Origin of the sequence: Streptomyces sp. NPDC059788, from assembly GCF_042732265.1 — a bacterium.
In the GTDB taxonomy this organism is placed as follows: domain Bacteria; phylum Actinomycetota; class Actinomycetes; order Streptomycetales; family Streptomycetaceae; genus Streptomyces.
On record NZ_JBHWHY010000009.1, the window covers coordinates 1 to 194,617 of the forward strand.

Below are 194,617 nucleotides of genomic sequence, written 5' to 3' on the forward strand. Positions count from 1 at the left end.
ACAGGGGCCGCGGTGCGCCCGCGTCCCCGGCCCCGCCGCCGTACCCAGGCCTCAGGCCGCCGCGGCCAGCCGCTCCGGTTCGCCGTCCCGCTGACGCGGCACGAACCGTACGTGCTGGTGGCCGCGCCGCAGGTCTATCCGGACCCGCAGACCGCCCGCGCGGGTCAGCATCAGGCCGACACCGGCCGCGGCCACCAGGGAGACCAGACCGCCCGCGAGGAAGCCGAGCCGCGCGCCGTACGCGTCGGTGACCCAGCCGACGATGGGCGCGCCGAGCGGCGTGCCGCCCATGAAGACCATCATGAACAGGCTCATCACCCGCCCGCGCATCAGCGGGTCGGTCGCCATCTGCACGCTGGAGTTGGCCGTGACGTTGATCGTCAGGCCGACGACGCCGATGACGATCAGCAGCGCGCCGAAGATCCAGACGGCCGGGGAGAGGGCCGCGGCCATCTCCAGGACGCCGAACAGCAGCGCCGCGCCCACCAGCAGCCGCAGCCGCGACGTGCTGCGCCGGGCCGCGAGCAGGGCGCCCGCCAGCGAACCGGCCGCCATCAGGCCGTTGAACCAGGCGTACATGCCCGCGCCGCCGTGGAAGACCTTGTCGGCGAAGGCGGTCAGCCAGATCGGGAAGTTGAAGCCGAAGGTGCCGATGAAGCCGACCAGGACGATCGGCCAGATCAGCTCGGGGTGGCCCGCGACGTAGCGCACGCCTTCGCGCAGCTGGCCCTTGCCGCGCGGCGCGCGGTCGACCTTGTGCAGGTCGCGGGTGCGCATCAGCAGCAGTCCGGCGAGCGGCGCGATGAAGGACAGGCCGTTCAGGAGGAAGGCCCAGCCGCTGCCGAGGGAGGTGATCAGCGCGCCGGCCACGGCGGGGCCGATGAGCCGGGCGGACTGGAAGTTGGCGGAGTTCAGGCTGACGGCGTTGCGCAGGTCGTCCGGGCCGACCATCTCGACGACGAACGCCTGCCGTGCCGGGTTGTCGACGACGGTGATCAGGCCGAGCACGAAGGCCATCAGGTAGACGTGCCAGACCGCGACCTGCCCGCTGAGGGTCAGTACGGCCAGGATCAGGCCGGTCAGGCCCATCGAGGCCTGGGTCACCAGCAGCAGCTTGCGCTTGGAGACCCGGTCGGCGATCACGCCTCCGTACAGCCCGAAGAGCAGCATGGGCAGGAACTGCAGGGCGGTGGTGATGCCGACGGCGGCGGAGGAGCCGGTGATGCTGACGACCAGCCAGTCCTGGGCGATGCGCTGCATCCAGGTGCCGGTGTTGGAGACGACCTGTCCGGTGGCGAACAGACGGTAGTTGCGGACTCTCAGCGAACGGAACATGCCCCCGCGCGGTTCGGCGGCGGTGCCCTTTGAGGCTGCGGGGGGCGCGGTCGCGGCGTCGGTGACGGTGTTGTCGGTGGAGTTCGGTGCGGGGGCGGAGTCTGCTCCGGGTCCCGTACTCAAAGTGGGTTCGCCTCCTCGGCGCTCGGTGGTTACAGCTGGGCGAGCTTCTCCAGTACGGGTGCGGCGGTCCGCAGTGCGGCCCACTCGTCCTCGTCCAGCCCGGAGGCCAGCTCGGCCAGCCACGCGTTGCGTTTGCGGCGGCTCTCTTCGAGCATCGCCTCGGCCTGTTCGGTCTGGGTGACGACCTTCTGGCGGCGGTCGTCCGGGTGCGGTTCGAGCCGGACCAGGCCCTTGGCCTCCAGCATCGCCACGATGCGGGTCATCGACGGCGGCTGGACGTGCTCCTTGCGCGCCAGCTCGCCGGGGGTGGCGTGACCGCACCGGGCGAGGGTGCCGAGCACCGACATCTCGGTCGGGCTGAGCGACTCGTCGACCCGCTGGTGCTTGAGTCGGCGGGAGAGACGCATCACGGCGGACCGCAGTGCGTTCACGGCGTCGGCGTCGGCGGCAGCGTCGTCGCCAAGGGACAGTTCCGGCATGTTCGTTAGCATAACTCATTACCCTCTCTAATGAAAGCCCGTACATGCGGGACCATCCGCATCACCCTTACGAGTGAGGACGCAGCGGAAAGCGACCCGCCTGACCAGGGCGCGAGAGGACCGTGGCGGTATGGGATCGGGAGTGCTCAGCCTGCGTATGGACGGGGAACTGCTGGAGCGCCTTCGGCAGCACGCCGCGAAACGCGGAATGAGCGTCCAGGACTATGTGACCCGGACGCTCATCCGTGAAGACTTCGACGAACGCTTCAAGATGTCGGTGGACCGCACGGAGCGGTTCTACGCCGCTCCGCCGCTGTGAACCGCTCCTGCGCCGCGCGCCGGGCCGCCGCTGCGAACCGGGCCCGGCGCCCGGCCGCTACTTGACGCCCAGCGCCTGCTCGATCGGATTGAGCAGGAAGTAGACGAGGAAGGCCGCGCCCACGGCGTTCAGCAGCCACGGGATCTCCTTGAAGCGGCCGGTCGCCGTCCGCAGCAGGATGAAGGCCAGCACGCCCATGCCGATGCCGTTGGTGATGCTGTAGGTGAACGGCATCGAGATGATCGTCAGGAACGCCGGGATCGCGATGGTGAAGTCGCCCCAGTCGATGTCCCGGACGTTCGCGGACATGATCAGGAAGCCGACGACCAGCAGCGCGGGCGTCGCGGCCTGCGACGGGACGACCGTCGCCAGCGGTGTGAAGACCAGCGCGAGCAGGAAGAGCCCGCCGGTCACGATGTTCGCCAGACCCGTACGGGCACCCTCGCCGACGCCCGCGGTGGACTCCACGAAGCAGGTGTTGGCCGACGCCGAGCCGACCCCGCCGGCCGCCACCGCGATGCCGTCCACCATCAGGATGCGGCCCATGCCGGGCAGGCTGCCGTTCTCGTCGGTCAGCCCGGCCTCCTCGCCGACGCCGATGATCGTGCCCATCGCGTCGAAGAAGCCGGACAGCAGCACGGTGAAGACGAAGAGGCAGCCGGTCAGCAGGCCGACCTCCTTGAAGCCGCCGAACAGGCTGATCTGGCCGACCAGGCCGAAGTCCGGCGCGCCGACGATGCTGTCCGGCACGTTCGGCACGGCCAGGCCCCAGCTCTCGTCGGGGATCTGCGCGACCGCGTTGATGATGATCGCGACGACCGCCATCACGACCATGCCGATCAGGATCGCGCCCTTGGTCTTGCGTACGGTCAGCAGGAACATCAGCGCGAGGCCGATGACGAAGACCAGCACCGGCCAGCCCTGGAGCTGACCGCCCTGTCCCAGCGCCAGCGGCACGGTGGTGTGCGCGGCGTCCGGGTTGCGGCTGACGAAGCCCGCGTCGACCAGGCCGACCAGCGCGATGAACAGGCCGATGCCGATCGCGATGGCGCGCCGCAGCCCGCCCGGGATCGCGTCCATGACGCGCTGCCGCAGACCGGAGGCGACCAGGATCATCAGCACCAGGCCGGCCAGCACGACCATGCCCATCGCGTCCGGCCAGCTCATCTTGGGGGCGAGCTGGAGGGAGACGACGGCGTTGATGCCGAGGCCGGCGGCGACGGCGATCGGCACGTTGCCGATGACGCCCATCAGGAGGGTGGACAGGCCCGCCATCAGGGCGGTGGCGGTGACCAGCTGGCCGTTGTCCAGGTGGTGCCCGAACTTGTCCTGGCCGGCGCCGAGGATGATCGGGTTCAGCACGACGATGTACGCCATGGCGAAGAACGTGGCGAGGCCGCCGCGCAGCTCGCGGGAGACCGTCGACCCCCGCTCGGAGATCTTGAAGAACCGGTCGAGACCGTTCTTGGGCGCCTGCGGGCCTGGGCCCTGGACGGCGTCGACCGGCGTGGTGGCCGAGGGTGACATGCGCTGACCTCAGTCGTACGGGCCTGGGAGAGGCGTGGGGGCCCCGGATCGGGCCCAGAACACAAACAAACCGGATCGGATTGGAGGATTCAACGAACCAAACCAGTCAGAACCGGATAGGTTCAGTATGAATAAACAAGACGATGATCGCTATCTCCGCGCGTAGACCCCTGGCGGAAACGGGCCGGCGGACGTCCGCGGCCCGGCCGGGAGCTCCGACGCGCGCCGCCCTGCCCGGATCGGCGCTGTCGGTGGCTGCCCGTAAGCTGACCCCATGTGGAAGAAGTCCGAACTGCGCGAGGCCCCGGAGCCTCTTGAGGGCCCCGTCGTCGGCACGATCACCGGCGGCACCATCATCTGGTTCGTGCTCTTCCTGGCCCAGCTCCCCTTCTACGGCTGGTTCGCCGACCACGACCGCACCTGGTGGGTGTGGACCTGCCTGGCCGGCGGCGGCCTCGGCATCCTCGGCATCTGGTACGTGCGCAAGCGCGACGCCGCGATCAAGCGCGCGGCGTCGGCCCGGGAGGCCGGAGGGACGCCGGCGGACGCGGTCTGAGCCGAAGGCCCCTAGAAAGCGCCCGGCGCGCGACCCCGTCCGCATACGCGGCTCCTCCCCCGAGGAGAATCCACCCCATAGTGGACGCATCCCGGCCCCCGGCGGTTGACGTGTGTCCCTCCAACAACTCCCACCACCTTCCTGTGCGCATCCAGCGGGTGAATCGCCCGTTCCGCCCGTAACGTCGAAGGCATGACTCAGCGGGCGAAGACCGAAGCCGCCGGCCCCGAGCCGGCCACCGGGCCGGACCACCGCGGCCTGACCGCCGCCGAGGTCGCCGAGCGGGTAGCCAGAGGCGAGGTCAACGACGTCCCCGTACGGTCCTCGCGCTCCACCGCCGACATCGTCCGCTCGAACGTCTTCACCCGCTTCAACGCCATCATCGGCGTGCTGTTCGTGATCATCCTGATCGTCGGCCCGATCCAGGACGGCCTGTTCGGCTTCGTCATCGTCGCCAACACCGGCATCGGCATCATCCAGGAGCTGCGCGCCAAGAAGACCCTGGACAGCCTCGCCGTCATAGGCGAGTCCAAGCCGACCGTACGGCGCGACGGCACGGCCGCCGAGATCCCGACCTCCGAGGTCGTGCTCGGCGACGTCATCGAACTCGGCCCCGGCGACAAGGTCATCGTCGACGGCGAGGTCCTGGAGAGCGACGGCCTGGAGATCGACGAGTCGCTGCTCACCGGCGAGGCCGACCCGGTGGTCAAACGACCCGGCGAGAAGGTGATGTCCGGCAGCTTCGTGGTCGCCGGCGGCGGCGCGTTCACCGCCACGAAGGTCGGGCGCGAGGCGTACGCGGCGCAGCTCGCCGAGGAGGCGTCCCGCTTCACCCTCGTCCACTCCGAACTGCGCACCGGCATCAGCCAGATCCTCAAATACGTGACGTGGATGATGGTGCCGACCGCCATCGGCCTGATCCTCAGCCACCTGTTCACCCTGAACATGGCGGGCGACGAGGCCGTACGCCGGATGGTCGCCGGCATCGTCCCGATGATCCCCGAAGGCCTGGTGCTGCTCACCTCCGTCGCCTTCGCGATCGGCGTCATCCGGCTCGGCCGCAAACAGTGCCTGGTCCAGGAACTGCCCGCCATCGAGGGCCTGGCCCGCGTCGACGTGGTCTGCCTGGACAAGACCGGCACGCTGACCGAGGGCGGCATGGACGTCAGCGAGCTGCGGCCGCTCGGCGGCACGGACGAGGGCCGCGTCAAGGAGGTCCTCGGCGCCCTCGGGGCGTCCGACCCCCGCCCCAACGCCTCCCTCCAGGCGATCATCGACGCGTACCCGGCAGGCGACGGCTGGCGCAGCGCCGACGCGCTGCCCTTCTCCTCCGCCCGCAAATACAGCGGCGCCGCCCTCGAAGACCCCGACGGCGAGCGCACGACCTGGCTGCTGGGCGCGCCCGACGTCCTGCTGCCCACCGGCGACGACGCGCTCTCCGAGGTCGACGACCTCAACGCCCAGGGCCTGCGCGTCCTCCTGCTGGCCCGCGCCGAACGCGACCTGCACGACGCCGAGGTGGCCGCCCACGTACAGCCCGCCGCCCTGATCGTCCTCGAACAGCGGCTGCGGCCCGACGCGATGGACACCCTGCGGTACTTCGAGGACCAAGGCGTCCAGGCGAAGGTCATCTCCGGCGACAACGCGGTGTCGGTCGGCGCGGTGGCCGGAAAACTGGGCATGCCGGGCGCCGAATCGCCCGTCGACGCGCGCAAGCTCCCCGCCGACCCGGACGAGATGGGCAAGGTCCTGGAGGACGGCGCGGTCTTCGGCCGCGTCACGCCGCAGCAGAAGCGGGACATGGTCGGCGCGCTCCAGAAGCGCGGCCGCATCGTCGCCATGACCGGCGACGGCGTCAACGACGTCCTCGCCCTCAAGGACGCGGACATCGGCGTCTCCATGGGCGCGGGCAGCGAGGCCACCAAGGCCGTCGCGCAGATCGTGCTGCTCAACAACAGCTTCGCGACACTGCCGTCGGTGGTCGCCGAGGGCCGCCGGGTGATCGGCAACATCACCCGCGTCGCCACCCTCTTCCTGACCAAGACCGTCTACTCGGTCCTGCTCGCGATCCTCGTCGCCTGCTGCCAGATCCCGTACCCCTACCTGCCCCGGCACCTCACGCTGCTGTCCACCCTCACCATCGGCGTCCCCGCCTTCTTCCTGGCCCTCGCCCCCAACAAGGAACGCGCGAAACCCCACTTCGTACGCCGGGTGATGCGCTACGCGGTCCCCTCCGGCCTGATCGTCGGCCTCGCCGCCTTCGCCACCTACCTGCTGGCCCGCAGCCACTACACCGGCCCCGACGCCCTCCCCGCCGAAACCAGCGCGGCCACCCTCACCCTCTTCCTCAGCGCGATGTGGGTCCTGGCGATCATCGCCCGCCCGTACACCTGGTGGCGCGTCGGCCTGGTCCTGGCCATGGGCCTGGGCTTCCTGATCGTCCTCGTCGTCCCCTGGCTCCAGAACTTCTTCGACCTGAAACTGGTGGGCACGACCCTGCCGTGGGCCGCGGTGGGCATCGCCGTCGCGGCGGCGGCGCTCCTGGAGATCGCGTGGCGGGTGGTGGGCCGCCGCTTCCCGGCGTAGCCGGCTTCGCCGACGGTCCTTCCGGTACGTACGCGAAGGCGACGGGCCGGTGGCGAACGAACCCGCCACCGGCCCGCACCCGGACCTGCTTCCCCCTAGTCGAACCAGCGGGCCTCCGCCAGTTCCTCCGCCCGGTCCAGATCTTCCAGCAGGGCCGCGGTCTCGAAGCGGCGGGGCCACTGGCCGGCGGCCCAGGCCAGGCCCGCGGCGACGCCCTCCAGGGTCGCCGCGTGCAGCGTGCCGTCCGGGGTCCAGCGCCAGTCGAGTTCGGTGCCGTCCTCGACGGTCAGCTCCTCGTGTTCGACGTACGACCGCGGCGTGTCCGGGCCCAGCAGCGTACGTACCGGCTCCGGAACCTCGTGGCGGCTGCCCTCCGAGCCGACCGGCGCCGCGAAGACCTCGCTCAGCCGCCGCACCTGGAACAGTTCCGCCAGATCAGCGGCGCGCGCGGGGGTCACCGGCAGCAGCGGCAGCCCCGCGGCCAGCGGCATCAGGTCCGGCGCGTCCGCGACCACCGCGTCGGCCGCGTCCACCACCCGGGCCTCGCCGTCGACGACGGCCCGCAGTTCGTCGGGAAGCGTGACCTGCTCGGGGTCCAGGTCCGCCAGCACCCCGTACAGCGCGTGCAGCTGCGCGGAGTCCACCTCCCGCGCCGGGTCCGCGAGGCGGCCCAGCAGTTCCGCCGCGCCGCCCGGCTCCTCCAGCAGCGCCGCGACGGAGGTCCGTACGCCGAGGGCCCGCAGCACCTGGGCGTCCACCTCGCCCGCGTCCGCCGACTCGTACAGCCCGGCCAGCAGCGGATCGCCGCCCGCGGCCCGCAGGCCGGCCGGACGGCGCCCGTCCAGCACCGGGTGCCCGCGCAGCCACCACGCCGTGTACGGGCGGACCAGCTCCGTCCTGCCGTCCGGCAGCAGCACCCGTACGGGCGCGGTCAGCGCGTCCCGCAGCGGCGGCTGCGACAGCATCGCCAGCGCCTGCGGCCACGCGTCGTCGTCCACCAGGTCCAGGTCCCGTACGGCCACGATCTCCGTCGCGACCGGCGGCACCGGCGTCTCCGGCAGCCCGTCGAGAACGTCCTCGCACCACACGTCCACCGCGTCCAGGACACCCACGTCGTCCGGCTCGGTGAAGTCGCCGTCGCGCGGCTCCAGCTCGTCCGGGTCCAGCACCACGTCAGGGGCCCGTACGAGGGCGAAGCCCGCCAGCACCCCGACGGCGGTCAGCGGCTGCTCACCCCAGCGCTCCGCGAACCCCGCGTCGACCGCCGCGAGTTCACCCTCCCGGATCACCCGCTCGAAGTCGCTGCCCGGCAACACCAGTTCGCCCGCCGGTGCCGGCTCGCCGTCCTCGTCCGGCAGGGCGAGCGCGGCCAGCCACGGCTCGTCGCCGGGCGCCAGATGCGCGTCGCGGACGAGACCGAGCACGGCCTCCGCCAGCTCCTCGCCGCCGAGCCCGGCCGGCTCCCCGTCGAACCCGAAGGCGTAGTCGTCCTCCTCCGCATCCAGGGAATTGGCGACGGCAGCCCGTACCTGGGCAGACGTCAGCACAGCGCGCGGATTCGCCGGAGTGGCGCCCAGCTTCTCCAGCAACGGGTGCACCGCATCCGGATGCGCGACCTTCAGCCCCAGCCGGGCCAGCGTCCCGTGCCGCTCCGCCGCGTCGTCCCCGCCGCCCGGCAGCGGCAACAGCACCTGCCGCGGCCCGATCGTCGTCCGCGCCGCCCGGCCCTCCTCGCCCCCGGCCCCGGCCAGCGGCACCGGCAGACCGCTCAGCCGCTCCGGGTCCGTACCGGCCAGCGAGTCGTACAGCCGCCACCACCACGCGGGCGACCGGTCCACCCCCGCCAGCCGGTCGACGACCTCGCCCAGCGGCACCCGCGCGACGCTCAGCGCACGCAGCTCCGTACGCCGCTCCAGCCCGGCGGGCAGCAGGCTCGGGAACAGCTCCGCCAGCACCCGGACCGTATCCGCCCCGGCCCCCTCCACCAGCTCGGCGTCCACCGGCCGCAGGACATACGCGTCCTCCTCGCCCCGCGCACCGCCCCAGCCACCGCCGTCACCGGGAGCCAGCTCGTCCGGGCCGCTCGTCCCCCGCACCGCCTCCAGGGACAGCTCCCCGCCCGTGGCGGGCGCCGCCGCACTCGGCAGGAACCGCACCCGCGGCAACAGCTCCAGCACCTGCCGCCGCAGCTCATTGTCCAGCTCACCCTGACCCAGCGGCCCCGGTACGAGATCGATGATCCCCGCCGAAACCGGCTGCCAGCCCGCCAGCAACGACGCGTACGCCTCGGCGGCGCGCCGGATCAGATGCTCGGCGAGCGGCCCCGGCGCGACGCGGCGCCGCGTCGGCTCCAGCGGGAACGAGGCGATCAGCAGCGCCGGCAGGCCCTGCCGCTCGTCGGTGGGCGTCGGCGCGTGCACGACCGGCGCGGTCGCCGGACGCACCGGCGCGCCCTCCTCGTCCACCGGGACCGCCCACGTCACCGCCCAGTGCGGCCGCAGCCGCTCCTCCACCGGGCGGTCCGCCAGCAGCGCCGCGTCCAGCCCGCCGCTCTCGCTCACGACACGCCAGCGGGAGGTACCGCGCTCACTGTCCTCGATGACGACGTACGCGCCCTCCTGGCGCCGCCTCATCTCCCGGACGCCGTCGGGCGTCTCGATGACGACCTCGGCCAGGCCCGGCAGCGTCAGCAGCAACGCGGCGTCGATACCGGCCAGCAGGCGCACCGTCAGCTCGTGCGCGGCGCCGTCGCGCAGCGGCAGCACCACGGAGGTGTCATAGCCCTGCGGCGCGGAGCCCTCCGCGGGCAGCGGCAGCCGCAGCAGCGGTACGTGACCGTCGCGTCGGCGCAGTTCGCCGCCGAGCCCGGGGCTGTGCGCCGCGACCTGCCCCGCCAGCTCCCTGGCCTCGGCCAGCGACCAGCGGACGCCGCCGGTGCGGCCGATCAGCGCGGGCTCGTCGCTGACCGCGAGCACCGCCGAGAAGCCGACACCGAAACGGCCGACGGAGACCGCGGTCTCGGTCTCCGTCTCGCGCTTGGCGGAGGCGCGCAGGGTGGCCAGCGATTCGACGCCGGTGGCGTCGATGGGGGCGCCGGTGTTGGAGGCGACCAGCACCGCGGGGTCGGGCCCTTCGGCCGGGTGCAGGGTCAGGCGCAGCCTCCCGGGCACGCCGGCGCGGGCCGCGGCGTCCGAGGCGTTCTGCGCCAGCTCCACGGCGAGCCGGTCCCGGTATCCGCCGAGCGCGAGATCCTCCTCGGCGTTCGCGTCCTCCCGGAACCGGGCCGGCGAGGCCGCCCACGCGTCGAGCACCCCCCGCCGCAGCCGAGCCGTCCCGAACGGATCTGCCTCTGCCGCTTCGCTCACGTTCTCTCCCGTAGTCCGATGCCGAACTGTTCTTTTTACCGGGTGGGGTGGGGGGTGGGGGAATCGGGTCGCGCCTTCGGCGCGGTTGTCCGGGTTGCCTGGGTGGGGGTGCGCGTTGTGCGCTGTCGGTCCGGTGGGTGGGGGGCTCGGGCCCACGCAGGGGTCACTCTCCCCCAGCCTTCGGCCGGGGGTACCCCCACGACACCGTGCACGTCATCGGTGCCTTAGTAGTGAACCCAGATACCCGGCTGCTCTGCGGGGAGACCCCTGCGTGGACCCGAGCCCCGCGCCGTGGGCGACTATCCGTACATCGTGGCTGGAAACACACAGCCCGGTCCGGCGCGGAGCGCTGGACCGGGCCGGTTCCGCTGCGCGGAGCGCAGGGGCGGAGCGCAGGGGCGGAGCGCAGGGGCGGTTCCGCTGCGCGGAGCGCAGGGGCCGGGCTCGCCGCGCGGAGCGGGGCGAGCGGGGTGGCGCCATCTGCGCTGCCCGTACTGCTCGGCGGCGATGGGCAGACCTCCCGCCCTCCGGCACCGCGAGCCTCACCACACGGTGGGGCGCCGACCAGGGTGATCGAAATCTTCCCCACCAGCTGTCCCGCACGCGCCAAACCGGCCGGAGGGGGTGCGTAGGGGGCCATCCCCGCAGAGCAGCCGGGTATCTGGGTTCACGACTACGTCACCGATGACGTGCACGGTGTCGAGGAGTTGGCCCCCTGCGCACCCCCGCCCCCAGAACGAATCCAATGCGACCCGCGCGACAGCGCAACCCCCGCGCGAAGCGCAAACCGCACACCCCCACAACGTGAACCCAAAAGCAGGCCCAGCCCCCTGAGGAACGTCGTCGGCCGGCCCCACCGGGAGCCCTCAGCTGTGGCCGAACTCCTCGGACGGCCCCGTCTCCTCCACAGACCCCCCAGTCCGGTCGGGCCGCAACGCAAACGGATCGACGACGTTCTCGTCAATGACCGGCGGCGCCGGCCGCGGAGGCCTCGGCATGACGGCCGCCTCGGAGTGCCCCCCACAGCCGTAGCCGAGGGAGACCACATGCCCGTCGGCGGGCCCGAACTCGTTGGCGCAGATGCCGAAGGCCTGCCGCAGGGACCCGGCCAGCGGGACCAGGAAGCCGCAGGAGACGCAGTTGGCGGGGGCGGCCTGGGCCATGGCGGTCTTGGGGCCGTAGGCCTCTTCCCAGCGGTCCGCCGCGGCGTGCAGCCCGTAACGGGAGAGGACCCGGTGGCGCCCCATGCCGAGCTCGTCGGCAACCGCGGCGATACTGCCGCGTGCGGTCGGCTCCGCGACCTGGGCGGCAGCCCGGGCGGCGGCAGCCTGAGCGGCAGGCGAGCCGGGCTCGACATCCGCGTCCTCGACGTCCGCGAGTTCCGCGACGCCCGGCGCAACCGCGGCCTGGCCCCCGCTCGCCCCGGCGTCCTCCTGCGCCGCCTGCGCACCCGTGTAGCCCGGCTCCAGCCGAAGATCTTCGGCCTCGGTGGGCAGCAGATCGCCGGGCCCCATGTCGCCGGGCCGCAGCCGCTCGCTCCAGGGCACCCATTCGGGGGCCAGCAGCGCGTCCGGCCCGGGCAGCAGGACGCTCTCGTCGAGGGTGACGTGTTTGGCCCGGGACGCGCGGGCGACGGTCACGGCCCAGCGCCAGCCCCGGTAGCCGGGCTCCTTGCATTCGAACAGGTGCGTGACGACACGGTCCCCGTCGGCGACGGCGTCGACGTGCTCGCCGACCGTGCCTGGCGCCGCGGCCTCCTCGGCCGCCACGCGGGCAAGGTCGACCGCCTCGGCGCACAGGCGGTCAGGGGTACGGCTTCGCATCGCAGCACTCACAAGAATCGATTCTCTCTTCCACGCCGTCTCACGAGTGCGCCAGCCGGAGCTGTCCTGTCCTGTCCGGACGACCGGCGTGCCGGGGCGGGCGGAGCGGACCTGGGGACCGCGTCGACGTCCGCGCCCGGTCATCTCGGTCGAGCGCACCTCTTACGAACCATTCTGCGGGATCGCGGCAAGGCGCGCGGCCAAGAACGACCGCCGGTGGCGCGCTACACACGCTACCCCTTCAACGGTGCGCGACCCCTCGGCGGGAGCGGCAAATGTCACCGGCAGCGTCCGGCGGCCGTGTGGCCCGGGGCGACAGGCCGCGGAAAGAGCCATGTCCCGGGCGAGTTGGGGCAGTATTGCCCCGTGGCTGCCGGACGGGCGTCGAGAAAGCCGAGGCTGCCGCGGATGTCGCGGGCGTCGCGGGTCTCCGGTGCGGGGACCGCGAGAGCCGCCCGGACCCCGCGGGTCGCCAAGGCTTCGCGGATCTCCACCGGCCCGCGTGTCTCCAAGGGAGCGCGGGTCTCCACGGCGTCCACCAGACCGGGCACGGAGGGCGGCCGGGCACATCGTGCGGGCCGCGCGGTGGGCCGGGCGCTGCGCAGCCCGTTCACGGCGGCCGGGCGCGGCATACGGCGTGCCACGCACGCTCAGGGCGCGGGCGAGTCGGGCCTCGGCAAGCTGATCGAGCTGCACGCGGTGAACTCGGCCGGTGACATGTTGATCACGGTTGCGCTGGCCTCGACGGTGTTCTTCTCGGTGCCGACGGACCAGGCGCGCGGCCGGGTGGCGCTCTACCTGGCCGTCACGATGGCGCCGTTCGCGCTGCTGGCGCCGGTGGTCGGGCCGCTGCTGGACCGGTTGCCGCACGGGCGCCGGGCCGCGATGGCAGGGGCGATGCTGGCCCGCGCGCTGCTCGCGCTGACGATGGCGGGCGCCGTCGCGGGCGGCGGGCTGGAGCTGTATCCGGCGGCACTGGGTGTATTGGTGTCTTCGAAGGCGTACGGGGTGGTGCGGAGCGCCGTCGTACCGCGCCTGCTGCCGCCCCGCATCTCTTTGGTGAAGGCCAATTCGCGGGTGACGCTGGCGGGGCTGCTGGCGACGGGGGCGGCGGTGCCGGTGGGCGGCGCGCTGCATCTGATCGGGCCCAGCTGGCCGCTGTACGGCGCGTTCGCGGTGTTCGTGACGGGTACGTTCCTGTCGTTCTCGCTGCCGCACAAGGTCGACTCGGCGAAGGGCGAGGGGCGGGCGCGGCTGGCGTCCGGGGAGGACGGGCCGGGCGGGCCGGCGGCCGGCGAGCGGCCGGGCAAGGCGCTGGCAGGCGGTCGGCGGCCGGGACTGCGGACGGTCGGCCCTTCGGTGCTGCACGGCCTCCAGGCGAATTGCGCGCTGCGGTCGCTGTCCGGCCTGCTGACGTTCTTCCTGGCGTTCCTGCTGCGCGAGCAGCCGCTGGGCGGACTGGGGCCGCAGGTCTCGCTGGGGCTGGTGGCGGTGGCGGCGGGCGCGGGCAACGCGCTGGGGACGGCGGTCGGCGCGTGGCTGCGGTCCAGGGCCCCGGAGCTGATCATCGCGGTGGTGCTGGGGCTGGCCCTGGCCGTCTCGGTGACCGCCGCGGTCTTCTACGCGGTGCTGGCGATCGTGGTGGTGACGGCCGCGGCGGCGACGGCGGGCCTGTGCCAGGCGCTGGGGAAGCTGTCGCTGGACGCGGTGATCCAGCGCGATGTGCCGGAGCTGGTCCGTACCTCCGCGTTCGCCCGTTCCGAGACGGTGCTGCAGATGTCCTCGGTGGTCGGCGGCGCCGTCGGGATCGCGCTGCCGCTGAACGGGACGGTGGGTCTGGCGGTGGCCGCGGCGCTCGTGGCGACGGGCGCGGCGCTGGCCGTACGCGGTCTGCTGGGCGCGGCGCGGCACGGCGCGCCCCACCCTCGTGTGGCGTGACCGGGGCCGACCGATAGCCTGCCCGCATGACCGCGTTCTCTTCTTGGGGCACAGGCCGCCGCGCCGCTGCCGCCCTCGGTGCCGTGTCCCTGGGGCTCGTCACCCTCTCCGCCTGTGAGAAGCCGACTCCGCTCGCCACGGTGACCGCCGGAAAGGACACCGTGACGGCCGAGGCCGCCTGCTACGACGACGGCAAGGTGATCGGCGATCTGGCCGCCAGCGACAAGAAGGCGCAGGCCGAGTTCACCAAGTGCCTGACCACCGAGCCCAAGAAGACGCTCACGGTGCACCCCGGTGAGAAGCTGCGGCTCGGTGTCGAGCCGGACGTGGCCGAGGACGGCTGGATCGCGCTGTCCAACAGCAGCCCGATCACCAACATGAGCAAGCAGACGTACCAGGTGATCGACGGCGCGGACCAGCTGTTCGTCAACCAGCAGACCCGCAGCCTGGCCGATTCCACCGTGGTGTCCGTCGTCGCCTCCAAGGGCGGCAAGTACACGGGCGTGTGGAACGTCAAGCTCAAGCGCGCGGAATCCTGAGTCCACTGACGTACGTGCGAGGCCGGTGGTGGTGAGGTGACCGTGACGCGTGTCCTGGTCGTCACCGCTGTTCCGGCCGAGCGGGACGCGGTGGCCGCTGGCGTGGCCGGTGACGGCGGCGCCGAGGCCGTCGCGCTGCCCGGGGGCGGCCACACGCTGCACCGGGTACGGGCTGCCGGGCCACCGGCCGGCGAAGGGGCCGGGCTGGTCGTCGACGTGCTCGCCGCGGGTGTCGGCCCCGCCGCCGCTGCCGCCGGGACGGCGACCGCGCTGACCGCCGCGATCTGCGGCGGACTCGGCTACGACCTCGTGATCTCCGCCGGGATCGGCGGCGGTTTCGTACCGGCGCAGACCGCCGGAGGAGCCGCCGGACGGCCCGGCGCCCCGGCCGGTGCCGCGACCGGCACCACATCCGGCGCCCCGGTCGGTTCCACGGTCGTCGCGGACGAGATCGTCGCCGCCGACCTGGGCGCCGAGACCCCGGACGGCTTCGTGCCGGTGACCGAACTCGGCTTCGGGACCGTCGTCCACACCCCGCCGCCGGGCCTCGTACAGGCCCTCGCCGCGGCCACCGGCGCAGCGCGCGGGGCGGTGCTCACCGCCTCGACCGTGACCGGCAGCGCGGAGCACGCCGCGCGCCTCGCCGCGCGCCATCCGCGCGCCCTCGTCGAGGCGATGGAGGGCTTCGGTGTTGCCGAGGCCGCCGCCGCGCGGGGCCTGCCGGTGCTCGAAATCCGTACGGTCTCCAACCCCGTCGGCCCGCGCGACCGCGCCGCGTGGCGCATCGGGGAGGCGCTCGGCGCGCTCTCCGCCGCCTGCGCCGCGCTGCCCCGCGTCCTGGCGGCGGCCGGGGCCCCGACCTCCTGGAGGACGCCATGAGCGACCCGCTCAAGATCGCCTATTCGCCGTGCCCGAACGACACCTTCGTCTTCCACGCGTGGGCGCACGGCAAGGTCCCGGGCGCGCCCGAGCTGGACGTCACCTTCGCCGACATCGACATCACGAACGGCATGGCCGAGCGCGGCGAGGGCGACATCCTGAAGGTGTCGTACGCGGTGCTGCCCTGGGTGCTGGAGGAGTACGCGCTGCTGCCGTGCGGCGGCGCGCTGGGGCGCGGCTGCGGCCCCCTGGTGCTCACCAAGGAGCCGGGCGAGGCGAAGGACCTGGCCGGCCGGACGGTGGCGGTGCCCAGCGAGCGCTCGACCGCGTATCTGCTGTTCCGGCTGTGGGCGGCCGACGAGGTGCCGGGCGGCGTCGGCGAGGTGAAGGTGCTGCCGTTCGACGAGATCATGCCGGCGGTACGGGACGGCCGGGTGGACGCCGGTCTGGTCATCCACGAGGCCCGCTTCACGTACCGGAACTACGGGCTCAGCTGCCTCGCCGACATGGGCGAGCACTGGGAGCACACCACCGGTCTGCCGATCCCGCTGGGCGCGATCATCGCCAAGCGCTCGCTGGGCGCCGAGCGGCTGCGCGAGCTGGCCGCGGCGGCCCGCGAGTCGGTACGGATGGCCTGGGACGACACCGAGGCGTCGCGGGCGTACGTGCTGGAGCACGCGCAGGAGATGGACCCGGCCGTCGCCGACCAGCACATCGGCCTGTACGTGAACGAGTTCACCGCCGACCTCGGCGAGAACGGCTACGCGGCGGTGCGCGGCCTGCTCACGCGCGCCGCGGCCGAGGGGCTCGTACCGCCCCTCGGCCGCGATGCACTGAGCTTCGGCTAGCCGGGCCGCGCCCGGCCCGGGCCGCCGGCCGTCACACGTCCAGCTGGTCGGCGACCGCCCGGAGCATGTTCGCGATCTTCGCGCCGTGCGCCTTGTCGGGGTAGCGGCCGCGCTCCAGCTGCTGGGTGACGCTCTCCAGGAGCGTGGTGAGGTCCTGCACGATCGACGCCAGCTCGTCCGGCTTGCGGCGCTGGGCCGCCGCCACCGACGGCGCGGGGTCGAGGATCGTCACCGAAAGCGCCTGGTCACCGCGCTGGCCGGCCACCACGCCGAACTCGACGCGCTGGCCCGGCTTGAGTGCGTCCACGCCGTCGGGCAGCACCGACGAGTGCACGAAGACGTCACCGCCGTCGTCGCGGGAGAGAAAGCCGAAGCCCTTCTCGCTGTTGAACCACTTGACCTTGCCGGTAGGCACGTCTGTCCTCGTCCTCGTACTCGTCGGAAAAACACTGGGGTCTGGTTACTGCGTCTTCTGCGGGAAAAACAGCTCTGGATAGCAGTGCAGCGGGCCACCGGACCCGCCACCCCCCAAGGCTAATGGTCCGATGCCCGGTGACAAGACGTCGCCGGGTGGTTCCCCCGCGCTTCTGGCCCGGACTTACCCTGGTCATGTGTCTGACGAAACTCCCCAGGCCGGGGATCTGCTGGTCCGGATCGGCGCGATTGTTTTCCTGATTGGCGCGGTGGCCACACTCGCCACCGTCGCCCCGTTGTTCGTCGGGGGCGATCCGCTGCCGTCGGTCTTCTACTGGGTGTGCATGCTGATGGGCGCCGGGTTCCTCATCGCCGGGGCCGGAGTGCTGCGTTCCGTCGCGGCGCAGCGCCGGCAGGCGAGGTCGTCCACGGCGTAGCGGCCGACGTCTTACGGAGTCACGCGTTCCGCGGGGAACGCCGCGCCACGTACTCCGCCAGCCAGGCCGGGAAGCCGGTCAGGTCGTCGAGGAGGACGTTGGCGCCGGCCGCGCGCAACTCGTCCGCGTCGCACGGCCCGGTCGCCACGGCGACGGACACGGCGTCGGCGGTCTGCGCACCGCGTACGTCACCGGTGTGGTCCCCGACGTAGACGGACGCGCCGTGCGCGCGCAGCGCCTCCGCCTTGGCCTCGGCCCACAGTGAGCCGATGACGGCGTCCGCGCCGATGCCGAGGTGGTCCAGGTGCAGCTTCGCGTTGGGCTCGTACTTCGCGGTCACCACGATCGCCCGCCCGCCGTGGCGCTGTACGGCGGCCACCGCCTCGCGGGCACCCGGCATCGCGAGCGTGCCGCCGATCGCGTGGGCGGGGTACATCTCCCGGTACAGGTCGCTCATCTCTGCCACCCGCTCCTCGGGGAACCACCGGCGGATCTCCTGCTCCAGCGGCGGTCCGAGCCGGGTGATCGCCTGGTCCGCGTCGATGTAGGTGCCCGTCGCGGCGGACAGCGCCTGGTAGGCCGCCTTGATGCCGGGGCGGGAGTCGATCAGCGTCATGTCCAGGTCGAAGCCGACGGTGAGCGTCTGCGCGGCCGTGGCGACCGAGGGACCGGGGGCCGGGGTGTGCGAAACCATGGTGGCCATTGTGGCCGATGGCCGGGGAGGGCGGTCGTACACTGGGCCCCTCCTGACCGCCCCCTGTCGCCTGCCCGCGCCGGCGCCGTCGCGAAGGGGAACCGATGCCAGTCGTCCGGGCCGGCAGCCCCAGAGCGTCCCTGGTGAGACGCCGCGCCGGCTGGACGGCGGCGGCGGTGCTCGCCCTGCTGCTGGCGGTGCTCCTCTCGCTGGCGGTCGGCAGCCGGCAGTTCGCGCCGTCCGAGGTGTTCGACGCGCTGCTGTACGGCGGGGACGACGACGCCACGCAGGTCGTGCGCTTCCTGCGGCTGCCGCGCACGCTGATCGGTCTGATGGTCGGTGCCGCGCTCGCCCTGGCGGGCACGGCCATGCAGGGCATCACCCGCAATCCCATCGCCGACCCGGGCGTCCTGGGACTCAGTCAGGGCGCCTCGGTGGCCGTGGTCCTCGCGCTGTCCTTCCTCGGGGTGCACACGCCCGGCGGTTACGTGTGGTTCGCCTTCGTGGGGGCCGGTGCCGCCGCGGTCGTCGTGTACGCGATCGCCGCCGCCGGGCGGGGCGGCGCGACGCCGGTGAAGCTGGCCCTGTCCGGCGCGGCGATCAACGCGCTGCTCGTCGCGGTGACGATGGCGGTGCTGACGACGAAGGCCGCCGCGCTGGACGAGTTCCGGTTCTGGCAGGTCGGCTCGCTGACCGGCCGGGACAGCGAGGTCGCCGCTCGGATCTGGCCGTTCCTGCTGGCGGGCGCGGTGCTCGTGCTGTCCGTCGCGCGCGGCCTGGACGCGCTGGCGCTCGGCGAGGACGTCGCCAAAGGACTCGGGCAGAACGTCGCCGCCGTACGCGTGGTGGCCGGCCTCGGGGCGGCCGTGCTGACCGGCGCGGGCGTCGCGGCGGCCGGGCCGATCGCCTTCGTCGGCCTCGCCGTACCGCATATCGCCCGCGCGGCCGTGGGCGGCGACCACCGCTGGCTGCTGCCGACGGCGGCGCTCCTCGGCCCGGTCGTCGTGCTGGTCCCGGACACCGTGGGCCGCGTGCTGTTCCCGCCGTCCGAGGTCCCGGCGGGGGTGATGACGGCCCTGATCGGCGTCCCGTTCCTGGTCGCCCTCGTGCGGCGGAAGGCGGTGCCCGCGTGACGGTGCCGGTGACCGGGGTACGGCGGGGGCGTACGCGGCCCACCGGGTACGCCGTCGTGCGCGCCGGGCGCGGCTCCTTCCTCGTGCACCGGCGGGCGGCGGGCGTCGCCGTCGTGCTGGCCGTGCTGCTCGCCGCCGTCTGCCTGGCGTACCTGTGCGTCGGCGAGTCCTTCGTGGCGCCCGGCGAGGCGCTGAAGGCCGTCTTCGGGCGGCCCTCGTCGGCCGAACTGGTCGTCGGGACGCTGCGGCTGCCCCGGATGGTGGCCGGGCTGCTGGTCGGCGCGGCCTTCGGGGTCGCGGGCGCGCTGCTCCAGACCGTGGCCCGCAACGCGCTGGCCAGCCCCGACGTCATCGGCATCACCCAGGGCGCGAGCGCGCTGACGGTGGGCGCGATGACGTTCGGCGTCACCTCGTACGCCGTTCTGCCGTACCTGTCCGTCGCCGGCGGCGTCCTCGCCGCCGCCCTCGGCTACGTCTTCGCCTGGCGCGGCGGCCTGCACGCCACCCGCTTCGTCCTGATCGGCATCGGCTTCGCCGTCGCGCTGCGCTCGGTCACCCACCTGTTCCTCACCAAGGGCGACTACCTCGTGGCGCAGCAGGCGCAGGTGTGGATGACCGGTTCGCTCAACGGGCGCGGCTGGGCCGAGGCGGCGCCGCTCGGCTGGGCGCTGCTGGTGCTGCTGCCCGCCGTCCTGTGGGCGGCCCGCGCCCAGCGCACCGTCCCGATGGACGACGACACCGCGACCGCCCTCGGCGTACGGCTGGGCCGCACCCGGCTGGGCCTGGTCGCGCTCGGTGTGGTGCTGGCGTCGATGGCGACCGGCGCGGCAGGGCCGGTCGACTTCGTGGCGCTGCTGGCCCCGCAGATCGGCCGCCGTCTGACGCGTACCGCGCAGATCCCGCTGCTCTGCTCGGCACTGCTGGGCGCGGTCGTCGTCGTCCTCGGCGACCTGCTGGCCCGCAAGCTGCTCGCGCCGACCGAGCTGCCGGTGGGCGTGCTGACCGCGGCCGTCGGCGCCCCGTACCTGATCCACCTGATCATCCGCAGCCGTGCCGTGGGAGGACGAGCGTGAGCGAGGGCAGTGGGAGCAACGGGGGCGTCGGGGGCCACGGGGGCGAGGGCAGTCGGGGCCAGGGAGCCGGGGGCGCCGGGGGCGCCGGGGGCACGGCATCCGCCGGCAGCCGTCTCTCGGCCCGCGGCCTGACCCTCGCCTACGAGGACCGCACGGTCGTCGACGGGCTGGACCTCGACGTCCCGCACGGCGCGGTCACGGTCGTCGTCGGCCCCAACGCCTGCGGCAAGTCCACGCTGCTGCGGGCCCTGGGCCGGCTGCTCAAACCGCGCCGCGGCGCCGTGCTCCTGGACGGTACGGACCTGGCCCGCATCCCCACCAGGAAGATCGCCCGAACCGTCGGGCTGCTCCCGCAGACCCCGGTGGCACCCGAGGCGATCACCGTCGCCGACCTCGTCTCGCGCGGCCGCCAGCCGCACCAGCGCTGGTGGCAGCAGTGGTCCGAGGCGGACGAGCGGGCCGTCGCCGAGGCCATGGCCCGTACGGACGTGACGCGGCTGGCGGACCGGCCGGTGGACGAGCTGTCCGGCGGGCAGCGGCAGCGGGTGTGGATCGCGATGGCGCTCGCGCAGGAGACGGACCTGCTGCTCCTGGACGAGCCGACGACATACCTCGACATCTCGCACCAGGTCGAGGTGCTGAACCTGGTACGTCAGCTCAACCACGACCGGGGACGCACCGTCGTCGCCGTCCTGCACGACCTCAACCAGGCCGCGCGCTACGCCGATCACCTGGTGGCGATGAAGCAGGGGCGCGTCGTCGCGCAGGGGCGCCCCTCGGAGATCGTCACGGCGGAACTGGTGCGGGAGGTGTTCGGACTGGAGTCGGTGGTGGTACCGGACCCGGTGACGGGCTCGCCGCTGGTGGTGCCGGGGCGGCCTTGGCAGGCCCCCGGCGGGGCGGTCGGCGCGCCCGGGTCCGGGTGACCGCGCCGCTCCCCAGCCGAAAGGGCTTGTCATGCAGCTCTCCGCAGTTCCCCGTCCGGTTCCGCGGGCCGGGCGCCGCCGTGCCCGTGCCCTGCTCGCCGTGAGCACCGCGCTGGCGACGTCCCTGACACTGGCCGCCTGCGGTTCGGGCGGATCGTCCGGTCCGGGCGGCTCCGGCTCCTCGGCCGAGGCCGCCGACTGCCCGGCCCAGCCCGCCACCACATGGGCGCGGCCCGCGTCCGGCGGGGGCGGGCACAAGGTGCGTACCGCCATGGGCGAGGTCGAAGTTCCCGACGCGCCCCGGCGGGTGGTGGTGCTGGACACCGCCGAGCTGGACTCGGCGATCACGCTCGGGGTGCGGCCGGTCGGCGCCACCCGCTCCGACGTGGCGAGCGGCTTCCTGGACTACCTGCCCGAGGACGAGCTGACCGGCATCAAGGACGTCGGGAAGATCGGCGCCCCGAACCTGGAAGCGGTCGCCGCCCTCAAGCCCGACCTGATCCTGACCAGCAAGGTGCGCGACGGCGGACGGTACGAGCAGCTGAAGGCCATCGCGCCGACGGTCATGACGGAGACCACCGGCTACCCGTGGAAGCAGAACTTCGCCACCCATGCCGACGCGCTGGGAAAGATTCCGGAGGCGCGAAAGGCGGTCGGCGCGTACGAGGCACACGCGAAGCGGGTCACCGCGGCGCTCGGCGGGGCCGCGGCGGCCGGGCGGACCACGACGAACGTCGTCCGCTTCGTCGAGGGCGCCGACACCCGCGTCTACGGCTGCCGCAGCTACATCGGCACCATCCTCGACGACATCGGCACCGGTCCGACCGGCGTGGTGCGGGACGCCCGCGACGGGATGATGATCGAGGTCGGCGCCGAGCAGATGAACAAGGCGGACGCGGACGCGGTCTTCTACTCGGCGTACGGCAGCCCGGAGAAGTCCAAGGAGTCGCAGATCACCGGCGGGGCCCTGTGGAAGAACATGAAGGCGGTCAGGAACGGCCGGACCTTCCGCGTCGACGACCAGCTGTGGATTCAGGGCATCGGCTACACGGCTGCGGACAAGATCCTGGACCAGTTGCAGGAGAAGCTGGGGAAGAAGTAGGCGGCGGGCGGGCCGGGCCCCGGCGGGTCCGGCCGGGGCCCGCCCCCGCTCAACGCGGCTGCCGTCGCATCCGCCACACCAGGAACAGCGCGGAGGCCACGGCCGCGACCCGCACCACCACCGGCAGCACCCCCGTCAGCTCGGGCCCCAGCTGTCCCTCCGCGATGGGCTCGCCCCACCGCCCGTCCACCCGGCCCCACAGCCACACCACCAGCCCGCCGACGATCAGCCCCGGCACCCCGAGCGCCGCGAACTTCGCCTCACGGCGGGGCAGCCGCCGGGAGGTGTAGGCGATCACCCAGCCGCCGGCGAGCGCCAGCCAGGACCCCAGCACCGCGCCCGCCACCAGCAGGAGCACGGCCAGCAGCAGGACGGGGCTGAGCGGGGGCCGCGCGGCCTGTACGTACTCCACCGGCTCGGGCTCCTCGGCGTACGGCTCGGGCGCGGCCGACCGCCGACGCCACGCGAGCACGCCCGGCAGTACGCGTGGCAGCATGCCGCGCGGCGCCCCGGCCGCCTCCTCCCCGTGCTCGCCGTCCTCTTCCCCGTCCTCGGCCTCCTCGTCCTCCGCCTCCTCGTCCGCGTCCCGCGCGCCCTTCTCCAGGGACAGCGGGCCGTCCTTGCGCTCGCCCGGAGGGCGCTCGCGGATCTCGGGGATCTCGATGCCACCGATGAAGCCGGGCACCGTCTCGCCGGGTTCGTACGAGGTGAACGGGCCGTGCGGACCGTCCTCCACGCGCCACCAGTCGGGTTCGTGGAGGTCGTCACCGAGGTCTACGGTGCCGTCCCCCAGCTCGTCGAAGCCCGCGAGGTGCGGCGGGGAAGCGGTCGGCGGCGGCTCCGGTTCCTGTCTGCGGGCCGGGCGGCGCCTGCCGTCGCGTGGTGCGGGGACCTTTCCGGCGAGGCCGCGCAGGCCTTCGCCGAGGCCGGACAGGCCCGGGAGGCCGCCGCTCCTGGCCGGGCCGCCGTCCTGGCCGCCGGGACCGCCCGTGGTGCTCGACTCGCCGGGGGCGCCCGTGGTGCTGCCCGTAAAGCTGCTGCTGCCCGTACCGCTACCGGCCGTACCGCTGCCGCCCGTACCGCCCGTGCCCAGGCGGCGGGCGGCGCCGCCCAGCTTGTCGCGCAGGCCCGGCCGTGGCTCCGGCCCGCCCTGGGACCCGGGCGGGGGCGGCGGACCGCTGCCCCCGGCCGCCTTCACCACCGCCTCCGGCGTACCGAGCCGGGACAGCACGCGTCTCACCCCGGGCACCGTGTCCGGCTTCACCGCGTCCACCTGCGCCCGCAGCTCGGCCACCAGGCGCATCCGCGCCCCGGAGGACAGCCCGCGCTGCTGGGCCAGATCACCGACCCGGCTCAGATAGTCAAAGACCAGCTGGTCGCTCTCGATCCCCACGAAATCCCCTGTGGCACAGCCCGGTTCCTCCGGAGACGGTACCCCCGATCGCTCTTCTTACGGAGGCGGCACCGCCGACCGGCCCGGACACCCGCGCGCACCGGCTCCCGAACCGGCCGCACGCCGCCGCCGCGACAGCGGGACGACGGCGGGCGCGGCGCCGCACCCGACAACGTCACACGCCCCCGCTACCGTGTAGCGGATGAGTGAAACACCCCGCACGCTCGCCGAAGAGCTCCGCACCCGCCCCGACAGCGGGCTCGCCGACCTGCTGCGGGCCCGCCCCGATCTCCTCAACCCGGTCCCCGGCGACCTGACCCAGCTCGCCACCCGGGCCGGCACCCGCGCCTCGGTCGTGCGGGCCGTGGAGCGCCTGGACCGCTTCGCGCTGCAGACCGCCGAGGCGCTGGCCGTGGCGCCCGACCCCTGCCCGTACGAGACGCTGCTCGGGCTGATGGCGGGGGACGCGGGCACGGACGGGACTAATGGCGCGGACTGGCCGAACGGAGCCAACGCGCCCAGCGGAACCAACGGGACCCGCACCACAAACGCCACGACCACAAACGCCACGGACGAGAACACCCCCGCCCCCGGCACCACCACCGCCATCACCACCGAACTGCCCCGCGCCCTGCGCACCCTGCGGGACCAGGCGCTGGTCTGGGGCGGCGACGACCGGCTGCGCCTCGTCCGTACGGCCCGCGAACTGCTCGCGCCCGGCCCCGCGCACCCCTCCCCCACCGGCCTCGGGCCGACCGTCGCCGAGGCCTCGTCCGGTATGTCGCCCGGCCGCCTCCAGGAGATCCTGGCCACCGCCGGACTGGCCGCGACCCACGATCCGGTGACCGCCGTCGCCGCCCTGTCCGGGCTGTTCCAGGACCGTACGCGCATGGCGGAGCTGCTCGCCGATGCGCCCGCGGAGGCCCATACCGTCCTGGACCGGCTGGTCTGGGGCCCGCCGTACGGGGCCGTCACCGACCGGCCCGCCGCGCACCTGCAATGGCTGCTCGACCGCGGGCTGCTGCTGCCCGCCGGGCCGCGCAACGTCGTCCTCCCCCGCGAGGCCGCGCTGCACCTGCGCGCCGGGCGCGCGCACCGCGTGCCCGAGCCGCTGCCGCCCGCCCTCGCGCCCACCACCGAGCGTGATCCACAGCTTGTGGACAGCGCCGCGGCCGGCCAGGCGTTCACCGCGCTGGCCACCGTCGAGGAACTGCTCAAGGAGTGGGACCTCGGCGGACCGGGCGTGCTGCGCGCCGGCGGCCTGTCGGTCCGCGACCTCAAGCGGACCGCCGCCGCCCTGGACTGCACCGAGCAGCTCGCCGCGTTCTGGCTCGAACTCGCCTACGCGGCCGGTCTGCTGGCATCCGACGGCGAAGCGGACGAGCGGTACGCCCCCACCCCCGCCGCCGAGGACTGGCGCCGGCTCCCCACCGAGGAGCGCTGGACGCGGCTGGCCACGGCCTGGCTGGCGGCCACCCGTACGGCCGGACTGGTCGGCTCCCCCGACCCGAAGGGCCGCACGCTGTCCGCGCTCGGCCCGAACCTCGACCGGTCCGCCGCACCCGAGGTACGCCACCGGACGCTCGCCCTCCTCGCGTCCCTGGCCCCCGGCACGTCCGTACCGGCACAGGCCGTACTGGACCGGCTGCGCTGGGAACACCCGCTGCGCGGCGCGTCCCGCACAGCGCCCGACGCCGCCGCCAACAGCGGCGCCAAGGCCCCCGCCCGCCGCCCGGACCCTGCCACCACGGCCGACGCCAACGCCGCCCGCAACGCGGCCACAGCCGCCTCCGCCACCGACGACCTCCGCTCCCGCATCGCCCGCTGGACGCTCGCCGAAGCCGAACTCCTCGGCATCACCGGCCGCGGCGCCCTCGCCACCCACACCCGCGCGCTCCTGGAAGCCGCCCCCGGGGCCGATCCCGCCCAGCGCGCCGCCGCCCTCCTGAGCCCCCTCCTCCCCGAGCCCCTCGACCACGTCCTCCTCCAGGCCGACCTGACCGCCGTCGCCCCCGGCCCCCTGGAGCGCCCCCTCGCCGACGCGCTCGGCGTCCTCGCCGACATCGAGTCCAAGGGCGGCGCCACGGTCTACCGCTTCACCCCCGCTTCCGTACGCCGCGCCCTGGACGCCGGCCGGTCCGCCGCCGAACTGCAGTCCTTCCTCGCCACCCACTCCCGCACCCCGGTGCCGCAGCCGCTCGCCTACCTCATCGACGACGTGGCCCGGCGCCACGGCCGGCTCCGCGTCGGCGCGGCCTCCGCGTACGTACGCTGCGACGACGACGCACTCCTCACCGAGATCCTCGCCGACCGCCGGGCCGTCGGCCTGCGCCTGCGCCGCCTCGCCCCGACCGTGCTGGCCTCGGCCGCCCCGCCCGACCAGCTCCTGGAGGGCCTGCGCGCGATGGGCTACGCCCCGGCCGCCGAATCCGCCGAGGGCGACGTCCTCATCGCCCGCCCCGACGCCTACCGCACCCCGCCGCGCAGCGCGCCCACCCCGGTCCCGGAGGGCCCGCCCGAGCCCGACACCACCCTCCTCGAAGCGGCGGTCCGCGCCATCCGCGCCGGCGACCTGGCCGCCACCGCCGAACGCAAGCCGGCCAACGCCCCCACCGCCCCGGCCCCCGGCGGCCTCCCCCGCACCACCTCCGCCGAGACCCTCGCCACCATGCAGGCCGCCGTCCTGACCAACGCCACCCTGTGGATCGGCTACGTCAACGCCGACGGCGCCGCCAGCCAGCGCGTCATCGCCCCCGTCCGCGTCGAGGGCGGCTTCGTCACCGCCTACGACCACACCGCCGACGAGGTCCGCACCTTCCCCCTCCACCGCATCACGGGCGTGGCGGAACTGGCGGACGAGACGGCTTCTTGAGGGGAGCTGCGACGCCGTGCGGGCCGCCGCCCGCCCCGAGGACGGGTGAGCCGACGGCGCGCACCGAGTACTACGACGATTCCACGGCCCCCGAGCCCAACAGCCTGGTGCTCGCGATCGCGGCCACGAGCCGTCGGGCAGGCCGTAAATGCGCTGTCGCTGCCCTAATTACCGACATACGATGATCATCTCTCAAGGGGCCGCACAGCCATTCGGTGCCTGTCCCCGTACGTCGACACCAGGTGGTCACCTCACGTGAAGTCTCATCGAATCGCGGTTGCCGTCGCCGCTGCCGCGATAGCCCCGGCTCTGCTCCTTTCGGCTCCGGCCGTGGCGGCCGGGAAGCCGGCGGCCGGTTCGCAGTCGGCCGTCACCACGGAGTCCGGGCGCGCCGCCGTGTCCGCCAAGGTGCCCGGGAACGTCACCGCGGGTGTCTGGACGGAGCTGCAGCTCACCGTCGACAACCGCGCGGGCAGGACCATGGAGGACTTTTACGCGGTTGTCGAAACCTTCGTGTCGGCAAGCGACTTCAAGGCCGGCGACTCCGAGCTCGAATACCGGGCCCAGAACGGTTCCTGGCAGCAGCCCTTCACGTTCGGCGGCAACTCGCACTCGATCGAATGGGGCCGGGTGGAGAAGGGCGCCGTCTTCACCATCGACGTGCGCATACGGTACGCGTCGCATGTCGCCGGCCACGGCATCATCAACGCGATGGTGGGTTCGCACTCCCACACCGGGTGGGGCGGCAGCACCTCCCTGAGCTTCGACGTCCGGCCCGCCGACGGGGTCCAGGTTCCCCCGGACAAGGCGACGGACCACAGCGCCCGAGTGGCGTTCACGGGTCTGCCCCCCGAGTCCGAAATCCGGGCGGGCAGCGGCTGGCGGCAGTTCCAGCTCGTCCTGGACAACCGCCGGGGCGAGGCGGACATCGCGAACTTCAAGCTCCTCATGAGCGTGGGTCTCGCAGGCAGGGCGCAGCCCGGCCAGGCCCAGATCGAGTACCGCACCTCCCCCGATGCCCCGTGGCAGCCGTGGAAGGTCACCCGCAACCGGCCGATCGACACCCTCGGCTCCCTGAACCCGACGAAGCTCGCCAAGGGTGAGCTGCGGACCATGGACGTCCGGCTGCGGATCGCCTCCGGCGCGCCCACGGGCAGGGCCGTGGTGATCGTATGGGGCGGCCCCGAGAAGAATCCCCAGGCCCGGACGACGTCGCGCACGCTCGACGTCACCGCCGGCTGAGCGAAATCCCCGGGCACAAGCGCCTCTCCCTTCGGGGAGGGGCGCTTTCGCCGTGCGGGCGGCCGCGTGCCTCCATACGTATCCGGCACCGCCCCGGTCCTCGCCGCCGATGCGGCACACTGGACGTTTGGCCGTACGGGCGGCCGGGTGCCGCGGTCGGGCTGGAAGACGGCCGGGTGCAGGTGACGCGAAAGGCGAGGCGCGTGAACGGACCTCTCATCGTCCAGAGCGACAAGACGCTGCTGCTGGAAGTCGACCACGAGCAGGCGGAGGCGTGCCGGCGGGCCATCGCGCCGTTCGCGGAGCTGGAGCGGGCGCCGGAGCACATCCACACGTACCGGGTGACGCCGCTCGGGCTGTGGAACGCGCGGGCCGCCGGGCACGAGGCCGAGCAGGTCGTGGACGCGCTCGTCGCGTTCTCGCGCTATCCCGTGCCGCACGCGCTGCTGGTGGACATCGCCGAGACCATGTCGCGGTACGGGCGGCTGACGCTGACCAAGCACCCGGCGCACGGGCTGGTGCTGACCACCACCGACCGGCCGGTGCTGGAGGAGATCCTGCGGTCGAAGAAGGTACAGCCGCTGGTGGGGGCCCGGCTGGACCCGGACACCGTCGTGGTGCACCCTTCCGAGCGCGGGCAGATCAAGCAGACGCTGCTCAAGCTGGGCTGGCCGGCCGAGGACCTGGCCGGGTACGTGGACGGCGAGGCCCACGCGATCGACCTGGACGAGAGCGGCTGGTCGCTGCGGCCGTACCAGCAGCAGGCCGTGGAGGGGTTCTGGCACGGCGGGTCGGGTGTCGTCGTACTGCCCTGTGGCGCGGGAAAGACGCTGGTGGGGGCCGGTGCGATGGCGCAGGCCAAGGCGACCACGCTGATCCTGGTCACCAACACCGTCTCGGCGCGGCAGTGGAAGCACGAGCTGGTGAAGCGGACCTCGCTGACCGAGGACGAGATCGGCGAGTACAGCGGTACGAAGAAGGAGATCCGGCCGGTCACCATCGCGACGTACCAGGTGCTGACGACCAAGCGGAAGGGCGTCTACCCGCACCTGGAGCTGTTCGACTCGCGGGACTGGGGGCTGATCGTCTACGACGAGGTGCATCTGCTGCCCGCCCCCGTCTTCAAGTTCACCGCCGACCTGCAGGCCCGGCGGCGGCTGGGGCTGACCGCGACGCTCGTGCGCGAGGACGGGCGCGAGTCGGACGTCTTCTCGCTGATCGGGCCGAAGCGCTTCGACGCGCCGTGGAAGGAGATCGAGGCGCAGGGGTACATCGCGCCGGCGGACTGCGTCGAGGTACGGGTCAATCTGACCGAGTCGGAGCGGCTGGCGTACGCGACGGCGGAGACCGAGGAGAAGTACCGGTACTGCGCGACGACGGCCAGCAAGCAGAGCGTGACCGAGGCGCTGGTACGGCGGCACAAGGGTGAGCAGACCCTGGTCATCGGGCAGTACATCGACCAGCTCGACGAGCTGGGCGAGCACCTGGACGCCCCGGTGATCAAGGGCGAGACGAGCAACGCGCAGCGCGAGAAGCTCTTCGACGCGTTCCGGGAGGGCGAGATCTCCGTGCTGGTCGTCTCCAAGGTCGCGAACTTCTCGATCGACCTGCCGGAGGCGACGGTGGCGATCCAGGTGTCGGGCACGTTCGGGTCCCGGCAGGAGGAGGCGCAGCGGCTGGGGCGGGTGCTGCGGCCCAAGGCGGACGGGCACGAGGCGCGCTTCTACTCGGTCGTCGCGCGCGACACCGTCGACCAGGACTTCGCGGCGCACCGGCAGCGCTTCCTGGCGGAGCAGGGGTACGCGTACCGGATCGTGGACGCCACGGAGCTGCTGGCAGAGGGGTGAGAGGGCCGGACCGGGCGCGGTGGGCGCCCGGTCGGGCCGGCGTCAGCGTTCGGGGATGCGGGTGCTCAGTTCGCGGGCCGGGCGGGCAGCGCGGGGCAGCGGGAAGGGGCGGCGGGCCAGGGCCGACAGCGGGGCGGCCGGGGGCCGGCGGCTCCACCAGGCCACCGCCGCCAGCAACGCCAGTCCCAGGACCGGGTAGGGGGCGGCCAGCGGCTGCTGCCACCAGGAGAACTTCAGGTCGAGGTCGCCCTGGTGCGGGAGTATCCACATCGTGCGGGCCGTGAAGGCGAGCGCCACGGCCGCGAGCAGGACGCGGCGCCACCGTACGCCGCGGACGTGCGCCCCGAGGGTGACCAGCAGTGGCACGCACCACACCCAGTGGTGGGACCAGCTGATCGGCGAGACGAGCAGGGCCGTGACGGCGGTGCACAGCACGCCCCAGGAGTCCAGGCCGCGCCGCAGGTACACCCGGCGGGCGATGAGGAGCCCGGCCATGCCGGTCAGCAGTGCCGCGCCCACCCACAGCAGGCCCGGTTCCGCGGTGTGCACGGTGCGGGCCAGGAAGCCCTGCAGGGACTGGTTGTCGACGATCCACGCCTTGCCGACCCGGCCCGTCTCGAACATCCGCTTCGTCCAGAACTCCACGCTCGCGTCCGGCAGCACCAGCAGCCCGAGCAGGACGGAGACCGCGAACCCGGCCAGGGCGGTGCAGGCGGCGCGCACCCGGCCGGTGATCAGCAGGTAGACGGCGAAGACCGCGGGGGTGAGCTTGATTCCGGTGGCGATGCCGACCGCGAAGCCCTTGAGGCGGGCGCCGTCCGGGCGGGCCAGGTCCCACAGGACGAGGCAGGTCAGGGCGATGTTGATCTGCCCGAAGACCAGGGTCTGGAAGACCGGTTCGCACCAGATGGCGAGCGCGGTGGCGGCGAGCACGACGGGCAGCGTCCGCGCGCTCCGCAGCCGGGACGCGCCCGCGGGGTGGCCGGTGCCGGTGGTGTAGGCGGCCTTGTACGAGAGGTGCAGCAGGACCGGGATCAGGGCCACGTTGACGACGACGGAGGCGACCTTGAGAGCGCCGAGCGGGAGCCAGGTCGTCGGGATGAACAGCAGGGCGGCGAAGGGCGGGTACGTCGCGGGGAGGTTCCACTCGGTGACGGTGAAGCCGTACAGGTCACCGCCGGTCGCCGCGGCCTCGCCCTCGGCACGGTAGACGGCTATGTCGGACATGGACAGTTCCACCAGCCGGAATACGGCGGCCAGTGCGGCCAGGGACACCACGAGCAGTACTGCCGCGGCGATCGTCTTCCTGCCCGGGCGGGTGAGATGCCGCGTCCACGGCCGTCTGTGCGGTAGCGACCGCGTCCCTTCGGCGGCAGACACTTGTTGGCCCCTCCTCGTCGTCGCCGAACGCTGCACGCTGTCTGCGGCGACGCTAGTCGATCGAGACCGACTGCTTGTAATGGTTTCCGGTCATCCGGAGCTGATCTGTGCCGGTCTGGGCCGGAAATCAGGGTCGGAGAGGGGTGGGGGAGAGGCGCGGAGAGGGGTGGAGGCTGGGGCGGGTGGTGGTCCGGGATGGAGGACTGAGGTGGAGGGCTGGGTGGAGGTTCGGGACGGGTGTCGGACTCGGGGCGGAGGGCTCAGTCCTCCGCGTACTCCCCGAGGAGGACGACGCTGACCGCGGCGGCGGCGAAGACCTTGACCGCGCGGAAGACGTTGCCCACGATGTGGCGCTGCTCGTGGGTGCGCGGTGCGCGGGCGGCGTCCTGGCCGAGGGCGGTGGCGCCGTGGGTCGGGTGCAGAGGGCCTGGGGTGATGGTTGCGCTGCTCATGACTCCATGATGGTTTTCGCGGGGTCGCCGCACATCGGCCCACGGGCCCATCCCTGATCGGCCTTTGGTCAGCCCCTGGTCCGATGCCGTCCCCTACGGGAGATGGACGGGCCGGGCCGAAGGTGTAGGGGTCGCCGCGACGATCGTCGCGGCGCGCACGGCGGCAACCCCACGTCGTCGCAGGTCCGTCCGCCGTGGAAATCCGTTGGCGCCCCCGATACCTGCTGGCTACAATCGCCGGTCTGCCCGCCTCCCTCTGCGGAGTGCCACCGGCCGCACGGAAACCGGCCGGCTTCTCGCTGCACGCATCTGAACGCATCTGAAGACGCCTACGAGTACGCCGTCACGTACGTACGTAGCCGGATCCGCCGGAGGCAACACCGTGCCCTCGCACGCCCACGACCAGGCCCAAGGCCCGGCCCATGACCGCGCCCACGACCAGCCCGACCCCCTGGAGCGCGAACGCGCCCACCTCGCCGGCTCCCGGGCGGCGCTGCGCGCCATGCGCCGGGACGCCGAGGCGCTCAACATCGCGGACGTCACCGCGAACTGGGTCAACGCCGAAGTCCTCCAGGGCGAGGTGGACGCCCGCATCAAGGCGCTCGCCGACCTGGCCCACACCCCGCTCTTCTTCGGGCGGCTGGACTACCTGCACGCGCCGGGCGTGGACGCCGCGGAGGGCGCGGAGGGGGAGAACTTCTACATCGGCCGCCGGCACGTCCACGACGCCGACGGCGACCCCATGGTCATCGACTGGCGCGCGCCGGTCTCGCAGCCGTTCTACCGGGCCTCCAAGAAGGACCCGATGGACCTCGGGCTGCGCCGCCGCTTCGGCTACACGGCCGGGCAGCTGACCGCGTACGAGGACGAGCACCTGACCGACCCGGCGGAGGCCGAGCAGCACAGCAAGCTGCTCCAGTCCGAGATCGAACGGCCGCGGGTGGGCCCGATGCGCGACATCGTGGCGACGATCCAGCCGGAACAGGACGAGATCGTGCGTGCCGGGATCGGCGGCACGGTGTGCGTCCAGGGGGCGCCGGGCACCGGCAAGACCGCGGTGGGCCTGCACCGGGTCGCGTATCTGCTGTACGCGCACCGCGAGCGCCTCGCCCGTTCCGGCACGCTCGTCATCGGCCCGAACCGCTCTTTCCTGCACTACATCGAGCAGGTGCTGCCCGCGCTGGGCGAGTTGGAGGTCAAGCAGGCCACGGTCGACGACCTGGTGGCGCACGTCGAGGTGCGGGGCGCGGACGACGCCGCGGCGGCGACGGTCAAGGGCGACGCGCGGCTGGCGGAGGTGCTGCGGCGGGCGGTGCGTTCGCATGTGCGGATGCCGTCCGAGGCGTGCGTGGTGGTGCGCGGTTCGCGGCGCTGGCGGGTCCCGGCGTACGAGATCGAGGAGATCGTCGAGGAGTTGCTGCGCCGCGACATCCGTTACGGGGCGGCCCGGGAGGCCCTGCCGCAGCGGATCGCGCACGCCGTGCTCGTACGGATGGAGCAGGCGGGCGAGGCGCCGGACGACCGGGTGCAGGACGCGGTGGCGCGCAACGCGGCCGTCAAGGCGGTGGTCAAGGAGGTGTGGCCGCCGGTCGACCCGGCCAAGCTGGTGCTGCGGCTGCTGGGCGACGCGGAGTTCCTGGCCGAGCAGGCGGCGGGTGTCCTGACGCCGGAGGAGCAGAAGACGATCCTGTGGGCGAAGCCGGCCCGCAGCGTGAAGAGCGCGAAGTGGTCGGCGGCGGACGCGGTGCTGATCGACGAGGCGGCGGACCTGGTCTCCCGTACGCACTCGCTGGGCCATGTGGTGCTCGACGAGGCGCAGGACCTGTCGCCGATGCAGTACCGGGCGGTGGGCCGGCGCTGTACGACCGGTTCGGCGACGATCCTGGGCGACATCGCGCAGGGCACCACGCCGTGGTCCACCGACACGTGGGAGGAGGCGCTGGTGCACCTGGGCAAGCCGGGCGCGCAGATCGAGGAGCTGACGCTGGGCTTCCGGGTGCCGCGCGAGGTGATCGCGTACGCCTCGCGGCTGCTGCCCGCGATCGCCCCGGATCTGACCGAGGCCACCTCCATCCGTGAGTCCGCGGGCGACTTCGCGATCCGGCCGGTCGCGGCGGCGGAGCTGGACGACGCGGTGATCGCCGCCTGTCACGAGGCGCTGGCCAAGGAAGGATCGATCGGCCTGATCGCCGCCGAGGCCCGGCTGCCCGCGCTGCGCGCGGCCCTGGAGGCGGCGGGCCTGGCCGTCCTGGCGCCCGGCGAGGAGACCTCGGCGGATGCCCGGCTGACGCTGGTCCCGGCCACGCTCGCCAAGGGCCTCGAATACGACTACGTGGTGCTCGACGAGCCCGCCGCGATCGTCGGCGGCGAACCGGACGAGCGCACCGGCCTGCGCCGGCTGTACGTCTGCCTGACCCGCCCGGTCTCCGGACTCACGGTGGTGCACGCGGCGGGCCTGCCGGAGCGGCTGCTCGGGGCGGCGGTGGGGTGAGCCCTGGGGGCCGGGGGCGCCCAGGGGGTGACGCTGGGCAGGTGCCGGACGGGAGCCGGACGGGAGCCGGACGGGCGGCCGGACGGGCGGCCGGACGGGCGGCCGGCAGCGTGCCCGTCCGGCGGTCGATCTGAGTGCGGCGCGCCCGTCCGGCCGTCACCGGCCCGGCCCGGTGACGGCCGGCGGACCCGCGCGCCACAGGCCCTCACCGGACCGGCCCGACCCGGCCTCTGCTCCGCTCTAGACCGGTACGCCTTCCAGCGCCCCCCGCCACGCCGCCACGGCCTCCGCGTCCACCGGCGCCGCCCAGCCGGACGGGCGCGCCGCGCCGCCGATGTGGAAGGCGTCCACTCCGGCCGCCAGCAGCTCCGGCAGGTGTGCGAGCACCAGCCCGCCGCCGACCAGGAGCCGCGGCTCGTAGCCGGGCTCGCCGTCCGCCGTACGGGCGCGCTCGGCCAGCAGCGTCGGCAGGCCGTCCTCGACGCCCGCGGGCGAGCCCGCCGTCAGGTACGTGTCCAGGCCGGGCAGCCCGGCCAGTTCCCTGCGCAGCGCGGCGCGGTCGGCGGCGCGGTCGATGGCCCGGTGGAACGTCCACCGGCAGCCGTCGACCGCCGCGGCCAGTGCCCGTACGGCGGCCAGGTCCGGCCTGCCGGCCGCGTCGAGGAAGCCGAAGACGAACTCCTCCGCCCCCTCGGCCCGCAGCGCCGTGGCCGACGCGCACAGCGCGTCCACCTCGCCCGCGGCGAAGCCGTCCGCGGCCCGCAGCATCACCCGCACCGGGATGTCGACGGCCGCCCGGACCGCCGCGACGGTCCGCGGCGACGGGGTGAGCCCGTCGGCGGCCATGTCGCTGACGAGTTCGAGGCGGTCCGCCCCGCCGGCCTGGGCGGCCACCGCGTCGGCGGCGTCGAGCGCGATCACCTCCAGGAGTGCGCGCTTGGTCATGGGTCCCCATTCCTTCGACGAGACGACTGAGCAGGACGAGACGGGATGCCGACGCGGACAGCGAGAGGACGACAGGTCTAGTCCAATGTCCCAGGGTACGGGCCGACCCGCCCCCGGGGGCCACAACGCCCCGGTACTCGACCGGAAACCCCCTCTTGACCTCCACACGGGCACAATGGCCCGTATGGCTCGCACGACACCACCGTCCGGTACGGCACACGCCCACTTCGGTGGCGGCGCCGACCCGTTCCCGGACCTGCACCACCGCTGGGCCACCGCCGTCGCAGGCGCCCGGGGCGGCAGCGGGCCCGCCGACCCCGACCCGGCCCCGTACGCGGACAACCTGCTCGCCCGCTGGGCCGAGCCGCAGCGGCGCTACCACACCACCGGCCACCTCATCGCCGTACTGGACCGCGTCGACGAGCTGGCCGTGCACGCGACCGACCTGGACGCCGGCGTCCCCGTGGACTGGGACGCCGTCCGCCTGGCCGCCTGGTTCCACGACGCCGTCTACCGCCCCGAGCGCTCCGAGAACGAGGAGCGCAGCGCCTCCCTCGCCGAGCGCGCGCTGCCCGAGCTGGGCATCGACGGCGCCTGTACGGCCGAGGTCGCCCGCCTCGTACGGCTCACCGCGAGCCACGACCCGGGCCCCGACGACCACAACGGCGCGGCCCTGTGCGACGCGGACCTGGCGGTTCTGGCGGGGGCGCCCGAGCAGTACGCGGCCTACGCCGCCGCCGTCCGCGAGGAGTACGGGTTCGTGCCGGACCGGGATTTCCGCGACGGGCGCGCCGGTGTGCTGCGCCGGCTCCTGGGCATGGAGAGCGTGTTCCGGACCCTGTACGGGAAGCAGCAGTGGGAGCGGGTGGCCCGCCGCAATCTGAGCACCGAACTGGAGCTGCTCACCACCGAGTAGGGACGGGCGCGCGGCCGGGCCGCTGTCGCGACTGTGCGCGCCGCGCGCGCCGCGGGCGGGGCTGTTCGCACCGCAGGCGGGGTTGTACGCGCCGCGCGCGCCGCAGGGCACGGCCCTCGGCCCGGTACCACTGGTACGCCACGACGGCCGCCAGTGCCAGTTCGACGGCATCGCCGCCGTAGTACATGACCTGCGAGGCCAGGTGCAGGTCGGCCGTACCGAAGGACGTGCCGGGCGGGCCCGTCGCGTACAGGGACTTGGCGAGGACGGCGTGCGCGGCTCCCGCGGCCAGCAGCACGCCGGCCCGCAGGCCGGGGCCGGGGCGGTGCCGTACGGGGTCCAGAGCGAGCAGGCCGAAGGAGAACAGGGCGCCCGCGAGCAGGATGTGGACGTGCACGGCCGTGTTCAGCCAGGGGCTGTGGTGGGCGACGGACAGCAGCGGGGTGCGGTACAGCAGCCACAGCCCGCCGAAGTCGAGCAGGGCCGCCACCGGCGGCAGAGCCCAGACCGCCGCCCAGCGCGCGCGGGCCAGGGACACGAGGCGGCGCCTTACGGGTACGGGCGCGGTGCGCAGGACCAGCGTCAGCGGACGGCCGAGCACCAGGAGCAGCGGGGCCGCCATGCCCACACACAGGTGCGTGAGCATGTGGGCGGTGAACGGCGGCGCGGCGCCCCACGGCTCGGCGACGCCCGCCACCAGCACCGCGCCGCCCGCGCAGAACAGCGCGTCGCGCCCGTACGGCCAGGCGTCCCCGCGGGCGCGCAGCCGGGCCGCGGCGGCCAGGTAGGCGAGGCAGCCGAGGACGGTGGCGGTGGTGACGGCCGCGGTGAAGGGCGGGGGCAGGGCGGTCGCCGTCATCGGCTGCGGGAGACGGTGGGCGGCGCGGTGCGCGACGTGGCGCGTGATGGTGCGCGCCCGGCGCGGACCAGCAGGAGCGCGCCGGCCAGCAGGAGCAGCACGGCGATCCCGCCCCACGTCCAGTCGTACGGCGCCAGGTCCACGCCGTAACGGATCTGGTGGATGCCCAGGACCTTGTGCTGGAACGTGCCGTCATAGAGCTGGAACCCGCCCAGTCCCAGGCACAGCCCGCCCCACCACGCCCGGGGCACCAGGGTCCCGCGGCGGCGCACGTCCGCGTACAGGACCAGGCCCGCCACCATCGCGAGCCAGCTGCCCGCGTGGAACAGTCCGTCGGAGACCAGGCCGACGTCCGTGGTGGACTTGTCGTAGAAGTGGTGCCAGTGCAGCAGCTGGTGGAAGACCGTCTCGTCGACGAAGGCGGCCGTGCCGATCCCCGTCAGTACGCCGCTGACCACCGTCCTCGCACGCGTCATACGGACCTCCTCATACGGGCCTCCGCCCTCCTCATACGGGCTTCCGCGCCTTCGCGGGCCGGGCGCAGCCGCCGAGGTACCCCGGGCCCACGGGGCAAAACGCCGCGGGGGCGCGACCCGGCCAGCCGTACGGAAGCGATCGAAACCGCTCTTGAATCGATCCGGCACCGGTCCGGGACCGCCCGGAACGGGTCCGGAACCGCCCGGTACCGTTCCGGGATCGACACCGCGGCCGGGAATGTCAGGCGCGTCGGCACTGTTCGTGCGTGACATGCCTGACCATCCCGCTCCCGCCGCCACCCCCGCTCCCGCCCGCACCCGCATGCCCCTGGCCGTCTACGTCCTCGGGCTCTCCGTCTTCGCCCTCGGCACCAGCGAATTCATGCTGTCGGGCATCCTCCAGCCCCTGGCCCGGGACATGGGGGTGTCCATCCCCCAGGCCGGTCTCCTGGTCTCCGCCTTCGCGATCGGCATGGTGGTCGGCGCCCCGGTGCTCGCCGGGGCCACCCTGCAACTGCCGCGCCGCACCACGCTGATCGCGCTGCTCGCCGTCTTCGGCCTCGGGCAGGTGGCGGGCGCGTTGGCGCCGTCGTACGGCGTGCTGTTCGTCTCGCGCGTGGTCAGCGCGCTCGCCTGCGCCGGCTTCTGGGCGGTCGGCGCGGCCGTCGCGGTGTCGCTGGTGCCGGTCACGGCCCGCGCCCGCGCGATGGCCGTGATGGTCGGCGGGCTGAGCATCGCCAACATCGCGGGCGTCCCGGCCGGCGCGCTGCTCGGGCAGCACGCGGGCTGGCGGTCGGCCTTCTGGGCCGTGGCGGTCCTCTCGGCGGTCGGCCTGATCGGCGTGATCGCGCTGGTGCCGCGCACCGCCGTGCCGACCGGTGACGAGCGGCCGGTGCTCCGCCGCGAACTGAGCATCTACCGGGACAAGCAGGTCTGGCTGGCACTGATCGGCACCGCGCTGAACGGCGCGGCGGTCTTCGCGCTGTTCTCCTACCTGGGGCCGCTGCTGACCGACACCGCGGGCCTGTCCGAGGGCAGCGTGCCGACCGTACTGGCGCTGTTCGGCGTCGGCGCGCTGATCGGTACGTTCGTCGGCGGACGGATAGCGGACGCGCACCCGTTCGGGACGATCATCGGGGGCATCAGCGCCTCGGCCACCGTGCTCGCGCTGCTGGCCCTGACCGCGCACCAGCCCATCGCCGCCGTCACACTCTCGCTGCTGCTCGGCGTCACCGCGTTCGCCACCGCGCCGGCGCTGAACGCCCGGATGTTCAACGTGGCGACCGCCGCGCCGACGCTGGCCGGCGCGACCACCACGTCCGCCTTCAACCTGGGCAACACGATCGGGCCGTGGCTGGGCGGGCTCGTCATCGGCGCGGGCTGGGGCTACCCGGCCGTCGCGTGGACGGCCGCGCTGCTCGCGGTGCTGGGCGTCGGCACCACGGTCGTCGCCCTGCGGCTGCACCGTACGCGGAGCGCCTCCCGCCTCGTCGCCTCCTCGGCCGACGCGGCGCGCACGCCGACGGATGCGGCGCGAACGGCCGAGTCGGCCGAATCGGCCGAATCGGCCGAGGCCGCGCAGCGGGGCTGAAGCCGAGGGCGGGCAGGCCGGAGGCCCTGGCAGGGGCGGTAAGACCGGGCCCGCCCCCTGGCGGGGCCGGTAGGCCGGGGCCCCGCCCCCCTGGCGGGCCCCCGGGCCTACCGGCCCACCGCCCCGCCCTGTCCGCTCTTCGGCCGCCGCAGGCCCGCTTCGCGCAGCAGGCGCACCAGCTCCTTGCTGCCGATCTCCACCGCGCCCGCGCGCACCGCGTCGGCGTGGCGCTCGGCCGGTATGTCGTAGTGATCGCCGTCGAACGCCCGCTGCGGGCAGCCGATGCGCTCGGCGAAGGCGTGCAGCTCCGCGAACGAGGTGTCGCTGACGAGGTGGGACCACATCCGGCCGTGTCCGGGCCAGGTGGGCGGGTCGATGAAGAGCGCCACGTCAGCTCCCCTTCATGACGCCCAGCGAGCCGACCCGCGCCACCGAGACCGCCGTCTTGGGGCAGACCCAGTGCGGGTCGGGCCCCAACTCGGGCTCGACGTCGAGTGCGTGCGGATCGCCGCCGTGCATGCACACGGGGCACAGCGGCCAGCGGCCGTAGCGCTCCAGCAGCGCGTCCTGGACGTCCTGCGCTATCAGCCCGGACACGAACTCGACGCCCTCGGGCCACTGCTCGACCCACCATCGCCGATGCGCCACGGAGTCCTCGACGAGCGAGACGATCTCCGCGTCGGCGACTTCGCCCGCCACCAGATCCGCGAGGACCAGGGCGCGGGCCGCGTGCAGTGCCTGTTCGAGCTCCATGTCCCCCATTCTCTCCCGCACCACTGACAACCGCCCCGGCTGACCGCGACGGCGGCCCCGGCCAGGCACTCCCGGCCCGTCCGGCCACCCGGCCCCGGGCGCCCGCCCCCCCGGCTCCGGCCCGGCGTACGGTCCTCCGCCGACCACCCGTTCTGCCACCCCCGCGACCGTCTGTCCACAGCCGCTCAGGGGGTATTGACGCGGACCGGCGGTGAAATTATTTTTCAGCTGTGAGCCCTGAGCTGAAGGAAACTTTCAAGGACTCCGGCGCCGCCGTCCGGGCCGCCCCGAGCCCGCCCGCCCCCGCGGCCCTGGCCGCCAAGGTGCGGACGCTGGCGCCCTCCATGACCCGGTCCATGCAGCGGGTCGCGGAGGCGGTCGCGGGCGACCCGGCCGGCTGCGCCGCGCTCACCGTCACCGGCCTCGCCGCGCGTACGGGCACGAGCGAGGCCACCGTCGTGCGCACCTCGCGCCTGCTCGGCTACCCGGGCTACCGCGACCTGCGCCTCGCGCTGGCCGCCCTCGCCGCCCAGCAGGCCACCGGCAGCGCCCCCGCCGTCACCGCCGACATAGCCGTCGACGACACGCTCCCCGACGTGGTCGCCAAGCTCGCCCAGGAGGAGCAGCAGTGCCTGGCCGACACCGCGGCCGGGCTGGACGTGACGCAGCTGGAGGCCGCGGTCGGCGCGCTGGCCGCCGCCCGGCGCATCGACGTGTACGGGATAGGCGCCTCCAACCTCGTGGGCCAGGACCTGGTCCAGAAGCTGCTGCGGATCGGCCTGATCGCGCACGCCCACTCCGACCCGCACCTCGCGGTGACCAACGCGGTCCAGATGCGCGCCGGCGACGTGGCCCTCGCGATCACCCATTCGGGGCGCACGACCGACGTCATAGAGCCCCTGCGGGTGGCCTTCGACCACGGCGCGACGACCATCGCGATCACCGGCCGCCCGGACGGCGACATCGCCTCGTACGCCGACCACATCCTGACCACGTCCACCGCCCGCGAGAGCGAGCTGCGCCCCGCCGCGATGTCCTCCCGCACGAGCCAGCTGCTCGTCGTGGACTGCCTGTTCGTCGGCGTCGCACAGCGTACGTACGAGACCGCGGCGCCCGCCCTGTCCGCCTCCTACGAAGCCCTCGCCCACCGCCACTCGCCCCGCGCCCCCACCCGCTGATCCCACTGCCGCCCACGTCCGCCGTCTCCGCTCCCCCGTACAGAGCCGTACGAGCCCGGAAAGAGCCGCCACCACCATGACCTCCCCCGCCGAGTACGCGCAGCTGCGCGCCCAACTGGACTCGCTCACCACCGAAGCCTTCCGGCCCGAACTCGCCGAGATCGACCGGCTGTCCACCCTGGAAATCGCCCGCACGATGAACGGCGAGGACACCACCGTCCCCGCCGCCGTCGCCGACCGGCTGCCCGAGATCGCCGCCGCCATCGACGCCACCGCCGAGCGGATGGCCCGCGGCGGCCGCCTGGTCTACGCGGGCGCGGGGACCGCCGGCCGCCTCGGCGTGCTGGACGCGAGCGAGTGCCCGCCCACCTTCAACACCGACCCGTCCGAGGTCGTGGGCCTGATCGCGGGCGGCCCCGCCGCCATGGTCACCGCCGTCGAGGGCGCCGAGGACAGCAAGGAGCTGGCCGCCGCCGACCTGGACGCGCTGGGCCTGACCGCCGACGACACAGTGGTCGGCGTCTCCGCCTCCGGCCGCACCCCGTACGCGATCGGCGCCGTCGAACACGCCCGCGCGGCCCATGGCGCGCTGACCGTCGGCCTGTCGTGCAACGCGGGCTCCGCGCTGGCCGCGGCCGCCGAGCACGGCATCGAGGTCGTCGTCGGCCCCGAACTCCTCACGGGCTCCACGCGCCTGAAGGCCGGTACGGCACAGAAGCTGGTCCTCAACATGCTCTCGACCATCACCATGATCCGGCTGGGCAAGACCTACGGGAACCTGATGGTGGACGTCCGCGCCTCCAACGAGAAGCTGCGGGCCCGCTCGCGCCGCATCGTGGCGCTGGCCACCGGCGCCGGGGACACGGAGATCGAGGCCGCCCTCGCCGCCACGGACGGCGAGGTCAAGAACGCGATCCTCGTCGTGCTCGCCGGGGTCGACGGCCCGGCGGCGGCCCGCCTGCTGGCCGACGCCCGCGGCCACCTCAGGGCCGCGCTGCACACCGCCCTGCACACCGCGCCACCGCCCAACAGCTGACACACCCGGGCCGCAGGCCGCACCGCCGCCACCCCGGCGCGCCTTTCCCCGCACTCCAGCCGTCCCGGCACGCACAGCAAGGCACCACACATGTCCGATGAGAAGAACCGCGCCACCGCCGCCGCGCTCCTCCCCCTGGTCGGCGGCGCCGCCAACGTCACGTCCGTCACGCACTGCATGACCCGGCTGCGCCTCGGCGTCCGGGACCGCTCACTGGTCCAGGACGACGCGCTGAAGGCGCTGCCCGCCGTGCTGGGCGTGGTGGAGGACGACACGTACCAGATCGTGCTCGGTCCCGGCACGGTCGCCCGGGTCACGCCGGAGTTCGCGTCCCTGGTCGAGGCCGCAAACGCCGAGGCCGGGAGCACCGAGGCCGCCACGGCTGAGCCCGACGTCTCCCCGGCCCCGGCCGCCTCCCCCGCTCCCGCTCCCGCATCCCCCACCGCCGACGAACTGGCCACCCAGGGCGCCGCCCTCAAGGCCCGTCAGAAAGCCAGGAACGCCACCCCGGTCAAGCTCTTCCTCCGCCGGATCGCGAACATCTTCGTCCCGCTGATCCCCGCTCTCATCGGCTGCGGCATCATCGCCGGCCTGAACGGCCTGCTGACCAACTTCGGCGTGCTGCCCGCCCTCGTCCCGGCGCTGGCCGCCATCGCCTCCGGCTTCATGTCCCTGATCGCGGTCTTCGTCGGCGTCAACACCGCGAAGGAGTTCGGCGGCACGCCCGTCCTCGGCGGCGCGGTCGCGGCGATCATCGTGTACGCGGGCGTCGCCAAGGTGACCGCCTTCGGCCAGCAGCTCTCGCCGGGCCAGGGCGGCGTCCTGGGGGCGCTGGGCGCGGCGCTGCTCGCCGTGCGGATCGAGAAGTGGTGCCGCCGGCGCGTCCCCGAGGCGATCGACGTGCTGGTCACCCCCACCGTGACCGTGCTGCTCTCCGGCCTGGTCACGCTCTTCGGGCTGATGTTCGTGGCCGGTGAGGTCTCCACCGCCATCGGCACCTGCGCGAACTGGCTGCTCGCGCACGGCGGCGCGGCGGCCGGGTTCCTGCTCGGCGGCCTCTTCCTGCCGCTCGTCATGCTGGGCCTGCACCAGGCCCTGATCCCCATCCACACCACGCTCATCGAACAGCAGGGCTACACGGTCCTGCTGCCCATCCTCGCGATGGCCGGCGCCGGCCAGGTGGGCGCCGCCCTGGCGGTCTACGTCCGGCTGCCGGGCAACCGCTCGATCCGTACGACCATCAAGTCCGCGCTGCCCGCAGGCTTCCTCGGGGTCGGCGAACCGCTCATCTACGGCGTCTCGCTGCCGCTGGGCCGCCCGTTCGTCACCGCCTGCGTCGGCGGCGCGTTCGGCGGCGGCTTCGTGGGCCTGTTCAACCAGCTCGGTACGGCGGCCGGCTCCACCGCCATCGGCCCGTCCGGCTGGGCCCTGTTCCCCCTGCTCAAGGGCAACCAGCCCCTCGGCGCCACCCTCGTCGTCTACGCGCTGGGCCTGCTCATCGGCTACGCGGCCGGCTTCTTGGCCACGTACTTCTTCGGCTTCGGCAAGCAGGCCCTGGCGGATCTGAACGCCGCCACGGCCCCGGACACCGCCCCCGCCGCCGACGCCCCGGCGGCCGGGACCACCGGCGGCGCCGGAACCGCCAGCGGGCAGGCGTCCGGCCGGGCCCTGATCAGCTGAGGCAGAACGGCAGGAAGTGGCCGAGAAGCGCGCCCTGCCCCGGGCCCCGCTGCTAGGCCGGCGTCGCCACGGACGCGGCCCGCGGGCCCGTCTCCTCACTGCTGTCTCTGCCCTCGCCCTCGTCCGGCCAGCACTCCACCCCCGTCAGATCCGGCATCCGCGACCTGGTGAACACCGGGTCGAGGCCCGACCGGCGCTGGGCGGTGTAGTCGTCGAGGAGGCGGAAGGCGATGGCCGACAGGGGGATGATGGCCAGCAGGTTGACCAGGGCCATGAAGCCCATGAAGACGTCGGCGAGGTTCCAGACGACGCCGACCGAGCCCAGCGCGCCCAGGAAGACGACCGCGAGGACGACGGCGCGGTAGACGGGCAGGACCCAGGTGCGCCGGGTCATGAAGCCGATGTTGGACTCGCCGTAGTAGTAGTTCCCGATCATGGAGCTGAAGGCGAGCATGAAGACGACGACCGTCAGCACATGACCGGCCCAGCCGCCGAGCGTGTCGGTCAGCGCGGTCTGGGTGAGGTCGGCGCCCTGGCGTCCGCCCAGGTCCGGGGTGGTCGTCAGGATGATGAAGGCGGTCATCGTGCAGATCAGCAGGGTGTCGAAGAAGACGCCGAGGGACTGTACGAGGCCCTGCTTGACCGGGTGGGTGACCTCCGCCGCGGCACCCGCGTTGGGCGCGGAGCCCAGACCCGCCTCGTTGGAGAACATGCCGCGCCGTACGCCCTGCTGGATCGCCGCGCCGATCCCGCCGGCCGCCAGCTCCTTGAAGCCGAACGCGCCGCCGACGATGTCGCCGAGGACCCGCGGCAGGTCGCCGAGGTTGAGGAGGACGACGGCGGCGCCCAGCAGCAGGTAGACGACGGCCATGACCGGTACGAGGACGGTCGTGACCGAGGTGATCCGGCGCACCCCGCCGCAGATCGCGACGCCGAGCAGTACGGCCAGCAGCAGGCCGACCGCCGGGGCGAACCACGAGGACCCGCTGCCGGAGACGGACCCGGAGGCGACCGCCGTGATCGTGTTGGACTGCACGGCGTTGAAGACGAAACCGAAGGTCACGGTGATGGCGACCGCGAACAGGACGCCGGGCCAGCGCTTACCGAGCCCGCGCTGCATGTAGTAGGCGGGGCCACCCCGGTACGTACCCGAGCCGTCGTCGTTGCGGACCTTGTAGAGCTGGGCCAGCGCCGACTCCACGAACGCCGAGGCTCCGCCGACGAGCGCCATCACCCACATCCAGAACACCGCGCCCGCGCCGCCCAGGGTGATGGCGGTGGCGACACCGGCGATGTTGCCCGTACCGACCCGCGCCGCCGCGGAGAGGGTGAAGGCGCCGAAGGACGAGACCGGCTTGGAGCCGTCCGCCCTGGGCTGCGACCGGTCCCCGAGCACACGCAGCATCTCGGGGAAGAGCCGCAGCTGTACGGCCCTGGAGCGGACCGTGAAATACAGCCCCGCGCAGACCACCAGCGGTATCAGCAGGTAGGTCCAGAGACCGTCGTTGAGGCCGACGATCAGGGAGTCGAGCGTGCTCATGGGCGTCCTTAAGGGGCGTCCGGGGTGCGGGGCAGGCCGTATCGGAAGATCACATTCCACTACGGCTCCGGAAAGTATGACCGCCACCGCCATACCCGGACTACCACCCTCTTACATGCTGAATCTCACAGAAAGCGACATAACGACAGGCCGGCGCGACGGCACACAGGACACGCCGGTACACCGGTACGCCGCCGCACCGCTCCTCACATCTCGCAGCCCTGCATCCCGCCGTCGACCACCAGGTCCTGCCCGTTGACGTACGACGCCTCACCGGAGGCGAGGAAGGCCACCGCGTCGGCGATCTCCTCGGGGCGCGCGAACCGGCCCAGGGCCGTCCGGGCGCGCAGCTGCTCCGCCTGCGCCGGGTCGATGTCCGAGCCGGCGAACATCGGCGTCTCGACGTAGCCGGGGCTGACGGAATTGACGCGGACGCGGCGCCCGGCGAGCGCCGCCGCGAGCGTACGGGCGAGGTTGTGCGCGGCGGCCTTGGTCGCGGAGTGCAAGGTGGCGTCCGCCTGGCCGCGCTGCATGAGCGACGAGGCGTTGATGACGACGGCGCCGCCGTCCCGCAGCAGCGGCAGCGCGCGCTGGACGGTGAAGAAGACGCCCTTGAAGTTGACGCCGACCGCGCGGTCGAAGTCGGCCTCGGTGATCTCCTCGAAGGGAGCCGCGGCATACAGGCCCGCGTTGGCGAAGACGATGTCGAGGTGCCCGAAGCGGTCGCGTACGGCCCGGAGGGCGGCGTCCAGGTCGGCGACGGAGGCGGTGTCGGCCCGCACACCCAGCACCCGGTCCGCGGCGGCGCCCGCCGGGCCCGTACCGCCCCCGCCGGACGCCCCGCCACCCGGCACCACCGCTCCGCCCGTCCCCGTCTCGCCGCCCGCCACCGCCTCGTGCGCCTGCTCCCTCAGGTGCGCCACGGCGGCGTCGAGACGGTGCTCGTCGCGTCCGCACACCACCACCCGGGCGCCGTCCGCGAGCAGCCGCCGCGCGGCTGCCAGGCCCACGCCGCTGGTGCCGCCGGTGATCAGGGCGACGGTGTCCGCGGCGAACCGGTCCGGTCGGGGGGTCTGCCCGTTTCGAGTCGTCATGGGGCGATCGTGCCCCGCCGGGCCGGGAGCCGCACAGGGACCGCCGTACGGAACCGGCACGCCTCGGCCACACGGCAGGACGCGCCGAGGCGCCGTACGCAAGGGCCGTACGGGAATCCGTACGGCCCTTACGGATACGAAAACGCCGCCGGGGCGGCACCCCCCTGGGAGGAGGGGTGCCGCCCCGGCGATCTGGGGACAGCTGATCCGGGAGGATCAGAAGTCCATGTCACCGCCCGGCATGCCGCCCGGAGCGGCCGCGGCGGCCTTCTCCGGCTTGTCGGCGATGACGGCCTCGGTGGTCAGGAACAGCGCGGCGATCGACGCGGCGTTCTGCAGCGCGGAGCGCGTGACCTTGGCGGGGTCGATGATGCCCTCGGCGATCATGTCGACGTACTCGCCGGTCGCGGCGTTCAGACCGTGGCCGACGGCCAGGTTGCGCACCTTCTCCACGACGACGCCGCCCTCAAGGCCGCCGTTGACGGAGATCTGCTTCAGCGGGGCCTCCAGGGCCAGCTTCACAGCGGCGGCACCGGTGGCCTCGTCGCCCTCCAGCTCCAGCTTCTCGAAGACCGAGGAGGCCTGCAGCAGGGCGACGCCACCGCCGGCGACGATGCCCTCCTCGACGGCCGCCTTCGCGTTGCGCACGGCGTCCTCGATGCGGTGCTTGCGCTCCTTGAGCTCGACCTCGGTGGCGGCACCGGCCTTGATGACGGCCACGCCGCCGGCCAGCTTCGCCAGACGCTCCTGGAGCTTCTCGCGGTCGTAGTCCGAGTCGCTGTTCTCGATCTCGGCGCGGATCTGGTTGACGCGGCCCTGGACCTGCTCGCTGTCACCGGCACCGTCGACGATGGTGGTCTCGTCCTTGGTGATGACGACCTTGCGGGCGCGGCCCAGGAGGTCGAGACCGGCGTTCTCCAGCTTGAGGCCGACCTCCTCGGAGATGACGGTGCCACCGGTGAGGATGGCGATGTCGCCGAGCATGGCCTTGCGGCGGTCGCCGAAGCCCGGGGCCTTGACGGCGACGGACTTGAAGGTGCCGCGGATCTTGTTGACGACCAGGGTCGACAGGGCCTCGCCCTCGACGTCCTCGGCGATGATCAGCAGCGGCTTGCCCGACTGCATGACCTTCTCCAGCAGCGGAAGGAGGTCCTTCACGTTGGAGATCTTCGAGTTGACGATCAGGATGTACGGGTCGTCGAGCGACGCCTCCATACGCTCCATGTCGGTGGCGAAGTACGCCGAGATGTAGCCCTTGTCGAAGCGCATACCCTCGGTGAGCTCCAGCTCCAGACCGAAGGTCTGGGACTCCTCGACGGTGATGACGCCTTCCTTGCCGACCTTGTCCATGGCCTCGGCGATCAGCTCGCCGATCTGGGTGTCGGCGGCGGAGATGGAGGCGGTCGAAGCGATCTGCTCCTTGGTCTCCACGTCCTTGGCCTGCTCCAGCAGGGCGGCGGAGACGGCCTCGACGGCGCGCTCGATGCCGCGCTTGAGGGCCATCGGGTTGGCGCCGGCGGCCACGTTGCGCAGGCCCTCGCGGACCAGGGCCTGGGCCAGGACGGTCGCGGTCGTCGTGCCGTCACCGGCGACGTCGTCCGTCTTCTTCGCGACCTCCTTGACCAGCTCGGCGCCGATCTTCTCGTACGGGTCCTCCAGCTCGATCTCCTTGGCGATGGAAACACCATCGTTGGTGATCGTGGGGGCGCCCCACTTCTTCTCAAGGACGACGTTGCGGCCCTTGGGGCCGAGGGTGACCTTTACGGCGTCGGCGAGCTGGTTCATCCCGCGCTCGAGACCGCGCCGTGCCTCCTCGTCGAACGCGATGATCTTGGCCATGTGAAGTGGTCCTCCCGGACTGGGGGTCCCCCCGGACTACGTCTGGGGGAGGGTGGATACTCCGGACCGCGCTGGCGCCCGCGACGGACGGTCTGCGAGCCTGTGGTTCCTTGCCCCACCTGCCCACGGACCTCACCGAGTCGGTCCTTAGCTGTCACTCTCACTCGTAGAGTGCTAACGCAATGATTAGCACTCGACCCACCAGAGTGCAAGCGGCTTCGAAGAAGCCTCCTATAGGGGTGGTGGTCGGGCGACGGGTGGGCGCAAGCGGCTTCGAAGAAGCCTCCTATAGGGGTGGTGGTCGGGCGACGGGCGGGAGCAAGCGGCTTCGAAGAAGCCTCCTGTAGGGGTGGCGGCCGGGCGCGAGCGGCTCGGGGGAGCTTCCCCTTCGGGGGCCGGGCGGCAAACCGCGCCCGCCCGGACGGATGGACCGGCACTCCCCTGTACCGCCACCCAAACACAGAAGACCCGCGCCCCCACAAGGGGACGCGGGCCTTCGTACGCAGCAGTCGGTCGGCGCTTCAGCCGGCCACGCGGACCATGTCCGCCTGCGGCCCTTTCTGGCCCTGCGAGATCTCGAACTCGACCCGCTGACCCTCCTCAAGGGTGCGGTAACCGTCCATCTGGATCGCGCTGTAGTGGACGAAAACATCCGCACCACCGTCGACCGCGATGAAGCCGTACCCCTTCTCCGCGTTGAACCACTTGACGGTGCCCTGAGCCATGCCTAACTCCCCTATTACTGGCCCTTGCACAGGACCGCACTCCGCGGACCCGGGTCAGACCTCACCCCCCGACAGGAGGGGGTGTGCGCCGGAACGCGTCGACCGCCGCTGAATGTATCTGTCCAACTGCCCAGCGCAACAGGTCAGTCGGACGAGAATTCCGCTTGCGAACAATCGCAATTAAGCGGATAAAAGCCCTTACTCCAGGGCAAGTCGGGCCGGGCAAAGCTCACCAACGCGACAAATCATGTCCACACTTCGCGCACAACTTGCCGGGGTCTCATATGCGTTCGGCACGCGCTGGACGAGGGATCGCCTCAACTGTATCGCCTTTAACAACACGGAATCGCCCCGTCCGCATCGTGGCGGACGGGGCGATTCCAGCCGTTCGACCCCACAAGGGCCGAAAAAGATCCTCTACGGCGTCCCGGCGCTCAGCAGCCGCCGGCCACCGCCGGAATGATCGAGACGCCCGCGCCGTCCGGCGTCGGCGTCGCCAGGCCCTGCTCGAAGCGCACGTCGTCGTCGTTGACGTAGACGTTCACGAAGCGGCGCAGCTTGCCGGTGTCGTCCAGGACGCGGGCCGCGATGCCCGCGTGGTTCTTCTCCAGGTCCTGGATGACCTCGGAGAGGGTCGCGCCCTCGGCGGCGACCTCGGCCCGGCCTCCGGTGTAGGTGCGCAGGATGGTCGGGATGCGGACGTTGACGCTCATGGTGTTCTGCCTTCCAGCTTGCGGGAGGTGTACGTAGGGGCAGGCGCGGACCGGGGGCGTACCGGCGCGCGGGGTTGCGCGCGGCCGCGTGCGGGCGGGTGCCGCGTACGGGCGGGTACGGCCGCGCGCGGCGGTCAGCCGGCCAGACCGGCGGCGCGGAACGCGTCCAGGCTCGGCCGGATCGTGGCCGTGGGCCCGGTGGTCGGCGCGACCGCGTCCAGCGTCTTGAGCCCGTCGCCGGTGTTCAGCACGACGGTGGTCAGCGCCGGGTCGAGCAGACCGTCCTCGATCAGCTTCTTCGTCACGCCCACGGTCACGCCGCCGGCGGTCTCGGCGAAGATGCCTTCGGTACGGGCCAGCAGCTTGATCGCGTCGACCACCTGCGCGTCGTTGACGTCCTCGACCGCGCCGCCGGTGCGCCGGGCGATGTCGAGCACGTACGGACCGTCGGCCGGGTTGCCGATGGCCAGCGACTTCGCGATGGTGTCGGGCTTCTGCGGCCGTACGACGTCGTGACCGGCCTTGAAGGCGGTGGAGACCGGCGAGCAGCCCTCGGCCTGGGCGCCGAAGATCTTGTACGGCTTGTCCTCGACCAGCCCGAGCGCGATCAGCTCCTTCAGCCCCTTGTCGATCTTCGTGAGCTGGGAGCCGGAGGCGATCGGGATGACGATCTGGTCCGGCAGCTTCCAGCCGAGCTGCTCGCAGATCTCGTAGGCGAGGGTCTTGGAGCCCTCGCCGTAGTACGGGCGCAGGTTGACGTTGACGAAGCCCCAGCCCTCGCCGAGCGGATCGCCGATCAGCTCCGAGCAGAAGCGGTTGACGTCGTCGTAGTTGCCCTCGATGCCGACCAGCTCGCCGCCGTACACCGCGGCCATGACGACCTTGCCCGCCTCCAGGTCGTGCGGGATGAACACACAGGAGCGGAAGCCCGCGCGCGCCGCCGCGGCGCCGACCGCGCCCGCGAGGTTGCCGGTGGAGGAGCAGGACAGGGTGGTGAAGCCGAAGGCGCGGGCGGCCTCGACGGCGATGGCGACGACGCGGTCCTTGAAGGAGTGCGTCGGGTTGCCGGAGTCGTCCTTGACGTAGAGGCCGCCGGTGACGCCCAGCTCGCGGGCCAGGTTGTCGGCCTTGACCAGCTTGGTCAGGCCGGGGTTCAGGTTGGGCTTGTCCGCGACGTCGGCCGGTACGGGCAGCAGCGGCGCGTAACGCCAGATGCTGTTGGGGCCCGCCTCGATCCGCTTGCGCAGGCCCTCGGGGTCGCCGGCCGGCAGGTCGTACGCCACCTCCAGCGGTCCGAAACAGGACGCGCAGGCGAAGATCGGGCCGAGCTCGAAGCGCTCGCCGCACTCGCGGCAGGACAGCGCGGCGGCCGGGCCCAGGGAAACGGTGGCGGAAGTGGTGCTTTCAACGGATTGCACAGCCATGGAGGCGAGGCCCTTTCTCCTCATCTTCCTCGCGGCGCATCTCGCCACGAGACGGAATTGGCACCTTCCCTAGCCGGGAGCCTCGCGGGCCGCACGTGACGCGCGGCGACGGAGACCGGCTGGAGGGTTGCCGGGGCTTCAACGGGCCGTATCCCTCTGCCCCTCTGGATGAGCGGTATGGCGCTGGGCCGGGGCCCAGGCGTTTGTCGCGCCGACCCCGGCATGTCCGGGGCGATCGCGTTGTTCAAGACTGTAGCCGAAGGGCCGGGCGGTTGAGACAGTCGTCCGCACCGCGAGATGGATCACATCGCTGGTCCGGGAACGAAGGAGACGCGCACGTGCTGGAAGAGGTGGAGCGCTGGCTGGCCAGTCGGTCCTGGTCGGCCGCCGACCGCCCGCTCGACCGGCTGCTGGCCGCCAAGCGCGAGACAGGGCAGACGGTCTCCGTCGTGCTGCCGGCGCTCGACGAGGAGGCGACGGTCGGCGCGATCGTCGAGGCGATCCGTACGGAGCTGATGACGCCGGCGGTGCCGCTCGTCGACGAGCTGGTGGTGCTGGACTCCGGGTCCACGGACGGTACGGCGAAGGTCGCGGCCGAGGCGGGCGCGCGGGTGGTCCACCGGGACGAGGTGCTGCCGCGGCTGCCCGCGCTGCCCGGCAAGGGCGAGGTGCTGTGGCGCTCACTGCTGGTCACCGGCGGTGACATCGTCTGCTTCGTCGACGCGGACCTGCGCGAGTTCTCCGCCGGATTCGTCTCCGGCATCGTCGGCCCGCTGCTTACCGACCCCGGCGTGCAGTTCGTCAAGGGCATGTACGACCGTCCGCTGGGCGAGGCGGCGGGCCAGGGCGGCCGGGTCACCGAGCTGGTCGCCCGGCCGCTGCTGAACCTGCACTGGCCGCAGCTCGCCGGGTTCGTGCAGCCGCTGGGCGGGGAGTACGCGGCCCGCCGGTCGCTGCTGGAGCGGCTGCCGTTCCCGGTGGGGTACGGCGTGGAGCTGGGCCTGCTGGTCGACGCGCTGCACACGGCCGGTCTGGACGCACTGGCGCAGGTCGACGTCGGGGTGCGCAAGCACCGCCACCAGAGCGGCCAGGCGCTCGGCAGGATGGCCGCGGCGATCTACCGCACCGCGCAGCTGCGGCTGGCCCGCGGCCACCTGGTGCGCCCGCGGCTGACCCAGTTCGAGCGCGGCGAGGCCGGTTTCGTGGCCCGCACCACGGACGTGGACACCGAGGAGCGGCCGCCGATGGCGGAGATACCGGAGTACGCGGAGCGCCGCGCCGCCTGACGGCGGGCCCAGGCGTCTCCGAAACCGTGACGTTCCGCCTCTCCCGCGCACGTTTGAGCGCAGGGGCGGCGGGCTAGTCTCGCAACATGGTCTCCGAGCGTTCTGGTGCCCAGGTTCTCGTCGCGTCCAACCGCGGCCCGGTCTCGTACGCGAAGGGGGAGGACGGCGCGCTGACCGCCAAGCGCGGCGGTGGTGGGCTGGTCTCCGGGCTCTCCGCCATCGGCCCGGACGCCGGAGCGGTGTGGGTGTGCGCCGCTCTCGGGGACGGCGACCGCGAGGCCGCCCGGCGCGGCGGCGGCCATCTGGACCCCGCCGACACGGGCGGCCAGCACGTACGCATGCTGGACATCCCCGCCGACGTCTTCACCGACGCCTACAACGGCGTCGCGAACTCGGTGCTCTGGTTCGTCCACCACATGCTCTACCAGACGCCGCTGGAGCCCTCCTTCGACGACGGGTTCCGCGCGCAGTGGGCGTCGTACGAGGCGTACAACGCGGCCTTCGCGGACGCGCTCGCCGACGAGGCCGCGCCCGGCGCCGTGGTGCTCGTGCAGGACTACCACCTGACGCTGGTGCCGGGCTTGCTCCGCGCCCGCCGCCCCGACCTGCGCATCGGGCACTTCTCGCACACGCCGTGGGCGCCCGCCGACTACTTCCGGATGCTGCCGGACGACGTGGCCGGGGCGGTGCTGCGCGGGATGCTGGGCGGTGACCGGGCCGCGTTCCTCACGCGGCGCTGGGCCGACGCGTTCGCGGACTGCTGCGCCGCCGTGCTGGGCGCCGAGGTGACGCGCGGCGAGGACGGCGGGCCGAGCGTCACGCACGAGGGCCGTACGACCCGGCTGGGTGTGCACGGTCTGGGCGCCGACGCGGAGTTCCTGCGGGAGCGGGCGCACCGCCCGGACGTGGACGAGCGGCTGGCGGCGCTGCGCGAGCAGATCGGCGGCGAGGACCGCAGGACGATCGTCCGGGTGGACCGTACGGAGCTGTCGAAGAACATCGTGCGCGGGCTGCGCGCCTACCGGGCGCTGCTCACCGGACACCCCGAGTGGCGCGAGCGCGTCGTGCACGTCGCGTTCGCCTATCCGTCCCGGCAGGACCTGGAGGTCTACCGCGCGTACACCGCCGAGGTCGGGCGGCTGGCCGAGGAGATCAACGCCGAGTTCGGCACGCCGGGCTGGCAGCCGGTCGTGCTGCACGTGAAGGACGACTTCGCGCGGTCGCTGGCCGCCTACCGGATCGCCGACGTGGCGCTGGTCAACCCGATCAGGGACGGCATGAACCTGGTCGCCAAGGAGGTCCCGGTGATCTCGGAGGCGGGCTGCGCGCTGGTGCTGTCCCGGGAGGCCGGGGCGTACGCGGAGCTGGCCGACGACGCGGTCTGCGTCAATCCGTACGACGTCTCGGGCACCGCCCGCGCCCTGCACGAGGCGCTGTCCATGGAGGACGGCGAGCGGGCCGAGCGCACGAAGCGGCTGGCCGCGGCGGCCACCGCGCTGCCGCCGGACCGGTGGTTCCTCCAGCAGCTGCGGGCGCTGGAGCAGTAGCGGGACGGGCCGGCCCGCCGGGGGCGCGCCCCTCAGGCGGGCGGCACGCCGAGCCGGTCCGCGAGGCCGTGCAGCAGCGAGACGACGCCCGCCGGGCCGTCGACGACGAGGTCCGCCCGGCCGGCCAGCTCGGCGACCTCCGCGCTGCCGCTGCACACCAGCGTCCCGGCCAGACCGTCCGAGCGCAGTTTGTCCACGGCGGAGTAGGCGGCGAGGTCGCCGAGGTCGTCGCCCCCGTACAGGACGGTGGTGGCGCCGGTCTCGCGTACGTACTCGGCGAGCGCGACGCCCTTGTCCATGCCGGGCGGGCGCAGTTCGAGGACGTAGCGGCCCGGTTCGACGATGAGGCCGTGCCGTTCGGCGAGCGCGTACAGGGGCTCGCGCAGCAGCTCGAAGGCGGCCTGCGGGTCCTCGGCGCGGCGGGTGTGCACGGCGATGGCGCGGCCCTTGTCCTCCACCCACGAGTCGCGCCAGGCGCCCAGTTTGTCCAGGACGCCGGGGAGTTCGGCCTGTACGGCGGCGACGCCGGGGGGCGGCGCGGGGGCCCGTACCGTGCCGGTGACCGCGTCCCAGCGCTCGGCGCCGTAACCACCGAGGACCACGAGCCGTTGCAGGCCCGCCGCGTCCGCGAAGCCGCCGAGGCGGACCGCGACGCCGGCCGGGCGGCCGGTGATGACCACCAGCGAGCGCAGCAGCGGCGCGAGGCGGGACAGCGCGGCCACGGCGCCGGGGTGGGCGCGGGCCTTCTCGGGGTCGGGCACGATGTCGGCGAGCGTGCCGTCGAAGTCAAGAGCGATCACGGCGCTGCCGGGGCTGTCCAGCAGCGCGGCGAGGCCGTCCCGGCCCGCTTCGGTGACCGGCGTCGGCAAGGAGTTCGGGGGGCTGCCCATGGCGACGACATTACCGGGCGCGCGCGGGAGCGTGCCGGGCGTACGGACGCATCGGCGCACCACTGCGCCGCGGGCGGTCCGCGCGGGCCTGCCGGGCGCTCAGCGGCGGCTGCGCCGGGCCTCGCGGACGCGGCGCAGCCGGTTGACCGTGACGGGGTCGTGAGCGAGCGCGCGCGGGTCGTCCAGCAGCGCGTTCAGCAGCTGGTAGTAGCGGGTCGGTGAGATGCCGAGCCGCTCGCGGATGACCCGCTCCTTGGTGCCCGGGCGCGGCCAGGAGCGGCGCTCGACGCCGAGCACCGCCTCGTCCTGGGGGGACAGCGCTCCGGTGCCACCGCCTCCGGTGCCACCGTCGGTGCCGTCGCTCGTCATCATCCGTCCACGATAAGGCCGCGGTACGACAATCCCGCGCCCGTCCCCCGGCCGTCCCCGCCGCTCCCCCGCCGTTGCCCGGCGGCGGTCACTTGCCGGTGTTGTCCGCCTCGCTCGCCGCGTTCTGGATGTCGCTGAGCACGCCGGCCGGGTTGCCGTTGGCGCCCACCGCGGTGCCCATCTTCGCCTTGACGGTCTTGCTGACCATCGGCCAGGAGGTCTTGTCAGCGGGGTAGAACTCGGCGCTGCCCAGCTGGCGCAGGAAGCTGTGCAGCTTGGCGTACTTGTTGTCGGCGAGCATCGCGTGGGACCCGGAGGTGGTGACGGGCAGCAGCCCGTACTCGCCGGAGAAGTCCATGACGTTCTTCTCGTTGTAGACGAAGTCCAGGAACTTGCCGACCTGGTTGCGGTGACCGTTCTTCTTGAACGCCGTCATCCAGTCGGCGACGCCCATGGTCGCCTTGGCCTTGCCGGAGGGGCCGGGCAGTTCGACGGTGCCGTAGTCGATGCCCTTGGCCTCGGCCTGCTTCATCAGGGTGGGGTGGCCGTTGAGCATGCCGACGTCGCCGGCCGCGAAGGCGTTGAAGGCGTCCTGGCGGTTGAGCTTGGCCGGGTCGGAGCCGGTCAGCCCCGCGCCGACCAGGTCCTTCTTCAGCCACTCGAACGTCTTGACGTTCTCGCGCGAGTCGATCGTGTACTTGCCGATGCTGTCGGTGTAGCTGCCGCCGCCGCTGAGCATCCACATCAGCGTCTCGGCCTGCGTCTCCTCCGGGCCGAGCGGCAGCGCGTACGGCATCTTCACGCCCTTGGCCTTGAGCTTGGCCGCGTCCGACACGACCTGTGCCCAGGTCTCCGGCGGGTCGGTGATGCCCGCCTCGGCGAAGAGCTTCTTGTTGTAGAACAGGCGGCGGGTGCTGGCGCCGAAGGGCATTCCGTACTGGCGGCGCTGGTACTCCCCCGCCTGGGCGAGGGCGGGCACGAAGTCGGCCTGTACGTAGATGGAGAGCAGCTCGTCGGCGCTGTAGAGCTTGCCCTCGGCGGCGTAGTCCGCGTACGCGCCGATCTGCGCCATGTCCGGTGCCTGACCGGACTCGACCAGGTCCTCGACCTTCTTGTCGACGTCCTTCCAGCTGTAGACCGAGACGTCGACCTTGATGCCCGGGTTCTTCTTCTCGAAGTCCTTGACGAGCTTGTCCCAGTAGTGCTGGGAGGAGTTCGCCTCGTTGTCGCCGTAGTCCGCCGCGATGAGCTTGAGCGTGACGTCGCCGCCGTCGCCCGAGCCGCTTCCGCAGGCGGACAAGGAGAGCGTCATGGCCGTGGTGAGTCCCGCTGCCGCCAGGCTCAAGTACCGCCGCTGCACTGCCATTACCGCCTTTTGTCCCGAATGTTCCGTGCTTGCCGGGGAATGCCCCGTGGCTTCAGGGGCCCGCCCTCAACCGGCATGAACGACGAGTCTCCCCCGTTTACCCACACAAGGTCTACACCACCCCTCATATCGCTTGCGTATCGCCTGTCACACATGCAGGTCACACCGCTCCGAAGGGGCCCGGCCGGAGCGGAACCACGCCATCCCCGCGAGTGGACTAGACCTTTCATGGCTGATCGCGCGAAACTGTTCCCGTGAGACACGTCATCGCCCTTGATGTGGGCGGCACCGGAATGAAGGCCGCCCTGGCAGGCGCGGACGGCACGCTGCTCCACGAGGCGCGACGGCCCACCGGCCGCGAACGCGGTCCCGAGGCGGTCATCGCCTCGATCCTGGACTTCGCCGAGGAACTGCGCGAGACCGGACGGCAGCGGTTCGGCGAAACGGCCCTGGCGGCCGGCGTCGCCGTCCCCGGCATCGTCGACGACGCGCGCGGCATCGCCGTCTACGCGACCAACCTGGGCTGGAGCGACGTCCCCCTGCGCGCCCTGCTCTCCGAACGCCTGGGCGGCGTCCCGGTCGCGCTCGGCCACGACGTACGCACCGGAGGCCTGGCCGAGGGCCGCATCGGCGCGGGCCGCGGCGCCGACCGCTTCCTGTTCGTACCGCTCGGCACCGGCATCGCGGGCGCGATCGGCATCGAAGGCCGCATCGAGGCGGGCTCGCACGGCAGCGCGGGCGAGATCGGCCACATCGTCGTACGGCCCGGCGGGCCCGAGTGCGACTGCGGGCAGCGCGGCTGCCTGGAGAGGCTGGCCTCGGCCGCCGCCGTCGGCCGCGCGTGGGCCGAGGCCTGCGGCGACCCGCAGGCCACCGCCGCGGACGCCGCCAAGGCCGTCGAGTCCGGCGACCCGCAGGCACAGGCCGTGTGGCAGGACGCGGTGGACGCGCTCGCCGCCGGCCTGGTCACCTCCCTGACCCTGCTCGACCCGGACACCCTGATCATCGGCGGCGGGCTCGCCGAGGCGGGCGACACGCTGTTCGAGCCGCTGCGGGAGGCGGTCCGCGCACGGGTCACCTTCCAGCGGCTCCCCCTGATCGTGCCGGCGGCGCTCGGGGACGCCGCCGGCTGCCTGGGCGCAGGTCTGCTCGCCTGGGATCTTCTCTCCACGGAGGTAACTGCCTGATGCCGCTGCAACAGTCCGGGGACAGCGCCCCGAGCCCCCGGCGCACCGTCCTGACCGGAGCCAGGCTCGCCCTGCCGTCCGGCGTGACCGACGAGGGCCTGCTCGCCTTCGAGGGCACCCGGATCACCGACGCCACGAGCACCGCGGGGACGGCCGCCACCGCTCCCGGGGACCAGGTGATCGACCTGACCGGCCACCTCGTCGTCCCCGGCTTCGTCGACATCCACGTACACGGCGGGGGCGGCGGCTCCTTCTCGTCCGCCGACGCCGACGAGTGCCTGACGGCCATCGACACCCACCGGCGGCGCGGCACCACCTCCATGCTCGCCTCGACCGTCACCGGCGACCTCGACGACCTGGCCCGGCAGGCCGCCGTCCTGTCCGAGCTGACCGAGCAGGGCGACCTGGCCGGCATCCACTTCGAGGGCCCGTTCATCTCCCCGCACCGCTGCGGCGCCCACCAGCCCGGTCTGCTGCGCGACCCCGACCCGGCGGACGTGCGCAAGCTCGTCGACGCCGCGCGCGGCGCGGCCAAGATGATCACCCTGGCGCCCGAGCTGCCCGGCGGCCTGGACTCCGTACGGCTGCTGGCCGACGCGGGCGTGATCGCCGCCGTCGGCCACACCGACTCCTCGTACGACGCGACCCGCGAGGCCATCGACGCGGGCGCGACCGTCGCCACCCACCTGTTCAACGCGATGCCGCCGCTCGGGCACCGCGCGCCGGGACCGATCGCCGCCCTCCTGGAGGACGAGCGGATCACCGTCGAACTGATCAACGACGGGACGCATCTGCACCCCGCCGTCCTGCAGCTGGCCTTCCGCGAGGCGGGCGCCGACCGGGTCGCCTTCATCACCGACGCGATGGGCGCGGCCGGCATGGAGGACGGCATGTATCCGCTCGGCCCGATGACGGTCGAGGTCAAGGAGGGCGTGGCCCGCATCAGCGACGGGCCCACCGCCGGTTCCATCGCGGGCTCCACCCTCACCCTCGACCTCGCCTTCCAGCGCGCCGTCACCGTCGACGGGCTCACCGTCGACCAGGCCGTACGGGCCCTGTCGGCCACCCCGGCCCGGCTCCTCGGCATCGACGGGCGCACCGGCTCGATCGAGGCGGGCAAGGACGCCGACCTGGTCGTCCTGGACGCGTCGTACGAGCTGGTGGGCGTGGTGCGGCAGGGCGCTTGGGTGGTGCGGCCGAAGGGGGTGTGAGGCGGGGCCCGGACGGCGTACGGGCGGGGCTCGCGCGGCGTACGGGCGGGGCCCGGTCGGAGTACGGGGCGGGGCGGGGCGAGGACGGTCGTGGACAGCCCGCGGGGGCCCGCCGGAGGCGTGCGCGAGGCACCGCCCGGAGGCGGTGCGCGAGGCGCGTCCGTGCACCGGCGGGGCGGGTGCGGCACACCGCCCCACCTGTGGCACATGGCCGGTTCGGCCCGCCCGGACCGGTGCCGACGGTGCGGCGGTCGGCTCAAAGGCTGGGCCAACCGCCGCTCACGATGGCATGATCGCTGCGCACTCGCGCACCCGCGCGGCTGTCCGTCCCGCACGGGCCCACCGGCCGCTTGCCCGGTGTGCCGCCGTCCGTCCACGTATGTTCCGGGGAGGGGGAACCATGATCCTCACGGTCACGCTGAACGCAGCCCTCGACATCACCTACCGCGTGCCCCGGCTCCAGCCGCACTCCACCCACCGCGTCACCGAGGTCTCCGAGCGCCCGGGCGGCAAGGGCCTGAACGTCGCCCGGGTGCTGACCGCCCTCGGCCACGAGGCGGTCGCCACCGGGTTCGCGGGCGGCGGCACCGGCGACGCGCTGCGCGCGCTGCTCGCCCAGGAGACCGCGGTGACCGACGCGCTGGTACCGCTCGGCGGCGCGACCCGGCGCACCGTCGCCGTCGTGGACGAGTCCACCGGCGACACCACGCAGCTCAACGAGCCGGGCCCGATCGTGACGCCCGCCGAGTGGGACGCGTTCATGTCGACCTACCGCGAACTGCTCGCCGACGCGCGGGCGGTGGCGCTGTGCGGCAGCCTCCCGCCGGGCGTCCCCGTCGACGTCTACGCGCGGCTGACCCGGGCCGCCCGTACGGCGGACGTACCCGTCCTGCTGGACACCAGCGGCGAGCCGCTGCGCCGCGGCCTGGCCGCCCGCCCCGACCTCGCCAAGCCCAACGCCGACGAACTGGCCGCCCTCACCGGCTCCACCGAACCGCTGCGCGCCGCCCGCGACGCGCGCCGCCGCGGCGCCCACACGGTGGCCGCCTCCCTGGGCGCCGACGGCATGCTGGTGGTCACCTCGGACGGCGCCTGGCAGGCCGCCCCGCCCCGGCGCATCGCCGGCAACCCGACCGGCGCCGGCGACTCGGCGGTGGCCGGCCTGCTCTCCGGCCTGGTCGAGAACCTGCCCTGGCCGGCCCGGCTGGCACGCGCGGTGGCCCTGTCGGCGGCGACCGTACGGGCCCCGGCGGCGGGGGAGTTCGACCGGGGGACGTACGAAGAACTGCTGGGGGAGATCAGGGTTACGGAGCATCCGACGGGGGCTTGAGGGACGGGGCGCCGGCCCGGCGCCCGCGTGCGTCCCGAAGGCCGAAGGCGCCGACGTCGCCTGAGGGGGCGTCGGCGCACAGGTGCGGGGCCGGTCGTCGGCACAGGCGGCCGGCCCGGACGTCGGCGCACACGTACGGGGCCGGTCGTCAGCCCTTCACATGCCCCGCCTTGAGCCGGACGCGGTCGAGGTTGACCTCGCACTGGTCGCCCTGCTCGCAGGAGATCTTGAGCGTGTTGGTGCCCTTGTTGAGCTTGATCCACCGGTAGGTGTACGTCCAGCCCTTGTCCCAGGCACCTTCGGAGGCGTGGGCGAAGTTGGACATGTTGATCTTGTCGGGTGTCCCGCCGTTCACCCCGAGCGTCGTCTTCGCGTCCTTGCCCGGCACGCCGTAGTCGATGAGCAGCGTGTAGTCACCGCCCTCGGGGGCGTCGACCGACCAGGTGGCGGCGGCGCCGACCTTGTTCAGCGACACGTACGCGCCGTTCGGCGACTTCGCGCCCGGTACCGACTTGTCCGTGCTCGCCTCCGGACTCAGCGAGAGCGACGCCGCGGCCTCCTTCGGCAGCGGGCCCTGGGACGGCTTGCTCGACGGCTTGTCGCTGGGCTCGACGGACTCACCGGCCGTCGGCGTCGGGTCGCCGCCGCCCGCCTCGTCCTTCTTGTCGCTGTTGCTATTGGTGATCATCGCCACGCCGATGCCGACGCAGACCACCGCGACGACCGCGACCGCGCCGATCAGCAGGCCCTTGTGGTTGCGCCGGGGCGCGCCGTCGCCGTGACCCTGGGGTGGGCCCTGGCGGGCGTTGTCGCCGCCGGGGAGCGTCTCGGGGGCCGCGTAGTGGGCGTTCTGCTGCCCGTAGGGCTGCTGGTTCTGCTGCCCGTACGGCTGCTGCGCGGGGACCTGCTGCTGGCCGTACTGGCGCTGTCCGTACTGCCGCTCGCCGACCGCGCGCACCTGGTTGTACGAGGCACGCGGTACGCCCGGCCGACGCTCCGCCGGGCCGCCCGCCGTGCCCTGTGCGCCGCCCTCGCCGCCTTCGGAACGGTAGAGGTGGGCGAACGGGTCGTCGTCCTCGGGCGTGCCCGCGCCGTTGTTGCCGGCCGTCATTCCGTGTCACTCCCCAGCGGTCTGTACGAGATGGCTGTACTGATTCTCAGGCCCCCGGCGGCGCCCCGCCGCATCGGCGCAGCCTACCCCGTTCGAGGGATGCCACGCCGAGCCGGAACGGCCACAGGATCGCTACAGATGCGCGGGGCGGGGGCCCGGCGGAAGCGGTATGGAGGCCCGGCGGAAGGGGGGTGCAGGCCCGGCGGAAGCGGGGTGGGGGCTCGGCGGAGGTGGTGTGCGGGTGCACGGTGGTGTGCGGGTGCACGGCTGAGGGGGCGCGCGGGCGCGGCCCGGGGCGCTCCGGCCCCCCAGGGCGCGCGCCGGTCAGCCCGCGCGCCGGCCCGCCTTCGAGCGGGACCGCTTCTCGACGTACATCCGCTGGTCGGCGGATTGCAGGACCTCCTCGGCGGACATCCCGCAGGCCGCCCAGCCGATGCCGAAGCTCGCGCCGACCCGGACCGCCCGGCCGTCCACCCGAATGGGCGGGATGATGCCGTTGCGGAGCCGGACCGCGAGGTCCTGCGCGTCGGCCTTGCCGAGGCCGTCCGCGAGGACCACGAACTCGTCACCGCCGAGCCGGGCGACCGTGTCGCCGTCCCGTACGCCGTTGGTCAGCCGCCGGGCCACCTCGATGAGCACCGCGTCCCCCGTGTGGTGCCCGAAGCGGTCGTTGATCGACTTGAAGCCGTCCAGGTCGCAGAAGAGGACCGCGAGCCCCTTGGCCCCGTCGTCCTCCGGCCCGTCCGACGGCGCGATGACGTGGACGTGGTGGTCGTACGGGCCGGTCGGCCCCCGCTCCGGGCCGTCGGCGGCGTCGTACCCGTCGAAGACCTCGGGGCCGTCGGAGCCGAAACCGTGCGCCTCCTGGAAGGCGGCGACCGACGCGGCGGAGGCGGCCGAGGCGTACGCGTCCGCGTCCGAGCCGGGCGGGCGCGAACACAGCCGGGCGCCGAGCCGGGCCCGCAGCTCGGCACTGTTGGGCAGGCCGGTCAGCGCGTCGTGACTGGCGCGGTGCGCGAGCTGCAGCTCGTGGCGCTTGCGCTCCTCGATGTCCTCGACGTGCGTGAGCAGGAAGCGCGGCCCGTCGGCGGTGTCGGCGACGACGGAGTTGCGCAGCGAGACCCATACGTACGTGCCGTCGCGGCGGGCGAGGCGCAGCTCGGCGCGCCCGCCCTCGGCGGAGGTGCGCAGCAGCGTGCCGATGTCCTCGGGGTGGACGAGATCGGAGAAGGAGTAGCGGCGCATGGCGGACGCCGGGCGGCCCAGCAGACGGCACAGCGCGTCGTTCGTACGGTGGAGACGGCCGTGCTGGTCACCACCCATTTCGGCGATGGCCATGCCGCTCGGCGCGTACTCGAAGGCCTGCCGGAAACTCTCCTCGCTGGCGCGCAGGGCCTGCTGCTCGCGCTCCAGGCGGACCAGCGCGCGCTGCATGTTGGCGCGCAGCCGGGCGTTGCTGATCGCGATGGCCGACTGGAACGCGTACATCTGCAGGGCTTCCTGCCCCCACGCGCCGGGGCGGCGGCCGTTGCGCGGCTTGTCGACGGAGAGCACGCCGAGCAGTTCGCCGCCGCCGTTCGCGGCCGCGTACATGGGCGCGAAGAGGCGGTCCATCGGATGCCACTCGCCGGGGAAGCGCGGCTCGGGCCCGGCGGCGTGCCACTGCGGCACATCGTCGTCGTCCAGCACCCAGCCCTCGGTGTGCGGGATGAAGCACAGGCCGCCCCAGCGCTCGGCCATGTTCAGCCGGCGGTCCCACGAGGGGCGGGAGCCGACCCGGCCCGCCATGAGGGCCTCGGCACCGGCGCTGCCGGCGACCGCGGCCACCACGAGATCACCGTCCGGCCGTACGAGGTTGACCGCGGCCAGCTCGTATCCGAGCCCCGTGATCACTCCGTCGGCGACGGTCTGCAGGGTGTCCGCAAGGCTGCGTGCGGTGTTCAGCTCGGCGACCACTTGGTGCAGCTGCCGCAGGGTCGCAAGACGGACGTATGGCTCCGACTCGGTCTCCATCGCTCGCTCTCCCCGAGACCTCGACAGCAACTCCAGGATTCTGTGTCGTCCGATTGCCACGGCCACTGAATCACAGTGAGCTGTTCACTCGGTACACAGGGTCAACAATTACTGGCTGCTGTGACTCAAGTCACAGAGCGTGGCGGTCACTTGATGATCTTCGAAATCGGGTCGCCGGGGCCGCTTCTACAATTCCTGAACGCAAATCCGGACGCAAGGGAGGGCTCCGCCGCCGGACCTAGGGCGCGCCTGGTCCCCGGGCCCGATGCGGGCCGCCCACGGCCCCCGTTAGCGTTCATGGCGTGTTCACGAAAACCTCCGCCGCCACGCCCGGCGATCGCCCCACGGCGCCCGCCGCGCCACTCTCCGCACCCGGTGAAGGCCCGATCCCCCATCCTGGAGGGGTGAGTGACGACGAGTTCCGCGCCGCCCTGTCCCGACTCGCCGCCGGGGTCGTACTGATCACCGCACACGACGCGGAGGACGGGCCGCGCGGCGAGGACGTGGGCATGACCGCCACGGCCTTCATGTCCGTATCGCTCGAACCGCCCTTGGTGATGGTGAGCGTTCGCAACGACTCCCGCATGGACGACCTTCTGGAACGCCAGCCCCTATGGGCGGTTTCGGTGCTGTCGGAGGGGCAGCGGCACATTGCGGGCCGGTTCGCCATGAAGAACCGCATCAGCGACCGACTGCTCTTCCAGGACATTCCTACGGAACGGGGCGAAGCGACCGGGTCACCACTGATCGACGGGGCGCTGGCGCGGCTGGAGTGCCGTACGGAACAACGAGTCGTCGCCGGCGACCACACCCTGGTGATCGGGCGGGTGCTGACGGCGGGGGCCCCGGGGGCGGACAAGGGGCCGCTGACGTATTTCCGGGGGAAGTATCGGCATTTGGGGTGAGGAGCGGGCGGGGCCGGAGAGGGCGGGAGCAGACTCCGTCTATCGAAGCCGGGGAGGGCTCACGTCACAGCCTCATGCTCGCTCACGCGACTCAAGCCTCGGGGCTCACGTCCAGTCGCGTCCGGAGCGTCCGCGTTTGACGTCGCCGCGCTGCTTCTTCTCCCGCAGCCGGCGCTCGTTGATCCCGCGCGGTATCCGGCTCTTGCGCCGCGGCTTGGGCGGCGGCGCCGTGACCTCGGCGAGCAGCGAGGCGAGTCGTACGGCGGCGGTCTCCCGGTTGCGCCACTGGGAACGGTGCTCGGCGGCCCGTACGGACACCACCCCACCGTTCAGCAGCCGGCCGCGCTCGGCCAGCCGCTGGAGCGCCCGCTCCTTCCAGACCTCCGGCAGCGCATCGGTGCCGGCGACGTCGAAACGCAACTCCACCTGGCTGTCCGAGGTGTTGACGTGCTGCCCGCCGGGGCCCGAGGAACGCGAAAAACGCCACACCAGCTCGGCCTCCGGGAGAGTGACCGAACCGCGGATGACGTAGGGCCCTGACATGCCCCCATGATCCCGCGTCCGCCCGCTCCCGTCACCTTCTTTTGCCGCACCGCCACTGCCGTCCCCCTGCATCCGGCACGCCTCCCCGCCACCCGGCATCAGGATTTGGCAAAGAAAGTAAAGGGAGCTGGAACCCGACGGTCCCTTAGTGGCGTTGTGCAGGGTGACGGTAGCTTCGTCAGCAGTACGGAGCCCGACGATTCGACGAGGAAAGGGACATCCCCATGGCTGTAAGCCTGTCCAAGGGCGGCAACGTCTCGCTCACCAAGGAGGCACCGGGCCTGACCGCCGTCACGGTCGGCCTCGGCTGGGACGTCCGCACCACCACCGGCACGGACTTCGACCTCGACGCGAGCGCCATCGCGGTCAACACGAGCGGCAAGGTCTTCTCGGACCAGCACTTCGTCTTCTTCAACAACAAGGTCACGCCGGACCAGTCCATCGAGCACACGGGCGACAACGTCACCGGTGAGGGCGAGGGCGACGACGAGCAGATCAAGGTCAACCTGGCCGCCCTCCCGGCCGACATCGACAAGATCGTCTTCCCGGTCTCGATCTACGACGCCGAGAACCGCAGCCAGAACTTCGGCCAGGTGCGCAACGCCTTCATCCGCATCGTCAACCAGGCCGGCGGCGCCGAGATCGCCCGCTACGACCTGAGCGAGGACGCGGCGACCGAGACCGCCATGGTCTTCGGCGAGCTGTACCGCAACGGCGCCGAGTGGAAGTTCCGCGCCGTCGGCCAGGGCTACGCCTCCGGCCTGGTCGGCATCGCGAAGGACTTCGGCGTCAACGTCTGATCCCGAGCGATCCCCGGGCGCGGCCCTCCCTGAACGGCCCGCGCCCGACCACCACGCACACGTCGCGCCCCGCCGAGAGCTCCGCCCCGGCGGGGCGCGCCGCGTGCCAGGGGGCTGCTCCAGCCCCCTCGGTCACAGCCCAACAGGGGGTCTCCGGGGCTCCGGGGGCTGCGGGGCTCCGGGGGCTCCGGGGGCTGCGGGGCTCCGGGGGCTCCGGCTGCTCCACGGCGTCGGGGCGGGGTCGGGGACGGCGTTGGGGGCGGGGACGGCGTCGGGGGCGGGGGCGGCGTCTCTGGATAAGCGGACCGCCGCCGACCCTGCGGCGCTGCCGGTACTCCCAACTGCCGGTACTCCCAGTACTGCGGCGCGATCGTCGCCGGGTGGGCAGGCAACGCGGCCGTCAGCTTCACGATCGGCGCCCTGAGCCAAGCCCAGCCGAACGGAAGCCACTGGACACCACGCGGCAGGCCCTGGCGGCCGGCATCGCCGCAGCGGTCGCGGGAGCCACGGCGGTCGCGGGAGCCACGGCAGTCGCGGGAGCCACGGCGGTCGTCGGCGCCAGGGCGGTCGTCGGCGCCCGTATCGGGGACATCGCCCACGCCGTCAGCAGCATCAGGCACGCCGCCGGCTACGGCATTCCGGCCGACTGCGGCGGCTACGGCGGCTACGGCGGCTACGGCGGCTACGGCGGCTACGGCATCGTCCGCCGGATGCACGAGGGCGACGAGGCCCCGGGACCCCGTGCCCCAGGGGGAACGGGACCCCAACGAGAGCCGCACCGGCCGTGGCTTCAAGCTCCGCCAAGGTCCGGTCATCGCCGTCGAGCCGATGTTCCCGACGGGCGGCGGTGACCACTACTACCCTGCCTCCGACAGCTGCACACTGTGCCCCACCGACGGCAGCCGCGCCGCCCACTTCGAACACACCGTGGCCATCAAGGACGCAGGCCCCGGGTGCTGACCTTGCCGTAGTCGCGCCTCCTTGCTCACCTACGAGTACGTCGACCGACGTGCCCGTCCGCTCTCCGGCTGCCACCGACACCCGCCGACGGCCACCGGCGGCCGCTGACAGCCCCGGCCGCCACGACAGGCCTCGGCAGCGTCGGCGAACCGCGGCACCGACTGCCCGCGACGGCGCGGACGAACGTACGAGCGTGACACCATCAAGAACGTGATCGACCTCGGCTACTCCCTCTCCCGCCGTTTTCCGGACCCGCCGCAGACGGACTACCGCACCGCCGACGTGCGGGCCCTGCGCCACGACCTGTTCTGCGGCGACGTCTATCTGGCCGACACCAAGGCGGACCGCGAGATCCAGACCGCCTGGGGCTGGGTGCCGGTGCTGGACTTCGCCTGGGCGCTGTGCGACATCGTCGAGCGGATCGACCGCGATCCGCTCGGCAACCGCGCCGCGCAGCCACAGTTCGCGGAGCTGGATTTCACCGAATCGGCGGACCGGATGTACTTCGAACGCCGCTTCGGCTGGGTGGACGTCGACGCCGACTGGATGCCGGCCGAAGAAGCGCCGCTCACCCTCCAGCACTCCGCGCTGCGCCGCGAGGCCCGCGACTTCCTGCACGATCTGATCGCCGACCTCACCGACCTGCACGACGGACTCGGCGACAACCCGGCCGTATGGGACCTCCAGGCCCGCTTCCCCCGCGTCTGAACGTCCCCCCGGCTGCGGCGCCGCACCCGCGTACTGCCGCGCCGCCTGCCACGGCGCGGATGCCTGTCACGCCTGCCAGGTATCCGCACACCGTCGCGCCAGCCACACCCCCTTGCGCTACTGCACCCGCCGCCTTCCCCAGCGCCGCACTGGTCACGTTGCCGTGCACCGCCGTGCCCGTCGCGTCCCCGTGCGCCACCGCACTCGTCGCACCCCGGGCACCGCTGTGCCCGCCGCGTCCCCATGCACCACCGCGCCCGTCGCGTCCCCGCGCGTCGTCGTGTCCGCTTCGGCTATCGCTTCCATCCTGGCTCCCGAATTCCTCCCGGCCGCCACCCCCACATCCCTACCGATTGCCGCCTTCGCCCCGGCTCCAGCACCCCGCCCGGCTCCTGCCTTCGACCCGGCTTCCGTTCCCGTCCTGCCCTCTGACTCCGTCCAGGGTTCCGTTCCTGTCCCGGTTCCTGCTTCCCTGCCGACTTCGGCTCCGCGCCGGCTTCGCTCCCCCGCCTCCGTCCGGGCTTCAGCCTCCGCGCACCGGAGGGCCTGACGGCCGGGCGCCCCGACGACTCAGCTCCCCGACGCGCCGCCCGCTTCCAGGACGGGCTCCGCCTTCCGCTCCCGGCCTCCGTTCCCCCTCCCTCGCCCCGTCACGTCCCTCCCGTAGCTCCCCCTCCCGTACGTCCCTCCGAAACTCCAATCCGGCCCCCCGCTCCCCCTCCCACCGTCACTCCACCCGCACCCCTATCTCCGCCGCGAACGCCGGTGCCAGGTCCATCAGCTGGGCCGAGCTGATCACCGCGCCCGCCAACCGGTCGATCCCTCGCGCGATGTCCAGCCGGGCCACCCCGCGCAGGTCCACGTCGCGCATCCGTACGCCGCTGAAGTCCACCTGGGACAGCGTGCAGTCGTCGAAGCTCACCCGTTCCAGCTCCGCGCCGGCGAAGTCCGCCTCCACCAGCACGCACCCTTCGAAGGTGACGTCCTTCAGCTTCGCCTTGCGCAGATTGAGAAAGTCGATCTTCCCGCCGCGCACCAGCACCCGTTCCAGCGCCGCCGCGTGCATCTGAACGCCGCCGAGCCGCGCGTCCAGGACCTCGACATCCCGTAGCGACACCTGCGACAGGTCCGTCCCGACACCGCGCACCCCGTCCAGCACGCTGTCGATGAACCGCGCCCGGCTCAGGACCGTCTCGTCCAGCGCGCTCCGCCGTATCGCGCAGTCCATGAAGCGGGCCCCGCGCCCCGACTGCCCCGCCAGGTCGATATCGGCGAACTCCAGCCCGTCGTAATCCCCCTCGGTCTCCAACTCCCCACCCGGATACGGGCTCAGATCCGGCAGCCGCACCGCCGGCCGCCGCACCTCCCGCACCGGACGCTGCACCCCGTCCGTCCCTCCCGCCCGGTCCTCCCCTCCCGTAGGTCCCGATCGCCTCGGCCGCCCTGACTGTCCCGTCCGACCCGGCCGCCCCGACCCGCCGCCCCGCTCCGTCACGCCCGTCCACCGCCTTCCTGTCTGCCCGTACCGCTTCTGTCCGGATTCCGTCCGGATTCCAACCCGCACATCCCGCCCCACAACCGCGATCCGTTCCGCCCCACAACCGCGATCTGAACCCATCGTGAACCACCCCACTGACAATCCCCCGGACCCGGCACCTGACCAGGCGAAACGCCCCACGCCATCGCGCATGTCACAACCGCCCCCGCCCCATCCGTCCAAGTCACAAAGCCGCCCGCGCACCCGCGCGCCCGGCCTCCCACACCCCCTCACACCCACACCCACACCCGGCCCGGCCCGGCCCGGCCCGAAGGAGCGTTCACCATGCGACGACCCCACATCACCGTCATCGGCGGCGGCTTCGCAGGCCTGACCGCGGCCATCTCGTCCGCCGAGGGCAACGCAGCGGTCACCCTGTACGAGGCGCACTCTTCGCTCGGCGGCCGGGCCCGTACCGCCGAACGCCCGTACCGCACCAACGAAGGCCCACACGCCCTCTACAACGGCGGCCCGCACTGGACTTGGCTCAAGCAGCGCGGCCTCCTCAAGCCGCTCGCCCCGCTACCGCCCCTGGCTGCCACCCGCATCCGCTTCCACCGGCACGGCACGCTGCGCCGCATCCCCCCGGCAGGCCTGATCAAGCTGCGCGGTCTCCGCAACGCCCCGGTCGACCAGGACTTCTTCGGCTGGGCCACCGCCCAGGTGGGCGAGGAGGCGGCACGCGACGCAGCCCACTACATCGGCGTCGCCACCTTCCACCACGCCCCCGGCCTGCTCTCCGCGGCCTTCGTCCAGGAGCGGCTGCGGCGCACCACCACGTTCCCGCCCGAAGCGCACTACATTCAGGGCGGCTGGGGCGAACTCATCACCCGTATGGCCGACCGGGCCGCCGAGTTGGGCGTACGCATCGAGACGGGCGCCCGCATCGACGCACTGCCCGAAGGCGGCCCGGTGATTGTCGCGACCCACCTCGAATCGGCCCGGGCCCTCCTCAAGGACGACCGTCTGACCTGGCCCAGCGCTCGTACGGCGCTGCTCGACGTGGCGTTGCGCGCGCGGCGCGGCGACCTGTTCACCGTCTCGGGGCTCGACTTCCCCGGCTGGGTCGAACGTTTCACCGCTCAGGACCGGTCCCTCGCCCCGAACGGCGAGGAACTGCTCCAGTGCCAGGTCGGCATCGGCCCGGACGAGAACCGCGCCGACGGCCTCGCGCGCGCCGAATGCCTCCTGGACGCCGGTTTTCCGCAGTGGCGCGAGCGCCTCACCTGGCGCCGTGACGCCCTGGCCCTCGGCCGTACGGGCGCGGTGGACCTGCCCGGCACCACCTGGCGCGACCGGCCCTCCGTGGACCGCGGCAACGGCGTCTACCTGGCCGGTGACCAGGTGGCGGCGCCCGGTGTCCTCAGCGAGGTGTCGTTCGGCAGCGCCTTGGAAGCGAGCGCTCTGGCGCTGCGTTCCATCGCCGGCAAGACCTGCAAGGCCGACAGGACCGGCGAGGCAGCCAAGGCGGACAAGGCCGGCAATACCGCCAAGGCCCGCGTCCCCTCCCCGGTTCCCGGGGGCGCACATCTGCGGGCCTCCTGACCGGACATCTACGGGAGTCCACGGGCCTCCCGGTCCGTCCTTGACCTCAACCGCAGTTGAGGACACAGAGTGAGGGCCAACCGCACCGGCCCCGGCACCGCCACCGCCGTCGGCACCGGCCGAGCACAGCACGCCAGCCACCGGCGCCGTACTCACCCCCGCCGTACCCCTCCCTGTTACACCCGCCCTGCCCGCCCGCCGAACCGAACCGACCCGACCGGCGAGCGGCCATCGCCCTCACCTGGAGACCACCATGCACGCGATCCGTCTGCACGCCTTCGGCCCGGCCGAGAACCTCACCTACGAGACGACCGAGACCCCCGTCCCGGGCCCCGGCCAGGTCCGGATCGCCGTGGCGGCGGCCGGCGTCCACCTGCTCGATACGGCACTGCGCGAGGGACTCAAGGGCGGCCCGGCGCCGCTCCCCGACCTGCCGACCATCCCCGGCCGGGAGATCGCGGGCACGGTGGACGCCCTCGGCGACGGCACCGACCCCGCGTGGCTCGGCCGCCGGGTCGTCGCCCACTTGGGCATGAACCCGGGCGGCTACGCCGAAAAGGCCGTGGTCGACGCCGAAAAGCTCCACGAAATCCCCGGCAACCTGGACGAGGCCCAGGCCGTAGCCATGATCGGAACCGGCCGCACCACCATGGGCATCCTGCTCCTCGCCGGCCTCACCGCCGAGGACATCGCGATCGTCCCGGCCGCGGCCGGGGGCATCGGCTCCCTGATCGTCCAGTATGCGAAGAACACCGGCGCGACCGTCATCGGCCTCGCCGGTGGCCCGGCCAAGGTCGAACGTGTACGGAAGCTGGGCGCCGACCTCGCCGTGGACTACCGGGAGGACGGCTGGCCCACCGAGGTACGCGCCTTTCTGGACGAGCGCTCGGCCTCCGGTGCCAGCATCGTCTTCGACTCCGTGGGCGGCGAACCGGGCCGTGCCTCCGTGGACCTGCTCGCCCACGGCGGGCGTCACCTCGTCTTCGGGTGGTCCTCCGGCGGCCTGCTGACCGGCGGGCCGCTGGAGTTCGCCGAGGGCGAGCTGGAAGCGCGCGGCATCACCTCGGAGTCCGTGCTCGGCCCGGTGATGATGGCCAGGGCAGGCGGCGACAATCCGATGCGCACTCTGGAGACGGCCTCTCTCGCCGAGGCCGCGGCCGGCCGTCTCGTACCCGACGTGCAGCGCTTCCCGCTCGCCGAGGCGGCAGCCGCGCACCGCGCACTGGAGAGCCGCGGCACGATGGGCAAGGTCGTACTGATCCCGTAGCCTGCTGCTCCGGCGCGCGCCGTCCACATGTCCGATACGCCGTAACACCGCCCCGGGTGAAGCAACTTGGTCAGCAGGCCGTACGGGTCCACACCCTCGCCCTACGCGGTCAGCTCCGCAGCGCCCACCCCTGTGGCCTGCTCCGCAAACCCCTTCTCCTCCGCGGGCACCAGCAACTACGTCCGCCCCTCCGAGGTGACGGCCAGCGCGGTCGCCAGCCCCCTGAACCGCGTCGGCACGTACCCGCACAGCCACTCCATCAACGGCCCCGGCGTCACAATCATCCCCGCCGGCCCCGCCTCCTCCGCCGCATGGGCCGCCCGCGTCATCCGCCGCTCGTAGTCCCCACACGCCACCTGATACGCCACCCGCCGGACCGCCGATAAAGCCGGTCGACACCCCGGTCAGGTCCCACGGTCGGCGCCCAGGGGCCCCGGCACCCGACCGAACCGGGCACAGGATGTCGGGTGCGCAATGATGCGGTCTTCCTAACGTAATGGGCGTAAGGGAAGGAGACCGGAGTGCTGGAGCGCCTGAACGAGGCCCTGGAACACATCGAAAGGCATATCGACCGGCAGATCGAGGTGGCCGAACTGGCCCGTATCGCCATGACGTCGGAATACCACTTCCGCCGGATGTTCTCCGCACTCGCCGGCATCCCGCTGTCGGAATACATCCGTCGTCGGCGACTCACGATCGCGGGGGCCGAGGTGCTGGCCGGGGACCGGACGCTGCTGGAAATCGCGGTGCGGTACGGGTACGGGTCGGGCGAAGCGTTCGCGCGGGCGTTCCGAGCCGTACACGGCGTGGGTCCTGGCGAGGCACGGCGGAACGGCGCTTCGCTGCGTTCCCAGCCCCGGATGTCCTTCCGTCTCATTGTCGAAGGGAGCAGCAGTATGCGATATCGGGTCGTGGAGAAGGAACAGTTCCACGTCGTCGGCAAGAAGGCACGTGTCCCACTCGTCCACCAGGGCGCGAACCCGGCGATCGTGGATTTCGTCCGCGGCATCGACCAGGGGACGGTTCAGCGGATCACGGCACTGTCCGACCAGCAGCCGGAGGGGCTCGTAGCCGTGTGCGACGACCTCGACCCGAGCCGGGCGGAGGGCACCGAACTCGATTACTACCACGCCGTGGTGACCACCCGGACGGACACACCGGACGACTTGGACGCGCTGGTCGTCCCGGCCGGCACCTGGGCGGTATTCGAGAACTCCGGACCGTATCCGGAAGCGCTCCAGATTCTGTGGCGAGACGTATTCACGCAGTGGTTCCCGTCGAATCCGTACCGGAGCAGGCCGGGTCCGGAGATCCTGCGCACCCGTACAACTGACGACGGGACACAGGCAGAGGCGGAGCTGTGGATTCCTGTGGAGAAGGCGGCGACTGCCGGCTGAAGCGTGGCCGGGCTAAACATTCCGCGCATTCCGCATATTCCGTGCACGTGAAGGGATAGCCCGGCGCTATATGCGGCAAACAGCTCCGCCGGTGAGCAGAAACCGACACAGGCGCAGGCACCGGCGGGGCTGGGGGGACGGGGACGGAGGCAAGGAGCAGCTGGCAACACCGGCACCAACCACCAGCCCCCCGGCCCCGGCCCCTCCCCACTCATCCCACCCACCCCACCCCACCCCACCTCACTCAAAATGACGCCGCACATTCCCCACCAACATCATGTCGATCTCCTCCTCACTGACACCCGCCACCCGCAACGCCGGAAGAACGTCCTCACTGATGTGCCGGTAGTTCCACCTCTCCCCCATGACCTTCGGGTCGTCGAAGAAATCAATGTGACACGACGCGTCGTGCGAGAGAACCAGGCTTTCGACATATCCACGACGGACAAGTTCCACCACAGTCGCGACCCGCTGCTCGAACGGCAGGAATACGTCGACACCGAACCGGTCCATACCGAGCAGTGACCCGTTGTCGGCGAGTTCGGTGAGGTATTCGAGGTCGATGGAATCCCCCGAGTGACCGATGATGATTTTGCCCGGTTCCACGCCTTCCTCCGCCAGAAGGCGCTGCGCCACCAAACCCGACCGTGACGCGGCATGCGTGTGAACGGTGACCGGCACGCCCGTCTCGACACCGGCCCGCGCCACCGCCCGCATCGTGCGCTCCACGCCGTGGGTCAGCCCCGGCTCGTCGATCGCACACTTGAGGAAGGCCGCGCGCACCCCGGTGTCTCCGATACCCTCGGTGATGTCCCTGATGAACAGATCGGTCAGCGGTTCGGGCCGGTCGATGATCTCGCCGGGCCCGCGGTAGCCGAACTGTTGCGGCATGTCGTTCCACGTGTAGAGCCCGGTGGCGACGACGATATTGAGATCCGTCTGCCGGGCCACGGCCTGGATACGGGGAATGTAGCGGCCCAGCCCGAGAACGGTCGGGTCCATGATCGAGTCGATCCCCAGGGACTTGAGTCCATTGAGGTCGGAAACCGCCTGCGCAACCTTCTCCTCCTCGTTCCATTCGGTCTCGTAATTGATCCGGTATTCCTCCCCGATGACGAACACATGCTCGTGCACGAGCGTCTTGCCGAGCTGACGGGAGTCGATGAACCCGGCGGCCGTGTGGATATTGCTCATGGTCTCTCCTCATACGGGTACGCAAACTCTCCACACCCGGACCGAATACGTAACCGCGCCTCATGCCGTACGCCCCGCCGGAACCTGTCTGCGCCGGAAGGGCGTTTTCCAGTTGAGCACCGCGGAAGCACCCGAGCCATGACGGTTCTGATCCCGTTCGATACCCTGTAGGTATGGATCGGCTGGAGACTCGAGAACTCGACTATTTCGTCACCGTGGCGGAGGAACTCCACTTCGCGAGAGCAGCTGAGCGGCTCGGCATCAGCCAGCCACCACTGTCCCGGGCGATCGCGCGGCTCGAACGGCGCGTCGGAGCAAGGCTGTTCCACCGGACCAGCCGACGGGTCGAGCTGACGCCGGCTGGCGAAATCTTCCTGACGGACGCGCGAGCGGTGCTGGACGCCGTCGACGCCGCGGCACGGCGTGCGCGCCAGGCGGCTCGGGGAGATCGCCTCGTCGTAGCCGTACGACCGGGCACGGCGACGGGAATGCTCGCCGACGTCATGGACTTCTACGCGGCCCGGAGCAACGCGATGCCCACCGAAATCGTCTTCACCGACAACCAGGCGGGCGCGCTGCGCGACGGAACGGCCGACATCGGTCTGCTCTGCGGCACCGACGACCTCAGCGGGCTGCACAGCGAGGACTTGGCACCGGAACTTTCCGTCGCCCTGCTTCCCTCCGGCCACCACCTCGCCACCCGACCCGAGATCGCACGGGACGACCTACGCCAGGACCCCACCTTCCAAGCCCCGTCCCCGCCCGCCGCGATCGACGAGATCATCGACCTGGTGGCCCTCGGCAAACTCACCACGGTGGTGGGCGAAAGCATCCGCCGCCGACTGGGCCCGCGCGTGGCCGCGGTACCGGTCGCCGACGACCCGGGGACGATGCTGGTCCTCGCCTGGCACCCGCGCAGCCTTGCCGCGACCCGCGCCGATTTCGTACGGGCCGCACGATCGGCCGCCAAGTCCCGAGCAACAGGCGCCATGACGCTCGGCGCTTGACCACCTGGCCACCTGGCCAGGTGGCCAGCCGAACCCCTCCGGCACCGACAGCCGGGGGCCGCGGCGGAAGTCAACGCCATACGCCCCAAGCGGACCGTGGGCACCACCGGGGGCACCACACAGCACAGCTCAGCTCTCACCCGGCACGCCACGGGCTCACGGCGAGTAAGGATGTCGTTTGCCGAGCGCGCCCGCCAGCGACCGGATCACCCCGCTCAGCCGCTCGTTGGCCTCGTGAGGCAGGTCAGGGATCGGCGCTCCGGCCGCGAGATGCTCCCCTACCAGCCACAACACCTCGTGCAGGTCCTCAGCACTGGCCCGATCGAGGCGCAGGACGATGTCGTCGTCGGTCATGGCGGCAAGCTAGCCGATCAACTCACCCGCTATACAACTAGACCGGCCTACGAACTCGGGCCGCACACCAGGCAGATTGCACCCAGTGCACGCCACCGCCCCGACCGCCACCACGACCATCACCACGACCGCCACCGGCAACTTGCCCGGCTCCTAAAATCGCGCCATGACGGTCACATACGAATGGCGAGGCGACTTCGACAACGCAGCCGTCAACGCGCTGCACGCCGAAGGATTCGACCACCCACCCCTGGAAATCGACTGGTCAGGGCAGCTACGCCGGTACAGCCTCGGCTGGGTCTGCGCCCGGGAGGACGGCCGACTCGTCGGCTTCGTCAACGTCGCATGGGACGGAGGCGTCCATGCATTCATCCTGGACACGGTCGTGAACCGACAGCACCGCGGAAGCGGAATCGGTACGGCACTCGTAGCCACGGCCGTACGAGAAGCCCGCGCCGCCAAGTGCGAGTGGCTGCACGTCGACTTCGACGACGACCTGAAACGCTTCTACTTCGACGCCTGCGGCTTCAGACCGACGGACGCCGGATTGATCCAGCTCTGAGACGAGCAAAGCTGATCACCGCCACACCCCGTACCGGAGGCCCGATCCGGTACACCCCGCCCTCGAACCACCACCATGAAGCCCACAGCCACGCAGCCCACCCACCCCGCCCCCGCAGCCGCCCCCAGCAACAACAAGAAACCCCCGGCCACGTCTGTGACCAGGGGTTTCCCACTCTCCGAGCCCCCTGTCGGATTCGAACCGACGACCTACGCTTTACAAGAGCGTTGCTCTGACCAGCTGAGCTAAGGAGGCGTGCCTCGTGCAGTGTACCCAGGCACGCAGCCTACCTGGCGCCGCCATTTCGTGACCCGCGGGCTACTGACACCGGGCGTTCGCCCCGGTACCGTCACGGACAGTCCGCAGCAGTGGACTACACCACTCCTTTTACTCGGATCGTCCGGCACGTTCCTGCCGGTGAAGGGACACACCATGGCTACGGTCACCTACGACCAGGCAACCCGCATCTACCCGGGTTCCGAGAAGCCCGCCGTCGACAAGCTGGACATCGAGATCGAGGACGGCGAGTTTCTCGTCCTGGTCGGTCCGTCCGGCTGTGGGAAGTCCACCTCGCTGCGGATGCTCGCGGGGCTGGAGGACGTCAACGACGGTGCGATCCGGATCGGGGAGCGGGACGTCACCCACCTGCCGCCGAAGGACCGGGACATCGCCATGGTGTTCCAGAACTACGCGCTGTACCCGCACATGACCGTCGCCGACAACATGGGCTTCGCGCTCAAGATCGCGGGGGTCAACAAGACCGAGATCCGGCAGAAGGTCGAGGACGCGGCGAAGATCCTGGACCTGACCGAGTACCTGGGGCGCAAGCCCAAGGCGCTCTCCGGTGGTCAGCGGCAGCGTGTCGCGATGGGCCGGGCGATCGTCCGGGAGCCGCAGGTGTTCCTGATGGACGAGCCGCTGTCCAACCTGGACGCCAAGCTGCGCGTACAGACCCGTACGCAGATCGCCGGTCTCCAGCGCCGCCTCGGGATCACGACGGTCTACGTCACCCACGACCAGGTCGAGGCCATGACGATGGGCGACCGGGTCGCCGTCCTCAAGGACGGGCTGCTCCAGCAGGTCGACTCGCCGCGCAACATGTACGACCGGCCCAACAACCTCTTCGTCGCGGGCTTCATCGGGTCGCCGGCGATGAACCTGGTCGAGGTGCCGATCACGGACGGCGGCGTGAAGTTCGGCAACAGCGTCGTGCCGGTCAGCCGGGAGGCGCTGGCCGCCGCTGCCGACAAGGGCGACCGTACGGTGACCGTCGGCGTCCGGCCCGAGCACTTCGACATCGTCGAGCAGAACGGCAGTGCCGCCAAGTCGCTGTCCAAGGAGGCGGCGGACGCCCCGGCGGGTCTGGCCGTCACCGTCAACGTCGTCGAGGAGCTCGGCGCCGACGGGTACGTGTACGGGTCCGCGGTCGTCGGCGACGAGCACAAGGACCTGGTCGTACGGGTCAACGGGCGGCAGGTGCCGGAAAAGGGCACCGAGCTGCACGTCGTGCCGCGGCCGGGTGAGACGCACGTCTTCTCCACGTCGACGGGCGAGCGGCTGAGCGACTGAGCGGGGCGGGAGGCCGGGGCAGGGGCTGAGTCCCCAGGCCGGGAATCCGAGGTCCGAGGGGCCGAGGCCGAGGCCGAGGCCGATCGAGAGGCTGAGCAGTCGAGCCGGCCACCAGCCACCGGTCATCAGCCCCCAGACACCGGCCATCAGCCCCCAGCCACCGGCCCCCGGCCGAACACCAGCAAGGCGCGTCCCCATACGGCGGCGTCGGTCCCTCGGGGCCGGCGCCGCCGTTTCGCGTGGCCGGTCGCCGTACGTAGCTTGTCGACAAATACCCCGGCAGAGCCGTCATTTCGAGCCTGTACGTCAACATCGCGCACGTTCATCGAGCGAAAATATCGCTCGATTCGGTGACTAAATGTCGCCAAATCATCACTACTCGCTACCATCGCCCCGTGAACTCCGCAGCCCGCCGTATCGGCCGAACCCTCGCCCTCGTCCTGCCCGTCGTGCTCGTCCTGTCCGGAACGCTCGCGGTGACCCGCGTTCCGTGGGCGTCGCCCGGGACGGACTCGCAGATGCTGACCGCGTCCTCCGAGAACGCCTCCACCAAGGCCGGTTCCCGGGCGCCGCAGGACGTGCTCCGCGACCGGCTCCTGGTGGAACTCCAGGACAAGAACCCCGGTGTCGCCCTGACCCACCTCCAGGAGGAGACCACCAAGCGCCCCTCGCTGGCCAAGCACTGCGTGGCCATCGCGCGCGCCCTGGGCCGTGCCGCGGTCGCCAAGTACGGCGGTGCCGCGCACCGTGCGCAGGCCTGGTCCCGGCCGGTCTGCGATACGTCGTTCGCCACCGGCGTCGCCTCTGTCCAGTGAGCCCGGCTCGCACCGCATAGGGTGCGAACCATGACAGCCCCGTACCCGCACCCCACGCAGGCCGTGGTCCTGGCTGGTGGCCAGGGCTCGCGACTCCGCCCGTACACCGACGACCGCCCCAAGCCGATGGTCGAGATTCCCGGCACCGGAACCCCGATCATCGGCCACCAGCTCGCCTGGCTGGCCGCCGAGGGCGTCACGGACGCGGTCGTCTCCTGCGGTCATCTCGCCGAGGTGCTCCAGGACTGGCTGTCCCAGGCACAACTTCCCCTGCGTGTCACGACCGTTGTCGAGACCGAGCCTCTCGGTCGCGGTGGCGGTCTCAAGTACGCCGCCGCCTCGCTGCCCCGGCCGGACGAGCCCTGGTACGCGACCAACGGCGACATCTGGACCCGTTTCTCGCTGCGCGAGATGGCGGACTTCCACCATGAGCGCGGCGCGGACGCCACGCTCGCGCTGGCCCGGCCGCGCATTCCCTGGGGCGCCGTGGAGACCGACGAGTTCGGCCACGTCCTCGATTTCATCGAGTCGCCGCCCTCCCCCTATCTGATCAACGCCGGCGTGTACGTCTTCTCCGCCGCCTTCACCGGGCTGCTGCCCGCGCGCGGGGACCACGAGCGCACCACGTTCCCCCGCCTGGCCCGCGAACGCCGCCTGGCGGGTTTCCCGCTGCCGCACGGCGCCTACTGGCGCGCCATCGACACCGCCAAGGACCTGACCGAGGCCGCGAAGGAACTCGGGGCACAGTCCGCCTGATCGGGGCGCAGTCCGCCTGAGGTGGGGTGGGCGGAGTGGGGAGGGGTGGGGGCGCCCCTAGCCCCACAAGCCCTCACCACAGCCCCACCACGCACCGCGGCGGGCCCCAGAGCGCTCACACCGCTCCAGGGCCCGCCCGCGCCCTCAGGCGCCCGTCCGGCCCGCCTGCCCCCTCAGGGCCTCAGGCGCCCGTCCTCACCCCAACAAGCCGCCCAATGTGCTCCCGCGCCCCCTGCCGCTGCTGGTGCTGCTCGAACCGCTCTCGTCCGCGTCGCCGTTGGCGCCACCGGCGGTGCCGCCGACGGACGGTGCCTGGGGCGTCGTGGCCGGTGCGCGCGTCGGTGCGGACTGCCGCGGCGTCGTTCCGGTGGACGTGCGGCCGGGCTCCTGCGCCGATCCGTTCACGCTGCCGGTGGCCCGTGCCGTGCCGGGTGCCGGGGCCGAGGGTGCCTTCGCCTTCGGGGAGCCCGCCTTGCGCGAGGCGCCGGCCGACGGCTTGCCGGACTGCTTCGGCGTCTTGCCGGTGTGCCCGGGGCCGTGCTGCCGGCCCTTCGGCCCGCCGGGCTGCGACTGCTGCGGCAGCGGCGAGCCGGGGAGGTTGTTCGTCGCGGGCTCGCCCGGCTGCGGTACGGACGGCACCGTGGCGGACCGTACGGCCCCGCCCAGCAGCGACCCGCCCAGCAGCGTCAGACCGGCGACCACGGCCGTCAGGACGGCGCCACGGCGCAGTACCCGGCGCCGCAGGTCCCAAAGCTCGACCCGCGGGCCCAGCCGCCGCCACGCCTCGCCGGCCAGCCTCGCGTCCATCGAGTAGACCGGCGCGCCCGCGATGACCAGCGGGCTCCAGGCGGCGAGGTAGATGATGTCCGGCGCGTCGTAGACCGGCACGGTGCGCCAGCTGACCGTCATCAGGAGGGCCGCGGAGAGCAGTGCGCCGAACGACGCGGCGACCCGCTGCCACAGCCCGCACATGGTCAGCACGCCCACCACGACCTGGAGGAAGGCCACGGTCAGGCCAGCGCCCACGGGGTGCGAGACCGCGAAGTCGCGCAGCGGCGCGACGACGGTCCAAGGGTCCAGCGACTGGAGCCACTTGACCATGGAGCCGCGCTTGCCGCCGTCGAAGTAGACGGGGTCGCAGAGCTTGCCCATGCCCGCGTACACGCTGATCAGGCCGAGGAAGACGCGCAGCGGCAGCAGGACGACGCCGAGGTTCATCCGGCGGCCGGGGTAGTAGGCGTGCCGGATCGTGTCGCCGCCGCGCCGCTTGGGCTCGTCCCCGTACCGCTCGTACGCCGCCGTCTCCTCGTGCGAGTACGGCGGCTCGTCTTCGTAGTGGTCGTAGGCCCCGGTGGTCGGCCGCACCCCCCTGAGCAGGGTGGTGTCCGCGTCCACGGGGCCGCGCTGGCCGACCACGGTCGAGGCGGGGCCGCCGGTCCCCGTACGGGTGCCGGCGGCGGTGCCGGGCTGCTGCTCCTCGTCGAGCCGGACCCTGGGCAGCACCTGGGTCGTGGTGCCGCCGTCCTCGCCGCCGTCGGCGGCGACCGTGGTCCGTCCCGACTTCCGTACGGCGTGCAGAAGTTGGCTGGTGGCGGCGGTGGTGCCGCCCGGTTCGGTGCGGCCGCTCCACACCACGGGCGCGCGGCGTCTGCCGACCACCGGCTCCCGGACCGCGGGGATACGCGCGGTGTCGGCCACCGCGCTGCCGCTCGCGGCGGACGCGGCGAGCTGCACGCGGAAGCTGGCGTGATTGACAATGACCTGCGCGGGATCGCACGGCACCTTGACCGAGCTCAGCACCGGCTCGTCATCGAAGCCCGGCGAGCGTCCCCCCGTAGGCGTGCGGGGTGTTCTGGTGTCCACGCTCATCTAACCGAGTGACCCGCGTTTAAGACACTGCCTTGACCTCCCGGATCTGTCCGAGGCCCGTCAAGGGGGCGCCGGATCACCGGCGGTCTTACGGATGACCTCCACATGGCCGCCCTGACATGGCGGTCGCAGGTCCCTTCCCTAGCGCTGCCGAACACTCTTTCGGGTGATCTTTCGCGCGCCTGTGCGAGAGCGGGAGGTACGTCGGCAGAGCCCGCCCGGTACCGGGCGAAAGAGCGGGCGCGCGGTCCGGTGCCCCCGTCCGCGCGCCCTCACCACCCCACCGGATCACCGGATCACCGCGTCACAGGGCCACCAGGCGGCTCACCGGATCACCGATCGGTCGGGGGGACACTCACCCCCGCCGCCGCGCCGCCTCCCACAGCACCACGCCCGCCGCGACACCGGCGTTCAGCGACTCCGCGCCGCCCGGCATCGGGATGCGTACGCGGACGTCGCAGGTCTCGCCGACCAGCCGCGACAGGCCCTTGCCCTCGCTGCCGACGACGATGACGACCGGGCCGTCCAGCACCTCCAGGTCCTGGAGCTCCATCTCGCCGTCCGCCGCCAGGCCCACGACGGTCATGCCCGCCTTCTGGTAGCCCTCCAGGGCCCGCGTCAGGTTCGTGGCGCGGGCGACCGGCGTACGGGCCGCCGTGCCGGCCGAGGTCTTCCACGCGCCGGCGGTCATGCCGGCGGCGCGCCGCTCGGGCACGACCACGCCGTGCCCGCCGAACGCGGCGACGGACCGCACCACGGCACCGAGGTTGCGCGGGTCGGTGACGCCGTCCAGCGCCACGATCAGCGGGTCCTCGCCGTCGTCGAAGGCGGCGGCCGCCAGGTCCTCGGGGTGCGCGTACTCGTACGGCGGCACCTGGAGGACGAGGCCCTGGTGGTTGAGCCCGTTGGTGATCCGGTCGAGCTCGGGGCGCGGCGCCTCCATCAGGTTGATGTTGCCGCGGTCGGCGGCGAGCTGGAGGGCCTCGCGCACCCGCTCGTCGTTCTCGATGAACTGCTGCACGTACAGCGTCGTCGCGGGCACGCCGTCGCGCAGCGCCTCGAAGACCGGGTTACGGCCGACGACCAGCTCCGAGGTGCCCTTGGCGCCGCCGCGCCGCGGGGCCGGGCGCCGGTTGGCCGCCTGCTTGGCCTGGGCGTTGGCGATGCGGTTCTTCACATGCCCCTTCCGCGCGGACGCGGGCGGGGTCGGGCCCTTGCCTTCCAGGCCCCGGCGCCGCTGGCCACCGCTGCCGACCTGCATACCCTTCTTGTTGGACGTGCGGCGGTTCCTGCGCTGGCTGTTGCCGGCCATGGGTCACCTGTCTCTTCACTGCTCTCGACGTCTCGCGACGTGGAGTGGATACGTACGTACGGATGTGTGTGCCCGGTGCACGCCCGATGCGTGCCCCACGCGTGTTCGACGCGTGACTGGTGCGTCTCTGCTGTCCTGTGCCATGCGTCTGCTGTGCCTCTGCAAGAAGTGTCGCCCGGAGGCGGCCGGTACGGCCAACCGGCACCCATCGGTACGGGCGGGCCGCGACCGCGGCCCGCCCTCCGGCCGACGGTTCAGGGAAGAACCCGGCTCAGGACACGGCCTGCCTCACGACACTGCTCGACTCACGACACGGCCTGCCTCACGACAGCGACCAGCGCGGGCCCGAAGGAGTGTCCTCGATGGCCAGGCCGGACTGCTGAAGCTGGTCGCGGATGGCGTCGGCGGTCGCGTAGTCCTTGCGGGCGCGGGCCGCCTGGCGCTGCTCCAGGACCAGCCGGACGAGCGAGTCGACGACGCCGTGCAGATCCTCGCCACGGTCCGTGCCGCCGCCCGACCACTGCTCGTCCAGCGGGTCCAGGCCCAGTACGCCGAGCATGGCGCGGACCTCCGCCAGGCGGGCGACGGCGGATTCCTTGTCGTCGGCCGTCAGCGCGGAGTTCCCCTGGCGGACGGTGGTGTGCACGATGGCGAGCGCCTGCGGGACACCGAGGTCGTCGTCCATCGCCTCGGCGAAGGCCGGTGGCACCTCGGCGGCGGGCTCGACCGTCCCGGCCTTCTCCACCACCCGCTGGACGAAGCCCTCGATCCGCGCGAACGCGGACTCGGCCTCGCGCAGCGCCTCCTCGCTGTACTCGATCATCGAGCGGTAGTGCGGGGTGCCCAGGTAGTAGCGCAGCACGATCGGGCGCCAGCGCTTGACCATGTCCGAGACCAGCACCGAGTTGTCCAGCGACTTGGACATCTTCTCGCCGCTCATGGTGACCCACGCGTTGTGGCACCAGTAGGCGGCGAAATCGTCGCCGTACGCCTTGGCCTGCGCGATCTCGTTGTCGTGGTGCGGGAAGATCAGGTCGACGCCGCCGCCGTGGATGTCGAAGGCGCTGCCGAGGTACTTGTGCGCCATCGCCGAGCACTCCAGGTGCCAGCCGGGGCGCCCGCGGCCCCACGGGGTCTCCCAGCTGGGCTCGCCGGGCTTGACCGCCTTCCACATGGCGAAGTCACGCGGGTCGCGCTTACCGGTCTCGCCCTCGGCGGACGGCTGGAGCAGGTTGTCCAGCTCGTGCCTGGACAGCTCCAGGTAGCCGGGGAAGGAGCGCACGTCGAAGTAGACGTTGCCGTCCGCCGCGTAGGCGTGGCCGCGGTCGATCAGGCCCCGCATCATCTCGATCATCTCGGGGACGTGGCCGGTGGCGCGCGGCTCGTAGGTCGGGCGCAGGCAGCCGAGCGTGTCGTAGGCCGTGTTGAAGGCGACCTCGTTCTCGTAGCCGATGGCCCACCACGGGCGGCCCTGCTCGCCGGCCTTCTTGATGATCTTGTCGTCGATGTCCGTCACGTTGCGGACGAACGTCACGCCGTAGCCGCGGTGGAGAAACCAGCGGCGCATGATGTCGAAGTTCAGTCCCGACCGGATGTGCCCGATGTGCGGGGCGGCCTGTACGGTCGCGCCGCACAGGTAGATCGAGACACAGCCCGGCGTGAGCGGGGTGAAATCGCGAATCTGCCGGGCGCTGGTGTCGTACAGCCGAATAGTCACGCAACAAGGGTAGTCCGAACCGGACAGTGCCCCGCGACCCCCGGGGCCACGGACACATAAGCGTGACACTTTGCCTGCGGTGGCGACGCGTGCGGGCACTGCGACGGCTGACGTGTACGAATGCCCGACCCGGCGGGTACGGACGAGCGGCCCGGCTGGTACGGACGTCCGGCCCGGCTGGTACGACCGACCGCCCCTGCGCGTACGGACGCCTGGCCCGGCGCGTGCGCACCTCGGAGCCGGGCGCTCCTCAGAGCCGGGCGACCACCTTGCGCGCGGTGATCCGTACGACGACGCGCTCACCGTCGTCCGGCACGCCGGGGTTGAACTCCGCGTACGGCCTGCCGGTGTACTTGTGCGACAGCTCGTCGATCAGCTCCCGGCCGTCCGCGCTGCTCAGGGCGGCCGAGCCGCGTATCTCGGCGTAGGTGTACGGAGCGTCGGACGGCTGCACGAGCACCGTCACGCGGGGGTCCCGCCGGAGGTTGTGCGCCTTGCGGCAGCCCGCGGTCGTGGAGAACAGGATGTCGTCGCCGTCCCGCTTCACCCAGACCGGGGACAGCTGCGGACTGCCGTCGGGCTGGATCGTCGCCACGGTGGCGAAAACCGGGCTGTCGAGGAGAGCCTTGAGGGCACCGGGCAGGGCGGCCGGTGCGCCCGGCGCGGCAGGAGGGGCCGACGGGGGCGGTGCGGTCGGCCCGGCCGGCGCGATCGGCGCGCCGGTTGCCTCCGGTGCGGCTGACACGGCGGCTCCTTCCCGTACGGCTGTGGGGGCACGGACCGCGAACCCCCGGTCACCTTGCTCAACTCCCGTACGCCGCACAGAGTTCCCGTCCCCTACGCCGCGCAGGGTTCCCACGACGCGCACCGCCCGGCTCCCCCGCCACCGGCTACCCCACTACCCCACCTCGGGCAGCACCAGCGCCGTGGCAACCGCCGCCAGGCCCTCCGCGCGGCCCGTCAGGCCCAGGCCGTCCGAGGTCGTGCCGGAGACCGAGACCGGCGCGCCGGCCGCTTCCGACAGGACCTTCTGGGCCTCGGCGCGCCGCTTGCCGACCTTCGGGCGTACGCCGATGACCTGCACCGCGATGTTGCCGATCAGAAAGCCCTCGGCCCGTACGATGCGGGCGGCCTCGGCGAGCAGCGTCACCCCGGACGCGCCGGACCACTCCGGGCGGCTCGTGCCGAAGTGCGCGCCGAGGTCGCCGACGCCGGCGGCCGAGAAGAGCGCGTCACAGGCCGCGTGCGCGGCGACGTCGCCGTCGCTGTGCCCGGCGAGGCCGTAGCCGTCGCTCGCCGCGTCGTCCCAGAGCAGCCCGGCCACCCACAGTTCGCGGCCCTTCTCGAAGGCGTGCACGTCGGTGCCGACGCCCACCAGCGGCATCAGCTGCGTCCGTGGCTCATACATACCCATCGGTGGCCCTCCTACGGGCGAGTACGGCTTCGGCGAGCACCAGGTCCAGCGGGCGGGTCACCTTGAACGCCTCTTCGTGTCCGGGCACCACCACGACGGGTGCGCCGAGCTGCTCGACCATTCCGGCGTCGTCGGTCGCGCCGTCACCCTGGAGAGTGACCGCCTCGTGCGCCTTGACCAGGGTCGCCCGATCGAAGCCTTGCGGCGTCTGTACGGCGCGCAGCCGGGCGCGCTCCGGGGTGCCCACCACGGGCTCCGGCTCGCCGGTCCGCTCGCCGGTGCGCGGTTCGACCTGCTTGACGGTGTCCGCGAGCGGCAGCGCCGGCACCACGGCCGGGGCGCCGTGCCGTACGGCGGCGATCACCGAGTCGACCGTGTCGGCGGGGACCAGGGGCCGGGCCGCGTCGTGCACCAGCACCACGTCGACGGCCTCGGGCAGCGCCTCCAGGCCGCGGCGTACGGACTCCTGGCGGGTTTCGCCGCCGGGCACGACGACCAGGTCGGTGCGTTCGGGCAGCGGATACTGGTCCAGCAGGTTGCGGACCTCGGTGGCGCCGTCCGGCGGGGCGACGACCACGACGACGGAGACGGCACGGGAGGCGGCCATCGCGCGTACGGCGTGGACGAGCATGGGTGTGCCGCCCAGCGCTCGAAGCGCCTTCGGGGCGCCCGGCCCGAGCCGCACGCCACGCCCGGCGGCGGGGATCACGGCCGCGGTGCGGAGCCGGGGCGCGCCGGAGGGGTTGACGGAATCTGGGGATACGTCTGACATCGGTTGCTCCGAGGCCCGGGGAGACCCCGGAATTAGCGCAGACAGGTTTGTTTCCTGAGCCGACATGGGTATGGCCGCAGTGTGCCGGGCGCGACGCCCCGATCCGGACCCTTCCGTGACACCGGTCGGGACAGCTGCCCGAGCCCGGCACGCCATAAGCCGGCGAGACGGCGGTTCTGGACGGGGACGAGCACGGGGGCGGTCACCACGGGGAACGATCACACAGTTCGCTGCTGGTGCACGGCTTCCGCGGGTGTGCGAACTCCGTACACGGGCACATATCCACACATGGGTACACAGTCGGGCACAGGTGCAGATATGCCGCAGCGCCCGGCAACTGACCGCTCCTGGCCGGAGTCGGCCGCCACTCGGGCGCCGCGGCATACATACGTCGTCAGGACGCGAGGACCTCGTCGAGCAGGGCCTCGGCCTTGTCCTCGTTGGTGTTCTCCGCGAGGGCGAGTTCGCTCACGAGGATCTGGCGGGCCTTGGCGAGCATCCGCTTCTCACCGGCGGAGAGACCGCGCTCCCGCTCACGACGCCACAGGTCACGCACCACTTCGGCGACCTTGATCACGTCGCCCGAAGCGAGCTTCTCCAGATTGGCCTTGTAACGACGGGACCAGTTCGTCGGTTCTTCGGCATACGGTGCGCGCAGCACCTCGAAGACCCGGTCCAGCCCATCCTGGCCGACCACATCTCGCACGCCGACGAACTCCGCATTGTCCGCTGGCACACGAACAGTCAAGTCGCCCTGGGCGACCTTCAGCACCAAGTAGGTCTTGTCCACGCCTTTGATCTGGCGAGTTTCGATGGCCTCGATCAGCGCGGCCCCGTGATGGGGATAGACCACGGTGTCGCCAACCTTGAACGTCATGTGACAGGTACCCCTTCCGTGGCTATCCATGCTAACACGGGAACGGGCCGTTCTGAATGGCGTTTTCGCAGGTCAGGGCATATCTCGGGGCTTGACAACAACGGCCGGAACGTGCTTCGACAGCCCTCCGGGTGCAGGAATTCGCAGGTCGGAGGCGCTTCGCGCGCGGCCTGAAACACGTACGTCACACCCCGGGAAGCACCCGAAGCGCAAACCTTACGTCCCGTTTTGCCGGAATCCGGATGTCGCAGTTCCGCTACTCCGTTCGGTTCGGGAGGGCGGGTGTCCGCCGTTTCGCGAATTGATCACTGGGCGTTCACCACGCGATCACCACGCACCGGCCGCCGTACGTGATCAATTACGGGAAGCCGGCGCATTCCCTGCGAATGCCGATTTACCTCGGGGGAAACCGGCCGGGCTTCACCCGAACGGCCGCTTGCCGGATATTCGGGTTTCTTCCAGGCGCAGGTCACAGACTTCTACGAGCTTCAACGCGCTTCGTCGGAGCGCCCCCGTGAACTGTCTCGGAACCTGCTCGGCGAGGGGCGCGGCATTCGGCCGTACGGCCGTACGGCGGCGGGCCGTCGCGGCGCGTCGGGACGGGCTGCGACGGTATGTGACGAGGGTGTGATCGTCCTGGGGGCGGGTCGGGTGCGGCGGCCCGGGGACGGCTCGGTAACCTAGCGGCGCTGACACACCCTTAGGGCGGCTTTACGCGGACGTCGACACGGCGACCGCACGGGCCGCCCAGCCGCCCATCCGCGACCGGGCTCGAAGTTCGGCCGCCGTAGTTCGTCCAAGGAGATGCCGCCGCCGTGAGCCGCAGCCTTCGACGCGGCGTCCTCGCCGCCACCGTCCTCACGCTCTCGATCGCCACGCTCTCCGCGTGCGGAGCCGGGAACGACGCCCAGACGCTCCAGGTCAGGCCGGACAACGCCGCGACCAGCGTCGGCGACCTCAAGATCCAGAACGCCTCCGTCGTCACCCAGCCCGACCCGGACGCCAAGGGCCCGGCCGCGGTGACCGCGACGGTCTTCAACAACGGCAGCAAGGACCAGACGCTGGAGTCCATCAAGGTCGACGGCGCGAACAAGGAAGCGAAGCTGTCGCCCGCCAAGGGCTCCGGGCCGATCGTGATCCCGGCCGGCGGCTCCGTCGTCATCGGCGGCCAGGGCAACCCCTCGGCCGTACTGAACGACGGCAGCGAGTCCGTGAAGAACGGCGACGCGCAGTCCGTGACCTTCGACTTCAGCGGCGCCGGCAAGGTCGTCCTGCGGGCGTTCGTCGTCCCGGCGAAGACCTACTTCAAGGAGTACGGCCCGAGCGAGGTGCCGTCGCCGTCCAACACGGCCAACCCGTCCGGCTCTCCCTCCTCCTCGGCCGGCACGCCGGGCAAGTCCACGCCATCCGGCACCCCCGGCGCGCCCACGACGCCCGGCGGCGGCCAGTCGCCCGACGCCGAACGCTGACGCCCACGGCGCGGCGCTGGACGGCGTAGGGCGACCGCACTACGGCACAGCGCGGCGCCGGCACCGCAGCCGGCAGCACACAGGCAGCACAGGCGTCACAGGTGCAGCAGGTACAGCAGGTACACGGCAGCGCCGTGCGGCCCGGAGAGGATTCCGGCCCGCACGGCGCTCTTGTACGCCGCGCCGCAACGGCTCCGGGCGCTGAGGGCAGGCCGAGCCGCACGGCCGCCTCATGACCACGGCCGCCTCATGACCACGGCCGCCTCATCGCCACGGCCGGCTCCCGCCCGTACGGCTCGCGCTTCTTACGGCTCGAACTTGTACCCCAGGCCGCGGACCGTGACCAGGTACCGCGGCGCGCCCGGGTCCGGTTCGATCTTGGCGCGCAGGCGCTTCACGTGGACGTCCAGCGTCTTGGTGTCCCCCACGTAGTCGGCGCCCCAGACGCGGTCGATCAGCTGCATACGGGTCAGCACCCGGCCCGCGTTGCGCAGCAGCATCTCCAGCAGGTCGAACTCCTTCAGCGGCAGGTCGACCTTGCCGCCGGAGACCGTGACGACGTGCCGGTCCACGTCCATCCGGACCGGCCCGGCCTCCAGTGCCTGCGGTGTGACCTCCTCAGGCTCCCCGCGGCGGCGCAGCACCGCGCGGATGCGGGCGACCAGCTCGCGGGTGGAGAAGGGCTTGGTGACGTAGTCGTCGGCTCCTATTTCCAGGCCGACCACCTTGTCGATCTCGCTGTCCTTGGCGGTCACCATGATGACCGGGACGTTGGAGCGGCCGCGCAGCTGACGGCAGACCTCGGTGCCGGGCAGGCCCGGCAGCATCAGGTCCAGCAGGACCAGGTCGGCGCCGTTGCGCTCGAACTCGTCCAGGCCGTCGGGGCCGGTGGCCGCGACGGCGACCTCGAAGCCCTCCTTGCGGAGCATGTACGACAGGGCGTCACTGAACGATTCCTCGTCCTCGACGACGAGCACTCGGGTCACGGAAGGACCTCCGGGGCAGGATGAGCAGGGAGCGGATCGTTGAAGGTCTCGTACGGGCGGTCCTCTTCGTCGAGGCCATCCGCTGAAGGGTCGGAGGCGGTGCGCGCGCGGTCGCGCACGGCGCCGGCCTCCGGGAGACGCAGGGTGAAGGTGGAGCCCTGTCCTTCAGCGCTCCACACCGTGACCTCCCCGCCGTGCGAGGCGGCCACATGTTTGACGATGGCGAGGCCGAGGCCGGTCCCGCCGGTGGCGCGCGAGCGCGCCGGGTCCACGCGGTAGAACCGCTCGAAAACACGGTCCCGGTCCTTCTCCGATATCCCGATGCCCTGGTCGGTCACCGCGATCTCGATCAGGTCGCCCCCGTGCGCCTGGACACGGCGGCCCGCGATACCGACCCGCGTACGGGCCGGGGAGTAGTTGACGGCGTTCTCCACGAGGTTGCCGAGGGCGGCGGCGAGCTGGCCGCGGTTGCCCCAGACGTACAGGTCGGCGGTGCCGGCCGCGGCCATGGTGATCTGCTTGCTGCCCGCCTGCTGGCGGCAGCGGTCGATCGCCTCCGCGACCAGTTCGTCCACCCGGACCGGTTCGGCGTCCTCCAGCGGGTCGTCGTTCTGCACCCGGGAGAGGTCGATCAGTTCCTGGACGAGGTTGGTCAGGCGGGTGGCCTCGTTCTGCATCCGCCCGGCGAAGCGCTCGACCGCCTCGGGGTCGTCACTCGCGTCCATGACGGCCTCGGACAGCAGGGACAGGGCGCCGACCGGGGTCTTGAGCTCATGGCTGACGTTGGCGACGAAGTCGCGCCGTACCGCTTCTATCCGCCGGGCCTCGGTCAGGTCCTCGACCAGCAGCAGGACCAGCCGCGAGCCGAGGGGCGCGACGCGCGCCGAGACCGCCAGGGCGTCTCCGCCACGGCCCGTTCCCCTGCGCGGCAGGTCCAGCTCGACCTGGCGTATCTCTCCGTCGCGGCGGGTGTCGCGGGCCATCTGGAGCATCGGTTCGACGGCCAGCTTGCCGCCGCGCACCAGGCCGAGGGCGTACGCCGCCGAGCTGGCCTTGACCACGGCGTCGGCCTCGTCCAGGACGACGGCCGAGGAGCGCAGCACCGACAGGACCGTGTCCACGCCGGGTGGCAGGACGGCGTCGGTGTGCAGGGACGTACGCGTGGGCTTGGCCTGTTCCCGCTCGCTCCAGCGGAACGCCAGCATGGCGAAGACGCCGGTGCACAATCCGGCGATCGCTGCCACTGCGGCGACGGCCGCATCCACGTTCATGACTCCAGGTTATGCGTCGCCTGTGACACTTCCCCAGCCGTTCGAGGGCTCGATCGAACATACGTCGCCCAGAGTTCACCTTGGTGTCGGCGCCGGTTCATTCCGGATGGCAGAACCGGTCGCGTTCCGGCCGGAACGTGGGAGCGTGGGGATTCCGGCCCCACGCCACCACTTCGAGCGACAGATCACCACCCGAGCGGCACCCCGGCGCTCCGGGCGGCGGACGCCACCCTGAGCGGCACCTCACCACTCCGGGCGACGGACGACCACCCTGAGCGACGGACATCACCACTTCGGGCGACAGATCACCACCCCGAGCTGCACGCCACCACCCGAACCGAGAGAAGGTCACTGATGCGGGACGCGTACCACGAGGAGCTGGACTCGATCGGCGAGGGCCTCGTCGAGATGGCCAGGCTCGTCGGCTCCGCGATCGGGCGCGCCACCACGGCGATACTCGACGCGGACCTGAAGCTGGCCGAGGCCGTCATCGCCGCCGACGAGAAGGTCGACGACCTCCAGCGCGATCTGGAGGCGCGGGCCATAGCCCTGCTGGCCCGCCAGCAGCCGGTCGCCACCGACCTGCGGATCGTCGTCACCTCCCTGCGCATGAGCGCCGACCTGGAACGTTCCGGCGACCTGGCCCAGCACGTGGCCAAGCTCGCCCGGCTGCGCTTCCCGGAGACGGCCGTGCCGCGGGACCTGCACGCCACGATCCTGGAGATGGGCCAGCTCGCCCAGCGTCTGATGGCCAAGGCCGCCGAGGTCATCATCACCAAGGACGTCGACCTCGCGCTCCAGCTGGAGCAGGACGACGACGCGATGGACCTCCTCCACCGCGCCCTCTTCCAGCACCTCATGGACGACCGCTGGAAGCACGGCATCGAGACGGCCGTGGACGTGACGCTGCTGGGCCGCTACTACGAGCGGTTCGCCGACCACGCGGTGTCGGTCGCCAAGCGTGTCGTCTACCTGGTCACCGGGGAACACGCGGACGAGATGGCCCCGCCGGCGCCCGTCGAGGGCGCGTAGCAGCACCCGGCCGCGCGCGGCACGGCCCGTACGCTCCGGCCAGGAGCCGTACGGCGGCGTGCCGTGCCACCACGCGCCGTTGATGCGCCTCGGCGGGCGGACGTCCAATGGAGAGCGAACGACATAGCGAACGACATTCGGATGGCCCTCTCCCCGAGGAGGCAAGTCATGGCGCGTTCCTCTGCCCCGACCCCCAACCCGGCCCCCGGCAACTGCGCCTGCGGCCCCGGCTGCTCCTGCGGCTGCCAGGCCGGCGGCGCCTGCCAGTGCGGCGGCGGCTGCAGCTGACCCCCGAGGCCGGCTACGGCTGACGTCCGACCGCGGTTGCGGCCCCCCCTTCCGGCGGCCGCCGCGGCCGCAACCGCGGCACACACAAGGGCCCCGTTCGGCAGTCGGCCGGGCGGGGCTGCTCGGGCGCCCCGGGAATGTGAGCGGGAGCGTCACGCCAAAGGAGATCGTGGAAACGCTGAAGCCCGCTGATCTGCGACACGCGTGCCGCACGAAGCGAAGTGATCACGTACGAGGCTCCGCCGGAGCCGGCGGAGCGGGTGCCGGCCCTCGTCGGCACGGCAGGACCCGGCCCGCTCCACGCCGGGCGGGGAGCCCGCCGTGTGGACCACGCTCCCTCGGGGACCGAATCCCTCCTTGCGTGCCTGAACGGTGGCGCCATCACCGCACAGGACTACGCCGGCTGCTTCGGAACAGAACGAGCACCTGACCGCACAAGACGGCCCAGCACCGGCCAGAACCCCCCTACTCGCGGCAGGACCGCAGGCAGGGGGCTCAAGGCCAGGGGACCGACTTCTCCTGCCCGGGGTCCGGCAGGTCCGTTTTCGCCCCTGTGTGGCCGCTGGCTCTGGGCGGTCAGGCCACCCGGATCTCCGGTTGGTACATGTCCAGCCAAGTTGCGATGTCGACCATGCGGTCGAGCTGCTCGCGCGCGGGGACCGGCATGGTCGCCGGGTCCAGCTTCACCATCTCGTCGATCGTGGTCCGGGTGACGACCTGGAAGATCGGGTGGTCCTGCTCGGAGAGCAGCTGCCTGCCCATCTGCTGCAGCCCGCTCGCGTAGCGCGCGTCCTGGGTGGCCGGGTAGGGGCTCTTCAGCCGCTCCACCACCGAGCGCGGGAGCAGATCGCCGGCGGCTGCGCGCAGCAGGCTCTTCTCCCTGCCGTCGAAGCTCTTCATCGACCACGGGGTGTTGTAGACGTACTCCACCAGCCGGTGGTCGCAGTACGGCACCCGGACCTCCAGGCCGACCGCCATGCTTATCCGGTCCTTGCGGTCGAGCAGCATCTGGAGGAACCGGGTGAGATGCAGGTGGCTCATGACACGCATGCGCCGTTCCTGTGTGTCCTCCCCGGGCAGCACCCCGACCTCGGCAACCGCCTCGCTGTACCGGTCCTTGAGGTACGTCACCAGGCCGTTCCCGGCCGTCAGGTCCGGGTTGAGCGCCCCCTTCGGGTTCGCTCCGGACCACGCGGACATGACGGGGATGATCCACGGGAAGATGCCGGCGCGCTGCGCCACCGGGTCCCGGAACCAGGGGTATCCGCCGAAGAGCTCGTCCGCCGTCTCACCGGAGAGCGCGACCGTGGAGTGCTCGCGGATCGCCTTGAACAGCATGTACAGCGATACGTCCACGTCGGCGATGCCGCTGGGGAAGTCCTTCGCGGCCATGACCGTCCGGCGCGCGTCAAGGTCGGTGAGCGCGGTGTGGGGCAGCACGATGTCCTCGTGCAGCGAGCCGACGTGGTCGGCCACGGCGTGCACGAACGGCGAGTCCGGGGTGGCCCGCATATTGTCGGGCCGGAAGTTGTCGGCCAGCCCGGCGAAGTCGACGGAGAAGCTGCGCACCTTGTCGCCGTGCTCGGCCAGCTCCCGCGCGGCCAGCGCCGTGAGCGAGCTGGAGTCCAGTCCGCCCGAGAGCAGCACGCACTGCGGCACGTCCGCGACGAGCTGGCGCCGCACGGTGTCGCCGAGCAGGTCACGGATCGTGGCGACGGTGGTGTCCAGGTCGTCGGTGTGCTCGCGGGTCTCCAGCTTCCAGTACGTCCGCTCGCGCACACCGGCGCGGTCGACCACCACGATGCTGCCCGGCCGGACCTCGCGCATATCGGACCAGATCGCGTTTCCCGGCGTCTTGCACACGCTCAGCAGCTCGAACAGGCCCTCGGTGTCGATCACGCGCTTGAACATCGGATGGGCCAGGATGGCCTTGGGCTCCGAGCCGAACAGCACGCCGTCGGCGGTGCGGTGGAAGTAGAAGGGCTTGATGCCCATCCGGTCACGGATCATGACCAGCTTCTCGTGCCGGGAGTCCCAGATCGCGAAGGCGTACATGCCGTTGAGCCGGTCGACCAGGGCCTCGCCCCACTCCAGGTAACCGCGCAGCACGACCTCGGTGTCGCTGGTCGTGCGGAAGCGGTGGCCGTGGCGGCGCAGCTCCTCGCGCAGCTCCGTGAAGTTGTACACCTCACCGCTGTAGGTCATGACCACCGGGCCGTTGGGGGTGTCGGCACGCATCGGCTGCGCGCCGCCCTCGATGTCGATCACTGCCAGTCGGCGGTGGCCGAGTGCCACGTGCCGGTCCACCCAGGTGCCCCTGGCGTCCGGGCCCCGGTAAGCCATGGTGTCGGTCATCGCGTCCACCGTCGCCTGCTCTTTGGTCAGGTCGTGGTCGAACGCGAGCCAGCCTGAGATTCCACACATCTCGGCACTCCCGTCATCGTGATTGGCTGAATTCCTACAGCCGGGATCGTCCCGCGGAATCATTAGTGTTTCTTTCAAACAACGCCTAGTAAGACCCTCCAGGTGTTTCCGATCAGGGGTGGTGCAGCATGCCGGGCGGACGGGCGGACGGCTGCTGTCCACGGTGGCTGACGCCGGACGGTCGGTGCGCGGGGCCCGGGGACGGCCCGGAAAAGACCACGGCCCCTCAGCCGCACAGAACGTGCGGCTGAGGGGCCGTGGTCGCGGCGGTTCTTACTTCTTCTTGCCCTGGTTCTTCACGGCCTCGATGGCGGCCTTGGCGGCTTCCGGGTCGAGGTAGGTGCCGCCCGGGTTCACCGGGTGGAAGTCGGCGTCGAGCTCGTAGGAGAGCGGGATGCCGGTGGGGATGTTCAGGCCGGCGATGTCCGCGTCGGAGACGCCGTCGAGGTGCTTGACCAGGGCGCGCAGCGAGTTGCCGTGGGCGGCGACCAGGACGGTGCGGCCGGCGGCCAGGTCCGGGACGATGTTGTCGTACCAGTACGGGAGCATCCGGACGACGACGTCCTTGAGGCACTCGGTGCGGGGGCGCAGCTCGCTGGGGATGACCGCGTAGCGCGGGTCGTCGATCTGGGAGAACTCCGCGTCGTCGGCGAGCGCCGGCGGCGGGGTGTCGTACGAGCGGCGCCAGAGCATGAACTGCTCCTCGCCGAACTCGGCCAGGGTCTGCGCCTTGTCCTTGCCCTGGAGGGCGCCGTAGTGGCGCTCGTTCAGGCGCCAGCTGCGGTGGACCGGAATCCAGTGGCGGTCGGCGGACTCCAGGGCCAGCTGCGCGGTGCGGATGGCGCGCTTCTGTACGGAGGTGTGCACGACATCGGGGAGCAGGCCGGCGTCCTTGAGCAGCTCACCGCCGCGGACCGCCTCCTTCTCGCCCTTCTCGTTGAGATTGACGTCCACCCAGCCGGTGAACAGGTTCTTCGCGTTCCACTCGCTCTCGCCGTGGCGAAGGAGGATCAGCTTGTACGGTGCGTCGGCCATGCCTTCGAGCGTAATCCACTTCCGGCCATGGGCTCGCCGCGGTGGGTGTGATGTGCGTGCCGGAGGAACCGGGCGGGGCGGGTGGCGGTGCCGGGCTTCGTGCGGGCCGGTCCGGGGATGGGGGTGCCCGCACGATCGCGCGGCGCTCGCGGCTCCGGAAGGCTGGCCGGGACAACAGCCGCGGGGCCGGCGGGCCGGGAGCGGCAGGCCTGGACGGGGAGAGACCGGATGACGACGACGTACACACGACGCGCCTGTGTGGTGGCGGGGCTGGTGGCTGTTGCCGCTGTGGCGGTTCCGGGTTGCGCGCCCTCGGGGGCGGGGGTGGCGGAGACCGGCGCTCGTGGCGCCGCGCAGGCGGGCGCTCATGGCACGGCTCCGGCGCGGATGACGCTGCCCGCGCCGACCGGCCCGTACAAAGTGGGCACCACCTCGCTCCACCTGGTGGACGGCAGCCGCCGCGACCCCTGGGTGGCGGACCGGCCGAACCGGGAGCTGATGGTGAGCGTCCGCTACCCGGCGCGCGCGACCGGGAGCCACCCGCCCGCGCCGCAGATGCTGCCGGGTGAGGCCGCCGCGTTCGACGCCTGGAACAACTTCCTGCCGGACATCCCGAAGGGGACGGCCGACTGGGCCGCCACCCGTACGCACGCCCACCAGGACGCACCGCTCGCGCGGCACGGCGGGCACGGCTTCCCGGTGATCCTCTATTCGCCCGGCGCGGCCGACCCGCGCACGCTGGGCAGCACGCTCTGCGACGAGCTGGCCTCGCGGGGGTACGTGGTCGTCGGCATCGACCACACGTACGAGGCGCCCGGCGTGCAGTTCCCCGACGGGCGGGTCGCGTACAGCCGGATGCGGGAGGAGGCCGGGAAGGTGCGGCGGCCCGCCCAGCTGACCGCGCTGCTGAAGAAGCTGACGGCGGTACGGGTGGCCGACACCCGCTTCGTCCTGGACGAACTGGCGCGGCCGGCGGCGCTTCCGCGGGCGCTGCGCGGGGCGCTCGACCTGCGTGCGACGGGGATGTTCGGCCAGTCCGGCGGCGGCTTCACGGCGGCGCAGGCCATGCACGACGACCGCCGGATCAGGGCCGCGGCGAACCTGGACGGCGTGCTGGGCTACACCCAGCGCGACGACGATCCGGCCAATCCGTCGACGGTCGGTACGGACGGGCTCGACCGTCCGCTGCTCCTGATGGGCAAGGAGGGCGACGACCACCACACGGTCGCGTCCTGGAAGGCGGTGTGGGACCACAGCTCGGGGTGGCACCGGGACCTCACCCTGACCGGCGCCGCGCACGCGAGCTTCACGGACGCGCAGTCGCTGGTGCCGCAGGTGGCCCGGGAGGCGGGGCTGCCGCGGAAGACCGTCGGGAAGCTGGTGGGCACGGTCGCCCCGGGCCGCTCGGTGGCCGCGCAGCGGGCGTATGTGACGGCGTTCTTCGACCGGTGGCTGCGGGGGCGTGACAGCGGGCTGCTGGACGGGCCGTCGGACCGCTTTCCGGAGGTCCGGTTCGTACGGTGACTACGGTGTTCGTACGGCGGCGGAAGAGGACCGGTTCGTACGTGACGACTCCCGCAGCCGTTCCCCCGCCCCCCTGCTCCGGAACCCGCTACTGCGAAGCCTTCCGCGTCAAATGGCCGAAAGCCTCCAGATTGCGGGTGGACTCGCCCCGGGACACCCGCCACTCGTACTCCTTGCGGATGGCGGAGGCGAAGCCCATCTCCAGGAGGGTGTTGAAGCTGCCGTCGGCGTTTTCCAGGACCGTGCCGAGGATGCGGTCCAGTTCGTCCGGTGTCACGGCCGCGAGCGGGAGCTTGCCGACGAGGTAGATGTCGCCCAGCTTGTCGATCGCGTAGCTCACGCCGTACAGGCGGGTGTTGCGTTCCAGGAGCCAGCGGTGCACGGCCTCGTGGTTCTCGTCCGGGTGGCGGACGACGAAGGCGTTGATGGAGAGGGAGTGCCTGCCGACGATCAGTGAGCAGGTCGTGGAGAGCTTGCGGGTGCCGGGCAGGGTCACCACGTACGTGCCGTCGGTCGGTGATTCCCACGTCAGGCCGGCGTCGTCGAGCGTCGCCTCGATCACCTGTCGTGCCGCGTCGTCAGCCATGGGGTGATCGTAGGTGACGGCGGCGTTCCTGCATCGCGGCGGTGTACACCTCCGCGGTCGCGGCGGCGGCGGTGTCCCAGCCGAAGGACCGGGCGTGCCGGGCGGCGGCGGCGCCCATGCGGCCGGCCAGGGACGTGTCGCGGGCGAAGCGGCTCAGGGCGCGGGCGTAGTCGACCGGGTCGTGGCCCGATATGAGGAAGCCGCTGACGCCGTCGCGTACGGCCACCGGGAGGCCGCCGACGGCGGCGGCGACGACCGGGGTGCCGCAGGCCTGCGCCTCGACGGCGACCAGGCCGAACGATTCGCTGTAGGACGGCATGACCAGGACGGACGCGGCGCGGTACCAGTCCGCGAGCTGTTCCTGCCCGACCGGCGGACGGAACCGGACGACGTCGGCGATGCCGAGGCGCGCGGCGAGCTTCTGCAGGCCTTCGGGCTTGGCCAGGCCGCTGCCGCTGGGGCCGCCGACCACCGGGACGACCAGGCGGGACCGCAGGGACGGTTCCTCGTCGAGGAGGACGGCGACGGCGCGCAGCAGGATGTCGGGGGCCTTGAGCGGCTGTATACGGCCCGCGAACAGCGGGATCAGGGCGTCCTGCGGCAGACCCAGGCGGGCGCGGGCGGCGGCCCGGGAGGCGGAGGTGTCGGGTGTGGTGGAGGTGTCGGGTGTGATGGGCGGGGTGGTGCCGTTCGTGGTCGGCGTCCCCTGCCCCTCGGGGGCCGCGGGGCGAAAGCGGTCCAGGTTCACGCCGGGGTGGACGACGGCGACCTTGCCCCGGTCGGCCTCGTAGTGCCGGATCAGCTCGCCGGCCTCCTCCTCCGTGTTCGCGATCAGCCGGTCGGCGGCGCGCACGATCTGCGTCTCGCCGATGACGCGGGCCGCGGGCTCAGGGGTGTCGCCGGTGGCCAGGGCGGCGTTCTTGACCTTGGCCATGGTGTGCATGGCGTGTACCAGCGGGACGCCCCAGCGCTCGGCGGCGAGCCAGCCGACGTGGCCGGAGAGCCAGTAGTGGGAGTGCACCAGGTCGTAGTAGCCGGGGCGGTGGCCTGCCCACGCCTGCATCACGCCGTGGGTGAAGGCGCAGAGCTGGGCCGGCAGCTCCTCCTTGGCCAGGCCTTCGTACGGGCCCGCGTCGACGTGCCGTACGAGGACGCCGGGGGCCATCTCGACGGCGGGCGGCAGCGTGCCGGTGGTGGCGCGGGTGAAGATCTCGACCTCGATGTTGAGGGAGGCGAGCTTCCTGGCCAGCTCGACGATGTAGACGTTCATGCCGCCGGCGTCGCCCGTGCCCGGCTGGTGCAGCGGGGAGGTGTGCACGCTCAGCATGGCGACCCGGCGCGGACGGCGGGCCGCGCCCGGCAGACGCAGCCCCGAGCGGCCCGGGAACGGACCGTAGGGACGGCTGCGGAGCCTGGACACGTATTGGCTCACTGCGGGCTACCTCCTAGCCGTTACGGCCTTGGCCGGGGCGTGCGGCGCCTCCGAAGCCCGTAACAACGGACCCGGCGCATCCATTTCCCTGCGAGCCCACTCTCTCTCCACTTTGCCAAAGCGTGACCTTGGGCGGGGTGGGGTGGGTGCTTCTGGGGGGGGGAGCGGAGTGGGGCGGGCGCTTCCGGGGCGGGGCGGGCGCTTCCGGGGGGGGCGGGGGCGCTTCCGGGGGGGGGCGGGGTGGCTCGGGCACTTCCGGGCGCGAGGTGGGGGGGGGAGGCCTACTGAGGTCGGCGGGGCAGATGGGGTCTATGGGCACATAGGGTCAGGACATGGTCCGCAGCTCGTCCGCCTCTCCCCCGCCCTCCCGCCCCCTCGGGAACGCGACCCGCGGCACCACCAACCCGAACCGGCTGCGCCGCATGGACCGCTGGATCGCCGCCGCCCACGGCCCCGCACTGCGCCGCGCCCCCGCCCCAGTCGCCGTGGACCTCGGTTACGGGGCCGCGCCCTGGACGGCCGTCGAGCTGCTAGCCCGGCTGCGTACGGTCCGGGCCGACGTGCAGGTGGTCGGCGTCGAGATCGACCCGGCGCGGGTCGCGGCGGCCGCGCCGTACGCGTGCCCGGGGCTGGCCTTCGCGCACGGCGGCTTCGAGGTGCCGCTGCCGGGGCGGCAGGCGCCGGTGCTGATCCGGGCCGCGAACGTGCTGCGCCAGTACGCGGAGGACGAGGTCGCCGCCGTATGGGAGCGGCTGTGCGCGCGGCTGGCGCCGGACGGGCTGCTGGTGGAGGGCACGTGCGACGAGATCGGGCGGCGGCACGTGTGGGTGGCGCTGGGCCCCGAGGGGCCGCGCACGGTCACCTTCGCGGCCCGCCTCGGCGCCCTGGAAACCCCGTCCGACCTGGCGGAACGCCTGCCGAAGGCGTTGATCCACCGCAATGTGCCGGGCCAGCCCGTGCACGCCTTCCTGCGGGACTTCGACCGGGCGTGGGCGGCGGCGGCCCCGTACGCGTCGCTCGGCGCGCGGCAGCGGTGGATGCGCAGCGTGCTCGCGCTCAGCACGGCGTGGCCGCTGGCCGACGGGCCCCGGCGGTGGCGGCAGGGCGAGGTCACGGTGCGGTGGGAGGCGGTCGCGCCGGTGTGAAGGGGCACCGGAAGGCGTGCGGGCCGGATCTCACGCCTCGAAATTGCGTTGCTCCCAGAGGCCTTCGCGTCTTAGGTGGCCCCATCAGCCGACGGAAGGCAGGGGCGGAATCCATGGGGCAGCCACACCAGCTGGAGCAGCGTTTTCTCGGCGGGACGGGGTTGCGCGTCAGCGAACTGTGCCTGGGCACCATGACGTTCGGCAGCGGCGCGGACGAGCGGACCTCGCACCGCATGCTGGACATGTTCACTGAGGCGGGCGGCACCTTCGTCGATACGGCCGACATCTACGGGGCGGGCGTGTCCGAGGAAATCCTGGGCCGCTGGCTCAAGGCCCGCGGCAACCGCGACGAACTCGTTGTCGCCACCAAGGTGTTCGGATCGATGGGCGAGGGCGGCGGGAACGCGTCGGGGCTGAGCCGTAAGCACATCCTGACGGCCGTCGAGGGCAGCCTGCGCCGTCTCGGCACGGACTACATCGACCTCTACCAGACGCACATGTGGGATGCGGAGACGCCGGTCGAGGAGACCCTGTCGACGCTGGACACGCTCGTACGGGACGGCAAGGTGCGCTACCTGGGCGCGAGCAGTGTGGCGCCCTCGCAGTTGCAGAAGGCGCTCGACGTGGCACGCTTCCACCGATGGGAGCCGTTCGTCTGTCTGCAGCCGCTCTACAACCTCCTGTCGCGGGAGCTGGAGTGGGAGTTGCTGCCGCTGTGCGCGGCGGAGGGGGTCGGGGTCATCCCGTGGAGCCCGTTGCAGGGCGGCTGGCTCTCGGGCAAGTACCGGCGCGGCATGACGGCCGCCCCCGCGGGCTCGCGCGAGGCGGCCGTGCAGGAGCAGCAGGGCCGTGAGGGCTGGCGGGACCGGGACACCGAGGAGACGTGGCGGGTCGTGGACGCGGTGCTCGCGGTCGCCGACGAGGCGGGGCGCAGCCCGGCGCAGGTGGCGCTGCGCTGGCTGTTGCAGCAGCCGGGTGTGACGGCGCCGATCGTCGGGGCACGCACCCCGGAGCAGCTGACGGACAACCTGGGGGCCTGCGGCTGGGAGCTGACACCGGAGCAGGAGGCGCGCCTGACGGCGGCGAGCGAACGTCCGCTGCCGCACCCGTACGACGTGCTGGCGCGCCCGAATGAGCGCTCGCGGCCCTCCCGCCGGGCCTGATTCCCGGTCGAAGAGCCGCTGCCCCCGCCCACCACTACCGCGCGCTCCCGCGACCGCCTATTTATTTTACTCGACGAGGGCTGACATCTGGCATCCGAAACGCTAAGTACGTGGAGGTGGCACAGGAATGGCCACTTCTTCAGGCTGCCCTTCCCATGTTGCCCAGACGTGCCGGACTATCCTCCACTTCTCCTTTGGGAACGGCAGGTCGTACGTTGCTTCACCCGGCTGGAGTGACTGAACTCGCCTGCTCCCCGCCCGCTCCCCCAAGCTCCAAACAATTGGCGGCGGGTTGCCGTATTCGTACCAGCGCAGGAACAGGTTATGAGCGGTTACGCCGCCAATGTTTCGGCACCGATACTTCCGCCCGCTTACCTTCTCAATGGTCAACTCGACTCGCGGCGCCGAAGCGGACCTTTGTTCGGCTGCCAGGCGACGCTGTTCCTCCAGAGAGGCTTCTGCGGCGAGTGCGGACCTTGTGGCCGCATCAGCGGACCGCCGACCATCTTGCCGCGCCTTGTAGCTGATCAAGAGTGCCCCGCTACCGGCGACGAGTGCCGCCCATGCTGGTACATCCCCCCAGTCCATGGTGAAGATTCTAGCCATTGGCACCGGGGCGGACACGGCTATCGGAGGCAAGTGCTGATCCTGCTGTGCAATTGGCGAGCCCTCATCAGCGCAGTGCCTGTACGTGAAAAAGCCCCTCACGGTTGCGAGGGGCTGGTGATCTGTTTAGACAGATCAGCTCGCCTTAACGTAGGCCTCGCGGATCTCGGCCGGGACGCGACCGCGGTCGTTGACGTTGTAGCCGTTCCCCTTGGCCCAGGCCCGGATCTTCGCGGTGTCGCCACCACTGGCCGGCTTGGCCTTGCGCGCTCCGGTTGCGCCCGTGAGGCGGCCTTGACGGCGGCCGGCCTTCAGGAAGGGGCCGATCGCCTCCAGCAGCTTGTCGTAGCTGTCGGGACCGAGGTCGATTTCATACGCCACGCCATCGAGGGCGAGAGAGTGCGTGGCGGCCTTCGAGGATTATTCCCCCGTGAGGTCATCCGTGTAGATGGTGATGATTATCTGGGCCATGGCGCGAGTGTAATTCCCAGAGCACGGCGAAGGGGCCATTTGCTTGAAGCGGGCGCTCCTAAGCTGTCCTGGCGAACGTCCGGCTGGCTCAAGCGGCCGGGACCTCAGCTTGATGTACCGCTCTACTGCGCTGCCCTTCCTGCCTCTAGGCTCTCGGGCATGACGAACAGCGACTACGCCGTAGTGATCACAACTACCGACTCTGAGGACAAGGCTCGCACCCTCGCGGGCGCCGTCGTGAACGAGAAGCTGGCTGCGTGCGCCCAGGTCTATTCCATCTCTTCTGTTTACCAGTGGCAGGGAAAAGTTGAGGAGGAACAGGAGTGGCGTATCGACTTCAAGACCCGCAGCGCCCTTGTCGATGGTCTGTCCTCGTTCATCGCTGAGCACCACGACTACGACGAGCCAGAGATCATCGCGCTGCCGATCACGGGCGGCTCCCCTGGCTACCTCAGCTGGGTGTCAGCCGAGACTCGGAGCTGACCATCAGGTGACAGCGGCGCGGATCTCCTCTCGCAGGCTCCGCGCCGCGATGCTGTCCGGCAAGGCCCCCCCAAGTTCCCTCATCCGCACATCGACCATAGTCACACCAACATAGTTGTGCTCCAAGGCAGTGCTGAGCGCCTGTCGGGCCACCACCACCCCTCGATCCGCCTCTCCCGTTGTCAGATGAGCCATCGCAGCATCGCACAGGACTGCCACGTTGACCTTTGGGTTCCCTTCGTCCAGGTGCCCCAGAGAATGCTTCGCCTGCATGACGGCCTCTGGGTGCCGAAGCCGCGTGTACGTCGACACCGCCATTGAGTCGAGGCGTGCAGGCCGCAGGAAACGCACCCACGGCTGCTCGGCCTCTGGGGTGGCGAACTGATAGGCGGTCCGGGCGCGCTCAAGGGCTCGTACCGCGGCATGGCCCGCTCCAATTCGAGCGTGCTCTTCAGCTTCCCGTGCTGCCGTCCATGCGTGTGCGGTGGCGTAACCCGGCCCCTTGACGCACTGCTGAGCCTCACTGAGCATCTGAGCGGCTTTCGCGGGGTTGCCGGCACCGTAGGAGGCATAGGCCAATGCAAGCGCCTCCAAGGGTCGATGCCCACTCTCCCTGGCGGCATCGCGCACTGTTCGGTAATAGTGGGCGGCGTCTTCGTAATCGCCGCGGTCCCATGCTGCCCACCCGGCAAGCGCTGCCGTCTCGCCAGCCGTGATGATCAGTTCCGATCGGTGTCGGCCAGCACGCGGAATAGCTGACGTGATGGCATCCAGATGCGCCGCGATCCGCGCGGACAGCAAAGGAGCAGGTACATGCTCCTCGTCGGCATACAGCTTGACCGTCGCCCCCACAAGGTGACGTGCGGTCGTGGCGTCCACGTTTCCGCCTGAAAGCGCGGCAGCAAACCTCCCCCATGGCTCCGCTGCCATGCCTGCGGCCACGGTCGCAGTCCCCAAGAACTTCCTTCGGTCCACCTTTCCCTCCGTACTGTCGTCTCCCTGCAAGGAGAGCTTTTCCAGCCTGCGTTGCCGTCGGGACGCACTGGCGGCTCTGCTGAGCAAGTCGGCCGGCACGGCGAATGAGTCCGCCATGTGCCCACGCCAATACGGCCCAGGGATGACCCCCCGCTCCCAGTCTGAGACCTGGAACCGGTCGACGCTGCGCCCAGTCCGGCGGTTCAGTTCATCAGCTTGTTCCCGTTGGGAGCGCCCTGTCCTCTCGCGAAGTTCCCTCAACAGCGGCCCGATCTCGTGCTCCCGCACAGTCCCCGCCCCCTCCGCATCTTCCGACCGGTACGGCTCGTAGAAGCCAACAGCAGAAGCCAACAGCAAGATACGCCCAACACGAGACCTACTCCCCGCAGTTGTTCCCTGGCGTTGACTGGTCAGAGCCTCCAGCCGGTTGCAACGTGCATCAACCGGCTCCGGAGGCTTGGAGGAGAGCGCTCGGCCCTGCCCCCCGACAGGGGTGAGTGATCCACCGTCCGGAGGGGAGACCCCGTGACCATGACCGCGACCAGACCTAACGCGACCGGCGTCCCCGGCTACAGCGAGACCCTGCTGTGCAAGCCGGAGTCCGTCCGACGCGCCCGACGGCTCGTTGACACGGCCTTGGACACATGGGGGCTCGACGCCTTGATCGATGAAGTGTCGGTGGTTGCCTCTGAGCTGGTGACCAACGCCGTGCAGCACTCGAAGTGTCGCCGTCTGCGGTTTCGAGTCAGCCGACCAGCTCACGGCCGGGTACTCGTCACCGTCACCGACAGGTCTTTCGCCCGGCCCATCCTCCGGGCGCCATGCGCGCAGGACACACACGGCCGCGGTCTGATCCTTGTCGCCGAGCTGGCCGACCGCTGGGGGACCAAACGGCGCTCCTTCGGAAAGAGCGTTTGGGCTGAACTGGCCGCCGAAGTTACGTCGAACCCTTGCCCCCCGGCCCCTCTCTGATGACGCAAGGGAGGGAGGGGCCGGGCTCGACCTGACCAACCAAAGGGCTGCGAGGCAGTGGACGTTTTCACATTCTGGACTCTCAAGCGCATCCGCTCTTACATCGGTATGCGGCGCCGGTACGACCGCTACGACTGGGTTGACTCGCTCGCCGAGCAGTCTTGTGACCCGGACCGCCCCGTCATGCGCTCAACCATCCGCTGCACGCTTCTCGGCTTCCAGGCCGAGGCCGGCGGTGCGACCGGCTTTGCAGCCCTGAAGGCCCTTCGGCGCGAACACCCTGTGGTAGCGCACCTGATCTACACGTACTTCGCCGTACTGGCGTTGTCGATCACCCTGTGCTTCGCTCTCATAGGCCCGCGGATTCGGTGAGCAAGGTGAACCCCTTCGGGCGCCGCGCACCGGCCCTTTCGCTGTCGAACGAGGAATGCAATATTCGGCGACTCCTCGCCCCGCCGAAGCGCTCACTGCTCGACCGCCTTTGCGCAGCTCTCTTCGCGGCCGAGGAATGGTGGCACCGACACGTTTCGGATCGCGAGCTGTACCGAGTCCTAGATCAGGCCCGGCTGCGGACCGACTTGGGCGCTCGCACCGAAGCCGATCCGGAGGACGTGCCCTGAAAGGAAGCCGATCCGGAGGACGTGCCCTGAAAGGGCATCAGTTGCCCGAGTCGCCCGACGACGGTGACGTGCTCGACCTCATCGGTGCCATCGGCGCCGGTATCAACGCAGCCAGGGACGAGGCCCTGTCGCCCGAAGATCGGGACCTCGCCCAAGGGATGGCAGACAGCCTCTCGGCTCATCTGCGTGACAAGACCAACTGACTGAACGCATCCGCACCGATCGCAACCGAAGAGACGCACATGACGCACTCGGACATTCCTCACGGCCAGCAGCCCCGAACACGGGTGGGGGCCCTGTTACTGCTCACCGACGCAGAAGGCCTCCTGGTTCTGATCCAGCCCAGGTACAAGGCAGGCCTTTTCCTCGTCGGCGGGGCTCGACATGCAGACGAGTCCCCGCGCGAAGCGGCGCTTCGCGAAAGCCGGGAAGAGGTCGGCCTCGAAATCGTTCCGGGTCGCAAGCTGCTCGACTACTACTCACCTCCGAACCCGAAGACCGGGGCGGAGGCCGCCGTCAACTACGTCTACGACGGCGGTGTCCTGGACGAAGGCCAGCTCGACTCGATCACCCTGGCTGTCGAAGAGGTACTGGCCTGGGATCGCGTCAGGGAGTCGCGGCTCGATCTCTTCACCACGGAACCTCACGCTGTGATCATCCGCGCCGCCTTGGAGGCACGGCAACTGAACCGCTGCTTCGACCTGGAATTTGCCCGTACCGCCCTGGGTGGCCTGACCCTGCTGCATCAGCCCGAAGGTTACGACGACACCTCGGCCGCGCAGGTGGCGCGACGCGACATAGGCGCGGTGTGATGCGCGACGTAGACGGCGTCTCAGCCACAGTATGCGGCGCGCCGACATTCGTCGCTGCTCTCACCTTCCCCTTTCTTGCCGCCACCTACTGATCAACTTGTAGACCCCCGTCTCCTGTCGCGCCTGCCCTCCGGCCCCGGCGTGGCACTGCGGCAGGAGACGGGCCTCAAGAGTCCCCTTGCGCCGTCCGGCCTTCGCATGGGGATCAGGGGACACCGGTGCCGAAACCGCGTACACGGTCCGGTGCCCCGTCCGCCCGGCCGTGCCTTTCTGAGCATGAGGTCCGACGGCCGGGCGGGTTACGGCAATACTCAATCCAGCTCCGAAGGAGAGAACCCCATGGGTGGACAGCACGGCGGCGGAACCGGCGCCGGTCAGGGCGGCAGCCAGCAGGACGACAGCAACAAGGGAGCCGGACACGGCGGTGGCGGCACCGACGAGGGCGGCAACACGTCCGACGGCTCCGGCCCCGCGACCGGCAAGTAGGCGCACGTGACAACACGCACAGAGGAGGCGGGCCCTTCGCGGCTCGCCTCCGCGCTCGTAGAAGCGGGCGCCCTGACTGCCGACTGGCTGCCTTCGTTTCAGGCGGTCCCCCGTGAGCTGTTCGTGCCTGACCGCATCTGGCCGGGCATCGCGGACGGCACCCGACAGAACGCGCTGGTGGACCGCGCCAAGGACCCTAACGCGTGGTTCCAGGCGGTGTACTCCGACATCCCTCTCACGACGCAGTGGGACGACGGCCGGCAAGCCGGTGACGAACCGGGGGTCACGCCCTCCAGCTCGAATTCCATGCCGCGCATGGTCTTCTCCATGCTCGCCGACCTGGACGTTCGAGAAGGGCAACGCGTCCTTGAAATCGGCACGGGCACAGGCTGGAACGCAGGTCTGCTCGCCCACCGGCTCGGCGGCACACAGGTGGTCAGCATCGAGTACGACGCAGGCGTAGCCAAGGACGCCGACGAAAACCTACGGCGCGCCGGTCTGTCCCCTGTGGTCATCGTGGGCGACGGCCGCCTGGGCTACCCCGGCGGCGCCCCGTACGACCGGGTCATCGCTACCTGCTCCATCAGGAAAATGCCCAGGACCTGGGCTCGGCAGACCCGCCCCGGCGGGGTCGTCGTCGCCCCGTGGGCAACCGAGTACGGCGGCGAGCACATCGTGCGCCTGGTAGTCGGTGACGCCGGAACAGCGAGCGGCCCTTTCACCCGCTCCAGCGCCTTCATGCGCCTGCGGCAGCAGCGCACGGAACGCCCGCCCTTCGCCGCCTACCTCAAAGGCCAGGAGTGGCCCGCGGACGGCACGAAGAGCACAACCACGCTTTCCCCCGCTGATATCGGTGGGTGGCTGCAACAGTTCGTGATCGGGCTGCAAGTGCCCGGGGCGTTCTGGCGGGCCGAGCGGTACGCCAACGGCTCCTACACGCTGTGGACCTACAGCGCCGATACACGATCGTGGGCATCGGCGGACTACGTACCGAACGCCGATACGTACGAAGTCGTCCAGTCCGGCCCGCGCAGACTGTGGGACGAGACGGAAGCCGCCCACCGCTGGTGGGAAGAGAACGGCCAACCCGACTTCGACCGCTTTGGACTCAACGCGGACGAGTACGGCGAGTGGGCATGGCTGGACTCCCCGGACTGCCCGGTGCCTCTTCGCAACTCTGACAAGAGTGCGTGAACGCTGCACATAGCGGACGGCCGCACGTCCGTCCTCCGAGACGTGCGGCCGACGTAGACGTATTTCCGACGGAGGCCGTCGGACAGAAGCCCGCCCTGCCCCTACCAGAGTGACAGCGACTTTACTGATCTTGTTCAGCCGCCCGTCGAACCACACCTGAGTGACGAGAATGACCCTGCACAGGGCCCAGGGCCTCCTGTGCAGGGTCTTTGTGGGGGGCGTACGCAGGTCAGGCAGCCTTGACGCCCCCCAAGCCGTCAAATAGTGCCTCAAGGTGCCGCGTTGCTCTTGCGCGGGCTCTGGGGCGCGCTTCAGCTCGGCCGCTGTCCAGTCGTCCGTTTCGACTTGAGTTCGGCCGCTGCCCCCGCCCACCGCTACCGTGCGCTCCCCCGCCCCGCACCCCGCAACGCCTCCAGCAACGCGTCCACCAGTTCCCTGTCCCTCTCCTGCGTCAGAATCCGGCGCGCCTGCTCCGGGGGGAGCCACAGCAGGCGGTCGACCTCCAGGTTCGGGTCGAAGGAACCGTGGGTGGCTTCGGCGGCCCAGTAGCGGACTTCTTTGGGGCGGCCGCCCGCCAGGTAGTGGGAGGCGGGGAGTTCGACGCCGGGCCGGCACTGCATGCCGGTTTCCTCGGCGACTTCCCGGAGGGCGCCCGCGAGCCAGTCCTCGTCCCGTTTGAGTTTGCCTTTGGGGTGCGACCAGTCGTCGTACTTCGGACGGTGGACGAGGGCGATCTCCAGCCCGCTGTTCGTGGCGGAGAACGTGGCCGTGTACGTGTACGTGTCCGTGTCCGTTGCCGCGTCCGTGGCCGTTGCCGTGGGGGAACGGCGCCACAGGACGCAGCCCGCGGCTCGGATGGGTTTGGCGGGTGCGGTCATGGCTCCGTCATCCCTTTCGCGCCGGTGGGCCGGTCTCGGGTGCCGGGGCGGGCAGCCACACCCGGCCGAACACGAAACGGGCGGCCTCGACTTCGTGGCGCTGGTCGGCGTGGAGGACGCCGAGCGCGTAGGCGGTGGCCGGGGCGATGCGCGGGGTGCGGGCCGCGGTGGCCGCCGCCGAGGCCGCCTCGGCGGCGTCGCGGTGGCGTTCGAGGGCCCGGCCGGCCTCGGCGAGACGGGGGTCGGTGTCGTCGGGGTCGGTGATTTCCCGGGCGTAGCGGCTGAGGCGGGCGAGCAGGCGTACCTGGTGCCAGGGAGCGTCCTGCCGGGGGTCGGCGGTGAGCGCGTCGGCGTTGTACGCGTGTCCGGCGCGGGCGAGCGGCAGGGCCGCGACGCCCTCCGCGAGGAGCCGGTGGGCCTGTTCGGCCAGCGGGACCAGCACGTCCTCGGCGGGCCGGTCGGCCGCCGGGGCGAGCGGGGCTTCCGAGGCGAGTACGGCGACGGCGTCGGCGACGGCGTGGAAGCGGGAGGAGCCGAGCGCCTGAAGGGCGGCGGAGTGCGCGCGGGTACGGGCGAGGGTGATCTGCCGTTCCAGCAGGGCGCCGGCCCGTGCGGCCCCGGTGGAGAGCATGGCGTCGGCCTCGGCGGCGTCCGCCGCGTCCCGCCCGGAGCCGACGGGCGGGACGTCGAAGGGGGCGGTGGAGGCGGGTGCGCCACCGGTGCCCGCGCGGGTGGCGCCCGGGTCGCGCTCGGCCCGCCCCGTGAGCCGCTGCAACGCCCCCATCAGCCGGTCCAGCCGCTCCGTACTGGCGTGCTCGCGGGCCAGCGTGCCGGACAGCCAGGCCAGTTCGCCCCGCAGGTGGTCGGCCCATTTCTCGTCCGTGAGCGGGCGGAAGGTGTGCAGCGCGCCGCCGATCCGCCGGGCGGCGGAGCGCAGTTGGCGGGCCGCCTCGCGGGTGCCTTCCGCGTCCGGGCCGCTCTCGCGGTGGTAGCGCAGGCTGCGCAGGAAGTCCGCCGCCTGGTGGTGCAGGTAGGCGGCGAGGACTTCGCGGGCGGTGCGTCCGGTAAGTGCCGTGCCACCGGCCGGGTACGGGCGTGACCGGCCGCCGGGGCGTACCGGCGCCCCGGCGCGTGCCGGGCCGTCGGCCACCGCGGCAGGCGCGCCGCCGGGCCCGGCGGGCTCGTAGCGGAGCGGGGGAAAGTCATGTCGCTGGGCCACGCCGGCGCCTCCGGGCGTCTATGAGCTGTTCCTGTACGTTGCGCAGCGGCGCGCCGTCCGCGTCGACCGCGTGCCGGGTCCAGTCGCCGTCCGGTCCCAGGTGCCAGGACGAGGTGGCGTCCGAGGTGCCGGTTTCCAGCAGCCGGTTGAGGGCGGCGCGGTGGCCCGGGTCGGTGACCCGTACCAGTGCCTCGATCCGCCGGTCCAGGTTGCGGTGCATCATGTCGGCGCTGCCGAGCCAGACCTCGGGTTCGCCGCCGTTGCCGAAGGCGAACACCCGGGAGTGTTCGAGGAAGCGGCCGAGCACGCTGCGTACCCTGATGTGTTCGCTGAGCCCCTCGACGCCGGGCCGCAGCGCGCAGATGCCGCGTACCCACACGTCGACCGGCACACCGGCCTGGGACGCGCGGTACAGGGCGTCGATGACGGCCTCGTCGACCATCGAGTTGACCTTGACGCGTACGTAGGCGGGCCGGCCGGCGCGGTGGTGCGCGATCTCCTTGGTGATGCGCTGGACGAGGCCGTCGCGCAGGGACTTGGGGGCGACCAGCAGCCGCCGGTAGGTCTCCCGGCGGGAGTAGCCGCTGAGCCGGTTGAAGAGGTCGGAGAGGTCCGCGCCCACCTGGGGGTCGGCGGTCAGCAGCCCCAGGTCCTCGTACAGCCGGGCCGTCTTGGGGTGGTAGTTGCCGGTCCCCACGTGGGAGTAGCGGCGCAGCATCTCGCCTTCCTGGCGGACGACGAGCGAGAGTTTGCAGTGCGTCTTGAGCCCGACGAGCCCGTACACGACATGGCAGCCCGCCTCCTCCAGTTTGCGCGCCCACTTGATGTTGGCCTGTTCGTCGAAGCGCGCCTTGATCTCGACGAGGACGAGCACCTGCTTGCCGGACTCGGCCGCGTCTATCAGCGCGTCGACGATCGGCGAGTCGCCCGAAGTGCGGTACAGCGTCTGCTTGATGGCGAGGACGTCCGGGTCGGCGGCGGCCTGCTCCAGGAACGCCTGTACGGAGGTGGAGAAGGAGTCGTACGGGTGGTGCAGCAGCACGTCGCGGGCGCGCAGCGCGGCGAAGATGTCGGGCGCGGAAGCGGACTCGACCTCGGCGAGGTCGCGGTGGGTGCCCGCCACGAACTTGGGGTACTTCAGCTCCGGACGGTCCAGGGCGCCGATCCCGAACAGCCCCGTCAGGTCCAGGGGGCCGGGCAGCGGGTAGACCTCGGAGTCGGAGACCTTCAGCTCCTGGACGAGCAGGTCCAGGACGGCGGGGTCGATGGACTCCTCGACCTCCAGGCGCACCGGCGGCCCGAAGCGGCGCCGCATCAGCTCCTTCTCCAGGGCCTGGAGGAGGTTCTCCGCGTCGTCCTCCTCGACTTCGAGGTCCTCGTTGCGGGTGACCCGGAACATGTGGTGCGCCCGCACCTCCATCCCGGGGAACAGCTCCTCCAGGTGGGCGGCGATCACGTCCTCGATGGGTACGTACCGCTGCGGCGCGGCCTCCAGGAAGCGCGAGAGCAGCGGCGGCACCTTGACCCGCGCGAAGTGGTCGTGCCCGCTGACCGGGTTGCGTACGACGACGGCCAGGTTCAGCGACAGGCCGGAGATGTACGGGAACGGGTGCGCGGGATCGACGGCGAGCGGGGTGAGGACCGGGAAGATCTGCTGGCGGAACAGGGTGAACAGGCGGGCCTGTTCCTTTTCGGTCAGCTCCGGCCAGCGGATGAGGTGGATGCCCTGGTCGGCGAGTTCGGGCGCGACGTCCTGCTGGTAGCAGGCGGCGTGCCGGGCCATCAGCTCGCGCGAGCGGGTCCAGATCAGGTCCAGCACCTCGCGGGGCTGGAGGCCGGAGGCGGAGCGGGTGGCGACGCCGGTCGCGATGCGCCGCTTCAGGCCCGCGACGCGGACCATGAAGAACTCGTCGAGGTTGCTGGCGAAGATCGCCAGGAAGTTGGCGCGTTCGAGGAGCGGGGTGGCCGGGTCCTCGGCCAGCTCCAGCACCCGCTCGTTGAACGCCAGCCAGCTGCGCTCGCGGTCCAGGAAGCGTCCCGCGGGCAGTTCCTCGCCGTCGGCTCCCGCCGCGCCTGACTCCTCGTAGTCGTCCAGGTCGGCGTCGAGGTCGGGCTCCAGCTCGGGCACCGGCACGGCGACCGCGTGCGGGCGGTGCGCGGCTATGGAGCCGACCGAGGGCTGTGCGGACGGCGGCAGGTGGGGCGCCGTGCGGGGCGGCGTCGTGTCGGTCCGTTCCGTGGCCTGGGCACTGGGCTCCTGGTTCATGACCTTATTCTTCCGCGCCGAGGGCAAAGTGAGCCTGTCGGACGGAGTCGGTACGGGACGCAGACGGCGACCGGCGGCGTTCGGGACAGCGGGCTGCATTCAGTGATGCTCGCAAGCGACGTTGAATCACCGGTAACGCGGATGTGGCGCACAGGCAAGCGGGCAGCTACTCCCCGGTGTTTACATTCCCGTGTCTTGTGCTGCGAGGGGCGCGCCCCAGGGCGCACGATGGGGCGCGCGACTGCTCCGGCGTGCGCCCCCAGGCGTGGACAGGCGTGGATGTGCCCGCAGGACGCCCCCGGCCGCCCCGGCCTCCACAGTGGTCGGGCCGACGGCCCGGCCCCGGCCCCGGCCCCGGCCCTGGCTCCAGCCCCAGCGCTTCAGCGCCGCCGCAGCACCCGTGAAGCGACCAGCAGCAGCATCAGCGCCAGCACCACGGCCGCGCCCGCCACCAGTGCGGACTCCGCCCACGCCAGCGGCCAGTGGTGGGCGACCGGGTGACTGTCGAGGTAGGCACCCGTCACCCGGTGTTCGCGCAGGCAGGCCGCGTAACCGCGGCCGGCGGGGCAGCTCTCCTCCGGCAGCCGTTCGCCCGACGCGGTGAGCAGGCCGCCGCCCCGGTACCAGGAGTCGTCGGGCAAGTCGGAGGCGTCGGTGCCGCCGGACGCCGTCCGCGTCGTCACGGTGTCCAGCAGACGCGGGCGCACGGCGGCGAACACGTATGACCAGAGGCCGGTCAGCACCGCGGTGACCGCCACCGCGGGCACCGTGCGCCGCAGCACCAGCCCCGCCAGCACGCCGGTCACCAGCGCCAGCAGGCAGTACGCGACCGGGACCGGCCCGAGCGCGGCGAAGGTGCCGTACTGGTACCAGTACGCCCCGGAGACCTCGTCCGCGGCCGGCCGCAGACACCAGGTGACCAGCGCGGACAGGACCGGAGCCGTGGTCAGTACGAGCGCCAGGGGCACCGCGCACTTGGCGGCGAACCACCGCAGCGGGCTGACCGACTGCGTCCAGGCCAGCCTGTCCGTGCCGTTCTCCAGCTCCCGGGCGAGCAGCGGGGCGCCCAGGAACATGCCGGTCGCGGCGGGCAGGAGCAGCATGACCGTGGTGATCAGGTCGATCACCTGCCCGTATCCGGCGCGGAAGGCGATGACCGCGTCCTGGGTGCCCGCGCAGGCCGGGAGCCGGGAGATCTCCGGGCAGCCCGCGATGTGGTGGCTGTCGATGTAGCCGGCCATCCGCGCCCGCAGCAGCACGGCACCGGCCGCGAAGACGATCACGAGCACGGCGAGCACCCGGGCCGCCCACCGGTGCTGCCGCCAGACCAGCCAGGTCACGCCGCGCAGCGGACCGCGCCAGACCCGTACGGAGTGCCGGACGGCGGCCTTTGTCGTGCCGGTGCTCACGTCGTGCGGGACCCTTCGGCGGTACGGGCTTCCCCTGCGGTACGGGCCTTCTCGGCGTGACGCGCCTTCTCGCCGCTACGGATCTTCTCTCCGTTACGGGCCTTGCCCCCGTTACGGGCCTTGCCGATGCCGCCGGGTGCCCTGGCGGCATCCCCGGCGGCCCTGGCAGTGCCGGGAGCCCCGCCGGTGCCGCCGGACCCGGTGGGCGTGCCGGGCGCGTGGCGCGGGCCCGCCGCGCGGGGTTCGGCGCTCGGGGCGATCAGTGCGGGTGCCTCGGGGGTCCGCAGGTAGGAGAGCAGCAGCTCTTCGAGGGAGGGGTCGGCGGCCTCCCACGGCCCGGTGACCGGTCCCTGGCGCCGGACGAGGGCGGTGAGCTGCCGCCCCGTGACGCGCGACTCGATCACCGTGTGCGCGGCGATCTCCGGCGGCAGGCCGCCCCCGCCCGCGCCCCCGGCGGCACCCGCGGCCGCGTACGGGCCCCTCAGCAGCGTGTGGGCTCCGATCACGTCGTCGGCCTCGCCGGCCACCCGTACCCGGCCGTCCGCCAGGACCAGCAGGTAGTCGCAGACACCGTCCAGCTCGGCGAGGACGTGCGAGGACATCACGACGGTGGTGCCGTGCTCGGCGACCTGGGACATCAAAAGGCCCACGATCTCGTGGCGCACGAGGGGGTCGAGATCGGCCAGCGGCTCGTCGAGCAGCATCAGTTCGGGCCGTTTGGCGAACACCAGGGCCAGCGCGACGCGGGTGCGCTGCCCGGACGACAGGGTGCCGACGCGCACGTCCAGGGGGACGCCCCCCTCCCGTACGATCCGCTCGGCCGTCTCGCGGCTCCACCGGGCCCGGTTCAGCTCGTAGCCCATGCGCAGCGTCTCGGCGACGGTCAGCCGCGGGTACAGCGGCTTGTCCTGGGTGAGGATCGCGACGTGGGCGCGGCCCTGCGGGGTGGCCGGGTCGACGCCGAAGACCGTGACGGCGCCCTCGGAGGGCCTGCGCACCCCGGCGGCCAGCGAGAACAGGGTGCTCTTGCCCGCCCCGTTGGGGCCGACGAGGGCGCACAGGCGGCCGGCCGGCAGCCGGAAGGTGCAGTCGCGCAGGGCCCAGCCGCGGCGGACCCGCAGCCCGAGGCCGACCGCCTCGATGGCGGTGTGGCCCGCTATCCGGCTGGCGGGGTCGCTCTTGCGGCGCAGCACGCTTTCCCGCCCCTCCACCGTCTCCGGCCCCGCCAGTTCCACTAACGAGGTAGTGGAAGGGTCTGCCAAGCGTGTCGCGCCTGTCAACCCGGTAGGCCTGCGGTTTCCCGGCTCAGCGGGGCGGGTGCACCAGCCGTACGCCGCACGTGACGATGGCCCCCCGCGCCCCGCCGTCGGCCGGGCCGACCTCCAGCCCGTCCGTCAGCTGCCGCACCGTCCAGAGCCCCCACCCCGTGGAACGTTCCAGTCCTGGCGGGTGGTCGGGGATGACGGACGCGTCGAAGCCCGGCCCGCTGTCACAGACGCGGCAGCACACCAGGGAGCCCTCGCGGTAGAGCCTGAGCAGTCCGCCGCCTCCCGCGTGCCGGACGGCGTTGTCGGCCAGTTCGTTGGCGGACAGCAGCAGGGCGTTGTGCCTGCGCCCGGTCAGGCCCAGGCGTGCCGCGTACTCACCGAGCACGACGCGCAGCCTCGACAGGTCGGCCGAGGTGAAGTCGGCCTCCAGGCAGCAGTCGGCAGGAAGGCCGGCGGCCGGCCCGGGTGGCCGCTCCGGGCCCCCGGCGGCTCGCCCCTGGGTCGTCGGTCCCATGCGTCACTCGCCTTCCACGGTCAGCTGCGGGATGTCGAGCGCCCCCAGAAGCAGGAACGTGTGGGCGTGTATGCCGCCGCACCGGATGACGAGGTGTTTGGCCTCGTCGGCCGCGGCCAGCAGCAGGACGGCCCGGGCGCAGTAGACGTCCAGGAAGGACAGCTCGGTGAGGTCCAGGACGACGCGCGGCGCGGCCGAGTCCGCGACGCGGCGCAGCGCGTCATTGAACTCTTCGCGGGTGGACAGGTCGGCCTCGCCGACGAGCCGCAGCCCGTACGTGTCGCGCTCGCCGTCCTCGGTGAACGGGCGCGCGAGCAGCGTGCCGGGCCGTCTCAGCAGGGCCGTGGGGTGGCCGACCGCCGCCCGGCCCAGCACGTCGTCGTCGAACCTGGTCTCGTCGTACGTGCAGATCTCGGTGTAGTGCGCGTCGGCGAACAGGGGGTGGCAGCCCTCGCTCTCCCGCCACAGGACGCGTTCGATGTCGGCGCCGTAGGACGCGACCCAGGCCATGTCGATGGCGCTGCGGACCGTGGCGTACCCCTCGTCCAGCGCCTCCTCGACCTCCCTCCGCAGCCCGGCCATCTGCCGTTCCACCGAGATCGTCGCCGGCCGCCACATCTGGTCCATGGTGAGCAGCTTCAGCTGTCCGCACTCCAGCGGCGGTCCGACCGGCGGCCCGTACGCCTCCAGGTGCTCCAGCACGGTGGTCTCGGGCAGGGCGGGATCGGCGAACAGCAGGACCCGCTCGCCGCGGGAGATGCCGGTCTGCGTGAACGAGCCGATCGTGGCCCAGCGCGATTCCTCGTCGGTGTAGCTCGCGAAAGCGTGGTCCCCCGGCCGCAGACGCTCCACCGACACGATGCGGGCGTGCTCTTCGGCGTGGAAGGGCAAGGAAATCTCCTACGTCTGCCGCCGTTTCGGCCTGGCCGTCGTACCGAGTGCTGGCGGAGCACTCAGGCCGGAGGCTAGCGGGACGTACGGCTCCCCCGCCCCGGAATGCGGGACGGCGACACGCATCGATCACTGCGCGACGAACGGCGACCGGTTGTGTCCGCTGTACGGCTGGACGCGGCGCCCTGTACGCCGGGGTCTGTCACCGCGCAGGTCAGACGGCAGCTCGCCGGGCGAACTCGACCAGCCCGGCGAAGGCGGCGGAACGCAGCGTCAGGACCGGGCCGTACGGGTCCTTGCTGTCACGGACGGGGATCACGCCACGCGAGGCGACGAGGTTCGTGGCGACCTCTACGCAGTCGCCGCCGTTGTCGCTGTACGAAGACTTGACCCAACGGGGGGAAGAGGAATCGATCATCACGGGGTGCCCTTTCGCAACTGCTCGCTTATCGCGATCGGTTGTGTCCGCTGTACGGCTGTTCGCGACGCCCTGTCGCCGTGAAGCAGGAGGCAGGCCAGAGGGGCCCGCCGCTCCGGTGAGGAAGTGACCGGGTGCCCGAGCGAACCGGCCGCGCAGGTCAGACGGCAGCTCGCCGGGCGAACTCGACCAGCCCGGCGAAGGCGGCGGAACGCAGCGTCAGGACCGGGCCGTACGGGTCCTTGCTGTCACGGACGGGGACCACGCCACGCGAGGCGACGAGGTTCGTGGCGACCTCTACGCAGTCGCCGCCGTTGTTGCTGTAGGAAGACTTGACCCAGCGGGGGGATTCGGTGGTCACGGGGCGCCCTTTCGTACCTGCTCGATCATGGCCACGGATGCCGCCTGCGACAACGCTTCGGCCTGCAACTGATGGTAGGCCGTCAGTACGGGCACCACGGAGGCACTCTCCCGGTCCAGGTTTCCTTGCGCCTGCGATTCGGCGTAGCAGATCAAGGACCGGTCCGGCAGCGTCAACAGGTTGACGGGCAGGTCAAACGTGCGGCGCTCCCCTATCCCGTACGGCGCCACCTGCAACAGCGTGTTCGGCAGGTCGGCAAACTCGACCAGCCGGGCCAACTGCGCGTCCATGACGGCGGAGCCGCCGACCTGTCGACGGATACAGCTTTCGTCCATGGCCACGAACACCATGGGGGGCCGAGGCCGCTGCAGCAAGGCCTGGCGCTCGGCCAGGAACGCGACGCGCTCATCCGCCTGTTCAGGCGTGATGGCAGCCCGTCGCACGGCACTGTCCGCCAGTACGCGCGCGTACTCCGGCGTCTGCAGCAACCCGGGAATGATGCCCACGTTGTACAGCCGGATCTCCACCGCCCGGCCCTCGTACCCGACGTACTCCGGAAATCCTTCCAGCAGGCTGCCGTGCCTGATCTCGCGGAACCCGCGCTCAAACGTGTTCTCGGTGCCGGCCAGGCCCAACGCCCGGTCCACACTGCGCGAGAACGGAAGGGTCGGAGGCTTGCGACCGGTTTCGACCGCTGAAACATGCACACTGGAGTACCCCATGTGCCCGGCCAGCTCCTCCTGGGTCCATCCGCGCCCCTCGCGCACGGTGCGCAGACGCGCCCCATAAGCCGCCTGCGGGCTGCTGTCGGGATTCAACTCCTTGCGATTCAAAGACGGTCACCGACCTTTCATGCCGAATCGACAGGTTGAAGGGCCCCCGGCTACAGGCCACGCTGAATCCCGACGGTAGTGCAACCGCTACGGAGAGGAGTGGGCTTTGTTCCGGATGCCTGCTCACGGGCCACGTGGAGCTGGACGGCCCGGTACGCGCCTGTTCTCAGTCCGGTTGACGGACTCCGCGGCTTGATCGTGTTCCGGCGCCCCCCCACGAACGGTGACAACAAGTGACCCATTCCTACCCCGACTTCAACACCGGCCCCGGCCGGGAAGACCTCACCCGGCTCATGCGCTCATGCGGACAGGACGGCGTGCTCTTTTTGCGCACCAGTGGCGGCATTGACGCCGCCCTCGGCATCCCCCACCCCGAAGGCAAGCCCATGACCGCCTCCGCCCCCGTGCCCGCGCGCAGGGAAGTCCAGATCACCGGCATCCGGAAGCACGTCGCCGAATGCGTCACCGAGATCAACGGCGCGCGGTGCGGCGCCCGTTCCAGTGTCTGGGACACCGCCGTGCACCTGAACGTGTGGATTCTCGCTCACGCGGACGAGTACGAGCACGAGAAGTTCGTGAAGCACATGGAAGACCCGGTCAACGTCTACACCAAGCCCGCCGAGGGTCAGCCGTGAAAAAGGGCGCCACCCATCTCTTCAGAGGCCGGTGGAGGGCTCCCGTTTCCCAGCCCGGAACGGCCGTGCCGGCGGGCCCCCGGAGCCCGCCGGCACTGGATCATGGGGACGACGAGGTCCCTCCGACGCGGCGTTGCCGGGTCGGAGGAACCTGGGCCGGTCGTGCGGAGGACGAGGCGGCCTGTACGCCGGGTTCTGTCGCCGGGCCCGGTCCGGACCGCTCCCGGCCCGGACCACTCCCCGCCCGTACGGCGGCGTCCCCCGTGCCCTCACGTCTCCGTGCGGTACATCAGGTCCGTCTCGTGCGTGGTGAAGCCGAGCCGCTCGTACACGGTCACCGCGGGCACGTTGTCCGCGTCGACGTACAGCATCGCCGTCGGCACGCCCTGCGCCGCCAGGTGCCGCAAGCCGATCGCGGTGAGCGCCTTGCCGAGCCCGCCGCCCTGCGCGTCCGGGCGCACCCCGACCACATACACCTCGCCCAGGCCCTCGTCCGCGTGGATCTTGGTCCAGTGGAAGCCGACCAGCCGGCCCGCCCGCTCCGCGAGGAAGAAGCCCTTGGGGGCGAACCACGGCTCGGCCTTGCGGTCGTCCAGGTCGCGCTGGGTCAGCGAACCCTGCTCGGGGTGGTGCGCGAAGGCCGCCGCGTTCGCCTCCAGCCACGCCGCGTCGTCCGTGCCCGGCTGGAAGGTCCGTACGGTCACGCCTTCCGGAAGCGTCGGCTCCGCCAGCTCCAGACCGCTCAGCGGGCGGCGCATCTGCCGCAGCTCGCGGAAGAGTGTCATGCCGAGGGTCTGGGCGAGGTGGCGGGCCGCGGAGTGGCCGCCGTGCGCCCAGACCCGCAGGCGGCGGCCGGACTGCTCCAGCAGTCCGGTGCCCAGCGCGCGGCCGTGGCCGTGGCCGCGGTGCGACGGGTGCACGACCAGCTCGGCGGCCGGTGCCTCCACGGGGTCGGTGTCCTCCAGCTGCGCGTACCCGGCGAGCACCCCGGCCTCGTCGTCCGGCCCGCCCGGCACGTACAGCAGCAGGTGCCGTACGCCCTCGCGCCGCCCGCCGCGCAGCTGGAGCCGCCCCTGTTCGGACACGGCGGGCTGCCCGTCCGTCGCCGCGGCCAGCTCGATCAGTTCGAGTACGGCGGCGGCCGCGTCCGGCGCCGGCTCGTCCGCCACCTCGATCCGGCGGCCCGTCCGGCCCTTGTCCTGTGCTGCGTCAGTCATGCCTCGAAGCGTACGGCCCGCACGCCGGTACACCCGATGCACACCGGTCCGTCACCTGTCACCCCCTGTTCCGCTACGCGCGTTGACCGTAGGCTGCGTCCGCTCGGACACCTGCCCACAAGGGAGACCCTCCTCATGTCACCGAGACCGCAGCGGCGGCGCGCGACGCGCAGACTGACGGCCGGGGCGGCGGTGCTCGCCGCCGCCGTCGGCATCACGGCCGCGGCACCGGCCGGCGCCGAATCCGCCGCCACTGCCACCGCCGCCCACGCCCGCCACACCGGCCACGGGCACGGCCACGGCGGGAGCCACGGCCACGCCTCCCGCACCGTCGATGTGCAGCTCCTCTCCTTCAACGACTTCCACGGCAACCTCGAACCCCCGCAGGGCTCGTCCGGCACCGTCGAGGAGCTCCAGTCCGACGGCGGCAGGAAGAGGGTCGACGCGGGCGGCGTCGAGTACCTGGCCAGTTCGCTCCGTACGGCGCGCAAGGGCCACCCGTACTCGGTCACCGCCGCGGCCGGTGACATGGTCGGCGCCAGCCCGCTGCTGTCCGGGCTCTTCCACGACGAGCCGACCATCGAGGCCATGAACAAGCTCGGCCTGGACGTCACCTCCGTCGGCAACCACGAGTTCGACGAGGGCCGCGCCGAGCTGACCCGCCTCCAGAAGGGCGGCTGCCACCCGACGGACGGCTGCTACGAGAAGGGCAAGCGCTTCAAGGGCGCGGACTTCCCCTACCTCGCCGCGAACGTCACCGACGAGAAGACCGGCCGCCCGATCCTCAAGCCGTACACCGTCTGGAAGCACAAGGGCGTCAAGATCGGCTTCATCGGGGTCACGCTGGAGGGCACCCCCGACGTCGTCAGCGCGAACGGCGTCAAGGGCCTGAAGTTCCACGACGAGGCCGAGACCATCGACAAGTACGCCAAGGAGCTGGACCGGCAGGGCGTGAAGTCGATCGTCGCGCTCGTCCACGAGGGCGGGCTGCCCGCCTCCACCGCGTACAACTACGACTGCGACAGCCCGGGGCCGGGCAACGGGATCTCCGGCCCGATCGCGGAGATCGCCAAGAAGGTCACACCGAAGGTGGACGCGCTGGTCACCGGCCACACCCACCAGGCGTACGCGTGCACGATCCCGGACCCGTCCGGGATGCCGCGCACCGTCACCTCGGCCGCCTCGTTCGGCAAGCTCTACACGGACACGACGCTCACGTACGACCGCCGCACCAAGGACATCGTCCGTACGTCGGTGAAGTCGGCCGCCGCGCGCAACCACGTCGTCAACCGCACCCAGCCCAAGGCCGCGGACATGACCGCGCTCATCCAGCGCTGGAACAAGCTCGCCGCGCCGGTCGCGAACAAGCCCGTCGGCTACATCTCCGCCGACATCCCCGGCCGCGGCATGGCGTCCCCGGAGACGCCGCTCGGCGACCTGATCGCGGACGCGCAGCTGGAGGCCGCCAAGGCCGCCGACAAGGGCGGGGCGCAGCTCGCCCTGATGAACCCCGGCGGGGTCCGCGCCGACCTGGCGCACAAGGCGTCCGGGAGCGAGGGCGACGGCGTCGTCACGTACGGCGAGGCCTTCACCGTGCAGCCCTTCACCAACATGACCAACGTCGTCGGCCTCACCGGCACGCAGCTGCTGACCGCGCTCCAGCAGCAGGTCAGCGGCGCGAACGCGGCGTCCCCGAAGATCCTCCAGGTGTCGCAGGGGCTGACCTACACCCTGGACCTGACCAAGTCGGGCGCCGAGCGCGTGGTCAAGGACTCGGTGCGGCTGAACGGCGATCCGATCGATCCGGCCAGGACCTACCGGGTCGCCATGAACGAGTTCCTGGCCGGGGGCGGTGACGGCTTCGCCGTCCTCAAGGAGGGCAAGGACAAGTACGTCGGGCCGTCCGACCTGGACGCGCTCACCGCGTACCTCACGGCGCACTCCTCGGCGACCGCGCCGCTCGCGCCGCCGAAGGCCGACCGGATCTCGGTCGTGAAGTAACGGGCGGGAGTTGTACGGGCGCGGCCCGGCGGGAGGCCTCCCGCCGGGCCGTATGCCTAGGGGCGTCAGCTCTTGGGCTTGGCGCCCGCGACGAATCCGATGGCGAGGTTGTGGTACGGGTACGTGCTCGCGGTCAGCCAGTCCGGGCCCAGTTTGTAGCCCACCGTCTGGTCGAACCGCTTGCGTACCTCTTCCTCCGTATCCATCACCGCTTTTGAACAACGCTTGTCCGTGATCGGCTCGGCCTGGGAGAACTTGATGGTCTCCGGGCCGACGTCGGCCTTCCCCCGGTAGTCGTTGCAGCCGAAGCTCCCGTGGAAGGTGCCGTCCTCGCCGAGGACGAAATACACCCTGCCGATACCCGGCGCCCGGTCGCCGATCCCCCACTCCTCGTCGCTGTAATCGAGCTTGCTGATGGTCCATTCACTGCCGACGAGGGGGACGGGGCGGTTCTTGTGCAGCACGAGTTTCGACCCGCGCGAGTCGGTCAGATTCACCCAGGAGTAGTTAGTGGTGATCTTCAACTTGCCGTTGAGGACCCGCTGAACGTCCTTCTCGTAATCCAGGTGCCGCGCGTCGCAGTTCTTCCCGCCGCCCGGGCCCGGCAGGGTCTCCCGGTCCCGCACCGTCACCGTGTCGCCCTTGATGTCGGCCTTCGCCCGGAACTCATGGCAGCCGAAATTCCCGGACGCATGGCCGGCGCCGTCGAACTTGACCCAGGCCGCACCGCGCGGCGCCCGCTCCAGGCCGCCGCCCTCGATGGACACCTCCCAGATGTCCCAGTGCGGCCCGGCCAGCGGCAGCGGGTTCTCGTCGTCGGTGGCCGAGGAGACGGGCGACACGGGCGAAGCCGCCCTGCCGGTCCCGCCCGGGCTTTCCTGTCCCCCCTGGCCCCCGCGGTCCGTGCCGCAGCCGACGAGCCCCGCCAACAGGACCGCGGACACCAGCACCCCGCACTGCCGCCCTCTCCCGCTCCGCGTCCATATCACTTACGCTCGCCCTCCTTCTTCGCTCTCACCTTGTCCCCCGTCTTCGCCCTGAATCCGCCGGACATGAGAGGCGTATCGGTGTCGGTTTCCACGGACACGGCATCGTGCCCCATGGAGTAATCGGCGTCCTTGCGGAATACGTCCAGCAATCCCGCCTCCACACTCTTGGAAGGCTCGTCGCACGCACGGTCGGTCGTGGTGGCCGCCTCCGAGAACTTGACGGTCCGCTCGTCGGTCTCGGCCTTCGCCGCGAAATCGTTGCACCCCAGGCTGCCGTGCACGGTGCCGTCCTTGCCGAAGACGACATACACCTCTCCGATGTCCGGGGCGGCATCCGTCGTCAGATACTGGGTGTCACCCGAGATGAGCGTTTCCACGGTCCATTTCGTGCCGATGAGCGGCGCGGGACGACCGCGCTGCAACGAGAAGCCGTCCTTGCGGTCGTTGACGAGAAAGGACGATTCCCCCGACGGCCCGGGGCCGGCCCGCAGGCCGCCGCGCAGGAGCGTCTTCATGTACTTCTCGAACGTGGTGCGCAGGCGGTCGCAGGTCTGCTCGCCGCCCTCGGAAAGGGAGGAAGCGACCGTGGCGGCGGGGGCGATCTCCTCGGACACCCGGACCTGACCGATGCGCACCCGCTTCCCGGCGACCTCGGCATCGGCCCGGAAGCGGTGGCAGCCGAGGCTGCCCTCGGCGTGGCCGTTGCCGTCGAACGTGATCCAGGCCCCGCCGTGCGGCGGGGCCGTCACGCCGTCGTCGAGGCGCAGCCGCTCCACGTTCCAGTGCGTCCCGGTGAACGCGGCGGTGGGGCGGGGGCGTTCCGGCTTCGGGGCTCCGGTGTTCGTGTGCTTCGTGTCGTCGGCCGTCGTGTCGTCGGCCGTCGCTTCCGCGGTCCGCGTGGCCTCGGACGGCGTGTTCCCGGTGCCGTCCCGCGCCCCACAAGCCGGCAGTACGGCGACCAGCGCCACGGCTCCGGCCCGGACGACGGCCCGGCACCCCCGTCTTCGCCACAACTCCCTCGTCGCCATCAGTCCGCACCCCCTCCCCAATCGTCCCACCCATACCATTCACCACCCTCTCAATCCGAGCCACTCCAGGGAACCCGCCCGCACCCTCCGGCACCCCGCCGCGTTGACCGGAACGAAGAGCGCGCCGCCCGCTCCCGCCCGATACCTTCGCTTCGCGATCCGCCCCGCACTCCGCACCCCGGAAGGCACGGCACATGACCCTGTCGCCCGAACGCTCCGTCCCCTCCCCCCGCCGCCGCTCGCGTCTGCGGCCGGCCGCCATCGCTCTGAGCGCCGCGCTCCTGGGCGCCGGAGCCCCCACCGCGTATGCGGCGCTCGCCGACGAGTCCCGTCCCGCCGCCACCGCCGCGGCATCCCCGAAGGCCGCCGAAGGGCGCCCCTACATCGAAACCAGCCTGCTGTTCGGCACCGCCCGGCCCGACGGCGGCCCGCCGGTCACGGACAAGGAATTCCACGCCTTCATCGACGCGTTCGTCACCCCGCGCTTCCCCGGCGGGCTCACCGTCCAGGACGGGTACGGCCAGTACCGCGACGCGCACGGCACGATCGAGCGGGAGCGCTCGTACGAGCTGATCCTGCTCTATCCGACGTCCGAGGCCCGGCCCAACGGTCCCAAGATCGAGCAGATCCGCGCCGCCTACCTGAAGCGCTTCGGCCAGGAGTCCGTGGCCCGTATCGACGACCGCGCACGGGTCGACTTCTGACCGGCGGCGCCCCGAGCCCGTACAACATGTTCACCTGGGGGTGAACATGAGCTAGGGTGGCGGCATCCCCGCCGGTGTGGACCGGATCGGCCCGGACCGGTCCGGCCGGGCCGACGATCCGCCACCACAGCAACGAGGTTGAGGGACATGCCGACTCTGGGAATCATCGGAAGCGGACGCGTCGGCACGGCGGTCGCCCGGCTGGCGGTGGCGGCCGGCATCCCGGTCGTGGTCGCCAACTCCCGCGGCCCGCACAGCCTCGCCGGGCTGACCGGCCGGCTGGGTCCGCTGGCCACCGCGGGCACCGCCGAGGAGGCCGCGCAGGCCGGCGGACTCGTCGTGGCGTCCGTACCGCTGACGGCCGTCCCCGCCCTGCCGGCGGCCGCCCTGCGGGGCCGGACCGTGCTGGACACCATCAACTACCACCCGGCCCGCGACGGCCGGATCATCCCGCTCGACCGCGAGGAACTGACCACCGGCGAACTCGTCCGCCGGCACCTGCCCGGAGCCCGCCTGGTCAAGGCGTTCAACAACATCCTGGCGCACCACCTCCCCCAACTCGCGCGCCCCACCGGCGCACCGGACCGCACCGCGCTGCCGATCGCCGGCGACGAGGCCTGGTCCAAGGCCGCGGCGGCGGCCCTGATCGACCGGCTCGGCTTCGACACGGTCGACGCCGGACCGCTGGCCGCGTGCTGGCGGTTCGAGCCGGAGTCCACCGCCTGCACCCGGATGTACGCCGCCGACCCGGACGTCCCGCGCGAGGGCCTGGCCGACGTCCCCGGCCTCCCCGTCCCCGCCGAAGGCCTGCGCGCCGCCCTCACCCACGCCCGGCGCGTACGCGTCGCCGACCGCACGTACTGACCGACGCGCCCACGCGCTCTGCGACCCCCCCTTTCAGCCTCCTACTTGGCGGCCTCCGCGAGCGTGTGCGCGACCAGGGCGTTGGCGTGCCCGTGTCCCATGCCGTGCTCGGCCTTGAGCCAGCCGACCAGCTCCATGTGCCTGCTCAGCGGCGAAGCCCGGATCAGGCCCTTCCACTCGGCTATCGGCCGCCCGTACTTCGCCTCGATCGACGGGAAATAACTGGCCGGTCCCTTCACAGCGTTCTCAGTCATGACCGCAGTGTGGCACCGACCACTGACAACGCCCCTGACCTGCGGGGCACATGAGGCGAGACGCCTGGCCGCGGCGGTCGGGCACTCCCCTGGGCGGCGGAGGCGGATGCTACCGCGGGTGGACGCCGGAGCCGTGGGGCGCTCGTAGCGTCGGGGCATGCGATCTCAAGAGCGTTGGGCGTGGGCGGCGTTCGGATGGATGGTGACGAGTTTCGGATGGCATCTGTGGATGGGGGTGGAATACCGGCGGGCCATGGCGGCGGGGAGCGACGAGGCGCCCGTGTGGCTGTTTCTCGCCTATGACGGGTTGATCACGGCGATGTCGGCCGCCGGGGCCGTGATCATCCTGGCCACGGTGCGGCCGTGGGGCGGCCGGTTTCCGGTGTGGATGATCCGGGTGCCCCTGTGGTTCGGGGCGGTGCTTCTCGTCGTACGGGGTGTGCCCGGTCTCGTCGAGAACGTGACGACGGCGACCGGGCTCACCCCGCGCGGGCTGCTCGGGCGGGCCGCGGAGTTGGCCGATACCGGATCGGGTGCGTTCTGGACCGGTATGACCATCAATGGCTACTTCTTCGTGGGGGCGGTGGTGCTGGTGCCGGTGGCCGTCGCGTTCGAGCGGGTCGTGGCTGCCGGGCGGGCCGGCGGGGGCCGGGTCAGCGGAAGTCGGCCGCGTGGTCCTGGGCCCACTGCTCGAACGTACGGGCCGGGCGACCGGTGACCTGCCGGACCGTGTCCGTGACCGGCGCCGTCGTACCGACGGTGGTGGCGAAGAGCCGGAAGAGTTCGAGGAGGGCCTCCTTCGGGATGCCCGGTGTCGCACGCTCCTCGGCGGCCTCCTCCTCGGAGACCGTCTCCACCCGCGTCGGGCGCCCGACGGCCCGGCCGATGGCGAGGACCTGCTCCTCCCTGGTGAGGGACGCCGGTCCGGTGACGACGTACGCCTGGCCGGTGTGGGTGCCGGTGTCGTCCAGGAGGGCCGCGGCGGCGACGGCGGCGAGGTCGTCCTCGTGCACGGGCGAGGTGGCGGAGCCCGGGTGCGGGTCGCGGACGACGCCGCTCTCCCGGATCTCCCCGGCCCACTGGAGCGCGTTGGCGGCGTAGGCGCCGCCGCGTATGAAGGTCCATTCCAGGCCGGAGGCGCGTACCGCGTCCTCCACGGCGCCGTGCATCCGGGCGAGGAAGTTGTCCGCGTCCTGCGGGCCGCCGGTGACGGCTATCGAGGAGTTGAGGACGATACGGCGCACACCGGCCTTCGCCGCCGCACCGACGACGGCGCGCGCCGCGTCGCCACCGCCCGCCGCCAGGTTGAGGAAGAGCGCGTCGGCACCGCGCAGAGCGGGTTCGAGCGAGGCCGGGTCGGTCAGGTCCGCCCGTACCGTCTCGGCCCCGGACGGCAGCGCGGCCCGCTCGGGGTCGCGGGTCAGGGCGCGTACGGAGGCGCCCTCCGCGAGCAGCCGCCCGACCAGACTGCGGCCGATGTTGCCGGTGGCCCCGGATACTACGATCATCGCTGCGCTCCTTCAGGAAGCGTGGTCACCCGTCGTATGCCTGCTGACTCGGACCAACACCGGGCCGCGCGGGAAATTCCCGGCGGCGGCCTCCGGCGGGCCGCGCACCGCCCCGCGCACCGGCGGGTTTTGGCCAAGCGGGCGGGACAAGCCCGCGTATACCTCACTTACCACCAGTAAGACTTGCGTTCGAGGGTCGTGCGCATGGTGGGATGGCCTGATGCGCATCCCCACACGCATACCCTCACCCTCCTCGAAAACCTCCCCCACACCGGACACATCGGAAGCACGGACAGCGGCAGCGGACCGGCGCTCTCCCACCGCAGCCGCTCGTGACGAACAGGGCAGCGCGGGCGATATGGGCATCAAGGACGGCGGTCCCGACGCCGGCGGCCGCGAGCCGGGCGACACCGCCCGCTTCGAGAAGATCAATCCGTACGCCGACCTGGCCGCGCTCGCCGACCCCGAGCCGGAACCCGGCGCGGGCCCCGAGGCCGGTCCGGCGCCGCTGACCCGGCGTACGTACCTCAACGAGCGCGACGACAGCGACGACCCGCTGGGCCTGGGCCTGCGCTCCGACGAGGACGATCCGCACGCCTGGAGGCCGCCCAACCACCGCGGCCGCAAGCGCGGCATCCGCCGGTTCGCGGCGGTGTCGAAGACGGTGAAGCTGCTGATCGCGGTGCTGGTGTGTGTGGCGTTCCTGGCGCTGTCGGACCGGTTCGCGGTGCTGTACGCGCAGAACAAGGCCGAGGAGAAGCTGAAGGAGTCGCTGCACCTGAACGCCAACCCGGAAGTGGACATCAAGGGCTTCCCCTTCCTGACGCAGGTGCTCGGCAAGCGGCTCGACCAGGTCGACGTCACCGTGCCCGACCTGGCGGCCGACCGGGTGTCGCTGGCCAAGGTCGAGGCGAGCGCGCGGGACGTCCGGCTCGACGGCGACCTGCCCGCGTCCATCAGTGGCGCGACGGTCGGCACCATGCGCGGCACGGTGCTGCTGTCGTTCGACGACATGAACCGGGAGCTGGGCGCCTCGCAGGTACGTTTCAGCGAGCTGGGCCCCAACTCCGTACGGGCGGTCGGACAGCTGCCCATCGCCGGGCACGAACTGCGCGTACGGGCGGAGGCGCACATCCGGCAGGCCGGCGACCGCGGGATCTCCACCGACATCAGCAAGATGCGCCTGGACATCGCCGACGTCGCCGTCTACCGCCCCGGCACCGGCAAGGAGGAGGGCCTGCGGCTGACCCGCAAGGCCGCGGCCGAGGTCAGCAGGCAGGCCGCCAAGGTGAAGTCGCTGCTGGGCGTGCCGGCCATCGCGGAGCGCATCGGCATCCCGCAGCAGACCATCGACGACGCGCTGCGCAACGAGAAGAAACTGCACGACCTGACCGGGGCACCGCGCTTCATCGAGCAGCTGATGAAGGTCAACCTCGTCGATGTCGTGATCGAGCACCCGTGGCTGCTCCAGAAGGTCGGCATCGACCCGAAGATCCTGGGCGCGCTGTCCGGCCTGACCAAGCCGCAGCTGGCCGACCGGCTGTCGCTGTCCTTCCGGCTGCCCGATACGCCCGGCGATGTACGCCTGCGGGACATATCCGTGGAGAAGGACGGAATCCGGGTGCGGATCTCCGGTTCCGGACTGCCGATCGGCAGCGCCGCGAAGGGCAAGAAGTAGGGCCGGGGCAGGCGGCGGCCGAAGGGGCCGCCGCGCCGCTACGGCTCCGGCAGGTCCGGCGGCGGCGTGGGCGCCCCCGGCAGGCTCAGCAGCGCCTCGGTGCCGCCGCCCGGCGCCGCCCGCAGCCCCACGGAACCGCCCGCCTGGTACGCCGTACGCGCCACGATCGACAGCCCCAGACCGCTGCCGGGAAGGCTGCGCGCGGACGGCGACCGCCAGAACCGTTCGAAGACGTGCGGGAGTTCCTCCTCGGGGATGCCGGGGCCGTGGTCGCGCACCCGCAGCTCGCCCTTGTGCAGGCTCACCTCCACCGCGCCGTCCTCCGCGCTGAACTTGACCGCGTTGTCCAGCAGGTTGACCACCGCGCGTTCCAGCGCCGCCGGCTCGCCCCGTACGTACCAGGGGTCGAGCTCGGCGGTGATGTCCAGCGAGGGGCCGCGCAGCCGGGCGCGGCGCAGGGCGGACCCGACGATGTCGTGCAGCGCCGCGACCGGTACGCAGGCCGCGCCGTCCGGCCCGGTCTCCGGCGTGCGGGAGAGTTCCTGGAGGTCGCCGATGAGCGCGGCCAGCTCCCCCATCTGCGCCTTCACCGACGCCAGCAGCGCCTGCTTGTCCTCGGCCGGCAGCTGGCGGCCGGACTGCTCGCTGCGCACCAGCAGGTCGACATTGGTGCGCAGCGAGGTCAGCGGCGTCCGCAGCTCGTGCCCGGCGTCCGCGATCAGCTGCTGCTGGAGGTCACGGGAGGAGGCCAGCGCCGCGGTCATGGAGTTGAAGGACCGCGACAGGCGGGCGATCTCGTCCTCGCCCTCGGTGGGGATGCGGATCGTCAAGTCCTCCGTACGGGCGACGTGTTCGACGGCTTCGGTGAGCCGGTCGACGGGTTTCAGGCCCGCGCGGGCCACCCACAGGCCCGCGGTGGCGGCGCCCAGCACGCCGATGCCGGTGACGATCAGCAGGATCAGCGCGAGCTGCTGGAGCGGATCGGTGACCGGCTCCATGGGGGTCGCGATGGAGATCGCGAACCGGCGGCCGTCCGCGTCGGTCAGCGGGCCGTGGAAGGGGCGGGTGATCACCCGCATCTCCTTGCCGTCGTTGGCCCGGGTGGTGTGCAGCGCTTGGTCGGATTCGCCCTTGGCCACCGCCACGTCGGCCTGCTGCACGGGGATGCGGGTCTTCTCCCACCAGGTGCAGACACTGCCGGCGGCCGTCACGATCTGGACCGTGTACTGGGTGGGCAGTTTCAGCCGGACGTCGTCCGGCACCGGGTTGTTGCACCTGGCGCCCAGCTGCTGCACGTACTCGGCGGCCACTTCCTGGCGGCTCAGCGTCTCGTCGAGCTGTTCGGTGAGCCGGTCGCGGGTCACCAGCCAGCAGGCGGCGGCAGCGGCGGCCACCGCGATCGCGACGGCGACCGCGGTGAGCCCGGCCAGCCGGGAGCGCAGCGGCAGCTGCCAGTAGCGGCGCAGGACGCGTTCCTTCAGGCCGGGGCGCGGGGCCGCGCCGCCGTCCGGGGAGGCACCCGCGCCCGGAGCCGGTCTCGCGTCGCTCATTCGGCGCCGCCCTCGGCGCGCAGCACGTAACCGACGCCGCGCACCGTGTGCACCAGCCGCGGTTCGCCGCCCGCCTCCGTCTTGCGGCGCAGATACATCACGTACACGTCCAGGGAGTTGGAGGTCGGCTCGAAGTCGAAGCCCCAGACGGCCTTCAGGATCTGCTCGCGGGTGAGCACCTGGCGCGGGTGCGCGAGGAACATCTCCAGCAGCGTGAACTCGGTACGGGTCAGCTCGACCGGCCGCCCCCCTCGGGTGACCTCCCGCGTCGCGAGGTCCATCCGCAGGTCGGCGAAGGTCAGCGCCTCGCCCTCCGCGGGCTGCGCGCCGGCCGCCGCCGCGTACGAGCTGCGGCGCAGCAGCGCGCGGATACGGGCCAGCAGTTCGTCCAGCTCGAAGGGTTTGACGAGGTAGTCGTCGGCGCCCGCGTCCAGGCCGGTGACCCGGTCGCCGACCGTGTCGCGGGCGGTCAGCATCAGGATCGGTACGGTCACGCCGCTCGCGCGCAGCCGCCGGGCGGCCGTCAGCCCGTCCATCCGGGGCATCAGCACGTCCAGGACGATCAGTTCGGGGTCGTAGGAGGCGACCTTCTCGACCGCGTCGAGCCCGTCGACGGCGCGCTCGGTGCCGTACCCCTCGAAGGCGAGGGAGCGCTGCAGCGCCTCCCGGACGGCCGGCTCGTCGTCGACGATCAGGATGCGGGCGGGCTGATCACCGTGCTCGGCGGGGCTCATCGGTGTGACTACCTCGGATGTGGGTGTGGGCGGCTGACCGGGGGTTCCGCGGTCCTGCCTGTCAGCCTTGCACGTCGGCGGCCGGGGCGCGCCGCCCGGCGCGGTGTCACCGGTGCTCCGCGGGGCGCCCGGGGCGTGCGCCGCGGAACCGTCGTGCCGGGCCGTGGCGGTCACCTCCGGGCGGCGGCCCGGGTCGACCGGGCCGGCCCCGGCGCGGCGGACCGCTTGGGGCGCGGGCGTGCCGTGGCCGCCACCTCCGTGGGGCGTTCGGCGCGGGCCCGCTCCACCCGGGCGCCGGCCTCCGCCAGGTCGAGGGCCAGGTCCAGGTCGGCGGGCCCGGTACGGGCGCCGGCACCGTGGTCGACGGACAGCACACCGGCGCTGCGCCGGTCGTCGCCCGCGCTCCAGGCGATGACGGCCGCGAGGGCGCGCCGGGCGTGGTGGACCTGGGCGGTGATCTTGCTGGCCATGGTGGCCTCCTCGTACGTGAGGTTCGGGGCGTCGGGGGAGGAAGGAGGCAGGAGGGTGGGTGTGGGGGGGTGGGGTGTGGGGGGCGCTTGGGGAGAAACGTTTCGGGTCGGGTCGGTGTCCGGACAGCCGCTCCCGCGCGGACTCCGGCGTACGTCCCGCCGTCCCGCCTCAGCTCTTGCTGCTGCCGCCCGCCCGCAGGTTGGCGAGGTCCGCCTTGACCGTGTTGATCGGGATGGCGAAGCCGAGGCCGACGCTCCCCGCCGAGCTGCTGCCCTGCGCGGAACTCGGCGAGTACATCGCGGAGTTGATGCCGATGATCTGGCCCTTCATGTCGATCAGCGCGCCGCCGGAGTTGCCGGGGTTGAGCGCCGCGTCGGTCTGTATGGCCTTGTACGTGGTCTTCGAGGAGCCGGTGTCGCCGTTGTACTGGTTGCCGCCGAACTCGAACGGCCACCGGGGGCTGCCCTGCTCCTGCTGCTGTTGTCCCTCGTCCTTGGGGACCGTCACATCGCGCTTGAGGGCGGAGACGATGCCGCTGGTGACCGAGCCGGTGAGGCCCTCGGGCGAGCCGATCGCGACGACCTCGTCGCCCACCGCCAGGTTGTCGGAGTTGCCGAGCGAGGCGGTGGTGAGGTTCTTGGCGCCCTTGACCTTGATCAGCGCCAGGTCCTTGTCCGGGTCGGTGCCCACCACGTCGGCCTTCTTCTTGCTGCCGTCGCTGAAGGTGACCTCGACCGAGTCCGCGCCGGCCACCACGTGGTTGTTGGTGACGATCTCGCCGTCCGGGGTGACGACCACGCCGGAACCGGTGGACTCGCCGCTCGCCGTCCGCGCCTTGATCTCGACTATGGCGGGGGTGACGGCCTTGGCCACCGCGGAGACGCCGCCGCCGCTGCTCTTGGCGGAGCCCGTGTTGACGGCCGGGGTGGTGGTGTTGGACCGCGGCTGGTCCGTGGCGCTGCCGATGAGTGCGGCGCTGCCGCCGCCGATGAGGCCGGAGGCGAGGGCCACGGCCGCGATCAGCGCGACGGGGCGGCGGGCGCGGCGGCGCGGCGCGGGCGCGCCGGTGCCGGTGGCTTCGGGGCCTTCCGGGCCGCCGGGGCCGCCCGTACCGCCGAATCCGGCGGTGCCGCCGGGGGCTCCGGGGCCCGCGGGGGTGCCTGCCGCCGACTGCTGCGCGCCGTACGGCGGGTGGGGCGGGGGCGGCGGGTAGCCCGCCCCGCTCGTCCCGGCCTGCGCCTGCGCCTGCGGCCCGTGAACGTAACCCTGCTGCTGAGTCTCGTCGCCGCTTCGGCGGTAGGTCTCGGTCATGTACCCGACTTTGCGAGCCGACCATGAGAACCGTCTGAGAACGTCCTGAGAGGCCCGACAGAAGTAGGTATGCCCGGTGTAAGGAAGATCAGTTACGGGCGGACCGCTCGGCGCCCGGCGTCGAGCCGACGGCGGCCGGACCGCACCCGCACGAGCCCCGGACCACCAGCCGCGCCGGGAACAGCCGCAGCCGCTCGCGCCGCGACCCGACCACCCGCAGGCCGTCGTCCAGCACCAGGTCGACGGCCGCCCGCGCCATCGCCTCCCGGTCGGAGGCGACCGTGGTCAGCGGCGGGTCGGTCAGCGCCGCCTCCTTGACGTCGTCGAACCCGGCCACGGCCAGTTCGCCCGGTACGTCGATGCGCAGCTCGCGGGCGGCCCGCAGGACGCCGATGGCCTGGTCGTCGGTGGCGCACATGATGGCCGGCGGCCGGTTCGGGCCGGCGAGCAGGTCCAGGGCGACCTGGTAGGCGTCGTAGCGGTTGTACGGCGCCTGGAAATATCGCCCTTCGAGCGACTTTCCGGACTCCTCCATCGCCCGGCGCCAGCCCTCCAGGTGATCGGTGACCGGGTCGCCGGACTTCGGGGTCTCCTCCGTACCGCCGAGGAAGGCGACGTACGGATGGCCGTGTTCCAGCAGGTGCCGGGTCGCCAGCTGCGCGCCGCCCACGTCGTCGGTCATCACGGCCACGTCGTCGATCGCGTCGGGACGGCGGTGCAGCAGCACCACCCGCGCGTCCCAGGCGTCGATCTCGGCCGCCGCGTGCTCGCTGGGGCCCTGGCTGATCAGGATCAGGCCGGCCACCCGCATCCCCAAGAAGGCGCGCAGGTAGTGCACTTCGCGCTCGTCGAGGTAGTCGGCGTTGCCGACCAGGACCATCTTCCCGCGCTCGGCGGCGGCCTGCTCGACGGCGTGCGCCATCTCCGCGAAGAACGGCTGCCGGGTGTCCGGCACGATCAGGCCTATGAGGTCGGTGCGCCGGGACGCCATCGCCTGGGCGACCCGGTCCGGGCGGTAGCCCAGCTCCTTGATCGCGGCGAGCACCCGCTCGCGCGTGGCCGGGGCGACCGGCCTCGGTCCGTTGTTGATGACGTAACTCACCACGGCGGTCGAGGTACCCGCCAGTTTTGCCACATCATCCCGCGTCACCTTGGCCACGCGCGGCAGTCTACGCGGGTCGCCTCAGCTCTTGGCAGGCCGAGCCGCGGCGGCTTCCATCCCGGCACCGGCGCGCGAGGGCGCGGAACGGCGCGCGCCCGCGCCCGCGCCGTCCTGCGGACCGTCGCCGTTCACCGCGGCCCGGCCGCCGCGCTTGCCCTGCGGGTCCTTGTCCTCCGCCGCGCGCTCGGGCTTCTCCGGCGTGACGAAGCGGTAGCCGACGTTGCGTACGGTGCCGATCAGCGACTCGTGCTCGGGGCCCAGCTTCGCGCGCAGGCGCCGTACGTGGACGTCGACGGTGCGGGTGCCGCCGAAGTAGTCGTAGCCCCAGACCTCTTGGAGCAGCTGGGCGCGGGTGAAGACCCGGCCGGGGTGCTGCGCCAGGTACTTCAGCAGCTCGAACTCCTTGAAGGTCAGGTCCAGGACCCGGCCCTTGAGCTTGGCGCTGTAGGTCGCCTCGTCCACCGACAGGTCACCGTTGCGGATCTCCATCGGGCTGTCGTCGACGGTGATCTGCTGGCGGCCCATGGCCAGCCGCAGCCGGGCCTCGACCTCGGCGGGGCCCGCCGTGTCCAGCATCACGTCGTCGATGCCCCAGTCCGCCGTGACGGCGGCCAGGCCGCCCTCGGTCACCACCAGCACGAGCGGACAGCCGGGCCCGGTGGAGCGCAGCAGCTGGCACAGCGACCGTACGTGCGGCAGGTCGCGCCGCCCGTCGATCAGTATGACGTCGGCGCCGGGGGTGTCCACCAGAGCCGGTCCCTCGGCGGGGGCGACCCGCACGCTGTGCAGCAGCAGGCCGAGCGCGGGCAGCACCTCCGTCGAGGGCTGGAGTGCGTTGGTCAGCAGCAGCAGCGAGCTCATCACCGATCACCCGCCCGGGTCCCGGCCGTTCGTTTACTGCCTTTTGTGTCCTGCACGCTTCGCTCGCCCATTACGTCTGGTTCCTCCTCGGTCCCTGCGAACGGGGCCCCTCCCATGCCCGGTCCCGGCCATGGGGGCGTATGCGGCACTGCTTCGTACGGGTGGCTCCCGGGCCCCGTTCAGGGGGCCCCGCGGAGCGCCGGTGTGCTCATCCGCGCGTGAACGCGGAGGAAAGCACAAAAGGACCCGGGGGCAACGCTGCCCGGATCCTTCTTGCCCAGCAGAATAGCCCACATGACTTCCGGACCCGAGGCCGATTTTGCGCGATCTTGTGTTCCGTCGATCACTTCGAGTGGCCGGCGCACGGCGTTGTTGACGGAGGACGGGGTCCGGGTCGAAGCCGTCCACACGCCGGTGCGCGCCCCCTCGGCCGCCCCCGCGGACGGTCTCGCCGTCGTGCTGGCGCACGGCTTCGCCGGGGCGTTGGAGCGGCCCGCGCTGCGCCGGGCGGCCGGGGTGTTCGCCCAGCATGCGGGCGTGATCACGTTTTCCTTCCGCGGGCATGGGCGATCCGGGGGACGCTCCACGGTCGGCGACCGCGAGGTGCTGGACCTGGCGGCCGCGGTCGGCTGGGCGCGGGCTCTGGGTTACCGCCGGGTCGCGACCGTCGGCTTCTCCATGGGCGGCTCGGTCGTCCTGCGGCACGCTGCGCTGTTCGGAGGGGCGCGCGGGGGGCGCACGGATGCGCGCACCGACATGGTGGTGTCGGTGAGTGCTCCCGCGCGGTGGTTCTACCGGGGTACGGCCTCGATGCGCAGGCTGCACTGGGTGGTGACGCGGCCCACGGGACGCCTGGTGTCGCGCCTGGGGCTGCGGACCCGTATCCACCCGGAGGGCTGGGACCCCGTACCGCTCTCCCCCGTCGCGGCGGTCCCGCGCATCGCGCCCACCCCCCTGCTCGTCGTGCACGGCGACCGGGACCCGTACTTCCCGCTGGACCATCCGCGGATGCTCGCCGCCGCCGCCGACCCGGCCACCTGCGACCTCTGGCTGGAACGGGGCTTCGGCCACGCGGAGAACGCCGCGCCCGAGGCGCTGCTCGCCCGCATCGCCGGCTGGACGGCCGAACGGGCGGCGCAACAGACGGCGTGACCGTGACGGCGGCCCGTACCGGGAGAGGTACGGGCCGCCGTCACGGGCGTCACGGGCCGGTGCGCACCGGCCCCGCCCCGCTCACTCCGCCTCCGCCAGCGGCTCCGCGAACTGTGCCGCGTACAGCCGCGCGTACGCGCCGTCCGCCGCCAGCAGCGCGTCGTGGCTGCCCTGCTCGACGATGGCCCCGGACTCCATGACCAGGATCAGGTCCGCGTCGCGGATCGTGGACAGCCGGTGCGCGATCACGAAGCTGGTGCGGCCGGTGCGCAGCTGCGCCATGGCGTGCTGGATGAGCACCTCGGTACGGGTGTCGACCGAGCTGGTGGCCTCGTCCAGGACCAGGATCGCCGGCTCGGCGAGGAAGGCCCGCGCGATGGTGATCAGCTGCTTCTCGCCCACCGAGACGTTGTCGCCCTCGTCGTCGATGACGGTGTCGTACCCGTCGGGCAGGGTGCGGACGAAGCGGTCCACGTGGGTGGCCTTCGCCGCCTCGATTATCTTGTCCATCGAGGTGCCCTCGGGCGCGCCGTAGGCGATGTTCTCGGCGATGGTGCCGCCGAAGAGCCAGGTGTCCTGAAGGACCATGCCGATGTTGGAGCGCAGCTCCTCGCGGGTCATCGCCTGGATGTCCACGCCGTCCAGGGTGATCCGGCCGCCGCGTACCTCGTAGAAGCGCATGAGCAGGTTGACCAGCGTGGTCTTGCCGGCGCCGGTCGGGCCGACGATCGCGACGGTCTGGCCCGGGTGGACGGCCAGCGACAGGTCGTCGATGAGCGGCTTGTCGTCCTCGTAGCGGAAACAGACGTCCTCGAAGACGACGTGGCCGCTGATGTGCTCGGGGCGCTGCGGCCGGGCGTCGTCCGGCTCCTGCTCGTCGGCGTCCAGCAGCTCGAAGACCCGCTCCGCCGAGGCGACGCCGGACTGCACCAGGTTGGCCATCGAGGCGACCTGGGTGAGCGGCTGGCTGAACTGCCGCGAATACTGGATGAAGGCCTGGACGTCGCCGATGGACAGCGCGCCGGAGGCGACGCGCAGGCCGCCGACCACCGCGACCAGGACGTAGTTCAGGTTGCCGATGAACATCATCGCGGGCTGGATGATGCCGGAGATGAACTGGGCCTTGAAGCCCGCCTCGTACAGCGCGTCGTTCTGCTTGCGGAACAGCTCGGCGGACTCCTTCTGGCGGCCGAAGACCTTCACCAGGGAGTGGCCCGTGTACATCTCCTCGATGTGCGCGTTGAGCTTGCCGGTGGTCTTCCACTGCTGGACGAACTGCGGCTGCGCCCGCTTGCCGACCTTGGTGGCGACGAACACCGAGACCGGGACCGTGATCAGCGCGACCAGGGCCAGCAGCGGCGAGATCCAGAACATCATCGCCAGCACGCCGACGATGGTCAGCAGCGAGGCGACGATCTGGCTCAGGGTCTGCTGGAGCGTCTGCGCGATGTTGTCGATGTCGTTGGTGGCGCGGGAGAGGACCTCGCCGCGGGGCTGCTGGTCGAAGTAGCGCAGCGGCAGCCGCGCCAGCTTCTCCTCGACCTGCTCGCGCATCCGGAAGACCGTGCGCTGGACGACGCGGGTGGCGATGCGGGCCTGGACGAAGCCGAAGAGCGAGGCGCCGACGTAGATCAGGAAGACCCACAGCAGGACCACGCCGACGGCGTCGAAGTCGATGCCCTGGCCGGGTACGACCGGCATCGTGCCGAGCAGGTCGGCCAGCCCGTTCTCGCCCTGTCCGCGCAGGTGGGCGACGGCCTGGTCCTTGGTGATGCCGCCGGGCAGCTGCCGGCCGACGATGCCCGCCATGATCAGGTCGGTGGCGTGGCCGAGGACCTTCGGGCCCAGCACGGACAGCGCGACGCTGAGCACACCCAGCACCAGCGCCACCCACATCACCGCCCGGTCGGGCGCCATCTGCCGCAGCAGCCGCAGCCCCGACCCGCGGAAGTTCATGACCTTCTCGGTGGGCTGGCCGCCCATCATGCGCGCGGGCCCGGCGGCCGGCGCCGGGCCGCGCCGCTGCGGGGCCTGTGGACTACTCACGCCGCCTCCTGCTCGGTGAGCTGGGAGAGGACGATCTCCCGGTACGTCTCGTTGTCCGCCATCAGCTCGGTGTGCGTGCCGGTGCCGACCACCCGGCCCTCGTCGAGGACGACGATGCGGTCGGCGCCGCGGATCGTGGACACCCGCTGGGCGACGATCACGACGGTGGCCCGGTCGGTCTCACGGGCCAGCGCGGCCCGCAGCGCGGCGTCCGTCGCGTAGTCCAGGGCCGAGAAGGAGTCGTCGAACAGATAGATCTCCGGCTTGCGCACCAGCGCCCGCGCGATGGCCAGGCGCTGCCGCTGCCCGCCGGAGACGTTGCCGCCGCCCTGGGCTATCGGCGCCTCCAGGCCGCCTTCCATGCGCTCGACGAAGTCGCGGGCCTGCGCGGTGCCCAGCGCGTGCCACAGTTCCTCGTCGGTCGCGTCCGGGTTGCCGTAGCGCAGGTTCGTCGCGACGGTCCCGGAGAAGAGGTACGGCTTCTGGGGTACGAGGCCGATGGCGGTGGCCAGGGTCTCGGGCGCGAGGGTACGGACGTCCACGCCGTCCACGAGCACCGCGCCGCCCGTCGCGTCGAACAGCCGCGGCACCAGGCCCAGCAGAGTGGACTTGCCGCTGCCGGTGGAGCCGATGACGGCGGTGGTCTCGCCGGGGCGGGCGATCAGCGAGATGTCCTTGAGGACCGGTTCCTCGGCGCCCGGGAAGCGGAACTCGACGCTCCGCAGCTCCAGTTCGCCATGCCGGCGCAGCTCGGTGACCGGGGCCTTCGGCGGGGCGACGCTGGTGTCGGTGGCCAGCACCTCCTGGATGCGCTCGGCGCAGACCTCGGCGCGCGGCAGCATCATCACCATGAACGTCGCCATCATGATCGACATGAGGATGTACATCAGATAGCTGAGGAAGGCGGTCAGCGCGCCGATCTGCATCCCGCCGCTGTCGATACGGTGCCCGCCGAACCAGACGACGGCCACGCTGGAGACGTTCACGACGAGCATGACCAGCGGGAACATCAGCGACATCAGACGGCCGGCGCGCAGCGAGACGTCGTAGAGGTCGTGGTTGGCGCCGGCGAAGCGCCCGCGCTCGTACCCGTCGCGGACGAAGGCGCGGATGACCCGTATGCCGGTGATCTGCTCGCGCAGCACCCGGTTGACGGTGTCGATGCGCTCCTGCACACCGCGGAACAGCGGGCGCATCCGCCGGATGATCAGCGACACCAGGATCGCCAGGACCGGGACGATGACCAGGATGAGGCCGGACAGCGGTACGTCCTGATTGAGCGCCATCACCACGCCGCCGACGCACATGATGGGCGCCGCGACCATCATCGTGAACGTCATCAGGACCAGCATCTGGACCTGCTGGACGTCGTTGGTGGTACGGGTGATCAGGGACGGCGCGCCGAACCGGCCCACCTCGCGGGCGGAGAAGGACTGCACCCGGTCGAAGACCGCCGTCCGGATGTCGCGGCCCAGCGCCATGGCCGTACGGGCACCGAAGTAGACGGCGCCGACGGCGCACACGATCTGCAGCAGCGTCACGGCGACCATGACGCCGCCGACGCGCAGGATGTAGCCCATGTCGCCCTTGACGACGCCGTCGTCGATGATGTCGGCGTTCAGGGTGGGCAGGTAGAGGGTGGCCAGCGTCTGGATGAGCTGGAGCAGCACGATCAGGGATATCGGGCGCGTATGGGGCCGCAGATGCGCCCGCGCCAATCGGACCAACACCTTTCGAGACTATGCGAGCGATTACCGGCGGCAATCGAATTTCCGGGCGCCACTCGAACGGGTCAGGAGGTTTTGCCAGAACTTGTCCGGACACCCGCCGGACTTGCCCGGAACGGGACCAGGCGCGGCGTACGCCATCATGGAGGCACCCTGACGACGCACGACGAACGACGATGAAGAGGCCGCCGTGACAACAACTGGCACCGTGCGCTACTGGGCCGCGGCGAAGGCCGCCGCCGGCACCGCGGAGGAGCCGTACGCGGCGGCGACGCTCGCCGAGGCACTGGCCGCGGCACGCGAGCGGCACGCCGCGAACCCGGAGTTCGCCCGCGTCCTGCTGCGCTGCTCGTTCCTGGTGGACGGCGACCCGGTCGGCGCCCGCGAGCACGCGGCCGTCCGGCTGGCCGAGGGCGGCACCGTCGAGGTCCTGCCGCCGTTCGCGGGAGGATGAGCGAGACCATGAGCGAGAACCAGCCGCAGCATCCGTACGGGTCCTACGACCCGTACCAGCCGCAGGACCAGCAGCGACCGCCGCAGCAGCCGGCGCCCGACCCACAGGCTCCGTACGGAACGCCCGGCACGCCCGGTGCGTACGAGACCGGCGGTGCGTACGGGGCGCAGGCGGCGCAGTCGTACGGCGGTTACGACGCCTCCTACGGTCAGTCACCGCACCAGTCGTACGGGCAGCAGCCGCAGCAGTCCTACGGCAACCAGGCATACGGAACCCAGCCGTACGGGCAGCAACAGCACCAGCAGCAACACCCGCAGCAGGGCTACGACACGTACGGGCAGCCGCAGCAGTCCGCCTGGCCCGCGGCGGCCGGTCAGCAGCAGCAGACCGGCCAGTACGGACAGCCGGGCCCGACCGGCCAGTCCGGCCAGTACCCCACCGGGCACGACGGCCGGGGAGCCTACGGCCAGAGCCAGGCCGGGGCCGCCTCTTACGGACACGACGCCTACGCCACGGGCGGCGGCCAGGACGACCCGCAGACCCAGATCTGGACGGCGCCGACCTGGGACACCAACGTGCTGCCCGTCATGAACGGGCCGGAGCCGGCGGCACCGGACCCGTCGGCCGCGGAGACCGCGTACCTGCCCAAGCAGAGCCCGGCGCCGGCCACCGCCCGGAGCTCCCAGCCGCAGCCACAGCCCGGCGCCGGTCCGCAGCACCGGTCCGCGCCCTCCGCCGCCTCCGGGCCTTCCGCCCACGGGCCCGAACGGCCCGCGGACGGCCCCGCGCCCGACCTCTCGCGGCTCGCGCCCAACCAGCGCGCCCGCGCCGAGGGCCGCTCGCCGATCATCCCGCCGGGCCTCCAGCCCGCCGCGGTCACCGCCGCGCTGGCCCTGCTCCTCGCCCTCGCCGCCCCGCTGCCGCGGGCGGCCCTGATGGTGCCGGTGATACTGCTCCAGGCCGTCACCGCCGCGGGCTGGTTCCGCCTCAACGGCATGTGGCCGGCCCGGCAGGGCATCGCGCTCGCCTTCCTCGCGGGCGTCACCACCGATATCGCGCTGCTGGCCACCAAGCGCGACCAGGCGCCCGTGGTCGCCATCGGCACCCTCGGCGTCTGGTGCCTGTTCATCCTGATCCTCCAGCTGCGCAACCGCAGCAGCGCGGACGAGCGGATGTACGCGCTGACCGCCGGGCTGACCTCAACCGCCCTCACGGTGATCGCCGCCGGCCAGCTCGCCGCCACGGCCGCGGCGGTGACGGTGGGCTGCGTCGCGGTCGCCGTGACGACCCTCGCCCGCGCGCTGCCCCTGCCGCAGCCCGCCTCCCTGGCCGTCGCCCTGCTCGGCGGCGCGGGCGCGGGCATCGCGGCCGGCCGGCTCACCGACCTGGGCGCGGCCGGCGCCCTGCTGGGCCTGATCGCGGGCGGCTGCGCCCTGATCGGCCTCCGTGTGGCCAGCTACGACTACCCGTCCCGCTTCGTCCACCTGACCGCGGGCGTGGCCCTGCCCCTGACCCTGGCGGCCCCGGCGATCTACGTACTGGGGCGGGCACTGGCGTAAGCGCGTGCGGGCCCGGCGCCACCCGGGCCCGCACGATCAAGCCCGTCCGGCGTTTGAGGACACAGTGACCCGGAGGACACAGCGACCGGCGGCAGGCCGGTCCGCGGCTCGGAGCCCGGCACCGCCCCCGAGCCGCCCGGAGCATCCGTGACGAAGGCACACCAGGCCACGGAAAAGCACCGGTCCCTACGGGCCGGTTAGGCTCGCACGCAACAGACCGGGGGTCTGACCCGGAAAACCCGGGCCGATTTCGGCCCCACGCCTGGGGGTAGTGGTTCGATGCGCGCACTGCGAGTGCTGTTGGTGATCGTCGTGATACTCGGCGGCCTGTTCGTCGCCGCCGACCGGCTGGCGGTGAACTTCGCCGAGGACAAGGCCGCGGACAAGATCCGCAGCAGTCAGGGCCTGGACCGTACGCCGGAGGTCTCCATCACGGGCTTCCCGTTCCTGACGCAGGTCGCCGGCCGCAGCCTGGACGAGGTGGACGCCAGGATCGACGGTCTGAACGCCACCGCCGAGGGCCGCACGCTGCGCATCCAGGAGCTGTCGGCGCAGTTCCACGACGTGAAGCTGACCAGCGACTACTCCTCGATCGAGAGCGCCGCGAGCGCCACCGGCGAGGCCCGTATCTCGTACGCGGACCTGACCACCGCCTCGGGCAAGAACGTCAAGGTGGCCTACGGCGGCGAGAAGAACGGCAAGAGCCAGGTCAAGATCTCCCCGAACCTGCCCAACCTGCCGATGCTGAACTCGCTGGAGGTCACCGGCACGGTGAGCGTCGTCAACGGCGACACCGTGCGGCTGCGCGCCGACAAGCTGCCGGCCCTGTGCTCCCAGCTGTCCGCCTGCCGGGACCAGGTCCGCGCGCAGACCGACCACGAATGGAAGCTGAGCAAGCTGCCCGGCAACCTGAAGCTGGACAAGGTCGTCACGACGAGCGAGGGCATCTCGATCTCGGCCAGCGGTACGAACGTCAAGCTCCCCGGCTGATCCGGCCGTGCCACGACCGGGCCCGGGCACCTCCCCCCACCCCGGCCCGGTCGGCAATGGTACGAATCACCATGAATCACCCGCGCGTCCATGCACTGAGACGGCGCGTCCCGCAAACCAGACCCCCACTGGCGCGCGCCCCGCGGCGGCGCGGCCCGCGCTCCTCCTCCACCCCCTTCGCGTACCGCCATTCGGACCGACACGTCTCAATATCCGACACACCGGTGACACGTCCGGCCGACCCTCCCTACGATCGGTCGCATGCAGAGCTCTCTGAGCGGTCTCCGTCACCGGGGACAGGCGAATCTCACGAAGCGGCGGGCAGTCGACCTGTGCCGCGTCGCCGCCATGCTCTGTCGCACTGCCTGACGGGCGGTCCCTTCTCCCGTCCCCGCCCGGCCCGGACCACCGAGGCCGCCCCTGTCACTTCCCCCACGCAGCGCCGCGCCCCTCGCCGCAGCGCGCACCGGCGTACGCGTGCCCCGTAACTGCCCCGGAGGAGAACAACATGAGCCGTAGCGACGTCCTGGTGGACGCCGACTGGGTCGAGGCCCACATCGACGACCCGAAGGTGGTCCTGGTCGAGGTCGACGAGGACACCTCCGCCTACGACAAGAACCACATCAAGAACGCCGTCCGCATCGACTGGAAGCAGGACCTCCAGGACCCGGTGCGCCGCGACTTCGTCGACCAGGCGGGCTTCGAGAAGCTGCTCTCCGCGAAGGGCATCGCCAACGACGACACCGTCGTCCTCTACGGCGGCAACAACAACTGGTTCGCCTCCTACGCCTACTGGTACTTCAAGCTGTACGGCCACGACAGCGTCAAGCTGCTCGACGGCGGCCGCAAGAAGTGGGAGCTGGACTCCCGCGACCTGGTGGACGGCTCGCAGGTGCCCAACCGCCCGGAGACCGACTACAAGGCGAAGGCCCAGGACACCTCCATCCGCGCCTTCCGTGACGACGTCGTCGCCGCGATCGACAACCTGAACCTGGTCGACGTGCGCTCCCCCGACGAGTTCAGCGGCAAGCTGCTCGCCCCGGCACACCTCCCGCAGGAGCAGTCGCAGCGCCCGGGCCACGTGCCCAGCGCCCGCAACATCCCGTGGTCGAAGAACGCCAACGACGACGGCACCTTCAAGTCGGACGACGAGCTCAAGGCCCTCTACGAGGCCGAGAGCGTGGACCTGGCGAAGGACACCATCGCCTACTGCCGCATCGGCGAGCGCTCGGCGCTCACCTGGTTCGTGCTGCACGAGCTGCTCGGCCAGTCCAACGTCAAGAACTACGACGGCTCCTGGACCGAGTACGGCTCGCTGGTCGGCGTGCCGATCGAGCTCGGCGCCGCGAAGTAGGCGCACCGCCTCCCCGCACCGCCGCACTACCGCCGCAGTACCGCCTCCCCGTATCCCCTCAACTCACCAAGGAAGTACCGACATGTGTGGAGCACAGGCCGGCGGCCCGGACGCTTCGACGATCAAGCCGGGCGAGACCACGATCCAGGGCAGCGTGACCCGCGACGGCCAGCCCGTCACCGGTTACGTGCGGCTGCTGGACAGCACCGGCGAGTTCACCGCGGAGGTCCCCACCTCGGCGACCGGACAGTTCCGCTTCTACGCGGCCGAGGGCACCTGGACGCTGCGCGCCCTCGTTCCGGGCGCGACCGCGGACCGTACCGTCGTCGCGCAGCACGGCGGGCTCGCGGAGGTCGCCATCGCCGTCTGACGGCGACACCCATACGTACGCACGTACGGCCGACGGGCCGCACCCCAGGGGTTTGGACGCCTTGGCCGGGGTGCGGCCCGCCGCGCTTTCCACCCGCCCCGGCCGGATCTACGGTGGAACCATGTCCGCGCACCCGCGTCCGCCCGCGCAGCGCCGCCACCGCCGGTACTTCGTCCTGATGGGCGTGTGCATCGCCCTGTTCGTCCTGGCGTGGGGCCTCGTACGGCTGTGGTCCGTCCCGGCGGCCGTGGCGATGTGCGTGGTCGCCATGGTCATCCCGCCGTTCGCGGCGATCGTCGGCAACCGGCGGGAGCCGGGTGAGCGCTGGTGGGACGAGTCGGGCGATCCGGAGTCCGACCGGTGGTGGCGCGAGATCGACGACCACGGCTCCGGCTCGGGCTCCGATTCCGGCCCGGACTCGGGGCGCCGCTGAGCCGCGGCGCCGCCGGGCCGCCGATGACCGGCGCGGGCCGCCTCAGTAGACGAGCGCCTGCACCCCGTCCGGCATGACCTCGCTCACGAAGACCTGCGCCCCGGCGATCCGGGCCCCCTCGATGAGGTCCTTCTCCTCGATGTCCCGGCGGGCGGCGCACTGCGTGCACACCGTGATGGAGCCGCCCCCGGCCGTGATCGACTCGATCAGGTCCGGCAGCGGCGCCGCGTGCGGCAGCTCGAACTCGGCAGCGCGCCCCGGCAGCGCGAACCACGCCGACTCCCCGGTCAGCCACAGCGAGACGTGCACCCCGCTGGCCACGGCCACCGCCGCCACCGTGAACGCCTGCGAGCACCGCTCGGGCGCGTCCGCCCCCGCCGTCACCTTGATCACCAGCTTCTTCGCCATACGGCCACTTTAGAGCTCCTGCCAACGCAACCTTTCGGCGCGGTAGTTGGTCAGTTGTCCGACCGATAAACGATCATCTTGGGGGCCGCATGCAGCCGGACCGTCCTGACCAGCCACCCCGCGCGGGGTTACGCACCCGGCTCGCGGGGCGTTTGCGCCGTACGCGCCCGCTGATCGCCCTGGGCGCCGCGCTCGGCGTCGTCGGCGGCGTGGCCACGGGATACGCCGTCCAGTACGGGCGGCCGCCGACGCCGCCGGCGCCGTTGGCCGCGGGCGTGGCGGCGCAGTCGGCGCAGGCGACCGGGGACGCGGCGCCACGGCCGGCGGCCGCGCCGTGGTCCGACGGTGACCTGGAGACGCTGCTGGCGCCGCGGCCGGAGGGGGCGACGGCCGAGCGGGACAGCCGTCGCCGGCTGCGCCTGGACGAAGTCGCCGAGATGTACGAGGACGCCACCGTGCCGTTCAAGAGGTTCGCCGAAGGCGGGTTCCGGCGGGCCGTGATGGACGAGTGGCACCGCGGCAGCCTCACGGTCCGCACCGTCCTGCTCCAGTTCCACGACACGAACACCGCGATGGCCGCGCGCTACGTCCGCACGGAGTTGCAGGAACAGCGGAAGTGGTTCGGTGCCGACGTGAAACTGTCCGGGACCGCGACCGGGGAACTGCACGTGAACGACGAAACGGTGGAGGGCCTGGGCGGCGAGCCCGTTTACCAGGCCCGCGCCCTGGCACGACGCGGCGGCGTCGTCATGGAACTGATCTTCCAGGACACCGCACGGGTCGACCGGAACACCGCGACATCGCTGGCCGAGCGGCAGCTCGACCGGTTGCGGAAGGCCCCGGCGCGGGCGTCGCAGCTCACCCCCGAAGGCGCGGGCGCCGCCGCACTCCGTGCCGAGCTGCTGCCCGCCCGGGGCGGCCCCGGCCAGGGTCCCGACGCTGGCTGGTCCCGCGACGACGCCCTGTACGGCCCCGCGCGGTCGGCCATGCTGGCGGCGGAGCTGCTCAGACCACTGCCCGACGGCCCCAAGAACGCCTTCACCACCGCACTCCGCCGCCACACCGCCGAGGAGTCGGCCGTACGGACGTACCCCGGCGCCGACCAGATCCGCGAAGTGCAGCTCATCCGCCTCAAGGCGGGCGGGACGGGGAGCGGTCCGGCGGATCTCGCCGCCACGCTCGTCGGGGACGGCGTCCGCGAGGGGCCCCGGCTCCCGGACCACCCCGATGCGCGCTGTGTCCTGCCCGAACGGCCGAGTGCGGCATCGACGGCGTCGATGCTGTGCGCCGGACACGTGAAAGGCGTCCTGGTCCTGCTGACCGCGTACGGACCGAAAGAACTGGACACCGCGCAGGGGGCCCGTCAGCTCTCCCGGCAACTCGACCGGCTCGCCGCACACGGAGGCACCGCATGACCGAGAACAGCGCACCGGCCGAGGACGGGGGCAGACGCCGCCTCGCAATCCTGCCCCGCCTGATGGCCGCCGTCGCGGTCTGCGCCGTCCTCGGCACCGGCATCGCCTACGGGCTCACCTCGGCCGACCGTACCGACCTGCCCGGCCTGGGCACGCCGGACGACGGCCGCTGGACGTACCCGGAGCAGCACCGGCCGCCGCTGCCCCGGGGCGCCTCGGCCCCCTTCGCCGACCAGGCCCGTTCCGAGCGCGGCAGCCACCACGCCGACCTCGGCGCGCTGCGCCTGTCCGCCCCCGAGGACGCCACGGTGGATCTCGACAAGAAGAGCGGTGACGGCACGCCGGACACCGCTCCCTTCACCGGGGAGTACGCGGCTCCGTACGACGATCTGCTGCGGCGGCACCTGGCCGACTACGCGCCCCGGCGCACCGCCTCGCGAGGCTGGACCATGCCAGACGGCACCCGGGCCCGGGTGCACCTGCTCCAGTTCGACAGCGCCGCGGTGGCCGAGTTCTTCCGGCTGACCGTGCTGAGCGACGCGCGCGGCCCGGCCGTCTTCCTGCGGGACGCCCAGACCGTCGGACGGGACGACGCGTACAAGAAGGCCGTGCCGAAGGAGGCGGGCCCGGCCGTCGGCGGCGTGTCCGGGACCGGGGTGGAGGTCTACAAGGAGACGGGTTCCGAAGGCGATCTCTCGGTGCGGTACGCGTACGTGTTCGCCGGCGACACCACCGCCCTCATCGTCCACTCCCGCCCCGGCGGCACCGCACCGACCGCCCTGTACCAGTCCGTCGCCCTTCAGCGGCAGCTCCTGAGCTGAACCGGCGGGACCGACCTCACAGCGCCGCCACCGAGCACGCCGACTAGACTCGCTTCCGGTCCGTAATACCTCACTCCGTCCGAGGAGCGCGCTCGTGCTTGAGGCAGTCTTCACCACCCTGCTCGTCCTGGTCGCCGTCGGCGTCGTCGCCTTCGCCGGGCTGACCTGGAAGAAGCTGTACCAGGGCCAGCGCTGAGAACCTGACACTTCCCCCGATACAGATCGCCTGAGCTGATGATCGAGATCCCGTCCGACCTGAACCCGGCCCTCGTGCCCCTCGCCTTCCTGCTCGGCAACTGGGAGGGCGCCGGCGTCGCCGACTTCCCCGGTTCCGAGAAGTGCAACTTCGGCCAGGAGGTCACCTTCACGCACGACGGCCGTGACTTCCTCGAATACACCTCGCACAGCTGGGTGCTCGACGGCGAGGGCAAGAAGGTCGCTCCGCTGGAGACCGAGTCCGGCTTCTGGCGCATCGACAAGGACCGCAAGGTCGAGATCGTGATGATCCGCGACGGCGGTGTGGCGGAGGTCTGGTACGGCGAGCTGGCCGACCAGAAGCCGCAGATCGACCTGGCCACCGACGCCGTCGCGCGGACCGCGGCCTCCGGCCCGTACACCGGCGGCAAGCGTCTGTACGGCTACGTGAACAGCGACCTGATGTGGGTGGGCGAGAAGGCCACTCCCGAGGTGCCGCTGCGCCCGTACATGTCCGCGCACCTGAAGAAGGTCGTCGACCCGCGCGAGTGGGCCAAGGACATCAAGGACCTGCCGGACGACGGCATCGCCTTCTTCAAGTAGCCGAACAGACCTTCCCAGGTCACAGAGCGCCCCGCGGGGGAAGTCCGGTGAGAGTCCGGCGCTGACCCGCAACGGTGTGCGGAACCGTACGTTCCGCCAGCCCGATCACCCGCGGGGGCGCCCCTTCCCGAACAACTCGCCGTGGACTGCGAGGGGACACCGCCGCCGGCCTCGCGCCACGCGCCGTCACCCCGGACCGTACGGACGCGGCCCGAGCCGAAGGCGTACGTCCTCTTGGCCGCCTCCGCCCGAACCGAAGCCCCCGGCCCCGCCCCCGCGGACCGCGCCGGCGCCCGGCCCCGTACCGGCGCCCCGATGCCCACCGTGCCGCTGGTCGCCGGGCTCGTCCTCGCCCTGCTCGCCTCGCTGCTGTGCGGCGTCGCCCTGGGCGCCTCCGGCGTCGGCTGGGGCGAGGTCCTGCGCTACCTGGGCGCGGGCCTGAGCGGCGGCACCATCGCGCCCGACGAGGTGTCCGCGTACACCATCGTGTGGGAGCTGCGCTTCCCGCGCGCCGTGCTGGCCGCCGTCGTCGGCGCCGGGCTCTCCGCCATCGGCGTCGCCGTCCAGGCCCTGGTGCGCAACGCCCTCGCCGACCCGTTCGTGCTCGGCATCTCCTCCGGCGCCGCGGTCGGCGCCAACGCCGTACTGCTCTTCGGGGCACTGGGCGCGCTCGGCGTCTGGGCGCTGTCCGCCGCCGCGTTCTGCTCGGCGCTGCTGGCCATGACGCTGGTGTACGCGGCGGCCCGCAGCGCGCACGGCCTGACCCCGCTGCGCCTGGTCCTGACCGGCTCGGCCATGTACTACGGCTTCTCCGCCCTCTCCACCCTGATGGTCTTCGCCGCCGACCGGGGCGAGGCGGCCCGGTCCGCCATGATGTGGCTGCTCGGCAGCCTCAGCGGCGCGGGCTGGGGCTCGGTGCCGGTCGCCGCGGCGGCGGTGGCCGCCGCGCTGCTGTACCTGACGCTCTCCGCCGGCCGCCTCAACGCGCTCGCCATGGGCGACGAGTCCGCCGCCGCGCTCGGCGTGGACCCGGGACGGCTGCGCCGGGAGCTGTTCGGGGTCACGGCGGCCGTCACCGGCGCGGTGGTCGCGGTCAGCGGGGCGATCGGGTTCGTCGGCCTGATGGTGCCGCACGTGACGCGGATGCTGGTGGGCGCCGGACACCGCCGGGTGCTGGCCGTGGCGCCGCTGCTGGGCGCCGTGCTGATGGTCTGGGTCGACGTCCTGTCCCGGGTGCTGCTGGCGCCCGTCGAGCTGCCGGTCGGGGTGATCACCGCCGTCATCGGCGTGCCGACCTTCGTCCTGCTGATGCGGCGGCGCGGCTACACGTTCGGAGGCGGTGCCTGATGCGGGGCCGCGATCGCGGGTTCGGAGGCGAGGTCTGATGCGGATCGACATCGACGCGGTGTCCGTGGACGTGGCCGGGGCCCGGCTCGTGCACGACATCACCCTGCACGCCGGCAGCGGCCGGGTCGTCGGACTGGTCGGGCCCAACGGCAGCGGCAAGTCCACCCTGCTGCGCTGCGCCTACCGCGCGCTGCGCCCGGCCACCGGCACCGTACGGCTGGACGGCGCCGACCTGCACACCATGGGCGTGCGCGAAGGGGCCCGCCGCCTGGCCGCGCTGCCGCAGGAGTCCGCGACCGAGTTCGGCTTCACGGCCGCCGAGGTCGTCGCGATGGGCCGGCTGCCGCACCAGCGCGGCTCGGGGCGGCCGAGCGCGGCGGACCTGCGGGTGTGCGAGGCCGCACTTGCCCGTACCGGCGCCGCCCACCTGGCCGAACGCGCCTTCCTGACCCTGTCCGGCGGCGAGAAGCAGCGCGTGCTGATCGCCCGCGCGCTGGCCCAGGAACCGCGGGTGCTGGTGCTGGACGAGCCGACCAACCACCTCGACATCGCGCAGCAGCTGGAGCTGCTGTGCCTGGTGCGGGACAGCGGGCTGACGGTGCTGACCGCGCTGCACGACCTGAACCTGGCCGCCGTGCACTGCGACGAGCTGTACGTCATCTCCGGCGGGCGCATCGTCGCCTCCGGCGCGCCGCACGACGTGCTGGAGCCGGAGCTGCTCGCCGAGGTGTTCGGGGTGCGCGCCCACCGCGTTCCGCACCCCGAGACCGGCGCCGTCCAGCTGCTGTTCGACCGCCTGCCCGGCCGTACCGACCCGCCGGCCACCTCGTGAAGACCCCCTTGAGGACCCCCATGCGCATACGCCACCGCTCCGCCGCCCTGCTCACCGCCCTCACGCTCGCCGCGCTCACCGGCTGCGGCGCGCGGGTGGCCGAGGACGGGAAGGGGGACGCCGCGTCCGGGCCGGGGGCCGGGCACTACCCGGTCACGATCGAGAACTGCGGCACGAAGACGACGTACGACAAGGCGCCGCGGCGCGTGGTCACCAACGACGTCGGGATCGCCGACATCATGTTCGCGCTCGGCCTGGAGGACCACATGGCCGGGTACGTCATGCCGGAGTACCGGGGCAGGGTCGAGGCCGTCGCCTGGAAGGACGCGTACGCCAAGGTGCCCTGGCTCTCCAAGAAGACGATCACCAAGGAGATCGCCCTGGACGCCAAGGCCGACCTGGTCTTCGCGGGCTGGAACTACGGCTTCGGCGAGGACAGCGACGTCACCCCCGCCTCGCTGAAGAAGCTCGGCATCGGCAGCTACGTCCTGACCGAGTCGTGCCGCAACGGGACCGACGGCGGCCAGGGCAGCGCGCGCGGCGTGATGCCGCCGCTGGACGCGCTCTACACCGACCTGAAGACCCTCGGAAAGCTCTTCGACGTCGAGGACCGGGCGGACGCGCTGATCGCCAAGTACCGCAAGCAGGTGGCCGACGCGCAGGCCAGGGCGCCGAAGGACGGCGCTCGGCCCTCCGTCTTCCTCTACGACGGCGGCCAGGACAAGCCGCTGACCTCCGGCCGGTTCGCCGGGCCGCACGACATCATCACCAAGGCCGGCGGCGACCACGTCATGAAGGACCTCAAGGACTCCTGGACCACGGTGGGGTGGGAGACGGTGGTCGAGCGCGATCCCGACGTGATCGTCATCAACGACTACGGCACGCCGACCGCCGAACAGAAGAAGTCGTTCCTCAAGTCGTACGCGCCACTGAGGAACGTCTCGGCGATCAAGAACAACCGCATCTACGTCATGGACTACGCCGATCTGGTGGAGAGCCCGCGCAACCCGGCGGCCGTCACGGCCCTGTCCGGCTACCTGCGGGACGTACGCGGCCACTGAGCGCACTCCTACACTGGGAGCGTGGTGAGCAGCGACTGGCAGAGCGACCTCCGTAAACGCGGGTACCGGCTGACCCCGCAGCGCCAGCTCGTGCTGGAGGCTGTGGACAAGCTCGAACACGCCACCCCCGACGACATCCTCACCGAGGTGCGCAGGACGGCGGGCGGCGTGAACATCTCCACCGTCTACCGGACGCTGGAGCTGCTGGAGGAGCTGAACCTGGTCAGCCACGCCCACCTCGGGCACGGCGCGCCCACGTACCACCTCGCGGACCGGCACCACCACATCCACCTGGTGTGCCGGGACTGCACGGAAGTGATCGAGGCGGACCTGACGGTGGCCGAACCGTTCACGGCGACACTGAAGGAAGCGTTCGGCTTCGACACGGACCTGAAGCACTTCGCGATCTTCGGGCGCTGTGCGGCGTGCACCGCCAAGTGCGCGGCGGATGAGCCCGGGGCGGCCCCGGGCCCCGCAGCGGCGTCCGGGCCCGGGGCCGGATCGTAGATCACCACCACACCGGTCGTAGGCTGGGGGCATGCCGCGCCAACGTGAAGCCAGTCCGCTGCTGTCGCTGCCCGGTGCCGTCTCGGCCGAGGCCCCCGACGAAGGGGTCGCCGCACACTACGGCGACCTGTTCCGCGAGCAACGCGCCCTCGCGGACGGCCGCGGTCTCGTCGACCTCTCGCACCGCGGCGTGCTCACCGTCAGCGGCCCCGAGCGGCTGAGCTGGCTGCACCTGCTGCTGACGCAGCACGTCAGCGACCTCGCGCCCGGCCACGCCACCGAGGCGCTGATCCTCTCCGCCAACGGTCACATCGAGCACGCCCTCTACCTCGTCGACGACGGCGCGACGACCTGGCTGCACACCGAGCCGGGCAACGAGGAGGCGCTGATCGCCTACCTGGAGAGCATGAAGTTCTTCTACCGCGTCGAGGTCGCCGACCGTACGGACGACTACGCGGTCGTCCACCTGCCGGCCGGTTCCATCGCCGAAGCACCGAAGGACGCGGTCGTCCGGGAGACCCCGCACGGCCGGGACCTCTTCCTGCCCCGCGCCGCCCTGGAGGCCTTCGCCACCGCCAACGGGCCCGCCGCCGGCACCCTGGCCCTGGAGGCGCTGCGCGTCGAGGCGCACCGGCCGCGCCTCGGCATGGAGACCGACCACCGCACCATCCCGCACGAGCTGGGGTGGCTCGGCACCGCCGTACACCTCCAGAAGGGCTGCTACCGCGGCCAGGAGACCGTGGCCCGCGTCCACAACCTGGGGAAGCCGCCGCGCCGCCTGGTCTTCCTCCACCTGGACGGCAGCGAGGTCCACCTGCCGCCGCACGGCGCCCCCGTACGCCTCGCCGCCGACGGCCCCGAGGGCCGCCAGCTCGGCTTCATCACGACCTCGGCCCGCCACCACGAGCTCGGCCCCATCGCGCTGGCCCTCGTCAAGCGCAACGTCCCCACCGACGCGGAACTCCTCGCGGAGAGCACCGCGGCGGCCCAGGAGGTCGTGGTCGAGCCGTAGGGACGGGTGGCCGCGGCCCGGCAGCCGCGGCCTCAGACCTCCAGCAGCACCGTGAAGGGGCCGTCGTTCGTCAGCGTGACCTTCATGTCCGCGCCGAAGCGGCCGGTGGCGACCTCGGCGCCCAGCGCGCGGAGCTGTGTGACGACCTCGTCGACGAGGGGTTCGGCCGCCGGGCCGGGTGCCGCCGCGTTCCAGGTGGGGCGGCGGCCCTTGCGGGCGTCACCGTAGAGAGTGAACTGGCTGATCACCAGCAGGCCCGCACCCGTGTCCGAGCAGGACTTCTCGCCGTCCAGGATGCGCACCGACCACAGCTTGCGGGCGAGCTGCGCCGCCTTCGCCGGGGTGTCGTCGTACGTCACCCCGACCAGCACGCACAGCCCCGCACCGACGATCTCGCCGACCGTCTCACCGTCCACCTCGACGCGTGCGCCGTCGACCCTCTGCACCACAGCTCGCATACCGCCCATGATGCACGGCGCGCCCGGGACCCCGACAGCCGTACCCCACCGGGGCCGTTCGGGTGCCATGGCCATGGCTGGCCCTGCGGGCGGCCCGCCCGCAGTGGCACGATGCGTGCACGCGGTGCGTCGCGCGGACACCCTGCCCCCGCGACCGCACCGGACGAGGGGACGGAACGACTCATGAGCACTGCCGGCTCCGGGCACACTCCCGGTCCCGTACCGATCGCCCGTACGGCGCCGTCGTCGGCCCGTACGACCACGCAGGCCCAGGCGCGCCCCGGGCCGGCCCGCACGGAGGACGGTCCCATGTTCCAGGCAGGCACGGCGCCGCACCGGGCCCCGCTGCAACGCGACCGCTTCCGCCCGGTGCCCCGGCCCGACCTGCACGGGCTGAGCCTGCCCGACCTGCGCGCCCTGCGCCGCGAGGCGCAGCAGGAGGAGGCCGACCTGAGCTATGTGCGGCGGCTGCTGCAGGGCCGGATCGACATCCTGCGCGCCGAGAGCACCCGCCGTACGGCCCCGCACTCGCCGCTGCTGGACCGTCTCCCGGAGATCCTGGCGGACGGGCCGTCGCGGCACCGCTCCTCGGCCCGCCACGTGACGCTCGGCATGCCGCACAGCGAGGAGTACCGCCAGCTGGCGGAGCAGATGCTCGGGGAGGTGGAGCTGTCGGACCTCACGGCCCGTACGGACCAGGAGCTGCACGACGCGATGGGCCGCCTGGTCCGCTACGAGCAGCAGGTGTCCCGGCGGCGCCAGTCCCTGCAGCGGACCGCCGACGATTGCAGTGCGGAGATCGCCCGCAGGTACCGTGAAGGCGAAGCACAAGTAGACGACCTGCTCTCCTGACCCGGCGGCCACCCGCCTCCGGGGGGCGGCGGGTCACTCCCCGGAAGGCCGCCGATGAGCTCCCCCACCGTGACCGACGGGCCCGCCCCGGCCGGTATATCCCCCGTCCTCGCCGAGGTCGTGCGTTCGGGCTTCGTCGAAGGACGGCACCGCGGCTCGCTGGTGGTCCTGGCGGCGGACGGCAGCGTGGAGACCGCGCTCGGCGACGTGGTCTCCCCGGTCTTCCCGCGCTCCGCCAACAAGCCGATGCAGGCCGCCGCCATCCTGCGGGCGGGGCTGGACCTGTCGGGCGAGCGGCTGGCGCTGGCCGCCGCGAGCCACTCCGGCGAGGACTTCCACCTGGACCTCGTCCAGAAGATGCTCAGCGAGCACGGCCTGTCCGCCGGGCTGCTGCGGACCCCGCCGGACCTGCCGCTGGACCCGGCGGAGGCGGAGACGTACCTGGCGTCCGGGCGGGTGCGCGACCCGCTGACGATGAACTGCTCCGGCAAGCACACCGCCATGCTGGCCGCCTGCGCCGCCAACGGCTGGCCGCTGGACTCCTACCTCCACCCGGACCACCCGCTCCAGCAGCTGGCCCTTGAGGCGGTGCGAGCGGCAAGCGGCGAGCGGGTCGAGCACATCGGCACGGACGGCTGCGGGGCGCCGCTGATGGCGATCTCCCTGACCGGCCTGGCCCGGTCCTTCCGGCACTTCGTGCTGGCCGACCCGGGGACGCCGGAGCGCCGGGTGGCCGACGCGATGCGCGCGCACCCGGAGTACGTGGCCGGCACCCGCCGCCCCGACACCTGGCTGATGCGGGCGCTGCCCGGTGTGCTGTCGAAGATGGGCGCGGAGGCTGTGCAGGCGGTGGCGCTGCCGGACGGGCGGGCGCTGGCGTTCAAGGTGGAGGACGGCGCCACCCGTACCCTCGGCCCGATACTCGGCCGGGTGCTGCGGCAGATGGGTGTGGAGTCGCCGGTGCTGGACCGTATCGGGGAGGCGCCGCTGCTGGGCGGCGCGGAGCGCGTCGGGGAGATCCGGGCGGCGTTCTGAGGCCGCGCGGCGCCCGGGCTTCCGGGCGCCCCGCCCGCCCGATAATCCCGCGACGCCGGGAGCGGGCCGTGTCTACCGTACGCACATGGGCATCGAGGTGCGTACGGTCGGCGACGCGGACATCCCCGACTGGATGCGGGGCATGAACGTGGGCTTCCTGCGGCCGCCGGAGGTCTCCGAGGAGGAGATCGAGTACCGCCGCGGCCACTACGACCCGGAGCGCACCCAGGGCGCGTACGACAACGGCCGCTGGATCGCCACGTTCCGCAGCTTCCCGCAGGAGCTGACCGTCGTCGGCGGCGCGCGGGTGGGCGCCGACGCCGTCACGTCCGTCACGGTCTCCCCCACCCACCGGCGGCGCGGCCTGCTCAGCCGGATGATGGCGAACGACCTGCGCGACGCGAGGGAGCGCGGGGACGCCGTCGCCACGCTGATCGCCGCGGAGTTCCCGATCTACGGGCGGTACGGTTTCGGGCCGGCCGCCTGGTCCACCGAGTGGCACGTCGACGTGGCCCGCGCCGCGCTGGACCCGCGCCACGCGGGCCCGGACGACGGCGGCCGGGTCGACTTCGCCGACGCCGCGGAGGTGCGGGCCGTCGGCCCCGCGCTGCACGAACGGTTCCGCGCCGGGCAGCCGGGGGCGGTCAGCCTGCCCGCCGTCTGGTGGCGGACCCACACCGGCGCCGTCCGGCTCCCGCACAACCCCGCCGAGGAGCGCTTCCACGCCGTGTACCGGTCCGCGTCCGGCGAGGTCGAGGGCCTGGCCGCGTACCGGGCGGACGACGTGTGGGAGCACAAGCTGCCGCAGAACACCGTCACCGTCGACCGCCTGACCGCGACCACCCCGGCCGCCGAGCGGGCCCTGTGGCGGTTCCTGTGCTCGATCGACTGGGCCCTGCACATCAAGACGGGCGGGCGCGGGCCCGACGACCTGCTGCCGTACCACCTCGGCGACCCGCGCGCGGCACGGATCACGCAGCACGCCGACTACCTGTGGATCAGGCCGCTGGACGTCCCCCGGCTGCTGGAGGTCCGTACGTACCCGGCGAGCGGCTCCCTCGTCCTGGAGGTCCGGGACGCGGCGGGACTGGCCGGCGGCCGCTTCCTGCTGGAGGCCGGGCCGGAGGGCGCCACCTGTACGCGTACGGGCCGGAGTGCGGAACTCACCCTGGACGTCGGCGCCTTCGCGGCGCTCTACCTGGGCGACGAGTCCGCGGCACGGCTCGCCGCGCTGGGCACTGTCGCCGAGGAACGGCCGGGCGCCCTGGCGACCGCCGACCTCCTGCTGCACACGGCGCGCCGGCCGTGGTGCCCGGACGAGTTCTGACCGGTCCGCGACCGGTGGCGGACCCGCGACGCGGCGTGGGCGCCGGGTCCCCGCGCGCCGGGGCCGCCCGGCAGGTGTGCTGAATAAGGTGGCGGGGACAAGTAGAGGCCCGGGCGGGAGTTGCAGGACACCGCCTCACCACACGGCAGGAGGCCGGCGACCATGACTGACGCGAACACGGAGCCGCAGGGTCCCGACGCGACCGAGCACGCCCACGACCCCGAAGTGCTGCAACTGGCGGCCAAGGTCTTCGACCTGGCCCGGCACGGCGACACCAGCACCCTCGCCGCGTACGTGGACGCCGGGGTGCCCGCCACCCTCACCAACGACAAGGGCGACTCCCTGGTGATGCTCGCCGCCTACCACGGCCACGCCGACACCCTCGAAGCCCTGCTGCGGCGCGGCGCCGACCCGAACCGCCCGAACGACCGGGGGCAGACGCCGCTGGCGGGCGCGGTCTTCAAGGGCGAGGACGCGGTCGTACGGCTGCTGGTGGCGCACGGCGCGGACCCGGCCGCGGGGGCGCCGTCGGCGGTGGAGACGGCCCGGATGTTCCAGAAGACGGATCTGCTGACGCTCTTCGGGGCGCAGTGACGCGGGGCCGCCGTACGGGCAGGTGACGGCGGGGGCCCCGGGCGGCGGGGCCCCGCCGGGCGCGGGGCGGCGGTGCGGTGTGATCCCAGGGCCAGGCATTGACATGAACTTTGGTTGAGGTTTTAGCGTCTGGTCCGGAAGCCGATCGTCGGCTCCGTTCCACCGCTTCCAGGAGGCCCGCCATGCCCGAGCGCCCCTTCACCCTCGCCGTCATCGTCGGCAGCACCCGTGAGGGCCGGTTCGCGCCCGTCGTAGCGAACTGGTTCGCCCAGCACGCCCGACAGCGCGCGGACGTCGTCGTGGACGTCATCGACCTCGACGAGATCCGGCCGTACGAACTGCTGCCCGGCAGCGAGGAGATGGCGACCTACGCCAAGCGCGTCGGCGCCGCGGACGCCTTCGTCGTCATCACCCCCGAGTACAACCACTCCTTCCCCGCCCCGCTCAAGCACGCCGTCGATCTGCTGCGCCAGGAGTGGCAGGCCAAGCCGGTCGGCTTCGTGTCGTACGGCGGGATCTCCGGCGGACTGCGCGCCGTCGAGCAACTGCGGCTCGTCTTCGCCGAGTTGCACGCGACGACCGTGCGGGAGACGGTCAGCTTCCCGATGGCCGGCAACCTCTTCGACGGCGAGGGGCGGCTGCGCGAACCCCTGGACGCCGACCGGGCCGCGACGGTCCTGCTGGACCAGCTGGCCTGGTGGGCCCAGGCGCTGCGCGAGGCACGCGAGGCGCATCCGTACGCGGGGTGAGACCGGCCCGCGCGAGGGGCACGCTCCCGCACGGGGGTCGGGCGCGTGCCCCGCGCCCAGGCCGGCCCTGGAGACCACGCCGTGCGCGTGGCCGCCGCCACTATCCCCGCTCTTGCGCGTACCGCTCCCGGGCCGCGGCGAGCGACCGGTCGAAGCCGCGCTGCGTGGCGTCGCACCAGTGCATCAGGTCGGCCAGCACCCGCTGGAGCGTCTCGCCGGGGCTCGCGCGCCAGCCCTGCTCGGACAGGGTGTAGGTCTCCAGCGCCGCGCCAGCGCGCGCCACCTCCTCGTCGTTGCCGGCCACGCCGTCTCCCTTCGCCGCTTCTCCGAACACGAACACCGTACCAATGCAATCGCATCGGAAAAGCTCGCGGCAACCGGATTCCGCGCCCCGCCCGCTCCCCCGCTCACTCCCGGTCCGGTATCCACGCGCCGTGGAACCCGACCGGCACCCGCACCGGCAGGTGCACCCGCGCGACCGGCTCACCCGTGAAGTCCTGGGCCGCGAGGATCACCAGGTCCGTTGCGCCCCGCTCCGGGTCGTACACATACGCCATCAGCCAGCCGTCGTCCTCGGCGGCGTCCGGACCGGCCGGCACGAACACCGCCTCGCCCACACCGCCCCGCCGCGGGAAACGGCGCACCTCGCTGGTGCCGCGCTCCAGGTCGTACTTCACCAGCCCGGCACCCACCCGCTCCGTCCCCGGCAACCGCGCCACCCGCACGTCCGCCGCACCGGACTCCAGCACCGCGTACCCGTAACGGTGCGGCAGCGTGAGCCGCCGCGGATCCACCCGCGGCAGCTCCACCGGCCGCTCGTCCAGCCGCTCGCGCCGGACCCGGCCCGCCCGGAGGTCGACCGTCCAGCGCTCCAGCACGGGCGGCGCCCCGTCCGGGCCCGTCCGGCCCTTCGCGAACAGCCGCTCGTAGCGCACCAGATGCACGATGATCCGGCCGCTGCCGTCCTCCGTCTCGTACGCGTTCATCGGATGGAAGACGAAGCACGGGTCGATCTCCAGCCACCGCACGTCCGCCGCCTCCCCCTCCCGCGGCAGCACGCCCAGCCGGGCCGGACGCCCCGGCTCCCACACGTACGGGAAGGACGGCCCGACCCCGACGCCGCCCGGGTTGAACACCACCGGCAGGTCGTACAGCAGCACATGCCGCTCGGTCAGCGAGAAGTCGTGCATCATCGGCCGCCCGTCGACGGGCACGTCCACGCGCCGCCGGACCCGGCCGTCCGTCCCCACCACCAGGTACTGCACATACGGCCAGGCCCAGCAGTACGCCACACAGTGCAGCTCTTCGGTGTCCGGGTCGATGGTGGTGTGCGCGGCGAGCCCGCCCGGCAGGGTGCCCGCGAAGTCGAAGGGGCCCATCGTGTCCAGCTCGCCGCTCAGCTCGTACGGCAGCGAGCCGCCCTCGGCCAGCGCGAGCAGGCGCCCGGCGAAGCGGGTGACGTGCATGTTCGGGGCGAAGTCCATGTCCAGGTGGCGCGGCCCGTGCAGGATCTTCTCGCCCAGGCGCAGCGCCATCGCGTCGGAGCGCACCCAGCGGTTGCGGTACCACTCGGCCCGGCCGCCGCGCAGCCGCACGCCGTGCAGCATCCCGTCGCCGCTGAACCAGTGGTACGCCGCCGGGTCTTCCACGCCCAGCGGATTCGGCCCGTTGCGTACGTAACGCCCGTCCAGCTCCTCCGGAACGCGGCCGGTCACCTCCATGTCGTACGCGGTGACCTCCTCCCGCACCGGAGCGAACTGACCCCGCATATAAGGATTCCCGGCACCCGCCATCGCCGCCCGCCTTCCCGGCTCCGCCCCGCGGTGACCCGCCCGGTCACCGCCTCCCGCGGCAGCACCCCGCTCCCAATCTCCAGCCAGGACCCGGCCACGTCGAGACCATCGGCGGCCCGGCGGGCGTGCGGACGGCCGCCGCGCGCCCCTTGCCTCCCCCTCCCCGCACCCGTTCCGGCCTCCGGGCCCGCCGCGCCGCGCCTGCCCTCCGCTCCCGCCTTCGGGTAGGGTGACCAGCCCACACAGTGGACGACCAAGGAGGTGAGACCCATTACCGCTGTCCAGGCTGGGTGCTCTCACCTCACGGCAGGACGGTCCCTCCGAGGCAGGTGACCGCGAGAGCGCCCTTCGGCACCCCGAAAGGCCCGAACGCGCATGTCACTCCCCCTGTCCTCCCCCCTTCCGCCCGCTTCCCGCCCCGCCCTGGTCACCAGGCTCCGCGCGGCCGGCTGCGTCTTCGCCGAGGACGAGGCACGCCTCCTCCTCGCCACCGCCCGCACCCCGTCCGACCTCGCCGCGATGACGGACCGGCGCGTCGCCGGCCACCCCCTCGAACAGGTACTCGGCTGGGCGGAGTTCTGCGGCCTCCGGATCACCGTGGACCCCGGCGTCTTCGTCCCCCGCCGCCGCACCGAATTCCTCGTCGGCCAGGCCGCCGCACTCGTCCGTGCCCGCACCGCCGTCCACCCGCGGCCCGTCGTCGTGGACCTGTGCTGCGGAACGGGCGCCGTCGGCACGGCACTGGCGGCGGCCGCGGGCACCGACCCGTCGGGGGCGCCCGGTGCAAACGGTTCGCCCGGTGCGTCCGGTACGTCCGGCGCGTTCGGCGCGCCCGCGTCGCCCTCCCCCATCGAGCTGCACGCCGCCGACATCGAACCCGCCGCCGTACGGTGCGCCCGCCGCAACATCCCGCCCGCCACGGGCCGGGTGTACGAGGGCGACCTCTACGCCCCGCTCCCCCGCTCCCTGCGCGGCCGCGTCGACATCCTCGTCGTCAACGCGCCCTACGTACCGACCGAAGCGATCGGTCTGCTGCCCCCGGAGGCCCGCGACCACGAGCCGCGCGTGGCGCTCGACGGCGGTACGGACGGCCTCGACGTCCAGCGCCGGGTGGCGGCCGGGACGCTCCGATGGCTGGCCCCCGGCGGCCACTTGCTGATCGAGACCAGCGAACGCCAGGCCCCCCGCACCCTCGAAGCCCTCCGCCGCAACGGCCTCGCCACCCGTCTGGCCACGGACGACGACCTCGGCGCCACCGTCGCCATCGGCACCGCCCCGGCCGCTTCCCCCTGACACCGCCCCCGCGGTGGCAGCCTTCGCTCCGGCGTCAGTCGTGGGGCGGCAGATGGCCGATCTGGTGGTCGGCGACGCTCAGCGCTTCGGTGACCAGGCGCTTGAGGTGGCCGTGCTGGAGGCGGTAGACGACGTGGCGGCCGTCCTTGCGGGTGGCGACCAGACCGGCCAGACGGAGTTTGGCCAGGTGCTGGCTGACCGAGGGGCGGGCGGCGCCGGTGGCGGCGGTCAGGGTGGCGACGTCCGCCTCGCCCTCGGTGAGCTGCCGGAGCAGGGCCAGGCGGGTACGGTCGCCGAGCAGCGCCAGGACGGCCGCGGCGGTCCGCAGCCGCTCGTCGTCGTCCCGCTGTTGCATGGGGTGTGCACCTGCGGCGTGCACGCGTGCGCTCATACGCACATCGTAGGTGCCTCCCCGCCGCCCGGAACCCGCCGGGCGCGAGGGTCAGTTGGCCGCGGGCCGGGGCGGCCAGCGGTGGTGCAGGTCGTCGATGACGAAGTCATGGGCGTGCCGCCACCCGTGGCCCGTACGGCGGGCGTCGGCCAGGTGCGGGTGCCCGTGCTCCAGGCCGGTGTGGACGTGGGCGAGCCGGCCGGGGTCCGGGGCGGGCCACAGGCGCCGGGCGGCCAGCGCCGCCCCGAGGGCCACCGAGCCGAGAGCGAGGGCGGCGGCGGGCAGGCCGGCTCCGGCGCCGAGCCATCCGGCGAGCGGGTAGGCCAGCAGCCAGCAGCCGTGCGAGAGGGAGAACTGGGCGGCGAAGGCCGCGGGCAGGTCGCCCGGGGCGGCGGAACGGCGTACCAGGCGGCCGGTGGGGGTCATGACGAGCGATTCGGCGGCGCCGAAGACGGCCCAGGCGGCCAGCAGGGCCGGCCAGGTCCAGCCCCCGGGCGCGGCCCGGGACGCGGCGGCCAGCGCGAGGAGCAGGCCCGCGGAGGTGAAGGCGGCGGGCAGCATCAGGCGGCGGTCTCCGGTGCGGGCGAGGAGGCGGGGCAGCAGCAGCGCGGTGAGGATGGACCCGGCACCGTAGGCGCCCAGGGCCAGCGGTACGTCCGAGGTGCCGCGGCCGAGATGGTCGCGTACGTAGACGATGGTGTTGACCATCACCGTCGCGCCGCCCGCGGCCACGGCCAGGGTCAGGGCCAGCAGGGCGCGCAGCCGCGGAGTGGCGAAGAACAGCCGTGCGCCCCGGGTGGCCCGCGCCGCGAAGCCCGCGCCGTCCCGGTCCGCACCCGCACGTTCCCGGTTGACGGCGGGGAGCGCGGCGGACAGCACCAGGGCCGCCGAGGCGAGGAAACCGGCCACGGTGCCCGCGAACAGCCAGTTGTACGTGATCCAGGACAGCAGCGCGGCGGCCAGCGCCGGGGAGAAGAGCATCTCCAGGTCGTACGCCAGACGGGAGAGGGACAGGGCGCGGGTGTAGTCCTCCTCTTCGGGCAGCACCTCGGGGATCAGGGCCTGGAAGGCGGGCGTGAAGGTGGCCGAGGCCGCCTGGAGCAGGAAGATCAGGACGTAGACCTGCCAGACCTCGGTGACGAACGGCAGCCCGCACGCCACCGCGGCCCGGACCAGGTCGGCGCCCACCAGCAGGGGCCGCGGCGGCAGCCGGTGCGCGAGCGCGCCGATGACCGGAGCGAGCCCCACATACGCCAGCATCTTGATCGCCAGCGCGGTCCCCAGCACCGATCCGGCGTCCGGGCCGGCGATGTCGTAGGCGAGCAGACTCAGGGCCACCGTCGCCAGCCCGGTCCCCACCAGCGCGATCACCTGCGCGGTGAACAGACGGCGGTACGTACGGTGACGCAGCACGGACAGCATGCACCCTCCCGGCGAACCCGAACGCGCGATCCCCTCCACCATAGACAACATGTGCGCATAGATGCACTCGTTTACGCGTGCACGGGACGGAACGTACGGAGGGCGGGTGGCCGAGGAATCAATTCCGGCCGCAGTCGCGTGAATTCCCAGGCCGTATCCCGGCAGCCGCGGCAGCTCCGGGCGCCGACCGTTCATCAGTGGGGCCTCGTTCGCGCGAGGCCCCACGACGGGGATCAGACGGTCAGGACCAGCTTGCCCCGGAGGCCGCCGCCGTCGAGCAGCCGGTGCGCGTCGGCGACGCGCTCGAACGGGAACGTCTCCTGTACGTGGACCCGTAGCCTGCCCTGTTCGACGAGTTCGACGAGACCCCGCAGGGCGACCGGATCGGGGTCGACCGCGATGCCGCTGAAGCGCAGGCCGGCCGCCTCGTACTTGGCGATGAGCCGCGCGTCCTCATCGGCGACCGCCGTCACCAGGTGGCCTCCCGGGCGGAGCACTTCGAGCGACCGCTCGACGGTGTCGCCGCCGATCGTGTCGAGCACGACGTCGATGTCGCGGACCGCCTCGGTGAAGTCGACCGCCATGTAGTCGATCACCTCGTCGGCGCCGAACCCTTCGACGAACTCCCGCTTGCTGCCACCGGCGGTCGTGATCACGTGCGCGCCGAGCGCTTTCGCGATCTGGATCGCGACGTGGCCGACCCCGCCGCCACCGCCGTGCACCAGGACGCGGTCGCCCTCGGTCACGCCCGCGAGATCGACGAGCCCCTGCCACGCCGTCAGCCCGACCACCGGCAGCGCCGACGCCTCCACGTGCGAGAGCGACGCCGGCTTAGGTACCAGGTGCAGCGCGGGCGCCGCCACGACCTCGGCGTACGCGCTCGCCGCCCGCGGAAACAACGGCATCCCGAACACCTCGTCCCCGGGCCTGAACCGGTACGTCAGCGAACCCTCCTCGACGACGCCGCTGATGTCCCAGCCGAGGACGAACGGCGGCCGGCCGAGCAGCGGGAACTCACCGGCGCGCAGGCGAGCTTCCAGCGGGTTCAGGCCGATCGCCCGGACACGGACGAGGACTTCGGCCGGCAGGGGACGGGGCTCGGGCGCGTCCACGACGGTGAGCACCTCGGGGCCGCCGAAGGTCTGTTGGGTGATGACTCGCATGACTCTCCTGGCTTTGAAAGGGGGGAGAGATCCGAGGCTATGTTTCCGGCAGGAACCGGCAGGTACCTCTGGCGCCATGAGCGGTTTCGGCCCCGGCGATCCCTTCCTCGCCGGCTGAACGGCTCGGCCGGCGTCGAGTACGAACCCACCCCGCTCGGAGCGACGCTGACCGACCCGATCCACGCGCTGACCGAGTGGGCGACGGCGCACGGCGAAGCGGTGCTCGATGCGCTGGACGCCACTTCCGAGCCGGACTCCACTTCCGAGCCGGACTCCACTGACGGCTGAGTCCCCGCAAGGCCTGTGCGCGAAGCCACTTGGGCAGGGAAAACGCAACTTCGACAGGGCCCGCGAAGGCAGCTACCTTCACCTGGTCTTCGGCGATCACAAACGGTCGCGCGGGGCTTCCTTCAGACTGAGCCACCCGCGACGGCGGGACGAGCCCTGCCCATCCCCGCCCCCATGCGCAAGCCACCACCGAACCGGTTCCACACCAGGCACCCTCAACCAGAGAGAGACGCATGCCCCATCTTGCTCTGTACACATTCGGCGTCCTGAAGTCACCTCTCACCGATCCCGCGCCTCTCACACGCGAGTTGCGGGACAGCGGCGAGGCCGTCTACCGGACGATCAGCGGGCACCCCGGGTACCTCGCCCGTGCCGAAGCGGCGGACCGCGGCCGGGGCACACACTTCGACCTGGACTGGGGCGCATGGGGCGAGTTCGCCGTACCGGCCTGGTACGGCAAGGGCCGCACTGCGGAAACCGCCGCCCTGGACGCGACCCTCTCACTCTGGACCGGCCTGCGCCCCGCCTTCGACGCCATCTACACCGGCCTGCACCGCGCGGCGCTCAACAGGCGTTACGACTGGTTCGAGAGGACAGCACACCCGAATTACGTGTCCTGGTGGGTCCCCGACGGCGCGATACCCACCTGGCAGGACGGAGTCTCACGACTGGAACACCTCCACAGCCACGGCCCCGCACCGCACGCCTTCACCTTCCAGCACTCGTTCACCCCGGACGGGGCACCGGCCGGCATCAAAAGCACCGGGCCGGAGAGCGGTCAGGTGCGCTGACAAGGAAGCCCGGACTGTCCCGTCCCACCGGGCTTCTGCGGGCTGTGTGCGTCAGCGGACGCCGGTGCCGGCGGCGGTCACTCCGGGCCGCCCTGCCAGGTCACGCGCATCGCCTCCGGCCCCCGGATGTGCGGCCGTTCTCTCCACCTGATGTCGCGGACGGTCAGCTCCGGGGTCCTGGTGAGCAGCGCCCGCAGTCCCTCCTGGAGGTCGATGCGCCCGAGCTGGGCGCCGACGCAGTAGTGCGCGCCGTAACCGAAGGTGAGGTGCCCCCCGGGTGGCCGGGTGAAGTCGATCGCGTCGGGGTCCTCGAACCGGGCCGGGTCGTGGTTGGCCGACTCGACGGCGACGGTCAGGGCTTCGCCCGCGCGCACCAGCGTGCCGCCGACGTGGACATCCTCCCGCGCATAGCGGACGAACAGCCCGGCACCGGCAGAGGCGTTGTTGCGCAGCAGTTCCTCGGCCGCCGCCGGCAGCTCGTCCGGATTCGCACGCAGCCGGTTCCACAGCGCACGGTCGCCCCGCGTGAGAACGTAGACGCAGTTCGGAATCTGGGTGATGATCGCCTCGAACCTGGCCAGCAGCATGCTGACGACCAGCTCGATCAGCTCGGCGTCGGTGAGCCGGTCCGCCTCGTCCCGGGCCTGGACCATCGCCGACAGCAGGTCGTCGCGGGGGCGGGCCCGACGCTCGGCGATGAGTCGCTCGGTGCAGGCGCGCAGCGCACCGAACCGCCGCATCATGCCCTCGGCGCCGACGGCGCTGCCGGGCATCAGCGCCGCGCTGGTCGACTCGAACGCCTCCCGGTCCGAGGCCGGCACGCCGAGCAGGTCGCAGATGGACAGCACGCTCAGCTGCTGCGCGTAGTCCACCACGATGTCCATGCCCGGCCCGGCGTTCATCGCCGACGACAACAGCTCGTCCGCCGTCGCGCGCACCGTCGGGCGCTGCGCTTCGATACGGGATTTGCTGAGGGCTTTGACCAACAGCGTGCGCAGCCGGGTGTGTTCGGGGGCATCCAGCGTGATCAGCCCGGCCAGGTCCGTCGCTTCCTCCTGGCGAGGGAAGTCCCGGCCGACCGACATCGCGCGGCTGAACCGCGCGTCGCCCAGCACCAGCCGGGCATCCGCGTAGCGGGTGACCAGCCAGGTGGGTTCCCCGTAGGCGAGCCGCACCCGGAGCAGCCCCGCACGCTGCCGCAGCTCCCGGAACCGCTCGTTGACCTCGATGCCGCGGCCGTCGTCGAAGGGAAAGTGCTCCAGCGCCTCTGCGGCGTCGGGAAGATCGGGAACGGTCGTCATATGGGCTGCACCTCCGTCAGCCAGTCGTGCAGGTTCGCTGAGATCAGGTCGGCGTGCCGGGACAGGATGGTGAAGTGATCGGCGGGCAGCCTGCGTACGCGGTGTGCCAGTTCGGCCGGTAACGGATGTTCCTGCAAGCTGGTGGGCATACCCGCGACGGCCTCACCGGCGACCAGGTGCAGGATCGGCGCCTCCGGCAGGCCACCTCGGCTCTCTCGGAAATCACGGAGAACCGTATGACTGGTGGTACCCGATTTTCCCTAGCATCCCGTTGAGGCCGGAATGCGGCCGTCCGTATCCCCCGGGGGAGCCGTGACCATGACCACCGCACCACTTTTGCTAGCGCCCGCTTGCAATAGTTAGCACGATGCCGCACCATCGAGGCATGGCATCACTCAACGTCGGCAACCTCGGCGAGTTCCTGCGGGAGCAGCGGCGCAACGCGCAGCTGAGCCTGCGGCAGCTCGCGGATGCCGCCGGGGTGTCCAATCCGTATCTCAGTCAGATCGAGCGCGGGCTGCGCAAGCCGAGCGCGGACATCCTGCAGCAGCTGGCCAAGGCGCTGCGGATCTCCGCCGAGACGCTGTACGTGCAGGCCGGGATTCTCGACGAGCGGAAGGTGGACGGGGTCGAGGTGCACACCGCGATCCTCACCGATCCCGCGCTGACCGAGAAGCAGAAGCAGGTGCTGCTGCAGATCTACGAGTCCTTCCGCAAGGAGAACGGACACGGGAGCGGGCGCGGCGAGAGCGACGGCTCCCCCGAGGACGAGCCCGCTCCGGACGCCCGAGAGGCCGACGGCGACCCGCACGCCACCTGAGCGACCGACCACCGCATTCCAGTTCCAGGAGGAATCACGCCATGGCCATCACCGACGACCTCCGCAAGGCTTTCACCGACCCGACCCCGCTGTACGCCTTCGCCGGCGGCGTGGATCTCGCCGCCGAGAAGGCCAGGGAGATCCCGGGGCTGGTCGACAAGATCCGCCAGGAGGCCCCCAAGCGGTTCGACGCCGTCCGCAACACCGACCCGAAGGTCGTGCAGGACCGCGTCACCAAGGAGGCCAAGGACGCGCAGGAGCGGCTGACCCGGCTGGTGGGCTCGCTCGACGCCGACCTCAAGAAGCTCAGCCAGCAGGCGCAGGACCTGGCGCTGCAGGGCGTGGGCCGCGCGGCCGAGGCCGCCGTCAAGCTGCGCGAGGGCTACGACGACCTGGCCGAGCGCGGCCGCGGCGCGGTGCAGGAGTGGCGCGGCGAGGCCGCCGAGGCGACCGAGGAGCTCGCGGTCGCGATCGAGCCGGACGTCAAGCAGGAGCCGAAGCAGGAGCCGGCGGCGGAGGACACGGCCGAGGGCGACACCGAGGCGAAGTCCGCCGCGGTCAAGAAGACCGCGCCCGCCAAGAAGACGACGGCGAAGAAGACCGCCGCGTCCGGCGAGAACGGCAAGTAGGCAGCAAGCAGGCGGCAGGCGACCGGCGGCGGGCAAGCGGTACGTGAGCAGGCCGTCGGCCGGCAGGTAGCGGCGGGCCGGGCGCGCAGCGCGTGTCCGGCCCGTTCTCCGGGTACGGTGGGCCGACGACGGACCGAGTCGAACGGGTGATGGCAGTGCTGATCTACGGGTTCCAGAACGTGCTGAGCTGGGTGCAGCTGGTGCTGGCCGTGTACGCCGCCGTGATGCTCGTCGACGCGGCCGTACGGCGGGAGGACGCCTACCGGGCGGCCGGCAAGCAGACCAAGGGCATGTGGCTGATCTTCCTGGTCCTCGCCACCGCGCTGCTGTTCCTGCTGCCGCTGATGTCGTTCCTGCCGATCATCGGGCTGATCGCCGTGATCGTCTACACGGTCGACGTGCGGCCCGCGATCAAGGAGGTCTCCGGCGGCCGGGGCCCGCGCCGCGGCGGCGGGTCGAGCTCGGACGGGCCGTACGGGCCGTTCAACGGCGGTCGGTAGACACGGGGCCGAGGCCGGACGCGGCGCGGCTTGGGGCCGGTTGCGTACGCCCCCTGCCGAGCAGGCGCAAGGCGCGGACGTCAGTTGCGTACGCGTCCCCGGTCGAGCAGCAGAACGGCCACGTCGTCCGTCAGCTCCCCGCCGTTGAGGTCCCGCACCTCCGTGACGGCGGCGTCGAGCAGCTCCTCGCCCCGTAGCCCGGCGGCCATCTGACGCCCCACCAGTTCGGTCATGCCTTCCTGGCCGAGGCGCTGGTTGCCGTTGCCGACGCGGCCTTCGATCAGGCCGTCCGTATACATCATCAGGCTCCACGAGCCGCCCAGCGCGACCTGGCGGCGCGGCCAGCGGGCGCGCGGCAGCAGGCCCAGCGCCGGGCCGCCCTCCTCGTACGGGAGCAGCCGCGGCGCCCCGCCGGAGCGGGCGAGCAGCGGCGCGGGGTGGCCGGCCAGGCACACTCCGGCGTGCCGCCCGTCCGGCGCGATGTCGACCAGGCACAGCGTCGCGAAGATCTCGTCGTCGGCGCGCTCGTTCTCCAGGACCTTCTGGAGGGTGGACAGCAGCGCGTCGCCGCACAGTCCGGCGAAGGTCAACGCGCGCCAGGCGATGCGCAGTTCCACGCCGAGCGCGGCCTCGTCGGGGCCGTGGCCGCAGACGTCGCCGATCATCGCGTGCACGGTGCCGTCGGCCGTCCGTACGGTGTCGTAGAAGTCGCCGCCGAGCAGCGCGCGGCTGCGTCCGGGGCGGTAGCGGGCCGCGAAGCGCAGGTCGGAGCCGTCCAGGAGGGGCGTGGGCAGCAGGCCGCGCTCCAGCCGGCGGTTCTCCTGGGCCAGCATGCGCGACTCGGTGAGCTGGCGCTGCGCGAGGTCGGCGCGCTTGCGCTCGACCGCGTAGCGCACCGCCCGGCTGAGGACCGCGCCGTCGAGTTCGTCGCGGAAGAGGTAGTCCTGCGCGCCGACGCGTACGGCTTCGGCGGCCCGCTCGGCGTCGGCCTCGGAGGTCAGCGCGAGGACGGCGTGGGCGGGGGCCATGCGCAGCACCGAGCGCAGGGCGCCCAGCTCGTCGCGGCCGCCGTCCTCCTGCGGCCCGGCCCCGTCGCGCTCCTGCGCTCCCGCGGAGGCCGCGCCCACGGGGGCCGCGCCGGCGGGAGCCGCGTCCGCGGGTGCCAGGTCGAGCAGGATGCAGTGCACGTCGTCGGTGAGCAGCCGCTCGGCCTCGGTGAGGTTGCGGGCCGTACGGACGCGGACCCGGCGGCCTTCCCAGTCCCGCATCTCGGGCACGGCGCTGGTGGGGTCCTCGCCTATCAGCAGCAGGGTCAGCCCGGTGTCCGGAGCGCCCGCACCGTCCGCGGACGCCACGGGCCCGGCCGGGTGCCCCGCGTCGTCACGCGCGTCGCCCGCCGCCGCCTCGTGCGGCGCGGCCGTCCGCTGGCGCGGAATGGGTACGGACATGCTCTGCTTCCTTCCCTCCCCCCGAGGGTGCACAGACCCGCCGAACGGCGCGCCTGTATGCCCGGTTCCGCCGCCGCCCGGCGGTCGGCCCGGGCGGTGCGCCACCGGGCACCGAGGAGCGACCCTAGCGGTAGCGCCGAGTCCTGCGGAATGGCCGTAGGCACTCCGCTCTTGTCATATGCCGTTGCCCACAAGCCATATGACCTGGGAAAGGAGGAACGCGGAATGACGAACATCACCCCGGGAACGTCAGGTTGGCCCCCGGCGCTCCGTGACGAAACGCACGTACATCTCACGCTGTGTACGGCAGCACGAACAGCCCCGCATACGGCTTCGCGAACAGTCCTGTGCACGGCGCGCTGAACCACGCCGCACGCAGGACCGCGCCTTTGCGTACGCCCCCACGCGGAACCGCCCTTTTACGTGCCCCCGCTCACACCGCCGCGGCCCGCCCTCACTTGTCGGGCCGCACGACCCCGAGAATCGGCATCGACCCGGCCCCGGTGATGGTGACCTGCCGGCCCGGCCGCGGCGCGTGCACGATCGCGCCGTCGCCGACGTACATTCCGACGTGGCTCGCGTCGGGGAAGTAGATGATCAGGTCCCCCGGACGCATGTCCTTGAGGCCGATCCGCGGCAGCAGCCGCCACTGCTCCTGCGACGTCCGCGGAATGGCCTGCCCGGCGGCCTCCCAGGCGCGCATCGTCAGCCCCGAGCAGTCGAAGGTGTCCGGGCCCTCCGCGCCCCACACGTAGTCCTTCCCGATCTGCGAAGTCGCGTACGCGAGCGCTTTCTTTCCGGCCGCGGAAGCATGTGCGCCGATGTCCTTCAGCACACCGGAATCCAGCCATTTCTGCTGTTCCGCCAGAGCCCGCGCGTCCTCCAGCTTCTTCAGCCGCTCCTTTTCCTCGGCGGCCAGCCGGGATTCCAGCTGCTGCGCCGCCTCGATCTTCTTACGGATGTCGAGCTGCGCGGTCTCCTTCTTCCTGCGGTTCTCCTCCAGCCGCTCCCAGCGGTCGGTGGCGTCCTGCGAATAGCCCTCCAAGGCGGACTTCGTCCGCGCGAGTTGGGCGGTCAGGGTCTTTGCGGCCTGCTGGCTTTTGCGCACCAGCGTGGCGTCGTCGAGAAAGCGCTCGGGGTCCTTGTTGAGCATCAGCCGGGCCTCGGGGGGAATGCCGCCGCCCCGGTACTGCGCGCTGGCCAGCGCGCCCGCCTGGCGCTTGAGTTCGTCCATCCGCCGCTGGGTCCGGTCGATGGTCTGCGCGAGCTTGACGATCTCCTTCTGCTGGAGGTCGACCTGTTCCTTCGCCGCGTTGTACGCCTCGGTGGCCTGTTCCGCCGCGCGGTAGAGGTCCTCGATCTGCTGGCGCACCTCTTCGAGGCGCTTGTCGGACACCGTCGGCGCGGGGTCGGCGTACGCGGCCGGAGCCGTCCCGCCGAGGATGCCCGTCACCCCCAGGACCACCGCCGTCGCGGCCACCACGGCGCCGCGCAGCCCCCGTACCCCCGCCCGGCGCCCCGCGCCCGTCCCTCGCGGCGTGTCCGCCGCACCCTCTCGGTCCCTTACGTCGCGCATGCCGTATGCACCGCGAATGCCCCGCCCTGCCCCCTGCCGCCCCACCAGCCACCTCCGGTCGGTCCGCACCGATTCGTGCATCCCTATTGGCGCGGATGCTGCCATACCGGCGGGTAATCCGACAGAGCAACGCCGAGGATTCCGGGCCGTTCGCGCGCCGCCCCCATCCGACGGCCGAGGTTCACCCTGCGTTCACTCTCCTCCATCGGCGGCTTCACCTGATCTGCCTAATTTCGGCCGTACCGAGCGGCGCACCACTCCTTTGGAGCAAGCACCGCACGGCATTGCCGAACCATCGGGCGACCCGCCCCGGCGGGCCTTGCCCGGCCCCTGCGGCCGCCGCACAGTGACCCCACAGTCACCGCCCGGTCGCCGTACCGGTGACCAACCGAATCTCCACCCCGCACGCCGAAGAAGCGGCGCGCCCCAGGAAGGAACTCTCGACAGTGAAGCAGCAGCAGCGCAAGAACCGGGTTCGCGCCCTCGCCGTTGGCGCTCTCGCCGTCACCGGTGCCCTGGCCCTGACGGCGTGCGGCTCCGACGACACCAGTGGCGGCGGCGGTGCGGCCTCCGCGGCGAAGACCGGCAACATCAAGTGCGAAGGCAAGGGCAAGCTGCTCGCCTCCGGCTCGTCCGCGCAGAAGAACGCCATGGACGCCTGGGTGCAGGCGTACTCGGGCGCCTGCAAGGACACCGAGATCAACTACCAGCCCACCGGTTCCGGCGCGGGCATCACCACCTTCCTCCAGGGCCAGACCGCCTTCGCGGGCTCCGACTCGGCGCTCAAGCCCGAGGAGGTCGAGAAGTCCAAGAAGATCTGCAAGGGCGGCCAGGCGATCAACCTGCCGATGGTCGGCGGCCCGATCGCGGTCGGCTACAACGTGCCCGGCGTGGACAGCCTCGTGCTGGACGCCCCGACCCTCGCCAAGATCTTCGACTCGGAGATCACCAAGTGGAACGACGAGGCGATCAAGAAGCTCAACCCCGAGGCCAAGCTGCCGGACCTCAAGATCCAGGCGTTCCACCGCTCCGACGACTCCGGCACCACCGACAACTTCACCAAGTACCTCAAGGGCGCCGCCCCCGGCGCCTGGAAGCACGAGCCGGGCAAGACCTGGGAGGGCAAGGGCGGCCAGGCCGCGTCCGGTTCGGCCGGCGTGTCCTCGCAGGTCAAGCAGACCAGCGGCGCGATCTCCTACTTCGAGCTGTCCTACGCCACGGCCGGCAAGATCGACACGGTGAAGCTGAACACCGGCGCCAAGGCCCCGGTCGAGGCCACCGTCGACAACGCCTCCAAGGCCATCTCCGAGGCCAAGCAGGTCGGCCAGGGCAACGACCTGGCCCTGAAGCTGAACTACACCACCAAGGCCGAGGACGCCTACCCGATCACCCTCGTCACGTACGAGATCGCCTGCGACAAGGGCAACAAGGCGGAGACCCTGCCCGCCACCAAGTCCTTCCTGACCTACATCTCCAGCAAGGACGGCCAGAACGCCCTCAAGGAGCTGGGCTACGCGCCGCTGCCGACCGAGATCGCCGACAAGGTCCGCTCGACCGTCTCCTCGCTCTCCTGACCCACCGGGCGGCGGCCCGCGCCCCGCAGGCCGCCGCCCGTCCGGTGCACCGCCGCGCCAGGAGTCCCCGCCGGGCTCCGCAGACCGGAGAAACCATGAATTCAGCACCCTCGATACCCAGCGCCCCACCACCACCCGCGCGCCCCGCCGCCTCCTCGGTGTCCGGCAAGGCGGTACGCCCCGGAGACCGGATATTCCTCGGCCTCTCCCGCGGCTCCGGCATCGCCCTCCTGGTGATCATGGCCGCCATCGCGGTCTTCCTCACCGTCCGCTCGGTGATCGCCATCTCCGGTGACCACGCGAACTTCCTGACCTACTTCGAGTGGAACACCTCCGGCCCCGAACCGAAGTTCGGCATCGCCGTCCTCGCCTTCGGCACCGTCGTCAGCTCGGTCATCGCGATGGTCATCGCGGTCCCGGTCGCGGTCGGCATCGCGCTGTTCATCTCGCACTACGCGCCCCGCAAGCTGGCCTCCCCGCTCGGGTACGTCATCGACCTGCTCGCCGCCGTACCGAGCATCATCTACGGCCTGTGGGGCGCCCTCTTCCTCGTCCCGCACCTGACCGGCCTCTACAGCTGGCTGGACGACTACTTCGGCTGGACCGGGATCTTCTCCTACGCCGACGAGGCCCCGCGCGCGCTGTTCACCGTCGGCATCCTGCTCGCGATCATGATCCTGCCGATCGTCACCAGCGTCAGCCGCGAGGTCTTCCTCCAGGCGCCGAAGATGCACGAGGAGGCCGCCCTCGCGCTCGGCGCGACCCGCTGGGAGGTCATCCGCATGTCGGTGCTGCCGTTCGGCCGCTCCGGCATCATCAGCGCCTCGATGCTGGGCCTGGGCCGCGCGCTCGGCGAGACGATGGCCGTGGCCACCGTGCTGTCCCCCGGCTTCCTGATCAACCTCAGCCTGCTGAACCCGGGCGGCGGCACCTTCGCGCAGAACATCGCCAGCAAGTTCAGCGAGGCCGACGAGTTCGGGCAGGACGCCCTGATCGCCTCCGGCCTCGTCCTCTTCGTCATCACACTGCTCGTCAACGGCGCGGCCCGCATGATCATCGCGCGCCGCAAGGAGTACTCGGGGGCCAACGCATGAGTAACACGGTCACCCCGCCGCGGCCCGTCGCCGACAGCGCCCCGCTCCCGGTCTCGCTCAAGCAACCCCGGCTGCCCCGCTGGGCCCCCGCCGGCCTCGCCGTGGCCGCGGCCGCCGTGGGCTGCGGCATCGGCCTGGCCGCCGGCCTGGAGAGCCGTATCCAGTGGGGCCTGATCGCGGCGCTGCTGTTCATCCTCGGTACGTTCGTGATCGCCACCGCCGTCGAAGGCGCGCGGCAGGCCAAGGACCGGCTGGCCACCAGCCTGGTCTGGATCTGCTTCCTGCTGGCCGTGGTGCCGCTGGCCTCGCTCATCTGGGAGACCGTGGCGCGCGGCATCAAGGTCCTCGACGGCTACTTCCTCAGCCACTCGATGGGCACCCTGCCCGACGCGCTGCCCGGCGGCGGCATCTACCACGCAATCATCGGCACCCTGCAGCAGGTGGGCCTGGCCGCCCTGATCGCCGCGCCGATCGGCCTGCTCACCGCCATCTACCTGGTCGAGTACGGGCGCGGGAAGCTGGCCAAGGCCGTCACCTTCTTCGTCGACGTGATGACCGGCATCCCCTCGATCGTCGCCGGTCTGTTCATCCTTTCGGTGTGGATTTTGATCCTCGGCTTCGGCCCGTCCGGCTTCGCCGGCGCGATGGCCCTGGCGATCCTGATGATGCCGGTGGTCGTGCGCTCGACCGAGGAGATGCTCAAGCTGGTCCCCAACGAGCTGCGCGAGGCGTCCCTGGCCCTCGGCGTGCCGAAGTGGCGCACCATCCTCAAGGTGGTCCTGCCGACCTCGATCGGCGGCATCACCACCGGTCTGATGCTGGCCGTCGCCCGGATCACCGGGGAGACCGCCCCCGTGCTGCTGCTGGTCTGGGGCGCGAAGACGATCAACAACAACCCCTTCGAAGGCGCCCAGCAGTCGCTGCCGCTGTATGTGTTCCAGCAGTGGCAGCAGGGCTCCGACGCCTCGTACGACCGTGCGTGGGCCGCGGCGCTCGTCCTGATCGCCTTCGTCATGATCCTCAACCTGGTGGCCCGCGGCATCGCCCGCTGGAAGGCCCCCAAGACCGGCCGCTGACCCTCCCCCGGCGACACGAAAGAAGCAGTGATTCCCATGGCCAAGCGAATCGACGTCAGCGGCCTCTCCGCCTACTACGGCAGCCACCGGGCCATCGACGACATCTCCATGACCGTCGAGCCCCGCTCGGTGACCGCCTTCATCGGCCCCTCGGGCTGCGGCAAGTCGACGTTCCTGCGCACCCTGAACCGGATGCACGAGGTCACCCCCGGCGGCCGCGTCGAGGGCAAGGTGCTGCTGGACGACGAGAACCTGTACGGCAGCGGTGTGGACCCGGTGGCCGTACGCCGTACCGTCGGCATGGTCTTCCAGCGCCCGAACCCGTTCCCCACCATGTCGATCTTCGACAACGTCGCGGCGGGCCTGCGCCTGAACGGCTCGTACAAGAAGTCCGAGCTGTCCGCGGTCGTGGAGAAGTCCCTCAAGGGCGCCAACCTCTGGAACGAGGTCAAGGACCGGCTGAACAAGCCCGGCTCCGGCCTGTCCGGCGGCCAGCAGCAGCGGCTGTGCATCGCCCGCGCCATCGCGGTCGAGCCGCAGGTCCTGCTGATGGACGAGCCGTGCTCCGCCCTCGACCCGATCTCCACCCTCGCCATCGAGGACCTGATCGGCGAGCTGAAGGAACGCTTCACGATCGTCATCGTGACGCACAACATGCAGCAGGCGGCGCGCGTCTCGGACCGTACGGCCTTCTTCAACCTGGCCGCGGTCGGCCAGCCGGGCAAGCTGGTCGAGATCGACGAGACCGAGCGGATCTTCTCCAATCCGTCGGTCCAGGCCACGGAGGACTACATCTCCGGCCGCTTCGGCTGACCGGCCCCGCGCGTCGTGCGCAGACCGGCCCCCCGCGTCCTGCGGTGCTGCATGGCGGTGCCACCGCAAGGACGAGGGCCCGCCCTCCGGTGCCGGAGGGCGGGCCCACGAGAACGTGCGGCTCAGCGGCCGCGCACCGTCGTCACGCGAAGACCAGATGGACGCACCAGTAGCTCAGGGCGGCCACCGCGGCGCCGGCGGGCATGGTGATGAACCAGCCCATGACGATGTTCTTGGCGACGCCCCAGCGCACCGCCCGGGTGCCCTTCGTCGAGCCCACACCCATGATCGCCGAGGTGATCACGTGGGTGGTGGAGATCGGCGCGTGGAACATGAACGAGGCGGTGTACATGACGGACGCCGCGGTCGTCTCGGCCGCGAAGCCCTGCGGCGGGTCCAGTTCGATGATCCGCCGGCCGAGCGTGCGCATGATGCGCCAGCCGCCCGCGTAGGTGCCCAGCGACAGGGTCAGCGCACAGGCGATCTTCACCCAGACCGGGATGGCGTCGCCCGCACTCTGGACGTCCGCGATGACCAGTGCCATCACCACGATGCCCATCGTCTTCTGGGCGTCCTGGAGGCCGTGCCCGAGCGCCATGCCGGCCGCCGAGACCGTCTGCGCGATACGGAAGCCCCGCTTCGCCTTGTGCGGGTTGGACTTCCGGAACAGCCACATGATCAGGACCATCACGAGATAGCCGAGGACCAGGCCGATCACGGGCGAGAGGAACATCGGAACGACGATCTTCTCTATGACGCCCGACCAGTAGACGGTCGTGCCGCCCGCCAGCGCCGCGCCCACCATGCCGCCGAAGAGCGCGTGCGAGGACGACGACGGCAGTCCGAAGTACCAGGTGACCAGGTTCCAGACGACCGCGCCGACCAGGGCCGCGAAGAGGATGCCCATCCCCTTGGAGCCCTCGGGCGTGGAGATCAGCCCTTCACTGACCGTCTTGGCGACCCCGCTGCCCAGGAAGGCGCCGGCGAGGTTCATCACCGCGGCCATCGCGAGCGCCGCCCGCGGGGTCAGGGCCCGCGTCGAGACCGAGGTCGCGATGGCGTTCGCGGAGTCGTGAAAGCCGTTCGTGTACGTGAATCCGAGCGCGACCCCGATGGTCACGATGAGCGCGAAGGTGTCCACCGGAGGTCAGGACTCCTTGACCGCGATCGTCTCGACCGTATTGGCGACATGCTCGAAGGCGTCGGCCGCCTCTTCCAGGATGTCCACGATCTGCTTGAGCTTGAGCACCTCGATGGCGTCGTACTTGCCGTTGAACAGGTGCGCGAGCAGCTTGCGGTGGATCTGGTCGGCCTGGTTCTCCAGGCGGTTGACCTCGATCCAGTACTCGGTGAGGTTGGACATCGTCCGCAGGTTCGGCATCGCCTCGGCGGTCAGCTCCGCCGCCCGCGCCAGGACCTCGATCTGCTGCTCGACGCCCTTGGGCAGTTCCTCGATGCTGTAGAGGACGACCAGGTCGACGGCCTCCTCCATGAAGTCCATGATGTCGTCGAGCTTCGAGGCGAGGTTGTAGATGTCCTCGCGGTCGAACGGTGTGATGAACGAGGAGTTCAGCTGGTGGAAGATCGCGTGGGTCGCGTCGTCCCCCGCGTGCTCCGCCGCCCGCATCCTCTCGGCGATCTCTGTCCGCGCGGAGGCGTCCGCCCCGAGCAGTTCCATCAGGAGCTTGGAGCCTGTGACGATGTTGTCCGCTGACGCGGCGAACATGTCGTAGAAGCTCGTCTCCCTGGGGGTCAGACGAAAGCGCACGTGAAATCCTCGGGGTGCATCGGATTCGGTCGAGTTGATGCTAGGCGCATCATCCAGCCACAGCTAACCGGCATTCCTTCAGTGTCGCCCATCGGGCACCATGCTCTGCACGGGGTACCGCCCGCGCTTGCGAATTTCTGTACCATATACCCACTAGGGGTATATGGAACGCCTACGTATCACGGGAGATGGCCATGACGACCACGGACGCCGACACCAGCGGCACCCCCGCAGCCGCCGCGGCCTGCCACTCCGAGCGGCCGAAAACCGCCCTCGGGACCGACCCCACCACCGTCACCGACCACGACCTGGGCATCCACGGTTACGCGAAGCAGAAGGACGCACACCTCAAGAGGCTGCGCCGGATCGAGGGCCAGATCCGCGGGCTCCAGCGGATGCTCGAAGAAGATGTGTATTGCATCGACATACTCACCCAGGTGTCCGCGAGCACCAAGGGCCTGCAGTCCTTCGGCCTCCAGCTCCTGGAGGAGCACCTGCGGCACTGCGTCGCCGACGCCGCCGTCAAGGGCCCCGAGGCCATCGACGAGAAGGTCAAGGAAGCCACCCGGGCGATCGAGCGGATGCTGCGCACCTGACCCCGGGATGCCGGGCGCACGGCGACCACGGCCGTCACGCCCGGCGCCGCCGCCCTGTCACCTGCGGTTCCCGGGTCCGGGACCCGGTTGCGCACGGTCCGCGTCCACGTCCAGCACCTCGTCGATACGGTCCGAGCTGAGCCGATCCTCGCTCGCGGCGGCCGCCGCGATCATCAACTCACCAGTCAGGTCGATCTCGACGAGGGCTACGTGGTCCTGAACCGTCGAGTTGCGGTGTCCGGCCACGTACAACACCTCCTCCTTCGAGCGCCTCCCCACTCTTCTGGTGGTTACCGCCCAGAGTAGGTACGGGCGCACGCTCCGCGCATGGCACGGATGGACCATTTCCGCCAGTTCGCACACGCCGTGGTCACGTGCCCCGGACACGGTCGCCCGGTCCGCGCCGCTCCCGCCGGCCGTACCGCCCGGCCGCCCCCGGCGACCGCGCTCAGCCGCCCGCGGCGGCGACCTTGCCCGTGTAGATGTCGTCCCCGTCGGGCAGCCGGACCACGACCGGCGCCCCGAAGCCGTGGAACGTGGTGGTGGATGTCACCGACGTCCCGCCCGTCGAGCCGTTGGCGAAGCGGAAGCGCTGGCGGACCTTGCGCAGCCGCCCGGCGTCGTCCAGATACGCGTCGAAGGCGACCTCGTCGGTGGTGAAGCCTTTCTCCGCCGCCGTCAGCGCGGGCCGGACCACGGCGGACGCCGCCCGCGCCGCCGACCCGATGTCCGTCGTGCCGCTGAAGTGCCGCACCGCGATGCCGTCCAGCCGCTCCCGCCCCTCATACGTCACCTCGCGCACCCCGCGCAGCAGTTCGGCGGCGGCCATCGGGTCCGTCGCGCCGCCGGTGACCAGGTTGCCGTCGGCCAGCGAGGCGGTGTCCACCCGCACCCACTTGTCGGCCGGCACGCCCGCCCCTCGGTTCTTCATGTACAGCGCGGTCGGCGTGAGGATCTCCGTGATCGTGCGGTCCGCGCCGCGGCCGTCGCCGGTGTCCGGAAGCCGTACGTTCAGCCGGCCGGTCCGCTTGCGGAAATCGTGACCGCCCGCTCCCCGGATGGCGACGCGGGTGCCGCCGCTGGCGGTCTCCAGCTCCGTACGCACCCGGGAGGAGCCGGACCGCACCAGCGCGTCGACACAGGCGCGCAGCGCGGCCGCGTAGTCCGTACGGCCGGACGGCGACCCGGCGCCCGGCGGGCCCGTCGGGGCTCCCGGCCCGGTGGGCGGCCGGTCGCCCGGCGGGCGGGCACGGTCGGTGAAGGGCAGCCCGGCCGCGGACCCGCCCACCGGGCCGTCCGTGGAGCGGCCGGCCGAGGTGTGGTCGTCGGCCGCCGCCCCGTTCGAGGAACAGCCCGTGGTGAAGAGCCCGAACGCCAGGCCCACCCCGCACACGGCGGCCGCGACGGCGCCGCCTCGCCTGTCCTGCACCACCATCGCGTACGAGCCCCCTCGGCCGCTCTGCTCGTGAAGTTGCGGACCGGGATGTTCCGGTTGTCCCGGACCACCACGACCCGTTCCGTTCAACGACCGTTCAGGTCGCTTCGTCACGCCCGTACACCCCGGGCGCGTAGCGTGGCGCCGTGCACGACCGAGCAGCGCACGAGCCGACACCGGGGCCCCCGGGGCCACCCGACCACCGGACCACCACCACCGAACGAGGCGCCTTCTGCCTGGCCCGCTGCAGTTGCGGCTGGCACGGCCCGGCCCGCCGGGCCCGCTCCCAGGCACGTACGGACGCGGAGCAGCACCACCGGACGGGGTGAACGAGAGCCCCGCACCACCGGCCCCGGGCGGCACGCCGCACCCGCCCGGACGCCCCGCCGGCCACGCCCCTGGAACCTTCCCGGGCCCTCGCCTCATCTGGGTAGGGGGAAGTCATCCACGGCGCGCGGGCCCCAAAGGGGTCCCAAAAGGGGCAGTTCACAATGAAGCGGCGCACGATACTGGCGGCCGGCGGCGGACTCGCGGCGGCAACCGCCGCCTGGACCACCGCCTGCGGCACCGACACCGGCCACGCGAGCCCCCGGGGGACCGGCCCGGCGTCCGGCGGCGTCGGCCCGAACAGCGGCTCGCAGGCCGGAAAGGCCCCGGCCGGCACGGCATCGTGGGACGCCCTGCGCAAAAGCCTGGACGGCAAGCTGATACGCGCGGGCGAAGCCTCGTACGACACCGCCCGGCGCCTGTACAACACCCGTTACGACAACCTGAAGCCCGCAGCCGTCGCCTATGTCCGCCACCCGGCCGACATAGCCGAGTGCCTGTCCTTCGCCCGCCGCTACAACGCCCCCGTCGCGATACGCAACGGGGGTCATTCATATGCCGGTTGGTCCAGCGGCAACGGCAAGCTCATCATCGACGTCTCCGCCCTGAACTCGGTCTCCGCGCCCTCCGGCGGCATCACCCGCATCGGCGCCGGCGCCAAGCTCATCGAGGTCTACGAGGGCCTGGGCAAACACAACGTCACGATCCCCGGCGGCTCCTGCCCGTCCGTCGGCATATCCGGTCTCACCCTCGGCGGCGGCCACGGCGTCGCGTCCCGCGCGTACGGCCTGACCTGCGACAGCCTCGTCGGCGCCACCGTCGTCACGGCCGACGGCAAGACCGTCGAGTGCGACGCCAAGCGCAACAGCGACCTCTTCTGGGCGCTGCGCGGCGCCGGCAACGGCAACTTCGGCGTGGTCACCGAACTCCGCTTCCGCACCCACGCCGCGCCCCGCTCGGTCATGGCCTACCTGACCTGGCCCTGGTCCAAGGCCACCGCCCTGCTGCGCTCCTGGCAGGAGTGGGGCCCCACCCAGCCCGACGAAATATGGTCGTCCCTCCACCTGGACGCCCACCCCGGCGGCACCCCCACCGTCTCCGTCGCGGCCTTCTCCCTGGGCTCCTACGGCGACCTCCAGAACGCCGTCGACAAGCTCGCCGACCGCACCGGCGGCCCCGGGCCCGCCAAGTCGGTACGCCTGACGCCGTCCTCGTACCTCGACGCGATGGAGTCGTACGCCGGCTGCTCCACGAAGACCACCGAGCAGTGCCACCTGCCGGGCGCCCTCCCCGGCCGCAGCGCCTCCGGCAAGCTCGCCCGCGAGACGTACGCGGCCCGCTCCGACTTCTACGACCGCTCCCTGGACGCGGCCGGCGTCCGCGCCCTGCTGGGCCAGATCGAGGCCGCGAGCCGCAAGGGCGTCGCCGGCAACGCGTCGCTGACCGCGCTGGGCGGCGCCATCAACCGGGTCCGCCCCACCGACACCGCCTTCGTGCACCGCCGCTCGCGCTTCCTCGCGCAGTACCTGGCGTCCTGGAAGGCGGGCGGCACGGGCTCCGCGCAGAGCGCGTGGCTGACGAGCATCCACGGCGCGATGCGGCGCTACGCCTCGGGCGCCGCCTACCAGAACTACGCGGACCCGGCCCTGACCGACTGGAAGAAGTCCTACTACGGCCCGGCCGCCGACCGGCTCACCGAGCTCAAGCAGCAGTACGACCCGAACGGGCTGTTCAGGACGTTCCCGCAGGCCCTGTGACCGTCCGTCCCCTCATACGACGAGGGAGGACCGGGCTGTCGGCCCCGGTCCTCCCTCATCGCTTCGCTCCGTGCCCCGGCTACGCCGCCAGGTCCTCGTCCCGCTCGTCACGCGACACCGGCGGTACGGCCGTCACCGGCTCGGAGACCGCTCGGGGCACCGGCCCGCCGGCCCGTACGAGCCACCAGGCGGGCGAGCGGCCGACCGCCGTCGCGACCGGGATCAGCATCGCCTGCGCCACCGGCGCCAGCAGCAGCGCCACCGCCGTGCCGAGCGCGAAGCCCCCGACGACGTCCGTCGGGTAGTGGACGCCCATGTAGACCCGGCAGAACCCTTCCAGCAGCGCCAGGCCGATGCCGATCAGCCCGTACTTGCGGTGCGCGATGAACAGTCCCACGCCGACCGCCATGGTCAGCGTCGCGTGATCGCTCACGAATGAGAAGTCGGTCTTGCCCGGAATGAGCACTTCCAGCCCCGCGTGCGTCCGGAACGGCCGGGGCCGCTCCACCACCGCCCGGATCGGGATGTTGGCCAGCAGCGCGACACCCGCGGCCAGCGGCGCCCAGACCAGGCCCGCCAGCGCGGCCGGCGCGTCCGGCCGCTTGCGCGCACCCCACCAGGCGACCAGGCACAGCACGGCGAGCGCGGCGATGATGCCGTACTCGCCCATGTACTCCATGGCGCGGTTGAGCCACTGCGGTGCGCCCTTCGCGAGGCCGTTGATGCCGTCGAGCACGTCCACATCGGGGTTCGACCCGTCCATTGCGAGTCCAGCCATCTGCCGCGGCCCCTTACCTTTCGCGCGCGCGAGCGCCGTGTGAGTGCTGCCAACCCCCGTGGTTGTCGGGCGTGGCCGGATTCCCACGGCCTCGCCATGTCTCCATGCCCAGGAAACGCGATGTACTGCCGCGCCGTTCCAGCTTCCACCGGATGATCACCAGGACGTTATCGAAGAGAGACTGATGTCCGCAGTTCAGGGCCCCATGTTCACGCAGCGTTCGCGCGGGGCAGCGCTTTCGCGCCATCCTCGGTGACCCGGGTCGCGCCGATGTAGTCCGGCGTGTCGATCTTGTCGAACCGGATCACCGCACCGGTGTACGGAGCGTTGATCATGTAGCCGCCGCCCACGTAGATCCCCACGTGGTGGATGGAGCGCGGATCGTTGAGGTTGTGCGCGAAGAACACCAGGTCCCCGGGGAGCAGCTCGTCCCGCTTCGGATGCGGCCCGGCGTTCCACTGGTCGTTGGCCACCCGCGGCAGCTCGATCCCCACCGAGTGGTACGCCGCCTTCGTCAGCCCCGAGCAGTCGAACCGCCCGTCCTGGTCCGGCGTGCCGTTGCCGCCCCACAGATACGGCTTGCCCAGCTGCTCCTGCGCGTAGGTGATCGCGGCGGCCGCCTGCCGGGACGCCGGCACCCGCCCCACCGGCGCCTCGAAGCTCTTCGCGAGGGTCGTAATGATCTTCACGTAGTTCTGCGTCTCGCTGATCGCCGGCACCCCGCCGGCCTTGATGACCCGGTACGCGCCCGCGTTGTACGCCGCCAGCATGTTGTGCGCCGGATCGCCGGGCACGTCCTTCACGTACTTCGCCAGCTCGCAGTCGTACGACGCCGCCGACGGAATCGCGTCCGCCGGGTCCCATACGTCCCGCCGGCCGTCCCCGTTGCCGTCGATACCGTGCGAAGCCCACGTACCCGGGATGAACTGGGCGATCCCCTGCGCCGCCGCCGGGCTCTGCGCCCGCGGGTTCCAGCCGCTCTCCTGGTACAGCTGCGCGGCGAGCAGCGCCGGGTTGATGGCGGAGCACAGATTGCCCCACTTCTGCACCAGCGGCTGGTACGAGGCCGGCACGGCCCCCTTCGCCAGCCCCACCGCCCGGCCCGCGCCTCCCGCCAGGCCCGCGGCGGCGGTGTACGTGCCCACCACGAGCAGCGCGAGGAAGCAGAGCACCAGCCCCACCCCGACCCCACCGGCCACCCAGAATTTGCGCACCCCTCAACCCTCCCCCATACGGGCGCGTTTCACCGCCGTTTTCGGCATGTACCTCACCACACACCGGCCGCACGGCCCCGCACCCGCGCCCCCGAAGCCCGCCCGGGGCGCACGGCCCCGCCCCGTTCCACTCCCCGCACCCGGGTCGTCCTTCTTCGGGACGTCGAGGCCGGGAGCGGCCCCCGGAGCGGGGTACGGCCGGCTCCTGCACGGCCCTGACGGGCCGTAAAGTCCTCCGCGTACGACAGCACGAGGCCATCGCCCCAGCCGGGCCCGACGGAGGTCACCATGCCGACCGCTCCCACCCCCACCCCTCCCGAGAACCTCAACTGGCAGAAGGCCACGGACGACGAGGACGCGCCCGAGTACATCGAGGTCGCCTTCGGCGAAGACGGCCGCGTCCACCTGCGGACGAACACCGAGCCGGACAACGTCGTGGTCACCACGCGCACCAAGTGGGACGCGTTCGTCCTCGGGGTGAAGGCCGGGGAGTTCGACCACTTCGTGGGGCTTTAGCGCCGCCCGCCTCCCCGCCGTTCGAACATTGCCCGGCGTGATCGGCCGTGATACACACGGTGAGACCGGCAGGTCCCCAGGCGTGCCGCGCACCCGTATACACGCAATCCCCACGAGATCCGTCAAAGAAAGCCGCCGAGTCGACTTCTGATGGCGGTTTTGTCGGCGAAGATAGAGGCTGGCCCGTACCGCGTGGCGCGGGTACACAACAACCCATAAGGGGCGGTGAGTTCATTCATGCACTTGGCGGCCGAAAAGGGCGACATCACCACCATCATTGGCGGAATCGCCCCGAACTGGGGCCCGTTCGGGACGCTGGGCAACGAAGCCCGCGTGATGATCGAGGTGGTCATGGCAGTAGCGATTCTGCTCTGCCTCGGCATCGCGATCTGGGGCGCGGCCAAACAGCGCATCGGCGCCACCGCGCTGCGCGACACGTTCAGTGCCGAACAGGGCAAGGGCCTCATCGTGGCCGGTCTGACCGGCGTCTTCATCATCGGATCGCTGGGCACGCTGTTCACGATCGTGTACGGGATGGCGGTGTAACCGGCGCGGCGGGCGCAGCCCCGCCCGTACCGGAGGACCGGGGCGGCCGGAGCCACCGGTACACGCACCGCCCCTGACGGCCCCTCACCCGGTCCCGGCCCACCGGCCACACCGGCCCACCCAGCCGATCCACACCCGGCCACCCCACGCCCCACCGGCCGCAGCAGACCCCACACCGCCGCCCCGCACCCCACCACCCCCTCCCGTCGCGCACCGGCCCCACACACGCCCCCGCGCGACCCCGGAACGGCGCACCGCGAGCCACCCCCTCCCGTACGCCCCTCCCGACCCCCGCACCTCCCCCTTTCCTCACCTCCGCCACCACCGGACACCCCCGTCGCCGAGAGCACCCGCCGATGCCCGCTCATGCCACCCCACGCCGTTCCGCTTTGCGCCATGCCGGTACGCAACGGGCCGATTGGGTCGCGCGCGGGGCGGGGACACAAGGGCGTGGCGGGGACGAAGCGGCGGGCGCGGCGCACGAGGCGGTCGCAAATGCCGCAGAGTCCCCCATTCGCCTCTTCCGCCCGACATCTGAGGTCTCGTCACGGTGAGATGTACTCGTACCACTGCGCCCGAGCCGCCGTCCGCGCGGCTACGGTCATATACGGGCGGCAAAACGACAGCAGTGACGGCGATGGCGGTTGAGGGGGCACAGGCGCGATGAGTCTCAGCGATGGCGGTGGATACGGCGGTGGCGAGCCCGGCGGCCCGGATACGGGCGGCCAGACCCGCACCAGACTTCCGGACGGCGACGGCGACACGTACGGAGCCGCCCGCCGTCCCCGTACCGGCTCCTCCAGCCGGAACCTGATCACGATCGTCGGCGTGGTGGTCCTCCTGATCGCGGCCATCGCCTTCGCGAACCGTGGCGGGGGCGAGCAGGGGGCCTCCGACGGCGCCGCGAAGGACGCGGACGCCGGCTCGACCGCGCCCACCGGCACCAAGCCGGTCACCGGCAAGACCGGCGGCATCGCGACGGGCTACGCGAAGACGGAGCAGGGGGCGCAGTCGGCGGCGGCGAATTATGCGGTGGCGCTGGTATCCGCCGACATACTCAAACCCACCGAGCGGCACGCGATCGTCCAGAAGGTGTTCGCCCCGGCCAAAGTCGGCGAGATGCAGAGCAAGCTGGACCAGGCGTACTCGGCCGGATTCCTCGGCAAGCTGGGGCTGGACGCCAACGGCAACGCCGCCAAGGGCCTGACGTACATCTCCCGTACGGTCCCCGTCGGCACCAAGGTCGCCGCGTTCGAGGGGGACACCGCTCGGCTGGAGGTCTGGTGCACCGGGCTGTTCGGTACGGCGGGAGCCAGCTCGACCACACCGGTGACGAGTGACTGGTTCACCATGCATCTGGAGCTTCGCTGGGCGGATGGCGACTGGAAGGTGCAGAGCTACGTCCAGAAGGACGGCCCGGCCCCTGTGAACGGCGACAACAAGACATCCGGAGCGGACCAGATCGCCAAGGCGGTCAACCAGTACGGAGGCTTCACCTATGCCCGGTAGCCGGCGGAGCCGCGCCCTGTCGATCACCGCCGCACTGGCGACCGTACAGACGGCAGTATTCATGCTGGCCACTCGCGCACTGGCCGCCCCCTCACCGACGCCGACGCCGACGCCGGGTGCGTCCTCTCCCGGCGCCACCGTGAGCCCGTCCCCCAGCGCCTCCGCCAAGGACGACTGCGACCTGATCGTCGGCATGGCCAAGGACTACTGCCAAAACGGCGACAAATCCGGCGCCACCGCCCCCAAATCCCCCGGCGGCCTCACCGACAACAACCCCCTCGACCCCCTCACCTCCCTCGCCAAGGGCTGTGCCGACGCCGCCGCCTGGATCGTCAACAAGCTGTCCGACGCCGTGCAGGCGACCTCGCAGGTCGACTTCACGAACAGCGCGTTCCTGAAGCAGTACGCCGTCGTCTTCGCCGCCTCCACCGTGCTGACGCTCGTGCTGTGGCTGCTGGCCGTCGCCAAGCGGGCCGTGCGCGGTGTGCGGCTGACGGAGGCGATCAGCGAGGCGGTCGGTTTCCTGTGGCTGACGGTGCTGGCCTCCGCGTTCACGCCGCTGATCCTGTACACCGTCGTCTCCGCGACCGATGGCGTCACCGAGATCATCGCGAAGGGGACCGGCGCACAGACCGACACCTTCTTCGGCGCGTTCTCGGCGGCCCTGAAGAAGGACACCGACATCGGCGGCGGCCCGATCATGCTGATCGTGGTCTCGCTGGTATCCGTGCTGGCGGCCGGTGTGCTGTGGCTGGAGCTGGTGATCCGGGCGGCCCTGCTGTACGTGGGCGCGCTGCTCGGTACGGTCGTCTACGCGGGCCTGGTCGACAAGAACATGTGGGGGCACGTCCGCCGCTGGGCGGGCATCATGATCGCCGTGATCATGGTGAAACCGGTCATCGTGGTCGTCCTGGGCATCGCCGGCGCGCTCACCACCGGCGGCGGCCCGAACGCCATCTCGGCCGTCGTCTCCGGCCTCGCCATCATCCTGCTCGCCATCTTCGCCAGCGCCATGATCTACCGTTTCGTCCCCGGTTTCGGCGACGAGATGCTCTCGGCCCGTACGAACAAGAAGCAGGCCACCGAGGGCTCGCAGGCCGCCGCCGTGATCTCCTCGCCCGCCGCGCTGGTGTCCCAGGGCATCAAGACGCACAGTTCCCGCAGGTCCGGCGGGGGCGGCGGGCAGGACCAGGGTGGCGGACAGGCCCGTCCCGCCGACGCGGTGGCCGGCGGCGTCGCCGCCCACAGCAGCCGCGCCGGCACCTCCGGCGGCGGCCGCGCCCCGGCCCCCGCCTCCCCCGCATCCCGTTCGCGTCCGTCCCCCGGTCCGAGCACCGGCTCTTCCGGCAACGCCCGCACTGGCAAGACTCCAGGAGGTGACGGGCGTTGACGACCCAGTCCCACCCGATCACGCCCCGCCGCACGTATCTGATCGGCCGCGCCCGTCCGAACGCGATCGTCGGCAAGAACCGCGAGACCGGCGAGATCGCGCTGATCATCGCGGGCGCGTTCATCGGCATGGTGTGCGGTCTGCTGGTGCCGGTGCTGTCGCTGCGCATCGCGACCCTGACCGGTTTCCCGCTGCTGGCGATCGCCGCGGTCTACTTCCCGTACCGCGGCCGGACGTTCTACAAGTGGTTCGAGATCAACCGCAGCTACCGGCGTACGGTCCGCCAGGGCACCACGTACCGCTCCGGCACCGCCGAGGCCGGTGTCCGCCTGGACGGCCGGGAGGTGGAGATCGGCCCGCCGCCCGGCATCGGCCGCATCAACTGGCTGTCCGCGCCGTTCGGCCCGGACGAGATCGCCGTCCTGCTGCACGCGGACCGCCGTACGGTCACCGCCGCCATCGAGATCGAGGGCCCGGGTGTCGGCCTGCGCGACAGCGAGGACCAGGAGGCCCTGGTCGAGCGGTTCGGCACGCTGCTCAAGCACGTCGCCAACGGGGACGGCTTCGTCACCCGCCTGCAGATGCTGGCCCGTACGCTGCCCGCCGACCCGGACGCGCACGCCAAGGACGTCGCCCAGCGCGGCAACACCGACTCCCCCGCCTGGCTCCAGGAGTCCTACGACCAGCTCCAGTCCATGGTCTCCACCTCCTCCGAACAGCACCGCGCCTACCTCGTCGCCTGTATGCACTACACCCGCGAACTGGCCGCCGAGGCACACACGATGGCCCGCGCCGCGCAGCTGCACCGCGGCGGCCTGATCCGCAAGAAGCTGGACCGGGACGCGGGCCTCGCCGTCGTCATGGCACGCGAACTGACCGACATCTGCGCCCGGCTGGCCGAGGCCGACATCCGCGTACGCCAGCCCCTCGGGCAGAGCCGGCTGTCCTCCCTCGTGCACTCCATGTACGACCCGGACCACCCCATCGACCACATCCAGGCGATGAGCCAGCGCAACGCCTGGCCGGCCGAGCTGGACGCGATGGAGCCGACGTACCTCCAGGCCAAGACGCGCGAATCCGCCACCCGCGCGCCCTGGTGCCACGCCACGGCCTGGGTCAAGGAGTGGCCGCTGACCCCCGTCGGCGTCAACTTCCTGGCACCGTTGCTCGTGCACACTCCCGATGTCATCCGTACGGTGGCGGTCTGCATGGACCTGGAGCCCACCGAGATCGCGATCGAGCGGATGCTGACGGAGAAGACCAACGACGACGCGGAGGCCAGCCGGGCCGCCAAGATGAACCGGGTGGTCGACCCGCGCGACGTGGCCCACCACGGCCGCGTCGACCAGCGCGGCGAGGACCTGGCCTCGGGCGCCGCGGGCGTCAACCTCGTCGGCTACATCACCGTCTCCTCCCGCTCCCCCGAGGCGCTGGCCCGCGACAAGCGCACCATCCGCGCGTCGGCGGGCAAGAGTTACCTCAAACTGGAGTGGTGCGACCGGGAACACCACCGCGCCTTCGTCAACACGCTGCCGTTCGCGACCGGAATCCGCCGCTAAGCCGCTGGGAGGCGCGTACGTCATGGCCATGCTCGATCCGCTCGCAGCGCTCACCGAGGCGTTCACCAGCTTCCTGTTCGGGAAGGTGGAGACGACGCGGCTTCCGGTACGGACCTCCACCGGCCAGGCCCAGGCCGTCTACCTGCCGACCGCCGCACCGGGCCTGGGCGACTCCGGCGTGATCATCGGCCGCGAGGTCTACAGCGGCAAGGGCTACATCTACGACCCGTTCCAGCTGTACGGGCAACAGCTGCCGGCCCCGCACTGGCTCGTCCTCGGCGAGTCCGGCAACGGCAAGTCGGCCCTGGAGAAGACGTACGTACTGCGACAGCTGCGGTTCCGCGACCGGCAGGTGGTCGTCCTGGACGCACAGGGCGAGGACGGCGTCGGCGAGTGGAACCTGATCGCCCAGCAGCTGGGCATCACCCCCATCCGCCTGGACCCCACCGCCGCCCTGAACGGCGGCATCCGCCTCAACCCCCTCGACCCGTCGATCACCACCACCGGCCAGCTGGCCCTGCTCCGTACGATCATCGAGGTCGCCATGGGCCGCGGCCTCGACGAGCGCTCCGGCTTCGCGCTGAAGGTGGCGCACGCGTACGTCAACGAGACGATCACCAACCGGCAGCCCGTACTGACCGACATCGTCGAGCAGCTGCGCCACCCGGAGGAGGAGTCGGCGGAGGCCATGAACGTCGACATAGACGACGTACGGGCCTGGGGCCTGGACGTGGCGCTGGTCCTCGACCGGCTCGTCGACGGCGACCTGCGCGGCATGTTCGACGGCCCGACCACGGTCGGCATCGACCTGGACGCGCCGCTGATCGTCTTCGACCTCTCGCACATCGACCGCAACTCGATCGCGATGCCGATCCTGATGGCCATCGTCGGCGTGTGGCTGGAGCACACGTGGATCCGCCCCGACAGGAAGAAACGGATCTTCCTCGTCGAGGAGGCCTGGCACATCATCAACTCGCCGTTCGTCGCGCAGCTGTTCCAGCGGCTGCTGAAGTTCGGCCGGCGCCTCGGCCTGTCCTTCGTCGCCGTCGTCCACCACCTCAGCGACGTGGTGGACGGCGCGGCGGCCAAGGAAGCCGCCGCGATCCTGAAAATGGCCTCCACCCGCACCATCTACGCCCAGAAGACCGACGAGGCACGCGCCACCGGCGCCGTCCTCGGCCTGCCGCGCTGGGCCGTCGAGATCATCCCGACGCTCACCCCCGGCATCGCGGTATGGGACGTCAACGGCAACGTCCAGGTCGTCAAACACCTGATCACCGAGGCGGAACGGCCGCTGGTCTACACCGACCGGGCGATGACCGAGAGCTCCGCGATGCTGACGGACGAAGCCCTGGCCATCGGGCGGGCGGCGGACGCGGAGGCCCGGGAGCGGGCCGAGGCGATGGCGATGCGGCGGCAGTTCCGGGACGAGTCGAGCGAGACGGTGGCGTGACGCGGGGATACGGGGCCGGGCACAGGCACAGCGGTACGGGCCCGCAGGGCGGCTCGGGAGGCGCAGGGGGCCAGGGCGGCCCGGGTGGCGGGCGGGGCCGCGGTGTCCCCGACTCCCTCCTGGTCGGCGTCCTCGCCTTCCTCCTGGGCCTGACCGTCCTGGCCTGGACGGCGACGGGCCTGGCCGGCCTCCTTACGCACGGCGCCTGGCCGGACGGCGTGACCTTCACTCGTACGCCCATGGCGCTGCGCAGCCTCATAGCCGCCCCGCACGACCTCGGGGCCGCCTGGCCCGACACCCCCGCCGCACAGCTCTCCGGGTACGGCCTGTTCTGGGGCATCCTCATCAGCGAACTGCTGGTGCTGGTCGTCCTGGCGGTCTTCGCCATGGGGACGATCGCCCGCTATCGGGTGGTACGGGCCAATCGGCGGGCCGGGGGCAAGGACGCCGGGCCGGGCGGGGAGACGCGGGCGACGGCCGCGGGGGCTCCGGGTGCGGCAGCAGCTGCGGGCGGGCCCTTGGTGTCGGCAGCGGGTGCGGGGGCACCGACTGTTCCGGTGACCCCAGTGGCCCCAGTAGCCCCAGCAGCTCCGGTGGCCCCGGAGGCTCGGGTGACCTCGGAGGCTCCGGTTCAGAACACGCCCGCCACGGCAGTGACGTACGAGGCCCCCGCGGCCCCGTCGTCCCCGGGCCCCGCCCCCGCGGCAGCAGCCCCCGGAACGCCCGACACCACCACACCCACCACACCAATCACCATCGCTCCGATCACCACACCCAGCACCACCGCACCAACCACCCCAGCCGCCACCACACCACCCGCTCCCGGACTCACCCCCGGCGTGCACTACGGCAGCGACCGCCGCCAGGCGGGCGCGCTCGCCGCGGCCGCCATCACCGCGGCCGAGGGCCCGCTCGTGGTCGCCACCACCGACCCGGCCCTCTGGTCCGACACGAAGGACGCCCGCGCCAAACTGGGCCCGCTGCTCACGTACGACCCTCAGCACCTCCTGGACACTCCGGCCCGGATGCGCTGGTCGCCGACATCCGGCTGCGAGGACATCGGCACCGCCGCCGCCCGCGCGGCAGCTCTCCTCACGCCCGTACGCCCCTCCAGCGCCCTCGACTCGGCGGTGGCCGACGCCGCGACGACCCTCCTGCGCTGCTGGCTGCACGCCGCCGCCGTGGACGGCAGGCCCTTCCGGCAGCTGCACCGCTGGGCGCACGCCAAGGGTGCCGCCCAGGAGCCCGTACGCATCCTGCGGACGAACCAGAAGGCATCGGCGGGCCAGGCGGGCGAGCTGGAGTCCGTACTGACCGCGCACGCGGAACGCCGTGAGATGGCGCAGGAATTGGTCTCCCGCACCCTGGCGTCGCTCTCCTCGATCCACATCCGGGACGCCTGCAACTCGGCGCGATCCGATGCCCTGCTTCTCGAATCTTTCATCGACGAAGGGGGAACGCTCTACGTGGTAGGGGAATCCATCGAGGATCCGCGAACCACTCCGGGCGCGATGCCCCTGCTCGTCGCGCTCCTCTCCAACGTGGTCGAGCGCGGCCGCCGCATGGCCGAACGGTCATCCGCCGGCCGGCTCGACCCACCACTGACCCTCGTCCTGGACGACATCGCGGCGCTGGCGCCGTTCCCCGCGCTGCCCGGCCTCCTGGAAACCGGCCGCGCGCAAGGCCTGTTGACCCTGGCCACCCTGCGCTCCCGGGAGCAGGCCCGCGCCCGCTGGCCGCACAGCCCACTACCGGACTGACCCGGCGTCCGTTACGCCCGCTCCAGCGCCATCTCGCGTTCGATGGCCGTCCCGTCCTTGGGATCGGCCATCGTCCGGCCGGTCTCGACGAAACCGAGCGACCGGTAGAGCGCCACCGCGCGCCCGTTCTCCTCGTGCACCCAGAGCCGTACGCGGTCCACCGCCGGTTCGGAACGGCTCCACGCCCAGCCGACGGCCGCCGCGAACAGCTCGCGCGCCAGCCCCGTGCCGCGGTGCTCCGGGCGGACGTACACACCGACGATGTGTGCCCACGGCTCCTCGCCGCCCCGCTCGTCCGCGCCCTCCTTCTCGACGAGTACGACGACCATGCCGCCCCAACTGCCGTCGGCCCCCTCGCCGATGAACGTCAGCGGGTCCCGGTCCTCGTCACTGCGCCCCGCGCGCCGCTGCCACACCTCGTCCGGGTACGCGGCGACCTTCTCCAAGGACTCGTTGAAGGCGATACGCGATACGGGATCGGCGAGCGCCGCCAGCCGGAGTTCCCTGAGCCGCTTCCACTCGTCCGCCTTCACGGGCCTGATCAGATACCCCATCGGCCCAGCATCCCAGCAGCCGATCCCCCTGGCCACACGTCGTTCTCCCTTCACTCCCACCACTTGCTAGTTAGGCTAGCCTCACCTAACCACTCCCTGCTGCTCACGGAGATCTCCCCTTGCCCGACGCTCCCAACTCCTCCAGCCCCACCAGCCCAACCGACTCCACCGGCCCCGAAAACTCACCCAGGTCGACCATCCCAGACAGCTCCCCCGACCCGACGGCCTCAGCCCCACACGCACCGCCACCCCCGCCACGCGGCGCCGGGACTCTCGCCCTCCGCCTGGCCGGCATCGCCGGGATCGCGGCATCCGTGGCCTGGCTCATCGGCGACATCCTGCTGCTGGGGAAGCCCATGGGGTCGGCGGACCAGTACCCGATCCTCAACGCGTACGACGGCATGGCCCGCGACTCCCTGGCCGCAATGCTGCCCGCCTCCACCACCCGGCTGGCCTGGGGAGCACTGCTGGGCGTCCTGACCGGGCCGCTCTACCTCGTCGCCTGCCGCCACTTCCGCCAGGCCCTCTTCCCGCACCCCCGCCGCGTCTCCCTGCCGCCCTACCTCATGCTGACGGCCGGGTACGCGCTCGCGCCTTTCGCCCACGGATCGTTCTTCTACTGGGGGCAGGCCGCGAAGGCGGTCCATGAGTCCGGCGCCGGCTCCGACGCGCTGACCACTCTTCCGGGTGACCTCGCCACCGTGCTCTTCATCCCGTACGCGGTACTCCTGGCGCTCTGGGTTGTCGGCTCCGTGTGGATGGCCGTCCTCGTTTTCCGTGGCGGCACCGCTCTTCCCCGCTGGACGGGCATGGCGAACCCCCTGTTCTGCACGCTCATCGGGGCCCTCGTCACCAAGCTCTGGCCCGGTGCCATAGGCACCGCTCTCCAGGGGGCTGCCCTGAGCGTGGCCAACCTGCTCCTGTTCTCCCTCACCACCGTGGTGCTCTGGAAGAAGGCCGGCGAAGAGTCCCCGTAAGCCGCCCGAAAAGCCCCCCGGGAACGCAAAAAAGCTCCGGTTCCCGAACCAGAAGGTTCGGGAACCGGAGCTGAAAAATTGTTCGGCGGCGTCCTACTCTCCCACAGGGTCCCCCCTGCAGTACCATCGGCGCTGAAAGGCTTAGCTTCCGGGTTCGAAATGTAACCGGGCGTTTCCCTAACGCTATGACCACCGAAACACTATGAAGATGAACTCCAGCCGGCAAGGCGAGTTCGTTACTTCAGAACAAACACAGTGGACGCGAGCAACTGAGGACAAGCCCTCGGCCTATTAGTACCAGTCAACTCCACCTGTTACCAGGCTTCCATATCTGGCCTATCAACCCAGTCGTCTACTGGGAGCCTTAACCCCTCAAAGGAGGTGGGAGTCCTCATCTCGAAGCAGGCTTCCCGCTTAGATGCTTTCAGCGGTTATCCTTTCCGAACGTAGCCAACCAGCCATGCCCTTGGCAGGA

Annotated in this window: 181 protein-coding genes, 1 tRNA gene, 2 rRNA genes, 4 pseudogenes and 2 riboswitches; of the genes and pseudogenes, 99 read left to right on the top strand and 89 right to left on the bottom strand. The window is 72.0% G+C overall.

What is annotated here, in order from left to right; all coding sequences use genetic code 11:
* Positions 1-51: 51 nt before the first annotated feature.
* Together ACFV57_RS10010 and ACFV57_RS10015 are read right to left on the bottom strand one after the other, a co-directional pair.
* On the bottom strand, positions 52-1,458 hold the full coding sequence (locus ACFV57_RS10010) for an MFS transporter (protein ID WP_385228074.1): 1,407 nt from the start codon (positions 1,456-1,458) through the stop codon (positions 52-54).
* A gap of 29 nt (positions 1,459-1,487) precedes the next feature.
* On the bottom strand, positions 1,488-1,937 hold the full coding sequence (locus ACFV57_RS10015; RefSeq protein ID WP_030669441.1) for a MarR family winged helix-turn-helix transcriptional regulator: 450 nt from the start codon (positions 1,935-1,937) through the stop codon (positions 1,488-1,490).
* 130 nt (positions 1,938-2,067) lie between these two features.
* On the opposite strand from ACFV57_RS10015, the gene ACFV57_RS10020 reads away from it, so the two are divergent.
* Positions 2,068-2,256 (top strand): ribbon-helix-helix protein, CopG family, encoded by a 189-nt coding sequence (locus ACFV57_RS10020; RefSeq protein ID WP_073759267.1) that lies wholly within the window; start codon positions 2,068-2,070, stop codon positions 2,254-2,256.
* Between the two features lie 57 nt (positions 2,257-2,313).
* On the opposite strand, the gene ACFV57_RS10025 is transcribed toward ACFV57_RS10020, so the two are convergent.
* Positions 2,314-3,783 carry an NCS2 family permease gene (locus ACFV57_RS10025; RefSeq protein WP_385228078.1) on the bottom strand — a complete coding sequence of 490 codons (1,470 nt, stop codon included), beginning with the start codon at positions 3,781-3,783 and terminating at the stop codon, positions 2,314-2,316.
* A gap of 274 nt (positions 3,784-4,057) precedes the next feature.
* Between ACFV57_RS10025 and ACFV57_RS10030 the strand changes: the two genes are divergently transcribed.
* Complete coding sequence (locus tag ACFV57_RS10030) at positions 4,058-4,339, top strand: DUF2530 domain-containing protein (RefSeq protein ID WP_385228081.1); 282 nt, start codon at positions 4,058-4,060, stop codon at positions 4,337-4,339.
* A 192-nt stretch (positions 4,340-4,531) separates the two neighbouring features.
* Complete coding sequence (locus ACFV57_RS10035) at positions 4,532-6,925, top strand: HAD-IC family P-type ATPase (protein WP_385228084.1); 2,394 nt, start codon at positions 4,532-4,534, stop codon at positions 6,923-6,925.
* A 95-nt stretch (positions 6,926-7,020) separates the two neighbouring features.
* On the opposite strand, the gene ACFV57_RS10040 is transcribed toward ACFV57_RS10035, so the two are convergent.
* Together ACFV57_RS10040 and ACFV57_RS10045 are read right to left on the bottom strand one after the other, a co-directional pair.
* A complete protein-coding gene (locus tag ACFV57_RS10040) occupies positions 7,021-10,290 on the bottom strand; it encodes a sacsin N-terminal ATP-binding-like domain-containing protein (RefSeq protein WP_385228087.1) in 3,270 nt (1,089 codons plus the stop codon).
* A gap of 866 nt (positions 10,291-11,156) precedes the next feature.
* Entirely contained in the window at positions 11,157-12,113 is a 957-nt protein-coding gene (locus ACFV57_RS10045) for a DUF3027 domain-containing protein (RefSeq protein WP_385228090.1), read from the bottom strand.
* Between the two features lie 408 nt (positions 12,114-12,521).
* Between ACFV57_RS10045 and ACFV57_RS10050 the strand changes: the two genes are divergently transcribed.
* Genes ACFV57_RS10050 through ACFV57_RS10065 form a run of 4 tightly spaced genes read left to right on the top strand, consistent with a single transcriptional unit; the run spans position 12,522 to position 16,317 of the window.
* Entirely contained in the window at positions 12,522-14,051 is a 1,530-nt protein-coding gene (locus ACFV57_RS10050) for an MFS transporter (RefSeq protein ID WP_385228093.1), read from the top strand.
* A 26-nt stretch (positions 14,052-14,077) separates the two neighbouring features.
* On the top strand, positions 14,078-14,590 hold the full coding sequence (locus ACFV57_RS10055) for a hypothetical protein (RefSeq protein ID WP_385228096.1): 513 nt from the start codon (positions 14,078-14,080) through the stop codon (positions 14,588-14,590).
* A gap of 36 nt (positions 14,591-14,626) precedes the next feature.
* Entirely contained in the window at positions 14,627-15,469 is an 843-nt protein-coding gene (gene mqnB / locus ACFV57_RS10060; RefSeq protein WP_385228099.1) for a futalosine hydrolase, read from the top strand.
* Entirely contained in the window at positions 15,466-16,317 is an 852-nt protein-coding gene (locus ACFV57_RS10065) for a 1,4-dihydroxy-6-naphthoate synthase (protein ID WP_385228102.1), read from the top strand. The genes mqnB and ACFV57_RS10065 overlap by 4 nt, the downstream gene beginning before the upstream one ends.
* 31 nt (positions 16,318-16,348) lie before the next feature.
* On the opposite strand, the gene ACFV57_RS10070 is transcribed toward ACFV57_RS10065, so the two are convergent.
* The gene (locus tag ACFV57_RS10070; RefSeq protein ID WP_385228105.1) at positions 16,349-16,732 is read right to left on the bottom strand and encodes a cold-shock protein; all 384 of its coding nucleotides are present in this window, start codon (positions 16,730-16,732) and stop codon (positions 16,349-16,351) included.
* A 196-nt stretch (positions 16,733-16,928) separates the two neighbouring features.
* On the opposite strand from ACFV57_RS10070, the gene ACFV57_RS10075 reads away from it, so the two are divergent.
* Complete coding sequence (locus ACFV57_RS10075) at positions 16,929-17,168, top strand: hypothetical protein (RefSeq protein WP_385228108.1); 240 nt, start codon at positions 16,929-16,931, stop codon at positions 17,166-17,168.
* A gap of 19 nt (positions 17,169-17,187) precedes the next feature.
* Here ACFV57_RS10075 and ACFV57_RS10080 read toward each other — a convergent pair whose 3' ends face one another.
* Positions 17,188-17,871, bottom strand: coding sequence for an HAD family hydrolase (locus ACFV57_RS10080; RefSeq protein WP_385228111.1), 684 nt, complete (start codon positions 17,869-17,871; stop codon positions 17,188-17,190).
* Positions 17,872-17,966: 95 nt separating this feature from the next.
* On the opposite strand from ACFV57_RS10080, the gene ACFV57_RS10085 reads away from it, so the two are divergent.
* The 4 genes from ACFV57_RS10085 (at position 17,967) to ACFV57_RS10100 (ending at position 22,096) form a co-directional block, all read left to right on the top strand.
* Entirely contained in the window at positions 17,967-18,995 is a 1,029-nt protein-coding gene (locus ACFV57_RS10085; RefSeq protein ID WP_385228114.1) for a FecCD family ABC transporter permease, read from the top strand.
* Complete coding sequence (locus ACFV57_RS10090) at positions 18,992-20,068, top strand: FecCD family ABC transporter permease (protein WP_385228117.1); 1,077 nt, start codon at positions 18,992-18,994, stop codon at positions 20,066-20,068. Before ACFV57_RS10085 ends, ACFV57_RS10090 begins: the two co-directional genes overlap by 4 nt.
* 128 nt (positions 20,069-20,196) lie before the next feature.
* Positions 20,197-20,994, top strand: a complete 798-nt coding sequence (locus ACFV57_RS10095; RefSeq protein ID WP_385228544.1) for an ABC transporter ATP-binding protein — start codon at positions 20,197-20,199, stop codon at positions 20,992-20,994.
* Between the two features lie 31 nt (positions 20,995-21,025).
* On the top strand, positions 21,026-22,096 hold the full coding sequence (locus ACFV57_RS10100) for an ABC transporter substrate-binding protein (protein WP_385228120.1): 1,071 nt from the start codon (positions 21,026-21,028) through the stop codon (positions 22,094-22,096).
* Between the two features lie 49 nt (positions 22,097-22,145).
* On the opposite strand, the gene ACFV57_RS10105 is transcribed toward ACFV57_RS10100, so the two are convergent.
* Positions 22,146-23,489 carry a hypothetical protein gene (locus ACFV57_RS10105; protein WP_385228123.1) on the bottom strand — a complete coding sequence of 448 codons (1,344 nt, stop codon included), beginning with the start codon at positions 23,487-23,489 and terminating at the stop codon, positions 22,146-22,148.
* A gap of 202 nt (positions 23,490-23,691) precedes the next feature.
* Here ACFV57_RS10105 and ACFV57_RS10110 point away from each other — a divergent pair, with 202 nt between their 5' ends.
* The 3 genes from ACFV57_RS10110 to ACFV57_RS10120 all read left to right on the top strand — a co-directional run bounded on the left by ACFV57_RS10110 (position 23,692) and on the right by ACFV57_RS10120 (position 29,450).
* Positions 23,692-26,361, top strand: a complete 2,670-nt coding sequence (locus ACFV57_RS10110) for a helicase-associated domain-containing protein (protein ID WP_385228125.1) — start codon at positions 23,692-23,694, stop codon at positions 26,359-26,361.
* 255 nt (positions 26,362-26,616) lie between these two features.
* Complete coding sequence (locus tag ACFV57_RS10115; RefSeq protein WP_385228128.1) at positions 26,617-27,603, top strand: hypothetical protein; 987 nt, start codon at positions 26,617-26,619, stop codon at positions 27,601-27,603.
* Positions 27,604-27,806: 203 nt separating this feature from the next.
* Positions 27,807-29,450: a DNA repair helicase XPB gene (locus ACFV57_RS10120; RefSeq protein ID WP_385228131.1), complete on the top strand. Its 1,644-nt coding sequence runs from the start codon at positions 27,807-27,809 to the stop codon at positions 29,448-29,450.
* Between the two features lie 42 nt (positions 29,451-29,492).
* Here ACFV57_RS10120 and ACFV57_RS10125 read toward each other — a convergent pair whose 3' ends face one another.
* Positions 29,493-30,830: a glycosyltransferase 87 family protein gene (locus ACFV57_RS10125; protein WP_385228134.1), complete on the bottom strand. Its 1,338-nt coding sequence runs from the start codon at positions 30,828-30,830 to the stop codon at positions 29,493-29,495.
* A 260-nt stretch (positions 30,831-31,090) separates the two neighbouring features.
* Positions 31,091-31,282, bottom strand: coding sequence for a hypothetical protein (locus ACFV57_RS10130; protein WP_385228137.1), 192 nt, complete (start codon positions 31,280-31,282; stop codon positions 31,091-31,093).
* Positions 31,283-31,664: 382 nt separating this feature from the next.
* Here ACFV57_RS10130 and ACFV57_RS10135 point away from each other — a divergent pair, with 382 nt between their 5' ends.
* Complete coding sequence (locus tag ACFV57_RS10135; RefSeq protein WP_385228140.1) at positions 31,665-33,773, top strand: HelD family protein; 2,109 nt, start codon at positions 31,665-31,667, stop codon at positions 33,771-33,773.
* 240 nt (positions 33,774-34,013) lie between these two features.
* On the opposite strand, the gene ACFV57_RS10140 is transcribed toward ACFV57_RS10135, so the two are convergent.
* Positions 34,014-34,718, bottom strand: a complete 705-nt coding sequence (locus ACFV57_RS10140) for a copper homeostasis protein CutC (RefSeq protein WP_385228143.1) — start codon at positions 34,716-34,718, stop codon at positions 34,014-34,016.
* Positions 34,719-34,902: 184 nt separating this feature from the next.
* On the opposite strand from ACFV57_RS10140, the gene ACFV57_RS10145 reads away from it, so the two are divergent.
* The gene (locus ACFV57_RS10145) at positions 34,903-35,634 is read left to right on the top strand and encodes a hypothetical protein (protein ID WP_385228146.1); all 732 of its coding nucleotides are present in this window, start codon (positions 34,903-34,905) and stop codon (positions 35,632-35,634) included.
* Here ACFV57_RS10145 and ACFV57_RS10150 read toward each other — a convergent pair.
* Positions 35,621-36,493 carry a cytochrome c oxidase assembly protein gene (locus ACFV57_RS10150; RefSeq protein ID WP_385228149.1) on the bottom strand — a complete coding sequence of 291 codons (873 nt, stop codon included), beginning with the start codon at positions 36,491-36,493 and terminating at the stop codon, positions 35,621-35,623. The two genes, ACFV57_RS10145 and ACFV57_RS10150, sit on opposite strands and share 14 nt — an antisense overlap.
* Complete coding sequence (locus ACFV57_RS10155) at positions 36,490-36,969, bottom strand: DUF2243 domain-containing protein (RefSeq protein ID WP_385228152.1); 480 nt, start codon at positions 36,967-36,969, stop codon at positions 36,490-36,492. Before ACFV57_RS10155 ends, ACFV57_RS10150 begins: the two co-directional genes overlap by 4 nt.
* Before the next feature lie 322 nt (positions 36,970-37,291).
* Between ACFV57_RS10155 and ACFV57_RS10160 the strand changes: the two genes are divergently transcribed.
* A complete protein-coding gene (locus ACFV57_RS10160; RefSeq protein WP_385228547.1) occupies positions 37,292-38,560 on the top strand; it encodes a Cmx/CmrA family chloramphenicol efflux MFS transporter in 1,269 nt (422 codons plus the stop codon).
* 107 nt (positions 38,561-38,667) lie between these two features.
* Here ACFV57_RS10160 and ACFV57_RS10165 read toward each other — a convergent pair whose 3' ends face one another.
* Both ACFV57_RS10165 and ACFV57_RS10170 read right to left on the bottom strand, forming a co-directional pair.
* Entirely contained in the window at positions 38,668-38,949 is a 282-nt protein-coding gene (locus tag ACFV57_RS10165; protein WP_385228155.1) for a DUF4031 domain-containing protein, read from the bottom strand.
* A 1-nt stretch (position 38,950) separates the two neighbouring features.
* Entirely contained in the window at positions 38,951-39,313 is a 363-nt protein-coding gene (locus tag ACFV57_RS10170) for a hypothetical protein (RefSeq protein WP_385228158.1), read from the bottom strand.
* A 230-nt stretch (positions 39,314-39,543) separates the two neighbouring features.
* Between ACFV57_RS10170 and ACFV57_RS10175 the strand changes: the two genes are divergently transcribed.
* The 3 genes from ACFV57_RS10175 to ACFV57_RS10185 all read left to right on the top strand — a co-directional run bounded on the left by ACFV57_RS10175 (position 39,544) and on the right by ACFV57_RS10185 (position 43,207).
* Positions 39,544-40,491 (top strand): MurR/RpiR family transcriptional regulator, encoded by a 948-nt coding sequence (locus tag ACFV57_RS10175; protein ID WP_385228161.1) that lies wholly within the window; start codon positions 39,544-39,546, stop codon positions 40,489-40,491.
* A gap of 76 nt (positions 40,492-40,567) precedes the next feature.
* Positions 40,568-41,527, top strand: coding sequence for an N-acetylmuramic acid 6-phosphate etherase (gene murQ / locus ACFV57_RS10180; protein ID WP_385228164.1), 960 nt, complete (start codon positions 40,568-40,570; stop codon positions 41,525-41,527).
* Positions 41,528-41,617: 90 nt separating this feature from the next.
* Positions 41,618-43,207, top strand: coding sequence for a PTS transporter subunit EIIC (locus ACFV57_RS10185; protein ID WP_385228167.1), 1,590 nt, complete (start codon positions 41,618-41,620; stop codon positions 43,205-43,207).
* Positions 43,208-43,259: 52 nt separating this feature from the next.
* Here the strand turns inward: ACFV57_RS10185 and ACFV57_RS10190 are convergent, their stop codons facing one another.
* From ACFV57_RS10190 to thrC, 6 genes are all read right to left on the bottom strand, one after another.
* Positions 43,260-44,747: an alanine/glycine:cation symporter family protein gene (locus tag ACFV57_RS10190; RefSeq protein ID WP_385228171.1), complete on the bottom strand. Its 1,488-nt coding sequence runs from the start codon at positions 44,745-44,747 to the stop codon at positions 43,260-43,262.
* A gap of 206 nt (positions 44,748-44,953) precedes the next feature.
* Positions 44,954-45,841: an SDR family NAD(P)-dependent oxidoreductase gene (locus tag ACFV57_RS10195; RefSeq protein WP_385228174.1), complete on the bottom strand. Its 888-nt coding sequence runs from the start codon at positions 45,839-45,841 to the stop codon at positions 44,954-44,956.
* A 216-nt stretch (positions 45,842-46,057) separates the two neighbouring features.
* Positions 46,058-47,680 carry a chaperonin GroEL gene (groL, locus tag ACFV57_RS10200; RefSeq protein ID WP_030022296.1) on the bottom strand — a complete coding sequence of 541 codons (1,623 nt, stop codon included), beginning with the start codon at positions 47,678-47,680 and terminating at the stop codon, positions 46,058-46,060.
* A gap of 521 nt (positions 47,681-48,201) precedes the next feature.
* Positions 48,202-48,405: a cold-shock protein gene (locus ACFV57_RS10205; RefSeq protein ID WP_003986833.1), complete on the bottom strand. Its 204-nt coding sequence runs from the start codon at positions 48,403-48,405 to the stop codon at positions 48,202-48,204.
* 434 nt (positions 48,406-48,839) lie between these two features.
* A complete protein-coding gene (locus ACFV57_RS10210) occupies positions 48,840-49,118 on the bottom strand; it encodes a MoaD/ThiS family protein (RefSeq protein ID WP_385228180.1) in 279 nt (92 codons plus the stop codon).
* A 134-nt stretch (positions 49,119-49,252) separates the two neighbouring features.
* Complete coding sequence (gene thrC / locus ACFV57_RS10215) at positions 49,253-50,542, bottom strand: threonine synthase (protein ID WP_385228183.1); 1,290 nt, start codon at positions 50,540-50,542, stop codon at positions 49,253-49,255.
* A gap of 17 nt (positions 50,543-50,559) precedes the next feature.
* Positions 50,560-50,717, bottom strand: a riboswitch (SAM riboswitch).
* A gap of 163 nt (positions 50,718-50,880) precedes the next feature.
* Between thrC and ACFV57_RS10220 the strand changes: the two genes are divergently transcribed.
* Positions 50,881-51,828, top strand: coding sequence for a glucosyl-3-phosphoglycerate synthase (locus ACFV57_RS10220; protein ID WP_385228186.1), 948 nt, complete (start codon positions 50,881-50,883; stop codon positions 51,826-51,828).
* Between the two features lie 86 nt (positions 51,829-51,914).
* Complete coding sequence (locus tag ACFV57_RS10225; RefSeq protein ID WP_385228189.1) at positions 51,915-53,375, top strand: trehalose-6-phosphate synthase; 1,461 nt, start codon at positions 51,915-51,917, stop codon at positions 53,373-53,375.
* A gap of 32 nt (positions 53,376-53,407) precedes the next feature.
* Here ACFV57_RS10225 and otsB read toward each other — a convergent pair whose 3' ends face one another.
* The 3 genes from otsB to ACFV57_RS10240 form a co-directional block, all read right to left on the bottom strand.
* The gene (gene otsB, locus ACFV57_RS10230; RefSeq protein WP_385228192.1) at positions 53,408-54,265 is read right to left on the bottom strand and encodes a trehalose-phosphatase; all 858 of its coding nucleotides are present in this window, start codon (positions 54,263-54,265) and stop codon (positions 53,408-53,410) included.
* A 99-nt stretch (positions 54,266-54,364) separates the two neighbouring features.
* Positions 54,365-54,634 (bottom strand): DUF3263 domain-containing protein, encoded by a 270-nt coding sequence (locus ACFV57_RS10235; protein WP_385228550.1) that lies wholly within the window; start codon positions 54,632-54,634, stop codon positions 54,365-54,367.
* Positions 54,635-54,722: 88 nt separating this feature from the next.
* The gene (locus ACFV57_RS10240; protein ID WP_385228553.1) at positions 54,723-55,994 is read right to left on the bottom strand and encodes an extracellular solute-binding protein; all 1,272 of its coding nucleotides are present in this window, start codon (positions 55,992-55,994) and stop codon (positions 54,723-54,725) included.
* Positions 55,995-56,254: 260 nt separating this feature from the next.
* Here ACFV57_RS10240 and ACFV57_RS10245 point away from each other — a divergent pair, with 260 nt between their 5' ends.
* The 3 genes from ACFV57_RS10245 to ACFV57_RS10255 all read left to right on the top strand — a co-directional run bounded on the left by ACFV57_RS10245 (position 56,255) and on the right by ACFV57_RS10255 (position 59,728).
* A complete protein-coding gene (locus ACFV57_RS10245) occupies positions 56,255-57,187 on the top strand; it encodes an ROK family protein (protein ID WP_385228195.1) in 933 nt (310 codons plus the stop codon).
* The gene (nagA, locus tag ACFV57_RS10250) at positions 57,187-58,398 is read left to right on the top strand and encodes an N-acetylglucosamine-6-phosphate deacetylase (protein WP_385228197.1); all 1,212 of its coding nucleotides are present in this window, start codon (positions 57,187-57,189) and stop codon (positions 58,396-58,398) included. Before ACFV57_RS10245 ends, nagA begins: the two co-directional genes overlap by 1 nt.
* A gap of 400 nt (positions 58,399-58,798) precedes the next feature.
* Positions 58,799-59,728, top strand: coding sequence for a 1-phosphofructokinase family hexose kinase (locus ACFV57_RS10255; protein ID WP_385228200.1), 930 nt, complete (start codon positions 58,799-58,801; stop codon positions 59,726-59,728).
* Between the two features lie 148 nt (positions 59,729-59,876).
* Here ACFV57_RS10255 and ACFV57_RS10260 read toward each other — a convergent pair whose 3' ends face one another.
* Both ACFV57_RS10260 and cdgB read right to left on the bottom strand, forming a co-directional pair.
* Positions 59,877-60,839: a carbohydrate-binding protein gene (locus ACFV57_RS10260; protein WP_385228203.1), complete on the bottom strand. Its 963-nt coding sequence runs from the start codon at positions 60,837-60,839 to the stop codon at positions 59,877-59,879.
* Positions 60,840-61,163: 324 nt separating this feature from the next.
* Positions 61,164-62,852: a diguanylate cyclase CdgB gene (gene cdgB, locus ACFV57_RS10265; RefSeq protein WP_385228206.1), complete on the bottom strand. Its 1,689-nt coding sequence runs from the start codon at positions 62,850-62,852 to the stop codon at positions 61,164-61,166.
* A gap of 302 nt (positions 62,853-63,154) precedes the next feature.
* On the opposite strand from cdgB, the gene ACFV57_RS10270 reads away from it, so the two are divergent.
* The gene (locus ACFV57_RS10270; protein ID WP_385228209.1) at positions 63,155-63,757 is read left to right on the top strand and encodes a flavin reductase family protein; all 603 of its coding nucleotides are present in this window, start codon (positions 63,155-63,157) and stop codon (positions 63,755-63,757) included.
* A gap of 105 nt (positions 63,758-63,862) precedes the next feature.
* Here the strand turns inward: ACFV57_RS10270 and arfB are convergent, their stop codons facing one another.
* Positions 63,863-64,300 (bottom strand): alternative ribosome rescue aminoacyl-tRNA hydrolase ArfB, encoded by a 438-nt coding sequence (arfB, locus tag ACFV57_RS10275; RefSeq protein ID WP_385228212.1) that lies wholly within the window; start codon positions 64,298-64,300, stop codon positions 63,863-63,865.
* A 224-nt stretch (positions 64,301-64,524) separates the two neighbouring features.
* Here arfB and ACFV57_RS10280 point away from each other — a divergent pair, with 224 nt between their 5' ends.
* The 3 genes and pseudogenes from ACFV57_RS10280 (at position 64,525) to ACFV57_RS10290 (ending at position 66,768) form a co-directional block, all read left to right on the top strand.
* On the top strand, positions 64,525-65,100 hold the full coding sequence (locus tag ACFV57_RS10280) for a TerD family protein (protein ID WP_385228215.1): 576 nt from the start codon (positions 64,525-64,527) through the stop codon (positions 65,098-65,100).
* A gap of 360 nt (positions 65,101-65,460) precedes the next feature.
* Positions 65,461-66,071: pseudogene (locus ACFV57_RS10285) on the top strand (M24 family metallopeptidase); the annotation flags it as partial.
* Between the two features lie 199 nt (positions 66,072-66,270).
* Entirely contained in the window at positions 66,271-66,768 is a 498-nt protein-coding gene (locus ACFV57_RS10290) for a hypothetical protein (protein ID WP_385228218.1), read from the top strand.
* A gap of 727 nt (positions 66,769-67,495) precedes the next feature.
* On the opposite strand, the gene ACFV57_RS10295 is transcribed toward ACFV57_RS10290, so the two are convergent.
* Complete coding sequence (locus tag ACFV57_RS10295) at positions 67,496-68,140, bottom strand: pentapeptide repeat-containing protein (protein ID WP_385228556.1); 645 nt, start codon at positions 68,138-68,140, stop codon at positions 67,496-67,498.
* A 450-nt stretch (positions 68,141-68,590) separates the two neighbouring features.
* On the opposite strand from ACFV57_RS10295, the gene ACFV57_RS10300 reads away from it, so the two are divergent.
* The 4 genes from ACFV57_RS10300 to ACFV57_RS10315 all read left to right on the top strand — a co-directional run bounded on the left by ACFV57_RS10300 (position 68,591) and on the right by ACFV57_RS10315 (position 72,514).
* Positions 68,591-69,850 (top strand): NAD(P)-binding protein, encoded by a 1,260-nt coding sequence (locus ACFV57_RS10300; RefSeq protein WP_385228220.1) that lies wholly within the window; start codon positions 68,591-68,593, stop codon positions 69,848-69,850.
* Between the two features lie 253 nt (positions 69,851-70,103).
* Positions 70,104-71,117, top strand: coding sequence for a zinc-binding dehydrogenase (locus tag ACFV57_RS10305; RefSeq protein ID WP_385228223.1), 1,014 nt, complete (start codon positions 70,104-70,106; stop codon positions 71,115-71,117).
* 132 nt (positions 71,118-71,249) lie between these two features.
* Complete coding sequence (locus ACFV57_RS10310; RefSeq protein ID WP_385228226.1) at positions 71,250-71,459, top strand: hypothetical protein; 210 nt, start codon at positions 71,250-71,252, stop codon at positions 71,457-71,459.
* 179 nt (positions 71,460-71,638) lie between these two features.
* The gene (locus ACFV57_RS10315; protein WP_385228229.1) at positions 71,639-72,514 is read left to right on the top strand and encodes a GyrI-like domain-containing protein; all 876 of its coding nucleotides are present in this window, start codon (positions 71,639-71,641) and stop codon (positions 72,512-72,514) included.
* Positions 72,515-72,754: 240 nt separating this feature from the next.
* On the opposite strand, the gene ACFV57_RS10320 is transcribed toward ACFV57_RS10315, so the two are convergent.
* On the bottom strand, positions 72,755-73,708 hold the full coding sequence (locus tag ACFV57_RS10320; protein ID WP_385228232.1) for a phosphotriesterase: 954 nt from the start codon (positions 73,706-73,708) through the stop codon (positions 72,755-72,757).
* Positions 73,709-73,881: 173 nt separating this feature from the next.
* Here ACFV57_RS10320 and ACFV57_RS10325 point away from each other — a divergent pair, with 173 nt between their 5' ends.
* Positions 73,882-74,715 carry a LysR family transcriptional regulator gene (locus ACFV57_RS10325; protein WP_385228234.1) on the top strand — a complete coding sequence of 278 codons (834 nt, stop codon included), beginning with the start codon at positions 73,882-73,884 and terminating at the stop codon, positions 74,713-74,715.
* A gap of 156 nt (positions 74,716-74,871) precedes the next feature.
* Here ACFV57_RS10325 and ACFV57_RS10330 read toward each other — a convergent pair whose 3' ends face one another.
* Entirely contained in the window at positions 74,872-75,069 is a 198-nt protein-coding gene (locus ACFV57_RS10330) for a hypothetical protein (protein ID WP_385228237.1), read from the bottom strand.
* A gap of 166 nt (positions 75,070-75,235) precedes the next feature.
* On the opposite strand from ACFV57_RS10330, the gene ACFV57_RS10335 reads away from it, so the two are divergent.
* Entirely contained in the window at positions 75,236-75,631 is a 396-nt protein-coding gene (locus ACFV57_RS10335) for a GNAT family N-acetyltransferase (RefSeq protein ID WP_385228240.1), read from the top strand.
* A gap of 181 nt (positions 75,632-75,812) precedes the next feature.
* On the opposite strand, the gene ACFV57_RS10340 is transcribed toward ACFV57_RS10335, so the two are convergent.
* Positions 75,813-75,886 (bottom strand) — tRNA-Thr (locus tag ACFV57_RS10340).
* A 177-nt stretch (positions 75,887-76,063) separates the two neighbouring features.
* Between ACFV57_RS10340 and ACFV57_RS10345 the strand changes: the two genes are divergently transcribed.
* The 3 genes from ACFV57_RS10345 (at position 76,064) to ACFV57_RS10355 (ending at position 78,771) form a co-directional block, all read left to right on the top strand.
* On the top strand, positions 76,064-77,200 hold the full coding sequence (locus ACFV57_RS10345; protein ID WP_385228243.1) for an ABC transporter ATP-binding protein: 1,137 nt from the start codon (positions 76,064-76,066) through the stop codon (positions 77,198-77,200).
* Positions 77,201-77,595: 395 nt separating this feature from the next.
* Positions 77,596-78,015, top strand: a complete 420-nt coding sequence (locus ACFV57_RS10350) for a hypothetical protein (protein WP_073759362.1) — start codon at positions 77,596-77,598, stop codon at positions 78,013-78,015.
* A 30-nt stretch (positions 78,016-78,045) separates the two neighbouring features.
* The gene (locus tag ACFV57_RS10355; RefSeq protein ID WP_385228247.1) at positions 78,046-78,771 is read left to right on the top strand and encodes an NDP-sugar synthase; all 726 of its coding nucleotides are present in this window, start codon (positions 78,046-78,048) and stop codon (positions 78,769-78,771) included.
* 195 nt (positions 78,772-78,966) lie between these two features.
* On the opposite strand, the gene ACFV57_RS10360 is transcribed toward ACFV57_RS10355, so the two are convergent.
* From ACFV57_RS10360 to ACFV57_RS10390, 7 genes are all read right to left on the bottom strand, one after another.
* Complete coding sequence (locus ACFV57_RS10360) at positions 78,967-80,640, bottom strand: DoxX family membrane protein (RefSeq protein WP_385228250.1); 1,674 nt, start codon at positions 80,638-80,640, stop codon at positions 78,967-78,969.
* A 355-nt stretch (positions 80,641-80,995) separates the two neighbouring features.
* Positions 80,996-81,952 (bottom strand): 23S rRNA (guanosine(2251)-2'-O)-methyltransferase RlmB, encoded by a 957-nt coding sequence (gene rlmB / locus ACFV57_RS10365; RefSeq protein WP_385228253.1) that lies wholly within the window; start codon positions 81,950-81,952, stop codon positions 80,996-80,998.
* A 322-nt stretch (positions 81,953-82,274) separates the two neighbouring features.
* Complete coding sequence (gene cysS / locus ACFV57_RS10370; protein WP_385228256.1) at positions 82,275-83,669, bottom strand: cysteine--tRNA ligase; 1,395 nt, start codon at positions 83,667-83,669, stop codon at positions 82,275-82,277.
* Between the two features lie 250 nt (positions 83,670-83,919).
* Positions 83,920-84,312 carry a PPOX class F420-dependent oxidoreductase gene (locus ACFV57_RS10375; protein WP_385228559.1) on the bottom strand — a complete coding sequence of 131 codons (393 nt, stop codon included), beginning with the start codon at positions 84,310-84,312 and terminating at the stop codon, positions 83,920-83,922.
* A 255-nt stretch (positions 84,313-84,567) separates the two neighbouring features.
* Positions 84,568-85,077: a 2-C-methyl-D-erythritol 2,4-cyclodiphosphate synthase gene (gene ispF, locus ACFV57_RS10380; RefSeq protein ID WP_385228259.1), complete on the bottom strand. Its 510-nt coding sequence runs from the start codon at positions 85,075-85,077 to the stop codon at positions 84,568-84,570.
* A complete protein-coding gene (gene ispD, locus ACFV57_RS10385; RefSeq protein ID WP_385228262.1) occupies positions 85,070-85,855 on the bottom strand; it encodes a 2-C-methyl-D-erythritol 4-phosphate cytidylyltransferase in 786 nt (261 codons plus the stop codon). Before ispD ends, ispF begins: the two co-directional genes overlap by 8 nt.
* 394 nt (positions 85,856-86,249) lie before the next feature.
* A complete protein-coding gene (locus ACFV57_RS10390; protein WP_003953493.1) occupies positions 86,250-86,732 on the bottom strand; it encodes a CarD family transcriptional regulator in 483 nt (160 codons plus the stop codon).
* 815 nt (positions 86,733-87,547) lie between these two features.
* Between ACFV57_RS10390 and ACFV57_RS10395 the strand changes: the two genes are divergently transcribed.
* Positions 87,548-88,201 carry a DUF461 domain-containing protein gene (locus ACFV57_RS10395; protein WP_385228265.1) on the top strand — a complete coding sequence of 218 codons (654 nt, stop codon included), beginning with the start codon at positions 87,548-87,550 and terminating at the stop codon, positions 88,199-88,201.
* Positions 88,202-88,506: 305 nt separating this feature from the next.
* Here the strand turns inward: ACFV57_RS10395 and ACFV57_RS10400 are convergent, their stop codons facing one another.
* Both ACFV57_RS10400 and ACFV57_RS10405 read right to left on the bottom strand, forming a co-directional pair.
* Positions 88,507-89,187 (bottom strand): response regulator transcription factor, encoded by a 681-nt coding sequence (locus tag ACFV57_RS10400; RefSeq protein ID WP_003981262.1) that lies wholly within the window; start codon positions 89,185-89,187, stop codon positions 88,507-88,509.
* Positions 89,184-90,458 (bottom strand): sensor histidine kinase, encoded by a 1,275-nt coding sequence (locus ACFV57_RS10405; RefSeq protein WP_385228269.1) that lies wholly within the window; start codon positions 90,456-90,458, stop codon positions 89,184-89,186. The genes ACFV57_RS10400 and ACFV57_RS10405 overlap by 4 nt, the downstream gene beginning before the upstream one ends.
* A 354-nt stretch (positions 90,459-90,812) precedes the next feature.
* On the opposite strand from ACFV57_RS10405, the gene phoU reads away from it, so the two are divergent.
* Positions 90,813-91,490, top strand: a complete 678-nt coding sequence (gene phoU, locus ACFV57_RS10410; RefSeq protein ID WP_385228272.1) for a phosphate signaling complex protein PhoU — start codon at positions 90,813-90,815, stop codon at positions 91,488-91,490.
* Positions 91,491-92,354: 864 nt separating this feature from the next.
* On the opposite strand, the gene asnB is transcribed toward phoU, so the two are convergent.
* Positions 92,355-94,202: an asparagine synthase (glutamine-hydrolyzing) gene (gene asnB / locus ACFV57_RS10415; RefSeq protein WP_385228275.1), complete on the bottom strand. Its 1,848-nt coding sequence runs from the start codon at positions 94,200-94,202 to the stop codon at positions 92,355-92,357.
* Between the two features lie 273 nt (positions 94,203-94,475).
* The gene (locus ACFV57_RS10420) at positions 94,476-95,237 is read right to left on the bottom strand and encodes a phosphoglyceromutase (protein WP_385228278.1); all 762 of its coding nucleotides are present in this window, start codon (positions 95,235-95,237) and stop codon (positions 94,476-94,478) included.
* 228 nt (positions 95,238-95,465) lie between these two features.
* Between ACFV57_RS10420 and ACFV57_RS10425 the strand changes: the two genes are divergently transcribed.
* Entirely contained in the window at positions 95,466-96,761 is a 1,296-nt protein-coding gene (locus ACFV57_RS10425) for an alpha/beta hydrolase family protein (RefSeq protein ID WP_385228281.1), read from the top strand.
* An 88-nt stretch (positions 96,762-96,849) separates the two neighbouring features.
* Here the strand turns inward: ACFV57_RS10425 and ACFV57_RS10430 are convergent, their stop codons facing one another.
* Entirely contained in the window at positions 96,850-97,347 is a 498-nt protein-coding gene (locus ACFV57_RS10430) for a YbjN domain-containing protein (RefSeq protein ID WP_385228284.1), read from the bottom strand.
* A complete protein-coding gene (locus tag ACFV57_RS10435) occupies positions 97,340-98,779 on the bottom strand; it encodes a glycosyltransferase (protein ID WP_385228287.1) in 1,440 nt (479 codons plus the stop codon). Before ACFV57_RS10435 ends, ACFV57_RS10430 begins: the two co-directional genes overlap by 8 nt.
* Before the next feature lie 332 nt (positions 98,780-99,111).
* Here ACFV57_RS10435 and ACFV57_RS10440 point away from each other — a divergent pair, with 332 nt between their 5' ends.
* Both ACFV57_RS10440 and ACFV57_RS10445 read left to right on the top strand, forming a co-directional pair.
* Complete coding sequence (locus ACFV57_RS10440) at positions 99,112-99,924, top strand: class I SAM-dependent methyltransferase (RefSeq protein WP_385228290.1); 813 nt, start codon at positions 99,112-99,114, stop codon at positions 99,922-99,924.
* A 131-nt stretch (positions 99,925-100,055) separates the two neighbouring features.
* Positions 100,056-101,087, top strand: a complete 1,032-nt coding sequence (locus tag ACFV57_RS10445) for an aldo/keto reductase (protein WP_385228562.1) — start codon at positions 100,056-100,058, stop codon at positions 101,085-101,087.
* A 741-nt stretch (positions 101,088-101,828) separates the two neighbouring features.
* On the opposite strand, the pseudogene ACFV57_RS10450 reads toward ACFV57_RS10445, so the two are convergent.
* Positions 101,829-102,164, bottom strand: a pseudogene (locus ACFV57_RS10450) (Lsr2 family protein).
* Positions 102,165-102,323: 159 nt separating this feature from the next.
* On the opposite strand from ACFV57_RS10450, the gene cutA reads away from it, so the two are divergent.
* Entirely contained in the window at positions 102,324-102,647 is a 324-nt protein-coding gene (gene cutA / locus ACFV57_RS10455) for a divalent-cation tolerance protein CutA (RefSeq protein WP_385228293.1), read from the top strand.
* A 3-nt stretch (positions 102,648-102,650) separates the two neighbouring features.
* Here cutA and ACFV57_RS10460 read toward each other — a convergent pair whose 3' ends face one another.
* Entirely contained in the window at positions 102,651-103,526 is an 876-nt protein-coding gene (locus tag ACFV57_RS10460; RefSeq protein ID WP_385228296.1) for a hypothetical protein, read from the bottom strand.
* A gap of 627 nt (positions 103,527-104,153) precedes the next feature.
* On the opposite strand from ACFV57_RS10460, the gene ACFV57_RS10465 reads away from it, so the two are divergent.
* From ACFV57_RS10465 to ACFV57_RS10490, 6 genes are all read left to right on the top strand, one after another.
* Positions 104,154-104,594 carry an ATP-binding protein gene (locus ACFV57_RS10465; protein WP_385228564.1) on the top strand — a complete coding sequence of 147 codons (441 nt, stop codon included), beginning with the start codon at positions 104,154-104,156 and terminating at the stop codon, positions 104,592-104,594.
* 57 nt (positions 104,595-104,651) lie between these two features.
* Positions 104,652-104,966 (top strand): hypothetical protein, encoded by a 315-nt coding sequence (locus ACFV57_RS10470; RefSeq protein WP_385228299.1) that lies wholly within the window; start codon positions 104,652-104,654, stop codon positions 104,964-104,966.
* 316 nt (positions 104,967-105,282) lie between these two features.
* Entirely contained in the window at positions 105,283-105,417 is a 135-nt protein-coding gene (locus tag ACFV57_RS10475; RefSeq protein WP_385228302.1) for a hypothetical protein, read from the top strand.
* A gap of 39 nt (positions 105,418-105,456) precedes the next feature.
* Positions 105,457-106,026: an NUDIX domain-containing protein gene (locus tag ACFV57_RS10480; RefSeq protein ID WP_385228305.1), complete on the top strand. Its 570-nt coding sequence runs from the start codon at positions 105,457-105,459 to the stop codon at positions 106,024-106,026.
* Between the two features lie 339 nt (positions 106,027-106,365).
* A complete protein-coding gene (locus ACFV57_RS10485) occupies positions 106,366-106,512 on the top strand; it encodes a hypothetical protein (protein WP_385228308.1) in 147 nt (48 codons plus the stop codon).
* Between the two features lie 6 nt (positions 106,513-106,518).
* Entirely contained in the window at positions 106,519-107,706 is a 1,188-nt protein-coding gene (locus ACFV57_RS10490) for a methyltransferase domain-containing protein (RefSeq protein ID WP_385228311.1), read from the top strand.
* 374 nt (positions 107,707-108,080) lie between these two features.
* Here the strand turns inward: ACFV57_RS10490 and ACFV57_RS10495 are convergent, their stop codons facing one another.
* From ACFV57_RS10495 to ACFV57_RS10540, 10 genes and pseudogenes are all read right to left on the bottom strand, one after another.
* On the bottom strand, positions 108,081-108,584 hold the full coding sequence (locus ACFV57_RS10495; protein WP_385228314.1) for an NUDIX hydrolase: 504 nt from the start codon (positions 108,582-108,584) through the stop codon (positions 108,081-108,083).
* A gap of 7 nt (positions 108,585-108,591) precedes the next feature.
* Positions 108,592-109,803, bottom strand: a complete 1,212-nt coding sequence (locus tag ACFV57_RS10500; RefSeq protein ID WP_385228317.1) for a CHAD domain-containing protein — start codon at positions 109,801-109,803, stop codon at positions 108,592-108,594.
* The gene (locus ACFV57_RS10505) at positions 109,787-112,069 is read right to left on the bottom strand and encodes an RNA degradosome polyphosphate kinase (protein ID WP_385228319.1); all 2,283 of its coding nucleotides are present in this window, start codon (positions 112,067-112,069) and stop codon (positions 109,787-109,789) included. The genes ACFV57_RS10500 and ACFV57_RS10505 overlap by 17 nt, the downstream gene beginning before the upstream one ends.
* A gap of 380 nt (positions 112,070-112,449) precedes the next feature.
* A complete protein-coding gene (locus tag ACFV57_RS10510) occupies positions 112,450-113,478 on the bottom strand; it encodes an ABC transporter permease (RefSeq protein ID WP_385228322.1) in 1,029 nt (342 codons plus the stop codon).
* 218 nt (positions 113,479-113,696) lie between these two features.
* Positions 113,697-114,668, bottom strand: a pseudogene (locus ACFV57_RS10515) (ABC transporter ATP-binding protein); the annotation flags it as partial.
* A gap of 115 nt (positions 114,669-114,783) precedes the next feature.
* A complete protein-coding gene (locus ACFV57_RS10520) occupies positions 114,784-115,260 on the bottom strand; it encodes an ATP-binding protein (protein WP_385228325.1) in 477 nt (158 codons plus the stop codon).
* A 3-nt stretch (positions 115,261-115,263) separates the two neighbouring features.
* Positions 115,264-116,151 carry an MEDS domain-containing protein gene (locus tag ACFV57_RS10525; protein WP_385228328.1) on the bottom strand — a complete coding sequence of 296 codons (888 nt, stop codon included), beginning with the start codon at positions 116,149-116,151 and terminating at the stop codon, positions 115,264-115,266.
* A gap of 214 nt (positions 116,152-116,365) precedes the next feature.
* Positions 116,366-116,566: a DUF397 domain-containing protein gene (locus ACFV57_RS10530; RefSeq protein WP_385228567.1), complete on the bottom strand. Its 201-nt coding sequence runs from the start codon at positions 116,564-116,566 to the stop codon at positions 116,366-116,368.
* 163 nt (positions 116,567-116,729) lie between these two features.
* Positions 116,730-116,930, bottom strand: a complete 201-nt coding sequence (locus tag ACFV57_RS10535; RefSeq protein ID WP_385228331.1) for a DUF397 domain-containing protein — start codon at positions 116,928-116,930, stop codon at positions 116,730-116,732.
* Positions 116,927-117,763, bottom strand: coding sequence for a Scr1 family TA system antitoxin-like transcriptional regulator (locus ACFV57_RS10540; RefSeq protein ID WP_385228334.1), 837 nt, complete (start codon positions 117,761-117,763; stop codon positions 116,927-116,929). The genes ACFV57_RS10535 and ACFV57_RS10540 overlap by 4 nt, the downstream gene beginning before the upstream one ends.
* A 233-nt stretch (positions 117,764-117,996) precedes the next feature.
* On the opposite strand from ACFV57_RS10540, the gene ACFV57_RS10545 reads away from it, so the two are divergent.
* Positions 117,997-118,398 carry a hypothetical protein gene (locus ACFV57_RS10545; protein ID WP_385228337.1) on the top strand — a complete coding sequence of 134 codons (402 nt, stop codon included), beginning with the start codon at positions 117,997-117,999 and terminating at the stop codon, positions 118,396-118,398.
* A gap of 269 nt (positions 118,399-118,667) precedes the next feature.
* Here the strand turns inward: ACFV57_RS10545 and mshD are convergent, their stop codons facing one another.
* Positions 118,668-119,615, bottom strand: coding sequence for a mycothiol synthase (gene mshD, locus ACFV57_RS10550; protein WP_385228340.1), 948 nt, complete (start codon positions 119,613-119,615; stop codon positions 118,668-118,670).
* Between the two features lie 135 nt (positions 119,616-119,750).
* On the opposite strand from mshD, the gene ACFV57_RS10555 reads away from it, so the two are divergent.
* Complete coding sequence (locus ACFV57_RS10555) at positions 119,751-121,616, top strand: bifunctional metallophosphatase/5'-nucleotidase (protein WP_385228343.1); 1,866 nt, start codon at positions 119,751-119,753, stop codon at positions 121,614-121,616.
* 65 nt (positions 121,617-121,681) lie between these two features.
* On the opposite strand, the gene ACFV57_RS10560 is transcribed toward ACFV57_RS10555, so the two are convergent.
* Both ACFV57_RS10560 and ACFV57_RS10565 read right to left on the bottom strand, forming a co-directional pair.
* The gene (locus ACFV57_RS10560) at positions 121,682-122,458 is read right to left on the bottom strand and encodes an META domain-containing protein (RefSeq protein ID WP_385228347.1); all 777 of its coding nucleotides are present in this window, start codon (positions 122,456-122,458) and stop codon (positions 121,682-121,684) included.
* Positions 122,459-122,601: 143 nt separating this feature from the next.
* Entirely contained in the window at positions 122,602-123,672 is a 1,071-nt protein-coding gene (locus ACFV57_RS10565; RefSeq protein WP_385228350.1) for an META domain-containing protein, read from the bottom strand.
* 155 nt (positions 123,673-123,827) lie between these two features.
* Here ACFV57_RS10565 and ACFV57_RS10570 point away from each other — a divergent pair, with 155 nt between their 5' ends.
* Positions 123,828-124,337, top strand: coding sequence for a DUF3574 domain-containing protein (locus ACFV57_RS10570; RefSeq protein WP_385228353.1), 510 nt, complete (start codon positions 123,828-123,830; stop codon positions 124,335-124,337).
* A gap of 147 nt (positions 124,338-124,484) precedes the next feature.
* The gene (locus ACFV57_RS10575) at positions 124,485-125,201 is read left to right on the top strand and encodes an NADPH-dependent F420 reductase (RefSeq protein ID WP_385228356.1); all 717 of its coding nucleotides are present in this window, start codon (positions 124,485-124,487) and stop codon (positions 125,199-125,201) included.
* Between the two features lie 41 nt (positions 125,202-125,242).
* On the opposite strand, the gene ACFV57_RS10580 is transcribed toward ACFV57_RS10575, so the two are convergent.
* Positions 125,243-125,455, bottom strand: a complete 213-nt coding sequence (locus ACFV57_RS10580; RefSeq protein ID WP_385228359.1) for a DUF4287 domain-containing protein — start codon at positions 125,453-125,455, stop codon at positions 125,243-125,245.
* Between the two features lie 157 nt (positions 125,456-125,612).
* Between ACFV57_RS10580 and ACFV57_RS10585 the strand changes: the two genes are divergently transcribed.
* Positions 125,613-126,173 (top strand): DUF3995 domain-containing protein, encoded by a 561-nt coding sequence (locus ACFV57_RS10585; RefSeq protein WP_385228362.1) that lies wholly within the window; start codon positions 125,613-125,615, stop codon positions 126,171-126,173.
* Here ACFV57_RS10585 and ACFV57_RS10590 read toward each other — a convergent pair.
* The gene (locus ACFV57_RS10590; RefSeq protein WP_385228365.1) at positions 126,109-126,963 is read right to left on the bottom strand and encodes an SDR family oxidoreductase; all 855 of its coding nucleotides are present in this window, start codon (positions 126,961-126,963) and stop codon (positions 126,109-126,111) included. The two genes, ACFV57_RS10585 and ACFV57_RS10590, sit on opposite strands and share 65 nt — an antisense overlap.
* A 358-nt stretch (positions 126,964-127,321) precedes the next feature.
* Here ACFV57_RS10590 and ACFV57_RS10595 point away from each other — a divergent pair, with 358 nt between their 5' ends.
* On the top strand, positions 127,322-128,641 hold the full coding sequence (locus ACFV57_RS10595; protein WP_385228368.1) for a DUF2993 domain-containing protein: 1,320 nt from the start codon (positions 127,322-127,324) through the stop codon (positions 128,639-128,641).
* A 38-nt stretch (positions 128,642-128,679) separates the two neighbouring features.
* Here the strand turns inward: ACFV57_RS10595 and ACFV57_RS10600 are convergent, their stop codons facing one another.
* From ACFV57_RS10600 to ACFV57_RS10625, 6 genes are all read right to left on the bottom strand, one after another.
* On the bottom strand, positions 128,680-130,191 hold the full coding sequence (locus ACFV57_RS10600; protein WP_385228371.1) for a sensor histidine kinase: 1,512 nt from the start codon (positions 130,189-130,191) through the stop codon (positions 128,680-128,682).
* The gene (locus ACFV57_RS10605; RefSeq protein WP_385228374.1) at positions 130,188-130,925 is read right to left on the bottom strand and encodes a response regulator transcription factor; all 738 of its coding nucleotides are present in this window, start codon (positions 130,923-130,925) and stop codon (positions 130,188-130,190) included. The genes ACFV57_RS10600 and ACFV57_RS10605 overlap by 4 nt, the downstream gene beginning before the upstream one ends.
* Before the next feature lie 170 nt (positions 130,926-131,095).
* Positions 131,096-131,395 carry a hypothetical protein gene (locus tag ACFV57_RS10610; RefSeq protein ID WP_385228376.1) on the bottom strand — a complete coding sequence of 100 codons (300 nt, stop codon included), beginning with the start codon at positions 131,393-131,395 and terminating at the stop codon, positions 131,096-131,098.
* A 169-nt stretch (positions 131,396-131,564) separates the two neighbouring features.
* Positions 131,565-132,707, bottom strand: coding sequence for a S1C family serine protease (locus ACFV57_RS10615; RefSeq protein WP_385228379.1), 1,143 nt, complete (start codon positions 132,705-132,707; stop codon positions 131,565-131,567).
* 88 nt (positions 132,708-132,795) lie between these two features.
* Positions 132,796-133,866, bottom strand: a complete 1,071-nt coding sequence (locus tag ACFV57_RS10620; protein ID WP_385228382.1) for a LacI family DNA-binding transcriptional regulator — start codon at positions 133,864-133,866, stop codon at positions 132,796-132,798.
* Positions 133,867-133,890: 24 nt separating this feature from the next.
* Positions 133,891-134,730, bottom strand: a complete 840-nt coding sequence (locus ACFV57_RS10625) for a response regulator transcription factor (protein WP_385228385.1) — start codon at positions 134,728-134,730, stop codon at positions 133,891-133,893.
* Between the two features lie 294 nt (positions 134,731-135,024).
* On the opposite strand from ACFV57_RS10625, the gene ACFV57_RS10630 reads away from it, so the two are divergent.
* Positions 135,025-135,882: an alpha/beta hydrolase gene (locus tag ACFV57_RS10630; RefSeq protein ID WP_385228388.1), complete on the top strand. Its 858-nt coding sequence runs from the start codon at positions 135,025-135,027 to the stop codon at positions 135,880-135,882.
* Between the two features lie 81 nt (positions 135,883-135,963).
* Here ACFV57_RS10630 and ACFV57_RS10635 read toward each other — a convergent pair whose 3' ends face one another.
* Together ACFV57_RS10635 and ACFV57_RS10640 are read right to left on the bottom strand one after the other, a co-directional pair.
* A complete protein-coding gene (locus tag ACFV57_RS10635; protein ID WP_385228570.1) occupies positions 135,964-137,865 on the bottom strand; it encodes an ABC transporter ATP-binding protein in 1,902 nt (633 codons plus the stop codon).
* Between the two features lie 59 nt (positions 137,866-137,924).
* A complete protein-coding gene (locus ACFV57_RS10640) occupies positions 137,925-139,658 on the bottom strand; it encodes an ABC transporter ATP-binding protein (RefSeq protein ID WP_385228391.1) in 1,734 nt (577 codons plus the stop codon).
* Positions 139,659-139,863: 205 nt separating this feature from the next.
* On the opposite strand from ACFV57_RS10640, the gene ACFV57_RS10645 reads away from it, so the two are divergent.
* The 7 genes from ACFV57_RS10645 to ACFV57_RS10675 all read left to right on the top strand — a co-directional run bounded on the left by ACFV57_RS10645 (position 139,864) and on the right by ACFV57_RS10675 (position 144,815).
* Entirely contained in the window at positions 139,864-140,109 is a 246-nt protein-coding gene (locus tag ACFV57_RS10645; protein WP_385228573.1) for a MoaD/ThiS family protein, read from the top strand.
* An 8-nt stretch (positions 140,110-140,117) separates the two neighbouring features.
* The gene (locus ACFV57_RS10650; protein ID WP_385228394.1) at positions 140,118-141,668 is read left to right on the top strand and encodes a hypothetical protein; all 1,551 of its coding nucleotides are present in this window, start codon (positions 140,118-140,120) and stop codon (positions 141,666-141,668) included.
* A 279-nt stretch (positions 141,669-141,947) separates the two neighbouring features.
* Positions 141,948-142,658 carry a DUF2993 domain-containing protein gene (locus tag ACFV57_RS10655; protein WP_385228397.1) on the top strand — a complete coding sequence of 237 codons (711 nt, stop codon included), beginning with the start codon at positions 141,948-141,950 and terminating at the stop codon, positions 142,656-142,658.
* 261 nt (positions 142,659-142,919) lie between these two features.
* Positions 142,920-143,027: a putative leader peptide gene (locus ACFV57_RS10660; RefSeq protein ID WP_385228400.1), complete on the top strand. Its 108-nt coding sequence runs from the start codon at positions 142,920-142,922 to the stop codon at positions 143,025-143,027.
* 139 nt (positions 143,028-143,166) lie between these two features.
* Positions 143,167-144,012, top strand: coding sequence for a sulfurtransferase (locus ACFV57_RS10665; protein ID WP_385228403.1), 846 nt, complete (start codon positions 143,167-143,169; stop codon positions 144,010-144,012).
* Between the two features lie 82 nt (positions 144,013-144,094).
* The gene (locus tag ACFV57_RS10670; protein ID WP_385228406.1) at positions 144,095-144,382 is read left to right on the top strand and encodes a DUF1416 domain-containing protein; all 288 of its coding nucleotides are present in this window, start codon (positions 144,095-144,097) and stop codon (positions 144,380-144,382) included.
* 121 nt (positions 144,383-144,503) lie between these two features.
* Positions 144,504-144,815 carry a DUF3099 domain-containing protein gene (locus ACFV57_RS10675; RefSeq protein ID WP_385228409.1) on the top strand — a complete coding sequence of 104 codons (312 nt, stop codon included), beginning with the start codon at positions 144,504-144,506 and terminating at the stop codon, positions 144,813-144,815.
* A 42-nt stretch (positions 144,816-144,857) separates the two neighbouring features.
* On the opposite strand, the gene ACFV57_RS10680 is transcribed toward ACFV57_RS10675, so the two are convergent.
* Positions 144,858-145,223: a DsrE family protein gene (locus tag ACFV57_RS10680; protein ID WP_385228412.1), complete on the bottom strand. Its 366-nt coding sequence runs from the start codon at positions 145,221-145,223 to the stop codon at positions 144,858-144,860.
* A 152-nt stretch (positions 145,224-145,375) separates the two neighbouring features.
* Here ACFV57_RS10680 and ACFV57_RS10685 point away from each other — a divergent pair, with 152 nt between their 5' ends.
* The 8 genes from ACFV57_RS10685 to ACFV57_RS10720 all read left to right on the top strand — a co-directional run bounded on the left by ACFV57_RS10685 (position 145,376) and on the right by ACFV57_RS10720 (position 153,016).
* Entirely contained in the window at positions 145,376-146,638 is a 1,263-nt protein-coding gene (locus tag ACFV57_RS10685) for a hypothetical protein (RefSeq protein WP_385228415.1), read from the top strand.
* Complete coding sequence (locus ACFV57_RS10690) at positions 146,635-147,459, top strand: hypothetical protein (RefSeq protein ID WP_385228418.1); 825 nt, start codon at positions 146,635-146,637, stop codon at positions 147,457-147,459. The genes ACFV57_RS10685 and ACFV57_RS10690 overlap by 4 nt, the downstream gene beginning before the upstream one ends.
* Positions 147,460-147,693: 234 nt before the next feature.
* Positions 147,694-148,257 carry an FABP family protein gene (locus ACFV57_RS10695; protein ID WP_385228421.1) on the top strand — a complete coding sequence of 188 codons (564 nt, stop codon included), beginning with the start codon at positions 147,694-147,696 and terminating at the stop codon, positions 148,255-148,257.
* Between the two features lie 36 nt (positions 148,258-148,293).
* Positions 148,294-148,368, top strand: a riboswitch (cobalamin riboswitch).
* Between the two features lie 204 nt (positions 148,369-148,572).
* Positions 148,573-149,604 (top strand): FecCD family ABC transporter permease, encoded by a 1,032-nt coding sequence (locus tag ACFV57_RS10700; protein ID WP_385228424.1) that lies wholly within the window; start codon positions 148,573-148,575, stop codon positions 149,602-149,604.
* Between the two features lie 37 nt (positions 149,605-149,641).
* Positions 149,642-150,436, top strand: coding sequence for an ABC transporter ATP-binding protein (locus ACFV57_RS10705; RefSeq protein ID WP_385228427.1), 795 nt, complete (start codon positions 149,642-149,644; stop codon positions 150,434-150,436).
* 20 nt (positions 150,437-150,456) lie between these two features.
* Entirely contained in the window at positions 150,457-151,497 is a 1,041-nt protein-coding gene (locus ACFV57_RS10710; protein WP_385228430.1) for an ABC transporter substrate-binding protein, read from the top strand.
* A 21-nt stretch (positions 151,498-151,518) separates the two neighbouring features.
* A complete protein-coding gene (locus tag ACFV57_RS10715) occupies positions 151,519-152,004 on the top strand; it encodes a Fur family transcriptional regulator (RefSeq protein WP_385228433.1) in 486 nt (161 codons plus the stop codon).
* A gap of 31 nt (positions 152,005-152,035) precedes the next feature.
* Positions 152,036-153,016: a YgfZ/GcvT domain-containing protein gene (locus ACFV57_RS10720; protein ID WP_385228436.1), complete on the top strand. Its 981-nt coding sequence runs from the start codon at positions 152,036-152,038 to the stop codon at positions 153,014-153,016.
* A gap of 32 nt (positions 153,017-153,048) precedes the next feature.
* On the opposite strand, the gene dtd is transcribed toward ACFV57_RS10720, so the two are convergent.
* On the bottom strand, positions 153,049-153,474 hold the full coding sequence (gene dtd / locus ACFV57_RS10725) for a D-aminoacyl-tRNA deacylase (RefSeq protein WP_385228439.1): 426 nt from the start codon (positions 153,472-153,474) through the stop codon (positions 153,049-153,051).
* Positions 153,475-153,657: 183 nt separating this feature from the next.
* On the opposite strand from dtd, the gene ACFV57_RS10730 reads away from it, so the two are divergent.
* The 5 genes from ACFV57_RS10730 (at position 153,658) to ACFV57_RS10750 (ending at position 158,031) form a co-directional block, all read left to right on the top strand.
* Positions 153,658-154,326 carry an ABC transporter substrate-binding protein gene (locus tag ACFV57_RS10730; RefSeq protein WP_385228442.1) on the top strand — a complete coding sequence of 223 codons (669 nt, stop codon included), beginning with the start codon at positions 153,658-153,660 and terminating at the stop codon, positions 154,324-154,326.
* 54 nt (positions 154,327-154,380) lie between these two features.
* Positions 154,381-155,361: an asparaginase gene (locus tag ACFV57_RS10735; protein WP_385228445.1), complete on the top strand. Its 981-nt coding sequence runs from the start codon at positions 154,381-154,383 to the stop codon at positions 155,359-155,361.
* A gap of 85 nt (positions 155,362-155,446) precedes the next feature.
* On the top strand, positions 155,447-156,688 hold the full coding sequence (locus ACFV57_RS10740; RefSeq protein WP_385228447.1) for a GNAT family N-acetyltransferase: 1,242 nt from the start codon (positions 155,447-155,449) through the stop codon (positions 156,686-156,688).
* A 162-nt stretch (positions 156,689-156,850) separates the two neighbouring features.
* On the top strand, positions 156,851-157,282 hold the full coding sequence (locus ACFV57_RS10745) for an ankyrin repeat domain-containing protein (RefSeq protein ID WP_385228450.1): 432 nt from the start codon (positions 156,851-156,853) through the stop codon (positions 157,280-157,282).
* A 182-nt stretch (positions 157,283-157,464) separates the two neighbouring features.
* Positions 157,465-158,031, top strand: coding sequence for an NADPH-dependent FMN reductase (locus ACFV57_RS10750; protein ID WP_385228453.1), 567 nt, complete (start codon positions 157,465-157,467; stop codon positions 158,029-158,031).
* 100 nt (positions 158,032-158,131) lie between these two features.
* On the opposite strand, the gene ACFV57_RS10755 is transcribed toward ACFV57_RS10750, so the two are convergent.
* Both ACFV57_RS10755 and ACFV57_RS10760 read right to left on the bottom strand, forming a co-directional pair.
* On the bottom strand, positions 158,132-158,335 hold the full coding sequence (locus tag ACFV57_RS10755; protein WP_385228456.1) for a hypothetical protein: 204 nt from the start codon (positions 158,333-158,335) through the stop codon (positions 158,132-158,134).
* Between the two features lie 103 nt (positions 158,336-158,438).
* Positions 158,439-159,800, bottom strand: coding sequence for a carotenoid oxygenase family protein (locus ACFV57_RS10760; protein WP_385228459.1), 1,362 nt, complete (start codon positions 159,798-159,800; stop codon positions 158,439-158,441).
* Between the two features lie 399 nt (positions 159,801-160,199).
* Between ACFV57_RS10760 and ACFV57_RS10765 the strand changes: the two genes are divergently transcribed.
* A complete protein-coding gene (locus ACFV57_RS10765) occupies positions 160,200-161,117 on the top strand; it encodes a HemK family protein methyltransferase (RefSeq protein ID WP_385228462.1) in 918 nt (305 codons plus the stop codon).
* Between the two features lie 34 nt (positions 161,118-161,151).
* On the opposite strand, the gene ACFV57_RS10770 is transcribed toward ACFV57_RS10765, so the two are convergent.
* From ACFV57_RS10770 to ACFV57_RS10780, 3 genes are all read right to left on the bottom strand, one after another.
* The gene (locus ACFV57_RS10770; protein WP_385228465.1) at positions 161,152-161,508 is read right to left on the bottom strand and encodes an ArsR/SmtB family transcription factor; all 357 of its coding nucleotides are present in this window, start codon (positions 161,506-161,508) and stop codon (positions 161,152-161,154) included.
* A gap of 51 nt (positions 161,509-161,559) precedes the next feature.
* A complete protein-coding gene (locus ACFV57_RS10775; RefSeq protein ID WP_385228468.1) occupies positions 161,560-162,930 on the bottom strand; it encodes an MFS transporter in 1,371 nt (456 codons plus the stop codon).
* A gap of 233 nt (positions 162,931-163,163) precedes the next feature.
* Positions 163,164-164,093 (bottom strand): NADP-dependent oxidoreductase, encoded by a 930-nt coding sequence (locus tag ACFV57_RS10780; RefSeq protein WP_385228470.1) that lies wholly within the window; start codon positions 164,091-164,093, stop codon positions 163,164-163,166.
* 132 nt (positions 164,094-164,225) lie between these two features.
* Between ACFV57_RS10780 and ACFV57_RS10785 the strand changes: the two are divergent.
* Together ACFV57_RS10785 and ACFV57_RS10790 are read left to right on the top strand one after the other, a co-directional pair.
* Positions 164,226-164,381: pseudogene (locus ACFV57_RS10785) on the top strand (transcriptional regulator); the annotation flags it as partial.
* Positions 164,382-164,614: 233 nt separating this feature from the next.
* A complete protein-coding gene (locus ACFV57_RS10790) occupies positions 164,615-165,172 on the top strand; it encodes a DUF3291 domain-containing protein (RefSeq protein WP_385228473.1) in 558 nt (185 codons plus the stop codon).
* A 77-nt stretch (positions 165,173-165,249) separates the two neighbouring features.
* On the opposite strand, the gene ACFV57_RS10795 is transcribed toward ACFV57_RS10790, so the two are convergent.
* Together ACFV57_RS10795 and ACFV57_RS10800 are read right to left on the bottom strand one after the other, a co-directional pair.
* On the bottom strand, positions 165,250-166,473 hold the full coding sequence (locus ACFV57_RS10795) for a cytochrome P450 (protein ID WP_385228476.1): 1,224 nt from the start codon (positions 166,471-166,473) through the stop codon (positions 165,250-165,252).
* Positions 166,470-166,622 (bottom strand): hypothetical protein, encoded by a 153-nt coding sequence (locus ACFV57_RS10800; protein ID WP_385228479.1) that lies wholly within the window; start codon positions 166,620-166,622, stop codon positions 166,470-166,472. The genes ACFV57_RS10795 and ACFV57_RS10800 overlap by 4 nt, the downstream gene beginning before the upstream one ends.
* A 236-nt stretch (positions 166,623-166,858) precedes the next feature.
* Here ACFV57_RS10800 and ACFV57_RS10805 point away from each other — a divergent pair, with 236 nt between their 5' ends.
* From ACFV57_RS10805 to ACFV57_RS10815, 3 genes are all read left to right on the top strand, one after another.
* The gene (locus ACFV57_RS10805) at positions 166,859-167,293 is read left to right on the top strand and encodes a helix-turn-helix domain-containing protein (RefSeq protein WP_385228482.1); all 435 of its coding nucleotides are present in this window, start codon (positions 166,859-166,861) and stop codon (positions 167,291-167,293) included.
* Positions 167,294-167,334: 41 nt separating this feature from the next.
* Positions 167,335-167,922 (top strand): hypothetical protein, encoded by a 588-nt coding sequence (locus ACFV57_RS10810; protein WP_385228485.1) that lies wholly within the window; start codon positions 167,335-167,337, stop codon positions 167,920-167,922.
* Between the two features lie 155 nt (positions 167,923-168,077).
* Complete coding sequence (locus tag ACFV57_RS10815; protein ID WP_385228576.1) at positions 168,078-168,422, top strand: DUF2516 family protein; 345 nt, start codon at positions 168,078-168,080, stop codon at positions 168,420-168,422.
* Between the two features lie 80 nt (positions 168,423-168,502).
* On the opposite strand, the gene ACFV57_RS10820 is transcribed toward ACFV57_RS10815, so the two are convergent.
* On the bottom strand, positions 168,503-169,870 hold the full coding sequence (locus ACFV57_RS10820; RefSeq protein WP_385228487.1) for a PP2C family protein-serine/threonine phosphatase: 1,368 nt from the start codon (positions 169,868-169,870) through the stop codon (positions 168,503-168,505).
* Between the two features lie 454 nt (positions 169,871-170,324).
* Entirely contained in the window at positions 170,325-171,446 is a 1,122-nt protein-coding gene (locus tag ACFV57_RS10825; RefSeq protein WP_385228490.1) for an NlpC/P60 family protein, read from the bottom strand.
* Positions 171,447-171,892: 446 nt separating this feature from the next.
* Between ACFV57_RS10825 and pstS the strand changes: the two genes are divergently transcribed.
* The 4 genes from pstS (at position 171,893) to pstB (ending at position 176,003) form a co-directional block, all read left to right on the top strand.
* A complete protein-coding gene (gene pstS, locus ACFV57_RS10830; RefSeq protein ID WP_385228493.1) occupies positions 171,893-173,020 on the top strand; it encodes a phosphate ABC transporter substrate-binding protein PstS in 1,128 nt (375 codons plus the stop codon).
* Between the two features lie 95 nt (positions 173,021-173,115).
* The gene (pstC, locus tag ACFV57_RS10835; RefSeq protein WP_385228496.1) at positions 173,116-174,114 is read left to right on the top strand and encodes a phosphate ABC transporter permease subunit PstC; all 999 of its coding nucleotides are present in this window, start codon (positions 173,116-173,118) and stop codon (positions 174,112-174,114) included.
* Entirely contained in the window at positions 174,111-175,190 is a 1,080-nt protein-coding gene (pstA, locus tag ACFV57_RS10840) for a phosphate ABC transporter permease PstA (protein ID WP_385228499.1), read from the top strand. Before pstC ends, pstA begins: the two co-directional genes overlap by 4 nt.
* 36 nt (positions 175,191-175,226) lie before the next feature.
* Positions 175,227-176,003 (top strand): phosphate ABC transporter ATP-binding protein PstB, encoded by a 777-nt coding sequence (gene pstB, locus ACFV57_RS10845; RefSeq protein WP_385228502.1) that lies wholly within the window; start codon positions 175,227-175,229, stop codon positions 176,001-176,003.
* A gap of 142 nt (positions 176,004-176,145) precedes the next feature.
* Here pstB and ACFV57_RS10850 read toward each other — a convergent pair whose 3' ends face one another.
* Both ACFV57_RS10850 and ACFV57_RS10855 read right to left on the bottom strand, forming a co-directional pair.
* Entirely contained in the window at positions 176,146-177,144 is a 999-nt protein-coding gene (locus ACFV57_RS10850; protein WP_030592178.1) for an inorganic phosphate transporter, read from the bottom strand.
* A 6-nt stretch (positions 177,145-177,150) separates the two neighbouring features.
* Positions 177,151-177,771 (bottom strand): DUF47 domain-containing protein, encoded by a 621-nt coding sequence (locus tag ACFV57_RS10855; RefSeq protein WP_003983068.1) that lies wholly within the window; start codon positions 177,769-177,771, stop codon positions 177,151-177,153.
* A 194-nt stretch (positions 177,772-177,965) separates the two neighbouring features.
* Between ACFV57_RS10855 and ACFV57_RS10860 the strand changes: the two genes are divergently transcribed.
* A complete protein-coding gene (locus ACFV57_RS10860) occupies positions 177,966-178,367 on the top strand; it encodes a metal-sensitive transcriptional regulator (protein ID WP_385228505.1) in 402 nt (133 codons plus the stop codon).
* Between the two features lie 57 nt (positions 178,368-178,424).
* Here ACFV57_RS10860 and ACFV57_RS10865 read toward each other — a convergent pair whose 3' ends face one another.
* Positions 178,425-178,622 (bottom strand): hypothetical protein, encoded by a 198-nt coding sequence (locus ACFV57_RS10865; RefSeq protein WP_385228508.1) that lies wholly within the window; start codon positions 178,620-178,622, stop codon positions 178,425-178,427.
* A 193-nt stretch (positions 178,623-178,815) separates the two neighbouring features.
* Positions 178,816-179,802 carry a hypothetical protein gene (locus ACFV57_RS10870; RefSeq protein WP_385228511.1) on the bottom strand — a complete coding sequence of 329 codons (987 nt, stop codon included), beginning with the start codon at positions 179,800-179,802 and terminating at the stop codon, positions 178,816-178,818.
* A 146-nt stretch (positions 179,803-179,948) separates the two neighbouring features.
* On the opposite strand from ACFV57_RS10870, the gene ACFV57_RS10875 reads away from it, so the two are divergent.
* Both ACFV57_RS10875 and ACFV57_RS10880 read left to right on the top strand, forming a co-directional pair.
* Complete coding sequence (locus ACFV57_RS10875; RefSeq protein ID WP_385228514.1) at positions 179,949-180,131, top strand: hypothetical protein; 183 nt, start codon at positions 179,949-179,951, stop codon at positions 180,129-180,131.
* 162 nt (positions 180,132-180,293) lie between these two features.
* On the top strand, positions 180,294-181,886 hold the full coding sequence (locus ACFV57_RS10880) for an FAD-binding oxidoreductase (protein WP_385228516.1): 1,593 nt from the start codon (positions 180,294-180,296) through the stop codon (positions 181,884-181,886).
* 79 nt (positions 181,887-181,965) lie between these two features.
* Here the strand turns inward: ACFV57_RS10880 and ACFV57_RS10885 are convergent, their stop codons facing one another.
* Complete coding sequence (locus tag ACFV57_RS10885) at positions 181,966-182,664, bottom strand: phosphatase PAP2 family protein (protein ID WP_385228519.1); 699 nt, start codon at positions 182,662-182,664, stop codon at positions 181,966-181,968.
* 209 nt (positions 182,665-182,873) lie between these two features.
* Complete coding sequence (locus ACFV57_RS10890; RefSeq protein WP_385228521.1) at positions 182,874-183,878, bottom strand: NlpC/P60 family protein; 1,005 nt, start codon at positions 183,876-183,878, stop codon at positions 182,874-182,876.
* A gap of 288 nt (positions 183,879-184,166) precedes the next feature.
* On the opposite strand from ACFV57_RS10890, the gene ACFV57_RS10895 reads away from it, so the two are divergent.
* The 7 genes from ACFV57_RS10895 (at position 184,167) to ACFV57_RS10925 (ending at position 192,611) form a co-directional block, all read left to right on the top strand.
* Positions 184,167-184,394, top strand: coding sequence for a DUF397 domain-containing protein (locus ACFV57_RS10895; RefSeq protein ID WP_385228524.1), 228 nt, complete (start codon positions 184,167-184,169; stop codon positions 184,392-184,394).
* Between the two features lie 237 nt (positions 184,395-184,631).
* Positions 184,632-184,940, top strand: a complete 309-nt coding sequence (locus tag ACFV57_RS10900; protein WP_385228578.1) for a hypothetical protein — start codon at positions 184,632-184,634, stop codon at positions 184,938-184,940.
* Between the two features lie 663 nt (positions 184,941-185,603).
* Positions 185,604-186,449, top strand: coding sequence for a hypothetical protein (locus ACFV57_RS10905; protein ID WP_385228527.1), 846 nt, complete (start codon positions 185,604-185,606; stop codon positions 186,447-186,449).
* The gene (locus tag ACFV57_RS10910) at positions 186,439-187,839 is read left to right on the top strand and encodes a hypothetical protein (protein ID WP_385228530.1); all 1,401 of its coding nucleotides are present in this window, start codon (positions 186,439-186,441) and stop codon (positions 187,837-187,839) included. The genes ACFV57_RS10905 and ACFV57_RS10910 overlap by 11 nt, the downstream gene beginning before the upstream one ends.
* Positions 187,836-189,398, top strand: coding sequence for an SCO6880 family protein (locus ACFV57_RS10915; protein ID WP_385228532.1), 1,563 nt, complete (start codon positions 187,836-187,838; stop codon positions 189,396-189,398). Before ACFV57_RS10910 ends, ACFV57_RS10915 begins: the two co-directional genes overlap by 4 nt.
* A gap of 28 nt (positions 189,399-189,426) precedes the next feature.
* Positions 189,427-190,851, top strand: coding sequence for an ATP-binding protein (locus ACFV57_RS10920; protein WP_385228581.1), 1,425 nt, complete (start codon positions 189,427-189,429; stop codon positions 190,849-190,851).
* The gene (locus ACFV57_RS10925) at positions 190,848-192,611 is read left to right on the top strand and encodes a type VI secretion protein (RefSeq protein WP_385228535.1); all 1,764 of its coding nucleotides are present in this window, start codon (positions 190,848-190,850) and stop codon (positions 192,609-192,611) included. Before ACFV57_RS10920 ends, ACFV57_RS10925 begins: the two co-directional genes overlap by 4 nt.
* An 11-nt stretch (positions 192,612-192,622) precedes the next feature.
* On the opposite strand, the gene ACFV57_RS10930 is transcribed toward ACFV57_RS10925, so the two are convergent.
* Positions 192,623-193,165, bottom strand: a complete 543-nt coding sequence (locus tag ACFV57_RS10930; protein ID WP_385228538.1) for a GNAT family N-acetyltransferase — start codon at positions 193,163-193,165, stop codon at positions 192,623-192,625.
* Positions 193,166-193,284: 119 nt separating this feature from the next.
* Here ACFV57_RS10930 and ACFV57_RS10935 point away from each other — a divergent pair, with 119 nt between their 5' ends.
* Entirely contained in the window at positions 193,285-194,142 is an 858-nt protein-coding gene (locus ACFV57_RS10935) for a DUF6796 family protein (RefSeq protein WP_385228541.1), read from the top strand.
* A gap of 80 nt (positions 194,143-194,222) precedes the next feature.
* On the opposite strand, the gene rrf is transcribed toward ACFV57_RS10935, so the two are convergent.
* Positions 194,223-194,339, bottom strand: a 5S ribosomal RNA gene (rrf, locus tag ACFV57_RS10940).
* A 74-nt stretch (positions 194,340-194,413) separates the two neighbouring features.
* Positions 194,414-194,617, bottom strand: a 23S ribosomal RNA gene (locus ACFV57_RS10945); the annotation flags it as partial.

Excerpts from the sequence above, each read along its gene's own strand:
- ACFV57_RS10695 (WP_385228421.1), top strand. The coding sequence starts at position 147,694 with ATGATCGAGATCCCGTCCGACCTGAACCCGGCCCTCGTGCCCCTCGCC.
- ACFV57_RS10065 (WP_385228102.1), top strand. The coding sequence starts at position 15,466 with ATGAGCGACCCGCTCAAGATCGCCTATTCGCCGTGCCCGAACGACACC.
- ACFV57_RS10160 (WP_385228547.1), top strand. The coding sequence starts at position 37,292 with ATGCCCCTGGCCGTCTACGTCCTCGGGCTCTCCGTCTTCGCCCTCGGC.
- ACFV57_RS10155 (WP_385228152.1), bottom strand. The coding sequence starts at position 36,969 with ATGACGCGTGCGAGGACGGTGGTCAGCGGCGTACTGACGGGGATCGGC.
- ACFV57_RS10870 (WP_385228511.1), bottom strand. The coding sequence starts at position 179,802 with ATGGTGGTGCAGGACAGGCGAGGCGGCGCCGTCGCGGCCGCCGTGTGC.
- ACFV57_RS10480 (WP_385228305.1), top strand. The coding sequence starts at position 105,457 with ATGACGCACTCGGACATTCCTCACGGCCAGCAGCCCCGAACACGGGTG.
- ACFV57_RS10345 (WP_385228243.1), top strand. The coding sequence starts at position 76,064 with ATGGCTACGGTCACCTACGACCAGGCAACCCGCATCTACCCGGGTTCC.
- ACFV57_RS10150 (WP_385228149.1), bottom strand. The coding sequence starts at position 36,493 with ATGACGGCGACCGCCCTGCCCCCGCCCTTCACCGCGGCCGTCACCACC.
- ACFV57_RS10775 (WP_385228468.1), bottom strand. The coding sequence starts at position 162,930 with ATGCTGTCCGTGCTGCGTCACCGTACGTACCGCCGTCTGTTCACCGCG.
- ACFV57_RS10260 (WP_385228203.1), bottom strand. The coding sequence starts at position 60,839 with ATGACGGCCGGCAACAACGGCGCGGGCACGCCCGAGGACGACGACCCG.
- ACFV57_RS10670 (WP_385228406.1), top strand. The coding sequence starts at position 144,095 with ATGTGTGGAGCACAGGCCGGCGGCCCGGACGCTTCGACGATCAAGCCG.
- ACFV57_RS10655 (WP_385228397.1), top strand. The coding sequence starts at position 141,948 with ATGCGCGCACTGCGAGTGCTGTTGGTGATCGTCGTGATACTCGGCGGC.
- ACFV57_RS10820 (WP_385228487.1), bottom strand. The coding sequence starts at position 169,870 with ATGTCCGTACCCATTCCGCGCCAGCGGACGGCCGCGCCGCACGAGGCG.
- ACFV57_RS10335 (WP_385228240.1), top strand. The coding sequence starts at position 75,236 with ATGACGGTCACATACGAATGGCGAGGCGACTTCGACAACGCAGCCGTC.
- ACFV57_RS10765 (WP_385228462.1), top strand. The coding sequence starts at position 160,200 with ATGTCACTCCCCCTGTCCTCCCCCCTTCCGCCCGCTTCCCGCCCCGCC.
- ACFV57_RS10185 (WP_385228167.1), top strand. The coding sequence starts at position 41,618 with ATGTCCGATGAGAAGAACCGCGCCACCGCCGCCGCGCTCCTCCCCCTG.
- ACFV57_RS10320 (WP_385228232.1), bottom strand. The coding sequence starts at position 73,708 with ATGAGCAATATCCACACGGCCGCCGGGTTCATCGACTCCCGTCAGCTC.
- ispF (WP_385228259.1), bottom strand. The coding sequence starts at position 85,077 with ATGTATGAGCCACGGACGCAGCTGATGCCGCTGGTGGGCGTCGGCACC.
- ACFV57_RS10485 (WP_385228308.1), top strand. The coding sequence starts at position 106,366 with ATGGGTGGACAGCACGGCGGCGGAACCGGCGCCGGTCAGGGCGGCAGC.
- ACFV57_RS10325 (WP_385228234.1), top strand. The coding sequence starts at position 73,882 with ATGGATCGGCTGGAGACTCGAGAACTCGACTATTTCGTCACCGTGGCG.
- ACFV57_RS10330 (WP_385228237.1), bottom strand. The coding sequence starts at position 75,069 with ATGACCGACGACGACATCGTCCTGCGCCTCGATCGGGCCAGTGCTGAG.
- ACFV57_RS10170 (WP_385228158.1), bottom strand. The coding sequence starts at position 39,313 with ATGGAGCTCGAACAGGCACTGCACGCGGCCCGCGCCCTGGTCCTCGCG.
- ACFV57_RS10030 (WP_385228081.1), top strand. The coding sequence starts at position 4,058 with ATGTGGAAGAAGTCCGAACTGCGCGAGGCCCCGGAGCCTCTTGAGGGC.
- ACFV57_RS10505 (WP_385228319.1), bottom strand. The coding sequence starts at position 112,069 with ATGAACCAGGAGCCCAGTGCCCAGGCCACGGAACGGACCGACACGACG.
- ACFV57_RS10630 (WP_385228388.1), top strand. The coding sequence starts at position 135,025 with ATGACTTCCGGACCCGAGGCCGATTTTGCGCGATCTTGTGTTCCGTCG.
- ACFV57_RS10720 (WP_385228436.1), top strand. The coding sequence starts at position 152,036 with ATGCCGCGCCAACGTGAAGCCAGTCCGCTGCTGTCGCTGCCCGGTGCC.
- ACFV57_RS10140 (WP_385228143.1), bottom strand. The coding sequence starts at position 34,718 with ATGACCAAGCGCGCACTCCTGGAGGTGATCGCGCTCGACGCCGCCGAC.
- ACFV57_RS10690 (WP_385228418.1), top strand. The coding sequence starts at position 146,635 with ATGACCGAGAACAGCGCACCGGCCGAGGACGGGGGCAGACGCCGCCTC.
- ACFV57_RS10680 (WP_385228412.1), bottom strand. The coding sequence starts at position 145,223 with ATGGCGAAGAAGCTGGTGATCAAGGTGACGGCGGGGGCGGACGCGCCC.
- ACFV57_RS10790 (WP_385228473.1), top strand. The coding sequence starts at position 164,615 with ATGCCCCATCTTGCTCTGTACACATTCGGCGTCCTGAAGTCACCTCTC.
- ACFV57_RS10055 (WP_385228096.1), top strand. The coding sequence starts at position 14,078 with ATGACCGCGTTCTCTTCTTGGGGCACAGGCCGCCGCGCCGCTGCCGCC.
- ACFV57_RS10610 (WP_385228376.1), bottom strand. The coding sequence starts at position 131,395 with ATGGCCAGCAAGATCACCGCCCAGGTCCACCACGCCCGGCGCGCCCTC.
- ACFV57_RS10605 (WP_385228374.1), bottom strand. The coding sequence starts at position 130,925 with ATGAGCCCCGCCGAGCACGGTGATCAGCCCGCCCGCATCCTGATCGTC.
- ACFV57_RS10575 (WP_385228356.1), top strand. The coding sequence starts at position 124,485 with ATGCCGACTCTGGGAATCATCGGAAGCGGACGCGTCGGCACGGCGGTC.
- ACFV57_RS10080 (WP_385228111.1), bottom strand. The coding sequence starts at position 17,871 with ATGGCCACCATGGTTTCGCACACCCCGGCCCCCGGTCCCTCGGTCGCC.
- ACFV57_RS10920 (WP_385228581.1), top strand. The coding sequence starts at position 189,427 with ATGCTCGATCCGCTCGCAGCGCTCACCGAGGCGTTCACCAGCTTCCTG.
- ACFV57_RS10110 (WP_385228125.1), top strand. The coding sequence starts at position 23,692 with ATGAGTGAAACACCCCGCACGCTCGCCGAAGAGCTCCGCACCCGCCCC.
- ACFV57_RS10565 (WP_385228350.1), bottom strand. The coding sequence starts at position 123,672 with ATGGTATGGGTGGGACGATTGGGGAGGGGGTGCGGACTGATGGCGACG.
- ACFV57_RS10910 (WP_385228530.1), top strand. The coding sequence starts at position 186,439 with ATGCCCGGTAGCCGGCGGAGCCGCGCCCTGTCGATCACCGCCGCACTG.
- ACFV57_RS10735 (WP_385228445.1), top strand. The coding sequence starts at position 154,381 with ATGAGCTCCCCCACCGTGACCGACGGGCCCGCCCCGGCCGGTATATCC.
- ACFV57_RS10045 (WP_385228090.1), bottom strand. The coding sequence starts at position 12,113 with ATGCGAAGCCGTACCCCTGACCGCCTGTGCGCCGAGGCGGTCGACCTT.
- ACFV57_RS10800 (WP_385228479.1), bottom strand. The coding sequence starts at position 166,622 with ATGCCCACCAGCTTGCAGGAACATCCGTTACCGGCCGAACTGGCACAC.
- ACFV57_RS10795 (WP_385228476.1), bottom strand. The coding sequence starts at position 166,473 with ATGACGACCGTTCCCGATCTTCCCGACGCCGCAGAGGCGCTGGAGCAC.
- ACFV57_RS10255 (WP_385228200.1), top strand. The coding sequence starts at position 58,799 with ATGATCCTCACGGTCACGCTGAACGCAGCCCTCGACATCACCTACCGC.
- ACFV57_RS10130 (WP_385228137.1), bottom strand. The coding sequence starts at position 31,282 with ATGAGCAGCGCAACCATCACCCCAGGCCCTCTGCACCCGACCCACGGC.
- ACFV57_RS10665 (WP_385228403.1), top strand. The coding sequence starts at position 143,167 with ATGAGCCGTAGCGACGTCCTGGTGGACGCCGACTGGGTCGAGGCCCAC.
- ACFV57_RS10555 (WP_385228343.1), top strand. The coding sequence starts at position 119,751 with ATGTCACCGAGACCGCAGCGGCGGCGCGCGACGCGCAGACTGACGGCC.
- groL (WP_030022296.1), bottom strand. The coding sequence starts at position 47,680 with ATGGCCAAGATCATCGCGTTCGACGAGGAGGCACGGCGCGGTCTCGAG.
- ACFV57_RS10190 (WP_385228171.1), bottom strand. The coding sequence starts at position 44,747 with ATGAGCACGCTCGACTCCCTGATCGTCGGCCTCAACGACGGTCTCTGG.
- ACFV57_RS10895 (WP_385228524.1), top strand. The coding sequence starts at position 184,167 with ATGCCGACCGCTCCCACCCCCACCCCTCCCGAGAACCTCAACTGGCAG.
- ACFV57_RS10570 (WP_385228353.1), top strand. The coding sequence starts at position 123,828 with ATGACCCTGTCGCCCGAACGCTCCGTCCCCTCCCCCCGCCGCCGCTCG.
- ACFV57_RS10885 (WP_385228519.1), bottom strand. The coding sequence starts at position 182,664 with ATGGCTGGACTCGCAATGGACGGGTCGAACCCCGATGTGGACGTGCTC.
- pstC (WP_385228496.1), top strand. The coding sequence starts at position 173,116 with ATGAATTCAGCACCCTCGATACCCAGCGCCCCACCACCACCCGCGCGC.
- ispD (WP_385228262.1), bottom strand. The coding sequence starts at position 85,855 with ATGTCAGACGTATCCCCAGATTCCGTCAACCCCTCCGGCGCGCCCCGG.
- ACFV57_RS10710 (WP_385228430.1), top strand. The coding sequence starts at position 150,457 with ATGCGCATACGCCACCGCTCCGCCGCCCTGCTCACCGCCCTCACGCTC.
- ACFV57_RS10585 (WP_385228362.1), top strand. The coding sequence starts at position 125,613 with ATGCGATCTCAAGAGCGTTGGGCGTGGGCGGCGTTCGGATGGATGGTG.
- murQ (WP_385228164.1), top strand. The coding sequence starts at position 40,568 with ATGACCTCCCCCGCCGAGTACGCGCAGCTGCGCGCCCAACTGGACTCG.
- ACFV57_RS10805 (WP_385228482.1), top strand. The coding sequence starts at position 166,859 with ATGGCATCACTCAACGTCGGCAACCTCGGCGAGTTCCTGCGGGAGCAG.
- nagA (WP_385228197.1), top strand. The coding sequence starts at position 57,187 with ATGCCGCTGCAACAGTCCGGGGACAGCGCCCCGAGCCCCCGGCGCACC.
- mshD (WP_385228340.1), bottom strand. The coding sequence starts at position 119,615 with ATGACTGACGCAGCACAGGACAAGGGCCGGACGGGCCGCCGGATCGAG.
- ACFV57_RS10390 (WP_003953493.1), bottom strand. The coding sequence starts at position 86,732 with ATGACGTTCAAGGTTGGCGACACCGTGGTCTATCCCCATCACGGGGCC.
- ACFV57_RS10615 (WP_385228379.1), bottom strand. The coding sequence starts at position 132,707 with ATGACCGAGACCTACCGCCGAAGCGGCGACGAGACTCAGCAGCAGGGT.
- ACFV57_RS10750 (WP_385228453.1), top strand. The coding sequence starts at position 157,465 with ATGCCCGAGCGCCCCTTCACCCTCGCCGTCATCGTCGGCAGCACCCGT.
- ACFV57_RS10930 (WP_385228538.1), bottom strand. The coding sequence starts at position 193,165 with ATGGGGTATCTGATCAGGCCCGTGAAGGCGGACGAGTGGAAGCGGCTC.
- ACFV57_RS10465 (WP_385228564.1), top strand. The coding sequence starts at position 104,154 with ATGACCGCGACCAGACCTAACGCGACCGGCGTCCCCGGCTACAGCGAG.
- ACFV57_RS10650 (WP_385228394.1), top strand. The coding sequence starts at position 140,118 with ATGAGCGAGAACCAGCCGCAGCATCCGTACGGGTCCTACGACCCGTAC.
- ACFV57_RS10235 (WP_385228550.1), bottom strand. The coding sequence starts at position 54,634 with ATGACGAGCGACGGCACCGACGGTGGCACCGGAGGCGGTGGCACCGGA.
- ACFV57_RS10520 (WP_385228325.1), bottom strand. The coding sequence starts at position 115,260 with ATGGGACCGACGACCCAGGGGCGAGCCGCCGGGGGCCCGGAGCGGCCA.
- ACFV57_RS10440 (WP_385228290.1), top strand. The coding sequence starts at position 99,112 with ATGGTCCGCAGCTCGTCCGCCTCTCCCCCGCCCTCCCGCCCCCTCGGG.
- rlmB (WP_385228253.1), bottom strand. The coding sequence starts at position 81,952 with ATGGCCGGCAACAGCCAGCGCAGGAACCGCCGCACGTCCAACAAGAAG.
- thrC (WP_385228183.1), bottom strand. The coding sequence starts at position 50,542 with ATGGCTGTGCAATCCGTTGAAAGCACCACTTCCGCCACCGTTTCCCTG.
- ACFV57_RS10905 (WP_385228527.1), top strand. The coding sequence starts at position 185,604 with ATGAGTCTCAGCGATGGCGGTGGATACGGCGGTGGCGAGCCCGGCGGC.
- ACFV57_RS10405 (WP_385228269.1), bottom strand. The coding sequence starts at position 90,458 with ATGAACGTGGATGCGGCCGTCGCCGCAGTGGCAGCGATCGCCGGATTG.
- ACFV57_RS10025 (WP_385228078.1), bottom strand. The coding sequence starts at position 3,783 with ATGTCACCCTCGGCCACCACGCCGGTCGACGCCGTCCAGGGCCCAGGC.
- ACFV57_RS10205 (WP_003986833.1), bottom strand. The coding sequence starts at position 48,405 with ATGGCTCAGGGCACCGTCAAGTGGTTCAACGCGGAGAAGGGGTACGGC.
- ACFV57_RS10050 (WP_385228093.1), top strand. The coding sequence starts at position 12,522 with ATGTCGCGGGCGTCGCGGGTCTCCGGTGCGGGGACCGCGAGAGCCGCC.
- ACFV57_RS10300 (WP_385228220.1), top strand. The coding sequence starts at position 68,591 with ATGCGACGACCCCACATCACCGTCATCGGCGGCGGCTTCGCAGGCCTG.
- ACFV57_RS10740 (WP_385228447.1), top strand. The coding sequence starts at position 155,447 with ATGGGCATCGAGGTGCGTACGGTCGGCGACGCGGACATCCCCGACTGG.
- ACFV57_RS10425 (WP_385228281.1), top strand. The coding sequence starts at position 95,466 with ATGACGACGACGTACACACGACGCGCCTGTGTGGTGGCGGGGCTGGTG.
- ACFV57_RS10780 (WP_385228470.1), bottom strand. The coding sequence starts at position 164,093 with ATGCGAGTCATCACCCAACAGACCTTCGGCGGCCCCGAGGTGCTCACC.
- ACFV57_RS10760 (WP_385228459.1), bottom strand. The coding sequence starts at position 159,800 with ATGCGGGGTCAGTTCGCTCCGGTGCGGGAGGAGGTCACCGCGTACGAC.
- ACFV57_RS10015 (WP_030669441.1), bottom strand. The coding sequence starts at position 1,937 with ATGCCGGAACTGTCCCTTGGCGACGACGCTGCCGCCGACGCCGACGCC.
- ACFV57_RS10705 (WP_385228427.1), top strand. The coding sequence starts at position 149,642 with ATGCGGATCGACATCGACGCGGTGTCCGTGGACGTGGCCGGGGCCCGG.
- arfB (WP_385228212.1), bottom strand. The coding sequence starts at position 64,300 with ATGTCAGGGCCCTACGTCATCCGCGGTTCGGTCACTCTCCCGGAGGCC.
- asnB (WP_385228275.1), bottom strand. The coding sequence starts at position 94,202 with ATGTGTGGAATCTCAGGCTGGCTCGCGTTCGACCACGACCTGACCAAA.
- ACFV57_RS10305 (WP_385228223.1), top strand. The coding sequence starts at position 70,104 with ATGCACGCGATCCGTCTGCACGCCTTCGGCCCGGCCGAGAACCTCACC.
- pstA (WP_385228499.1), top strand. The coding sequence starts at position 174,111 with ATGAGTAACACGGTCACCCCGCCGCGGCCCGTCGCCGACAGCGCCCCG.
- ACFV57_RS10355 (WP_385228247.1), top strand. The coding sequence starts at position 78,046 with ATGACAGCCCCGTACCCGCACCCCACGCAGGCCGTGGTCCTGGCTGGT.
- ACFV57_RS10145 (WP_385228146.1), top strand. The coding sequence starts at position 34,903 with ATGGCTCGCACGACACCACCGTCCGGTACGGCACACGCCCACTTCGGT.
- ACFV57_RS10675 (WP_385228409.1), top strand. The coding sequence starts at position 144,504 with ATGTCCGCGCACCCGCGTCCGCCCGCGCAGCGCCGCCACCGCCGGTAC.
- otsB (WP_385228192.1), bottom strand. The coding sequence starts at position 54,265 with ATGGGCAGCCCCCCGAACTCCTTGCCGACGCCGGTCACCGAAGCGGGC.
- ACFV57_RS10085 (WP_385228114.1), top strand. The coding sequence starts at position 17,967 with ATGCCAGTCGTCCGGGCCGGCAGCCCCAGAGCGTCCCTGGTGAGACGC.
- ACFV57_RS10730 (WP_385228442.1), top strand. The coding sequence starts at position 153,658 with ATGAGCACTGCCGGCTCCGGGCACACTCCCGGTCCCGTACCGATCGCC.
- phoU (WP_385228272.1), top strand. The coding sequence starts at position 90,813 with ATGCGGGACGCGTACCACGAGGAGCTGGACTCGATCGGCGAGGGCCTC.
- ACFV57_RS10745 (WP_385228450.1), top strand. The coding sequence starts at position 156,851 with ATGACTGACGCGAACACGGAGCCGCAGGGTCCCGACGCGACCGAGCAC.
- ACFV57_RS10880 (WP_385228516.1), top strand. The coding sequence starts at position 180,294 with ATGAAGCGGCGCACGATACTGGCGGCCGGCGGCGGACTCGCGGCGGCA.
- ACFV57_RS10195 (WP_385228174.1), bottom strand. The coding sequence starts at position 45,841 with ATGACGACTCGAAACGGGCAGACCCCCCGACCGGACCGGTTCGCCGCG.
- ACFV57_RS10590 (WP_385228365.1), bottom strand. The coding sequence starts at position 126,963 with ATGATCGTAGTATCCGGGGCCACCGGCAACATCGGCCGCAGTCTGGTC.
- ACFV57_RS10860 (WP_385228505.1), top strand. The coding sequence starts at position 177,966 with ATGACGACCACGGACGCCGACACCAGCGGCACCCCCGCAGCCGCCGCG.
- ACFV57_RS10035 (WP_385228084.1), top strand. The coding sequence starts at position 4,532 with ATGACTCAGCGGGCGAAGACCGAAGCCGCCGGCCCCGAGCCGGCCACC.
- ACFV57_RS10825 (WP_385228490.1), bottom strand. The coding sequence starts at position 171,446 with ATGCGCGACGTAAGGGACCGAGAGGGTGCGGCGGACACGCCGCGAGGG.
- ACFV57_RS10225 (WP_385228189.1), top strand. The coding sequence starts at position 51,915 with ATGGTCTCCGAGCGTTCTGGTGCCCAGGTTCTCGTCGCGTCCAACCGC.
- ACFV57_RS10020 (WP_073759267.1), top strand. The coding sequence starts at position 2,068 with ATGGGATCGGGAGTGCTCAGCCTGCGTATGGACGGGGAACTGCTGGAG.
- ACFV57_RS10635 (WP_385228570.1), bottom strand. The coding sequence starts at position 137,865 with ATGGGCGGCCAGCCCACCGAGAAGGTCATGAACTTCCGCGGGTCGGGG.
- ACFV57_RS10625 (WP_385228385.1), bottom strand. The coding sequence starts at position 134,730 with ATGAGCTCGCTGCTGCTGCTGACCAACGCACTCCAGCCCTCGACGGAG.
- ACFV57_RS10495 (WP_385228314.1), bottom strand. The coding sequence starts at position 108,584 with ATGACCGCACCCGCCAAACCCATCCGAGCCGCGGGCTGCGTCCTGTGG.
- ACFV57_RS10280 (WP_385228215.1), top strand. The coding sequence starts at position 64,525 with ATGGCTGTAAGCCTGTCCAAGGGCGGCAACGTCTCGCTCACCAAGGAG.
- ACFV57_RS10420 (WP_385228278.1), bottom strand. The coding sequence starts at position 95,237 with ATGGCCGACGCACCGTACAAGCTGATCCTCCTTCGCCACGGCGAGAGC.
- ACFV57_RS10210 (WP_385228180.1), bottom strand. The coding sequence starts at position 49,118 with ATGAGCGTCAACGTCCGCATCCCGACCATCCTGCGCACCTACACCGGA.
- ACFV57_RS10900 (WP_385228578.1), top strand. The coding sequence starts at position 184,632 with ATGCACTTGGCGGCCGAAAAGGGCGACATCACCACCATCATTGGCGGA.
- ACFV57_RS10100 (WP_385228120.1), top strand. The coding sequence starts at position 21,026 with ATGCAGCTCTCCGCAGTTCCCCGTCCGGTTCCGCGGGCCGGGCGCCGC.
- cdgB (WP_385228206.1), bottom strand. The coding sequence starts at position 62,852 with ATGGAGACCGAGTCGGAGCCATACGTCCGTCTTGCGACCCTGCGGCAG.
- ACFV57_RS10595 (WP_385228368.1), top strand. The coding sequence starts at position 127,322 with ATGGGCATCAAGGACGGCGGTCCCGACGCCGGCGGCCGCGAGCCGGGC.
- ACFV57_RS10580 (WP_385228359.1), bottom strand. The coding sequence starts at position 125,455 with ATGACTGAGAACGCTGTGAAGGGACCGGCCAGTTATTTCCCGTCGATC.
- dtd (WP_385228439.1), bottom strand. The coding sequence starts at position 153,474 with ATGCGAGCTGTGGTGCAGAGGGTCGACGGCGCACGCGTCGAGGTGGAC.
- ACFV57_RS10600 (WP_385228371.1), bottom strand. The coding sequence starts at position 130,191 with ATGAGCGACGCGAGACCGGCTCCGGGCGCGGGTGCCTCCCCGGACGGC.
- ACFV57_RS10360 (WP_385228250.1), bottom strand. The coding sequence starts at position 80,640 with ATGAGCGTGGACACCAGAACACCCCGCACGCCTACGGGGGGACGCTCG.
- cutA (WP_385228293.1), top strand. The coding sequence starts at position 102,324 with ATGACGAACAGCGACTACGCCGTAGTGATCACAACTACCGACTCTGAG.
- ACFV57_RS10810 (WP_385228485.1), top strand. The coding sequence starts at position 167,335 with ATGGCCATCACCGACGACCTCCGCAAGGCTTTCACCGACCCGACCCCG.
- ACFV57_RS10700 (WP_385228424.1), top strand. The coding sequence starts at position 148,573 with ATGCCCACCGTGCCGCTGGTCGCCGGGCTCGTCCTCGCCCTGCTCGCC.
- ACFV57_RS10660 (WP_385228400.1), top strand. The coding sequence starts at position 142,920 with ATGCAGAGCTCTCTGAGCGGTCTCCGTCACCGGGGACAGGCGAATCTC.
- ACFV57_RS10430 (WP_385228284.1), bottom strand. The coding sequence starts at position 97,347 with ATGGCTGACGACGCGGCACGACAGGTGATCGAGGCGACGCTCGACGAC.
- pstB (WP_385228502.1), top strand. The coding sequence starts at position 175,227 with ATGGCCAAGCGAATCGACGTCAGCGGCCTCTCCGCCTACTACGGCAGC.
- ACFV57_RS10770 (WP_385228465.1), bottom strand. The coding sequence starts at position 161,508 with ATGAGCGCACGCGTGCACGCCGCAGGTGCACACCCCATGCAACAGCGG.